This window comes from Paracoccus alkenifer (genome assembly GCF_900108405.1).
GTDB classification, from domain to species: Bacteria; Pseudomonadota; Alphaproteobacteria; order Rhodobacterales; family Rhodobacteraceae; genus Paracoccus; species Paracoccus alkenifer.
In genome coordinates, this window is the sequence record NZ_FNXG01000002.1 from 554,496 (window position 1) to 781,784 (window position 227,289).

203 protein-coding genes, 4 tRNA genes and 3 pseudogenes (2 of these 210 running past the window's edge) are annotated in these 227,289 nt (G+C 66.7%); 93 read left to right on the plus strand and 117 right to left on the minus strand.

The window, feature by feature from the left end; translation table 11 throughout:
* The 11 genes from BLW83_RS06855 to aroA form a co-directional block, all read left to right on the plus strand.
* Positions 1-161, plus strand: the 3' end of a protein-coding gene (locus BLW83_RS06855) for a carboxymuconolactone decarboxylase family protein (RefSeq protein WP_090846913.1). The gene continues 247 nt to the left of window position 1, outside the view; the window shows 161 of its 408 coding nt (coding positions 248-408); the start codon falls outside the window, past its left edge; it ends in the stop codon at positions 159-161.
* Positions 158-760 (plus strand): NADH-quinone oxidoreductase subunit J, encoded by a 603-nt coding sequence (locus BLW83_RS06860; protein ID WP_090846915.1) that lies wholly within the window; start codon positions 158-160, stop codon positions 758-760. The genes BLW83_RS06855 and BLW83_RS06860 overlap by 4 nt, the downstream gene beginning before the upstream one ends.
* 108 nt (positions 761-868) lie before the next feature.
* On the plus strand, positions 869-1,174 hold the full coding sequence (gene nuoK, locus BLW83_RS06865) for an NADH-quinone oxidoreductase subunit NuoK (protein WP_073062485.1): 306 nt from the start codon (positions 869-871) through the stop codon (positions 1,172-1,174).
* A 7-nt stretch (positions 1,175-1,181) separates the two neighbouring features.
* A complete protein-coding gene (gene nuoL, locus BLW83_RS06870; RefSeq protein WP_090846917.1) occupies positions 1,182-3,329 on the plus strand; it encodes an NADH-quinone oxidoreductase subunit L in 2,148 nt (715 codons plus the stop codon).
* A 1-nt stretch (position 3,330) separates the two neighbouring features.
* A complete protein-coding gene (locus BLW83_RS06875) occupies positions 3,331-4,890 on the plus strand; it encodes an NADH-quinone oxidoreductase subunit M (RefSeq protein WP_090846919.1) in 1,560 nt (519 codons plus the stop codon).
* 11 nt (positions 4,891-4,901) lie between these two features.
* Positions 4,902-6,395: an NADH-quinone oxidoreductase subunit NuoN gene (nuoN, locus tag BLW83_RS06880; RefSeq protein WP_090846921.1), complete on the plus strand. Its 1,494-nt coding sequence runs from the start codon at positions 4,902-4,904 to the stop codon at positions 6,393-6,395.
* Positions 6,396-6,444: 49 nt separating this feature from the next.
* Positions 6,445-7,188 carry a biotin--[acetyl-CoA-carboxylase] ligase gene (locus tag BLW83_RS06885; RefSeq protein WP_245728664.1) on the plus strand — a complete coding sequence of 248 codons (744 nt, stop codon included), beginning with the start codon at positions 6,445-6,447 and terminating at the stop codon, positions 7,186-7,188.
* Positions 7,188-7,967, plus strand: a complete 780-nt coding sequence (locus tag BLW83_RS06890) for a type III pantothenate kinase (RefSeq protein WP_090846925.1) — start codon at positions 7,188-7,190, stop codon at positions 7,965-7,967. The genes BLW83_RS06885 and BLW83_RS06890 overlap by 1 nt, the downstream gene beginning before the upstream one ends.
* Positions 7,960-9,633 carry a ribonuclease J gene (locus BLW83_RS06895; protein WP_090846927.1) on the plus strand — a complete coding sequence of 558 codons (1,674 nt, stop codon included), beginning with the start codon at positions 7,960-7,962 and terminating at the stop codon, positions 9,631-9,633. The genes BLW83_RS06890 and BLW83_RS06895 overlap by 8 nt, the downstream gene beginning before the upstream one ends.
* A gap of 127 nt (positions 9,634-9,760) precedes the next feature.
* Complete coding sequence (gene trmB / locus BLW83_RS06900; protein ID WP_090846928.1) at positions 9,761-10,456, plus strand: tRNA (guanine(46)-N(7))-methyltransferase TrmB; 696 nt, start codon at positions 9,761-9,763, stop codon at positions 10,454-10,456.
* A gap of 111 nt (positions 10,457-10,567) precedes the next feature.
* Positions 10,568-11,911, plus strand: a complete 1,344-nt coding sequence (gene aroA, locus BLW83_RS06905) for a 3-phosphoshikimate 1-carboxyvinyltransferase (protein WP_090846930.1) — start codon at positions 10,568-10,570, stop codon at positions 11,909-11,911.
* A gap of 36 nt (positions 11,912-11,947) precedes the next feature.
* Here aroA and BLW83_RS06910 read toward each other — a convergent pair whose 3' ends face one another.
* On the minus strand, positions 11,948-13,840 hold the full coding sequence (locus tag BLW83_RS06910; RefSeq protein ID WP_090846933.1) for a propionyl-CoA synthetase: 1,893 nt from the start codon (positions 13,838-13,840) through the stop codon (positions 11,948-11,950).
* A gap of 208 nt (positions 13,841-14,048) precedes the next feature.
* The gene (locus BLW83_RS06915; protein WP_090846935.1) at positions 14,049-16,328 is read right to left on the minus strand and encodes an NADP-dependent malic enzyme; all 2,280 of its coding nucleotides are present in this window, start codon (positions 16,326-16,328) and stop codon (positions 14,049-14,051) included.
* A 173-nt stretch (positions 16,329-16,501) separates the two neighbouring features.
* Here BLW83_RS06915 and BLW83_RS06920 point away from each other — a divergent pair, with 173 nt between their 5' ends.
* The 3 genes from BLW83_RS06920 to BLW83_RS06930 all read left to right on the plus strand — a co-directional run bounded on the left by BLW83_RS06920 (position 16,502) and on the right by BLW83_RS06930 (position 18,865).
* Positions 16,502-16,891 (plus strand): cytidine deaminase, encoded by a 390-nt coding sequence (locus BLW83_RS06920; protein WP_090846937.1) that lies wholly within the window; start codon positions 16,502-16,504, stop codon positions 16,889-16,891.
* A 108-nt stretch (positions 16,892-16,999) separates the two neighbouring features.
* Entirely contained in the window at positions 17,000-17,638 is a 639-nt protein-coding gene (upp, locus tag BLW83_RS06925; RefSeq protein WP_177172528.1) for a uracil phosphoribosyltransferase, read from the plus strand.
* Between the two features lie 84 nt (positions 17,639-17,722).
* Positions 17,723-18,865: an SPOR domain-containing protein gene (locus tag BLW83_RS06930; RefSeq protein ID WP_090846939.1), complete on the plus strand. Its 1,143-nt coding sequence runs from the start codon at positions 17,723-17,725 to the stop codon at positions 18,863-18,865.
* Between the two features lie 71 nt (positions 18,866-18,936).
* Here BLW83_RS06930 and BLW83_RS06935 read toward each other — a convergent pair whose 3' ends face one another.
* From BLW83_RS06935 to BLW83_RS06950, 4 genes are all read right to left on the minus strand, one after another.
* The gene (locus BLW83_RS06935; RefSeq protein WP_090847547.1) at positions 18,937-19,959 is read right to left on the minus strand and encodes a hypothetical protein; all 1,023 of its coding nucleotides are present in this window, start codon (positions 19,957-19,959) and stop codon (positions 18,937-18,939) included.
* 258 nt (positions 19,960-20,217) lie between these two features.
* Complete coding sequence (locus BLW83_RS06940; RefSeq protein ID WP_090846941.1) at positions 20,218-20,673, minus strand: YbjN domain-containing protein; 456 nt, start codon at positions 20,671-20,673, stop codon at positions 20,218-20,220.
* Between the two features lie 97 nt (positions 20,674-20,770).
* Positions 20,771-21,673, minus strand: a complete 903-nt coding sequence (rpoH, locus tag BLW83_RS06945) for an RNA polymerase sigma factor RpoH (RefSeq protein ID WP_090847549.1) — start codon at positions 21,671-21,673, stop codon at positions 20,771-20,773.
* Positions 21,674-21,703: 30 nt separating this feature from the next.
* Entirely contained in the window at positions 21,704-22,762 is a 1,059-nt protein-coding gene (locus tag BLW83_RS06950; protein WP_090846943.1) for an RluA family pseudouridine synthase, read from the minus strand.
* On the opposite strand from BLW83_RS06950, the gene BLW83_RS06955 reads away from it, so the two are divergent.
* Entirely contained in the window at positions 22,761-23,066 is a 306-nt protein-coding gene (locus BLW83_RS06955; RefSeq protein ID WP_090846944.1) for a DUF6476 family protein, read from the plus strand. The genes BLW83_RS06950 and BLW83_RS06955 overlap by 2 nt on opposite strands.
* 154 nt (positions 23,067-23,220) lie before the next feature.
* Here the strand turns inward: BLW83_RS06955 and BLW83_RS06960 are convergent, their stop codons facing one another.
* Positions 23,221-23,499, minus strand: a complete 279-nt coding sequence (locus BLW83_RS06960; protein ID WP_090846946.1) for an accessory factor UbiK family protein — start codon at positions 23,497-23,499, stop codon at positions 23,221-23,223.
* 150 nt (positions 23,500-23,649) lie between these two features.
* Between BLW83_RS06960 and lgt the strand changes: the two genes are divergently transcribed.
* From lgt to pgeF, 3 genes are all read left to right on the plus strand, one after another.
* Positions 23,650-24,519 (plus strand): prolipoprotein diacylglyceryl transferase, encoded by an 870-nt coding sequence (lgt, locus tag BLW83_RS06965; RefSeq protein ID WP_090846948.1) that lies wholly within the window; start codon positions 23,650-23,652, stop codon positions 24,517-24,519.
* Complete coding sequence (locus tag BLW83_RS06970) at positions 24,516-25,619, plus strand: class I SAM-dependent methyltransferase (RefSeq protein WP_090847551.1); 1,104 nt, start codon at positions 24,516-24,518, stop codon at positions 25,617-25,619. Before lgt ends, BLW83_RS06970 begins: the two co-directional genes overlap by 4 nt.
* Before the next feature lie 64 nt (positions 25,620-25,683).
* Positions 25,684-26,442, plus strand: coding sequence for a peptidoglycan editing factor PgeF (pgeF, locus tag BLW83_RS06975; RefSeq protein WP_090846950.1), 759 nt, complete (start codon positions 25,684-25,686; stop codon positions 26,440-26,442).
* On the opposite strand, the gene BLW83_RS06980 is transcribed toward pgeF, so the two are convergent.
* The gene (locus tag BLW83_RS06980; protein WP_090846952.1) at positions 26,439-26,924 is read right to left on the minus strand and encodes an Lrp/AsnC family transcriptional regulator; all 486 of its coding nucleotides are present in this window, start codon (positions 26,922-26,924) and stop codon (positions 26,439-26,441) included. The genes pgeF and BLW83_RS06980 overlap by 4 nt on opposite strands.
* A gap of 179 nt (positions 26,925-27,103) precedes the next feature.
* Between BLW83_RS06980 and BLW83_RS06985 the strand changes: the two genes are divergently transcribed.
* The 4 genes from BLW83_RS06985 (at position 27,104) to BLW83_RS07000 (ending at position 31,643) form a co-directional block, all read left to right on the plus strand.
* The gene (locus tag BLW83_RS06985; RefSeq protein ID WP_090846954.1) at positions 27,104-27,796 is read left to right on the plus strand and encodes a DUF4395 domain-containing protein; all 693 of its coding nucleotides are present in this window, start codon (positions 27,104-27,106) and stop codon (positions 27,794-27,796) included.
* Between the two features lie 59 nt (positions 27,797-27,855).
* Positions 27,856-28,869 carry a thioredoxin-disulfide reductase gene (gene trxB / locus BLW83_RS06990; protein WP_090846956.1) on the plus strand — a complete coding sequence of 338 codons (1,014 nt, stop codon included), beginning with the start codon at positions 27,856-27,858 and terminating at the stop codon, positions 28,867-28,869.
* Between the two features lie 192 nt (positions 28,870-29,061).
* A complete protein-coding gene (locus BLW83_RS06995; RefSeq protein WP_090846958.1) occupies positions 29,062-30,777 on the plus strand; it encodes a bifunctional sulfate adenylyltransferase/adenylylsulfate kinase in 1,716 nt (571 codons plus the stop codon).
* Positions 30,778-30,866: 89 nt separating this feature from the next.
* The gene (locus BLW83_RS07000) at positions 30,867-31,643 is read left to right on the plus strand and encodes a glycosyltransferase family A protein (protein WP_218139087.1); all 777 of its coding nucleotides are present in this window, start codon (positions 30,867-30,869) and stop codon (positions 31,641-31,643) included.
* Positions 31,644-31,647: 4 nt separating this feature from the next.
* Here BLW83_RS07000 and BLW83_RS07005 read toward each other — a convergent pair whose 3' ends face one another.
* Both BLW83_RS07005 and BLW83_RS07010 read right to left on the minus strand, forming a co-directional pair.
* On the minus strand, positions 31,648-31,872 hold the full coding sequence (locus BLW83_RS07005) for a DUF1150 family protein (protein WP_090847553.1): 225 nt from the start codon (positions 31,870-31,872) through the stop codon (positions 31,648-31,650).
* A gap of 11 nt (positions 31,873-31,883) precedes the next feature.
* A complete protein-coding gene (locus tag BLW83_RS07010) occupies positions 31,884-32,294 on the minus strand; it encodes an Hsp20 family protein (RefSeq protein ID WP_090846962.1) in 411 nt (136 codons plus the stop codon).
* 220 nt (positions 32,295-32,514) lie between these two features.
* On the opposite strand from BLW83_RS07010, the gene BLW83_RS07015 reads away from it, so the two are divergent.
* From BLW83_RS07015 to BLW83_RS07035, 5 genes and pseudogenes are all read left to right on the plus strand, one after another.
* Entirely contained in the window at positions 32,515-32,733 is a 219-nt protein-coding gene (locus BLW83_RS07015; protein ID WP_090846964.1) for a YdcH family protein, read from the plus strand.
* 81 nt (positions 32,734-32,814) lie between these two features.
* Positions 32,815-33,300: a 5-(carboxyamino)imidazole ribonucleotide mutase gene (gene purE / locus BLW83_RS07020; protein ID WP_090846966.1), complete on the plus strand. Its 486-nt coding sequence runs from the start codon at positions 32,815-32,817 to the stop codon at positions 33,298-33,300.
* The gene (locus BLW83_RS07025; RefSeq protein ID WP_090846968.1) at positions 33,293-34,351 is read left to right on the plus strand and encodes a 5-(carboxyamino)imidazole ribonucleotide synthase; all 1,059 of its coding nucleotides are present in this window, start codon (positions 33,293-33,295) and stop codon (positions 34,349-34,351) included. The genes purE and BLW83_RS07025 overlap by 8 nt, the downstream gene beginning before the upstream one ends.
* 221 nt (positions 34,352-34,572) lie before the next feature.
* A pseudogene (locus BLW83_RS07030) lies at positions 34,573-35,139 on the plus strand (TRAP transporter small permease subunit); the annotation flags it as partial.
* Positions 35,140-35,288: 149 nt separating this feature from the next.
* A complete protein-coding gene (locus BLW83_RS07035) occupies positions 35,289-37,184 on the plus strand; it encodes a TRAP transporter large permease (protein ID WP_090846971.1) in 1,896 nt (631 codons plus the stop codon).
* A gap of 134 nt (positions 37,185-37,318) precedes the next feature.
* Here BLW83_RS07035 and BLW83_RS07040 read toward each other — a convergent pair whose 3' ends face one another.
* Positions 37,319-38,425: a TRAP transporter substrate-binding protein gene (locus BLW83_RS07040; protein ID WP_090847556.1), complete on the minus strand. Its 1,107-nt coding sequence runs from the start codon at positions 38,423-38,425 to the stop codon at positions 37,319-37,321.
* A gap of 293 nt (positions 38,426-38,718) precedes the next feature.
* On the opposite strand from BLW83_RS07040, the gene BLW83_RS07045 reads away from it, so the two are divergent.
* The 3 genes from BLW83_RS07045 (at position 38,719) to BLW83_RS07055 (ending at position 41,572) form a co-directional block, all read left to right on the plus strand.
* A complete protein-coding gene (locus tag BLW83_RS07045; RefSeq protein WP_090846972.1) occupies positions 38,719-39,585 on the plus strand; it encodes an ABC transporter permease in 867 nt (288 codons plus the stop codon).
* The gene (locus tag BLW83_RS07050; RefSeq protein WP_090846974.1) at positions 39,582-40,400 is read left to right on the plus strand and encodes an ABC transporter permease; all 819 of its coding nucleotides are present in this window, start codon (positions 39,582-39,584) and stop codon (positions 40,398-40,400) included. Before BLW83_RS07045 ends, BLW83_RS07050 begins: the two co-directional genes overlap by 4 nt.
* Positions 40,401-40,492: 92 nt before the next feature.
* Positions 40,493-41,572, plus strand: a complete 1,080-nt coding sequence (locus BLW83_RS07055) for an ABC transporter ATP-binding protein (protein WP_090847558.1) — start codon at positions 40,493-40,495, stop codon at positions 41,570-41,572.
* A gap of 105 nt (positions 41,573-41,677) precedes the next feature.
* Here BLW83_RS07055 and tpiA read toward each other — a convergent pair whose 3' ends face one another.
* The gene (gene tpiA, locus BLW83_RS07060) at positions 41,678-42,424 is read right to left on the minus strand and encodes a triose-phosphate isomerase (RefSeq protein ID WP_090846976.1); all 747 of its coding nucleotides are present in this window, start codon (positions 42,422-42,424) and stop codon (positions 41,678-41,680) included.
* Positions 42,425-42,606: 182 nt separating this feature from the next.
* Here tpiA and metH point away from each other — a divergent pair, with 182 nt between their 5' ends.
* The 9 genes from metH (at position 42,607) to BLW83_RS07105 (ending at position 54,045) form a co-directional block, all read left to right on the plus strand.
* The gene (gene metH, locus BLW83_RS07065; protein WP_090846978.1) at positions 42,607-46,341 is read left to right on the plus strand and encodes a methionine synthase; all 3,735 of its coding nucleotides are present in this window, start codon (positions 42,607-42,609) and stop codon (positions 46,339-46,341) included.
* A gap of 79 nt (positions 46,342-46,420) precedes the next feature.
* Positions 46,421-46,507: transfer RNA gene (locus BLW83_RS07070), tRNA-Leu, on the plus strand.
* Between the two features lie 171 nt (positions 46,508-46,678).
* Positions 46,679-47,782, plus strand: coding sequence for an ABC transporter ATP-binding protein (locus BLW83_RS07075; protein WP_090846980.1), 1,104 nt, complete (start codon positions 46,679-46,681; stop codon positions 47,780-47,782).
* 28 nt (positions 47,783-47,810) lie between these two features.
* Positions 47,811-48,893, plus strand: a complete 1,083-nt coding sequence (locus BLW83_RS07080; RefSeq protein WP_090846982.1) for an ABC transporter substrate-binding protein — start codon at positions 47,811-47,813, stop codon at positions 48,891-48,893.
* Between the two features lie 57 nt (positions 48,894-48,950).
* Positions 48,951-50,027 carry an ABC transporter substrate-binding protein gene (locus BLW83_RS07085; RefSeq protein WP_090846984.1) on the plus strand — a complete coding sequence of 359 codons (1,077 nt, stop codon included), beginning with the start codon at positions 48,951-48,953 and terminating at the stop codon, positions 50,025-50,027.
* A 56-nt stretch (positions 50,028-50,083) separates the two neighbouring features.
* Positions 50,084-51,160, plus strand: coding sequence for an ABC transporter substrate-binding protein (locus BLW83_RS07090; RefSeq protein WP_090847560.1), 1,077 nt, complete (start codon positions 50,084-50,086; stop codon positions 51,158-51,160).
* Between the two features lie 46 nt (positions 51,161-51,206).
* Complete coding sequence (locus BLW83_RS07095; RefSeq protein ID WP_090846987.1) at positions 51,207-52,505, plus strand: ABC transporter permease; 1,299 nt, start codon at positions 51,207-51,209, stop codon at positions 52,503-52,505.
* 3 nt (positions 52,506-52,508) lie between these two features.
* Entirely contained in the window at positions 52,509-53,480 is a 972-nt protein-coding gene (locus BLW83_RS07100; protein WP_090846989.1) for an ABC transporter permease, read from the plus strand.
* Between the two features lie 7 nt (positions 53,481-53,487).
* Positions 53,488-54,045, plus strand: coding sequence for a hemerythrin domain-containing protein (locus BLW83_RS07105; protein ID WP_090846991.1), 558 nt, complete (start codon positions 53,488-53,490; stop codon positions 54,043-54,045).
* Positions 54,046-54,055: 10 nt separating this feature from the next.
* Here BLW83_RS07105 and BLW83_RS07110 read toward each other — a convergent pair whose 3' ends face one another.
* The 10 genes from BLW83_RS07110 to BLW83_RS07155 all read right to left on the minus strand — a co-directional run bounded on the left by BLW83_RS07110 (position 54,056) and on the right by BLW83_RS07155 (position 63,977).
* Positions 54,056-54,997, minus strand: a complete 942-nt coding sequence (locus BLW83_RS07110) for an AEC family transporter (RefSeq protein ID WP_090846992.1) — start codon at positions 54,995-54,997, stop codon at positions 54,056-54,058.
* A complete protein-coding gene (locus BLW83_RS07115; protein WP_090846994.1) occupies positions 54,994-55,797 on the minus strand; it encodes an MBL fold metallo-hydrolase in 804 nt (267 codons plus the stop codon). Before BLW83_RS07115 ends, BLW83_RS07110 begins: the two co-directional genes overlap by 4 nt.
* Positions 55,794-56,603: a TatD family hydrolase gene (locus BLW83_RS07120; protein ID WP_090847563.1), complete on the minus strand. Its 810-nt coding sequence runs from the start codon at positions 56,601-56,603 to the stop codon at positions 55,794-55,796. The genes BLW83_RS07115 and BLW83_RS07120 overlap by 4 nt, the downstream gene beginning before the upstream one ends.
* 10 nt (positions 56,604-56,613) lie before the next feature.
* Positions 56,614-57,702, minus strand: coding sequence for a DNA polymerase III subunit delta' (locus BLW83_RS07125; protein WP_090846997.1), 1,089 nt, complete (start codon positions 57,700-57,702; stop codon positions 56,614-56,616).
* Positions 57,699-58,319, minus strand: a complete 621-nt coding sequence (gene tmk / locus BLW83_RS07130) for a dTMP kinase (protein ID WP_090846999.1) — start codon at positions 58,317-58,319, stop codon at positions 57,699-57,701. The genes BLW83_RS07125 and tmk overlap by 4 nt, the downstream gene beginning before the upstream one ends.
* A gap of 11 nt (positions 58,320-58,330) precedes the next feature.
* Complete coding sequence (locus tag BLW83_RS07135) at positions 58,331-59,500, minus strand: D-alanyl-D-alanine carboxypeptidase family protein (RefSeq protein ID WP_090847001.1); 1,170 nt, start codon at positions 59,498-59,500, stop codon at positions 58,331-58,333.
* A gap of 165 nt (positions 59,501-59,665) precedes the next feature.
* Complete coding sequence (locus BLW83_RS07140; protein WP_090847003.1) at positions 59,666-61,111, minus strand: DEAD/DEAH box helicase; 1,446 nt, start codon at positions 61,109-61,111, stop codon at positions 59,666-59,668.
* A gap of 243 nt (positions 61,112-61,354) precedes the next feature.
* Positions 61,355-62,389, minus strand: coding sequence for an LLM class flavin-dependent oxidoreductase (locus BLW83_RS07145; protein WP_090847005.1), 1,035 nt, complete (start codon positions 62,387-62,389; stop codon positions 61,355-61,357).
* Between the two features lie 303 nt (positions 62,390-62,692).
* A complete protein-coding gene (locus tag BLW83_RS15425; RefSeq protein ID WP_143042765.1) occupies positions 62,693-63,436 on the minus strand; it encodes an outer membrane protein in 744 nt (247 codons plus the stop codon).
* Between the two features lie 464 nt (positions 63,437-63,900).
* Positions 63,901-63,977: transfer RNA gene (locus BLW83_RS07155), tRNA-Arg, on the minus strand.
* 107 nt (positions 63,978-64,084) lie between these two features.
* Between BLW83_RS07155 and BLW83_RS07160 the strand changes: the two genes are divergently transcribed.
* Positions 64,085-65,110 carry a LacI family DNA-binding transcriptional regulator gene (locus BLW83_RS07160; RefSeq protein WP_090847009.1) on the plus strand — a complete coding sequence of 342 codons (1,026 nt, stop codon included), beginning with the start codon at positions 64,085-64,087 and terminating at the stop codon, positions 65,108-65,110.
* Positions 65,111-65,198: 88 nt separating this feature from the next.
* Positions 65,199-65,675 (plus strand): response regulator, encoded by a 477-nt coding sequence (locus BLW83_RS07165; RefSeq protein ID WP_090847011.1) that lies wholly within the window; start codon positions 65,199-65,201, stop codon positions 65,673-65,675.
* Between the two features lie 32 nt (positions 65,676-65,707).
* Here BLW83_RS07165 and BLW83_RS07170 read toward each other — a convergent pair whose 3' ends face one another.
* From BLW83_RS07170 to meaB, 6 genes are all read right to left on the minus strand, one after another.
* Positions 65,708-68,716: a PAS domain-containing protein gene (locus tag BLW83_RS07170; protein ID WP_177172509.1), complete on the minus strand. Its 3,009-nt coding sequence runs from the start codon at positions 68,714-68,716 to the stop codon at positions 65,708-65,710.
* Between the two features lie 143 nt (positions 68,717-68,859).
* Entirely contained in the window at positions 68,860-69,651 is a 792-nt protein-coding gene (locus BLW83_RS07175; RefSeq protein ID WP_143042767.1) for a hypothetical protein, read from the minus strand.
* Between the two features lie 66 nt (positions 69,652-69,717).
* On the minus strand, positions 69,718-71,010 hold the full coding sequence (gene serS / locus BLW83_RS07180; RefSeq protein WP_090847018.1) for a serine--tRNA ligase: 1,293 nt from the start codon (positions 71,008-71,010) through the stop codon (positions 69,718-69,720).
* An 81-nt stretch (positions 71,011-71,091) separates the two neighbouring features.
* Complete coding sequence (locus BLW83_RS15690) at positions 71,092-71,451, minus strand: thioredoxin domain-containing protein (protein WP_090847020.1); 360 nt, start codon at positions 71,449-71,451, stop codon at positions 71,092-71,094.
* Between the two features lie 163 nt (positions 71,452-71,614).
* Positions 71,615-72,679: a bifunctional transcriptional activator/DNA repair enzyme AdaA gene (locus BLW83_RS07190; protein ID WP_090847022.1), complete on the minus strand. Its 1,065-nt coding sequence runs from the start codon at positions 72,677-72,679 to the stop codon at positions 71,615-71,617.
* A 138-nt stretch (positions 72,680-72,817) separates the two neighbouring features.
* Complete coding sequence (gene meaB / locus BLW83_RS07195; protein WP_090847024.1) at positions 72,818-73,798, minus strand: methylmalonyl Co-A mutase-associated GTPase MeaB; 981 nt, start codon at positions 73,796-73,798, stop codon at positions 72,818-72,820.
* A gap of 225 nt (positions 73,799-74,023) precedes the next feature.
* Here meaB and rpmB point away from each other — a divergent pair, with 225 nt between their 5' ends.
* The 3 genes from rpmB (at position 74,024) to BLW83_RS07210 (ending at position 75,325) form a co-directional block, all read left to right on the plus strand.
* Entirely contained in the window at positions 74,024-74,299 is a 276-nt protein-coding gene (gene rpmB, locus BLW83_RS07200) for a 50S ribosomal protein L28 (RefSeq protein WP_090847565.1), read from the plus strand.
* A 174-nt stretch (positions 74,300-74,473) separates the two neighbouring features.
* Positions 74,474-74,776, plus strand: coding sequence for a hypothetical protein (locus tag BLW83_RS07205; RefSeq protein WP_143042771.1), 303 nt, complete (start codon positions 74,474-74,476; stop codon positions 74,774-74,776).
* A 33-nt stretch (positions 74,777-74,809) separates the two neighbouring features.
* Complete coding sequence (locus BLW83_RS07210; RefSeq protein ID WP_245728665.1) at positions 74,810-75,325, plus strand: copper chaperone PCu(A)C; 516 nt, start codon at positions 74,810-74,812, stop codon at positions 75,323-75,325.
* A gap of 77 nt (positions 75,326-75,402) precedes the next feature.
* Here BLW83_RS07210 and mnmH read toward each other — a convergent pair whose 3' ends face one another.
* Positions 75,403-76,479 carry a tRNA 2-selenouridine(34) synthase MnmH gene (mnmH, locus tag BLW83_RS07215; protein WP_090847026.1) on the minus strand — a complete coding sequence of 359 codons (1,077 nt, stop codon included), beginning with the start codon at positions 76,477-76,479 and terminating at the stop codon, positions 75,403-75,405.
* 2 nt (positions 76,480-76,481) lie between these two features.
* Positions 76,482-77,054 carry a L,D-transpeptidase gene (locus BLW83_RS07220; RefSeq protein WP_090847569.1) on the minus strand — a complete coding sequence of 191 codons (573 nt, stop codon included), beginning with the start codon at positions 77,052-77,054 and terminating at the stop codon, positions 76,482-76,484.
* 426 nt (positions 77,055-77,480) lie between these two features.
* On the opposite strand from BLW83_RS07220, the gene BLW83_RS07225 reads away from it, so the two are divergent.
* Positions 77,481-79,901, plus strand: coding sequence for a heavy metal translocating P-type ATPase (locus BLW83_RS07225; protein ID WP_090847028.1), 2,421 nt, complete (start codon positions 77,481-77,483; stop codon positions 79,899-79,901).
* Positions 79,902-79,988: 87 nt separating this feature from the next.
* Here BLW83_RS07225 and BLW83_RS07230 read toward each other — a convergent pair whose 3' ends face one another.
* The 3 genes from BLW83_RS07230 to BLW83_RS07240 form a co-directional block, all read right to left on the minus strand.
* On the minus strand, positions 79,989-80,678 hold the full coding sequence (locus tag BLW83_RS07230; RefSeq protein WP_090847030.1) for an NAD-dependent deacylase: 690 nt from the start codon (positions 80,676-80,678) through the stop codon (positions 79,989-79,991).
* Entirely contained in the window at positions 80,675-80,977 is a 303-nt protein-coding gene (locus BLW83_RS07235; protein WP_090847032.1) for a hypothetical protein, read from the minus strand. The genes BLW83_RS07230 and BLW83_RS07235 overlap by 4 nt, the downstream gene beginning before the upstream one ends.
* A gap of 215 nt (positions 80,978-81,192) precedes the next feature.
* Positions 81,193-81,381: a cation transporter gene (locus BLW83_RS07240; RefSeq protein ID WP_090847034.1), complete on the minus strand. Its 189-nt coding sequence runs from the start codon at positions 81,379-81,381 to the stop codon at positions 81,193-81,195.
* 85 nt (positions 81,382-81,466) lie between these two features.
* Here BLW83_RS07240 and BLW83_RS07245 point away from each other — a divergent pair, with 85 nt between their 5' ends.
* Entirely contained in the window at positions 81,467-82,414 is a 948-nt protein-coding gene (locus BLW83_RS07245; protein WP_245728667.1) for a DMT family transporter, read from the plus strand.
* 51 nt (positions 82,415-82,465) lie between these two features.
* On the plus strand, positions 82,466-84,265 hold the full coding sequence (gene lepA / locus BLW83_RS07250; RefSeq protein ID WP_090847037.1) for a translation elongation factor 4: 1,800 nt from the start codon (positions 82,466-82,468) through the stop codon (positions 84,263-84,265).
* Positions 84,266-84,589: 324 nt separating this feature from the next.
* On the opposite strand, the gene BLW83_RS07255 is transcribed toward lepA, so the two are convergent.
* Positions 84,590-85,087, minus strand: coding sequence for an REP-associated tyrosine transposase (locus BLW83_RS07255; protein ID WP_090847039.1), 498 nt, complete (start codon positions 85,085-85,087; stop codon positions 84,590-84,592).
* 165 nt (positions 85,088-85,252) lie between these two features.
* Between BLW83_RS07255 and BLW83_RS07260 the strand changes: the two genes are divergently transcribed.
* Positions 85,253-85,567 (plus strand): TraR/DksA family transcriptional regulator, encoded by a 315-nt coding sequence (locus tag BLW83_RS07260; RefSeq protein ID WP_090847041.1) that lies wholly within the window; start codon positions 85,253-85,255, stop codon positions 85,565-85,567.
* An 85-nt stretch (positions 85,568-85,652) separates the two neighbouring features.
* Positions 85,653-85,856: a hypothetical protein gene (locus BLW83_RS07265; RefSeq protein ID WP_090847043.1), complete on the plus strand. Its 204-nt coding sequence runs from the start codon at positions 85,653-85,655 to the stop codon at positions 85,854-85,856.
* A 13-nt stretch (positions 85,857-85,869) separates the two neighbouring features.
* Here the strand turns inward: BLW83_RS07265 and BLW83_RS07270 are convergent, their stop codons facing one another.
* Positions 85,870-86,637, minus strand: a complete 768-nt coding sequence (locus BLW83_RS07270) for an alpha/beta fold hydrolase (protein WP_090847571.1) — start codon at positions 86,635-86,637, stop codon at positions 85,870-85,872.
* A gap of 76 nt (positions 86,638-86,713) precedes the next feature.
* Here BLW83_RS07270 and BLW83_RS07275 point away from each other — a divergent pair, with 76 nt between their 5' ends.
* Positions 86,714-87,094 carry a hypothetical protein gene (locus BLW83_RS07275; RefSeq protein WP_245728668.1) on the plus strand — a complete coding sequence of 127 codons (381 nt, stop codon included), beginning with the start codon at positions 86,714-86,716 and terminating at the stop codon, positions 87,092-87,094.
* A gap of 153 nt (positions 87,095-87,247) precedes the next feature.
* On the opposite strand, the gene glyA is transcribed toward BLW83_RS07275, so the two are convergent.
* Positions 87,248-88,531: a serine hydroxymethyltransferase gene (gene glyA, locus BLW83_RS07280; RefSeq protein ID WP_090847047.1), complete on the minus strand. Its 1,284-nt coding sequence runs from the start codon at positions 88,529-88,531 to the stop codon at positions 87,248-87,250.
* Between the two features lie 115 nt (positions 88,532-88,646).
* Here glyA and BLW83_RS07285 point away from each other — a divergent pair, with 115 nt between their 5' ends.
* Positions 88,647-89,408, plus strand: coding sequence for an NAD kinase (locus BLW83_RS07285; RefSeq protein ID WP_090847049.1), 762 nt, complete (start codon positions 88,647-88,649; stop codon positions 89,406-89,408).
* A gap of 23 nt (positions 89,409-89,431) precedes the next feature.
* On the opposite strand, the gene BLW83_RS07290 is transcribed toward BLW83_RS07285, so the two are convergent.
* The 14 genes from BLW83_RS07290 to BLW83_RS07355 all read right to left on the minus strand — a co-directional run bounded on the left by BLW83_RS07290 (position 89,432) and on the right by BLW83_RS07355 (position 108,073).
* Positions 89,432-89,725 carry a DUF2218 domain-containing protein gene (locus BLW83_RS07290; RefSeq protein WP_090847051.1) on the minus strand — a complete coding sequence of 98 codons (294 nt, stop codon included), beginning with the start codon at positions 89,723-89,725 and terminating at the stop codon, positions 89,432-89,434.
* Positions 89,726-89,762: 37 nt separating this feature from the next.
* Positions 89,763-90,236, minus strand: coding sequence for a lytic transglycosylase domain-containing protein (locus tag BLW83_RS07295; RefSeq protein WP_090847573.1), 474 nt, complete (start codon positions 90,234-90,236; stop codon positions 89,763-89,765).
* 199 nt (positions 90,237-90,435) lie between these two features.
* Positions 90,436-91,824, minus strand: a complete 1,389-nt coding sequence (lpdA, locus tag BLW83_RS07300; protein WP_245728669.1) for a dihydrolipoyl dehydrogenase — start codon at positions 91,822-91,824, stop codon at positions 90,436-90,438.
* Positions 91,825-91,904: 80 nt separating this feature from the next.
* Entirely contained in the window at positions 91,905-92,303 is a 399-nt protein-coding gene (locus BLW83_RS07305) for an MAPEG family protein (RefSeq protein ID WP_090847053.1), read from the minus strand.
* On the minus strand, positions 92,300-92,563 hold the full coding sequence (locus tag BLW83_RS07310) for a hypothetical protein (RefSeq protein ID WP_090847055.1): 264 nt from the start codon (positions 92,561-92,563) through the stop codon (positions 92,300-92,302). The genes BLW83_RS07305 and BLW83_RS07310 overlap by 4 nt, the downstream gene beginning before the upstream one ends.
* A gap of 458 nt (positions 92,564-93,021) precedes the next feature.
* The gene (gene odhB, locus BLW83_RS07315; RefSeq protein ID WP_090847057.1) at positions 93,022-94,602 is read right to left on the minus strand and encodes a 2-oxoglutarate dehydrogenase complex dihydrolipoyllysine-residue succinyltransferase; all 1,581 of its coding nucleotides are present in this window, start codon (positions 94,600-94,602) and stop codon (positions 93,022-93,024) included.
* A 1-nt stretch (position 94,603) separates the two neighbouring features.
* A complete protein-coding gene (locus tag BLW83_RS07320; RefSeq protein WP_090847059.1) occupies positions 94,604-97,567 on the minus strand; it encodes a 2-oxoglutarate dehydrogenase E1 component in 2,964 nt (987 codons plus the stop codon).
* Positions 97,564-98,085 (minus strand): hypothetical protein, encoded by a 522-nt coding sequence (locus tag BLW83_RS07325; protein ID WP_090847061.1) that lies wholly within the window; start codon positions 98,083-98,085, stop codon positions 97,564-97,566. The genes BLW83_RS07320 and BLW83_RS07325 overlap by 4 nt, the downstream gene beginning before the upstream one ends.
* 288 nt (positions 98,086-98,373) lie before the next feature.
* Entirely contained in the window at positions 98,374-99,258 is an 885-nt protein-coding gene (gene sucD / locus BLW83_RS07330; RefSeq protein ID WP_090847063.1) for a succinate--CoA ligase subunit alpha, read from the minus strand.
* A 157-nt stretch (positions 99,259-99,415) separates the two neighbouring features.
* Positions 99,416-100,609 (minus strand): ADP-forming succinate--CoA ligase subunit beta, encoded by a 1,194-nt coding sequence (gene sucC / locus BLW83_RS07335; RefSeq protein WP_090847065.1) that lies wholly within the window; start codon positions 100,607-100,609, stop codon positions 99,416-99,418.
* Between the two features lie 210 nt (positions 100,610-100,819).
* Positions 100,820-101,959: a non-hydrolyzing UDP-N-acetylglucosamine 2-epimerase gene (gene wecB / locus BLW83_RS07340; protein ID WP_090847067.1), complete on the minus strand. Its 1,140-nt coding sequence runs from the start codon at positions 101,957-101,959 to the stop codon at positions 100,820-100,822.
* Complete coding sequence (locus BLW83_RS07345; RefSeq protein WP_177172510.1) at positions 101,956-102,810, minus strand: sulfotransferase family 2 domain-containing protein; 855 nt, start codon at positions 102,808-102,810, stop codon at positions 101,956-101,958. Before BLW83_RS07345 ends, wecB begins: the two co-directional genes overlap by 4 nt.
* Positions 102,811-102,936: 126 nt before the next feature.
* Complete coding sequence (locus BLW83_RS07350) at positions 102,937-106,626, minus strand: glycosyltransferase (RefSeq protein ID WP_090847071.1); 3,690 nt, start codon at positions 106,624-106,626, stop codon at positions 102,937-102,939.
* A 70-nt stretch (positions 106,627-106,696) separates the two neighbouring features.
* The gene (locus tag BLW83_RS07355) at positions 106,697-108,073 is read right to left on the minus strand and encodes an aminotransferase (RefSeq protein ID WP_090847073.1); all 1,377 of its coding nucleotides are present in this window, start codon (positions 108,071-108,073) and stop codon (positions 106,697-106,699) included.
* 181 nt (positions 108,074-108,254) lie between these two features.
* Between BLW83_RS07355 and BLW83_RS07360 the strand changes: the two genes are divergently transcribed.
* The 3 genes from BLW83_RS07360 to BLW83_RS07370 all read left to right on the plus strand — a co-directional run bounded on the left by BLW83_RS07360 (position 108,255) and on the right by BLW83_RS07370 (position 110,907).
* Entirely contained in the window at positions 108,255-108,737 is a 483-nt protein-coding gene (locus BLW83_RS07360; protein WP_090847075.1) for a DUF2380 domain-containing protein, read from the plus strand.
* 80 nt (positions 108,738-108,817) lie between these two features.
* Positions 108,818-110,125 (plus strand): tRNA (N6-isopentenyl adenosine(37)-C2)-methylthiotransferase MiaB, encoded by a 1,308-nt coding sequence (gene miaB, locus BLW83_RS07365; protein WP_090847077.1) that lies wholly within the window; start codon positions 108,818-108,820, stop codon positions 110,123-110,125.
* Positions 110,122-110,907: an NAD(P)-binding domain-containing protein gene (locus BLW83_RS07370; protein ID WP_090847079.1), complete on the plus strand. Its 786-nt coding sequence runs from the start codon at positions 110,122-110,124 to the stop codon at positions 110,905-110,907. Before miaB ends, BLW83_RS07370 begins: the two co-directional genes overlap by 4 nt.
* A 179-nt stretch (positions 110,908-111,086) precedes the next feature.
* Here BLW83_RS07370 and kce read toward each other — a convergent pair whose 3' ends face one another.
* From kce to BLW83_RS07390, 4 genes are all read right to left on the minus strand, one after another.
* Positions 111,087-112,022: a 3,5-dioxohexanoate:acetyl-CoA acetone transferase gene (gene kce / locus BLW83_RS07375; RefSeq protein ID WP_090847081.1), complete on the minus strand. Its 936-nt coding sequence runs from the start codon at positions 112,020-112,022 to the stop codon at positions 111,087-111,089.
* Positions 112,023-112,028: 6 nt separating this feature from the next.
* Positions 112,029-115,076: an ATP-binding cassette domain-containing protein gene (locus tag BLW83_RS07380; protein ID WP_218139088.1), complete on the minus strand. Its 3,048-nt coding sequence runs from the start codon at positions 115,074-115,076 to the stop codon at positions 112,029-112,031.
* Between the two features lie 8 nt (positions 115,077-115,084).
* Positions 115,085-115,963 (minus strand): branched-chain amino acid ABC transporter permease, encoded by an 879-nt coding sequence (locus BLW83_RS07385; protein ID WP_090847085.1) that lies wholly within the window; start codon positions 115,961-115,963, stop codon positions 115,085-115,087.
* Between the two features lie 62 nt (positions 115,964-116,025).
* Positions 116,026-117,264, minus strand: coding sequence for an ABC transporter substrate-binding protein (locus BLW83_RS07390; RefSeq protein WP_090847087.1), 1,239 nt, complete (start codon positions 117,262-117,264; stop codon positions 116,026-116,028).
* A gap of 183 nt (positions 117,265-117,447) precedes the next feature.
* On the opposite strand from BLW83_RS07390, the gene BLW83_RS07395 reads away from it, so the two are divergent.
* Positions 117,448-118,134, plus strand: a complete 687-nt coding sequence (locus BLW83_RS07395) for a GntR family transcriptional regulator (RefSeq protein WP_090847089.1) — start codon at positions 117,448-117,450, stop codon at positions 118,132-118,134.
* A gap of 23 nt (positions 118,135-118,157) precedes the next feature.
* Positions 118,158-118,925 (plus strand): SDR family oxidoreductase, encoded by a 768-nt coding sequence (locus BLW83_RS07400; RefSeq protein ID WP_090847091.1) that lies wholly within the window; start codon positions 118,158-118,160, stop codon positions 118,923-118,925.
* Positions 118,926-119,002: 77 nt separating this feature from the next.
* On the opposite strand, the gene BLW83_RS07405 is transcribed toward BLW83_RS07400, so the two are convergent.
* The 8 genes from BLW83_RS07405 to BLW83_RS07440 all read right to left on the minus strand — a co-directional run bounded on the left by BLW83_RS07405 (position 119,003) and on the right by BLW83_RS07440 (position 128,379).
* Positions 119,003-120,151 carry a PLP-dependent cysteine synthase family protein gene (locus BLW83_RS07405; protein ID WP_090847093.1) on the minus strand — a complete coding sequence of 383 codons (1,149 nt, stop codon included), beginning with the start codon at positions 120,149-120,151 and terminating at the stop codon, positions 119,003-119,005.
* Positions 120,152-120,153: 2 nt separating this feature from the next.
* Positions 120,154-121,326: a M20 aminoacylase family protein gene (locus tag BLW83_RS07410; protein WP_090847095.1), complete on the minus strand. Its 1,173-nt coding sequence runs from the start codon at positions 121,324-121,326 to the stop codon at positions 120,154-120,156.
* Between the two features lie 9 nt (positions 121,327-121,335).
* On the minus strand, positions 121,336-121,809 hold the full coding sequence (locus tag BLW83_RS07415; RefSeq protein ID WP_090847097.1) for an L-2-amino-thiazoline-4-carboxylic acid hydrolase: 474 nt from the start codon (positions 121,807-121,809) through the stop codon (positions 121,336-121,338).
* Positions 121,810-121,837: 28 nt separating this feature from the next.
* On the minus strand, positions 121,838-123,145 hold the full coding sequence (locus BLW83_RS07420) for an NAD(P)/FAD-dependent oxidoreductase (RefSeq protein ID WP_090847576.1): 1,308 nt from the start codon (positions 123,143-123,145) through the stop codon (positions 121,838-121,840).
* A 21-nt stretch (positions 123,146-123,166) separates the two neighbouring features.
* Positions 123,167-124,804 (minus strand): ABC transporter ATP-binding protein, encoded by a 1,638-nt coding sequence (locus BLW83_RS07425; RefSeq protein ID WP_090847100.1) that lies wholly within the window; start codon positions 124,802-124,804, stop codon positions 123,167-123,169.
* The gene (locus BLW83_RS07430; protein ID WP_090847102.1) at positions 124,801-125,688 is read right to left on the minus strand and encodes an ABC transporter permease; all 888 of its coding nucleotides are present in this window, start codon (positions 125,686-125,688) and stop codon (positions 124,801-124,803) included. Before BLW83_RS07430 ends, BLW83_RS07425 begins: the two co-directional genes overlap by 4 nt.
* Positions 125,685-126,659 carry an ABC transporter permease gene (locus tag BLW83_RS07435; protein WP_090847104.1) on the minus strand — a complete coding sequence of 325 codons (975 nt, stop codon included), beginning with the start codon at positions 126,657-126,659 and terminating at the stop codon, positions 125,685-125,687. The genes BLW83_RS07430 and BLW83_RS07435 overlap by 4 nt, the downstream gene beginning before the upstream one ends.
* 109 nt (positions 126,660-126,768) lie before the next feature.
* A complete protein-coding gene (locus BLW83_RS07440; protein WP_090847106.1) occupies positions 126,769-128,379 on the minus strand; it encodes an ABC transporter substrate-binding protein in 1,611 nt (536 codons plus the stop codon).
* Between the two features lie 192 nt (positions 128,380-128,571).
* On the opposite strand from BLW83_RS07440, the gene BLW83_RS07445 reads away from it, so the two are divergent.
* The 3 genes from BLW83_RS07445 to BLW83_RS07455 are packed head-to-tail and all read left to right on the plus strand — an operon-like array spanning position 128,572 to position 130,705.
* Positions 128,572-129,306: an SDR family oxidoreductase gene (locus BLW83_RS07445; protein ID WP_218139089.1), complete on the plus strand. Its 735-nt coding sequence runs from the start codon at positions 128,572-128,574 to the stop codon at positions 129,304-129,306.
* Positions 129,307-129,317: 11 nt separating this feature from the next.
* A complete protein-coding gene (locus BLW83_RS07450) occupies positions 129,318-130,175 on the plus strand; it encodes a VOC family protein (RefSeq protein ID WP_090847109.1) in 858 nt (285 codons plus the stop codon).
* Positions 130,176-130,192: 17 nt separating this feature from the next.
* Positions 130,193-130,705, plus strand: a complete 513-nt coding sequence (locus BLW83_RS07455) for an Lrp/AsnC family transcriptional regulator (RefSeq protein WP_090847111.1) — start codon at positions 130,193-130,195, stop codon at positions 130,703-130,705.
* 76 nt (positions 130,706-130,781) lie between these two features.
* Here BLW83_RS07455 and BLW83_RS07460 read toward each other — a convergent pair whose 3' ends face one another.
* Positions 130,782-131,894: an HPP family protein gene (locus tag BLW83_RS07460; protein WP_177172511.1), complete on the minus strand. Its 1,113-nt coding sequence runs from the start codon at positions 131,892-131,894 to the stop codon at positions 130,782-130,784.
* A gap of 327 nt (positions 131,895-132,221) precedes the next feature.
* A complete protein-coding gene (locus BLW83_RS07465) occupies positions 132,222-132,914 on the minus strand; it encodes a histidine utilization transcriptional repressor HutC (RefSeq protein ID WP_090847114.1) in 693 nt (230 codons plus the stop codon).
* Between the two features lie 96 nt (positions 132,915-133,010).
* On the opposite strand from BLW83_RS07465, the gene BLW83_RS07470 reads away from it, so the two are divergent.
* The 4 genes from BLW83_RS07470 to BLW83_RS07485 are packed head-to-tail and all read left to right on the plus strand — an operon-like array spanning position 133,011 to position 137,514.
* Positions 133,011-133,976 (plus strand): ABC transporter permease, encoded by a 966-nt coding sequence (locus tag BLW83_RS07470; RefSeq protein ID WP_218139090.1) that lies wholly within the window; start codon positions 133,011-133,013, stop codon positions 133,974-133,976.
* Positions 133,977-133,980: 4 nt separating this feature from the next.
* Positions 133,981-134,838 carry an ABC transporter permease gene (locus BLW83_RS07475; RefSeq protein WP_342707508.1) on the plus strand — a complete coding sequence of 286 codons (858 nt, stop codon included), beginning with the start codon at positions 133,981-133,983 and terminating at the stop codon, positions 134,836-134,838.
* Between the two features lie 4 nt (positions 134,839-134,842).
* Positions 134,843-136,474 carry an ABC transporter ATP-binding protein gene (locus BLW83_RS07480; protein ID WP_090847118.1) on the plus strand — a complete coding sequence of 544 codons (1,632 nt, stop codon included), beginning with the start codon at positions 134,843-134,845 and terminating at the stop codon, positions 136,472-136,474.
* Positions 136,471-137,514, plus strand: a complete 1,044-nt coding sequence (locus BLW83_RS07485) for a succinylglutamate desuccinylase/aspartoacylase domain-containing protein (RefSeq protein ID WP_090847120.1) — start codon at positions 136,471-136,473, stop codon at positions 137,512-137,514. Before BLW83_RS07480 ends, BLW83_RS07485 begins: the two co-directional genes overlap by 4 nt.
* Positions 137,515-137,534: 20 nt before the next feature.
* On the opposite strand, the gene BLW83_RS15435 is transcribed toward BLW83_RS07485, so the two are convergent.
* The 3 genes from BLW83_RS15435 to BLW83_RS07500 all read right to left on the minus strand — a co-directional run bounded on the left by BLW83_RS15435 (position 137,535) and on the right by BLW83_RS07500 (position 140,825).
* Complete coding sequence (locus BLW83_RS15435) at positions 137,535-138,761, minus strand: 2Fe-2S iron-sulfur cluster-binding protein (RefSeq protein WP_143042775.1); 1,227 nt, start codon at positions 138,759-138,761, stop codon at positions 137,535-137,537.
* Positions 138,762-138,763: 2 nt separating this feature from the next.
* Positions 138,764-139,804 carry an aromatic ring-hydroxylating dioxygenase subunit alpha gene (locus tag BLW83_RS07495; RefSeq protein WP_090847122.1) on the minus strand — a complete coding sequence of 347 codons (1,041 nt, stop codon included), beginning with the start codon at positions 139,802-139,804 and terminating at the stop codon, positions 138,764-138,766.
* Positions 139,805-139,895: 91 nt separating this feature from the next.
* Complete coding sequence (locus BLW83_RS07500) at positions 139,896-140,825, minus strand: LysR substrate-binding domain-containing protein (RefSeq protein ID WP_177172512.1); 930 nt, start codon at positions 140,823-140,825, stop codon at positions 139,896-139,898.
* Between the two features lie 190 nt (positions 140,826-141,015).
* Between BLW83_RS07500 and BLW83_RS07505 the strand changes: the two genes are divergently transcribed.
* The 3 genes from BLW83_RS07505 to BLW83_RS07515 all read left to right on the plus strand — a co-directional run bounded on the left by BLW83_RS07505 (position 141,016) and on the right by BLW83_RS07515 (position 144,104).
* Entirely contained in the window at positions 141,016-142,575 is a 1,560-nt protein-coding gene (locus tag BLW83_RS07505; RefSeq protein WP_090847127.1) for an ABC transporter substrate-binding protein, read from the plus strand.
* 238 nt (positions 142,576-142,813) lie between these two features.
* Positions 142,814-142,960 (plus strand): hypothetical protein, encoded by a 147-nt coding sequence (locus BLW83_RS15695; protein WP_177172513.1) that lies wholly within the window; start codon positions 142,814-142,816, stop codon positions 142,958-142,960.
* A gap of 16 nt (positions 142,961-142,976) precedes the next feature.
* A complete protein-coding gene (locus BLW83_RS07515) occupies positions 142,977-144,104 on the plus strand; it encodes an aminotransferase class I/II-fold pyridoxal phosphate-dependent enzyme (protein WP_090847131.1) in 1,128 nt (375 codons plus the stop codon).
* A 324-nt stretch (positions 144,105-144,428) separates the two neighbouring features.
* Here BLW83_RS07515 and BLW83_RS07520 read toward each other — a convergent pair.
* The 7 genes from BLW83_RS07520 to BLW83_RS07550 form a co-directional block, all read right to left on the minus strand.
* Positions 144,429-144,518, minus strand: a tRNA-Ser gene (locus BLW83_RS07520).
* A 331-nt stretch (positions 144,519-144,849) separates the two neighbouring features.
* Positions 144,850-145,614 (minus strand): ABC transporter ATP-binding protein, encoded by a 765-nt coding sequence (locus tag BLW83_RS07525; RefSeq protein ID WP_245728670.1) that lies wholly within the window; start codon positions 145,612-145,614, stop codon positions 144,850-144,852.
* The gene (locus BLW83_RS07530; RefSeq protein ID WP_245728671.1) at positions 145,611-146,603 is read right to left on the minus strand and encodes a FecCD family ABC transporter permease; all 993 of its coding nucleotides are present in this window, start codon (positions 146,601-146,603) and stop codon (positions 145,611-145,613) included. The genes BLW83_RS07525 and BLW83_RS07530 overlap by 4 nt, the downstream gene beginning before the upstream one ends.
* The gene (locus tag BLW83_RS07535; protein ID WP_245728672.1) at positions 146,596-147,633 is read right to left on the minus strand and encodes an iron ABC transporter substrate-binding protein; all 1,038 of its coding nucleotides are present in this window, start codon (positions 147,631-147,633) and stop codon (positions 146,596-146,598) included. Before BLW83_RS07535 ends, BLW83_RS07530 begins: the two co-directional genes overlap by 8 nt.
* Positions 147,621-148,091 carry an SAM-dependent methyltransferase gene (locus BLW83_RS07540; RefSeq protein ID WP_090847135.1) on the minus strand — a complete coding sequence of 157 codons (471 nt, stop codon included), beginning with the start codon at positions 148,089-148,091 and terminating at the stop codon, positions 147,621-147,623. Before BLW83_RS07540 ends, BLW83_RS07535 begins: the two co-directional genes overlap by 13 nt.
* Entirely contained in the window at positions 148,084-148,293 is a 210-nt protein-coding gene (locus tag BLW83_RS07545; RefSeq protein WP_090847586.1) for a TOBE domain-containing protein, read from the minus strand. The genes BLW83_RS07540 and BLW83_RS07545 overlap by 8 nt, the downstream gene beginning before the upstream one ends.
* Positions 148,294-148,324: 31 nt before the next feature.
* Positions 148,325-148,837, minus strand: coding sequence for a DUF2478 domain-containing protein (locus BLW83_RS07550; RefSeq protein ID WP_090847137.1), 513 nt, complete (start codon positions 148,835-148,837; stop codon positions 148,325-148,327).
* A 219-nt stretch (positions 148,838-149,056) separates the two neighbouring features.
* Between BLW83_RS07550 and BLW83_RS07555 the strand changes: the two genes are divergently transcribed.
* The gene (locus BLW83_RS07555; RefSeq protein ID WP_090847139.1) at positions 149,057-151,162 is read left to right on the plus strand and encodes a TonB-dependent receptor plug domain-containing protein; all 2,106 of its coding nucleotides are present in this window, start codon (positions 149,057-149,059) and stop codon (positions 151,160-151,162) included.
* A gap of 212 nt (positions 151,163-151,374) precedes the next feature.
* Here BLW83_RS07555 and BLW83_RS07560 read toward each other — a convergent pair whose 3' ends face one another.
* The 6 genes from BLW83_RS07560 to BLW83_RS07585 form a co-directional block, all read right to left on the minus strand.
* Positions 151,375-152,694, minus strand: a complete 1,320-nt coding sequence (locus BLW83_RS07560; RefSeq protein ID WP_090847140.1) for a TRAP transporter large permease — start codon at positions 152,692-152,694, stop codon at positions 151,375-151,377.
* Entirely contained in the window at positions 152,691-153,212 is a 522-nt protein-coding gene (locus tag BLW83_RS07565; protein ID WP_090847142.1) for a TRAP transporter small permease subunit, read from the minus strand. Before BLW83_RS07565 ends, BLW83_RS07560 begins: the two co-directional genes overlap by 4 nt.
* A 28-nt stretch (positions 153,213-153,240) precedes the next feature.
* On the minus strand, positions 153,241-154,296 hold the full coding sequence (gene dctP / locus BLW83_RS07570; protein ID WP_218139091.1) for a TRAP transporter substrate-binding protein DctP: 1,056 nt from the start codon (positions 154,294-154,296) through the stop codon (positions 153,241-153,243).
* 295 nt (positions 154,297-154,591) lie between these two features.
* Positions 154,592-155,308, minus strand: coding sequence for an SAM-dependent methyltransferase (locus BLW83_RS07575; RefSeq protein ID WP_177172514.1), 717 nt, complete (start codon positions 155,306-155,308; stop codon positions 154,592-154,594).
* A 35-nt stretch (positions 155,309-155,343) separates the two neighbouring features.
* Positions 155,344-156,567 (minus strand): META domain-containing protein, encoded by a 1,224-nt coding sequence (locus tag BLW83_RS07580; protein ID WP_143042776.1) that lies wholly within the window; start codon positions 156,565-156,567, stop codon positions 155,344-155,346.
* Between the two features lie 161 nt (positions 156,568-156,728).
* Positions 156,729-157,508 carry an FCD domain-containing protein gene (locus BLW83_RS07585; protein ID WP_090847148.1) on the minus strand — a complete coding sequence of 260 codons (780 nt, stop codon included), beginning with the start codon at positions 157,506-157,508 and terminating at the stop codon, positions 156,729-156,731.
* Positions 157,509-157,742: 234 nt separating this feature from the next.
* On the opposite strand from BLW83_RS07585, the gene BLW83_RS07590 reads away from it, so the two are divergent.
* The 4 genes from BLW83_RS07590 (at position 157,743) to glcF (ending at position 163,459) form a co-directional block, all read left to right on the plus strand.
* On the plus strand, positions 157,743-159,437 hold the full coding sequence (locus BLW83_RS07590; RefSeq protein ID WP_090847150.1) for an L-lactate permease: 1,695 nt from the start codon (positions 157,743-157,745) through the stop codon (positions 159,435-159,437).
* A 71-nt stretch (positions 159,438-159,508) separates the two neighbouring features.
* Positions 159,509-160,954: an FAD-linked oxidase C-terminal domain-containing protein gene (locus BLW83_RS07595; RefSeq protein ID WP_218139103.1), complete on the plus strand. Its 1,446-nt coding sequence runs from the start codon at positions 159,509-159,511 to the stop codon at positions 160,952-160,954.
* A 5-nt stretch (positions 160,955-160,959) separates the two neighbouring features.
* On the plus strand, positions 160,960-162,117 hold the full coding sequence (gene glcE, locus BLW83_RS07600) for a glycolate oxidase subunit GlcE (protein WP_090847589.1): 1,158 nt from the start codon (positions 160,960-160,962) through the stop codon (positions 162,115-162,117).
* A gap of 1 nt (position 162,118) precedes the next feature.
* Complete coding sequence (glcF, locus tag BLW83_RS07605; protein WP_090847154.1) at positions 162,119-163,459, plus strand: glycolate oxidase subunit GlcF; 1,341 nt, start codon at positions 162,119-162,121, stop codon at positions 163,457-163,459.
* A gap of 18 nt (positions 163,460-163,477) precedes the next feature.
* On the opposite strand, the gene bhcR is transcribed toward glcF, so the two are convergent.
* Positions 163,478-164,377: an HTH-type transcriptional regulator BhcR gene (bhcR, locus tag BLW83_RS07610; RefSeq protein WP_090847591.1), complete on the minus strand. Its 900-nt coding sequence runs from the start codon at positions 164,375-164,377 to the stop codon at positions 163,478-163,480.
* A gap of 191 nt (positions 164,378-164,568) precedes the next feature.
* Between bhcR and bhcA the strand changes: the two genes are divergently transcribed.
* The 6 genes from bhcA to BLW83_RS07640 all read left to right on the plus strand — a co-directional run bounded on the left by bhcA (position 164,569) and on the right by BLW83_RS07640 (position 170,547).
* The gene (gene bhcA / locus BLW83_RS07615) at positions 164,569-165,756 is read left to right on the plus strand and encodes an L-aspartate--glyoxylate aminotransferase BhcA (RefSeq protein WP_090847155.1); all 1,188 of its coding nucleotides are present in this window, start codon (positions 164,569-164,571) and stop codon (positions 165,754-165,756) included.
* A gap of 15 nt (positions 165,757-165,771) precedes the next feature.
* Entirely contained in the window at positions 165,772-166,719 is a 948-nt protein-coding gene (gene bhcB / locus BLW83_RS07620) for a beta-hydroxyaspartate dehydratase BhcB (RefSeq protein ID WP_090847157.1), read from the plus strand.
* An 11-nt stretch (positions 166,720-166,730) separates the two neighbouring features.
* Positions 166,731-167,894, plus strand: a complete 1,164-nt coding sequence (bhcC, locus tag BLW83_RS07625) for a 3-hydroxy-D-aspartate aldolase BhcC (protein ID WP_090847159.1) — start codon at positions 166,731-166,733, stop codon at positions 167,892-167,894.
* A 73-nt stretch (positions 167,895-167,967) separates the two neighbouring features.
* Complete coding sequence (gene bhcD / locus BLW83_RS07630; protein ID WP_090847161.1) at positions 167,968-168,969, plus strand: iminosuccinate reductase BhcD; 1,002 nt, start codon at positions 167,968-167,970, stop codon at positions 168,967-168,969.
* Between the two features lie 90 nt (positions 168,970-169,059).
* Positions 169,060-170,010, plus strand: coding sequence for a DMT family transporter (locus BLW83_RS07635; protein WP_218139092.1), 951 nt, complete (start codon positions 169,060-169,062; stop codon positions 170,008-170,010).
* 99 nt (positions 170,011-170,109) lie between these two features.
* On the plus strand, positions 170,110-170,547 hold the full coding sequence (locus tag BLW83_RS07640; RefSeq protein ID WP_090847595.1) for a GlcG/HbpS family heme-binding protein: 438 nt from the start codon (positions 170,110-170,112) through the stop codon (positions 170,545-170,547).
* 183 nt (positions 170,548-170,730) lie between these two features.
* Here the strand turns inward: BLW83_RS07640 and capA are convergent, their stop codons facing one another.
* Together capA and capB are read right to left on the minus strand one after the other, a co-directional pair.
* Positions 170,731-172,854, minus strand: a complete 2,124-nt coding sequence (gene capA, locus BLW83_RS07645; protein WP_090847163.1) for a caprolactamase subunit alpha — start codon at positions 172,852-172,854, stop codon at positions 170,731-170,733.
* 136 nt (positions 172,855-172,990) lie between these two features.
* Entirely contained in the window at positions 172,991-174,742 is a 1,752-nt protein-coding gene (gene capB / locus BLW83_RS07650; protein WP_090847597.1) for a caprolactamase subunit beta, read from the minus strand.
* Between the two features lie 304 nt (positions 174,743-175,046).
* On the opposite strand from capB, the gene BLW83_RS07655 reads away from it, so the two are divergent.
* Together BLW83_RS07655 and BLW83_RS07660 are read left to right on the plus strand one after the other, a co-directional pair.
* Positions 175,047-176,003, plus strand: a complete 957-nt coding sequence (locus BLW83_RS07655; protein ID WP_090847164.1) for an AraC-like ligand-binding domain-containing protein — start codon at positions 175,047-175,049, stop codon at positions 176,001-176,003.
* A 400-nt stretch (positions 176,004-176,403) separates the two neighbouring features.
* Positions 176,404-177,789 (plus strand): purine-cytosine permease family protein, encoded by a 1,386-nt coding sequence (locus tag BLW83_RS07660; protein ID WP_218139093.1) that lies wholly within the window; start codon positions 176,404-176,406, stop codon positions 177,787-177,789.
* 193 nt (positions 177,790-177,982) lie between these two features.
* Here BLW83_RS07660 and dtd read toward each other — a convergent pair whose 3' ends face one another.
* Positions 177,983-178,429, minus strand: coding sequence for a D-aminoacyl-tRNA deacylase (gene dtd / locus BLW83_RS07665; protein WP_090847166.1), 447 nt, complete (start codon positions 178,427-178,429; stop codon positions 177,983-177,985).
* 25 nt (positions 178,430-178,454) lie between these two features.
* Entirely contained in the window at positions 178,455-178,679 is a 225-nt protein-coding gene (locus tag BLW83_RS07670; protein ID WP_090847168.1) for a hypothetical protein, read from the minus strand.
* A gap of 138 nt (positions 178,680-178,817) precedes the next feature.
* Between BLW83_RS07670 and BLW83_RS07675 the strand changes: the two genes are divergently transcribed.
* Positions 178,818-179,066 carry a DUF2312 domain-containing protein gene (locus BLW83_RS07675; protein ID WP_090847170.1) on the plus strand — a complete coding sequence of 83 codons (249 nt, stop codon included), beginning with the start codon at positions 178,818-178,820 and terminating at the stop codon, positions 179,064-179,066.
* A gap of 196 nt (positions 179,067-179,262) precedes the next feature.
* Here the strand turns inward: BLW83_RS07675 and BLW83_RS07680 are convergent, their stop codons facing one another.
* Entirely contained in the window at positions 179,263-180,138 is an 876-nt protein-coding gene (locus tag BLW83_RS07680; RefSeq protein ID WP_090847172.1) for a hypothetical protein, read from the minus strand.
* A gap of 132 nt (positions 180,139-180,270) precedes the next feature.
* Here BLW83_RS07680 and BLW83_RS07685 point away from each other — a divergent pair.
* Positions 180,271-180,345: transfer RNA gene (locus tag BLW83_RS07685), tRNA-Thr, on the plus strand.
* Positions 180,346-180,418: 73 nt separating this feature from the next.
* Positions 180,419-181,657 (plus strand): tyrosine-type recombinase/integrase, encoded by a 1,239-nt coding sequence (locus BLW83_RS07690; RefSeq protein WP_090847174.1) that lies wholly within the window; start codon positions 180,419-180,421, stop codon positions 181,655-181,657.
* Between the two features lie 625 nt (positions 181,658-182,282).
* Here the strand turns inward: BLW83_RS07690 and BLW83_RS07695 are convergent.
* Positions 182,283-184,160: a hypothetical protein gene (locus tag BLW83_RS07695; RefSeq protein ID WP_218139094.1), complete on the minus strand. Its 1,878-nt coding sequence runs from the start codon at positions 184,158-184,160 to the stop codon at positions 182,283-182,285.
* Positions 184,161-184,231: 71 nt separating this feature from the next.
* Here BLW83_RS07695 and BLW83_RS15895 point away from each other — a divergent pair.
* Positions 184,232-184,401: pseudogene (locus tag BLW83_RS15895) on the plus strand (IS3 family transposase); the annotation flags it as partial.
* Between the two features lie 15 nt (positions 184,402-184,416).
* Here BLW83_RS15895 and BLW83_RS07700 read toward each other — a convergent pair.
* Positions 184,417-185,700: pseudogene (locus BLW83_RS07700) on the minus strand (IS3 family transposase).
* Between the two features lie 225 nt (positions 185,701-185,925).
* Here BLW83_RS07700 and BLW83_RS16070 point away from each other — a divergent pair.
* Positions 185,926-186,177: an integrase core domain-containing protein gene (locus BLW83_RS16070; protein ID WP_177172515.1), complete on the plus strand. Its 252-nt coding sequence runs from the start codon at positions 185,926-185,928 to the stop codon at positions 186,175-186,177.
* Positions 186,178-186,481: 304 nt separating this feature from the next.
* Here the strand turns inward: BLW83_RS16070 and BLW83_RS07710 are convergent, their stop codons facing one another.
* The 14 genes from BLW83_RS07710 to BLW83_RS07770 all read right to left on the minus strand — a co-directional run bounded on the left by BLW83_RS07710 (position 186,482) and on the right by BLW83_RS07770 (position 201,093).
* Complete coding sequence (locus BLW83_RS07710) at positions 186,482-187,912, minus strand: aldehyde dehydrogenase family protein (RefSeq protein WP_090847180.1); 1,431 nt, start codon at positions 187,910-187,912, stop codon at positions 186,482-186,484.
* A gap of 16 nt (positions 187,913-187,928) precedes the next feature.
* Entirely contained in the window at positions 187,929-189,305 is a 1,377-nt protein-coding gene (locus tag BLW83_RS07715) for an aminotransferase class III-fold pyridoxal phosphate-dependent enzyme (RefSeq protein ID WP_090847601.1), read from the minus strand.
* A gap of 69 nt (positions 189,306-189,374) precedes the next feature.
* The gene (locus BLW83_RS07720; RefSeq protein WP_090847182.1) at positions 189,375-190,079 is read right to left on the minus strand and encodes an aspartate/glutamate racemase family protein; all 705 of its coding nucleotides are present in this window, start codon (positions 190,077-190,079) and stop codon (positions 189,375-189,377) included.
* Positions 190,076-190,981: a 3-hydroxyacyl-CoA dehydrogenase NAD-binding domain-containing protein gene (locus BLW83_RS07725; RefSeq protein WP_090847184.1), complete on the minus strand. Its 906-nt coding sequence runs from the start codon at positions 190,979-190,981 to the stop codon at positions 190,076-190,078. The genes BLW83_RS07720 and BLW83_RS07725 overlap by 4 nt, the downstream gene beginning before the upstream one ends.
* 20 nt (positions 190,982-191,001) lie before the next feature.
* Entirely contained in the window at positions 191,002-191,730 is a 729-nt protein-coding gene (locus BLW83_RS07730) for a GntR family transcriptional regulator (RefSeq protein ID WP_090847186.1), read from the minus strand.
* Positions 191,727-192,782, minus strand: a complete 1,056-nt coding sequence (locus BLW83_RS07735; protein WP_090847188.1) for a branched-chain amino acid ABC transporter permease — start codon at positions 192,780-192,782, stop codon at positions 191,727-191,729. The genes BLW83_RS07730 and BLW83_RS07735 overlap by 4 nt, the downstream gene beginning before the upstream one ends.
* Positions 192,779-193,696 (minus strand): branched-chain amino acid ABC transporter permease, encoded by a 918-nt coding sequence (locus BLW83_RS07740; protein ID WP_090847190.1) that lies wholly within the window; start codon positions 193,694-193,696, stop codon positions 192,779-192,781. Before BLW83_RS07740 ends, BLW83_RS07735 begins: the two co-directional genes overlap by 4 nt.
* Positions 193,693-194,412: an ABC transporter ATP-binding protein gene (locus tag BLW83_RS07745; RefSeq protein ID WP_090847192.1), complete on the minus strand. Its 720-nt coding sequence runs from the start codon at positions 194,410-194,412 to the stop codon at positions 193,693-193,695. Before BLW83_RS07745 ends, BLW83_RS07740 begins: the two co-directional genes overlap by 4 nt.
* Before the next feature lies 1 nt (position 194,413).
* Positions 194,414-195,133 (minus strand): ABC transporter ATP-binding protein, encoded by a 720-nt coding sequence (locus tag BLW83_RS07750; RefSeq protein ID WP_090847193.1) that lies wholly within the window; start codon positions 195,131-195,133, stop codon positions 194,414-194,416.
* Positions 195,134-195,192: 59 nt separating this feature from the next.
* Entirely contained in the window at positions 195,193-196,464 is a 1,272-nt protein-coding gene (locus BLW83_RS07755) for an ABC transporter substrate-binding protein (protein ID WP_143042780.1), read from the minus strand.
* Positions 196,465-196,472: 8 nt separating this feature from the next.
* Positions 196,473-198,239, minus strand: coding sequence for a hydantoinase B/oxoprolinase family protein (locus BLW83_RS07760; protein WP_090847197.1), 1,767 nt, complete (start codon positions 198,237-198,239; stop codon positions 196,473-196,475).
* A gap of 14 nt (positions 198,240-198,253) precedes the next feature.
* Entirely contained in the window at positions 198,254-200,347 is a 2,094-nt protein-coding gene (locus BLW83_RS07765; protein ID WP_090847199.1) for a hydantoinase/oxoprolinase family protein, read from the minus strand.
* 399 nt (positions 200,348-200,746) lie between these two features.
* Positions 200,747-200,917 (minus strand): hypothetical protein, encoded by a 171-nt coding sequence (locus tag BLW83_RS16075; RefSeq protein ID WP_177172488.1) that lies wholly within the window; start codon positions 200,915-200,917, stop codon positions 200,747-200,749.
* The gene (locus BLW83_RS07770) at positions 200,914-201,093 is read right to left on the minus strand and encodes a helix-turn-helix domain-containing protein (protein ID WP_090847202.1); all 180 of its coding nucleotides are present in this window, start codon (positions 201,091-201,093) and stop codon (positions 200,914-200,916) included. The genes BLW83_RS16075 and BLW83_RS07770 overlap by 4 nt, the downstream gene beginning before the upstream one ends.
* A gap of 406 nt (positions 201,094-201,499) precedes the next feature.
* On the opposite strand from BLW83_RS07770, the gene BLW83_RS15440 reads away from it, so the two are divergent.
* Positions 201,500-201,775 carry a hypothetical protein gene (locus BLW83_RS15440; RefSeq protein WP_143042782.1) on the plus strand — a complete coding sequence of 92 codons (276 nt, stop codon included), beginning with the start codon at positions 201,500-201,502 and terminating at the stop codon, positions 201,773-201,775.
* A 339-nt stretch (positions 201,776-202,114) separates the two neighbouring features.
* Here the strand turns inward: BLW83_RS15440 and BLW83_RS07775 are convergent, their stop codons facing one another.
* The 11 genes from BLW83_RS07775 to BLW83_RS07825 all read right to left on the minus strand — a co-directional run bounded on the left by BLW83_RS07775 (position 202,115) and on the right by BLW83_RS07825 (position 212,708).
* Positions 202,115-203,029: a LysR substrate-binding domain-containing protein gene (locus BLW83_RS07775; protein ID WP_090847204.1), complete on the minus strand. Its 915-nt coding sequence runs from the start codon at positions 203,027-203,029 to the stop codon at positions 202,115-202,117.
* Between the two features lie 51 nt (positions 203,030-203,080).
* On the minus strand, positions 203,081-204,358 hold the full coding sequence (locus tag BLW83_RS07780; protein WP_177172516.1) for an amidase: 1,278 nt from the start codon (positions 204,356-204,358) through the stop codon (positions 203,081-203,083).
* A complete protein-coding gene (locus BLW83_RS07785) occupies positions 204,355-205,530 on the minus strand; it encodes an oxamate carbamoyltransferase subunit AllG family protein (protein ID WP_090847208.1) in 1,176 nt (391 codons plus the stop codon). Before BLW83_RS07785 ends, BLW83_RS07780 begins: the two co-directional genes overlap by 4 nt.
* A 23-nt stretch (positions 205,531-205,553) precedes the next feature.
* The gene (locus BLW83_RS07790; protein ID WP_218139095.1) at positions 205,554-206,165 is read right to left on the minus strand and encodes a hypothetical protein; all 612 of its coding nucleotides are present in this window, start codon (positions 206,163-206,165) and stop codon (positions 205,554-205,556) included.
* Complete coding sequence (locus tag BLW83_RS07795) at positions 206,162-207,055, minus strand: NAD-dependent epimerase/dehydratase family protein (RefSeq protein ID WP_090847212.1); 894 nt, start codon at positions 207,053-207,055, stop codon at positions 206,162-206,164. The genes BLW83_RS07790 and BLW83_RS07795 overlap by 4 nt, the downstream gene beginning before the upstream one ends.
* Positions 207,056-207,066: 11 nt before the next feature.
* A complete protein-coding gene (locus tag BLW83_RS07800) occupies positions 207,067-208,032 on the minus strand; it encodes a PDR/VanB family oxidoreductase (RefSeq protein WP_090847214.1) in 966 nt (321 codons plus the stop codon).
* Positions 208,032-209,249 carry an aromatic ring-hydroxylating oxygenase subunit alpha gene (locus BLW83_RS07805; protein WP_090847216.1) on the minus strand — a complete coding sequence of 406 codons (1,218 nt, stop codon included), beginning with the start codon at positions 209,247-209,249 and terminating at the stop codon, positions 208,032-208,034. Before BLW83_RS07805 ends, BLW83_RS07800 begins: the two co-directional genes overlap by 1 nt.
* Before the next feature lie 184 nt (positions 209,250-209,433).
* Positions 209,434-209,865 carry a VOC family protein gene (locus BLW83_RS07810; protein ID WP_090847603.1) on the minus strand — a complete coding sequence of 144 codons (432 nt, stop codon included), beginning with the start codon at positions 209,863-209,865 and terminating at the stop codon, positions 209,434-209,436.
* A 6-nt stretch (positions 209,866-209,871) separates the two neighbouring features.
* Positions 209,872-211,176, minus strand: a complete 1,305-nt coding sequence (locus tag BLW83_RS07815; RefSeq protein WP_090847218.1) for a TRAP transporter large permease — start codon at positions 211,174-211,176, stop codon at positions 209,872-209,874.
* Positions 211,177-211,191: 15 nt separating this feature from the next.
* Positions 211,192-211,788 carry a TRAP transporter small permease gene (locus tag BLW83_RS07820; protein WP_218139096.1) on the minus strand — a complete coding sequence of 199 codons (597 nt, stop codon included), beginning with the start codon at positions 211,786-211,788 and terminating at the stop codon, positions 211,192-211,194.
* Positions 211,788-212,708, minus strand: coding sequence for a TRAP transporter substrate-binding protein (locus BLW83_RS07825; RefSeq protein WP_218139097.1), 921 nt, complete (start codon positions 212,706-212,708; stop codon positions 211,788-211,790). Before BLW83_RS07825 ends, BLW83_RS07820 begins: the two co-directional genes overlap by 1 nt.
* A gap of 384 nt (positions 212,709-213,092) precedes the next feature.
* Between BLW83_RS07825 and BLW83_RS07830 the strand changes: the two genes are divergently transcribed.
* On the plus strand, positions 213,093-213,560 hold the full coding sequence (locus tag BLW83_RS07830; protein WP_090847606.1) for a hypothetical protein: 468 nt from the start codon (positions 213,093-213,095) through the stop codon (positions 213,558-213,560).
* Positions 213,561-213,563: 3 nt separating this feature from the next.
* Here the strand turns inward: BLW83_RS07830 and BLW83_RS07835 are convergent, their stop codons facing one another.
* Entirely contained in the window at positions 213,564-214,475 is a 912-nt protein-coding gene (locus tag BLW83_RS07835) for a prephenate dehydratase (protein WP_090847222.1), read from the minus strand.
* A gap of 184 nt (positions 214,476-214,659) precedes the next feature.
* Here BLW83_RS07835 and BLW83_RS07840 point away from each other — a divergent pair, with 184 nt between their 5' ends.
* The 6 genes from BLW83_RS07840 to BLW83_RS07865 all read left to right on the plus strand — a co-directional run bounded on the left by BLW83_RS07840 (position 214,660) and on the right by BLW83_RS07865 (position 222,448).
* A complete protein-coding gene (locus BLW83_RS07840) occupies positions 214,660-215,193 on the plus strand; it encodes a c-type cytochrome (protein ID WP_090847224.1) in 534 nt (177 codons plus the stop codon).
* Between the two features lie 217 nt (positions 215,194-215,410).
* Entirely contained in the window at positions 215,411-217,309 is a 1,899-nt protein-coding gene (locus tag BLW83_RS07845) for an extracellular solute-binding protein (RefSeq protein WP_090847226.1), read from the plus strand.
* Between the two features lie 30 nt (positions 217,310-217,339).
* The gene (locus BLW83_RS07850) at positions 217,340-218,419 is read left to right on the plus strand and encodes a microcin C ABC transporter permease YejB (protein WP_090847228.1); all 1,080 of its coding nucleotides are present in this window, start codon (positions 217,340-217,342) and stop codon (positions 218,417-218,419) included.
* Entirely contained in the window at positions 218,416-219,519 is a 1,104-nt protein-coding gene (locus BLW83_RS07855; protein WP_090847230.1) for an ABC transporter permease, read from the plus strand. The genes BLW83_RS07850 and BLW83_RS07855 overlap by 4 nt, the downstream gene beginning before the upstream one ends.
* A gap of 92 nt (positions 219,520-219,611) precedes the next feature.
* Positions 219,612-221,237, plus strand: coding sequence for an ABC transporter ATP-binding protein (locus BLW83_RS07860; protein ID WP_245728674.1), 1,626 nt, complete (start codon positions 219,612-219,614; stop codon positions 221,235-221,237).
* Positions 221,234-222,448: a glycosyltransferase gene (locus tag BLW83_RS07865; protein WP_090847234.1), complete on the plus strand. Its 1,215-nt coding sequence runs from the start codon at positions 221,234-221,236 to the stop codon at positions 222,446-222,448. The genes BLW83_RS07860 and BLW83_RS07865 overlap by 4 nt, the downstream gene beginning before the upstream one ends.
* A 152-nt stretch (positions 222,449-222,600) precedes the next feature.
* Here BLW83_RS07865 and gyrA read toward each other — a convergent pair whose 3' ends face one another.
* From gyrA to BLW83_RS07880, 3 genes are all read right to left on the minus strand, one after another.
* On the minus strand, positions 222,601-225,297 hold the full coding sequence (gyrA, locus tag BLW83_RS07870) for a DNA gyrase subunit A (RefSeq protein ID WP_090847608.1): 2,697 nt from the start codon (positions 225,295-225,297) through the stop codon (positions 222,601-222,603).
* 174 nt (positions 225,298-225,471) lie between these two features.
* Positions 225,472-225,972, minus strand: coding sequence for a disulfide bond formation protein B (locus tag BLW83_RS07875; protein ID WP_342707510.1), 501 nt, complete (start codon positions 225,970-225,972; stop codon positions 225,472-225,474).
* 17 nt (positions 225,973-225,989) lie between these two features.
* Positions 225,990-226,586, minus strand: coding sequence for a DedA family protein (locus BLW83_RS07880; protein WP_090847612.1), 597 nt, complete (start codon positions 226,584-226,586; stop codon positions 225,990-225,992).
* A 224-nt stretch (positions 226,587-226,810) separates the two neighbouring features.
* Here BLW83_RS07880 and ypfJ point away from each other — a divergent pair, with 224 nt between their 5' ends.
* On the plus strand, positions 226,811-227,289 hold the 5' portion of the coding sequence (gene ypfJ, locus BLW83_RS07885; protein WP_090847236.1) for a KPN_02809 family neutral zinc metallopeptidase. 367 nt of this gene lie beyond the right edge of the window; only the first 479 of its 846 coding nucleotides appear in the window; it begins with the start codon at positions 226,811-226,813; its stop codon lies beyond the right edge, outside the window.

Consider the following 227,289-nt stretch of genomic DNA (forward strand, 5'->3'; position numbering starts at 1 on the left):
AGTTGCGGCTGGCCGTGCGCCACGCCCGCTCGGCCGGTGCCAGCCAGCGCGAGATCGCGGAAACCATCTGGCAGATGAGCGTATTCGGCGGCCTGCCCGCCATGCAGAAGGCGCTGGAACTGGCGCAATCGGTCTTTGCCGAGGAGGACACCCCGGAATGATGGTCTTCGCCTTCTATCTGTTCGCGATCTCGGTGCTGACGGCCGGGTTCATGGTGGTGATTTCGCGCAACCCGGTGCATTCGGTGCTGTGGCTGATCCTGTCCTTTGTGTCGGCCTCGGGGCTGTTCATCCTGCAAGGGGCGGAATTCGTCGCGCTGCTGCTGGTGATCGTCTATGTCGGCGCGGTGGCGGTGCTGTTTTTGTTCGTCGTGATGATGCTGGACGTGGATTTCGCCGCGCTCAAGGGCGAGATGGCGCGCTATCTGCCGTTGGGGCTGATGATCGCGCTGGTGATGATGGCGCAGCTTGGCATCGTGTTCGGCATGTGGGAATCCGCGCCCACGGCTGAATCGGCCCGCGTCGCGCCCATCCTGGCGGATGTGCACAACACCCAGGCGCTGGGGGATGTGCTTTACGACCGCTATCTGCTGCCGTTCCAGCTGTCGGGGCTGATCCTGCTGGTGGCGATGATCGGGGCGATCCTGCTGACGCTGCGCCACCGCCGCGACATCAAGCGCCAGGACGTGCTGCAACAGATGTGGCGCGATCCGGCCAAGGCGATGCGGATGACCGACCCCAAGCCGGGGCAGGGGCTGTAACCAACCCCGCCGCCCTCGCCACGGCGGGGCGCGAGACATGAATAACGGGGCGCCGGCAAGGCGCCCGACAGGAACAACCGGGCCACGAACCCGAGAGGGACGAAGCGAATGATCGGACTGACACATTACCTGGTCGTGGGGGCGATCCTCTTCGTCACCGGCGTGTTCGGCATCTTCGTGAACCGCAAGAACGTCATCGTCATCCTGATGTCGATCGAGCTGATCCTGCTGTCGGTCAACATCAACTTCGTCGCCTTTTCGGCGCATCTGGGCGATCTGGCCGGGCAGGTGTTCACCATGTTCGTGCTGACCGTCGCTGCGGCCGAGGCGGCGATCGGCCTGTCCATCCTGGTGGTGTTCTTCCGCAACCGCGGCACCATCGAGGTCGAAGACGTCAACGTGATGAAGGGCTGAGGCGGTCATGGAACAGTTCATTCTCCTCGCTCCGCTTGCCGCGTCGGTGATCGCCGGGTTCTTCTGGCGGCTGATTTCCGAAAAAGGCGCGCAATATCTGACCACCGCGGTGCTGTTCGCCTGCGCCGCGCTCAGCTGGATGGTGTTCCTGAACTTTGACGGGGTGCCGCGGCAGATCCCGATGATGGACTGGATCGTCTCGGGCGATTTCGCCGCGCAATGGACCATCCGGCTGGACCGGCTGACCGCGATCATGCTGATCGTGGTGACCACGGTGTCGGCGCTGGTCCACATGTATTCGCTGGGCTACATGGCCCATGACGACAACTGGTCCGAGGACGAGCCCTATCGCGCCCGGTTCTTTGCCTATCTGTCGTTCTTTACCTTTGCCATGCTGGCGCTGGTGACCGCCGACAACCTGCTGCAACTGTTCTTTGGCTGGGAGGGCGTGGGCCTCGCATCCTATCTGCTGATCGGCTTCTACTACAAGAAACCCAGCGCCAACGCCGCTGCGATGAAGGCGTTCGTGGTCAACCGGGTCGGCGACTTTGGTTTTCTGCTGGGGATTTTCGGGATCTGGTGGCTGACCGGCTCGGTCCGCTTCGACGAGATCTTTGCGCAGGTGCCGATGATCGCGCAGACCGAGGTGCCGTTCCTGTGGACCAGCTGGAACGCCGCGAACCTGCTGGCGGTGCTGCTGTTCATCGGCGCGATGGGGAAATCGGCGCAGCTTGGCCTGCACACCTGGCTGCCCGACGCGATGGAGGGCCCGACCCCGGTGTCGGCGCTGATCCACGCCGCCACCATGGTCACCGCGGGGGTGTTCCTGGTCTGCCGGATGTCGCCGCTGTATGAATTCGCCCCCGAGGCCAAGAACTTCATCGTGCTGGTCGGCGCCGCCACCGCGTTCTTTGCCGCGACCGTGGGGCTGGTGCAGAACGACATCAAGCGGGTGATCGCCTATTCGACCTGTTCGCAGCTGGGCTACATGTTCGTCGCGGCGGGTTCAGGCGTCTATTCGGTGGCGATGTTCCACCTGTTCACCCACGCGTTTTTCAAGGCGATGCTGTTTCTGGGTGCCGGCTCGGTCATCCACGCGATGCACCACGAACAGGATATGCGCAATTACGGCGGGCTGCGCAAAAAGATCCCCTATACCTTCTGGGCGATGCTGATCGGCACGCTGGCCATCACCGGCGTCGGCATCCCGCTGACCACCATCGGTTTCGCCGGCTACCTGTCCAAGGATGCGGTGATCGAAAGCGCGTTCGCCTCGGGTCACTCCTACGCCTTCTGGCTGCTGGTGATCGCGGCTTGCTTTACCAGCTTCTATTCCTGGCGGCTGATGTTCCTGACCTTCTGGGGCGCGCCGCGTCCGCAGCGGGTCTGGGACGCCGAGACCGAGGAAGAGGTGCAGCCCGGTTCCCCCGCCGCGGCCGAGGCCCATGCCCATCACGACCCGATGCACGCGCATGAACACGCGCATGAAAGCCCCGGCGTGATGCTGGTGCCGCTGGGGGTGCTGGCGCTGGGGGCGGTGTTCGCCGGGATGATCTGGTATGCGCCGTTCTTTGGCGACCACGGCCGGGTGAACCAGTTCTTCCATATCCCGCAGGCCGTGGCGATCATGGCCGAGCCTGCTGCGGCTGAGGGCGAGGATGCCGCCGCTGCCGAGGCGCCGGTTGCGGTCACTGACGCGGGCACCGTGGGCGGGGCAATCTACATGCACCCCGACAACCATGTGATGGACGAGGCGCATCACGCGCCCGCCTGGGTCAAGGTCTCGCCCTTTGTCGCGATGCTGCTGGGGCTGCTGGTCGCCTGGGTCATGTATATCCGCAACCCGGCGCTGCCGGCGCGGATGGCCGAGGTGCAGCGTCCGCTGTATCGCTTCCTGCTGAACAAATGGTATTTCGACGAGCTTTACGACTGGATCTTCGTGCGTCCGGCGCGGCTGTTGGGCCGGGTGCTGTGGACGGGCGGCGATGGGCGGGGCATCGACGGCGCGATCAACGGCATCGCGATGGGGCTGATCCCGCGGCTGACCCGCTTTGCCGGGCGGGTGCAGTCGGGATATCTTTTCCACTATGCCTTCGGCATGGTCCTGGGCCTGCTGGGCCTGCTGATCTGGGTGATGGCGCGGGGCATGAACTGAGATGACGACCTATCCGCTTCTTTCGATCATCACCTTCCTGCCGATCGTCGCGGCGCTGATCATGGCGCTGTTCCTGCGCGGCGAGGACGAGGCCGCCGGGCGCAACGCCAAGTGGCTGGCGCTGGTCGCCACCACCGCCACCTTTGCGGTGTCGATGCTGGTGCTGCTGGGCTTTGATCCGTCCGATACCGGCTTCCAGTTCGTCGAGGACCAGCCCTGGGTGATGGGGCTGCGCTACAAGCTGGGCGTGGACGGGATCTCGATCCTGTTCGTGATGCTGACCACTTTCCTGATGCCGCTGGTGATCCTGTCCACCTGGCAGGTGACCGACCGGGTCAAGGACTACATGATCGCCTTTCTGGTGCTCGAAGGGCTGATGATCGGCGTCTTCGTGGCGCTGGACCTGGTGCTGTTCTACCTGTTCTTCGAGGCCGGGCTGATCCCGATGTTCCTGCTGATCGGGATCTGGGGCGGCAAGGACCGCATCTATGCGGCGTTCAAGTTCTTTCTGTATACGTTCCTCGGCTCGGTGCTGATGCTGGTCGCGATGATCGCCATGTGGCGCATGGCGGGCACCACCGACATCCCCACGCTGCTGGGCTTTGATTTCCCGGCCGAGCCGATGGCGGTGCTGGGCATTCGCATCGGCACCGGGGTGCAGATGCTGCTGTTCCTTGCGTTCCTTGCGTCCTTTGCGGTCAAGCTGCCGATGTGGCCGGTCCACACCTGGCTGCCCGACGCGCATGTGCAGGCGCCGACCGCGGCCTCGGTGCTGCTGGCGGCGGTGCTGCTGAAGATGGGCGGCTACGGCTTCCTGCGCTTCAGCCTGCCGATGTTCCCCGAGGCGTCCTATGCGGCGCAGCCCTATATTTTCTGGCTGTCGGCGATCGCCATCGTCTACACCAGCCTTGTGGCGCTGGCGCAGTCCGACATGAAAAAGCTGATCGCTTATTCCTCGGTCGCGCATATGGGCTATGTCACGCTGGGCATCTTTGCCGCCAACCATCAGGGCGTGGACGGGGCCATTTTCCAGATGCTGTCGCACGGCTTCATCTCGGGGGCGCTGTTCCTGCTGGTGGGCGTGATCTACGACCGGATGCACACGCGCGAAATCGACGCCTATGGCGGGCTGGTGAACCGGATGCCGGTCTATGCGCTGGTGTTCATGTTCTTTACCATGGCCAACGTCGGGCTGCCCGGCACCTCGGGCTTTGTGGGTGAATTCCTGACCCTGATGGCCGCGTTCAAGGTCAACACCTGGGCGGCGGTCGTCGCGACCTCGGGGGTGATCCTGTCGGCCTCTTACGCGCTGTGGCTTTATCGCCGCATCACGCTGGGGGCGCTGGTCAAGGAAAGCCTGGCCTCGATTTCCGACATGGGTGCGCGCGAGCGCTGGATCTTTGCGCCGCTGATCGCGATGACGCTGATTTTGGGCGTCTATCCGCGGCTGGTGACCGACGTCACCGGCCCCTCGGTCGCCGCGCTGCTGAACAATTACCACGCCAGCCTGTCTGCCGAGGCCGCGACCGAGTTCGCCGCCCTGCCGGCCGACGGCAACTGAAAGGCCCCGCCATGAGCTCGATCGAACTGTCCATCCTGATGCCCGAGGCGGGGCTGGCGCTGTTTGCCCTGGCGGCGCTGATGTTCGGCGCCTTTGCCGGCAAGGACCGGGTCGCGGGTCCGGTGCTGTGGGCCGCGGTGGCGGCGCTGCTGGTCGCGGGCTTTGCCATCGGCTGGGGCGGGCGCGGTGATGGACAGGGCTTTTTCGGCATGTTCATCGACGATGCCTTTGCCCGTTTCGCCAAGGTGACGGTGCTGCTGTCGGCCGCCGCCGTGCTGGCGATGAGCGCGGCCTGGCTGGAACGGCAGGGCCTGCTGCGGTTCGAGCTGCCGGTGCTGGTCGTGCTGGCGGTGATCGGCATGATGATCATGGTGTCGGCCGGCGACCTGCTGACGCTGTATATGGGGCTGGAACTGCAATCGCTGGCGCTTTACATCGTCGCCGCGCTGCGCCGCGACAGCGTGCGCTCGTCCGAGGCGGGGCTGAAATATTTCGTGCTGGGCTCGCTCAGCTCGGGGATGCTGCTTTACGGGGCCTCGCTGGTTTACGGCTATGCGGGCACCACCAACCTGGCCGGGATCATGCTGGCGCTGGACGGCGGGCTGTCGGTGGGGCTGCTGTTCGGGATGGTGTTCCTGCTGGTCGGGCTGTCCTTCAAGGTCTCGGCGGTGCCGTTCCACATGTGGACCCCCGACGTCTACGAAGGCTCGCCCACCCCGGTGACCGCGTTCTTTGCCACCGCGCCCAAGGTCGCCGCCATGGCGCTGATCGCGCGGCTGGTCTGGGGCGCCTTCGGCAGCGTCCCGGCGGAATGGTCGCAGATCATCGCGCTGCTGGCGGTGCTGTCGATGTTCCTTGGCTCGATCGCCGGTATCGGCCAGCGCGACATCAAGCGGCTGATGGCCTATTCCTCGATCGCGCATATGGGTTTTGCCTTTATCGGGCTGGCTGCGGGCACCGCTTACGGTGTGCAGTCGATGCTGCTTTACATGGCGATCTATGCGGTGATGAACGTCGGCACCTTTGCCTTTATCCTGTCGATGGAGCGGGGCGGGCGTCCGGTCACCGCGCTTGAGGATCTGAACCTGATGGCGCGGACCGAGCCGCTGAAGTCGCTGGCCATGGGCGTCCTGCTGTTCAGCCTGACGGGGGTGCCGCCGATGCTGGGCTTCTTTGCCAAGTTCGGGGTGCTCAAGGCGGCGGTCGATGCGCAGATGGGCTGGCTGGCGCTGCTGGGGGTGGTCGCCTCGGTGATCGGGGCGTTCTATTACCTGCGCATGGTCTATTACCTGTATTTCGGCAGCCCGCATGACGAGGTGGCCCATTCGCGCACCGATACCGCGCAATGGCTGGCGCTGGTCGGGACAGCGGCGGCGATGGTGATCGGGGCCTTCTCGATGTTCGGCACCGAATCCGCGGCGCAGCGGGCGGCTGAATCGCTGGTGCTGGCCGTGGCCGCAGCCCCCGCCGACGCAGCCCCCGCCGCGCCTGCCGCTCTTGACTGATCCGGCCGAGCAACGGCCGCAGACATGGCCCGCCGGTGTCGGCCGGGTCGTGCTGCCGCGCGTCGACAGCACCAACGCCGAGGCGCTGCGCCAGTTGCCCACACTGGGCGCGCCGACCTGGATCATGACCCGCGACCAGACCGAGGGCCGGGCGCGCCGCGGCCGCGGCTGGGCGATGCCCGCGGGCAATTTCGCCGCCAGCCTGGCCGCGCGCCCGCCCGGCACCCCCGCCGATCTGTCGCTTTACAGCTTTGTCGCCGCGCTGGCCCTGTATGACGCGCTGGCCGCTGCCTGCGGCCCCGCCGCGAGGCTGGCGATCAAATGGCCCAACGATGTGCTGCTGAACGGCGGCAAGGTCGCGGGCATCCTGCTGGAAAGCACCGGCCAAGGGATGGGGCAGGGCGGCCGCGGCGGCATTGCGCTGGCTGTGGGCATCGGCGTGAACCTTGCGGCCGCCCCGGATGCCGCCTCGCTGGAACCCCGCGCGGTGGCGCCGGTCTCGGTGCTGGGGGAAACCGGGCACAAGGTCTCGCCCGAGGAATTTCTCGACCTACTCGCCCCCGCCTTTGCCCGCTGGCAGCGGCAGCTGGAAACCTTGGGTTTTGCGCCCATCCGCAGCGCCTGGCTGGCGCGGGCGGCACGGCTGGGCGAAACCATCACCGCCCGTATCGGCGCCACCACCCGCAGCGGCCGGTTCGAGGGCATCGACGACAGCGGCGCGCTGATCCTGCTGACCCAAGGCGGGCGCGAAGCCATCCCCGCCGCCGAGATATTTTTCGAAGAGGTGGCCTGATGCTGCTGTGTATCGACACCGGCAACACCAATACCCAGTTCTCGATCTGGGACGGGCGGCGGTTCCTGTGCCATTGGCGCGCGGCCACCGACCACCGCCGCACGGCGGACCAGTATTACGTCTGGCTGCGCTCGATGATGTCGCTGACCGGGATCGAGGTCGACATCGACGCCTGCATCATCAGCTCGACCGTGCCGCGGGTGGTGTTCAACCTGCGCGTGCTGTGCAACCGCTATTTCGAAACCCGCCCGATGGTGGTGGGCAAGCCCGACTGCCTGCTGCCGGCGCCGCCTCGGGTGGACCCGGGCACGGTGGTCGGCCCCGACCGTATCGTCAACACCTGGGCGGCTTTTGACCGCTACGGCCCCGATCTGGTGGTGGTGGATTTCGGCACCGCAACCACATTCGACGTGGTGGACAGCGACGGCGCCTATGTGGGCGGCGTGATCGCGCCGGGGGTGAACCTGTCGCTCGAGGCGCTGCACATGGGCGCGGCCTCGCTGCCGCATGTGGACGTGACCCGCCCGGCGCAGGTGATCGGCACCAACACCGTCGCCTGTATCGAATCGGGGGTGTTCTGGGGCTATGCGGGGCTGGTGCGCGAAATCTGCGCCCGCATCGCCGGTGAACGCGGACAGGCGATGAAGATCATTGCAACCGGCGGGCTGGCCGCGCTGTTCCATCAGATCGAGGATCTGTTCGACACCTGGGACGACGATCTGACGATGCACGGGCTGCGGCTCATCCATGATTACAACAAGGAGATGGGCAATGTCTGAACGCCTGATCTATCTGCCGCTGGGCGGCGCGGGCGAAATCGGCATGAACGCCTATGTCTACGGATATGGGCAGCCGGGGCGGGAACGGCTGATCCTGGTCGATCTGGGCGTGACCTTTGGCGACATGGACAGCGCGCCGGGCATCGACCTGATCATGCCCGACATCCGCTGGCTCGAGGATAACCGCGACCGGCTGGACGGCATCTTCATCACCCACGGGCACGAGGATCACGTCGGCGCCCTTGGCCTGCTGTCCGGCCGGCTCAAGGCCCCGGTCTACACCCGCCGCTTTACCGGGGCGCTGGCGCGGATGAAGCTGGAAGAGGCCGGCCAGCCCACCGACCGCCTGAATATTGTCGAGCCCTATCCGCATGTGGTCGAGGCCGGGCCGTTCCGGGTGCAGTTCGTGCCGGTCAGCCACTCGATCCCCGAAAGCGCGGCGCTGGTCATCGACACGCCCGCGGGCCGCATCGTCCATTCCGGCGACTTCAAGCTGGACGGCACCCCGGTGGTGGGCGAGGCCTTCGATCCGGTGCTGTGGCACAAGATCGCCGGCGAGGCCCCGGTGGCCGCGCTGATGTGCGATTCGACCAACGTGTTCAGCACCCACCCCGGGCGCTCGGAATCGGCGCTGGCGCAGCCGCTGCTGGAATTCGTCAGCGCGCAGAAACAGCTGGTGGTGGCGACGACATTTGCCTCGAACGTGGCGCGGCTCAAGACGCTGGCCGATGCGGGCGTGGCCGCGGGGCGACAGATCTGCCTGCTGGGCCGGGCCATGCGCAAGATGGTCACCGCGGCGGTCGAAACCGGGATCCTGCGCGATTTCCCACCGGTGATCGGCCCCGAACAGGCCGCCGAGCTGCCGCGCGACAAGGTGATGCTGATCGTCACCGGCAGCCAGGGCGAACGCCGCGCAGCGTCCATGCAGCTGTCGATGGGCCGCTATCTGGGCCTGCATCTGCACGAGGGCGACAGCTTCCTGTTTTCCAGCCGCACCATTCCCGGCAACGAACGCCCGGTGATCCGCATCATGAACAACCTCAGCCGCATGGGGGTGAACGTGTTCGACGCGGATTCGGGATTCTACCACGTTTCGGGCCACGCCAACCGCCCCGATCTCGAGGCGATCCACGACCTGCTGAAACCGGCCGTGGTGATCCCGATGCACGGCGAACACATGCACCTGCGCGAACACGCCAATCTTGCCCGCGCCAAGGGGCTTTCGGCCGAGGTGGTGACCAACGGCACCATGATCGACCTGGCCGGCGGCGGCGTCCGCGTCGTCGACCAGATTGAAACCGGCCGTATCTATCTGGACGGCAACGTGCTGATCGGGGCCATGGACGGGGTGGTGCGCGACCGTATCCGCATGGCGCTGAACGGCCATGTCACGGTTTCCGTGATCGTCGACGAAAACGACGAGGCGCTGCCCGACGCCTGGGTCGAAACCATGGGGCTGGCCGCGCAGGGCCGCGCCGGCGTGCCGCTGGCCCGGCATCTGGAAAGCGAACTGGGCGAGTTTCTGGAACGCGCCGACCACGCCACCGTTATGAACGACAAAAAGCTCGAGGACGGGCTGCGCCGCATCACCCGTCAGGTCTCGATGGAAGAAATCGGCAAGAAACCCGAGGTCAAGGTCATCATCAGCCGCCTCGCCGCCGACTGAGGGTGCGGCCCCCGGATTCTTCATCATGAAAATATCCCGGGGGGGCCGCCCCCGGGGCGGCGGGGGCAGCGCCCCCTTGCGACCTTGCCGCTTGACCTTCGCCCGCCGTCACGGCATCGCGCGATGCATGAGCAGTTTCGACCCCACCCCCCCGCGCCGCAATTTCTACGGCCGCCGCCACGGCAAGACCCTGCGCCAAAGCCAGAAGGGCTATCTGTCCGAGGATCTGGGCAGCCTGCGCCCGCGCGGGATCACTGTCGCCGACAACCCCGACCGCACCCCCATCGACCCGGCGGCGATCTTTGGCGATACCCGCCCGGTCTGGCTGGAAATCGGCTTTGGCGGCGGCGAGCATATGGTCGCGATGGCCGCGCGCTATCCCGAGATCGGGATCATCGGCTGCGAGCCGTTCATCAACGGCGTCGCCATGCTGCTGGGCAAGATCCGCGCGGCGGGCGTCTCGAACGTCAGCGTGCATCCGGGCGATGCGCGCGACCTGATGGACGTGCTGCCGGACGGCTCGATCGCCCGGGCGTTTCTCAACTATCCCGACCCCTGGCCCAAGGCCCGCCACCACCGCCGCCGCTTTGTCACCCCCGAACACCTGATCCCGCTGCACCGGGTGATGGCGCCGGGGGCCGAGTTCCGGGTGGCCACCGACATCCCCGATTACATGCGCCAGACGCTTGAGGAAGTGCCGGCCGCCGGTTTCGCTCTGGTCCACGAGGGGCCGGGGCCGTGGGACGACTGGCACTCGACCCGCTATGAACAAAAGGCCCTGCGCGAGGGCCGCGAGCCGCATTACGCGACATTCCGGCGCTAGGGGAAAGGCCGCTGGCGCGGCCTGCCTCCGACGGGGATATTTTTACAAGGAAGAAGACCATGGCCGCGCCCCATCGGCCACGCTATCACTGCCGCGACCAAGGAGCCGATCATGTCCCACAGCACCCAGCCGCAACCGATGACCGCCCGCCGTTCGGGCCCCCTGAAGGGGAATGCGCTGGTGCCGGGGGACAAGTCGGTCAGCCACCGCGCGCTGATCCTCGGCGCGCTGGCGGTGGGCGAGACGCGGATCACCGGGCTGCTGGAATCGCAGGACATCATCGACACCGCCCGCGCGATGGAGGCGTTCGGCGCCACCGTCGAGCGTGTGGGCGAGCGTGTGGGCGAGGGTGAGTGGCGGGTGCAGGGTGTCGGCGTCGGCGGGTTTTCGTCGCCCGAAGCGGTGATCGACTGCGGCAATTCCGGCACCGGGGTGCGGCTGATCATGGGCGCGATGGCGACCACGCCGATCACCGCCACCTTCACCGGCGACGCCAGCCTGTCGCGCCGCCCGATGCGGCGGATCACCGGCCCGCTCGAGCTGTTCGGGGCGCAGGTCACCGCGCGCGAGGGCGAATTCCTGCCCGTCACCATCCAGGGCGCCGCCGATCCGCTGCCGCTGCGCTATCATACCCCGGTCGCCAGCGCGCAGATCAAGTCGGCGGTGCTGCTGGCCGGGCTGAATGCGCCCGGTGAAACCGTGGTGATCGAGGCCGAGCCGACCCGCGACCATACCGAGCGGATGCTGGCCGGTTTCGGCGCCACCATCCGCACCGAGATCACCCATGAGGGTCATGTGATCACCCTGACCGGCCGCCCCGAGCTGCGCCCCTGCACGGTGGCGGTGCCGCGCGATCCGTCCTCGGCCGCGTTTCCGGTGGCTGCGGCGCTGATCGTGCCGGGCTCGGAAATCCGGGTCGAGGGCGTCAGCCGCAACCCCACCCGCGACGGGCTGTATCACGTCCTGGCCGAGATGGGCGCCGACCTGACCTGGGAAAACGACCGCACCGAGGGCGGAGAGCCGGTCGCCGACCTGACCGTTCGCCACGGCCCCCTGCACGGCGTGACCGTGGCGCCGGAACGCGCCGCCAGCATGATCGACGAATTCCCGATCCTGTCGGTGATCGCCGCCTTTGCCGAGGGAAGCACGGTGATGAACGGGGTGGCGGAACTGCGGGTCAAGGAAAGCGACCGAATCGACGCCATGGCGGTGGGGCTGCGGGCCAATGGCGCGCGGGTCGAGGATACGCCCGACAGCATGACCGTCCACGGCACCGGCGGGTTGCAGGGCGGCGCCACCGTCGCCACCCATCTGGACCACCGCATCGCCATGTCGTTTCTGGCGGCCGGGTTGGTGTCAGAACGCCCGATCACCGTGGACGACGCCAGCCCGATCATGACCAGCTTTCCCGATTTCGTGGCGCTGATGCGCGCGCTTGGCGCCGATCTGGGATAGCGGGGCAGGGGCGCGCGCTGCGCCCCGGCCTAAATCTCAGCCGCCGGCCATCCCGATCCCTTGCAGCGCGGTGCGGATTTCGTCCAGCACCGCCGGGTCGTCGATGGTGGCGGGCATCTTGAAATCCTCGCCATCCGCGATCCTGGCCATGGTCGCGCGCAGGATCTTGCCCGAGCGGGTCTTGGGCAGCCGCTCGACCACCACCGTGGTCTTGAAGGCGGCGACCGGCCCGATCTGGTCGCGCACCATCCGCACCACCTCGCGCCCGACCTGCTCGGGCGATGCGGCCGAGCCCTTTTTCAGGCACAGGAAGCCCAGCGGCGTCTGCCCTTTCAGCGGGTCGGCCACCCCGATCACCGCACATTCGGCCACGTCGGGGTGCGAGGACAGCACCTCTTCCATGGCGCCGGTGGACAGGCGGTGGCCGGCGACGTTGATCACGTCGTCGGTGCGCGCCATGATGTAAAGATAGCCGTCATCGTCGATATAGCCCGCGTCGCCGGTCTCGTAATAGCCGGGGAAGGCGTCGAGATAGGATTTGCGGAACCGTTCCTCGGCGTTCCACAGCGTCGGCAGCGTGCCGGGGGGCATGGGCAGCTTGATCGCGACCGCGCCCAGCGTGCCGGCGGGGACCGGGTGGCCGGCCTCGTCCAGCACCTGCACGTCATAGCCCGGCATCGGGACGCTGGGCGAGCCGTGCTTGACCGGCAGCAGCTCGATGCCAAAGGGGTTGGCGACGATCGGCCAGCCGGTCTCGGTCTGCCACCAATGGTCGATCACCGGCACTTGCAGATGTTCCTCGACCCATTTCACCGTGTCGGGGTCGGCGCGCTCGCCGGCCAGGAACACCGCTTGCAGCGATTTGAGGTTGTAGTCCTTGATATAGCTGCATTCCGGATCCTCACGCTTGACGGCACGGATCGCGGTCGGCGCGGTAAAGAACGACTTGACCTTGTGGTTCTGGATGATGCGGCCAAAGGTGCCGGGGTCGGGGGTGCCGACGGGCTTGCCCTCGAACACGATGGTGGTGGCGCCGGCGAACAGCGGCGCATAGCAGATATAGCTGTGGCCCACGACCCAGCCCACGTCCGACGCCGCCCAGAACACGTCGCCGGCGTCGATGCCGTAGACGTTCTTCATCGTCCAGTTCAGCGCCACCACATGGCCGCCGGTGTGGCGCACCACCCCCTTGGGCTGACCGGTGGTGCCCGAGGTATACAGGATGTAATGCGGGTGGTTGCCGGCGACCGGCACGCATTCCGCCGGCTCGACCCCGTATTGAAAGCTGTGCCAGGCGAAGTCACGCCCCTCGACCAGCTTGGCAACCTCTTGTTCGCGTTGCAGGATCACGCAGAAATCCGGCTTGTGGTCGGCCAGTTCGATGGCGCGGTCCAGCAGCGGCTTGTATTGGACGATCCGCCCCGGCTCCAGCCCGCAAGAGGCTGCGATGATTGCCTTGGGCGTGCAGTCGTCGATGCGCACCGCCAGCTCATGCGCGGCAAAGCCGCCGAACACGACCGAATGGATTGCCCCCAGCCGCGAACAGGCCAGCATCGCCTCCAGCGCCTCGGGGACCATCGGCATGTAGATGATGACGCGGTCGCCCTTTTCGACGCCCTTGGCGCGCAGGGCGCCCGCCAGGCTGGCGACGCGGGATTGCAGGTCGCGATAGGTGATGCCGCGATAGGAATGGGTGATCGGGCTGTCGTGGATGATGGCCAGCTGGTCGCCGCGCCCCGCCTCGACATGGCGGTCCACCGCGTTCCAGCAGGCGTTGAGCTGCCCGTCCGAGAACCATTCGTAAAACGGCGCGCGCTCGTCGAACAGCGCCTTGCCGGGGGGCGTCATCCAGTCGATGCGCGACGCCGCCTCCATCCAGAACGCTTCGGGATCGTTCTTCCACGCGGCGTAGACGTCCTGATAACTCATACCCCGGTTCTCCGCTGTATTTGCCTGTCTTTTGGTAAGCGGTGGGGGGGCGGGGATCAAGATTATTGCCCCGGTCGGCATGTTGAGGAACGAAAAACACCCGCTTTCTGCAAGAGCAGCTTTGCAAACCCCGGACGCCGGTTTGCAGCGCCCGGCGCAGGGCCGGGCTCTTGCAAACCGGCCCCCGCCAATTTCCGGCCGATTCGGCCTAGCCGTAATGGGCGACCGGGGTTCCGGCCAGCGCCGAGATGTTCAGCAGCCCCCGCGCGGTGATCGAGGGGGTGACGATATGCGCCTTGTTGCCCATGCCCATCAGGATCGGCCCGACCTCAAGCCCCTGCGCCCGCGTCTTGAGGATGTTGCGCACCCCCGAGGCCGCGTCGGTGCTGGCAAAGATCAGCACGTTCGCCGGGTCGTCGCCCAGCCGGGACGAGGGCAGCAGCCGCGCCCGCACGCCCGGGTCCAGCGCCGCGTCGACGTGCATTTCGCCGTCATACAGGAAATCAACCTCGCGTTCGGCCAGAATCTCCATCGCCTCGCGCATCTTGCGCCCCGACGGAGTATCGAGATTGCCGAACTGCGAATGGCTGCACAGCGCGATGCGCGGAGTCAGGCCAAAGCGGCGAACGTGGCGGGCGCAGCCGATCGCGGTCTCGGCCACGTCGGCGGGGCTGGGGTCGTGGTGGACCTGGGTGTCGGCGATGAACAGCGGCCCGTCCTGGATCATCATCGACAGCGCCCCGATCGGGTGCAGCCCCTTGCGAGCCAGGATCTCGCGGATATAGCGCAGATGCCAGGAATATTGGCCGAACGTGCCGCAGATCAGGCTGTCGGCCTCGTCCCGGTGGACCATGACCGCGCCGATGGCGGTGGTGTTGGTGCGCATGATCGCGCGGGCGATGTCGGGGGTGACGCCGCGCCGCGCCATAAGCCCGTGGTAGGTTTCCCAGTAATCGCGATAGCGGGGGTCGTCCTCGGGGTTGACGATCTGGAAATCGACATGCGGCCGGATGGCCAGCCCCGCGCGCCTGGCGCGGGTCTCGATCACCTCGGGGCGGCCGATCAGGATCGGCACATCGGTGGTTTCCTCGATGATCGCGTGGGCGGCGCGCAGCACCCGCTCATCCTCGCCCTCGGCAAAGACGATGCGGCGGGTGGCGGTGGCCGCGGCCTCGAACACCGGGCGCATGATCAGCGAGCTGCGGAAGACCGACGCGTCGAGCTTGCGCTTGTAGGCGTGGATGTCGGGCAGCGGCCGCGTCGCCACCCCCGATTCCATTGCTGCCTGGGCAACCGCCGTCGCCACCACGCCGATCAGCCGCGGGTCGAAGGGCTTGGGGATCAGATAGTCGGGGCCAAAGGTCATGGTCTCGCCGCGATAGGCGGCGGCGGCCTCGGCGCTGGTGGTGGCGCGGGCCAGCGCGGCGATGCCCTCGATGCAGGCCAGCTGCATGGTGTCGTTGATCTCGGTCGCGCCCACGTCCAGCGCACCCCGGAAGATAAAGGGGAAACACAGGACGTTGTTGACCTGGTTGGGATAGTCGCTGCGGCCGGTGGCGATCAGTGCGTCGGGGGCGACGGTGCGCACCTCCTCGGGCAGGATTTCGGGGGTGGGGTTGGCCAGCGCAAAGACGATGGGGCGCGGTGCCATGCGCGCGACCAGATCAGGGGTCAGCACCCCGGGGCCGGACAGGCCCAGGAACAGATCCGCCCCCTCGATCACCTGTTCCAGCGTGCGCAGCTCGGTCGCCTGGGCAAAGGCGGCCTTTTGCGGGTTCATGTCGTCGACGCGGCCGTCGTAGATCAGCCCGTGGATGTCGCAAAGCCAGACGTTCTCGCGCCGGACCCCCAGTTTCAGCAGCATGTTCAGGCAGGCGATGCCCGCCGCGCCGCCGCCGGTGGACACCACCTTGATCTGGTCGAAGCTGCGGCCGGTCACGCGCAGCGCGTTGGTCGCGGCCGCACCCACCACGATGGCGGTGCCGTGCTGGTCGTCGTGGAACACCGGGATGTTCATCGATTCGCGGCATAGCCGTTCGACCACGAAACAATCGGGGGCCTTGATGTCCTCGAGGTTGATGGCGCCAAAGGTCGGCTCCAGCGCACGCACGATCTGGGCCAGCTTGACCGGGTCGGTTTCGTCGATTTCGATGTCGAAACAGTCGATGTCGGCGAATTTCTTGAACAGGACGGCCTTGCCCTCCATCACGGGCTTCGAGGCGCTGGCGCCGATGTTGCCCAAGCCCAGCACCGCGGTGCCGTTCGAGACCACGGCGACCAGATTCCCGCGCGAGGTGTAGCGGGCGGCGTTGGCGGGATCGTTGCGGATCTCGATACATGCCTCGGCCACGCCGGGGGAATAGGCCAGGCTGAGGTCGCGGCCGTTGGCGAGCGGCTTGGTCGCGCGGATCTCGAGCTTTCCGGGCCGCGGAAACTCGTGATAGTTCAGCGCTGCCTGCCGGGCATTGTCGTGCCGCCGTTCGTCCATGATTCCACCCTCGTGCTGCCTGCAACCCGTCCTAGTGCCGCCCGCCGCGGGTCACAAGCATGGCCGTCCCGGCTTTGCGCCTGGCGAAAAAATCCGACCCGCCTGCACCTGCCGCCAAGGCTTGCGCGACCGCGCCGTGGAATGAATGATGGCGTGACAACAAAGGTAAGCCCATGTCCCTGATCGACGCCGCCCGCCGAGTTCGCAAATCCGCCTATGCCCCCTATTCCGGCTTCAAGGTCGGGGCCGCGGTGCGGGGCGTATCGGGTGCGGTCTATACCGGCTGCAACGTCGAGAATGTGTCCTACCCCGAGGGCACCTGCGCCGAGGCCGGTGCCATCGCCGCCATGGTCGCGGCCGGCGAGACCGAAATCATCGAGGTCTGCGTGTTTTCCGCCAGCGCCCAGCCGGCGCCGCCCTGCGGGGGCTGCCGCCAGAAACTGGCCGAATTCGCGCGCAGCGAAACGCCGGTGCTGCTGGCCACGCTGGACGGCAGATCCGTGGCCACCACCGTGGGCGAGCTGCTGCCCGGCCGTTTCGACAGCGGTCATCTGGGCGGATAGAAATTGCTGTTACATCGTCACGGTCCTTTCGATTCGCCCGCTTTCGCCAGATTGCGCATGAAATCCTTGACAAAAGATTGACAGATGCCCGCCGAGACGGAGATTTCCATGCCCTTGCACCCCAGCCTGACCATCGTCGACCACCCGCTGGTCCAGCACAAGTTGACGCTGATGCGCGACGAGGGCGCCTCGACCGCCACGTTCCGCCGGCTTTTGCGGGAAATCAGCCTGCTGCTGGCGTATGAGGTGACGCGCGGCCTGGAACTGCGCACCACCCGCATCCGCACTCCGATGTGCGAGACCGAGGCGCCGCTGCTCAAGGGCAAGAAACTGGCGCTGGTCTCGATTCTGCGGGCGGGAAACGGGCTGCTGGACGGAATCCTGGAACTTGTGCCCTCGGCGAGGGTCGGGTTCATCGGGCTGTATCGCGATCCCGACACGCTGCGCCCGGTGCAATATTACGACAAGGTGCCCGGCGAGCTGGACGAGCGCATGGTGATCGTGGTCGATCCGATGCTGGCCACGGGAAACAGTTCGGTGGCGGCGATTGATCTGCTCAAGGAAAAAGGGGCGCGGAACATCCGCTTTCTGTGCCTGCTGGCGGCACCCGAAGGCGTGCGCCGGATGGCCGCGGCGCACCCCGACGTGCCCATCCTCACCGCCGCGCTGGACGAGCGGCTGGACGAGCATGGCTATATCGTGCCCGGGCTTGGCGATGCGGGGGACCGGCTTTTCGGCACGAAATGAGCGCGCGTTAACCGGCGGTTAGCAACCGCCCGCTATGAGTTGACCCAAAGTCGCGAATCGTGGCTTTGCACGAAAGGGTCGGCGATGTGGCTGCGGGTTGTCGCGCTGTTGTTCATCATGGTTTTTGCCCTCGGCCTGCCGGCGCAGGCGGGGGAAACCGGCCCGCGCCGCGCGGACGGCCCCCCTGCGGACCCCAGGGATTCGCACAGGCCGGCCGAGGAACCCCCGTCAGATTTTTCCGGCCTTCAGTATATCGATTCGGCCGGTTGCGTGTTTCTGAGGACCGAGGCCGGCTGGCGTGCGCGGCTGGCCCGCGATGGCGCGCCGATCTGCGGCCTGCCGCCGACGCTTGCCCTGCGCCCGGGACGAGAGACGTCGCCCGAGCCTGAACCCCGCGCCGTGCAGATCGAGCGGATCCTGACCGAGACGATCATCACCAACATGCAAGCAGGCGAACTGGCTGATCCGGCGCCTGCCAAGCTTGCAGGCGCGCCCCGTGCCTTTGGGCCGCAGACACCAGACAAGGGTGAAAGCAGCGCTCTCGGCTCTGCCGATCCCGATCCGCTGCCCGATCCGCTGAATGTCGGCCGGATGCTGGCCCATGCCCCGGCTCTGCGGCGACAGCTGGTCGGGGCCGGTCGTGCTGAAGCTCTGTGCGAACTGGTGGGCGGCGGCGATCCTCTGGGGTTGTGCGGCAAGGCCGAGGGCGGGCTGACGCCCGACCTGCCCCTGCTGTCCGCCCACGCGCCCGCGCGAGCCCCGATCGCATCGGCTGATCCGGCGCCGACCGGGACTGCCCCGCCGGATATCGCGGCGGATTTGCCCGGCTCGGTGCAAGAGCCGCGCCTGAAGGCTGCAACGCAGCCGGTTGCGCCGCCCGCTGCGGTCAGAACGACCGAGACCTCGCGGCCCAAGGCGGCCGTGCCCTCGCCGGCGGCTGCCCAGCCCGGGGCTCCGGGTTCTTCCCCTGAAACCGGCGGGGCCGGGCCGCTGCTGATCCCGGCCGGCGCGCGCTATCTTGAGGTCGGGGTCTTCACGGACCCGGATCAGGCACAGGCCACTGCCGCAAGCCTGGTCGCAATGGGATTGCCGGTGGTGCGGACAAAGCCGCGCGACGACGCTGGCCTTGCGATCATGGTCGGACCGCTGGAGGGGCGAGAGGCCATCGTGCGCATGGCGGATCGCCTGCGCAAGGCGGGGTTCACCCGGCTGGTCGCGCGGCGATGACAGGCGGGGATATGGGACCGGCATGTTTCAGGACGCCGCGGCCCTGCCGAGGGATGATGTTGTTGCCCGGCTCAGCGGGAACAGATCTGCTGCAATTGCAGCCATTCGCCCTCGGTCATCAGCGGCTCGGGCGGATCGGATGCGTGCCACGGGTCGGCCTCGATCAGGGTCAGCACGGTTTCTCCACTGGGGTCGAGCGAGCGGGCATAGGGTTGGCTGGAAACCCCGGCCTCTTGCATCCGGGCCAGCAGCGCCTCGTCGTCGGGGCGCGGGGCGGGACGCAAGAGCAGCGCCGAGCCCTGTCCGGCGATGGCCGTCGCCGTCAACTCGCCCGACGTCAGCATCTTCAGCGCCGCCCCCAGCCCCGCATCGCGCAGCACCGCGGCCAGCGGGTCGGCGCCGGCCGCGGCGACATCGGCGGCAAGCACATGTCCCGCGGCGACGGCGGGGCCGGCTTCGCCCGCGATCATGTCGTCGCCGATCACCACGATCCGCCCCGGCAAAGCCCGCGCGCCCCGCATCGTGGCCGGAAGCACCACGATACGGCCCTCGGGCCCCAGCAGCCGCGCGGACAGCCGGTCCAGAACCGCCGCGCCCGAGGGCCGGTCGCAGGCCGCCCCCGTGGTCTGCCGCATGTCGGCAAGCATCGCCAGCCCGACGGCGGTGCGCTGCACGGGGGGCGCGATCCGTGCGGCATGGGCGATCAACGCGCCCGGCAGCCAGATGACCGCCGCCAATGCCGCCGCCGCCGCCATCGACCAGACCAGCGCTGCGCGCAGGCGCCCCTTGTGCGGGCGGCTGGCGGCAATGGCGGAATGGACCCGTTCGATCGCCTGCACCATCAGCTGGTCGTCGATCTCGACCACCTCGTCCTGGGCCGCGTCGCCGGGGGCGAAAATCGCAGGCAGCTGCCCGGGGTTCAGCCGTGTCACCGCAGGCAGCGACCAATGAGACAGCGGCTCTTCCGAGCGGGGGTCGCGCAGGATCAGCGTGGCGTCCCCGAAGGACACGATCACGTCATGCAGCCGCCCGTCCGGTCGGGGTCGCCACACCCCCGCCGCTTCAAGCCGCTGGAACTGCGTCAATGCGGTCACGGTGGCCGAAATCTCCGTTGTGGTCGTGCCGGGGACGCTTGCCGGATGCGGCATGGCCCCAAGGTGATTGTGCCGATTCCGGGTTGTTCGTCCAGTCCCGGGCCGCAAGCGGCACCCGGCCCGCGCCGCACCTGTGCGGGGGCGATGCCGCCCGCGGTGGCGAATCGGGCGCGCGGGTCCGAAAGCCCCGGCCACGGCGCAGCCTCGCGTCGGTTTCCGGCGCCCCGCAGGCGGAACGGCGCCGTCCTGCCCGGCCAGTCACCAGCCGATGAAAGCGGAAAACTCGGAGGTGCCGACGCGCCACATGTCCAGCACCAGCTCAAAGCCGCTGTCGCTCATTCCGTCCTCGGCCAGGGGCACCAGCATTTCCAGGAACGGGTCGCCTTCGTCGTCGATCCAGGCCTTGCCAAAGCGCTTGGTCCGGTTCCACTCGTTCACCTTGGCGGCGCTGAGCGGGCTGTCGAGATCGAAGCCCGCGCGAAACTCGACCGAGCTGCACGTCGCATCCTCGCAGCCATAGAACCAGATCGAAAAATGCACCCCGTCGATGCGCGACTGGATTTTCGGGTCGCCGTCGTCATCGACACCCTTGTCGGCTTTCAGCCCGTAATCGCGCAGCGCGACGGCGATGGAATCCGCCGTGCCCACAACCTGCGCGACCGCAGGGGTCGTCAATGCGGCAAACACCACCAGAACCGCAGCCAAAGCTTTCATCGCCGTCAACCCTTGATCGTCACGCACTGCAACCCGATGCCCCACCCGCGGCAGGGGATCAAGGGGCACACACCCCGGGCGCAAAAGATCGGCGCCCCTATTCCTGCCCGATTTCCAGCCCCTTTTCGCTGGCCAGCCGATGCATCCGCTCTTGCAGCTTTTCAAAGGCGCGCACCTCGATCTGGCGGATACGCTCTCGCGAGACGCCATAGCGGGTGGACAGCTGTTCCAGCGTCACCGGGTCGTCGCGCAGCCGGCGCTCGGTCAGGATGTCGCGCTCGCGGTCGTTCAGCACGTCCATCGCGGCCGCCAGCATGGATCTGCGGGTGTCCAGCTCATCGGCCTCGGCGTAATCGCCGGCCTGATCGGCGCTTTCATCCTCAAGCCAGTCCTGCCATTGCGCGGTCGAATCGCCATCGGCCGAGCCCACCGTCGCGTTCAGCGAGGCGTCGCCCCCCGACATGCGGCGGTTCATCTCGATCACTTCCCTTTCGGTGACGCTCAGGTCATGGGCGATGCGGGCCAGGTTTTCCGGCCGCAGGTCGCCCTCTTCAAAGGCGCCCAGCTTGGCCTTGGCCTTGCGCAGGTTGAAAAACAGCTTTTTCTGCGCGCTGGTCGTGCCCATCTTGACCAGCGACCACGAGCGCAGGATGTATTCCTGGATCGAGGCGCGGATCCACCACATCGCATAAGTGGCCAGCCGAAACCCCTTGTCGGGGTCAAAACGCTTGACCGCCTGCATCAGCCCGACGTTGGCCTCGGAAATCACCTCGGCCTGCGGCAGGCCGTAGCCGCGATAGCCCATGGCGATCTTGGCGGCCAGCCGCAGATGGCTGGTGACCAGCCTGTGCGCGGCGTCGCTGTCCTGATGGTCCACCCATGCCTTTGCCAGCATGAACTCTTCCTCGGGCTCAAGCAGGGGGAACTTGCGGATCTCTTGCAGGTAGCGGTTGAGACCCTGTTCGGGGCTGGGGGCGGGCAGTTTCGTGTAATTCGCCATGGTCATCCTTGTGCGGCAAGGGGCCGCGACTCATATGTCTGAACGCTGGGTGTCGGGGCCGGTTCCACGCAGGGCTGCGGCCAGTGTCGTCATGTCCGGGGGCAGGGGGCTGTCAAAGTTCAGCCTGCGCCCGTCGGCGGGGTGGTCAAAGCCCAGATGCGCGGCGTGCAGCGCCTGCCGGGGGAAAGCGGCGACGGCGGCAGCAGCAGCAGACCCAAGCGCGCGGGCCGAGGCGCGACGCGCGCCACCATACACCGGATCGCCGATCAATCCCAGCCCGCAATGGGCCAGATGCACCCGGATCTGGTGGGTGCGCCCGGTTTCCAGCCGGCATTCCGCCAGCATCGCGGCCGGAGGCCGGCCAAAGCTTTCCAGCATCCGCGCCCGCGTCACCGCGTGGCGGCCATGGGTGGCGCTGACCGCCTGGCGCTGGCGGTCGGTGGGGTGGCGGCCGATGTTGGTGGCGACCCTAAGCACCCCGCCGGGTTCGAAACTGACGCCCGGCAGGCCGCGCAGCCGCGGGTCGGCGGGGTCGATCACCCCATGTGCCAGCGCCAGATAACGGCGCGAGGCGCTGTGATCCTCGAACTGACGGGCCAGCGCGTGATGGGCGCGGTCGGTCTTGGCGACGACCAGCAGCCCCGAGGTGTCCTTGTCGATACGATGCACGATGCCGGGGCGCAGCGCGCCGCCGATCCCCGACAGGCTGCCCGCGCAATGCGCCAGCAGCGCGTTGACCAGCGTCCCCGAGGGGCTGCCGGGCGCCGGATGCACCACCATGCCGGCGGGCTTGTCGATGACGATCAGATCGTCATCCTCATGGACGATGGTCAGCGGAATGGCTTCGGGGCGCGCGTCGATGGGTTCGGGCGCGCCGATTGTGATCACATATTCGCCGGGGATGGCGCGGGCCTTGCCGTCATGCACCACTCCGCCCGGGCCACGCACCGCGCCCTCGGCGATCAGCCGCACGATGCGCGAGCGCGACAGCGACGCCGACGCTGGCGCCGCCGTGGCCAGCGCCTTATCAAGCCGCAGGGGTTCGGTCGGCGGCAGGTCGGCCGCGAGGGTCAGGACGAGGTCGGGCATGGCGGCGCATGATAAGGCAGAGAGCAGAGCGGGGAAAGTGCCGGAACTGGCCTGGCTGCGCCGGCTGGTGACGGCGCTGGCGCTGGTGATGATGCTGGGCATCGCGGCGGTGGCGGCGACGCTGTGGCTGCGGCTGTCGCCGTCGCTGCCGCAACTGCCCGCCGCGATCACCCTGCCGCAGGGGGAAACCGCCGCCGCCGTCACCTTTGCCCGCGACTGGACGGTGGTGGTCACCGGAGCGGGCACGATTCTGCTGTTCGACAGCACCGGCCGGCTGCGGCAGTCCGTGGCGCCCGATTCCTGAGCAGCGGCGGTTTGACGACCCGTCACGCCCGGCGTCGCCGCTGCATGGGTATTTGGACCAGAAAGAAGTCACATGGCGCGACGGGCTGCGGGCTTCTTTCTGGCTGAAATACCCATTGCGGCCCTGCCGCCGGTGCGGCGGCCGCGGGGGGCGCTCAGCCGACCGGCTGGTCCGGCTCTGAGTCCTTGTCTTGCAGCGCAGCGATCATGGCGCGCAGTTCGGCGTTTTCGGTGCGGGCCTTGACGGCCATGTCGCGGACCGCCTCGAATTCCTCGCGGGTGACGAAGTTGCGGTCCGCCAGCCAGCGGTCCACCCAGCTTTTCATCGCGGTCTCGGCCTCGTCCCGCGCGCCCTGGGCCACGCCCATCGCATTGGTCATCAGCCGGGACATGTCGTCCAGAAAACGGTTCGGCCCGCTGCCCTGGGTGGTCATGATGTCGTCCTTTCGCGTCCTGCGTCGGGGCTTATATGGCGCCGCGGCGCTCTCGCTTCAATGATCACCTGTCAGGGGCGCTGCGGTTGACAGCGTGGCGCGGCGCGGCCAAGCACAATCGGCCAATTCCCGGCGGTCCACGAGGAAACCATGATCCCATTTCCCGAAATCTCGCCGGACGTGTTCGCGATTACCATCGGCGGGCGTGAGTTCGCGCTGCGCTGGTATGCGCTGGCCTATCTGGCCGGGCTGCTGATCGGCTGGCGGATGATCGTGGCGCTGATGCGGCGTCCCGGGCTTTGGGGCGGGGTCGCGCCCATGCGCCCCGAGCAGGTCGAAGAGCTGCTGACCTGGGTGGTGGGCGGCGTGATCCTGGGCGGGCGGCTGGGTTTCGTGCTGTTCTACGAGCCGGGCTATTACCTGTCGCACCCCGCCGAGATCATCAAGGTCTGGCAGGGCGGCATGTCGTTTCACGGCGGTTTTCTGGGTGTGGTGCTGGCCGCCTGGGCCTGGGCGCGGCGCCACGGCATTGCGGCGCTGCGGCTGGCCGATGCGCTGGCGGTGGCGGCGCCGGTCGGGCTGCTGCTGGGGCGGCTGGCCAATTTCATCAACGCCGAGCTTTGGGGCCGCCCGACCGATGCGCCCTGGGGGGTGATCTTTCCCGGCGAGGCCGCGCAGGATTGCCCCGGCGTCATCGGCCCCTGCGCCCGCCACCCCAGCCAGCTGTATGAGGCCGGGCTTGAGGGGCTGGTTCTGGTGCTGGTGCTGCTGGTTCTGGTGCGCCGCGGCGGGCTGGCGCGGCCGGGGCTGGCGCTGGGGGTGTTTCTGGCCGGCTACGGGCTGGCGCGTTTCGTGGTCGAGTTCTTCCGTCAGGCCGACGCCCGTTTCATTACCCCCGACAATCCGCTGGGCCATGTGCTGGGCGGGCCGGTCTGGGGCCTCTCCATGGGGCAGGTTTTGTCGCTGCCGATGGTGACGGTGGGCGTGGGGTTCATCCTGTGGGCGCTGAGGTCGCGGTGACGCCGCTGGCCAGGATCATCGCCGCCCGCATCCGGGCCGAAGGGCCGATGGCGCTGGACGACTATATGCGGCTGTGCCTCATGCATCCGCAGCACGGGTATTATTCGACCCGCGATCCCTTTGGCACGCACGGCGATTTCACCACCGCGCCGGAAATCAGCCAGATGTTCGGTGAACTCGTCGGGCTGGCCATTGCGCAGTCGTGGCTGGATCAGGGCGCGCCGGTGCCGTTCACACTGGCCGAGCTGGGGCCGGGGCGGGGCACGCTGATGGCGGATGTGTTGCGCGCCACCGCCCGCGTGCCGGGGTTTCGGCAGGCAGCAACGGTGGCGCTGGTCGAGACCTCGTCGCATCTGCGCGGGATGCAGCGCGAGCGGCTGGGCGAGGTGCTGCATCTCGATTCCGTCGCCGATCTGCCGCAGGCGCCGCTGTTCCTGATCGCGAATGAGTTCTTTGACGCGCTGCCGATCCGGCAAATCCAGCGCACCGCGCAAGGCTGGGCCGAGCGCATGGTGACGCTGGATGCCTCGGGCGCTCTGGCGCTGGCGCTGGGCGCGCCGCAGCCGCTGCCCCTTGACGGACCCGAGGGCGAGATCCGCGAGACCTGCCCCGAGGGTGCGGCGATCATGGCCTTGGTCGCCGGGCGCATCGCCAGCCACGGCGGCGCGGCCATCGTCATCGACTATGGCACCTGGGACGGGCGCGGCGACAGTCTGCAAGCGCTGCGCGCGCACGCCCATGACGACCCGCTGGCCCATCCGGGCGACGCCGACCTGACCGCCCATGTCGATTTCGCGCCGCTGGCCGCGGCCGCGATCCGCGCGGGTGCGCTCGCGTCGGTTCCCGAACCGCAAGGCCCGTGGCTTAGGGCGCTGGGGATCGAGGCGCGGGCGGCGCGGCTGGCTGCTGCCGGCGATACAGGTGCGGCCGAGGCACTGGACCGCTTGACCGCGCCCGCGCGGATGGGTCACCTGTTCAAGGCGATGGCCGTCTGGGCTAAGGATTCGCCGCCGCCGCCGGGGTTCCGCCCGCTGCCGCTGCGCGACGGAGCCGCGCCGCACGACCGTTCCGGCCCCGGCGGGGCCGGCCCCGCAACCTGACGCCTGATCCTGCATTGGCCCGATGACGCTGACCCCATGACGCTGACCCGATGACGCTGACCCTATGACGCTGGAAATCCTGACCCATCCCGCCCTGCGCCCGCTGCGCCACGGGTTCTTTACCCGCAAGGGCGGGGCCTCGTCGGGGCTGTTTTCGGGGCTGAACTGCGGCCGCGGCTCGACCGACCAGCGCGAGATCGTGGCGATCAACCGCGCGCGGGTGGCCGCGGCGATGGGGGTGGGGCCGGACCGGCTGGCGACGGTGCACCAGACCCATTCCGACCTGGTGGTGACGCTGACGGGGGGGGAGGATCTGGACGAGGTGGCCGCGACCGAGGCCGACGCCATCGTCTCGACCGTGCCGGGGGTGGCGATTTCGGTGCTGACCGCCGATTGCCAGCCGATCCTGCTGGCCGACCCCGCGGCGGGGGTGATCGCCGCCGCCCATGCCGGCTGGAAAGGCGCGCTGGGCGGGATTCTGGAGGCGACGGTGGCGGCCATGCGCGCGGCCGGGGCGCAGGACATCCGCGCGGTGATCGGCCCCTGCATCAGCCAGCGCGCCTATGAGGTGGGCGAGGATTTCATGGACCGCTTTCTGATCGAGGACGACAGCCACGCGCGGTTCTTTTCCGGCGGGCCAAACGGGCGGCCGATGTTCAACCTGCCGGGATTCGGGCTGGCCGCGCTGCGCGAACTGGGGGTCGAGGCCGAATGGATCGGCCATTGCACCTATGGCGACCCCGAGCGGTTTTTCAGCTATCGCCGCGCCACCCACCAGGGCGCGGCCGATTACGGGCGGCTGATTTCCGCGATCGCGCTTTAGCGCGGCTCGACCAGCTCGAACGGCACGCCGGGTTCGTCCTTGGCGCAGCGGATCACCAGGCTGGTCTTGACGCTGGCCACGTTGTCGGCCGCGGTCAGCTGTTCGGTCAGAAAGCGCTGAAAGCTGGACAGGTCCGGCGCCACGCATTTGAGGATAAAGTCGATCTCGCCGTTCAGCATGTGGCATTCGCGCACCAGCGCCCAGCCGCGGGCGAGTTCCTCGAATGCGGTCAGGTCGCGTTCGGACTGGCTGTGCAGGCGCACCATGGCGAAGACCTGCACCTCGAATCCCAGCTCGCGAGGGGCGACGTCGGCGTGATAGCCGCGGATGAAGCCCTGTTCTTCCAGCGTGCGGACCCGGCGCAGGCAGGGCGGGGCCGAAATACCGACCCGGCGGGCCAGTTCCACGTTGGTCATCCGCCCGTCTGCCTGCAATTCCGCCAGGATAAGTCGGTCGATTTCATCCAGCCTGGCGCTTGCCATGTTCTGTCCACTCCTGCTTTCGGCGCGGAACTTACGGGTTTGCCGCGACAGGCGCAATATTGTTTCAAAATGCCGCCTGTCCGCGCAGCACCGGCGCCGGCAGGGGTGCGACATGATGAAGCAATAGCGTATATACGAAGATATTCATACGATGGGTGGAAATCGAAACGGAGCCTTTAATGTCCGCCATACTTTCTTTCGGAGAAACCCGTCCCGGCTATGACGTGCCGGTGCTGAACGAGCGCGAGGCCCGCGCCGCCGCCGGTATCCTGCTGCTGATGTCGGTGATCGCCGCGGTCAATGCGGCGCTGCTGGAAAACTTCCTGCCGATGCGTCTGGTCGTCACGCTGTTCTTTGTCGATTTCGCGCTGCGGGTGCTGGTGAACCCGCGCTTTGCCCCCAGCCTGGTGCTGGCGCGGCTGATCGTCGGCAATCAGGAACCCGAATTCACCGGCGCGCCGCAGAAACGCTTTGCCTGGTCGCTGGGGCTGGGGCTGGCGGTGGCGGTGATGGTGATGATCTGGGGCTTCAACATCGCCGGCCCGTGGCTGATGGCGGCCTGCATGGTCTGCATGACGCTGCTGTATCTCGAAGCCGTGTTCGGCATCTGCGTGGGCTGCAAGCTGTATCCGCTGGTGATGCGCCGCGCGGTCAGCCACTGCCCGGGCGGGGTCTGCGAGATGAAGCCGCGCCGTGATCCGATGACCCGCGCCGGCCTGGTCGAGATCGCGGTGCTGCTGGCGGTGCTGCTGGGCATCGCGGCGCTGATCCCCGTGGTGGTCGCGATGGACCCGCCCGCGCGGCCCGTCGCCGCCACCTCGGCCCCCGCAGTGACCCCCGCACTGGACCCCGCATCGAGGCTGGGCGAATAGCCCGCTTGTGAGCCACGCCCGGCGACGCTACATCCTCTAGGCTCAGGTAAGGATATCCCATGACCCAGACCCGTCATACCCGCGTTCTGATCATCGGCTCCGGCCCGGCCGGCTATACCGCGGGGGTCTATGCGGCCCGCGCGATGCTGGACCCGGTGCTGATTCAGGGGATGCAGCCGGGCGGGCAGCTGACCATCACCACCGATGTGGAAAACTGGCCGGGCGATACCATGGTTACCGGCCCGGAGTTGATGGTGCGCATGGAAACCCACGCCCGCGAGGTCGGGACCGAGATCATCACCGACACGGTGACCCGGCTCGACCTGTCGCAGCGGCCCTTTGCCGCCGAATGCGATAGCGGTGCGCGCTGGACGGCCGATGCGGTGATTCTGGCCACCGGGGCGCAGGCGCGCTGGCTGGGGCTGGACAGCGAGACCCGGTTCCAGGGCTTTGGCGTCTCGGCCTGCGCCACCTGCGACGGGTTCTTTTACCGCGGGCGCGAGGTGATCGTGGTCGGCGGCGGCAACACGGCGGTGGAAGAGGCGCTGTTCCTGACCAATTTCGCCAGCAAGGTGACGCTGGTCCATCGCCGCGACAGCCTGCGCGCCGAACGGGTGTTGCAGGACCGGCTGTTCAAGCACCCCAAGGTGGAAATCCTCTGGAACCACGAGATCGCCGAGATCACCGGCACCGACCAGCCGCTGGGGGTGACGGGGGCGGTGCTGCGCTCGACCGCGGACGGCTCGACCCGCAAGATCGCGGCGGACGGAGTGTTCATCGCCATCGGCCATTCGCCCGCCTCGGAACTGGTCAAGGACCAGCTGAAGCTGCGCGAGGGCGGCTATGTCTGGGTCGAGCCGGGCACCACCCGCACCTCGGTTCCGGGCGTGTTCGCGGCGGGCGACCTGACCGACGACAGCTATCGGCAGGCGGTGACCAGCGCCGGGATGGGCTGCATGGCGGCGCTGGATTCCGAGCATTTCCTGGCGTCCGAGGGGATGGCCGAGCGCGCCACCACCCCCGCCGCCGCGACCGAGCCGCACCGGGCGCCGGCCGCCGCCGGGACCGACTGACCCGCGCCGCCGTGTCCGCGGCCGCGCCCGCGCCGCAGGCTCGCGCCGGGCGCGCGTGGCGCGGCGAAAACGGCCGGTAAAATTCGCAACGACTGGCTGTTGCAGCGCCGGGGCGCCGGGGCTAAGCCTGCTTTCGCGCGCCGCAGCAATTTGCGGCAGGCGCATCCTTTGTCCTGATGATCGAGTGTGCAGATGAGCCAGCCCAACCTCGTGCCGATTCCGGAACTTTACGTCAACGCCGACTCGGCGCAAAAGCTCAAGGTCGATGCCGGCGAAATGCCGTCCTGGGATCTGACCCAGCGGCAGATGTGCGATCTGGAACTGCTGATGAACGGCGGGTTCTACCCGCTCAAGGGTTTCCTGACCGAGGCCGATTATGACGGCGTGGTCAACGACATGCGGCTGTCCTCGGGGGCGCTGTGGCCGATGCCGGTCACGCTGGACGTGTCCGAGGAATTCGCCGCCAGCATCGAGCCGGGCACCGACATCGCGCTGCGCGACCCCGAAGGCGTGATTCTGGCGATCCTGTCGGTCACCGACCGCTGGACCCCGAACAAGAAGCACGAGGCCGAAAAGGTGTTCGGCAACGGCACCGACGACCTCGCGCATCCGGCGATCAACTATCTGCACAACGTGGCCGGGCCGGTCTATCTGGGTGGGCCGATCACCGGCATCCAGCCGCCCACCCATTACGATTTCCGCGCCCGCCGCGACACGCCCAACGAATTGCGCGCGTTCTTTCGCAAGATGGGCTGGCGGCGGATCGTGGCGTTCCAGACCCGCAACCCGCTGCACCGCGCCCATCAGGAACTGACCTTTCGCGCCGCGCGCGAGGCGCAGGCGAATCTGCTGATCCATCCGGTCGTCGGCATGACCAAGCCCGGCGACGTGGACCATTTCACCCGCGTGCGCTGCTATGAAGCGGTGCTGGACAAATACCCCTCGGCCACCACCCATCTGTCGCTGCTGAACCTGGCGATGCGCATGGCCGGCCCGCGCGAGGCGGTGTGGCACGGGATCATCCGCCGTAACCACGGGCTGACCCACATGATCGTCGGCCGCGACCACGCGGGGCCGGGCAAGAACAGCCAGGGGCAGGATTTCTACGGTCCCTATGACGCGCAGGAACTGTTTCGCAAGCATCAGGCCGACATCGGGGTCGAGATGGTCGACTTCAAACAGATGGTCTATGTGCAGGAACGCGCGCAATACGAACCCCGGGACGAGGTCGAAGAGGGCGCGACCATCCTCGACATCTCGGGCACCGAACTGCGCCGCCGCCTGCGCGAGGGGCTGGAAATCCCCGAGTGGTTCAGCTTCCCCGAGGTGGTGACCCAGCTGCGCCGCACCTCGCCCGCGCGCGACAGGCAGGGGTTCACCGTGTTCTTTACCGGGCTGTCGGGGTCGGGGAAATCCACCATCGCCAACGCGCTGATGGTCAAGCTGATGGAGATGGGCGGGCGTCCGGTGACGCTGCTCGACGGCGATGTGGTGCGCAAGCACCTGTCCTCGGAGCTGGGGTTTTCCAAGGAACACCGCGACATCAACATCATGCGCATCGGCTATGTCGCGTCCGAGATCACCAAGAACGGCGGCATCGCGCTATGCGCCCCGATCGCGCCCTATGCGGCCACCCGCCGCGCCGTGCGCCAGATGATCGAGCAATACGGCGCCTTTCTCGAAGTCCACGTCGCCACCAGCCTTGAGGAATGCGAGCGCCGCGACCGCAAGGGTCTCTACAAGCTGGCGCGCGAGGGCAAGATCAAGGAATTCACCGGGATTTCAGACCCCTACGAGATCCCCGAAAACCCCGAGCTGCGCGTCCAGACCGAGGGCGTGGACGTGGATTACGCCGCCCAGCAGGTCCTGCTGAAGCTGGAAAGCATGGGGCTGATCGGGCTGGGGTGAACGGTTGATGTCCCCCCCCCCCCCCGGCAACGGGCAGTGATCCGACGGTCATTTCCCTAAGCACGATTCCCCCACGCTTTGCGACTCTGGTGCCCACGCTGAGCGCGTTGCAGCGCCAGAGCCTGCCGGCGGATGAAATCCGGGTGAACATTCCCCGCCGCTATCGGCGCTTTCCCGATTGGGACGGGCGCCTGCCCGACCTGCCCTCGGGGATCCGGATCGTGCGCAGCGACGAAGATTTCGGACCTGCCAGCAAGCTGCTGCCAACGGTCGCCGATCTGCAGGGACAGGCGGTGGACATCCTGTTTTGCGACGACGACATGCTGCCCGATCCTGACTGGCACGTCAGGTTCAAGGCCGACCGGGCTGTTCACCCTGCTGCGGCTCTGGTCGCGGTGGGCAAGCAGATTGGCGACATTCCATTGGCTGCGCGGCCTCGGACAAGGCTACCTCGCGCGCAACGTCGGTCCAAGACGCTGGCCTACAGGCTTTGGCGCGCGGCCACCCTGACCTTGCACAAGCCCCATCCGTTCATTGCCAGCGGCTATGTGGATATTTTATGCGGCTTTGGCGGCGTCATGGTGCGGCCAGAGTTCTTCGATGCCGAGGCTTTCGACATTCCCGAAGTGTTGTGGAGCGTGGATGACCCGTGGCTGTCGGGCCATCTTGAACGCCGCGGGATTCCCATCTGGCTGAATCACCGCCACCGGATGCCACGCGACGGGCAGTCAAGCCGCCGGCACGCCTTGCTGCATCTGGTTGTGGACGGCCATGACCGCGGCGCGGCAGATCACGCCGCAATCCGCCATATGCGCGAGCGTTACGGCATATGGAAAACCGAGGCGGCACAAGCCGCCTCGCCCTGAAACGTCAGTGGACGCTGACCGGGTTCAACTCGTTCTGGCGGGCCAGCATGAAGGCCAGGCCGCGGTCGGCGACCAGTGCCAGCCGTTCCCCGTCGATGCCGTGGACGGCGTAAAGCGCCTGCAACTGCGGCGCCTGCTGGCGCACCTCGACGGGCAGGCTGTCCATTTCGACCCGGCGGACATAGACGATGTTGTCCGAGGTCGTCGGAAAATCATGTTTCATGTTCATGTCGATCCCCTTCATTTGCGGCTGATCGGTATGGTCTGGACGATGTTTTGCGGCGCGGTCCGCCGCAGCTCGATATGCAGCAGCCCGTTTTCCAGCGCCGCGCCTTCGACCTCGATGCCCTCGGCCAGCACGAAGCTGCGCTGGAACGCGCGCGAGGCGATGCCGCGGTGCAGGAACTCGCGTTCCCCATCGGCGTCGGCCTGACGGCCGCGGATCACCAGCTGGCGGTCCTCGACGGTCAGCGACAGGTCGTTTTCGGCGAAACCGGCGACGGCCAGGGTGATGCGGAACCCGTCCGGGGCGCGATGCTCGATGTTGTAGGGGGGATAGCCCTCGGCCCCCTTGGCGGCGCGTTCGGCCAGCCGTTCAAGCTGGTCGAATCCCAGCAGGAAAGGGTGTGTTCCCAGGCTCATCTTGGTCATCGGCGTCCTCGGTCAAGCGACTGCTCTGGCCCGGTCCCGATTGCGGCGACCCGGCCACGCGACAGATATGTGATCGCAAATCCGCATCCGCAAGGGGGCCAGCGGGCCGCGGCTGTTGCATCTTGCGGCAGATACCCCGCAAAACGCCCCTTACCGCCGGAACGGCGACCCTGTATCTTGCCGCCAGCCCCCTTGCCAGCCCCCTTGACGGACGCCGATCATGACCACCTCGCAAGAAATGTCGCCCGAAGACATCGCCCGCGCCCGGCTGGCCGGCCTGCGCAACCAGCACCGCGAACTGGACGACCAGATCGCGGCCATGGCGGCGGGGGGCGTGGTGTGCAGCCTGACGCTGGGGCGGCTCAAGCGGCAGAAACTGGCGCTCAAGGACCAGATCGCGCGCATCGAGGATGATCTGACCCCCGATATCATCGCCTGAATGCCGGTTTTCCCCCGTTGCGCCCGCCCGGTGCGCGGTTATGATCCCGGTTTTTCCGCAGGGGCGGCAAAGGGGTGACGAATGACGGTTCCGGTGGGCATCATCATGGGCAGCCAGTCCGACTGGGCCACCATGCGCGAGGCGGCGCAGGTGCTGGACGAGCTGGGCGTTGCCCATGAATCGCGCATCGTCAGCGCGCATCGCACGCCGGATCGGCTGTGGGATTACGGGCGCGCTGCCGTCGGCCGGGGCTTGCAGGTGATCATCGCGGGCGCCGGGGGCGCGGCGCATCTGCCGGGGATGATGGCCTCGAAAACCCGGATCCCGGTGATCGGGGTGCCGGTGCAGACCCGGGCGCTGGGCGGGGTCGATTCGCTTTATTCCATCGTGCAGATGCCCAAGGGGTTTCCGGTTGCGACCATGGCGATCGGGGCGGCGGGGGCGGCGAATGCCGGGCTGATGGCGGCGGGGATCCTGGCGCTGTCCGACCCGGCGCTGGCGGCGCGGCTGGATGCCTGGCGCGCGGCCCTGTCCGCATCCATCCCCGAGGAGCCGCGCGATGACTGACCCCCTGCACCCCGGCGCCAGCATCGGCATTCTTGGCGGCGGCCAGCTGGGGCGGATGCTGTCGGTCGCGGCCAGCCGCCTGGGCTATCGCTGCCATGTGTATGAACCCGGCCCCGCGCCCGCGGGCGATGTGGCCCACCGCCTGACCACCGCCCCTTATGATGACAAGGCCGCGCTGCGCGCATTCGCCGCATCCGTCGATGTGGTGACCTATGAATTCGAGAATGTCCCCGCCGAGGCGCTGGACCTGATCGAAAGCATCGTGCCGATCCGTCCCAACCGCCGCGCGCTGGCGGTCAGTCAGGACCGGCTGACGGAAAAGGATTTCCTGTCCGGGCTGGGGCTGACGGTCGCGCCCTATGCCGCCGTTGACAGCGCCGCCGATCTGGCCGCCGCGATGGGGGGGCATGCGCGCGGCATCCTCAAGACCCGGCGGCTTGGCTATGACGGCAAGGGGCAGGTCCGGGTCGCCGCGGGTGATGATTTCGCTGCCGCCTGGGGGCAGGTGGCCGCGCCCTCGGTGCTGGAAGGATTCGTCGATTTCTCGGCCGAGATCAGCGTGATCGTGGCGCGCGGGCAGGACGGGGCGGTCGCGGCCTATGATCCCGGGCTGAACGAGCATCGCGACGGCATCCTGCGCACCACCACCGTGCCCTGCGGCCTGCCCGCGCGGCTGATTCCGGATGCGGTGCTGATCGCCAGCCGCATCGTCACCGCGCTGGACTATGTCGGCGTGATGGGGGTCGAGCTGTTCGTGACCCCGCAGGGGCTGGTGGTGAACGAGATCGCGCCGCGGGTCCACAACTCGGGTCACTGGACGCAGGCGGGCTGCGCGGTGGACCAGTTCGAGCAGCATATCCGCGCGGTCGCCGGGCTGCCGCTGGGCGACGGGCAGCGTCATGCGGATGTGGTGATGGAGAACCTGATCGGCGACGACATCGCGCGAGTGCCGCAGCTGCTGGCGCGGCCGGACACCCAGATCCATCTTTACGGCAAGGGCGAGGCCCGTCCCGGCCGCAAGATGGGCCATGTGAACATGATCCAGCGCTAGGCTGGCGCGGGGCAGGGCGCGCCCTTGCGCCCTCGGGGCGGTGCCGCGGCCGCCTGTCCTGGCGGCTTGCTGCCCCGGCGGGGTCCGGGCTGACGTGCGGAAACGCTTGACCGGGCGGGCATGGCTCAGCCATATCCGCGCATCGTCGAGTGCTGCAACGGCAAGGCCCGGCCCGTGCAAACGCGCGGAACCGCCTGCGCCGCCAGAAGGGGAATCAGTCTATGGGCGGTCTTTTGGCCCTGTCGCGCGGCATCGACCGCGTCAACACGGTGATCGGCCGCAGCGTCAGCTGGCTGATCCTGATCGCCGTGCTCGTCAGCGCGGGCAACGCCATATCCCGCAAGATCTGGTCGATCTCGTCCAACGCCTGGCTTGAATTGCAGTGGTATCTCTACGGCGCGGCGTTTCTGCTGGCCGCAGCCTATACGCTGCTGGAAAACGAACATATCCGCATCGACATCCTGTATGGAGGGCGCTCGCGGCGCACGCAGCACTGGATCGACCTGATCGGGCATCTGCTGTTCCTGATGCCCTTTGTCACGTTGATGGTCTGGCTGATGGTCCCGTGGTTCCAGCGGTCCTATCTGTCGGGCGAACGGTCGATGAACGCGGGCGGGCTGATCCTGTGGCCGGCCAAGGCGCTGCTGCTGGCCGGGTTCATCTTGCTGTTCTTTCAGGGAATTTCCGAAATCATCAAGAAAATCGCGACAATGCGCGGGCTGATCCCCGACACGCAGGCGCAGTTCAGCGGCCACGCCGAGGTCGAGATCGACGAAGAGCTGCTGGCCGAGGCCGGTTTTGCCCCTGATGCCCCGACTGATACCGCGGCTGACGCCCCGACTGATACCGCGGCTGACACCCCCGCCGGCCCCCCCACCGGCGCCGACAGCGACAGCCCCGCTGCCAACGGTAAAACCAGCCAGAAAGAGCCGCGCAAATGATGGCACTGATCGCGCAGAACATGGCGCCGATCATGTTCATGAGCCTCGTGGTGTTCCTGCTGCTGGGCTATCCGGTCGCGTTCGCGCTGGCCGCCAACGGGTTGTTGTTCTTTGTCATCGGGGTGGAGCTTGCGCCGCTGTCTGGCGGCTCGATCAACCTCAGCTGGCCGCTGCTTCAGGCGATGCCGGAACGGCTGTGGGGGTTGCTGAGCAATGAAACCCTGCTGGCGATTCCCTTTTTCACCTTTATGGGGATCGTGCTGGAAAAATCCGGCATGGCCGAGGATCTGCTGGACACGGTGGGCCAGCTGTTCGGCCCGGTGCGCGGCGGGCTGGCCTATGCGGTGATCATTGTCGGCGCGCTGCTGGCGGCAACCACGGGCGTGGTTGCGGCCAGCGTTATCGCCATGGGGCTGATCTCTCTGCCGATCATGCTGCGCTATGGCTATGACCGGCGGCTGGCGTCCGGCGTGATCGCGGCCTCGGGGACGCTGGCGCAGATCATTCCGCCCAGCCTGGTGCTGATCGTGCTGGCGGACCAGCTGGGGCGGTCGGTCGGCGACATGTACAAGGGGGCGATGATCCCCGGCCTGGTGCTGACCGGGCTTTACATGCTCTATGTGTTCGTCATGTCGCTGGTGCGGCCGAATTCGATGCCGGCGCTGCCGAAAGAGGCGCGGACGCTGGGTTCGGGCGTGACCTCGCTGCTGGTCGCGATCGCGGCGACGGTGGCGATGGCCTGGGTGGCGTTCCGCTGGCTGCATCCGACGCAGGGCACCAATGCCGACATCCTTGCCCCGGCGCTGGCGGTGGTGGTGATCTACATCATCGCGCTGCTGGATCGCGCCCTGCGCATCAACCTGATGAGCAGGCTGGCGCAGCAGGTCATCATCGTGCTGATCCCGCCGCTGGCGCTGATCTTTCTGGTGCTAGGCACGATCTTTCTGGGCATTGCCACCCCCACCGAGGGCGGCGCCATGGGCGCGGTCGGCGCGCTGGTGCTGGCCGCCGCCAAGGGCCGGCTGCGGGGCGGCGTGATCGCGCAGGCGCTGACCGCGACCACGCGGCTGTCGGCATTCGTCATGTTCATCCTTGTGGGCGCGCGGGTGTTCTCGCTGACCTTCTACGGGGTGAACGGGCATCTGTGGGTCGAGCACCTGCTGACCTCGTTGCCGGGCGGCGAATACGGGTTCCTGATCGTGGTCTCGATTCTGGTGTTCCTGCTGGCGTTCTTCCTCGATTTCTTTGAGCTGGCGTTCATCATCGTGCCGCTGCTGGCCCCCGCGGCCGAGGCGCTGGGGATCGACCTGATCTGGTTCGGGGTGCTGCTGGCGGTGAACATGCAGACCTCGTTCATGCACCCGCCCTTCGGGTTCTCGCTGTTCTTCCTGCGCTCGGTCGCGCCCAAGGTGCCCTATCGCGACAAGGTCACCGGGCGGATGACGGACCCGGTCAAGACCAGTCAGATCTATTGGGGCGCGGTGCCGTTCGTGTTTATCCAGGTGGTGATGATCGGGGTGGTGATGCTGTTCCCGGGGATAGTCATGCACTACAAGGGCGCGCCCATCGACACCTCGAACGTGCAGATCAACATCCCGATGACCGGCGGCCTAGGTGGCGGCGGGCTTGGCGGCGGGGGACTGGGCGGGTTGGGGGGCAACCCCTTCGGCGCCCCTGCAACGCCCCCCGCCGGGACAGAGGCACCCGCGACGCCCGGTGCTGGCGGTCTTGGCAGCCTTGGTGCCCCGCCCAGCTTCGGCACCCCACCCCCGGCCCCGGCAGAGTCCGCGCCGCAGGCTGCCCCAGAGACAGCCCCGCCGCCCGCCGGTGGTCTCGGGGGACTGGGCGCGCCCCCGAGTTTCGGCACCCCGGCGCAGCCGGCTGCCGAGTAAGCCAACGGAAAAAGGGCGCCCCTTTGGGCGCCCTTTCTGCCGGGTTCGGGGGAAAGCCGGGCGGCCCGACCTGCGGCAACCGCGCATGAAAAAGCCGCCGCCCCGGGCCGGGACGGCGGCTCTGTCGGCGGTCCTTACAGCTTGCCGTTGCGCTGCTGGATCATCATCATCGTGTCGAAGGTGTATTCCGCCGTCTGGCTATACAGGAACCAGTCGGCAAGGAAGGGCTTCTGCGCCTCCCACATGCGCTTGAATTCGGCGTTTTCGGCGGAAAGCTCGTCATAGACCTCGCGCGAGGCCTCGAAGCCGGCCATCATCACATCCTCGGGGAAGGGCATGGGCTGGGCGCCGCTTTGCGCCAGCCGCTTGAGCGCCGTCGGGTTCTTGAAGTCGTATTCGGCCAGCGTGCTCATGTCCACGGCCATGCTGGCGGTGCGCAGGATCGACTGGTAGGACGCCGGCAGCTCGTTCCACTTGTCCAGGTTGATGAACATGCCGACGGTCGGCGCGCCTTCCCAGTAGCCGGGGTAATAATAATAGGGCGCGACCTTCTGGAAGCCCAGTTTTTCGTCGTCATAGGGGCCGACCCATTCGGCGGCGTCGATGGTGCCCTTTTCCAGCGCCGGGTAGATGTCGCCGCCCGCCAGCTGCTGCGGCACCACGCCCAGCTTTTCCACGATGCGCCCGGCCAGCCCGGCGATGCGCATCTTGAGGCCCTGCATGTCCGCCAGGCCGTTGATCTGCTTGCGATACCAGCCGCCCATCTGCACGCCGGTGTTGCCGCCGGGGAAACAGATCAGCTTATGCTTCTGCAGGAACTCGTTATAGGAATCGATGCCGCCGCCATAATAGTTGTAGGCAGCCTTGCCGCGGGCGTTGAAGGTCCAGGGCAGGTCGGCGCCGCAGGCGAATGCCGGATCCTTGCCCCAGCTGTAATAGCCGACCGAATTGGCCATCTCGACCGTGCCGTCGGTGGCCGCGTCGATCGCCTGTAGCCCGGGGACCAGCTCGCCCGCGGCAAACACCTGGATGTTGAAGCGGCCGTCGGTCGCCTCGCGCACGCGGTCGGCCAGTTCGACCCCGCTGCCATAGATGGTTTCCAGCGACTTGGGAAAGGACGAGGCGCAGCGCCAGTTGATCGTGGGCTGGTCCTGCGCGATGGCGGGGGCGGCCAGCGTGGCGCCGGTGGCGGCGGCGGCCCCGCCCAGCGAGGCAGTGGTCAGGAACCGGCGGCGGTCCAGTCGGGTCGTGTCGGTCAAGGCGTGTCCTCCTGTCGGATGATGGGGGGGCGATCTTGACCGGACCGCCACCCGATTGCGCGGCAGATTGCATCCTTGCGCCGCCCCTGTCCACAAGTGACGCAGGGGCTTGCCGGATTTCGGCGGCAGCGCGCGGGCCCATCTGTTGCATGGTCCGCATTTTGCGTCTTTCCCTTGCGCGGCCCGTGTGGAATCCATGGGGGACAAGGCCGGCGCCAAGCCGGTGGGGGGGGGGCGCCGCGGCATCGCGGCAGAAACGGGGACGGGTTTCGCAAATGGCGTCACGCAGCACCGAGGCGGGGCAGGGCCTGCGCATGATCGCGCCGCCGCTGCTTTACGCGGTCCTGATGCTGGCGATTCCGCTGCTGACCATCCTGACGTTTTCCTTTATCAACGACGGCTATCAGACCGTCATCTGGGAATTCACCCTGGAAAACTATGCCGAGGTCTGGGCCGACCCGATCTTTCGGGCGCTGATGCTGCGTTCGCTGGGGGTGGCGGTGCTGGTGACGCTGGCCACGGTGGTGCTGGCGTTCCCGGTCGCCTATTTCCTGTCCTTTGTGGTCCCGCCCCGGCGCAAGGCGATGTGGATTTTCCTGATCACCATCCCGTTCTGGACCAGCTACCTGATCCGCGTTTTCCTGTGGAAGGTGATTCTGGGCTATAATGGCGTGATCAACTCGGGCCTCAAATCGCTGGGGCTGATCGAACAGCCGCTGTCGTTTTTGCTGTATAACACCGGCTCGATCGTGGTGACGCTGGCACATGCCTATGCGCCCTTTGCGATCCTGCCGATCTATGTGGCGCTGGAACGCATCGACCGCTCGCTGCTGGAAGCGGGGCGCGACCTTGGCGAAAGTCGGCTGATGACTTTCTGGCGGGTCACCCTGCCACTGGCGATGCCGGGGGTGCTGGCGGCGGTGCTGATCGTGTTCATCCCCACCATGGGCGATTACGTCACCCCCACCCTGATCGGAGGCGGCAAGATCCCGATGGTGGCCAACCTGATCCAGAAACAGATGCTGGCGGTGGATAACAAGCCGCTCGGCTCGGCCATCGCGGTGACCGCGATGGTGATCGTCACGCTGCTGGCGGGGCTGTTTTTGCTGCTCAATCGCCGCTTTCTGCGGGTGCGGACATGAACGGCGGGGCCCAGGGCCGGGGGCTGCGCGCCTATGCACTGCTTTACCTGCTGTTTCTTTATGCGCCGATCCTGCTGCTGCCGGTGTTCGCGTTCAATTCGGGCACCGTCGTTGCCTTTCCGCTGAACAGCTTCACCACCGAATGGTTCGGGCAGCTGTGGGGCAATGCCACGCTGCGCCGCGCGCTGTTCAATTCGCTGACCATCGCGTTCAGCGCGGCGGCGCTGGCGACGCTGCTGGGGATGTTCGCGGCGCGGGCCTCGACCCGCTATCGCTTTGCGGGCAAGGGCACGGCGCTGGGGCTGATCATGCTGCCGCTGGTGCTGCCGGAAATCATCGTGGGCGTGTCGCTGCTGGTGGTGCTGCTGGCGGTGGGGATCGAGCTGTCGATCCTGACCGTGATCATCGGGCACACGCTGATCTGCACCCCCTATGCGGTGGCGATCCTGACCACGGCCTTTGCCTCGCTCGACCAGTCGCTTGAAGAGGCGGCGCAGGATCTGGGCGAATCGCGCTGGAACGCGTTCCGGCTGGTGATCCTGCCGCTGGTGATGCCGGGGATCCTGTCGTCGATGCTGATGAGCTTTACCATCAGCCTTGACGAATTCATCATCGCGTTCTTTCTTGCCGGCAGTGAACCGACGCTGCCCACCTATATCTTCAGCCAGCTGCGCTTTCCCAAGTCGATCCCGATGATCATGGCGCTGGGGACGGTGCTGGTGGCGACCTCGATCCTGCTGCTGGCGCTGGCCGAATATTTCCGCCGCCGCGGCGCCGCGCGCACCGGCCAGACCAATAGCGGAGGCTTTCTTTGACCGCCCGAAACCCCAGCCCTGCACCTGTGCCCAAAAGCGGCCCGGCCCGCGACGAACAGGGCCGCCCGACCCCCATCGGCTCGCGTCGGGCGATGATCGAATGCCGCGACGTGCATAAATATTACGGCGACTATCACGCGCTGCGCGGCATCGACCTGACCATCCGCGAGGCCGAGTTCTTTTCCCTGCTCGGCCCCTCGGGCTGCGGCAAGACCACGCTGTTGCGCACCATCGCGGGGTTCGAGGATATTTCCTCGGGCGTGGTGCTGATCGACGGGCGCGACATGGCCAAGGTGCCTGCGAACGCGCGCCCGACCAACATGGTGTTCCAGTCCTACGCCATCTTTCCGCATCTGACCGTGGCGCAGAACGTGGCCTTCGGCCTGCGCCGCGACCCGCGAAGCCGCGCCGAAAAAGCCGCCGCGGTGGATGAGGCTTTGGCGATGGTCGGGCTGAAGGGCTATGGCGCCCGCGCGGCCCACGCGCTGTCGGGCGGGCAGCGCCAGCGGGTGGCGCTGGCACGCGCGCTGATCCTGAAGCCCAAGGTGCTGCTGCTGGATGAACCGCTGTCGGCGCTGGACCGCAAGATGCGCGAACAGATGCAGGTCGAACTGATCAAGCTGCAACGCCAGGTCGGTATCACCTTTGTCCTCGTCACCCACGACCAGGAGGAAGCTCTGGTCATGTCCGACCGCATCGCCGTGATGTTCGAGGGCGAGATCGCGCAGCTTTCCTACCCCGAGGAACTGTATTCCCGCCCGGTCAGCCGCCGCGTCGCCGATTTCATCGGCATGATGAATTTCATGCCGGTCCGCATCCTGGGCGAAACCGACGCGGGCGTGCGCGTCGAGGTGCCGGGCTTCGGCGAATTCGACATCCCCGCTGCCAATGTCAGCCGCGCCGATCCGGGCGACCCCGGCCCCTCGGTCGGCTTCCGCCCCGAGGCGGTGACGATCCTTTACCGTGACGCCCCCGCGCCGCATCGCGAAACCCCTGGCATCATCGAAGAGGTCGTCTATTACGGCGACATGACCTATTACGACGTGCGGCTGGACGGGGCCGAACGCCCGGTCCGCATCTCGATGCGCAACGTCTTCGGCCGCGACATCCAGGATCTCGGCACCCGCACCCGCGTCAGTTGGTCCCCCGGCTCGCTGATCCTGTTCCGCTGACGCCGGGCGCAGCCGTGCGGCGCTTCTTCATCACTCAAATATCCCGGGGTGAGCGCCGCAGGCGCGAGGGGCGGCGCCCCTCTGCCCCCTCTGCCCGCCGTGCTGTCAGGCCGCGTCCAGCGCCGCGATGATACCGCCGAAATCGCTGGCCTTCAGGCTCGCGCCGCCCACCAGCGCCCCGTCCACATCGGCAATCGCAAAGATCTCGGCCGCGTTCGAGGGCTTGACGCTGCCCCCGTAAAGCAGCCGGAACCCGGCGCCGTCGCCGAACCGCGCGACCAGGGCCGCGCGCATGGCGGCGTGGACCTCGGCGATCTGCTCGTTGGTGGGGGTGCGGCCGGTGCCGATGGCCCAGACCGGCTCATAGGCGATCACCGTATTGGCGGCGGTGGCGCAATCGGGGACGGACCCGGCCAGCTGCCGCGCGATCACGTCCAGCGTCTCGCCCGCGTCGCGCTGCGCCTCGGTCTCGCCCACGCAGATCACGCTGGCGATGCCGGCGCGATGGGCGGCGATGGCCTTGGCGGCGACCGCGGCGTCGGTTTCGCCATGATCGGCGCGGCGCTCGGAATGGCCGACGATCACATAGACCGCGCCCGCGTCGCGCAGCTGCTCGGCAGAAATATCGCCGGTATGCGCGCCCGCGTCTTTCGCGTGGCAATCCTGCCCGCCGACCGCGACCACCCCTTGCCCGGCGCGTTCCACCATCGGATGGACCAGCGTCGCGGGCGGGCAGATCAGGATCTCGCAGCGGGCATTGCCATGCTCGCGCATCAGGGTTTCCACCTCGGCCAGCGAGGCGATCGTTCCGTTCATCTTCCAGTTGCCGGCGGCAAGCTTGCGGGGCGTCATGTGATCCTCCGTATGGGTTGGGACTCGCCTAGCCCGGCAGGGCGGCGGGGATCAAGGGCGGCAGCGCCGCAGGCAGGCCGCAACATGAACACAATTCATGAAAAGCCTGCACAACATGAATTTTCCATATTCTCAAGCCTGCCCTATACAGGGGACAATCCCAGCCGAACCCAAAGGTCGCCATGCCCACGCTGTCCCCCGTTTTCGATGCCATCCGCGCCGCTGCCGCACAGCGCATCCTGATTCTCGACGGGGCGATGGGAACGCAGATCCAGCAGCTGGGCCTGTCCGAGGATGATTTCACCGGCCATGGATCAGGTTGCGGCTGCCATATCCATTCCAACCACCCGCAAAAGGGCAACAACGACCTGTTGACCCTGACCCAGCCCGAGGCGATCGAGGAAATCCATTACCGCTATGCGCTGGCCGGCGCCGATATCGTGGAAACCAACACGTTTTCCTCGACCACCATCGCGCAGGCCGATTACGGGATGGAATCGCAGGTGTTCGAGCTGAACCGGCAGGGCGCGATCCTTGCCCGCCGGGCGCTGGACCGGGCCACCGCGCAGGACGGGCGGCCGCGCTGGGTCGCGGGCGCGCTGGGGCCGACGAACCGCACCGCCTCGCTCAGCCCCGATGTGAACAACCCCGGTTTCCGCGCTATCACCTTTGACCAGCTGCGGGTGGCCTATGCCGAACAGATTCGCGGGCTGATCGCGGGCGGCGCCGATCTGATCCTGATCGAGACGATCTTTGACACGCTGAACGCCAAGGCCGCGATCTTTGCCGCCGACGAGGTGTTTCAGGACACCGGCCTGATCCTGCCGCTGATGATTTCGGGCACCATCACCGACCTGTCGGGGCGCACGCTGTCGGGGCAGACGCCGACGGCGTTCTGGCATTCCATCCGCCATGCGCGGCCGCTGACCGTGGGGCTGAACTGCGCGCTGGGGGCGGATGCGATGCGCCCGCATCTGGTCGAGCTGTCGGATATCGCCGACACGCTGACCTGCGCCTATCCCAACGCCGGGCTGCCGAACGAGATGGGGCTTTACGACGAAACCCCCGAGCTGATGGCCGCGCAGATCGGCGGTTTCGCGGCCGAGGGTCTGGTCAATATCGTCGGCGGCTGCTGCGGATCGACCCCCGAACATATCGCCGCCATTGTCGATGCGGTGGCCGCGCATCCCCCCCGCCGCATCCCGGAAATCGCGCCGCAGCTGCGGCTGTCGGGGCTGGAACCATTCATCAAGACCGACGCGATTCCGTTCGTGAACGTGGGCGAGCGCACCAACGTCACCGGCAGCGCCCGGTTTCGCAAGCTGATCACTGCCGGCGATTTCCCCGCGGCGCTTGAGGTGGCGCGTGATCAGGTGGAAAACGGCGCCCAGATCCTTGACGTGAACATGGACGAGGGGCTGATCGATTCGGTCGCCGCCATGACCACATTCCTGAACCTGATCGCCGCCGAGCCCGACATCGCCCGCGTGCCGCTGATGATCGATTCATCGAAATGGGAGGTGATCGAGGCCGGGCTGAAATGCACCCAGGGCAAGCCGGTGGTGAACTCGATCAGCCTGAAAGAGGGAGAGGAGCAGTTCCTGCATCACGCCCGCCTGTGCCGCCGCTATGGCGCCGCGGTGGTGGTGATGGCCTTTGACGAGACCGGGCAGGCCGATACCGAGAATCGCAAGGTCGAGATCTGTTCGCGCGCCTATGACCTGCTGGTGAACACGGTCGGTTTCCCGCCCGAGGACATCATCTTCGACCCCAACGTCTTTGCCGTGGCGACCGGGATCGAGGAACACGACAATTACGGCGTCGATTTCATCGGCGCCACCGCCCGCATCCGGCAGGGCCTGCCGCATGCCCATGTTTCCGGCGGGGTGTCGAACCTGTCCTTCAGTTTCCGCGGCAATGAACCCGTGCGCGAGGCGATGCACGCCGTGTTCCTGTATCACGCGATCCAGGCCGGTATGGACATGGGCATCGTCAACGCAGGCCAGCTGATCGTCTATGACCAGATCGACCCGGCCCTGCGCGAGGCGTGCGAGGATGTGGTGCTGAACCGCATCCCTGCGGGCGAGGGCACCGCGACCGAGCGGCTGCTGGACCTTGCCCAGCGGTTCAAGGGCGAGGGTGGCGCGAAAGCCCGCGAAAAGGATCTGTCCTGGCGGGAATACCCGGTGGACAAGCGGCTGGAACACGCGCTGGTCAACGGAATCACCGAATATATCACCGAGGACACCGAAGAGGCCCGTCTGGCCGCCGCCCGTCCTCTGCATGTCATCGAAGGCCCGCTGATGGCCGGCATGAACGTGGTCGGCGACCTGTTCGGCGCCGGCAAGATGTTCCTGCCGCAGGTGGTGAAATCGGCCCGGGTGATGAAACAGGCCGTGGCCCATCTGCTGCCCTTCATGGAGGAGGAGAAGTCCGACGGAGGATCAAGTTCCGCCGGTAAGGTCTTGATGGCAACGGTAAAAGGCGACGTCCACGACATCGGAAAAAATATCGTCGGCGTCGTGCTGGCCTGCAACAACTACGAGATCATCGACCTTGGGGTGATGGTCCCCGCGCAAAAGATCCTGGAAACCGCGCGGGCGGAAAAGGTCGATATCATCGGGCTGTCGGGGCTGATTACGCCCTCGCTTGACGAGATGGTGCATGTCGCGTCCGAGATGGAGCGCGAGGGCTTCGACATCCCGCTGCTGATCGGCGGCGCCACCACTAGCCGCGTGCATACCGCGGTCAAGATCAACCCGCGCTATCACAAGGGCCAGACCGTCTATGTGACGGATGCCAGCCGCGCGGTGGGGGTGGTCTCGAACCTGCTGTCCGATGGAAAATCCAGCTTTGTCAGCGACGTGCGCAAGGAATATGAGGACGTTGCGAACCGCTATAACCGCGGCGACGACAACCGCCCCCGGCTGTCGATCGAGGATGCGCGCGCGAATTCGGTCAAGCCGGACTGGTCCGCCTATCAGGCGACGCCGCCGCAGTTCACCGGCACGCTGGTGCTGCCCGACTGGGATCTGGCCGAGATCGCGCGCTATATCGACTGGACCCCGTTTTTCCAGACCTGGGAGATGAAGGGGGTCTATCCCCGCATTCTCGACGACCCGAAACAGGGCGAGGCCGCGCGGGCGCTGTTCGCCGACGCGCAGGCGATGCTGGCCCAGATCATCGACGGGCGCTGGCTGACCCCGCGCGCGGTCATCGGATTCTGGCCGGCGAACCGGGTCGGCGACGACATCCGGCTGTGGACCGGCGACGACCGTGCGACTCCGCTGGCCACGCTGCACACGCTGCGCCAGCAGGTAATCAAGCGCGAGGGACGCCCGAACGTGGCGCTGGCCGATTTCATGGCGCCCGAGGGCCAGCAGGACTGGATCGGCGGCTTTGTGGTGACGGCCGGCGACGAAATGGCGCAGGTGCAGGCGTTCAAGGACGCCAACGACGATTTCTCGGCGATTCTGTTGCAGGCGCTGGCCGACCGTTTTGCCGAGGCGCTGGCCGAGCTGGTGCATGAGCGGGTGCGGCGCGACTACTGGGGGTATGCGCCGGACGAAACCTTTGCCCCGCAAGAGCTTGCGGCCGAACCTTACCGCGGAATCCGCCCGGCGCCCGGCTATCCCGCCCAGCCCGACCACACCGAAAAGCGCACGTTGTTTGCGCTGCTGGATGCCACGGCGGCGACGGGGGTCGAACTGACCGATGCCATGGCGATGTGGCCGGGGTCTTCGGTCTCGGGCCTCTATCTGGCGCATCCCGACGCCTATTATTTCGGCGTGGCCAAGGTCGAGGCCGATCAGGTCGCCGATTACGCCGCGCGCAAGGGGATGACGCTGGCCGAGGCCGAGCGCTGGCTGGCGCCGCTGCTGAATTACACCCCCGGCGCGGTGATCGCCGCCGAGTGACGCAAACAGCCCCTGAATCTGCCGCGCCCCCCTTTTCAAACGCCGCGGGCGCGGCTATGTCAGCGCTCACCACGGAAATGCGGTCGTGGCGGAATTGGTAGACGCGCAGCGTTGAGGTCGCTGTTCCTTAACCGGAGTGAAAGTTCGAGTCTTTTCGACCGCACCATGACAAAGGCGCCCATTGCGGCGCCTTTTTCGTGTTTGTGCCCCGCAGACGACACATCTTGTGCATTCGTCGGCCCGTTCGGCCACATTCACCGAAATACGCCATTGCGGGACGATTGTTGCACTGTTTAGACTGCCCCTGCGCAGACAAGAACGACGGGGAGCGAGCGCCTTGACCACTGCCTTTGGCAACGACGGTTTCGTCGTCTTCGACCATGTCCAGAAAAGCTACGACGGCCAGACCCTCGTCGTTAAGGATCTCAACCTCTCGATCGGGAAGGGCGAATTCCTGACGATGCTCGGGCCGTCCGGGTCGGGCAAGACCACCTGCCTGATGATGCTGGCGGGATTCGAGACCGCCACCCACGGCGAGATCCGGCTGGACGGACGCAACATCAACGACGTGCCGCCCCACAAGCGCGGCATCGGCATGGTGTTCCAGAATTACGCGCTGTTTCCGCATATGACGGTGGGGGAAAACCTGGCCTTTCCGCTTGAGGTCCGCGGCATGGGCAAGGCGGAACGCGAAAGCCGCATCATCCGCGCGCTGGACATGGTGCAGATGGGCAAGTTCCGCAACCGTCGCCCGGCGCAGCTTTCGGGCGGCCAGCAACAGCGGATCGCGCTGGCCCGCGCGCTGGTGTTCGACCCGCAGCTGGTGCTGATGGACGAACCGCTGGGCGCGCTGGACAAGCAGCTGCGCGAACATATGCAGTATGAAATCAAGTCGCTGCACGACAGTCTTGGAATTACCGTGGTCTATGTGACCCACGACCAGGGCGAGGCGCTGACCATGTCGGACCGCATCGCCGTGTTCAACGACGGGCGCATCCAGCAGCTTGCGCCGCCCTCGGTGCTGTATGAGCAGCCGGAAAACAGCTTTGTCGCCGGGTTCATCGGCGAAAACAACAAGCTGCTTGGCACGATCGAAAAAATGGACGGCGCGCGCGCGGTGGTCCGGCTGACCACCGGCGAGCTGATCGACGCCACCGCCGTCAATGTCAGCGGCATCGGGCAGCGGACGCTGGTCTCGATCCGCCCCGAGCGGGTCGAGTTCAAGCCCGAGCTGATGCCTTCGGACGCCCACACCATCGACGCGCAGGTGCGCGACGTGATCTACATGGGCGACATCCTGCGCGCGCGGATGACCGTTGCGGGCAGCGAGGATTTCGTGATGAAATTCCGCAACACGCTGGGCCAGACCCGGCTGGAGCCGGGACAACGCATCAGGATCGGCTGGCACCCGCAGGACGCGCGGGCGCTTGATCCAGTCTGACAAGAATCGCAATCAACGGGAGGAAAACATGAAGAAATTGCTGATCGCCTCGACGGCGCTGGTGGGGATGGCGTCGATCGCCTCGGCCCAGGATTCGGGGGTGCTGAACATCCTCGACTGGGGCGGCGCTTACGGGGCCTCGCACGCGACGGCCTATAACGCGCCCTTCGAGGCCGAAACCGGCATCCGCATCACCGTGGCCGACGCCGACAACCCCTCGACCCCGATCAAGGCGATGGTCGAGGCGGGCAACGTCACCGCCGACGTGGCCTCGGTCGAATATGCCGACGCGCTGCGGCTGTGCGACGAAGGCGCGCTTGAGGAAATCGACCTGTCGGTGCTGAAACCCGGCCCGGACGGCTCGACCGCCGAGGATGATTTCCTGCCCGGCGCCCTGACCGAATGTTTCGTCGCGACCGATGTCTGGTCGATGGTGATGGCCTATGACGACAGCAAGTTCCCCGACGCCAAGCCCTCGACCCCGGCGGATTTCTTTGACACCGCCGGCTTCCCCGGCAAGCGCACCCTGCGCAAGGGGGCCAAGTTCAACCTTGAATTCGCGCTGATGGCCGACGGGGTTGCGCCCGCCGATGTCTATGACGTGCTGGGCACCCCCGAGGGCGTGGATCAGGCGTTCGCCAAGCTCGACACCATCAAGAGCGACGTGGTCTGGTGGGAGGCCGGCGCGCAGCCGCCGCAGCTGCTGGCCGACGGCGAGGTGACGATGGCCTATGCCTTCAACGGCCGCATCTTCAACGCCGCCATCGGCGAGAACAAGCCGTTCAACATCGTCTGGACCGGGCAGGTCTATGAGATGGAAGGCTGGATCATCCCCAAAGGCGCCCCGAACAAGGACAACGCGCTGAAATACATCGCCTTTACCACCGAGGCCGAGCGTCTGGCCCGCGCGGCAGAGCTGATTTCCTATGGTCCGACGCGCAAATCCTCGGGCGCGCTGGTCGGCAATGTCGATGGCAAGGACATCGCGATGTCGCCGCACCTGCCCACGACCCCCGGCAATATCGAGCAGGGCATCAACTCGAGCGCCGATTTCTGGGTCGATCACGACAGCGAGCTGAGCGAGCGTTTCAACGCCTGGCTGGCTAGCTGACCCGAGCCAAGGGGCGTCGCCAGCCGGCGGCGCCCGATTTCACGGGGAGGAAACGACATGACAAGACGACTGATCGCCGGCACCGCGCTGGCGCTGATGGCAGCCGGCCCGGTCCTCGCGCAGGAAGGAATCAGCATCACCACCTATGGCGGCGCCTTTGGCGAGGCGCTGAACGAATCGCTGGCCAAGCCGTTCGCGGCCGAAACCGGGATTCCGGCGATGATGGTGGACAACTCGGACCCGCCGGCCAAGCTCAAGGCCGAGGTCGAGGCCGGCAACGTCACCGGCAACATCTTTGACGTGGAACAGTCCGACGTGATCCGCCTGTGCGACGAAGGGCTGATCGAGACCATCGACCCCGCGATTCTGGCCGCCGGCGCCGACGGCTCGACCCCCGAGGACGATTACCTGCCGCAGGCGCTGCATGAATGCGCGACGGCGATCATGGTCTGGGCCACGGTCATCGCCTATGACGTCGGCGCCTTTGATACCGCGCCGACCAAGGCGGTGGATTTCTTTGACCTGGAAAATTTCCCCGGCAAGCGCGGGATCATCAAGCGTCCGAAATACGCGCTGGAATTCGCGCTGCTGGGTGACGGCGTCGCCCCGGACGAGGTGTATGACGTGCTGTCCACCCCCGAGGGCGTGGACCGCGCCTTTGCCAAGCTGGACGAGATCAAGGACCAGGTGGTCTGGTGGGAAGCCGGCGCGCAGGCCCCGCAGCTGCTGGCCGATGGCGAGGTTGCGATGACGCTGGCCTATAACGGCCGGATCTTCGACGCGATGGTGGGCGAGGGCAAGGATTTCGGCTTTGTCTGGGACGGCGCCAATCTCGACATGGATTACTGGGTGATCCCCAAGGGCGCCCCCAACATGGAGGCGGCGCAGAAATTCATCGCCTTTGCCTCGGACCCGCAGCGTCAGGCCGATCTGTCGAAATACATCGCCTATGGCCCGCCGCGCAAATCTGCGGCGCCCAGCGTCGGCACCTACAAGGACGGCACCACCGAAATGGCGCCCTATCTGCCGACCACGCCGGAAAACGCGGCCGGCGCGCTGGTCAACGACGCCGGGTTCTGGGCCGACCACGGCACCGAGCTGACCGAGCGTTTCAACGCCTGGCTGGCCGGCTGAAACCAGCCGGGGCGCATCGGACCCGTATGCGCCCCGGACCCGAAAAGGCAAAACCGATGCTCAAGCCGCTGACCCTGACCGCCGCATTGCTGTCGACCCCCGCCTTTGCGGCCGACACGCCCCTGACCGTGGTGTCCTGGGGCGGCGATTTCGCGGCGATGCAGGATGCGGCGCTGGCGCGTCCCTTTGCCGAGGCGACCGGGCAGGCGGTGCGTTTCCTTGACACCGACGACCCGGCCGGGCTGGTCAAGACCCAGGTCGAGGCTGGCAATGTCGTCGTGGATGTCGCCAGCGTTGGGCAGGGCGCCGCGATGCGCCTGTGCGCCGAGGGCGATGTCGAGCCGCTGGATCCCGCGGCGCTGCTGCCGGCCGCTGACGGCACCGCGGCGGCCGCGGATTTCATGCCGGGAACGCTGGGCGATTGCTTTGTCCCGACGGATATCTATTCCACCGTCATCGCCTATGACCGGCAGGCGCTGGAAACTGCCCCCCGCTCGGCCGCGGATTTTTTCGACCTCGACCGGTTTCCGGGGCGCCGCGCACTGGGGCGCACCCCGCAGTTCACGCTGGAACTGGCGCTGATTGCCGACGGCGTGCCGGCCGCGCAGGTCTATGAGCTGCTGGCGACCGAGGCCGGCGTGGAACGCGCGCTTGCCCGGCTGGACGGCATCCGCGACCAGATCGTCTGGTGGGATGCCGGCGCCCAGCCCATCCAGCTGCTGGCCGACCGCGAGGTAGTCATGGCCCACGCCTATAACGGTCGCGTCTACAAGGCGGCCGAGGTGGACGGCTTGCCGCTGGCGATCCTGTGGGACGCGCAGCTTTACGAGGTCGAGGGCTGGGTGATCCCCAAGGGCGCGCCGCAGCCGCAGCGGGCGCGGGATTTCGTGGCATATTCGACCTCGGCCGAGGCGCAGCTGCGCAGCGCCGCGATCCTGCCCTATGGGCCGCCGCGGCTGTCGGCGCAGGCGCTGCTGGAAAACCCGGGCGCGGACGGCCGCACGACGCTGGCGCCGCATCTGCCGACCGCCCCCGAAAACATGGCGAACGCGCTGTTCGTGGCCCCCGAGTTCTGGGCCGATCACGAAACCCAGCTGCGCGAACGCTTTACCGCCTGGCTCGGACAGGATTGACTGGACCCCGGCTCGGCCCGGGGCCACGGATAAGACAAAGGACGCCATGCAGAACGCACTCGATCCCCATGCCGCGATCGTAACCGAAGCCTCGGGAGGGGCGGCGACGCTGCTGACCACCGCCGACGGGCAGCCGCTGGCGCGGGCGCTGGCCCGCAGTTCGGCCCGGGCGCGGCGGCGGGCGTTCCTGCTGGTGGCGCCGCTGCTGCTGTTCGTGGTGGTCACCTTTGTGATCCCCATCGGGCAGATGCTGCACCGCTCGATGTATAACGCGGGGTTTGCGGACAACATGCCGCAGGTTTCGGCGTGGTTTCAGGAAAACCCGGCCGGCACCCCCATTGACGAGGCCGCCTGGGGCGCGCTGGCGGCGGATCTGCAACTGGCCGCGGGAAACCGCACCATCGGCATCGTCGGCACGCGGATCAACTATGACGTGCCGGGCACGCGGTCGCTGTTCACCTCGACCGGGCGCAAGGCCCGCGACGGTTTCCCGCCGCCCTATCGCGATTCGCTGATCGAGGCGGATGCGAAATGGGACAACCCGACGCTGTGGAGGGCGATGCGCAGCGCTTCGTCGGCCTATACGGCGAATTTCTACCTGTCCTCGCTGGACCGCACCCGCGACGACGACGGCAAGATCACCACGGTGCCCGAACGCCAGCAGGTCTATGTGATGCTGTTCAAGCGCACGCTGTGGCTGTCGCTGGCGATCACCGGCATGACCTTTTTGCTGGGCTTTCCGATCGCGCATCTGCTGGCGACGCTGCCGATGCGGAAATCGAACCTGCTGATGATCCTGGTGCTGCTGCCGTTCTGGACCTCGCTGCTGGTCAGGACCACCGCCTGGATGGTGCTGCTGCAACAGCAGGGGGTGCTGAACGACATCTTTGTCTGGCTGGGCGTCGTCGGGCCGGACGGGCGGTTGCAGATGATCTACAACCGCACCGGCACGATCATCGCGATGACCCATATCCTGCTGCCCTTCATGATCCTGCCGCTGTATTCGGTGATGCGCACGATCAACCCCAGCTATGTGCGCGCCGCGCGCAGCCTGGGCGCGACCAGCTGGACGGCGTTCCGGCGCGTCTATTTCCCGCAGACCCTGCCGGGGCTGGGAGCGGGGGCGCTGCTCGTGTTCATCCTCGCGGTCGGCTACTACATCACGCCGGCGCTGGTCGGCGGCTCGACCGGGCAGCTGATTTCCAACATGATCGCCATGCACATGACCGAGACGCTGAACTGGTCGATGGCTGCGGCACTGGCCGCGCTGCTGCTGGGCGGCGTGCTGGTGCTTTACTGGGTCTACGACCGGCTGGTCGGGATCGACAATCTCAAGCTGGGGTGAACCATGGCGCTGCCGACCTATGCCTCGCCGCTGGAGCGTATCTGGCACTGGACCTATATCGCGCTTTGCGTGGCGATCTTTACCTTTCTGATCGCGCCGATCCTGGTGGTGATCCCGCTCAGCTTCAACGCCGAGCCGTATTTCACCTTTACCGCCAAGATGCGCAGCTTTGACCCCGACGGGTATTCGCTGCGCTGGTATGACACGCTGCTGACATTCGGCATGGCGCGCCCCGATGCGCCGCGCGATGCGGCGTGGTGGGCGGATGTCTGGGCCAATGCGCGCTGGATCAACGCGGCCAAGAACTCGGTCATCATCGGGATCTTCTCGACCATCCTGGCCACGGTGCTGGGGACGCTGGCCGCGCTGGGGCTGTCGCGGCCCGAGATGCCGTTCCGCCGGATGATCATGGCGATGCTGATCTCGCCCATGATCGTGCCGATCATCATCACCGCGACGGGGATGTTCTTTTTCTATTCCTCGGCCTGCGTGGACAGCACCACGACGCTGGGGCGGTGGCTGGCGCCGGTGCTGTCGAACAACGGCTGCCTGGCGAACACTTATCTGGGGGTGATCCTGGCCCATGCCACGCTGGGGATTCCGTTCGTCATCATCACCGTGACGGCGACGCTGATCGGGTTCGACCAGTCGCTGAACCGGGCGGCGTCGTCGCTGGGGGCCAATCCGCGGCGGGTGTTTTTCAAGGTGACGATGCCGCTGATCCTGCCGGGCGTGATCTCGGGGGCGCTGTTCGCCTTTGTCACCTCGTTCGACGAGGTGGTGGCGGTGCTGTTCATCGCCGGTCCCGACCAGCAGACCATCCCGCGGCAGATGTGGAACGGCATCCGCGAACAGATCTCGCCGGCGATCCTGGCGGTGGCGACGCTGCTGGTGGTGTTCTCCATCCTGCTGCTGACCACGGTCGAGCTGCTGCGCCGGCGCAGCGAGCGGCTGCGCGGGCTGAGCCCGGCCTGACCGCCGCATGACCCCGGACGAGATCGAGGATGCCGCCGCCCGGCCGCGCGCGCCAGAGTTCACCCTGACGCCGTTTCAGGAACTGAACGGCAAGGGGCTGGCGGCGATCCATCGCTGGTATCTGCGCGACCTGTCCGCGGTGGGGGCGCTGATGGGCGACATCCGCGCCGGGCTGGCGCAGCCGGGGGAACTGGCCCCTGCGGTCCGGGGAATGCCGATGGCGCGGAACCTGGCGCTGTTCGGCACCGCCTGCGGCCAGCAATGCCGGGCGATCACCACCCACCACCAGATCGAGGATCTTCATCTTTACCCGGCGCTGGAACAGCACGAAAATCCGGGGCTGAACGCGGTTCTTGCCCGGCTGCGCGCCGAACATCGCGGGCTGGAGGCGCTGATCGAGACGCTGGCTGCGGCCGCCGATGCGTTGGCCGAGAACCCGGCGCCGGCCCGTTTCGACGCTTGCGCCGCCGGCTTTGCGGCGCTCGACCGCGCGGTGCGCTCGCATTTCCGCTATGAAGAGGACGAAATCGGTCCGGCGCTGGGGTATTACGAGATCCGGGTCTGACGGCGCGCGCCTAGGGCAGCACCGCCAGCCAGAGCCACGCGCTCAGCAGGCTCAGCGCGGTGGCGACCAGCACCGAGGTCGCCGCCACCCGCTGCGCCCGCCCGTAAAGCGCCGCGAACAGATAGGCGTTGACCCCCGGCGGCATCGCCGCGGTCAGCACGGCCGAACGCAGCCCGGCGGGCGAGGTTCCCAGCGCCCCGTTCAGCGCGAATGTGACCGCCGGGTGGACCACCAGCGAGGCCGCGCAGCACAGCGCGACCAGCCGCAGCTCGCCCTCGGGACGATAGCGATAAAGGATCCCTCCCAGCCCGAACAGCGCCGCCGGCAGCGCCGCGCGCGCAATCATCCCGGCCGCGGCCCAGAACCCCTCGGGCAGCACCAGCCCGGCGGTCTGCGCCAGATTGACCGCCAGCCCGGCAAGGATGCCGATCACCAGCGGCGTGCGCAGCACGCCCCCCAATGCGCGCACCGCCACGGTCGCCACTGACAGGTTCTGGCCGCGGGCGCGGGTGAACTCCATCAAGGTGATGCCAAAAGTGTAAAGCAGCGGCGAATGGATCGCGATGATCGCATAGTTGCCGGCCAGCGCCTGCGCCCCGTAAGCACGCTCGGTAATCGGCACCCCCAGCAGCAGCGAGTTGGAAAACAGGCAGACAAAGCCGATCGCCACGCAATCCTCGGGCGCGCGGCCAAGGGCGCCGGCGCCGAAATACCCCAGCGCAAAGCTGACAAAGGCGCCCGTATAGAACGCCCCCAGCATCCGCGCGTCCAGGTCGGCGCCCAGGTCCATCGAGGCCATGGACTGGAACAGCAGCACCGGCAGCGCGAAATTCTGGGCAAAGCGCTGGATGCCGTCGATGGCCGCATCCGACAGCATCCCGCGCCATGTCACCACATAGCCGTAGCCGAGGATCAGAAAGATCGGCAGGACGACCGTGAACAGGACGCTCACAGTTCGATCACCATGCCATCATGCGCGGGAACCACGTTTTCCGGGGTTTCCGCCAGCAGCTTGTCGTGGTCAAGGTCGATATGCATGTTCGTCAGCACCCCGCGCCGCGCGCCGGAACGCCGGATCCAGTCCAGCGTCAGCGCCAGATGCGCGTGGCTGGGGTGCGGCGTGCGGCGCAGCGCGTCGCAGATGAACAGCTCGGGGTGCATGATTGCGGGCCAGGCCTCGTCCGGGATCTCGCGCACGTCGGGCAGATAGACCAGCGCCTTGCCGCCCACCGCCTCGGCAATGCGGAACCCAAGCGAGGGGATGCCGCCGTGATCGACCGTAAAGGGCGTGAAATGCAGCGCGCCGCCCGCGCCCTCGATGGTAAAGGGGCCGTCGATCAGGTTCAGTTGCAGGATCGGCGGATAGGTCGAGCCGGGCGGCGTCTCGAACGCATAGCCGAAACGGTGCAGCAGCGCCTGCGCCGTGGGCTGGTCCGCCCAGCCCGGCAGCAGCGCGCGGCGGTTGTGGACGATCTGGCGCAGATCGTCGAGCCCGTGGATATGGTCGGCGTGCGGATGCGTCCAGACCACCGCATCCAGCAGCCCCACGCCCGCGTCGGTCAGCTGCGCCACCATGTCGGGGCCGCTGTCGATCAGCACCTGCGTGGCGCCCAAGCGGCCCGGACGCTCGACCAGCAGCGAGCAGCGGCGGCGGCGGTTTTTCGGGTTCGAGGGGTCGCATTCGCCCCAATGCCCGCCCAGCCTCGGCACCCCTCCGGACGAGCCGCATCCGAGGATCGTGGCGCGGATCACCGCGCCGGCCCCGCGGCCCGGGTAAACAGGCGGTCGAAATTGGCGCTGGTGGCGGCGGCGAATTCGGCCTCGGTCAGCCCGTAAAGCGCGGCGCCGGCGCGGGCGGTGTGGACGACATAGGCGGGTTCATTGCGCTTGCCACGATAGGGGGGCGGGGCCAGATAGGGCGCATCGGTTTCGACCAGCACCCGGTCCAGAGGCGCCGCGGCAAAGATCTCGCGGATCTCGGTTGACCGCGGAAACGCCGCGATCCCCGACATCGACAGGTAGAACCCCAGATCCAGCGCCACCTGCGCCAGTGCCGGCCCCGAGGTATAGCAGTGCATCACGCAGGAAAACGCCCCCGCCGCATGTTCGCGCGCAAGGATCGCGGCCATGTCGTCGTCGGCGTTGCGGGAATGGACGATCAGCGGCAGCCCGGTGCGGCGCGCGGCCTCGATATGCACCAACAGGCTTTCGGCCTGCGCGCGGGCGCTGTCGGCGGTATAGTGGTAATCCAGCCCGGTTTCGCCGATGCCGACGAACTTCGGATGCGCGGCCAACGCGGTCAGCGCCTGAACCGTGACCAGCGGTTCCTCGGCCGCATACATCGGGTGGGTGCCGGCGGCGTAGAACACGCCCTCATGCGCCTCGGCGATGGCGCGGACCTGCGGCTCGAGCTGCAGCCGGGTGCAGATGGTGACCATGCGCATGACCCCGGCGGCGCGGGCGCGGGTGACAAGATCACCGTGCTGCCCGTCGAAATCGGGGAAATCGAGGTGGCAATGGCTGTCCACCAGCTGCGGTGGCGCGGTGTCGGGGGTCATCGGATCATCCTCAGCCGGGCGGGTCGGCGCGGCCTTGCGCAAGGGTCAGAAGCATATCCATCACCAGCGCCGCAGGGTCAAGGTTAACGGCCCGCCCGGCGCGGGCGCGGGCGGACAGCTCGGCCAGCGCGGCGGCCCAGTGGCGGGCGGCGCGATCGTCGGGGGAGATGCGGGCGAGGGTGGCGGATTCCTGCGGCGCGGCCTCGGGCAGGGGCGGGCCCAGCAGGCCGCTGCGGGCGGCGCGGGCGAGGAAAAGCTCCAGCAGCGTCATGGTCAGGTCAAAGGGATCGCCCTCGGCCCCCGGTCGTCCGGCGGCGGCCTGCGCGAAAGCCGCCGCGGCGTGGCGGTCCATGTCGGGATGGCGCGAAAACAGCGCGACCAGCTGCGCGTAACGGTCAAGCCCGTCCTGCCCGGCCAGCCGCAGCGCCTCGCCCACCGAACCGCCCGACAGCGCCGCCAGCCGGTCGGGATCGCCGGGCACCTCAAGCGGGGCGAGCGCGCGGGCCATGTCCTCGGGCGACAACGGTGCCAGCCGCAGCTCGCGGCAGCGCGAGCGGATGGTGGGCAGCAGCCGCGCCGGGCGATGCGCGACCAGCAGCAGCAGCGCGTCGCGCGGCGGTTCCTCAAGCAGTTTGAGCAGCGCGTTGGCGGCGTTGGGGTTCATGTCGTCGGCGGCGTCGATGATGGCGACGCGGCGCCCGCCCTCGACAGCCGACAGCTGGAAAAACGACAGCAGCCGGCGCATGTCCTCGACGGTGATCTCGCCGCGCAGCCGGCCCTTGTCGTCAAGGCTGCGGCGGACGAGATGCAGCCGAGGCTCGGACAGGGCCAGCAGCCGGCGGGCGACGGGGTGGTCCGGCGGCACCGACAGGTCGGGGGTAGCGGCGTCGGCCAGCAGCCAGCGGGCGATGCGCCAGGCCAGCGTGGCCTTGCCGGTGCCGCGCGGGCCGGTGATCAGCCAGCCGTGGTGCAGCCGCCCCGAGGTGGCGGCGGCGTGGAATTGCGCGACGGCGGCGTCCTGTCCGATCAGAGTGGCGGTCTCGCGCGGGTGGGGGGCGCCGGGCACGCGGTCGGATTCGACGGGGGTATCCTCGGTCATGGGGCAGCCAGCGCCTGACGCACGCGGGCGGCGACGGTGGCCGCAGCGCCGCTGCCGTCGATCAGCCGCACCCGCGCCGGGTGGCGGCGGGCGAGGTCGTGGAAGCCGGCGCGCAGGCGCAGCTGAAAGCCCAGGCCCATGGATTCATAGCGGTCCTCGGCCTCGGTGCCGCGCCCGGTGGCCCGGGCCAACGCCTCGGCGGGGTCGAGGTCGATGACCAGGGTCCGGTCCGGCTCGACCCCGATCACCAGCCGGTGCAGCGATTCGACCAGGTCCGACAGCCGGGCCTGTTCCGCCCCTCGCGCCGCGCCCTGATAGACGCGGGTCGAATCGGCGAAACGGTCGGTCACCACCCAGGCGCCGCGGTCGAGCGCCGGGCGGATCAGCCGTTCCAGATGGTCGCGGCGGGCGGCGGTGAACAGCAGCAGCTCGGTTTCGGGTGACCAGCGGTCGGGCGGCCCCTCGACCAGCAGGCGGCGGATATCCTCGGCGCCCCTTGATCCGCCGGGTTCGCGGGTCAGAACCACCTCGTGCCCCTCGGCCCGCAGCGCATCGGCCAGCAGCCGTGCCTGGGTGGATTTGCCCGACCCGTCGATGCCCTCGAAACTGATGAACACGCCGCCGCCGGTCAGCCGCGGACCGCGGTAATCGCGCGCTGGCCCAGCCGCAGCGCCGCGTTCTGCAAGCGCCCCACGAACCCCGCCCGCGCCACATCCGTCGCCGCAAACAGCGCCAGCCGCGATTCGACCGAGCCGGGGACCGAGATCACCAGCTCGCCCAGTCGCTGGCCGGCGGCGATAGGGGCCTCGACCGGGCTGTCGAACACCGCCTCGGCGGTGACGCCCGAGGCAGCGCCCGCGGGGATCAGCACGTTCACCCCGTCGTCGGTGGTCAGCGCCACCCGCCGCGATTCGCCCAGCCAGACCGGCGCCCAGGCAACGGTTTCGCCCTTGGGAATCACGGTGTGCATGGTGAACTGGCCAAAGGCCCAGTTGACGATCCGTTCCGATTCCTCGGCCCGCGCGCGTTCCGAGCCAAGCCCGTTCAGCACAAAGATCACCCGCCGCCCGTTCTGCACCGCCGAGCCGACCAGCCCATAGCCCGCCTCTTGCGTGTGGCCGGTCTTGAGCCCGTCGGCCCCCAGACCCATCCCGAGGATCGGGTTGCGGTTGTGGATATTCGCCGGCGCGCGGTTGTCGTACTCAAAGGTCTTGAGCGCGAAATTCGCGTAAAGCTGGGGGAAATCGCGGATCAGCCGCTCGGCCAGCAGGCCAAGATCGGCCGCGGACATGACATGGCCCGGCGCCGGCCACCCCGAGGAATTCATCAGCCGCGTGTCGGTCAGCCCCAGCTCGCGGGCGCGGGCGTTCATCTGGCGGGTGAATTCTTCCTCGCTGCCGGCCAGGCCCTCGGCCAGGACAACGCAGGCGTCGTTTCCGGACAGCACGATCACGCCCTTGATCAGCTCGTCCACCGTGGGGCGGTCCTGTTCGTTCAGGAACATGGTCGAGCCGCCCATCTGCCGGGCCTTGGTCGAAACGGGAAAGGTGGTGTCCAGCGTGACGCGCCCGTTCCGCAGCGCCTCGAACACCATGTATGTGGTCATCAGCTTGGACATCGAGGCGGGGGGCAGGGCCTCTTGCGCGTTCTTTTCCAGCAGCACGGTGCCGGTGGTCATGTCATAGACCCAGGCCGCACGGGCCGAGGTGTCGAACCCCTGCGCGGAGGCCGGAATCGCCCACAGCAGCATCAGCGCCGCGGAAAGACCGGCCAGAACACGGGACAGAAGCGCACGCATGAGTGGTCCTTTGCCTGTTTGCGACAGGGTTAACCGAGCCGGCGCCATCTGGCAACGCCGTCCTCTCGCACAGCCTGCACCGACACAGGTAAAGATTCCCTGAACGTGCGCAGGAAAACCGCGGCAGTGGCCGGGGGTGTGAAGCCCCCGGCTGCGGCATATAGCCTAGCCCTGAGTCGCCCGGGGCGCGCGCGAGGGTCGCCGCGCCGGGCGCTTGCGCGCCGTAGCGGGCGCCGCCCCGCGGGACGGGCGGGCCGAGGCGGGGGCGCCCACCGGCACCTCGCCCCCGATCACCGGAATCGCGGCCTTGATGGTCTTTTCGATGGCCCGCAGCTCGCCCAGCTCGGCGGGCGCGCAAAAAGCCACGGCGCGGCCGTCGCGGCCGGCGCGGGCGGTGCGGCCGATGCGGTGGACATAGTTTTCCGGCACATTCGGCAGGTCATAGTTATAGACATGCGCGACCTGCGGGATGTCGATGCCGCGCGCCGCCACGTCGGTGGCGACCAGCACCTGCGTATCCTCGGCCCGGAACGAGGCGAGCGCCCGTTCCCGCTGTCCCTGGCTCTTGTTGCCGTGGATGGCGGCGACCTTGAAGCCCCATTTTTCCAGCAGCTTGGACAGTTTTTCAGACCCGTGCTTGGTGCGGCCGAAAACAATCGCCAACTCACCCGGATGTTTGGCCAGATACTCGGCCAGCAGCGTGGCCTTGTCGCCCTGGTTTACGAAATGCACGCCTTGCGCGATCTTGTCGGCGGGACGGCCCGGAGGGTTCGCCTCGACCCGGACCGGATCGGTCAGGTAGCTGTCGGCCAGTTCCTCCATCAGCTTGGGCATGGTGGCGGAAAACAGCAGGGTCTGGCGGTTGCGGGGCAGCAGCTTGGCGATGCGGCGCAGCGCGTGGATAAAGCCGATGTCGAGCATCTGGTCGGCCTCGTCCAGCACCAGATAGCTGGTGTCGTCGAAACGGATCGCCTTGCGCTCGATCAGGTCGATCAGCCGGCCGGGCGTTGCAATCAGCACATCGACGCCGCGCGACAGCCGGTCGATCTGCACGTTGATCGAGGCGCCGCCGACCACGCGAAAGGCGCGCAGCCCGGTGCCCTGGGCATAGGCTTCGACGTTCTGGGCGATCTGCGTCGCCAGTTCGCGGGTCGGCGCCAGGATCAGGGCGCGGCAGGTGCCCGGCTCGGGGCGCTTGCCGGCGATCAGCAGCCGGGTCAGCATCGGCAGGCTGAAGGCCGCGGTCTTGCCGGTGCCGGTCTGTGCCAGCCCCAGCAGGTCGCGCCCCGCCACGATGGACGGAATCGCCTGCGCCTGGATCGGCGTCGGCTCGTTCAGCCCCAGCGGCGGCAGGTTGATCGCCACGCGGGCGTCGATGCCCATGCGGGTAAAGGCGGTGTCGATGTCGGGAATGGCGCGGCGGATAAAGGGTTCGGCCTCAGTCCGGGCCTTTTTGGCGCGGCCGGGGCCGCGGCGGGCATCGAACCCGGCCGAACGCGGCTTGCCGGCCGCCGGGGTGTCATCGCCCCGGACATGGCTGCCGCCCTGCGGCTTGCGGTTGCCCGAGGGACGCGAGGTATCGGGGCGGGAAGTGCGGATATGTTCGTTCATTCTGGTTTTCCGTGCCGCGATTCCCCGTATCGGAAACGCAGCGACATGGGCCGCGGGCAGCGCCGGCGGCAGGGCAAGGGTCGCGGGTCAGATACGAAACCCGCCGGCAACCCTGCGTGAGATGGGGAACCAGTCGATTGTCGGACCCTGGCGGAAACGAGGTTTCCGCGGCTGCTCACGCGGCAGCGGGTGGCGACCGGGGGAACATGACCATTCCGGCGCAAAAGTCAAGGGGTTGCAGGATCACCCCTTGGCCAGCAGCTCGCGCACCATCGGAATCACCTGCTGCCCATATAGCTGGATGCAGGACATCAGCTGGTCGTGCGGCATCGGGCCGGTGGCATATTTCAGGTCGAACTGTGCCACCCCCAGCGCCCGCACGCTGGCCGCGATCTTGCGCGCGACCGTCTGCGGGCTGCCGACATAAAGCGAGCCGTGCTCGATCTCGGCCAGATAGCGGTCGCGGGTGACCGAGGGCCAGCCGCGTTCCCGCCCCAGCCGGTTGGTAAAATCGCGGTAATGCGGCCAGAAGGCCTCGCGCGCGGCCTCGTCGCTGCTGTCCACATAGCCGGGCGAGTGCATGCCGATGGGTCGTGCCTCGCGTCCCGCTTTCGCGCAGGCGTCGTGATACAGATCGACAAAGGGGCGAAACCGCGCGGGCTCGCCGCCGATGATCGCCAGCATCAGTTGCAGATCATGGCGCACCACCCGCAGCACCGATTGCGGAGAGCCGCCGACACCCACCCAGACCCGCATCCCCCCGGTCCCCAGCGGCGGATAGACCGCGGCGTCCACCAGCGCGGCGCGGGTGCGGCCCTGCCAGTTGACCCGATCCTCGTGCAAAAGCCGGGCGAACAGATCCAGCCGTTCCTCGAACAATGCTTCGTAATCATGCAGGTCATAGCCGAACAGCCCGTAGCTTTCGGTAAAGGAACCGCGGCCCAGAATCGGCTCGGCCCGGCCGGACGAGACCGCGTTCAGGGTGGAAAACTGCTCGAACACCCGCACGGGGTCGTTGGTGGACAGCACCGTCACCGCCGTGCCCAACCGGATGCGCGAGGTCCGCCCCGCGATCGCCGCCAGCAGGATTTCCGGCGCCGAGATGGCAAAATCGGGGCGGTGATGTTCCCCCAGCCCGATAAAGTCGATGCCCAGGCTGTCGGCCAGCACCGCCTGTTCCACCACATCGCGCAGCACCTGATCCATGGGAACGGGCCGCAAGTCGGCGCCAAGGTTCACATCGCCGAAACTGTCCAGCCCCAGTGCGATCCTGTTCATGCGATGCTCCTGCTGCGGTATTGAGGCCCCGGCCGGTGACGTCGGCTCTGTCATCCGCCCGTTGAGATGGACAGAGCCTTGCGTAGAATAGGCGATACTGTGCGGTGATGCCACGTCGTATAGGGCCGCGGTCGCGGTATATGTTCGCCGTATATCAGGAAAACGCAGGGTCAAATGATCCCACCGGACCGGATGCCGGCTATCGCCCTGGTCGATGTGAAAAGGGCGCCGGCCAACATGGTTGAGCGGCGCCCCGGAATTTCGCGGCATTTTCAGCCGGGCCGGATCACATCAGGCAAATGGCTAGAATTTCCAGCCCAGCCGCGCCTCGATCCGGTCTGTGTCTTCGGACTTGCTATAGACCAGCCCGCCGATCAGGCGATTGGTCAATGCAGCGTCGATGCCGACACCATAAGCCGCGCCTTTTTCCTCGAAATCATAGCCAAGCGACAGGTAAGGCAGCACCCGGCCAAAGGCATAACCCGCCTGGCCCATGATCCGCGCAGCGTCATAGTCGCTGCTGTGGATATAGCTGGCCTCGACCCCGCCGACGACATTGTTCGACCATTGGTGACGGTAGCCGGCAAAGATTCCGAGGGTGGAGTGGGTTTTCTTACCGGAATCGTAACCTAGAACCGTGACGTCCTTTGCTGCCTCGGCATCTACGCTATCCCACCATTCCGGATCCAGCCAGTCATCCAACAGGTTCTCGCAAGTAAGGATGCCCGGTTCCTGTCCCGGTTCTTTCCCCGCGATCATGGTGACTCCTTCGGGGAAGTTGTCACAGTTACCCGTATTCCGCCATTCTCTTGCGACATCATACAGGGTGACATTCCTTGCCTTAGTCTTGGCGGAACCCGCGCTGAAACCCGCATAGGGTCCGGTCCAGCTGAATGGCGCTGCAACCTGATTGCCGACCATTGGCGCAGGTGGATGATCGACGATGGGCGCAACATAACCACCCGCCTGAACCGAACCCGCAAGCAAGACGCCGGAAACGGCTGCAAACACACGCGAAAAACAATACTGATTTACATGGAGTTTCATCGCAACATTTACCTATCACTACCGGCGAAAAACAATCTGCGAGCCGTTGCGACCGACCGGCTTCGCCAATCAACCAGTCGGATCGAGGCCAACCGTAAGGTGAAATGTTACAAGTGTGAACTTGACTAAATGGTCATGCCGGGGATGCGCGGCGCATCCGGCCCCGGTGGCTGAAACTCGGGTATTTCAAGCGACGGCAATTAACCTCAGGATTGCAAACCCCGCGGAAAAAAATCACCCGCAGACAGGGTGTTGTCAAGAAATTCGCGCCCGCATCGCTTTGCGCCCGGAATCGCAAGGGTTGAGCGGGACCGGCGCCGAATCCGGGGATGCGGCGTGCCCGCCTCTGGTTGCGCCGGTTACGCCCCCCGGCGCCCGGATTTTATTTCCGCACGGGCCGGCTACCCGCGTGATCCGCTGCCCCCGTCGCCGGGGTCAGGGCCATCGCCAAAGACCGGAAATTCTGGTGACCCCGACAGGATTCGAACCTGTAACCTGCCCCTTAGGAGGGGGCTGCTCTATCCAGTTGAGCCACGGGGCCGCCTGCGGTCTTTTTGCATGGGCGGCGGGGGTGGTGCAAGGTTGCGTCCATGTGCTGTCCTGCGCTAACACCAAGTCATTCCTGACAGGCATTCCGGTGATTTCCGCATGAACCCCGAACCCCGCCGCCGTCCGCTGACGCTTCGCGACGTGTCGCTGGCCTCGGGGGTCAGCGAAATGACCGTCAGCCGGGTGCTGCGCAACCGTGGCGACGTGTCGCCCGCGACGCGCGAAAAGGTGCTGACTGCGGCGCGGACGCTGGGCTATGTGCCCAACAAGATCGCCGGCGGGCTGGCCAGCCAGCGGGTCAATCTGGTGGCGGTGGTGATCCCGTCGCTGTCGAATCTGGTGTTTCCCGAGGTGCTGGGCGGGATCTCGGCCGAGCTGGACGACACCGGGCTGCAACCGGTGATCGGGGTCACCAACTATGGCCCCGCGCGCGAGGAAGCGGTGCTTTACGACATGCTCAGCTGGCGGCCCTCGGGGGTGATCCTAGCCGGGCTGGAACACAGCCGCGCCTCGCGCGCGATGCTGGGCAATGCCGGGGTGCCGGTGGTCGAGATCATGGACATCGACGGCCCCCCCATCGACTGCGCCGTGGGCATCAGCCACGAGCGCGCGGGCGAGGAAATGGCCGCGCAGATCCTGGGCGCGGGCTATCGCCGCATCGGCTTTATCGGCACCCACATGCCCGAGGACCACCGCGCCCGCAAGCGGCTGGACGGGTTCGAGCGCGCGCTGGCGCGGGCCGGGCTGGCGCTGGTTGCGCGCGAATTCTATCAGGGCGGCTCGTCGCTGGCCAAGGGGCGCGAGCTGACCGAGCGGATCCTCGCGCGCGAGCCGGATCTGGATTTCCTCTATTATTCCAATGACCTGATCGGGGCAGGGGGGCTGCTTTGGGCGCTGGGGCGCGGCATCGACATTCCGGGGCGGCTGGGGCTTGCGGGGTTCAACGGGGTCGATCTGCTGGACGGGCTGCCGATGCGTCTGGCCACCACCGATGCGCGGCGACTGGATATCGGGCGGCGCGCCGCGCGCATCGTGGCCGGCAAGGATCCGCGGCCCGATAGCGGCGTCGTCGCGCTTGCCCCGACCTTTCTGCCCGGCGACACCATCCGCGCGCCGCGGGGCTAGGCGGGCTTTTTGCCGCGGGCATTCTCTGTCCCCAGGGTGGCGGGCCATGCTATCGTGGAACGGCAATTGTGATTGAGGGCCAGCCGGGATGAACAGCGCAGGGGAAAACGGCTTGCAGGATTGCGCGGTCATGGTGGTCGAGGATGAATTTTTCCAGGCCGACGACCTTGCCTCGGCGCTTGGCCGCGCGGGGGCGCGTCTGGTCGGCCCCTTTGCCACGGTCGAGGCGGCGCTGTCCGCGCTTGAGCGGGGGGTGCAAGTGGATGTGGCGATCCTGGACACCAACCTGCGCGGATCGGCGGTCACTCCGGTGATCGCGGCGCTGTCGCTGCGGGCGATCCCCTATGTGCTGGCCACCGGCTATGACCGCGACATGCTGCCGGCCGACTGGCGGGCCGCGCCGATCTTTCAAAAGCCGTTCGAGATTTCCCAACTGCTCGATGCCATCGCCGAGCTGTGCCGGCACCGCGGCCGAAATTCCAAGGCAAGCAAGCCCAAGGCAAACGGGGCCAACGGCACGGGATTTCCCGGCCAGCCCAAGGTCAAGGCCCCGCGCATCGAATAGGCGACCGGGGCACGGCGGCCCGGTGGGGGCAGTCACCCCATCACGCCCATGATGCCCATCAGGCCGCTGCCGGACCCCGCGACCAAGGATGGAATCGGCAGGGTGATGGTGCAATGCACCCCGTCCGGGGTCAGCTCATAGCTGGTTTCGGCCTTCAACTGATAGGGCAGCGCCCGTTCGATCAGTTCGCGCCCCGAGCCGCTGGGCGGGCGCGGTCCCGGCCCCTGGTCCGGCCGCGCCACCTTGACCCCGCTTTCACGCCATTCGACCCGCAACAGGCGTTCGCCCCCGCTACTCACGCCGCCACACCCGCCGCCATCCGGGTCATCCCCGCCATCCCCGCGGGCGCCAGCGTCTCCGGGCTGGTTTTCCAGCCACCATTCGACCCGCAGCCGCCCCTCGGGCTGCGACAGCGCCCCGTATTTCAGCGCATTGGTCGCCAGCTCGTGCAGCCCCAGCGCCAGCGGCTGCACCATCGAGGACCGCAGCCGGATCCCGTTCGGGCCGCGCAGCAGCAGCCGCCCCCCGTAATCCGAACCGTTCGAGACGCCGTGCGCCGCCAGCTCGACCCGCAGCAATTCGTCAAAGGTGATCCGGTCGCCGTCCGACAGCCGCGACAACAGCCGGTTGACCCGCGCCAGCGCCCCCAGCCGGTCGCGGAAACGATAGCTGAATTCATCCAGCGAGCGGCTGCCCGCCAGCGTCCGGTCGGCGACCGATCGCACCACCCCCAGCAGGTTGCGGGTGCGGTGCTGCAACTCGGCGACCATTACCTCCATCCGGCGGGCGGTCTGCTGTTCCTCGGTGATGTCGCGGCTGACGCCCCCGATGCGGGTGACACGGCCCATCGGGTCGCGGATCGGAAAGCCGGTGTTGCGCAGCAGGCGCAGCTCGCCGTCCGAGGGGCGGCGGATGCACAGGTCGATGGACTGGCGTTCGCCCTGCTGCATCCGTTCCAGCGCCAGCCGGGCCGCCGGGCGGTCCTCGGGCAGGATCAGATCCAGCCAGTCCTGCAAGCCGTCGCCGTGGTCGGACCAGCCGCGCTGCACCCCGAACACCCGCTCGGACGCGGGGCTGAGGTATTCCAGCGCCATCGTTGCGGCATTGCGCACCCACAGCGCATCCGAGGATGCCTCGCCAAAGCTGCGCAGCCGCTGCTCGCGGTCGCGCAGCGCCTCGGCGGCGTTGCGGGTCTCGGTGATGTCGGCGTAAAATACCGAAAACCCGTCGGCATCGCCGAACGGGGCGACCCGCAGCGAAAACCAGCGGTTCAGATCGGGGACGAGATGTTCCACCCGCTCGGCCCGCCCGGTGCGCAGCACGCGGTCGACGATGCCCATCAGGCTTGGGTGGTGCAGCGGGAACACGGCGCTGGCCAGCGTGCCGAGCGCGCGGCTGCGGTCCAGCCCGGTCTGGCGTTCATAGGCGGGGTTCAGTTCCAGATAGCGCGCGTCCACCACCCGGCCTGTCGCCCCGCCTTTCGTGTCGCCGTCGCGCAGCGCCGCGCAGATCGCCACGCCTTCGTCGATGCGGTCGAACAGCGAGCGATAGCGCAGCTCGCTGCTGTGCTGCGCCTGTTCGGCCTGGGCGCGGCGCACCGCGGTCCAGACCCGCTCGGCGGTTTCCTCGACCAGCGCCACCTCGACCGGCGACCATTCGCGCGGGTTTGCATCGGCCACGGTCAGCACCGCGCGGAAGATGCCGTCCTTGAGGATCGGCGCCCCCACCATCGCGCGCATCGGGATCGCCGCCGCCCCCTGCGGCCCCGCATTGTCCGGCTCCGGCTCTGGCTCCGGCTCCGGGTCCGGGTCCGGCGCGGCGGTATCGGTGCGGACATAGGTTTTCCCGGCCGCATAGGCCGCGCGCGGCCCGGCGCCAAAATCGCTGAGCGAAAAGCTGCACCCCCCTGCCTGTGGCGTGAAGGGGTGATCGTGCCGCAGGGTGGCGGTGCCGCTGGTCGCGTCGATGTCGAAATATTCGGCGCGGCTGACGCCCAGATGCTGCGCCAGGACCCGCATCGCCAGCGCTTGCATCGTCTGAGGGTCCGACACCGGGCGCAGCGCATCGGTCAGCCGCAACAGGAATTCATGCCGCTGCTCGCGCTGGCGCAATTCATATTCGGCCTGGCGGCGTTCGGTGATGTCGCTCCATACCATGGTGATCCAGCCCGAATCGCGGGCGCCGACCGGGGCGAAACGCAGCTCGAACCAGCGCTCGCCCACGGCAAGCGGCGCGTCGGCGCGCACGGGCACGCCGCTGCGGCGGATCCGCGACAGCGCGTTGATGCAGGGCGCGGCAAGGCAAGGCATCACCTCGGCCACGCTGCGCCCCACGATCCGGCGCTCGCCCAGATGGGCGGCAAAGGCGGGGTTCACCTCGCGAAACACCAGCTGCGATACCGGGTCCGAGGCGTCGCCCACAGCCTCGATCAGGGCGATGCCTTCGTTGATGGAATCGACGATGGCGCGGTATTTCGCCTCGCTCGCGCGCAGGGCGGTTTCGGCCAGCGCGCGTTCGACCGCGGCGCGGGTGCGTTCGGCGACTTCGGCGATCAGGGCGACATCCGCGGCGGACCAGTCGCGCGGGGACTGGTGGTGGCAACCGAAATGCACCACCTCGCGCCCGTTGCGCAGCAGCGGCACGGCGACGATGGCCAGCACGCCCGTGGCCAGCCACGCGCGCCGCACCTCGGGTTCCAGCCGGGGATCGCGCGCGGCGTCAGAGACCACGACCGGCTGCCCCAGCCGCAGCTGGCCGGAGACCCAGCCAAGGCTGCTTGCGTCGTCGTCGAAACGGCCGGCCAGCGGCGGCAGCCGGCGGTTGTATTGCCCGCGGACATGGCATTGCCGCTCGCCGTCGATATCCTCGATCCCCAGATACAGCGTCCGGTCGGTGTCCAGATATTCGCACAGCAGCCGGGCGCTGGTCTGCATGATCGCCGCCGGCTCGTGCAGCGACGCATGTGCATCGCCAAGCCGCAGCAGAAAGGCGTGCTGCCGGTCGCTGTCGGACTGGATTCCGGCCTGATCGGGCGCACGCATGTCAACGGGCATGGCTGTTCTTTCGCCGATAAAGGTTGCTCGGCCTGATCCTATCAGGAATCCCCGGGGGGGCGACGGTCAATCCTCGGTCGTGCCCCGGTCGTGCCCCGGTCGCGCCCGCAGGGAACAGGGTGCGGGCGCGCTCAGGTGGTCATGCGCACCACGACGACGGCCAGCGCGGAAATTCCCAGCACGCAGGCGGTGGCGATGGTGATGCTGGTGCCGGCGGTGACGGCCGCGACGCCGATCATCGCCCAGATCGCCGCCACCGAAAACGTCACCAGCGGTTGCAGGCGCAGCTGCACCCACACCGCGGCCAGCGCCGCCACCAGCAGCCCCAGCAGGATCGAGCGTTCCAGCCCCAACCCGAAATCGAACAGCACCAGCCCCAGCGCGTTGGCCGCCGACATCACCACCCAGCCGGCGACAAAGGCCAGCGGCCAAACGCCGGTGCCGCCGATCCCGTCCGCGCGACGCTCGGCCTCGGTCGTGACCGGGGCTTCGGTCAGCTGCGCGATTCCCAGCGCCAGCGCCGCGCAGGCCGCTGCGGCCAGCGCCAGCCCGACCAGCGGCACAGGGCCGATCACCCAGGGCCACAGCGCCGCCAGCGCCAGCCCCGCGCTGATCGCCAGCGGCAGCGGCGGCGCGAAACGCGCCCGCCCGCGCGCGGCCATGTGCAGCACCGCCGCCACCAGAACCGCCGCCAGCAGCAGCCACATGATCGCCGAACCCGGCTGCGCCACCAGCCCCAGCAGCGACAGCTCGCCCGGGCCGCCGCTCAGCGACATCCGCCCCGCCAGCGTGCGTTCAAAGGACAGCGGGGACGAGCGGAGGGGCGCCCAATCGGTCAGCGTGCGCAACGCGGTCAGCAGGGCCGAGATCGCAAAGGATCCCGCCGTGAACACCTCGATCACTATCCGCAAGCTTCGGCTCATGGCAGAGAAACGCCCCCGCGCCGGGCTGGGTCCATCGCAAATCCGGAACCGGGCGATTTCGGGCGCTCAGGCAAGCCCGCCCTCGGCCGTCAGCCGCGTGGCGCCGCCCAGATAGGGGCGCAGCACCACCGGCAACTCGACCGAGCCATCCGCCTGCTGACCGTTTTCCAGCACCGCAATCAGCGTGCGCCCCACCGCCAGCCCCGATCCGTTCAGCGTATGCACGAACTCGGGCCTGCCGCCCCCCGCGGGGCGATAGCGCGCGTTCATCCGCCGCGCCTGGAAATCGCCGCAATAGCTGACGCTGGAGATCTCGCGATAGCGGTTCTGGCCGGGCAGCCACACCTCAAGATCATGGGTGATGCGGGCGCCGAAACCCATGTCGCCGGTGCACAGCACGATGGTGCGATAGGGCAGCCCCAGCGCCTCGAGCACGGCCTCGGCGCGCCGGGTCATCGCCTCGTGCTCGGGCAGCCCCGATTCGGCGTCGGTGATCGACACCATCTCGACCTTTTCGAACTGGTGCTGGCGCAGCATCCCGGTGGTGTCGCGCCCGGCCGATCCGGCCTCGGAGCGGAAACACTGCGAATGCGCCACCATGCGGCGGGGCAGGGTGGCATGGCCGACCAGATCGCCGTGGACCGTGTTGGTCAGCGTGACCTCGGCGGTGGGGATCAGCCACCAGCCCTCGCGGGTCTGATAGGAGTCCTCGCCGAACTTGGGCAGCTGGCCGGTGCCCTCCATCATCTCGGACAGGACCAGCACCGGCGCCCAGACCTCGGTCAGCCCGTGGCGGTCGACATGCAGGTCCAGCATGAACTGCGCCAGCGCCCGGTGGATGCGCGCCACCGCCCCGGTCAGCATGACGAAACGCGCCCCCGACAGCTTGGCGGCGGTGGCGAAGTCCATGCCCGGACGGACGCCCGCGATCTCGAAATGCTCGGCCGGGGCGAAATCCAGCGCGCGCGGCTCGCCCCAGCGGCGGATTTCCACATTGTCGTTTTCGTCCGCACCCTCGGGCACGCTGTCCAGCGGCAGGTTGGGGATGGTCATCAGCAGGTCGCGCAGCCGCGCGTCCAGCGCCGCGGCCTCGGCCTGCATGGCGGCGACCTCGGCCTTTTTCGCGGCGACCAGCGCGCGCAGATCCTCGAACGCCGCCTCGTCGCCGCGCGCCTTGGCGGCGCCTACGTCCTTGCTGGCGCGGTTCTGTTCGGCCTGTGCGGTCTCGGCGGCATTGATGCGGGCGCGGCGCTCGGCGTCCAGCGCCAGGATTTCAGGCGACAGCGGCGCCAGCCCGCGCCGGGAAAGCGCGGCATCGAACGCGGCCGGGTCGTCGCGGATCACGCGGATGTCGTGCATGAGAAGGGATCCTTTCGCCGTGTCGCCCAAGGGGTGATGTCCCCCTTAACCCAGCCTGCCGCATGACAAAAGCCCCGCCGCTCAACCGGCGTCGGCCAGCAGTGCCCCCAGTTCGCGCCAGAACCACGCAGAGGATTCATAACCCTGAAAGCGGCCTATCTCGACCCGGTCGCGCAGCAGGATGAAGGTGGGCGTTGCATAAGGCGCGCCCGCCAGCGCCAGCCCGTCGGGCCAGGGCCCGTCCAGCGGCACCGGCACGACCGGCGCCGCCCGCCCCTCGGCCCGTGCGGAATACCCGGGCAGAACCTCGCGCCGAAACGCCGCGCAGAACGGACAGCCCGGCGATTCCACCAACAGCAGCGCCAGCCCGCGCGGCACCGCCGCCGCCACTGCGGGCAGGACCAGGCAGGCAAGACCAAGCAAGGCGGCGCGACGGTCCATCGACTCTCCGGGCAAGTTATCCCGGAGCTTGCCTGCATCCCGCAGCAGCGCAAGAGCAGTCACCAGGTTTTCATCTTGCCCGAAATATCCTCCGGGATCGTCGTATACGACGATGGGGGTGGAAAACCCCCGGTCCGGCCGCGCCGCCGCCAGCCTGCCGCCGTCAGCCCGCCGCCAGCTTGCGCTCGATCGCGATCAGCGCCTGTTTGCGCCACAGCCCGCCGGCATAGCCGGTCAGGCTGCCGTCGGCGCCGATCACCCGGTGACAGGGGACCACGACGGCAAGCTGGTTGGACCCCACCGCGCGGGCCACCGCCCGCACCGCGCTGGGCCGTCCGATCCGGGCCGCAAGCTCGCCATAGCTGACGGTCGCGCCGGGGGGGATGCGGCGCAGCTCTTCCCAGACCTCGCGCAGGAACGGGGTGCCGTAAAGCGTCAGCGGGACATCGAAATCCCCGCTTTCGCCGACGAAATAGCGCTGCAACTGCGCCTCGGCCCCGTCGGTGATGCTGGTGCGGCCCAGCCCGATCCGGCCGCCCGCCGCCTTGGACAGCCGCTGCAATTCGGCCGCCAGCGCCTTGCGGTCGGTGAATTCCAGCAGATGCAGGCTGCGGTCGTCCGCCACCGCGATCATTCCTCCCAGCGGCGTGTCCAGCCATTCCGCGACCAGCCCCCCCGCACCCTGCACCATCGCCGCCGGTGGATGGCCGAACAGCCGCGCGAAAGCCTCGCGAAAACCGCTGGCGCTGTCGAACCCCGCGTCCAGCTGCGCCGCGATCACCGGCGCGCCCCCGGCCAGCGCCCGCGCGCCCTTGCGCAGCCGCATCTGCCGGGCGAGCTCCAGAAAGCTCATCCCGTAATGACGCTTGAAGGCGCGCCGCACGGTCGAGGGGTCCAGCCCCAGCGCGGCCACCCCGGCCTCGGTCCAGCGCCGCCCCGGCTCGGCGTTCAGCGCGTCGAGCATCCGGCGCAGCACCGGGTCGCCCTCGGCCTCTAGCCCCAGAGGGTGGCAGCGGCGGCAGGGGCGGAACCCCGCCGCAAGCGCCTCGGCCGGGCTGGCGAACCAGCGGCAGTTTTCCGGCCGGGGTTTGCGCGCGGGGCAGGTCAGGCGGCAAAAGATGCCGGTGGTGGCGACGCCGACCCAGGCGCGGCCCTCATAGGCCGGATCGCGGCGGATCAGCGCATCGTAAAGCGCGGCGGAATCGGGGGTAAGGGGCAGGCTGTCCATGCGCTTAGCTTAGCCGATTCGTGCCGGCGCGCAGCCGCGGATCGGGCGTTTATTTCCGGGCGGTCAGGGCAGGGGCCAGCCCCATCGTCGTATACGACGATCCCCCGGGATATTTGGGCACCAAAGACCGGGGCGCGGTCAACCGAGCGATTCGAGCATTTCCGCCGCGGCCGCCACCGGGTCGGCCCGGCCGGCGGCGACCTGCGCGCCAAGCGCGGACAGGCGCGAGGCGGCGGGTTCGCGTTCCAGCCGGGCAAGCAGGCCGGCGCGGACTTCGGACAGGAACCAGCTTTGCGCCTGTTCGGCGCGGTTGCGGTCGAAATTACCGGTCTCGCGCCGCCATTGGGCCAGCGCCTGCATCTCGTCCCAGGCGCGCGCCAGCCCGTCGCCCTCGACGGCGGACACCGGCAGCGCCTTGGGGAAACCCTCGGGGTCTTGGGGACGCTTGCGCAGCAGTCGCAGCGCGCCCGCGTAGTCCGAGACGGTGCGGGTGGCGGTGGCCTTGAGCTCTCCATCCGCCTTGTTGACCAGAATCAGGTCGGCCATTTCCATGATCCCGCGCTTGACGCCCTGCAATTCATCGCCGCCCGCGGGGGCCAGCAGCAGGATGAACAGATCGCTCATCTCGGCCACAAGGGTTTCGCTTTGCCCGACGCCCACCGTCTCGATCAGCACCACGTCAAAGCCCGCGGCCTCGCACAGCCGCGCGGTTTCGCGGGTGCGGCGGGCGACGCCGCCAAGCTCTGCGCGCGAGGGCGACGGGCGGATATAGGCGTTGGGGTCGCGCGACAGCTGTTCCATCCGCGTCTTGTCGCCCAGGATCGAGCCGCCCGAGCGCGCCGAGGACGGATCGACCGCCAGCACCGCCACCCGCAGGCCAAGCCCGGTCAGCATCAGCCCGAACGCCTCGATAAAGGTGGATTTGCCGACCCCCGGCGTGCCCGACAGCCCGATGCGCAGCGCCTGCCGCCGGGGCAGGGCGGCCAGCAGCGCCACCGCCTGTTCGCGGTGATCGGCGCGGGTGCTTTCGATCAGCGTGATCGCACGTGCCAGCGCGCGGCGTTCGCCCGCGGCCACGGCGGCGGCCAGATCCCGGGCGGGGGCATGAATGTCGGACATCGGCGATCCCTCTGGCTGACGGTTGCGGATGTGGTATTGGTCCGGGGCGCCGTTGCCAAGCGTTCGCGGCCATTTGCCGGGGTGCGCATCGATTCGGGGTTGACGCTGGGCGCGGGCGACCCTATCCACGCACAACGGATTTCCGGGCGCTGCCTTGGCAAGCGCCCTTTCAATTTCCGGCACCGGCCGCAGCGGGGCCGGTCGCTGCAACGAAGGATCAAGATCATGTCGCGCGTCTGCGAACTGACCGGCAAGGGGCCGATGTCCGGCAACACCATCAGCCATGCCAACAACAAGAACCGCCGCCGGTTCCTGCCGAACCTCAACGACGTCACGCTGATGTCGGACAAGCTGGGGCAGTCCTATTCGCTGCGCATCTCGGCGGCGGCGCTGCGCTCGGTCGACCACCGCGGCGGGCTGGATGCCTATCTCGCCAAGGCCAAGGACGACGAGCTGTCGCCCCGCGCGCTCAAGATCAAGCGCGAGCTGGCCAAGGCCTGAGCATCGCATGGCGTGGCAAGGCGCCCGCGCCGGCACTATATCTGCAAGGCCCTGCCCTCGCGGCAGGGCCTTTGCCGTTTTACCCATCCGCATCGACGCCCCTAGGCGGCCGCGCCGCGGTGGCATAGACTGCCGGCAATGACCATGCTGCCGCGCCTCTGTCTTGTCCTGCTCATGCTGCTGACCAGCGTCGCGCTGGGAATGGCGCGCGGGCAGCTGCGGGTGGGCGGGGAACTCGTGCTGTGCAGCGGCAGCGCCGTGGTGGTGGTGACGGCACCCGACGGCAGCCCCGGCCACGCCCATTTCTGCCCGGACATGGCGACCGCGCTGCTGGCAGCGGTCGAACTGCCGCCGGTCGCACCCCACCGCCCCGTTGCCCGGTGGCAGGGGGCATGGCCGGCAACAACCCTCGTTCCCGCGATGGCGGATCGTCCGTCACCCCAGGCCCGCGGCCCCCCGCCGCCGCGCTCTGGCTAAGACGATCCCATATCAAAACACGAGAGTATTCCGATGAACCGCACCACCATGCTTGCCGCCGCGCTCGCGGCCCTTATGCCCATGTCCGCTCTGGCGCAGGACACTGCGCCGACCGTGTCCGAGGCCTATGCCCGCTCGACCAACCCCAAGGTCGGAGCCGCCTTCATGACCATCACCAACAACGGCAGCAAAGATTGCGTGCTGAGCGCCGCCAGCGCCCCCGACATCACCGACCGCGCCGAACTGCACACCCATGTCGAGGAAAACGGCGTCATGTCGATGGTCGAGGTCGACAGCATCACCATCCCCGCAGGCGCCAGCCACGCGCTGGATCGGGGCGGGGACCACGTGATGTTCATGGCGACCAAGGCCCCTATGGCGCAGGGTGACGAATTCGAGCTGACGCTGGATTTCGGCGACTGCGGCACGGTGCCGGTGACGCTCAGCGTGGACAATGACTTTGCCCCCGCGGGTGGCCACGACGACCACGACCACGACGACCACAGTCATGACGACCACAGTCACGACGACCATAGCCACGGAAATTGAGCCGCGGGGCTTCTTTCTGGTGAAAATACCCAAATTGCGGCCGCGCGGATTGCGCGGCCGTTCCTTTTATTGGCCCTTTACTGGCCCTGCCGAGCCAGCACGGCCAGCGCCGCCTCGATACGGGCGGCGGCATTCTCCAGCCCCGCCGCGTCCAGCCGCGCGACCTCGATCACCGCGCATTCCAGCGCGCCGTGGCGGGCGCGGTGCCTTTCATAGCGAGGGTCGTAGTGGTGGCGCATCAGCCCCTCGGCCAGCGCCGCCCATTCGCCGCGTTGCGCCATTGCGTGCCAGTCCTCGATCAGCGCGGCCGGGTGCAGGGGGGTCAGGCGGGCGACGGTGGCCGCGACCCGGCCCGGTTCGGACACCGCATCGGCATAGGCGCGGGCGGTATAGGCGGCGCGGGCCGCAACCGGCACCGCCAGCCGCAGCCGCGGCGCCTCGCAGATCGCGCGCCACATCGCGCGGGGCAGCGCCAGCCCGCCAATGCGCGAGCTTTCGCCCTCGACCACCACCGGGCGCGCGGGGTCCAGCGCCGCCAGTGCCATCGCCAGCCGCGTCTCGAACAGCTTTTGCGCCGGCTGGCCGCCGGGGCGCGCGCCGAACAGGCTGCCGCGGTGGTTGGCCAGCCCTTCAAGGTCGATCACCTGCACGCCGCGGCTCGCCAGAAGATGCAGGATCTCGGTCTTGGCGGCGCCGGTATTGCCGTCCAGCACCACCACCGGCGCGGACGGGCCGCGGCGTTCGACCTGATCCAGCACCAGCGCGCGCCAGCTTTTCCAGCCGCCCGACAGCCGCGAGGTGCGCCAGCCGATCTGCGCCAGGATCGTGGCGAAGGCGCCTGAACGCTGCCCGCCGCGCCAGCAATAGACCAGCGGCCGCCAGCCGCCGCCGTGGCCCGCCAGCGGCCCCGCCACATGGCCCGCGACATTGGCCGCGGCCAGCGCGCCGCCGATCTTGCGGGCCTGAAACGGCGAGACCTGCTTATAGATGGTGCCGACCTCGGCGCGCTGCGCATCATCCAGCACCGGCAGGTTGATCGCGCCGGGCAGGTGGTCCTCGGCGAACTCGGAGGGCGAGCGCGCGTCGATGATCGCATCGAACCCGGCGCCTGCCAGTTCGGTCAGCGCGTTCAGCTGGAATTCGACCGGCTGCAAGCTCAGTAGACGTAGACCGGGGTGCCCAGCGGCACCTTGTCGAACAGGTCCATCACCGCCTCGTTGCGCATCCGGATACAGCCGTTCGACACCGCCCGCCCGATGGATCCCGGCTCGGTGGTGCCGTGGATGCGGATGGCGGTATCCTGCCCCGACAGGGTGTGCAGATACAGCGCCCGCGCGCCCAGCGGGTTCTGCGGCCCGCCCGGCATCCCGTTGGCATATTTGGCATATTGCTCGGGCTTGCGCTCGATCATCGCCTGGGTGGGGGTCCAGCTGGGCCATTCGACCTTGCGCCCGACCACGGCGCGGCCTTTCCAGACCAGCTCGGCGGTGCCGACGGCGACGCCGTAGCGCACGGCGCGGCCCGGAGCGATGACGTGGTAAAGATAATACTTGTCCGACACCACGATGATCGAGCCGACCTCGAACCCGTCGCGGATCGCGACCTCGGTCGGGGCGGGGTCATAGGCGGGGCGCGGCGTGGCTGCGGCCGGCGTCGCGGCCTGCGCCAGCAGCGCCGAGGGCGCGGCCAGGATCGGCAGCGACAGCATCATCATCTGGCGGCGGTTCATGCGGCCGGTCATCGGTGTCCTGTCCCCCGTGGTTTCCGGTTTCCAGCGCTAACCCGCCGCCGCGGCGGTTTCAACTCAAAGCGGCGTGACGGTTGCGCCGGTGCGGTTTCGCGCCCATATCGGGATGGCGTAAGGAGCCCTGACCATGTGCTGCCAGTCCCGCAGGCCGATTGCCTCTGCCGACCGCGCCCCGCGCCGTGCGGCCCCGCGTCCCGCCCATCGGTGCCGCGGGCAGGGCGGGCGCGGTTGTCGCTGCCATCAGCGCGGGCGGCGGGTCACGGCGCAGGCGCGGCTGCGTCCGCGCCCGGACGACCGGATGCCGCCCCCCAGCCCGGCGCAGGCCGCGGCTGAGCCGCCGGGCCGTCCGCAGGCGCCTCCGTTCTGCCTTTTCGATGCTGAATCCCATGCGAATCGAAAAGGTATCCCATGCAACATCCCAGACAGATCGAACTTCAGCTTGATGGCCTGAGCTGCGCATCCTGCGTCGGCCGGGCCGAGCGCGCGCTGGCCGCCGTGCCCGGCGTGGCCGCGGCCAGCGTCAACCTGGCCACCCGCCGCGCCCGGCTGGAACTTGACGACGCCGCCGCCCTTGCCCCCGCGATCGAGGCCGTGGGTCGCGCGGGCTACCCCGCCGCGCTGGACAGCACGCGGCTGTCGGTCGAGGGCATGACCTGCGCCTCCTGCACCGGGCGGGTGGAACGCGCGCTGCTGGCGGTGCCCGGCGTCACCGCGGCGGAGGCGAACCTTGCCACCCGCTCGGTCACCGTCACCCATGCGCCGGGGATATCCGCGCAGGCGCTGGCGGGCACGGTAACGCGCGCGGGCTACAAGGCCAGCGTCCCCGAGGACGCCCCCGCCACCGCCCCGCCCGAGGATGAGGCCGCGGTGATGCGCCGCCGCTTTATCCTGTCGGCGGCGCTGACCCTGCCGGTGTTCATCACCGAGATGGGCGGCCACGCCTATCCGCCGTTCCACCACTGGCTGATGTCGGTGGTCGGCACGCAGCCGCTGTGGATCCTGCAATTCCTGCTGACGCTTGCGGTGCTGGCCGGGCCGGGGCGGATCTTTTTCACCATCGGTATCCCGGCGCTGCTGCGCGCAGCGCCCGAGATGAACAGCTTGGTCGCGATGGGGGCGGGGGCGGCGTTCCTGTATTCCTCGGTTGCCACCTTCGCGCCCGGCGTGCTGCCCGAGGGCGGCGTGCATGTGTATTTCGAGGCCGCAGCCGTCATCGTCACCCTGATCCTGCTGGGCCGCTGGCTTGAGGCGCGGGCGCGGGGCCGGGCGGGGCAGGCGATCCGGCGGCTGGTCGAACTCGCCCCCGCCACCGCAAGGGTGATCCGCGCGGGCGAGCCGGTCGAGGTCGCGGTGGCCGAGCTGGTCCCCGGCGATCTGGTGCAGCTTTTGCCCGGCGGCCGGATCGCCGTGGACGGCGAGCTGGTCGAGGGCGAGGGCGCGATCGACGAATCCATGCTGACCGGCGAGCCGCTGCCCGTCACCAAACGCCCCGGCGACGCGGTGACCGGGGGGACGGTGAACGGAGCCTCGGCGCTGGTTTACCGGGTGACGGCCACGGGCGCGGATACCGCGCTGGCCCGGATCGTGCGCATGGTCGAGGACGCGCAGGCCGCCAAGCTGCCGGTGCAGGGGCTGGTCGACCGGGTGACGCGGGTGTTCGTGCCGGTGGTGATTGCGCTGGCGGTGCTGAGCTTTGCGATCTGGCTGGCGCTGGGGGCGGGGCTGGCGGTGGCGCTGGTGTCGGGCATCTCGGTCATGATCATCGCCTGTCCCTGCGCGATGGGGCTGGCGGTGCCGGTCTCGATCATGGTCGGGACCGGGCGGGGGGCCGAGCTGGGCATCCTGTTTCGCCGCGGCGACGCCTTGCAGCGGCTGGCCGGCGCGCGGGTGGTCGGCTTTGACAAGACCGGCACCCTGACCATGGGCCGCCCGGCGCTGGTCGCGCTTGAGGTGGCGGATGGCGTCCCCGAGGACGAGCTGCTGCGGCTTGCCGCGGGCGCCGAGGCGCAGTCTGAACATCCGCTGGCCGCCGCGGTGATCGAGGCGGCGCGGGCGCGCGGGATTGTGCCTGCCTTGGCCAGCGGCGTGTCGGCCTCGGCCGGGCGCGGGCTGGCCGCGACGGTCGAGGGCCGCGCGGTGCTGATCGGCAACGCCCGCGCCCTGTCCGAGGCCGGGATCACCCCCGCGCCCGCGCTGATCGCCCGCGCTGATACGCTGTCGGCCGAGGCCGCGACCCCGGTGCATGTGGCGCTGGACGGCGCGCATGTCGCGGTGATGGCCATGGCCGACCCGCTGCGCGAGACCTCGGCCGCGGCGATTGCCGAGCTGCACGGGCTTGGCATTCAGACGCGGCTGATTTCCGGCGACGTGCAGGCGGCGGCGGATGCGGTCGGCGCAAAACTGGGGATGGACCACGTCACCGGCGGCGTCCTGCCCGAGGGCAAGCTGGACGCGATCCGCGCCATGGGCGAGGGCAGCGTCTTTGTCGGGGACGGCATCAACGACGCCCCGGCGCTGGCCGCGGCCGAAACCGGCATCGCCATCGGTTCGGGCACCGATGTCGCGATCGAGGCGGCCGAGGTGGTGCTGTCCTCGGGTGATCCGGCCTCGGTCCCCCGCGCCATCCGGCTGAGCCGGGCGGTGATGCGCAATATCCGCCAGAACCTGTTCTGGGCGTTCGCCTATAACGTGGCGCTGATTCCGGTGGCGATGGGGGTCCTGGTCCCCTTTGGCGGGCCGCGGCTGTCGCCGATGCTGGGGGCGGCGGCGATGGCGCTGTCCTCGGTGTTCGTGGTGACCAACGCGCTGCGGTTGCGGCGGTTTTCGTGATGATCCGGCGGCGCTGGGGGCTTCGCGCCCCCAGACCCCCGCGGGATATTTCCAGACAGAAGAAAAAGCGGGCCGGAACGGCGCGGGTCAGTCCAGCAGATCGGCGACCCAGGCGGGGACGGTGCTGGTGGCCGGGCCTTCGATCACCCGGTCGAAGCGGCCGGGGGCGGTGGCGGCGAGGTTGATCTCGACCGTTTCGGCGCCGTTGTCGCGGGCCACGTCGACGAAACCCGCCGCCGGGTAGACATTGCCCGAGGTTCCGATGGCCGCAAAGATGTCGGCGCGGTCGAGCGCCTGCTCGATGCGGTCCATGTGATAGGGCATCTCGCCGAACCACACGATGTCGGGGCGCGCGCCGGGGGTGGCGCAATCGGGGCAGGGCAGGTTCGGAGGCATGGTCTGCGGCGCCGGCCAGCGCCGGTTGCAGGCGGGGCACAGCGCCTGGTCCAGCCGCCCGTGCATGTGGATCACGTCATGCCCGCCGGCCTGTTCCAGCAGCGAATCGACGTTCTGGGTGATCAGGGTGACGCCCTCGGCCCGGCTGAGCCTTGCCAGCGCCTGATGCGCCGCGTTGGGGCGTGCGGCAGCCGCGCCGGCGCGGCGCTGGTCGTAAAACCGCAGCACCAGCGTCGGGTCGCGGCGGAACGCCTGCGGCGTCGCCACGTCCTCGACCCGGTGGCGTTCCCACAGCCCGCCCCCGTCGCGAAACGTGGCCAGCCCGCTTTCGGCGGAAAGCCCCGCGCCGGTCAGCACGACGATGCGAGGGCAGCGGCTCATCGCGCGCAGTAAAGCTCGGCGTTGCTGGCAAAGGTCTTGTAGCGCGCCCAGAACTGGTTGTCGGCGGCGGTTTTCGACATCCGCACATCCTGCGCCTGCTGGGCGTTCTGAAAGAACCCGGCCGCCCGGCGCTGGTCGGCACGCGACAGCGTCATGTTCGCGACCTGCTGGATGCAGCCGCACAGCCCCGGGTTGCGCGCACCGCGGTCCGAGCGGACGCAGGCGTTGTCGATCGGTCCGGCCACGGCAAAGGGGGTGGTCAGCAGGATGGCGGCTGCGGCCACGACGGGCTTCAACATGGGAATCTCCTGTCCTCGGGTGCTGCGCTTGCGGCAGTCGTTGTTTCCGCCGGCGGCGGCTGTCTTTCGAAATAGCACCGCCGGGGCCGTCGGGCAACAAAAGCCGACCCTTGACAACGTGAGGTGGTGTCGCAGGGCGCTGCCCACCAGATACGGCCGCTCGGTCGGGCAGTTCACCCGCCCGCGCCCGGCCTGGGCCGATTCGCGACCGGGAATCAGTCGGCGGGCGAGGGGGTGAATCCGGCCTCGGCGATGGCCTGTGCCGCGCGGGCCGCGTCCAGCCCCTCGACCGTCACGGTCTTGCTGTCCAGATCGACGGTGGCCGAGCCTCCGGCAGCGACTGCCGCCTGTTCGATGGCGGCGCGGCAGTGGCCGCAGCTCATGTCGGGGACGTGGAATTTCATGGCATGGCCTTTGGAGCTTGACGGAACGCAGCCAGTCTAGCACTGGCTTGGGAATGTCCGCCATATCCGCCATCACGAGGGTGCCATGAAAACCGGTGCCATGCCCGGGGATGCCCGCCCCGCAACCGGGTTCGGTGTCCCGCCGTCCCTGCCCGAGCCCCCGGCCGGGAATCGCCACGCCGTGGTGCTGATGACGGCCTCGATGGCGGCTTTTGCGGTCGAGGATGCGCTGGTCAAGACCCTGACCGTCACGCTGGCCCCCGGGCAGGTGGTGATGACCGTGGGGGCGTTGGGCATGGCGGTGTTCTGGCTGCTGCTGGCGCGGCAGGGGGGGCGGCTGTGGACCCGCGACCTGCTGCTGCGGCCGGTGCTGCTGCGCAATCTGGGTGAGGTTGTCGGCTCGACCGGGTTCATCATGGCCTTGGCGCTGACCGAGCTGTCCTCGGCCTCGGCCATCTTGCAGGCGCTGCCGCTGGCGCTGGTCATGGGCGGGGCGCTGTTTCTGGGCGAACGCGTCGGCTGGCGGCGGTGGAGCGCGATTCTGGTCGGTTTCGCCGGGGTGCTGCTGATCATCCGTCCCGGCACCGGCGGGTTCGAGCCGCGGTCGGTGCTGGCGCTGATCGGGGTGGCGGGGCTGGCGCTGCGCGATCTGGCGACGCGGCGGATGCCGCGCCACATCCTGTCCCACCAGCTGTCGGCCAGCGCCTTTGCCACGCTGATTCCCGGCGGGCTGGCGCTGGCCCTGCTGCTCGGAGAGCCGCTGCGCCTGCCCACCCTGGTCGAGGCCGCGGGTTTTGCCGCCTGCATCACCGTGGGCGTTGCCGGCTATGCGATGATGATCGTGGCGACACGGGTGGGCGAGGCCTCGCTGGTCGCGCCGCTGCGCTATACGCGGCTGGTCTTCGCGCTGATCGTGGCGGTGTTGGTGTTCGGCGAACGGCCCGATGCGCTGACGCTGGCGGGGGCGGCGCTGATCGTGGGTTCCGGTGGTTTCGCCATGTGGCGCGAGCTGCGGCTGGCGCGGCGCGGCTAGGTGCGCTTGCACCCCCTTTCCGCAACCCGCAGGGCGCTGTAATAGCGGCGCATGACCCAGCTTGATCTCATCCGCAATTTCTCGATCGTGGCCCATATCGACCACGGAAAATCCACGCTGGCCGACCGGCTGATCCAGATGACCGGCACGGTCGCGGAACGCGACATGAAAGCGCAGATGCTCGACAGCATGGATATCGAGCGCGAACGCGGCATCACCATCAAGGCCAACACGGTGCGGATCACCTATCCCGCCAAGGACGGCCAGACCTATGTGCTGAATCTGATCGACACCCCCGGCCACGTCGATTTCGCCTATGAGGTCAGCAGGTCCATGCGCGCGGTCGAGGGTTCGCTGCTGGTGGTCGATGCGACGCAAGGGGTCGAGGCGCAGACGCTGGCCAACGTCTATCAGGCCATCGACGCCGGGCATGAAATCGTCCCCGTCCTGAACAAGATCGACCTGCCCGCGGCCGAACCCGACCGCGTGAAGGAACAGATCGAGGATGTGATCGGCATCGACGCCCAGGATGCGGTCGAGATTTCCGCCAAGACCGGGCTTGGCATCCCCGACGTGCTGGAGGCCATCGTCACCCGCCTGCCGGCCCCCAAGGGCGACCGCGATGCCCCGTTGAAGGCGATGCTGGTCGATAGCTGGTACGACCCCTATCTGGGCGTGGTGGTGATGATCCGGGTCATGGACGGGGTGATCCGCAAGGGCGATCAGGTCCGCATGATGCAGACCGGCGCCAGCTACCGGCTGGACAAGCTGGCGGTGCTGACCCCGGCGATGAAGGACATCGAGGAACTCGGCCCGGGCGAGATCGGCGTCTTTACCGCCTCGATCAAGCAGGTGCGCGACACCCGCGTCGGCGACACCATCACCCATGAACGCAAGCCCACCGCCGCGCCCTTGCCCGGCTTCAAGCCCGCGCAGCCGGTGGTGTTCTGCGGGCTGTTCCCGGTTGACGCCAATGACTTCGAGGATCTGCGCGAGGCGATCGAGAAACTGGCCCTCAATGATGCCAGCTTCAGCTACGAGATGGAGACCTCGGCCGCGCTGGGTTTCGGTTTCCGCTGCGGTTTCTTGGGGCTGCTGCATCTTGAGGTGATCCGCGACCGGCTGGAGCGCGAATACGACCTGGACCTGATCACCACCGCGCCCTCGGTCGTGTTCCACCTGTTCATGCGCGACGGCGAGATGCGCGACCTGCACAACCCCGCCGACATGCCCGACCTGACGCTGGTCGACCGCATCGAAGAACCGCGCATCAAGGCCACGATCATGGTGCCCGACGAATATCTGGGCGATGTGCTGAAACTGTGTCAGGACCGCCGCGGCATCCAGCTGGACCTGACCTATGCCGGCAACCGGGCCATGGTGATCTATGACCTGCCGCTGGCCGAGGTGGTGTTCGATTTCTACGACCGGCTGAAATCGGTGACCAAGGGCTATGCGTCCTTCGACTATCAGATCAGCGAATACCGCGAGGATTACCTGGTCAAGATGTCGATCCTGGTCAATGACGAGCCGGTGGACGCGCTGTCGATCATGGTCCACCGCGACCGCGCCGAGGCCCGCGGCCGCGCCATGGTCGAGAAACTGAAAGACCTGATCCCCCGCCACATGTTCAAGATCCCGATCCAGGCGGCGATCGGCGGAAGAGTGATCGCCCGCGAAACCCTGGCGGCTTTGCGCAAAGACGTGACCGCCAAATGCTACGGCGGCGACGCGACGCGGAAAAAGAAGTTGCTTGAGAAGCAAAAGGCCGGGAAAAAGAAGATGCGCCAGTTCGGGAAAGTGGAGATTCCGCAGTCGGCGTTTATTTCGGCGTTGAAGATGGATGATTGAGGGGTAACTCAGCCGCATAACGGTGCGTGGAAACCACGCACCCTACGGGTTGCCCTTTGCCCGTTCCCGTCGCTGCCCACCTGTCTCTCGGCAAACCGAGGAATACAGCGAATCCAGCGAGGGTAGGGTGCGTGCTCCGCACGCACCATCCCGCCGCATAACGGTGCGTGGAAACCACGCACCCTACGGATGGCCCTTTGCCCATTCCCATCGCGGCCCGCCTGTCTCTCGGCAAACCGAGGGATACGGCGAATCCAGCAAGCGTAGGGTGTGTGCTCCGCACGCACCATCCCGCCGCGCAACGGTGCGTGGAAACCACGCACCCTACGGGTTGTCCGTCGCCCATTCCCATCGCGGCCCGCCGATTTCGCGGTGAACCGAGGAATACGGCCAATCCAGCGCCCGCGCCACCAGCCCGTGCTTCACCGGGTTGAACCAGCAATAGCGCAGATGCGCCGCGAAATCCTCTTCATCCCGGATGTGGTGGTCCCAGAACCGCCGCTGCCACACCGCGCGCTCGCCCCGCGCCACATGGCTGGCGCGCCGGGGGCCGGGCTCCACACCCCGCGAAAACCGCGCCTTGATCAGACGCCATCGCGTCGCGTAATCCGCGTCACCCTCGGGCATTTGCCAGATGCAATGCAGATGGTCCGGCAACACCACCCATGCCTCGATCGCAAACGGCCGTTCCGCGCGGGTGTCGCGGACGGACTGGCGCAGGCGCTCGACCTCGGTGACCAGCAGCTGCGACCCGCGCACCGCCAGCGCAACCGTAAAGAAGATCGTGGCGCCGTTGCGGCGCGGTCTGATGTAGCGCGACATTCCCGCATCCTGCGCCGCAACTGGTTAAGAAACCTTCACTGCCGGAACTTGCCGCGCAGATTTCGACAGCCGCCCACACCTGCCCGCGACCTTCGGCCCCTTGCGGGCCTCTTGACGCAAGCCCTTGTGCGGCCCCACTCTCTCTTGAACCACCGGAGAGATCCCATGACCCCCGAGACCGCCCGCAAGATCCTGAACGCTCGCCGCAAAGAGCTGCTGGCCTCGCTCTTGTCGATCGAGGATCAGCTTGATGACCCCATGCCGCAGGACTGGGACGACGCCGCGACCGAGCGGCAGGGGGATGAGGTGCTGTCCGCGCTTGGCCTGTCCGATCAGGCCGAACTGCGCCGGATCGACGCGGCGCTGGCCCGGATCGAGGCGGGGGAATACGGCGATTGCGTCAAATGCGGCAACCCGATCCCGAAAAAGCGGCTGGAGCTGCTGCCCGACACCCCGTTCTGCGCCAATTGTGCGGTCTGACCGGGGCGGCTTACTGATCTGGATCAAGGCGCCTGTGGCCGCGACCGGCCAGAATCAGGGGCGATTTTTCTGAAAGGGCCGCGTAATGCCGCGTCTGTTCCTGCTGCTTTTGTCGATCTCGATGGCCACGCTGGCCGGTATCGGCGTCATCGTTGCGCTGGTGATGGGGTATTACCACTGGCAACCCATCGCGCTGTCGGCGGCGCTGGGGGCGCTGATCTCGCTGCCGGTCAGCTGGATCGCGGCGCGGCGGATCCAGGACATGGACCCGCTGGACAGCCCCGAATGACGCCCGCTAGCCGTTAACCGTTGACGAACGCGGCGACCCGGCCGGCCACCTCGGCCGGCTTTTCGGCGTGCAGCCAATGGCCGGTGCCGGGGATGCAGTCGATCTGCGCCTGCGGGAACAGCGTAGTGATCGCAGCCTTGCCCTCGGGTTGGACATAGGGGCTGTCGCCGCCATGCAGAAACAGCGCCGGCCCGGCAAAGGGCGTGCCGCCCGCGGGCCAGCCGGTCAGCTGCCCCATCTGCGCGCGCAGGGCCGACAGATTCATCTTCCACCGCGGCGGCTGGGTCTTGAGGTCCAGCGATTGCAGCAGGAACGCCCGCACCCCGGCGTCATCCAGCTGCGCGGACAGCGCCCGGTCGGCGGCGGAACGGGTGGTGATGCCGGTCAGGTCGGTGGCGTCGAGCGCGTCGATGATGGCCATCTGGCTGTGCGGATAGGCGACCGGCGCGATGTCCAGCGCCACCAGCCGCCGCACTCGGCCAGGTCGGGTCAGCGCCAGCCACATCGCGGCCTTGCCGCCCATCGAATGCCCGACCACATCGGCGCGCCCGCCGTGTGCCGCAATCACCTGCGCCAGATCCTCGGCCATCGCCTCGTAATCATGGCGGGCGTCCCAGGGCGAATCGCCGTGGTTGCGCATGTCGACGGCGATCACCTGCCGCGTCTCGGCCAGGGCACGCGCGATCACCCCCAGGTTGCGGGCCTGCCCGAACAACCCATGGGCCAGCAGGACGGGCGGCAGCGGGCCGGCGGTGCCGGTGATGGTCAGCGACAGTTCCATGCCCATGCTCTAGCCGTTCTGGTGAAGCCGCCACAAGGGGCATATCCTGCCCATGGGAATCGCAGGCGGAGGGAACATGGCGCAGGACGTGCCGGCAATGGCCGACGAGGTGGCGGCGCTGATGGCGCAACGGCTTGGCGGTGCGCGGAGGGGCAGCCAGCCGGATCTGGCCACCATGATTCGCCGCCGCGGAGGGGCCTTGCCCCGCCGGCAGCGGAGGGCGGCGCAGGTGCTGCTCAGGGCGCAGGCACAGGCCGCCAGCCCCAAGGTCGCGCGACAGATGGACAGCACCGCCGCCACCCGCGCCCATGCCGAACTGCTGCGCTATCTGCGCCGGCTGGGCGGCGCGGCGCGCTGGCAGGCGGGGGCGCTGAACGTGGCGGCGGCGGTGATGATGGGGCTGCTGCTGGTCGGCGCCATCGCAGTGTGGATCATGGTGCGTCGCGGTCTGGCCTGACAAAAACAGGCGCCCCGGCAAGGGCGCCTGTTTCTTCCTTGTGAAAATATCCCGGGGCTTCCGAGCGCCCGGAAAACAGTCCGGCGGACTGTTTTCAGCGAGGAAGGCCACGGCAGTGGCCCGGGGCAGAGCCCCGCTCCGGCGGTGATACCCCTACATCCCCGCGTAAAGCGGGAACTTGGCGCACAGCGCCTTGACCTCAGCCGCCACGCGGGCCTCGATTTCGGCGTTGCCGTCCTCGCCGTTGGCGGCCAGCCCGTCGACCACCTCGACGATCCAGCGGGCGATCTGGCGGAACTCGGCCTCGCCGAAGCCGCGGGTGGTGCCGGCGGGGCTGCCCAGGCGGATGCCGCTGGTCACGAACGGCTTTTCGGGGTCGAACGGCACGCCGTTCTTGTTGCAGGTGATGTTGGCGCGACCCAGCGCGGCCTCGGTCGCCTTGCCGGTCACGCGCTTGGGGCGCAGGTCGGCCAGACACAGGTGGTTGTCGGTGCCGCCCGACACGATGTCGATGCCGCCCTTCATCAGCTCATCGGCCATCGCGCGGGCATTCGTCACCACCTGCGCGGCGTAGTCCTTGAACGAAGGGTCCAGCGCCTCGCGCAGCGCCACCGCCTTGGCGGCGATCACATGCATCAGCGGCCCACCCTGAAGACCCGGGAACACCGCCGAGTTGATCTTTTTCGCGATATCCGCGTCGTTGGTCAGCACCATGCCGCCGCGCGGGCCGCGCAGGGATTTATGCGTGGTCGTGGTCACCACATGCGCATGGGGCAGGGGCGAGGGATGCTGCCCGCCCGCGACCAGCCCGGCGATATGGGCCATGTCCACCATCAGATATGCGCCCACCTCGTCGGCGATGGCGCGAAACGCGGCCCAGTCCCAGACGCGGGAATAGGCGGTGCCGCCGGCGACGATCAGCTTGGGCTTGTGTTCCAGCGCCTTGGCGCGGATTTCCTCCATGTCCAGCAGCTGGTCCTGCTGGCGCACGCCGTAGCTGACCACGTTGAACCACTTGCCCGACATGTTCACCGGCGAGCCGTGGGTCAGGTGCCCGCCCGAGTTCAGGTCCAGCCCCATGAAGGTATCGCCCGGCTTCAGCAGCGCCAGAAACACCGCCTGGTTCATCTGGCTGCCGCTGTTGGGCTGCACGTTGGCAAAGCCGCAGCCGAACAGCTGCTTGGCCCGCTCGATCGCCAGATCCTCGACGATATCGACATATTGGCAGCCGCCGTAATAGCGCTTGCCCGGGTAGCCCTCGGCGTATTTGTTGGTCAGGACCGAGCCCTGTGCTTCCAGCACCGCGCGGCTGACGATGTTTTCCGACGCGATCAGCTCGATCTCGTCGCGCTGGCGACCCAGCTCCTTGCCGATGGCGTCAAAGATGTCGGGGTCGCGCTGCGAAAGGGGGGCGGTGAAAAACGCGCTGTCGGTCATGATGTCCTCCGGGCCGGGTTCGACAGCCTGTTAGCGGCTTTGGCCGGCGCTTTCCAGAGCCGGAAGCCAAGGGAAAACAAGCCGCCCCTTGCCAAGCGGCGCGCTTGGTGCATGGATGCCCGCCATGACGACGATCCATTTCTGCGCCAGCGAAACCGATACCGCCCTGTCCGCGCTTGGGCGGCTGATGCAGCGCTATGGACAGGCGCCCGCGGCCCGCGCCGATGTAGTGGTGGCGCTGGGGGGCGACGGGTTCCTGCTGTCCACGCTGCGCCAGAATCTGGGCAAGCCGGTTTACGGGATGAACCGCGGCACCGTCGGTTTTCTGATGAACGACTATGCCGAGGACGGGCTGCACGAACGTATCGCCGCGGCCGAGGACACGGTGATCAACCCGCTGTCGATGGTGGCGGGGTCGGCAGATGGCGCCGAATACCGCGCGCTGGCCATCAACGAGGTCAGCATGTTGCGCACCGGGCCGCAGGCCGCCAGCATCCGCATCACCGTGGACGGGCGGGTCCGGATGGAGGAGCTGATCTGCGACGGGCTGATGGTGGCGACGCCCGCGGGCTCGACCGCCTATAACTATTCCGCCGGCGGGCCGATCCTGCCGATGGGTTCGGACGTGCTGGCGCTGACCCCGATCGCCTCGTTCCGGCCGCGGCGCTGGCGCGGCGCGATCCTGCGCCATGATTCGGTGATCCGGCTGGACGTGCTGGACGCGGGCAAGCGCCCGGTGATGGCGGACGCCGATTCCAAGCAGGTCGACCGGGTGCTGTGGGTCGAGATCCGCAGCGAGCCTCGCGTCGCCCACCGGCTGCTGTTCGACCACGGCCACGGGATGGAGGAACGGATGATGCGCGAGCAGTTCCTGTAGAAACCCGCTCGCACGGGCCCGGCTCAGCCCTGCCAGTCGAAGCTCAGTTCCTCGCGAAAGGCAAAGCGCTGGATATGGGCGTCGATGATCTTTTGCGTCGAGGCGACAAGCTCCGCCGGGGCGCTCAACCCGATGCGCAGCGCCTGCGGCTCGGCGGTCAGCGTGATCACGCGGTCGTCGGGCATGGCGATGCGGCCCTGTGTCGGGTCGAACTCGACCTCGAATTTGTGGGCCCAATGCTTGCAGAGCTGTTGCAGATAGCGGCTGCCGTGTTCGGTGGCGACGGTGCAGGAGGTGAGGGTCGGATTCTGTGTCATGCCCCTGACCTAAGCCCGCCGCCCCGGCCGCACAAGCTCAGCGTAGCCCGGTGGCTTCCAGCAGCCCCTTGCGCTTGGCCTCGTAGTAATAGCCGCGGGCATACCATTTCACCGCCGCGTCGTGGTTGCCGTCGGCGACCATATAGGCGCCGCGCAGGTATTTGACGCCGTATTTCAGGTTGGTCTCGGCATCCAGCAGCCCGGCCGGCTCTCCGCGATAGCCCATGCCGCGGGCGGTCGCGGGCAGGATCTGCATCAGCCCGTAATAAGGGCCGTTGCGGGCGCCGGGACGATGGCTGCTTTCGCGGATCACCACCCGGTGCACCAGATCCTCGGGAACGCCGTAGGCGCGGGAATATTTCTGGATCAGCGCCCGCAGCTCGGGCGTCTCGTTGGGATGCAGCGCGGCCTGCGATACCCGCGGCTGGACGAAATACATCGGGTCGGGCTTGCCGCCGCCACAGGCGGCAAGGGCGGAAACCAGCGCCAGCGCGCCGATGCGGGAAATCATGGGGGTCATCACTGCCTCGGGGATTTTTTGCAGCTGGTTGCACCTTGCATAGCGCGCAGCACCCCGGCCCGTCAGTCGCAAAGCGACAACCACAGGGCGCCACCGCCCCGCTCGGCAAGAAATCGCCGAGATTTCTTTCTGGTGAAAATACCCACGGCCGCAGGCCGGCCGGGCCAATGGCCCGGCCTGTTGTCGCGCCTCAGACGTGGATGGCGCCGTCGCCGCAGGCCAGCGCGGCCTCGCGCACGGCTTCGGACACGGTGGGATGGGCGTGGCAGGTCAGCGCCACATCCTCGGCCGAGGCCCCGAACTCCATCGCCACGCAGATCTCGTGGATCATCTCGCCCGCGCCGGGACCGATGATGTGGCAGCCGAGGATACGGTCGGTGTCGGCATCGGCGATCAGCTTGACGAAGCCCTCGGCCTGCAACATGGCCTTGGCGCGGGCGTTGCCCATCAGGGGGAACTTGCCGGTCCTGATCTTGCGCCCCGAGGCCTTCGCCGCCTCTTCGGTCAGCCCGACCGAGGCGATTTCAGGCGTGGTATAGATCACGCTGGGGATCACGTCGTAATTCACATGCCCATGCCTGCCGGCGATCACCGCGGCCACGGCCATGCCTTCGTCCTCGGCCTTGTGGGCCAGCATCGGGCCGGGCACCGCGTCGCCGATGGCGTAGATGCCGGGGACGCTCGTCGCCCATGTCGCGTCGACCGCGATCTGGCCGCGGTCGGTCAGCTGCACCCCCAGCGCGTCCAGCCCCAGCCCGTCGTGATAGGGGCGCCGGCCGGTGGCGACCAGCACCACATCCGCTGCGATCCGCCGTTCCTCGCCGCCCTTTTTCGGCGTGTAGATCACGGTTGCGCCGCTGTCGGTCGCCTCGACCCCCGATACCGCGGCGCCAAGGACGAACTTGAACCCTTGCTTGGACAGGATCCTCTGAAAGGTTTTCTGCACCTCGGCATCCATGCCTTGGGTGATCGCGTCCAGATATTCGACCACCGTGACCTGCGCGCCCAGCCGGCTGTAGACCGAGCCGAGTTCCAGCCCGATCACGCCCGCGCCGATCACCACCATGGTTTCGGGAATGGTCTTCAGTGCCAGCGCGCCGGTGGAATCGACCACCACGCCGGCGTCGTTGTCGACCTGCACCCCTTTCAGCGCCGAGGGCACCGACCCCGAGGCGATGACGATGTTTTTCGTCTCATGCACCGTGTCGCCGACCTTGACCTTGCCCGGCGCGGCGATCTCGGCCCAGCCCTTGAGCCAGTCGATCTTGTTCTTCTTGAACAGGAACTCGATGCCCTTGGTGTTGGTGCCGACGGTTTCGTCCTTGTAGCCCAGCATCCGGCCCCAGTCGATGTCGGCGGTCGCGTTCATCAGCCCCAGCCTGGCGAAGTTTTCATGCAGCTCATGGGCCATGTGGCTGGCGTGCAGCAGCGCCTTGGACGGGATGCAGCCCACGTTCAGGCAGGTGCCGCCCAGGGTCTCGCGCCCCTCGACACAGGCGACCTTGAGCCCCAGCTGCGCCGCGCGGATGGCGCAGACATAGCCCCCGGGGCCGGCGCCGATGACGATCAGATCATACATTCACATGGTCCTTTGTTCTGGGGTGAGCCGGGGGCTTCGCGCCCCCGGACCCCCGCGGGATATTTCCAGACAGAAGATGTTCACAGGATCGCCGCGAGGATCATGGCCATCGTGGCAAGAAAGCCTGCGCCGAAGATTGCCGAGCGCCCCGGCACCCAGCCAAGCGCATAGGCCGGGACATAGAGGATGCGGGCGATCAGATAGGCCCAGGCGCAGGCGGCGGTCAGCGCCCCGTTCGAGCGGGTGAGCTGCACCAGCACCACGGCGATGGTGAAAAACACCAGCGCCTCGAAGTGGTTGTCCACCGCGCGGCGCAGCCGGCCGGTCAGGGGCGAGAATGCCGGCGCGCTGTCGCGAGGGCCGGCGTTCCATGCCGCCAGCCCGTCGCGGTTCATCGACCATGCCGCCAGCCCGATCTGCACCGCTTGCAGGATCGCGGCCAGCCCGAGGACCAGCAGCTCGGCCGAGGGCGCGCTCATGCGGTCTGCACCGGGTGGTATGCGGCCGCCTGCACCCCGGCGCGGCTGGCAAAGACCTCGCCCCCGGCGCCTTGCAGATAGTCGAGCGCGCGCTTGCCGTCGGCGATGGCGTAGAGCACCCAGACCCGGGTCTCGCCCTCGCGCCAGATTTGCAGCACCGACAACGAGGCATGGCCGCGGTCCTCGGCATCCGCGTCGAATTCGCTGCGGAACTGCGGATAGTCGGCGATGTCGTAGCGGGCGATCAGCTGGTTGGTCATGGGATGATCCACTCAGGTGGCACTAGTTCCGTGTAAGAATGAAGCTAGTAGGAGATGATCCGGTCGAGGTTACATACGTAAAATTACCTTCATAGCGGAACCCGTATCCGGGGTGTTCAGACTTATGCTTCCGGTAGAACACGACAATTTCGTCTCCGTTCGTCTGATGATCTTTTATAAGCGCATCTGTTCTGCCACTGGTTTGGCCCTGCCAACCAAGTGTATTCCCCACCAGACGGTCCCGATACGCGGTCCTATCCGCTTGCTTGACTTCAGTGACGAACAACCAAATCGAACTTTTCCCACGTGGGCGGAAGACGCCATTGTTGATTGTGGCGTCGATGATCCCATAAGCTGCCTTAAGGTCGTCGCGGGTGTAAATACACCCGCGAACCAGATCCACCGATGTGGACTTTGCGCCAGAATCCACCAGGGAACGATTATAGCGAACCATTTTTTCACAGGTCCATCAGCAGCCGGCGCGGATCCTCCAGCGCCTCTTTCACGCGCACGAGGAAGGTGACCGCGCCCTTGCCGTCGACGATGCGGTGATCGTAGCTCAGCGCCAGATACATCATCGGGCGGATCACGATCTGGCCGCCGACCACCACCGGGCGGTCCTGGATCTTGTGCATCCCCAGGATCCCCGATTGCGGCGGGTTCAGGATCGGCGAGGACATCAGCGAGCCATAGACCCCGCCGTTCGAGATGGTGAAGCTGCCGCCCTGCATGTCGGCCATGGTCAGCTTGCCGTCGCGCGCGCGCAGCCCCAGCTCGGCGATCTGCTTTTCGATGTCGGCAAAGGAAAGCTGGTCGGCGTCACGGACCACCGGCACCACCAGCCCGTTCGGGGTGCCCACCGCCACGCCCATATGCACGAAGTTCTTGTACACGATGTCGCCGCCGTCGATTTCGGCATTGACCTCGGGGACTTCCTTCAGCGCGTGGCAGCACGCCTTCACGAAGAAGGACATGAAGCCCAGCTTGACGCGGTGCTTTTTCTCGAACTGGTCCTTGTAGGCGCTGCGCAGCTCCATGATGCCGGACATGTCCACCTCGTTATAGGTGGTCAGGATCGCGGCGGTGTTCTGCGCGTCCTTGAGCCGGCGGGCGATGGTGGCGCGCAGGCGGGTCATGCGAACCCGTTCCTCGCGATGCGAATCCTCGGCCGAAGAGGGGGCGCGCGGGGCCGGGGCGGGGGTTGCGGCGGGGGTAGGGGCCGCGGCGCCGCGGGCCACGTCCTCTTTCATCACCCTGCCGTCGCGGCCCGAGCCTTGCAGCTGATCGCGGCTGACCCCGGATTCGGCCATGGCCCGTTTCGCCGAGGGCGCATCCTCGATGTCACTGCGGGGCGTCAGCTGTTCGGGGCCGGCGCCGGGCGAATTCACCATGTCGGCCTGTTCAAGCCGCTTGTCGGGGTCGCTGACCGGGGCGTCGCCCGGGCCGGCGCCGCCGGTCGAGCCGCCAGCGGCGCCCTCGGTGATGATCGCCAGCCGCGCCTTGGCGTCGACGGTGGCGCCTTCCTCGGCGAGGATCTCGGCCAGCACGCCGGCCACGGGGCTGGGCACCTCGACCGAGACCTTGTCGGTTTCCAGCTCGCACAGCATCTCGTCCTGCGCGACGGCGTCGCCAACTTTCTTGAACCAGGTGGCGACCGTGGCTTCGGTCACGCTTTCGCCCAAGGTGGGCACCATCACGTCAACGGTTTTTCCGGCCATTTTCGGCATACCCCTGTCTGCGGTCTCGTCTGTGGCGGGCTGTGCCGCGCCGGTGGTTGCATCGCGCGGGGCGGCGGCCGCCCCCGTCTCGTCGATCTGCGCCAGCAGCGCGTCCGGGCCGACCGTCCCGCCCTCGGGCGCGACGATTTCGGCCAGGATGCCGGCGACGGGGCTGGGCACCTCGACCGTCACCTTGTCGGTTTCCAGCTCGCACAGCATCTCGTCCACCGCCACCGCGTCGCCCGGTTTCTTGAACCAGGTCGCGACGGTCGCTTCCGAGACGCTTTCCCCCAGGGTGGGGACGCGGACTTCGGTGGCCATGCTATCCTCCGATCGTGATCGCCTCGGCGACCAGCGTATCCTGTTCCAGCTTGTGGCGGCTGGCCAGCCCGGTCGCGACCGAGGCCTGCGCCACCCGCCCGACATAGCGCGCGCGGGGGTGGTCGGCGCCGACGCGGTTCAGCACCCATTCCAGATTCGGCTCGACAAAGCTCCAGCCGCCCTGGTTCTTGGGCTCTTCCTGGCACCAGACGATCTCGGCGTGGCGGAAACGTTCCAGTTCCTTGGTCAGCGTCTGCGCCGGGAAGGGATAGAACTGTTCCAGCCGCAGCAGATACACGTCGTCGGCCCCGGCCTCGTTCCGCGCGGCCAGCAGGTCATAATAGACCTTGCCCGAGCAGATCACCACGCGGCGGATGCGTTCGTCGGGCGCCAGCTGGAAATCGACGGTGCCGCGCTGCGCGTCGTCATGCAGCACCCGGTGAAAGGTCGAGCCGGTCTGGAACTCGGCCGCGCTCGACACCGCCTGCGGGTGACGCAGCAGCGATTTCGGCGTCATCAGCATCAGCGGCTTGCGGAACGGCCGGTGGATCTGGCGGCGCAGGATGTGGAAATAGTTGGCCGGAGTCGTCAGGTTGGCCACGATCCAGTTGTCCTCGGCGCACATCTGCAACCAGCGTTCCAGCCGGGCGGACGAGTGTTCCGGCCCCTGGCCCTCGAACCCGTGCGGCATCAGCACCACCAGCCCCGACATGCGCAGCCATTTCTTTTCCCCCGAGGAAATGAACTGGTCGAACATGATCTGCGCGCCGTTGGCGAAATCGCCGAACTGGGCCTCCCACATGGTCAAGGCGTTCGGTTCGGCCATGGAATAGCCGTATTCGAAACCCAGCACCGCGTATTCCGACAGCATCGAGTCGATAACCTCGTAGCGGGCCTGACCGTCGCGGATGTGGTTCAGCGGATAGTGGCGGTCCTCGGTCGCCTGATCGACAAAGGCCGAATGGCGCTGGCTGAAGGTGCCGCGGGCGCTGTCCTGCCCGGCCAGCCGCACGGGGTGGTTTTCCAGCAGCAGGCTGCCGAAAGCCAGCGCCTCGCCGGTGGCCCAGTCAAAGCCCTGTCCGGTCTCGAACATCTGCTTTTTGGCATCGAGCAGCCGCGACACGGTGCGGTGCAGGTTGAACCCTTCGGGAACGCGGGTCATCGCGGCGCCGATCTCGGCCATGGTCTCGGCCGAGATGCAGGTCTCGCCGGGGTGGTAATCCTCGCCCTCGGGGGTCAGCCCGGCCCATTTGCCGTCCAGCCAGTCGGCCTTGTTGGGCTTGAAGTTCTTGCCAGCCTCGAATTCCTCGTTCAGATGCGCCTGGAACGCGGCCTTGAGATCCTCGATCTCGCCCTCGGGGATCAGCCCGTCCTTGACCAGCCGTTCGGTATACAGTTGCAGCGTGGTCTTGTGGGACTTGATTTCCTTGTACATCACCGGGTTGGTGAACATGGGCTCGTCGCCCTCGTTGTGACCGAAGCGGCGATAGCAGAAGATGTCCAGCACCACGTCCTTGTGGAATTTCTGCCGGAATTCGGTGGCGACGCGGGCGGCATGGACCACGGCCTCGGGGTCGTCGCCGTTGACGTGAAAGATCGGCGCCTCGACCATCAGCGCGATGTCGGTCGGATAGGGCGAGCTGCGGCTGAAATGCGGCGCCGTGGTAAAGCCGATCTGGTTGTTCACGATGATATGGATGGTGCCGCCGGTGCGATGCCCGCGGATGCCCGACAGTTGCAGACATTCCGCCACAACGCCCTGGCCGGCAAAGGCCGCGTCCCCGTGCAGCAGCACCGGGATCACCGAGGTGCGGTCGGTCTGGTCGTTCAGCTGGTCCTGCTTGGCCCGGACCTTGCCCAGCACCACCGGGTTCACCGCCTCAAGATGCGAGGGGTTGGCGGTCAGCGACAGATGCACCTCGTTGCCGTCGAATTCGCGGTCGGAACTGGCGCCGAGGTGGTATTTCACGTCGCCCGAGCCGTCCACGTCCTCGGGCTTGTAGCTGCCGCCCTGGAATTCGTGGAAGATCGCGCGATAGGGCTTGCCCATCACGTTGGCCAGAACCGACAGCCGGCCGCGGTGAGGCATGCCGATGGCGATTTCCTTGGCCCCCAGCGCGCCGCCGCGCTTGATGATCTGTTCCATCGCGGGGATCAGCGCCTCGCCGCCGTCAAGCCCGAAACGCTTGGTCCCCATGTATTTGACATGCAGGAATTTTTCGAAGCCCTCGGCCTCGACCAGCTTTTTGAGAATGGCGCGCCGGCCCTCTTGGGTGAACTGGATTTCTTTGCCGTAGCCCTCGATCCGTTCCTTCAGCCAGGCGGATTGCTCGGGGTCGGAAATATGCATGAACTGCAACGCAAAGGTGCCGCAATAGGTGCGCTTCATCAGCTCGGTGATCTGGCGGATCGACGCGACCTGTAGCCCCAGCACATTGTCGATAAAGATCGGCCGGTCGAGATCGCTGGCGGTAAAACCGTAGGTCTCGGGGTCCAGCTCGCCCAGGGGCGGCATCTCGCGCATCCCCAGCGGGTCGAGATCGGCGAACAGATGCCCGCGGATGCGATAGGCGCGGATCAGCATGATCGCGCGCACGCTGTCCATGACCGCGCGGCGCAGTTGCTCGTCCGACAGCGAAATGCCCTTGTCGGCGGCCTTGCTGGCGATCTTGTCCTGCGCGGCCTTGCCCTCGGCCTTGGGCGCGGGCCATTCGCCGGTCAGCGCGGCGGTGTTGTCGTCGGCCGGCACCGGCGGCCAGTCGCGCCGCGCCCAGCTTGCCCCCTGCGCCTCGCGCGTGACCGCTGCCGGCTCGTCCCCAAGGCTGCGGAAATATTCGTCCCAGACCTGATCGACGGCGGCGGGATCGTTGGCCCATTGGCCGTAAAGCTGTTCCACCCAGGCGGCATTCGCCCCCTGAAGGAACGAGCTGTCGTGAAAGGCGGCGTTGGGAGATTGATCGTTCATGGATTGACCTCAAGATACGAGGGAGTTGTGGCCAGATCATCGGGTAACGTCGGGTGCCGGGGCGCCGAAGGCCGCAGCAGAAGAACAAGGATCCACAGCTGCACGACCAGTGCCACCGCGGAAACCACCAGCATGAGGAACATGAAAGCAAAGGCCGAGCCGACCAGCTCGGTCACGCCCGCGACGGCAATCGCAGGAAGCAGCGGCAGAAGCCCGGCCGGGCCGGCCGCGTTTTCCGCCAACTGCCGGGTTGCCGGCAGGTCGGGGCCCCCGGCTGTCAGCATTGCCAGCCAGGGCAGCGCAGGCAGGGCCAGCAATGCCGCGGCAAGCGCGCCGCGCGTCAACCGCGGCACGGCGGCGTCATGCAGCCGGGCCAGCGTCAACGGCAGCAACGGCAGCCAGAACGCCCAGAGCGCCCAGATCACGCCGACCTCTCCGTCCGGCAGCGGCGCCGGGATTTCGAACCCGGTCCGATGAACCGCCCAGATCAGCACGACCAGCGCAGCGGCAAGCGGCAATGCTCGCCGCCAGAACTCTGTCCGGCCGACCGACCGCAAGGGAAACAGGGGCGCCAGGCAGGATGGACAAACGGTCATCGGCCGCCAGCCCCGCGTGCTGTCAAGGCTGCATATCCGGGCACGGCAGGCGCTCCATTTCCCGGGCGCCGATCCCACGCCACGGCAGCATCCTCGCGCCACTGGTTCGAGGGCGACACTGCCGGCAGACATGGGACGGACGGTTTCACGCAGCTTCCCCGATCTCACTCCGCCCCAGCCTATGCCGGGGCGGACCATCCTCCAATAGGCTCAGCGCCCGATGGCCTTGAGCACCGCCTCGCCCAGCCCGGCAGGGCTGTCGGCGACGATGATGCCGGCCTCTTTCATCGCGGCGATCTTGGATTCCGCGTCGCCCTTGCCGCCCGAGACGATGGCGCCGGCATGGCCCATGCGGCGGCCGGGGGGGGCGGTGCGCCCGGCGATGAAGCCGGCGGTGGGCTTCCAGCGGCCGCGCTTTTTCTCGTCGGCCAGGAACTGCGCGGCCTCTTCCTCGGCCGAGCCGCCGATTTCGCCGATCATGATGATCGATTCGGTTTCCGGGTCGGCCAGGAACATCTCGAGCACGTCGATATGCTCCATCCCCTTGATCGGGTCGCCGCCGATGCCGACGGCCGAGGACTGGCCCAGCCCCACATCCGAGGTCTGCTTGACCGCCTCATAGGTCAGGGTGCCGGAACGCGAGACCACGCCGACCGAGCCGCGGCGGAAGATCGAGCCGGGCATGATGCCGATCTTGCATTCGTCGGGGGTCATGATGCCGGGGCAGTTCGGCCCGATCAGGCGGCTGGACGAACCCTCCAGCGCGCGCTTGACCCGCATCATGTCCAGCACCGGGATGCCTTCGGTGATGCAGACGATCAGCGGGATTTCGGCGTCGATCGCCTCCAGGATGGAATCGGCCGCAAAGGGCGGCGGCACATAGATCACGCTGGCGTTGGCGCCGGTGCGCTCGGCCGCCTCGTGGACCGAGTTGAAGACCGGCAGGTCCAGATGCGTGGTGCCGCCCTTGCCCGGCGTCACGCCGCCGACCATCTGCGTGCCATAGGCGATCGCCTGCTCGGTGTGGAAGGTGCCCTGAGACCCGGTGATCCCCTGGCAGATGACTTTGGTATTCTTGTCAACGAGAACGGCCATTAAGCGTTTCCTCTGTTCTCTTTGCCGACGTCGCCCTGGCAGGTCTTGCAGATGCCATTGTGATAATCAGGCTTGGTCGCATCATGATAGAAATCATCGAGACGCCTGGTCTCGTGGAGGCGTTGGCATGTCCTCTCGACAGACATGCCTTGGCCGCTTACCCCTTGACCGCCTTGACGATCTTTTGCGCGCCGTCCTTGAGGTCGTCGGCGGCGATCACGTTCAGGCCGGATTCGGCGATGATCTTCTTGCCCAGCTCGACGTTCGTGCCTTCGAGCCGCACCACCAGCGGAACCTGTAGTCCGACCTCTTTCACCGCGGCGATGATGCCCTCGGCGATGATGTCGCAGCGCATGATGCCGCCGAAGATATTGACCAGGATGCCTTTGACGTTGGGGTCCGAGGTGATGATCTTGAACGCCTCGGTCACTTTTTCCTTGCTGGCGCCGCCGCCGACGTCCAGAAAGTTCGCCGGTTCCGCGCCATACAGCTTGATGATGTCCATGGTGGCCATCGCCAGCCCGGCCCCGTTCACCATGCAGCCGATCTCGCCGTCCAGCGCGATGTAGTTGAGGTCATATTTCGAGGCTTCGAGTTCCTTGGGGTCTTCCTCGGTCTCGTCGCGCAGCGCCAGGATTTCTTTCTGGCGATACAGTGCGTTGTTGTCAAAGCCGACCTTGGCGTCCAGCACCTTGAGCTGACCCTGCTCGGTCACGATCAGCGGGTTGATCTCGAGCATCTCCATGTCGCGTTCGACAAAGGCCTTGTAGAGCAGCTTGACCAGCGCGCCGCATTGCTTGACCTGATCGCCCGACAGCCCCAGCGCAAAGGCGACGCGGCGGCCGTGGAAATCCGACAGGCCCGAGGCCGGGTCGACGCTGAACGAAACGATCTTTTCGGGGGTCGCGGCCGCGACTTCCTCGATGTCCATGCCGCCCTCGGTCGAGGCGACAAAGCTGATGCGCGAGGTCGAGCGGTCGACCAGCAGCGCCAGATACAGCTCGCGCTCGATGTCCGAGCCGTCCTCCAGATAGATCCGGTTCACCTGCTTGCCGGCGGGGCCGGTCTGGTGGGTGACCAGCGTGTTGCCCAGCATCTGGCGGACGTTCTCGACCACCTCGTCCACGGATTTGGCCAGGCGCACGCCGCCCTTGTCGCCGGCCTCTGACTCGGTAAAGCGGCCCTTGCCGCGGCCGCCGGCGTGGATCTGCGACTTGACGACCCACAGCGGGCCGGGCAATTCACGGGCCTTGGCGGCAGCTTCGTCGACGGAAAGGACCGCGCGGCCCTCGGACACCGGGGCGCCGTATTGCTTCAGCAGCGCCTTGGCCTGGTATTCGTGGATGTTCATGGGAACCTCGCAAGGAAACTCGGCCATTTCTCTGGCATAAGCTGCGGGTAAAGCAAGCATGACGGGGCCTGTTCAGCGGGGTTTCGCCGTTTTGCCCGACTCTGTGATCACACGCGCGCAGCCTGTGATCACAAGCCGGCGCGCCGTGCCGTCCCGTGCCCCGCGGGGGCCTGCCGCGGTCGCAGGCCAGACGCCTGATCGCGGACGGCATCACGCCGCCATCTGCACCCGGTCCGACACCGGAATCGCTACCCCCAGCAGGTCGCGGCGCAGCACCGCGAGGATGCGCCCGGCCGCCGCCCCGTCGCCGTAAGGAGAGTGGTGGCGCGCCATCGCGGCATAGGCCGATGGGTCGTCAAGCAGTTCCTGCGCAGCGGCGCGAATGGTTTCGGTGGCGGTGCCGACCAGACGGGTGACGCCCTCCATCACCGCCTCGGGGCGCTCGGTGGTGTCGCGCAGCACCAGGACCGGCTTGCCGAGTGCCGGCGCCTCTTCCTGGACGCCGCCCGAGTCCGACAGGATCAGCGTCGCGCGCTGCATGGCGCCGACAAAGGCGGCGTAGTCCAGCGGCTCGCACAGGATCACCCGCTCGGCCCCATCGAAGCGGGCGCGGATCACCTCGCGCACGTTTGGGTTGTGGTGGACCGGCAGCACCATCTGCACGTCGGGGTTGTCGCGCATCAGCGCGGCCAGCGCGTCGCAGATGCGCAGCAGGGGCGCGCCGAAATTCTCGCGCCGGTGCAGGGTAACCAGCAGCATCCGCCGCGCCGGGTCCAGCCCCAGCCCGGGGTCGGGGGCAGTTGCCGCGACATGATGCAGCGCGTCGATGACGGTATTGCCGGTAACATGGACGCGCGCGCCGTCATGCCCTTCGGCCAGCAGCCGGTTGGCCGCCAGCCCGGTGGGCGCGAAATGCCAGCGGGTCAGCTGGCTGGCGACGACGCGGTTCATTTCCTCGGGGAAGGGGCTGTCAAGATCGCCGGTGCGCAGCCCCGCCTCGACGTGGCCAAAGGGGATGCGTTCGTGGAACGCGGCCAGTGCAGTCGCCAGCACCGTGGTGGTGTCGCCCTGCGCGATTACCGCGTCGGGTTTTTCGCGGGCCAGCACCTCTTCCAGCCGGATCAGCAGCCGGCCGGTCAGCCCGCTGAGCGTCTGGCCGGGCTGCATGATGTCCAGGTCGATGTCGGGGACGATCCCGAAGATGTCGAGCACCTGGTCCAGCATCTGGCGGTGCTGCGCCGTCGCCAGCACCCGGCAGTCGAAACCGGGGTCCGCCTGTAGCGCGCGGATGAGCGGCGCCATCTTGATCGCCTCGGGGCGGGTGCCGATGGTGCAGATGATCTTTTTCATGGCCTGTGGTCCCTGGAAATCAGCGCCGAGGCGCGGTCGTAAAGCGCAAGATCCTGTGTGTTCGCGCGGATCAGCCGGTTGCGCAGGGCGAACGGCAGCGGGGCGAGGACTGCCTCGACCTGTGCTGCGACGGGGGCGGCGTCCTGCCGGGTGACGTTGTGGCGGGTGTCGTCGGGCAGGGTCAGTGTCAGCCCGTGTTCGGCCAGAATCCGGCCAAAGCGGGTCACGTCGGGCTCGAACATCTCGGCCCGGCCCAGCAGTTCGATCCCGGCCAGCACCCGCGTCGCGGTGCCGAGGTCATATTCAATCCCGGCGGCCCCGCGCCGCAGCAGCGGCCGGCAACGAAATGGCGCGGCCAGAAACCTTGTCTGCGCGTTCGAGACATGCACGGTTTCCGCAGGAACGCTCAGGCAATGTTCGATCCAGCCGGCGAAATCATGCTGCTGGGCCGCGATGCCGGTCGAGGTCGCATCGAAGGGCGGCGGATCAGCCAGCCCCTGCGCTGCAAGCTCGGCCCGCAGTTCGTCCGGCGGCAGCGTCGCCAGCGCCGTGCCGTCGGCGCGTTCCGGCCCGCGCTTGAAGCGGTAGATCGAGGCGATCCGCAGGAACGGGTTGCGCAGGAACACCGCCGCCAGCACCCGGTAATCCAGCGACGACGGCTGCGGCAACGCCACCTGATGCGAGGAAAACGCCACCGTATCCGGGCGGCGCATGATGATCCGGTCCAGCTGTTCCTGGTCTATGGAAAAGAACGGAAAAGGCCCGTCGAAACATTCATGCCGCGCCCCATAGTTATGGCGCAACACATGGTCGAACGAGGTGCCTGCGTTCTTGTAGATATGATAATGCACGATGACCGGCCGCGGCCCGCCCGCGCCTTGCGGGGCGGGCGCGGGTCCGGCGGATCGATTCGGGTTTGTCTGGCTGCACATGACTTGGACTGTGCCACCAAGGAATGAAGATCCGGTTAAGCCGGATCATCGCGCGGGCAGGCTGCCGGCGGGGCGGCGGTCGCGATAGCGATGCGCGTTCCATTTGCCCCAACGGTCCTCGAAAATCGCGCGGTTGCGGTCGAACAGCGCCTGTTTTTCGTCCGAGGGCAGGGTGCTGAAGCTGGCGGACAGATGGTGGTGGCAAAAGCCGTCCTCTGCCAGCGCCATTTGCAGCCCCGCCGCGCGAAAGGTCGCGCAATGGTCGTCGTCCTCGAACATGCCGCGGCCGTAGATTTCGGGCAAAAGCCCCAGCCGCTCAAGATCCGTGCGGCGGAACATCGCGCAGAAATACGCGCAGACCTGCATGGGCGTCCATTGCCCGCGTTGCCCGGTGGCCAGAGCGCGCGCGGCAAGCGCCATTTCCTCCATGTCGGCATAGGCGATCTCGACCCGCGCCTCGTTGCCGATATTGTTGGTCAGCGGGCCGACAATGCCGGTTTCGGGGTGGCGTTGCAGGTGGCGCTGCATCGCCAGCAGCGCGCCGGGGGCCAGAAAAGTGTCGTTGTTCAGCAGCAGGACATGGTCGCCGGTCGCGGCCTGGATGCCGCGGTTGTTGCCCGCAGCAAAGCCCAGGTTTTCACCGTTTTCCACCAGCACGATCCGCGGGTCGCCGGCCGCGCGGGCGCGCAGCGCGTCCAGCACCGGGGGCGCCGAGCCGTTGTCGACAAGCACCACCTCAAGATTGGGATGGACCTCGTGCCCCAGCATCGCGTGCAGGGCGGCCAGCGTCATGTCGATGTCATCCCCGTAATGCAGCACCACCACCGACAAACGCGGCTCGGTGCGCATATGGGCCAGCATGTCGGCGGCGCGGAAATCCCATGCGTTTTCCAGCGCATAGCGTCGCAGCCGCGCCCCGAAGTCGGGATCGCGGGCCATCGGCGCGGCACGGCGGATCGCGGCGGCGAAAGCCTCGGGGCTGTCGGCGCGTAACACCAGATCGCCCGCCCGCCCCAGCTCGGGCAGCGAGGTGGACACCGTCGGCCGCCCCACCGCCGAATATTCGTAGAACTTGACCGGGTCGCAGGCCTTGATGATCGGCAGCAGCTGAAAGGGGATGATCAGCACATCCATCTGTTGCAGGAACGCGGGCACGTCGGCATAGGGGATTTCCCCGTGCAGCGTCACATTTCCCAGATCCCCCAGCCGCAGCGGCGGCTCTGCCGTGACGGCGCCGCACAGGTGGATGTCGAAATCCGGGTTGGCGCGGGCGACACGCTCCAGCAGGTCGCTGTCGAACCACTCGGCGATCGCGCCGACATAGCCGACCCGGATCGTCCCGGCGCGCGGCGGGTCCAGCCAGTCCGGCGCCGGCTCATCGCGCTCGCGGATGAAATGGCTGACATCGGTGCCGTTGCGCACCAATGCTACCTCGCGCAGCGGGGCGAACTTGTCGGCCAAGTATTGCGAACTGACCACCATCTTGTCGACGCGGGCGACCATGTCGCGCTCGGCCTCGATCACCTGCGGCCCGGTGTTGGAAAAGCCGCCGATATCGTCCATGCAGTCGAAGGTCAGCTGGAATTCCGGCGACAGGTGGCGGGCCAGATGCCACCAATAGGGGTGCTGGATGACCACATGGCTGACGGGCGAGACCCCCACCGCATCGGCCAGCGCGTGGAAATGATCGACCCACGCCCGCGCCTGCGCCCCCGAAGGCACGCCGGTATAGGCTGCAACCCCCCGCATCCCCCGTGCGGGCAGGCGCACCACATGGACCCCCGGCGCAACCTCGCGCGCGGTGCCGTGCCCGGCCGAGGGCTCCATTTCCACATAGAACACCCGGTGCCCAGCGGCGGCCATGCGGGTGGCCAGGTGCTGCGGGCGCTGGGTGCGGAAATCCCAGGCGATGATCGAGAGGACGAAGATGTCGGGCTTGCCGCTGCCCGGCGCAACCGCCGCATATCCCGCGGCGGAGGAGGTCGAGGCCGGCCCGGCAAAGGCCAGCGCGCGGGGGATGCCGCCCGGCACCGGCAGGCGCCGGCGCAGCCGTTCGACCGCGGTGCCCGGCAGCGCGCGGCGCAGCGCCCGGCCGCCCAGGCGCCAGGCGCGGCGATAGATCGGTCTCAGAACCGCCAGTTGCTCGCGGTTCAGCCAGTCGGCAGTCTCGGCCAGCACCCGCTCGGTCGATTCAAGATGGGTGCGCAGCCGGTCCTCGTGTTCCTCAAGAGCGGCAATGACCTGCGCCTGCTGCTCGGCCACATCGGCCAGCTCGTCGCGCCGGGCCGCGGCGTCCGCGGCAAGAAGTTGCAGCGCCGCAAGCTCGGCGACCGCCTGATCGCGCTGCGCGGCCAGAGCCGCGGTGGCAAGCTCATGCTGCGCCTCTGCCTGCGCCAAACGCGCGTCCAGCACCAGCGCGGCCTCGTCCCGCTGCGCCTCGGTGGCGGCCAGCTGCGCACCGAGCGAGGCGACCGCCTGATCCCGCTGCGCCTCGGTCGCCGCCAGCCGCGCGCCGAGCAAGGCGACCGCCTCATCCCGCTGCGCCTCGGTTGCCGCCAGCTGCGCGCCGAACGAGGCGACCGCCTGATCCCGCTGCGCCTCGATCGTCGCCAGCCGCGCGCCCAGCGAGGCGACAACCTCGTCCCGCTGCGCTTCGGTTGCCGCGACTTGCGCGCTCAACCCGGCAATTGCCTCGTCGCGCTGCGTTTCCGTCGCGGTCAGCTGCGCGCTCAACAAGGCGATTCCCCGGTCCCGCTGGGCCTCGGTCGCGGCCAGCTGTCGGGCGCCCGCTGCAAGCGCCTGCTGCAACCGCTCGGAGTGCGCCTGACGCTGACGCAGCGCCGCGGCGCAGGCCAGCTCGGCCTCGCGGATAACAGCGGTCTCAAGGTCGTGGCGGGCGCGAAACTCGGCCACCAGCGCGTCCAGGGCATCTTCATGCTCTTTCATCTTGCTGCAAATATCCTCGGGGGTCCGGGGGCAGACAGCCCCCGGCGCTACAGCGCCCCCGCTCGCCGAAAGCGCGTGATACACATTCCCTGCAAGCCGCATGGCCGGAGTGTCCGGCAAGGGCGCCCCCGCGCCATGCACCGCCGCCGGCAGAAACATCGCCAAGGCACGCAGCTGCGCCCCGGCATCGGGCGTGCTGCCGCAAAGCGCCGCGATCCGGGCCAGCATCGCGGCCGGATCGCGGGTCCAGCCGGGAAAGGGCACCAGCATTCGTGCCATTCCCTGACTGTATTCCAGCGCTGACAGCGTGTGCTGCACCCAGGACAGCAGCGCTATGTCGGCCCCGGTGCCGTTGCGCCGCGCCAGCGACTGCGCGACCTCGGCCGGGTCGCGCAGGGCGATCAGCGCGGCCACGTCAATCCCGCGCGCCTTTGCCCACGCCCGCCACAGCGGCAGGGTCAGGGACAGCCGCGGATCCTTGATGACGATGCGCCGCGCCGCGCCGAAGCTTTCCCCGACCGCCGCATCCATCTGCGCCAGCAGCGCCGAATCGGTCGCCGGCAGATCCAGCCGCCCGGCGCGCAGCCACACAGCCCCCTGCTGCGCCAGGATCGCGTCGTTCAGCGCCACCACCGCGCGGGGTTCGAAATGCCCGCGCGGGTTGTCGGGGGCGGGGCCGCCCGTGTCATGGGGCAGCGCCAGCCCCAGCGCGCCGCAGCATTCGCTGAGATACGAGGTGCCGCTGCGATGCATTCCCGCGATCAGCAGCGCGAAATCGATCCTGTCCAATGGCCTGCCCGAAAGAGTTGTTCCCTCGGACAGGCTAGCGCCGACGTATTAATTTACGCTTAACGCCGGATCACGCCTCGCCCTCGGCCCGCAGCCCGTCGAACACCTGTTCCAGCGCCCGGTCGAGTTTCTGGAACATCTCGTCCATCTGCGCGTCGGTCAGGATAAAGGGCGGGCACAGCACGATCGACTGCCCCAGCGGCCGGCAGATCAGCCCCAGATCGGTGCAGGTGTTGGCGATGCGCTCGCTGACCGACAGATGCGGCGGAAAGGGCTGGCGGGTCTCGGCGTCCTTCACGGCCTCAAGCGCCCACATGAAGCCGACGCCCCGCAGCTCGCCGATGTTTTCGTGGCGCTGCATGATGTCGCGCAGCCCCGCCTCCATCCGCGGGGCCTTGTCGATGACGTTCTGCGCCAGCCCTTCGTTCATCACCACGTCGATGGCTTTCAGCGCGATGGCGCAGCCGACCGGGTGGCCGCTAGCGGTGAAACCGTGGGGGAATTCCTCGATCGGGGCGATGGCTGCGTCCAGCCGGTCGGAAAGTTCCGGCCCAAGGATCACTGCCCCCATCGGAAAGAACCCGGCAGTCAGGTTCTTGGACGAGATGATCGCATCGGGGGTGAACCCATAGGTCTCGCAGCCCCAGGTCGACCCGGTGCGGCCGAACCCGCAGATCACCTCGTCCGAGATCACCGGGATCCCGTGTTTGCGCAAGATCGGGACCAGCGCCTGGAAATACCCCTGCGCCGGGGGGATCACGCCGCCCGCGCCCTGCACCGGTTCGGCAAAGAATCCGGCGATGGTGTCGGCGCCTTCGCGGGCAATCACCTCTTCCAGTTCGGCGGCCAGACGCGCCACGAATTCGGATTCCGATTCGCCGGGCTTGCCCTCGCGCCAGAAATGCGGGCAGGTCAGGTGGATGAAACCGGGCAGAGGCAGTCCGAACACCTCGTTATAAGGCTTGCCGGTCATGCTGGCGGAAACTGCGGTGACGCCGTGATAGGCGTTCCAGCGGGTCAGGATCTTGCGGCGGTTCGGGTTGCCTTCGGCCCGGTGCAGGAACCACAGCATCTTGACCATGGTGTCGTTCGCCTCGGACCCCGAGTTGGTATAGAACACCTTACCGCGCGGGAACGGAGACACCTCGACCAGCTTTTCCGACAGCATCACCGTCTGGTCGGACATGCGCCCGAAAAACGCGTGATAGCCGGGAAAGCGGTCGTATTGCGCCTTGGCGGCCTCGGTCAGGCCCTTGTGGTCAAAGCCCGCGACCATGTTCCACAGGCCCGAATTGGCATCCAGCCAGCGCCGCCCCTGAGTGTCGATGACATAGGGCCCCTCGCCATGGGTCAGCACGATGGTGCCGCGGCTCTCGATGCTGGGCAGGTCGGTAAAGCCGAACATCGACACGGTCTCGGCGCGGGCCGACCAGCTTTTTTCGTCCATGATGCGAAATCTCCTTGGTTGGGATCAGGCTAGCGCCGCCGTGGTGAGGGTTCAACGACGCAAGGCGTGGCAGAATGGCCGATTGTGCCGGCAGGCTGCCGGGTAGGGGCGGATCATCCGTTGGTCGTGGGTGCCGGGGGCGGTTCTGGACCCGGGCGCGGGCCGCGGTCAGGCTGGGCGGATGATGTTCCTGTCGCGCATCCGTGCCCGTATCTGCGGGGCTGTCCTTGCGGCTGTGGCCGCCGGGCCGGCGATGGCGGATGTCGTGGCGCTGTTGCCGGTCAAGTTCCTGGACACCTCGGGCGAGGCCGTGGATCAGGGCGCGGCGCATCTGGCGCGGCTTGAGGATTTCGGCGCGACCCTGGCCGAGGAAATGGCGGCTGGGCACGATGCAGCCATCACCCGCCTCGACGCCGCCACCGTCGCCGCCGCCTGCTCGCCCGAAACCCCGCAATGCCTGGTGGCGCTGGCCCGCGACCGCGGTGCGGACCGCGCGCTGTTCGTCGTCGTGCTCAAGACCAGCACCCTGATCATGCAGGGGTTTGCCACGCTGGTGGATACGCAGGCGGAAACCGTGATCGCGCAGCGCGACCTCAGCTTTCGCGGCGACACCGATGACAGCTGGACCCGCGCCGCCCGCTTTCTGGCCCGCGACCTGCGCTAGGCGGCGCGGGTTTCCATGGCAGGCGGGGGCCGCTATATGGGGCGGGTTCCACGGGGGCCAGCGAAAGGGCAGGGCGCGCCATGACCGACCAGACGCCGAAAAAGCTGTTCATCAAGACCTATGGCTGCCAGATGAACGTCTATGACAGCCAGCGCATGGCCGAGGCCATGGCGGCCGAGGGCTATGTCCAGACCGACCGTGCCGACGACGCCGACATGGTGCTGCTGAACACCTGCCATATTCGCGAAAAAGCCGCCGAGAAACTGTATTCCGACCTTGGCCGGCTCAAGCCGCTCAAGGGCGGGCGCCCGGATCTGAAAATCGGCGTTGCCGGCTGCGTGGCGCAGGCCGAGGGGGCCGAGATCATCCGCCGCGCCCCGCAGGTCGATCTGGTCGTCGGCCCGCAATCCTATCACAACCTGCCCGCCATGGTGCGCGGCGAGGCCCCGGCGGTGAACACCGAGTTCCCGGCCGAGGACAAGTTCGACCACCTGCCGCAGCGCCGCGCCACCCGCCGCGCGCCGGCGGCCTTTCTGACCGTGCAAGAGGGCTGCGACAAGTTCTGCGCCTTTTGCGTGGTCCCCTATACCCGCGGGGCCGAGGTCAGCCGCCCCACCGCCCGCATCATGGCCGAGGCCCGCGACCTTGTGGCGCGCGGCGTGCGCGAGATCACCCTGCTGGGCCAGAACGTCAACGGCTGGCACGGCGACGGGGCCGAGGGGTTCGGCGCGCTGATCCGGCAGCTGGCCGAAATCGAGGGGCTGGACCGGATCCGCTACACCACCAGCCACCCCAACGACATGGGCGATGATCTGATCACGGCGCATCGCGACATCCCGCAGCTGATGCCCTATCTGCATCTGCCGGTGCAGTCGGGGTCGGACCGCATCCTCAAGGCGATGAACCGCAAGCACACGGCGGACCAGTATCTGCGGCTGATCGACCGCATCCGCACAGCCCGCCCCGACATCATGCTGACCAGCGATTTCATCGTGGGTTTCCCCGGCGAAACCGATCAGGACCATGCGGCCACGCTGCGGCTGGTGGAACAGGTCGGCTTCGGCACCGCCTTCAGCTTCAAGTATTCGCCGCGGCCGGGGACGCCTGCCTTCGGGCGCGAGATGGTGGCGGATGCGGTCGCCGATGCGCGGTTGCAGGAATTGCAGGCGCTGCTGGACCGCCAGCAGCGGGTCGCGCAGGAATCCATGGTCGGGCGCACGCTGGGGGTGCTGTTTGAAAAACCCGGCCGGATGCCGGGGCAGATGGTCGGCAAGTCGGATTATCTGCACTCGGTTTTCGTCCAGGCCCCCGATGTGGCGCCGGGCGATCTGTTGCAGGTGCGGATCAAGGCCAGCGCCTCGAACTCGCTTGAGGGCGTGCTGACATGACGGGCGACACGCAGGCGGGCGGCGACATCGGGTTCATCGGCTGCGGCGTGCTGACCGAGGCGGTGGTGCGCGGCATCCGCGCGCGATCCTCGCACCCGGTGATCCGGCTGTCGCCGCGGTCCGATTCCGTGTCGCGCCGGCTGGCGGGCGAATTCCCCGACGTCATCCGCGAGGCGTCGAACAAGGACGTGGTCCGGCGCTGCCAGACCGTGTTCCTGGCGGTCCGCCCCGATCAGCTGGACCACGCGCTGGACGGGCTGGAATTCCGCGAGGACCAGACCGTCGTCAGCTTTGTGGCAACGACACCGGTGGCGCGGATCGCCGCGCTGGTCGCGCCCGCGCATCGCATCTGCCGGGTGACGCCGCTGCCCGGTATCGCCCGCCGCCAGGGCCCGGTGATCCTGTTTCCCGCGCTGCCCGAAATCGAGGCGCTGTTTCAGGATCTGGGCGATCTGATCGTCGCGCGCAGCGAGGATGAGATCAGCGATCTGGGCAGCGTATCGGGGATGATGTCGCAATTCTTCATGGTCCAGCAGGCGCTGGCGGGCTGGCTGGAAACCCGCGGCGTGGCCCCGGATGCGGCCTTGCTGTATGTGCGCTCGATGCTGGCGATGCTGGGTGAAACCGCGCTGGAAAGCCGCGGCGTGACATCCGGGGCGCTGGTCGAGGGGCACGAGACGCCCGGCGGGTTGAATGCGCATGTCCGGCAGTCTCTGGCGCAGGCCGGGGTTTTCGACGCCTATGCGGCGGCGCTGGATTCGGTGATGGATATAAAGCTGTAACCCGGTCCGGCGCGGCGGTGTCCTGCGGATAGCGCCGGACCGGGGGCTGTCTGCCCCCGCCCCCCACGACAAGAACGGGACCGCGAGGATTCGGGCGGTCGAAAATATCCTCGGGGGACGAGGCCGCAGGCCTCGCGGGGGCAGACAGCCCCCGTCCGGCCGTGCCGCGGGCGCGGCGTTCAGAAACCCAGGTCGTCGGTGCCTTTCAGGGCCAGGATCTCGCGCGCCTCTTCGGGCGAGGCGATTTCCAGCCCCAGCCCCTCGATGATCTGGCGCGCCAGCCGGACCTGCTGGGCGTTGGTCTCGGCCAGCTTGCCGGGGCCGGCCCACAGCGAATCTTCCAGCCCGACGCGGACATGGCCGCCCATCGCCGCCGACATCGCCGCGATCGGCAGCTGGTTGCGGCCCGCGCCCAGCACCGACCAGCGGTAATCGTCGCCGAACAGCCGGTCGGCCGTGCGCTTCATGTGCATCACGTCGTCGGGGTGCGCGCCGATCCCGCCCATCAGCCCGAACACGGTCTGGATGAACAGCGGCCCTTTCACGATGCCGCGGTCGTAAAAATACTTGAGGTTATACAGATGCGAGGTGTCATAGCATTCGAACTCGAACCGCGTGCCGTTGGCGCCCAGATCGGTCATCACCTTTTCCAGATCGCCGAAGGTGTTGCGAAACACGATGTCGCGGTTGCCCAGATAGGTCTTTTCCCATTCATGCTTCAGCTTGCCCTCGAAGCGGTCGAGCATGGGAAACAGGCCAAAGTTCATCGTGCCCATGTTCATCGAGGCGACCTCGGGGCGATAGGTCGCGGCGGGGCGCATCCGTTCCTCGATGGTCATGATGGGGGCGCCGCCGGTGGTCAGGTTCACGATCACCGGCGAGCGCTGCTTGATGACCTGAAGGAAGGGCAGGAACGCCTCGGGGGACTGGTCGGGGCTGCCGTCCTGCGGGTTGCGGGCGTGCAGATGGACGATGGCGGCGCCGGCCTCGGCCGCGCCGATGGCGGCCTCGGCGATCTCGGACGGGGTCACCGGCAGATGGGGCGACATGGACGGCGTGTGGATGGCGCCGGTCACGGCGCAGGTGATGATCGTCTTGCGGGGGGCTTTGGCCATGATGGGTCAGTCCTTGTCGGTCGTGGAAACGATGCGGGAACGAAGATGGCGGTCCAGCGCCGCCAGTTCGCGGTCGCGCCAGGCGGTGCGGTCGCGGATCGCCTGCGGGTCGGTTTCGGGAAAGGCGGCGGCGACGGCAGCGGCGGCGGCGGGTTCCGAAAACGCCCGTGCCCCGGCGCCGTCGTCGGCCAGCCGCGCCATGGTCGGGCCATAGCGGCGCATGTAGTCAAGCACCCCCTCGGGCGCGTTCAACGAGATGGTTTCCAGCGGCCCCATCAGCGTCCAGCGCCGTCCCAGCCCGTGGCGCATGGTGTCGTCCAGCGCCTGCACGGAACAGACGCCCTCGGCCACCAGCCGCAGCGATTCGGCCAGCAGCACCGCTTGCAGCCGGTTGAGCACAAAGCCGGGAATTTCCCGGTTCAGCACCGCCGGCACCTGCCCGGCGGCGCGATAGATCGCCTCGGCCCGCGGCAGCACCCAGGGTTCCGTCTGCGGCGAGGGACAGAGTTCGACCACCGGCACCACATGCGGCGGGTTGACCGGATGCCCGACGATGCAGCGCCCCGCCCCCGCCAGCCCGTCCGCGAATTGCGAGGCGACCAGCGCCGACGACGACGACGCAAGGATCACCCCCGGCGCCGCCGCCGCGTCCAGACGGCCGAACAGTTCGCGCTTGATCTCAAGCACCTCGGGGCCGCTTTCCTGCACCAGCGCCACGCCGTCCAGCGCCTGTTCCATGCTGTCGCAGGTGGTGACGCTTGCGGCGGCCCGGGGGTCGTTGCCGGCCTCTTGCAGCATGTCGCGCAGCAGGTCCGCCATCTGCTGCTCGCCCCCCGACAGGCGGTCGGCCTCGGTCTCCATCCGTTCGGCGAGGCGGGGGAAATACTCCAGGATCTCCTCGTCCGACCAGTGGGTGCCGGCGCCGGTGCGGCGGCGGATGCGGCCCAGTTCCAAGTTGTCGCGCACGGTCATGCCGGCGAACAGCCCGCGGCCCTGCGGCACATAGCCCACCCCCGCCCGCGCCACCGCCGCCGGCGGCAGCCCGGAGATCTGCTGCCCGTCCAGCGTGATGGTGCCCGAGCTGACCGGCGCGATCCCGATCATCGCCTTGAGCAGCGTCGATTTCCCGGCGCCGTTGCGTCCCAGCAGCGCCAGGATCTCGCCCTTGCGGATGTCGAAGCCGACGTCGTGCAGGATGTGGCTCTTGCCGTAATGGACGTTCACGCCCTCCAGCCGGCACAGGGTTTCCGTGCCCGCCTGCCCGTGGTGGGCGGTCGCCGCCACCGCCGAGGTGCCCGAGCCGATGTAGATTTCCTGCACCTTGCCCGAGCTGCGCGCCGCCGCCACGTCGCCGTCCAGCAGAACCTTGCCCTCGTTCATCACCGTCACGTGGTCGGCAAGGCTGAACACCCGGTCGATGTCGTGTTCGACCAGCAGCACCGGCACGTCCTGCGACACCTGCTTGATCAGGTTGCCCACGCGCTCGCGTTCGGCGACCGACAGCCCGGCCAGCGGCTCGTCCGCCAGCAGGATGCGCGGGGGGGTGGCCAGCGCCAGCCCGAGGTCCAGCAGCCGCTGCCCGCCGTAGGAGAGCGAGCCCGCGCGGGCGCTTTCCATCCCGCCAAGCCCGACCCACTCGATGATCTCGCGCGCCTGCGCGTTCACCCGCTCGATCGCGGCGGCCGAGCGCCAGGCGTTCATCCGCTGCGGGTCGGTGGACTGCACCGCCAGCCGGACGTTCTCGAACACGGTCAGTTCCGGGAACAGGCTGGTGATCTGGAACGAGCGGCCGATGCCCTGCCGGGCGATCTCGTCGGCGCTTTGCCCGGCGATCTCGGCGCCTTCCAGCGTCACCCGCCCGGCGTCGGGGCGCAGCATCCCGGTCAGCAGGTTGAAGGCGGTGGTCTTGCCGGCGCCATTCGGCCCGATCAGCGCGTGCAGGGTGCGGTCGCGCACGGTCAGGCTGACCCCGTCCACGGCCTTGAGCCCGCCGAAGCTCTTGGCGATCTCGTCGGCTTTCAGCACCTCGTCCGGCCCGGGCGCGCCGTCGCGGCGCAGCATCGCGGGCAGGGGCAGGGCGGTGGCGCGGCGGTCGGCCATGGCCGCGGCCAGCGTCGGCCCGGGGCGCAGCCGCGCCATCACCTGCCGGCCGATGCCCACCAGCCCCTGCGGCGCGAACATCACGAAGCCGACGAACACCAGCCCGAACCAGAACAGCCAGTTCTCCGTCCACATCGACAGGTACTCGCGGAAGAACACGTAGAACAGCGCCCCCAGCGCCGGCCCCAGGAACCCGCGCATCCCGCCGATCACCGCCATCGCCAGCAGCTCGCCCGAGAACGCCACCGACATCGGCTCGGCCGAGGTCATGCGGTTCTTGAACATCAGCAGCGCGCCGGCCAGCGCGGTGACCGAGGCCGAGGTGACGAAGGCCGCCAGCTTGTAGCGCACCACCGGGAACCCCAGCGCCATGGCGCGGGTCTGGTTCTCGCGGATCGCCTCGAGCACCCGGCCCAGCGGCGCGTTGACCAGTCGCCACAACCCAAAGGCCACCGCCAGCGCGATCAGCGCGGTGACGATATAGAAGTTCATGTTGTTGTTCAGGTCGAAGCCGCCCCAGGCGGGGCGTTCGACCCCGCCCAGCCCGTTCTCGCCACCGGTGAGCGAGGTCCAGCGAAAGGCGATGGTGAACCCCAGCGCCGACAGCGCCAGCGTCATCAGCGAAAAATAGACGCCGCGCCGGCGCAGCATCAGCACGCCGAACCCCGCCGCCAGCACCGCCGACACGGCCAGCGCCGCGGCCAGCGGCAGCCAGAAGGCGTGGCCGGGCAGGGCGCGCGCGGCCAGTGCCGCGGCATAGGCGCCCAGGCCGAACCAGGCGCCGTGGCCGAAGCTGACCAGCCCGGTATAGCCCGACAGCAGGTTCAGCCCCATGGCGGCGACGGCGAAGATCACCACCTCGACGGCCGAGGTCGTGGTCAGCCCGATCCATTGCAGCGCAAAGGGCAGTGCGGCCAGCGCCGCGGCGGCGATCAGCAGGGGATGGATACGCATGTAGCCCCTCATTCGAAACGCAGGATGCGTTCGCCCATCAGCCCGCGCGGACGCAGCAGCAGCACGACGAACATCAGCAGATAGATGGCGGCCATGGACATCGCCGACTGGCCGATGGCGATCATGAAGCCCTTGACCAGCCCGACCAGCAGTGCGGCGACCACCACCCCCCAGAACGAGCCAAGCCCCCCGATCACCACCACGACAAAGGCCGCGGTCAGGATCTCGGCCCCCATTGCCGGATGCACGGGATAGATCGGCGCCATCAGCACCCCGGCCAGCCCCGCCAACCCCATGCCGATGCCGGCCACCGCCGACAGATAGGGGCGCAGGGAAATCCCCATCGCGCCCAGGATGTCGGGGTTCTGGATGCCGGCGCGCACGATGCGGCCAAAGGCGGTGCGGTTCAGCAGCACCCACACCGCCGCCACCACCGCGATCGCCACGGCGATCTGGAACAGCCGATAGCGCGAATAGACGAAATCACCCAGGAACACCTGCCCGGTCAGCACCGAAGGCATGGAATAGGCCTGTGGCGAGGCGCCGAAATACCAGCGCAGCGCCTGCTCGATCACCATGGCCAGCCCAAAGGTCAGCAGCAGCGAATACAGCGGGTCGGCCTTGTAGAAACGGGTGAACAGCAGCCGCTCGGTCACCATGCCCAGCCCCGCGACCAGCAGCGGCACGACGACCAGCACGGGAAAGAACCCCAGATACGGGGTCAGCAGGAACGCGAGATACGCCCCCAGCGCATAGAATGCCCCATGCGCCAGGTTCACGATGCCGCCCAGCGAAAAGATCAGCGACAGCCCCAGCGCGATCAGCAGATAGTAAAATCCGTCCAGCAGCCCGTTCAGCAGCTGCGCGGCAAAAAGAAACAGGTTCATCGCTTGGCCCTTCGGCAAGGGAAAAGGGGCGCAGCCGCCGCCGCGCGCCCCGTGGTTTCAGCTTAGCCGGCGAAGCTGCATTCGCCCCCCACGGCGGCCTCGATCAACGTCTCCAGCGGCTGGTCGGGGGCCGGCACCGGCGCCGAGGTGGTGAAGATGTCCCACTGGTTGGGCTGCTCGCCCGGAGGCAGCGCGGTGATCGTGTAGACCTCTTGCATCAGCTGGTGGTTCTTGGGGTTGAAATAGGCGGGACGCGATTTCATCACGTCAAAGGTGTTTTCCGGATTTTCCAGATAGCCCACCAGCGCCTCGCCGTCGGTGCCCACGGCCCCGATCGCCTGCGCGAGGATGTGCATCGCGGTATAGTCGCCGAACGCCTGGTTTTCCGGCGGCTTGCCGTATTTGTCGGTGAACGCCTTGACGAACTCCTGCGAGCGTTCGGTGTCGACCTGATGGGTCCAGACCGTGGGCCAGGTGCCCTTGAAGTTGTCGCCCCCCGCAGCCCAGGCCGAGGCGGTGTCAAAGCCAAAGCCGCCGACCGGCGCCTCCAGCCCGAATTCGGTATACTGCTTGAGAAAGCTGGTGATCTGCGTCCCGGCCAGGTTCGAGACCACGACATCCGGTTTCGCCTCGCGCACCTTCAGCAGATAGGACGAGAAATCGGTGGCGTCGGTCGGCACCAGGTCATCGCCGGCGATATTGCCGTTGGTGCGGTCCAGAAACACCTTGGCCGCGTTCAGCAGATCGTGGCCGAACGCATAATCCGCGGTCAGCAGATACCAGTTCTTGCCGTCGACCAGCCCTTCGCTTTGCAGATATTGGCCCTCGGCGTTCACATACATCGCGTTCTGGGTTTCGACGTGGAACATGAAGCGCTTGCAGTCGTCGCCGCGCAGCGTGTCCGAGTTGGCGCCGGTGTTAAGAAAGGGGCGCTTGGCGCGGTCGGTGACCTGCGAGATGGTCAGCGCCGAGGCCGAGCTGATCTCGCCCACGATGGCGACGACGTTGTCGCGTTCGATCATGCGCTCGGCCTTGGTCGAGGCGGTCTGCGGGTTGACCGAATCCTCCTTGATGACCTCGATCATGCGGCCGTTGATGCCGCCGGCGGCGTTGATTTCCTCGGCCGCGAGATCGGCGGCCATGACGGCATATTCGCCCAGCGGGCCCAGAAAGCCGGTGCGCGGCGTCAGGTGGCCGATGCGGATCGGCCCGTCGTCCTGCGCGAAAGCGCCCAGCGGCAGCAGCGCGGCCCCAAGGGTCAGCGCGGTGGTGGCGGCAAGCAGCCGGCGGTGGTGGAACATGGATTTCTCCTCCCCAGGATAATCTCGTGGATCGCGGTCGTGCCGTGATCTGAGATCACAGTTGCAGCCGATTCTGCCTGCGTCAATCGGGAATTTATGCTGCAACTGCAAAATAGCCCTGCGATAATAGGGTCTTGCCTTGCCCGCTGTCTGAGATCACACTTGGGGCAAGTCGAGGATAAAATGACCAGCCAGGATAACACGATAACCCCGATCCGCGTCGCCTCGCTGGCCAGCCAGGTCCATGATGCGCTGGCGGAAATGCTGCTGTCGGGGGCGTTGCGGCCCGACGACCGCATCTCGATGCGCGATCTGGCGGAACGGCTGGGGGTGTCGGTGATGCCGGTGCGCGACGCGGTGGCGCGGCTGGTGGCGCAGCAGGCGCTGGTGGTGCTGCCCAACCGCGCGGTGGCGGTGCCGCTGCTGACCCGCGGCCAGTTTCGCGACCTGACCGAGGTGCGCGTCCACAACGAAACCCACGCCGCGGCACTGGCCGCGCGCCGCGCCACGCAAGCGCAGGTCGCGGCACTGCGCCGCGCGGATCTGGCGTTCGAGCAGGCGCTGGCGGCGGCCGATGCGAAACCCGCGGTCAAGGCCAACAAGGATCTGCATTTCGTCCTTTACGAGGCCGCCGGCTCGCCGGTGCTGGTCGAGGTGATCGGGGCGCTGTGGCTCAAGGCCGGGCCGATCATCAACCTGGACCTGGAACAGGACACCCGCCGCCGCCGCACCGCCGTGTCGCGCGGCTGGCACGCGCGGCTGCTGCAAGCGGTCGAGGCCCGCGACGCGCAGGCCGCCGCCGATGCGGTCGAGGCGGACATCCGCTCGGCCTCGGAATTCATCCTGTCGCGCGACATCCTGCCTGCGTGACGTCTCAACAGGGGAAACCGCCCATGGATCTGGACCTCGACGCAAGCCGCGTCATCGTCACCGCCGGCGCCGCCGGCATCGGCCGCGCCATTGTCGAGGGCTTTCTGGCCGCCGGGGCGCGGGTGGCGACCTGCGACATCGACGATGCGGCGCTGGCGACGCTGCCCGATGGGGTGTTCGCCCGCCGCGTTGATGTGGCCGATGCGGGCGCGCTGACGGGGTTTGTGGCTGACGCCGCGGAGGCGATGGGCGGGCTGGATTGTCTGGTCAACAACGCCGGCATCGCCGGGCCGACCGCCAGGGTCGAGGACGTGGCGCTGGACCAGTGGAACGCCACGCTGGCGATCTGCCTGACCTCGCATTTCGTGGCCTCTGCCGCGGCCGTGCCGCTGCTGCGGAGCAGCGAAAACCCGTCCATCGTCAATATCTCGTCGCTCGCCGGGCGGCTGGGGTTTGCGCTGCGCAGCCCCTATGCGGCGGCGAAATGGGGGGTGGTCGGGCTGACGAAATCGCTGGCGATCGAGCTGGGCGGCGATTCCATCCGCGTCAATGCGGTGCTGCCGGGGATCGTCTCGGGCGACCGCCAGCGCCGGGTGCTGGAGGCCCGCGCGCAGGCACGCGGCGCCTCGTTCGCCGAGATCGAGGCCGAGGCGTTTTCCCACAGCGCGATCCGCGAATATGTCACCCCGCAGCAGATCGCCAATCAGGTGCTGTATCTGGCCAGCCCCTTGGGGCGCACCATCTCGGGGCAGGCGATTTCCGTCTGCGGCGGCACCGACCGGCTGGGCTGAGCCGAAAAGACCCCGCCGCGGGCAGATGCCGCGGCGGGGGAAATGTCAGTCGGGGGAAATGTCAGTCGGGGGGAACGTCATTCGGGGAACGGGCTGCCGCCGTGGTCCAGAAAACGCTCAAGCGCGCGCCGCCAGGGCGCGATGTCGATGTTTTCACGCGCCAGCCAGTCGGGGTTATAGTAGCTGTCGGCATAGCGGTCGCCGCTGTCGCAGATCAGCGTGACCAGCGACCCGCCCTGTCCGTCGCGCATCATTCCCGCCGCGACGCAGCACAGCGCAAAGAAATTCGTCCCGGTCGAGCCGCCGACCCGGCGGAACAGCCGGTCCGACAGCACATGTGCGGCGGCGATGGATGCCGCGTCGGGCACACGGATCATGTGGTCGATCACGCTGGGGATGAACGAAGGCTCGACCCGCGGCCGACCGATCCCCTCGATGCGCGAGCCCGGCGCCTCGGTGTCGTCGCGGCCGGTGGCCCAGGCGTCGTAAAACGCCGAGCCCTCGACATCGGGAACGCACAGCCGGGTGCAGAAGCCGCGATAGCGGATATAGCGGCCCAGCGTGGCGGCGGTGCCGCCGGTGCCGGCGCTGGTGATGATCCACTCCGGGACCGGGGCTTCCTCGCTTTCCATCTGGCGAAAGATGCTGTCGGCGATGTTGTTGTTGCCGCGCCAGTCGGTTGCGCGTTCGGCATGGGTGAACTGGTCCAGGTAATAGCCGCCATGCTCGGCGGCCAGCCGTGCGGCGACCTCATACACCTCGCCCGTATGCTCGACGAAACTGCATTCGCCGCCGAAGCCGGTGATCGCCTCGATCTTGGACGGGCTGGTCGAGCGTGCCATCACCGCGATGAAGCGCAGCCCCAGCAGCCGGGCGAAATACGCCTCGGACACGGCGGTCGAGCCCGAGGACGCCTCGACCAGCACGGTGTCGCGGCGGATGCGGCCGTTGCAGATCCCGTACAGGAACAGCGACCGCGCCAGCCGGTGCTTGAGACTGCCGGTCGGGTGGGTGCTTTCGTCCTTGAGATAGACGGAAATTCCCGGCAGCCCCGGAAAGATCGGCTTCAGCAGGTGGGTGTCGGCCGAGCGGTGGCTGTCGCCCGACAGCACCGCCACCGCGTGCCGCGCCCAGGCCCGGTCGCGACATTCAGGCAGTGCCGGCAGCAGGCCGGGGCCGGGGGCGGAACCGGCGTCCGGGTCGGCCAGGAAGGAAATAGAGGGCATCGTTACTCCTGCAACGGCAGCCGGCTGCGCACCAGCGCGGTCCAGTAGGACACGCCCCATGCGATGGCATCATCGTTGAAATCATAGGCGGGGTGGTGCAGCCCGGCGCTGTCGCCGTTGCCGATATTGATCATCGCGCCCGGCACCTCGTTCAGCATGAAGGAGAAATCCTCGCCCCCCAGCGTCTGCGGCATGTCGCGGTGGACCCGGCCCGCGCCCGCGACCGATTCCGCCGCCTGCGCCGCATATTCGGTATGCGCGTCATGGTTGACGGTCACCGGATAGTGGCGGCCATAGTCCAGCCGGGCGGTGGCGCCATAGGCGGCGGCGATGCCCTGCACCATCTCGCCCATGCGGGCCTCGATCATGTCACGGACCTCTTCGCGCAGGGTGCGCACGGTGCCGGCCAGCGCCAGCGTCTGCGGGATCACGTTATAGGCGTCGCCCGCCTGCACGCGCGTCACCGAAACCACGGCCGAATCCACCGGGTCGAGATTGCGCGCGACAAGCGTCTGCAATCCCTGGATCAGCGCCGCCATCACCGGCATCGGATCGACGGTCAGTTCGGGGCGCGCGGCGTGGCCGCCGACCCCGGTGATCTGAATGTCGAACATGTCGACCGAGCCCATGATCGGCCCCGGCGCGATGGTGAATTCACCCACCGGCAGGGCGGGGCGGTTGTGCATCCCGTAGACCTCATCGACCGGAAAGCGCCTGAACAGCCCGTCCTCGATCATGGCGCGGGCACCGGCGCCGCCCTCTTCGGCCGGCTGGAAGATCAGCACCACGGTGCCGTCGAAGTTGCGGCTTTGCGCCAGCCCGATGGCGGCGCCCAGCAGCATGGCGGTGTGGCCGTCGTGGCCGCAGGCGTGCATCTTGCCCGGCACTTCGGACGCCCATTCGGCGCCGGTTTCTTCGGTGATCGGCAGCGCGTCCATGTCCGAGCGCAGGCCGATGGTCCGCCCCGAGCGGTTGGAATGCCCGCGGATCACCGCCACCACGCCGGTGCGGCCGATGCCCTCATGCACCTCGTCCACGCCGGCCTCGCGCAGCGCCTGAGCCACGCGGGCGGCGGTGCGGGGCAGGTCATACAGCAGTTCGGGGTTGCGGTGCAGGTCGCGGCGGAATTCGACCAGCTGGGTGATACGGTCGGAAATCCAGTTCTCGACGGCCATTTTCGGTTCCTATTCTTCCTTGGTTTCCATGCGATAGCGGAAATCGCAGTGGGAGGCGCCCTGCATGATGGTCTGGGTGCGGGTCAGTTTCATGTCGGGGTTGTAGCCGATGCAGAAATCGCCATCACGGTTGCACGACAGCAGATGCCCGATCCGGCCCACCCCCATTTCGCGATACATCTCGGCATAGCGGCAGCGGGTGACGTTGAACGCCATGCTGTCGTCGTCCACGCCCAGCATCTCGATTTCCAGCGAGCCGCCGGCGGTCCAGTTCGGCATGATCGCGGCAAAGTCGTGGAAATCGGGGGTGTGGCCCAGTTCCTCGGCGAAAGCCTGCCCCTGCTGGATCGCCGATTGCGTCACCGCCGTGCCGATGATGTCGTCGGCGGTGTCGGTGCCATAGCGGGTTTCAAGCACCTCGTGCACGTTTTTCAGGATCTGCGCCTCGATCCGGCGGCGCTCGATGATGGGAAGCTGGCTCATGGGCTGGCCTTTCGGGTCTTGGGGGTGGTCATTTCATTTCCTGCCGGTCCTTGCGGCGCATCCATGCCAGGTAATTCGGCGCAATCAGGCGGGCAAAGCTGTGAAAGGGCAGGGGCCGCGGCTCGGACAGGGGCAGGGCCAGCGTATCAAGCGCCGCGCCCGACACCGCCCGCGCCATCTCGCGCCCCAAGGCCACCCCCAGCGCCACGCCGCGGCCGTTGCAGCCGATCCAGGTCCAGGCGTCGGGGCCAAGCTGGTGGATGCGGGGAAAGCGGTCCCAGGTCATGCCGATATAGCCCGACCAGACATGGCTCATCCGCGGGGTGCCAAGCTGGGGATAGGCCTCGGCCAGGCTGCGGGCGGCCTTGTCGGCGACGCGGCGGGCCATGTCGCGCCGGCCCATCACCGCACCGCCGGTGATCAGCCGGTTGCGCGCGTCGTAGCGAAAGAACCGCAGGTCGCCGCGGGTGTCGGACACCGCCTGCCGCCCGGGCAGGATGCCGGCGCGCAGATCGTCCGGGATCGGGTCGGTGGACATCTGCCAGGACAGCACCGGCACGATGGTATGCGCCAGCTTGCGGGCAAGGCGCGGCACCAGCTCGCCCGTATAGGCGTTGGTGGCCAGGATCATGTGGCGGGCGCGGACCTTGTGGCCCGAGACGGTGCGCACCACCCAGGCGTCGCCCTCGCGCGACCAGCCGGCGACGGGGGTGTCCTCGTGGATCACGGCGCCGTGGGCTGCGGCGGCGCGGGCCAGGCCGCGAGCAAGGCCCAGCGGGTTCACATGGCCGCCGGTCGGGTTCAGCATCCCGCCATACCAGAAATCCGTGCCCAGCAGCGCGGTGGTTTCCTGACGGTCCAGCAGGCGGGCGGGAAAGCCGTAATGCTGCCATGCCTCGACGCGGGCGCGCGACAGCTTGACTCGTCCGGGCGAATGGGCGGGCTGGAACCAGCCGGTCTGTTCGGCCTCGGCCTCGGCCTCGATCCCCTCGCGCCGCGCGATGTCGAACAGCGTGTCCGCGCTGTCGCCCACCAGCCGCACGAAGCGTTCGCCCGCCGCGCCCCAGCGGGCGACCATGGCGCGCGGCTCGGCCGCGGTCAGCGTGGGGATCACCTGGCCGTTGTTGCGCCCCGAGGCGCCCCAGCCCACCGCCTGCGCTTCCAGCAGCAGCACCTTTTGCCCGGCGCGCGCCAGTTCCAGCGCCGCCGACAGCCCGGTAAAGCCGGCGCCGATCACCACCGCATCCGCATCTGCGTCGCTGGCCAGCGGCGGCGTCTGCGGGGGCCGGGGGGTGACGGCGGCCCAGATCGAATCGGGAAACACTGCCTCGGTCATGGTCATATCCTTGTTCCGCGCTCAGGCGGCGTCGGTCAGTTTCGGGGGCTGCCAGTCGCGCCCGGGGATCGAGGTCAGCAGCGCCTGCGTGTAGGGATGTTGCGGGTCGGCAAAGACCTGCGCGGTGGGGCCGGTCTCGACGATCTCGCCCTTTTGCATGACGATGATGCGGTCGCACAGCTGGGCGGCGACGCGCAGGTCGTGGGTGACGAACAGCAGCGACAGGTCCAGCCGGTCGCGCAGATCGGCCAGCAGCCGCAGCACCTGCGCCTGCACCGACACATCCAGCGCCGAGACGGGTTCATCCGCCACGATCACCTTGGGCTGCATGGCGATGGCGCGGGCGATGCCGATGCGCTGACGCTGGCCGCCGGAAAACTCGTGCGGATAGCGCTCGGCGGCGGCGGGCGACAGCTCGACCAGCGACAGCAGCTCGCGGGCGCGGGCATGGGCCTCGGCCTTGGGCACGCCGTGGACGATGGGGCCCTGCGCGATCAGGTCCACCACCCGCTTGCGCGGGTTCAGCGAGGCCATGGGATCTTGAAAGATCATCTGGATGTCGCGGCGCATGGCGCGCAGCTGGCGGCGGTCGGCGTGGATCAGGTCATGCCCGCCGATCACCACCTCGCCCCGGTCGGCGTCCAGCAGCCGGGTGACGATGCGCGACACCGTGGTCTTGCCCGAGCCGGATTCGCCGACCACGCCCAGCGTCTCGCCCTGTCGCAGCTCGAAACTGAGGTCGCGCACCGCCGTCACCGCCTGCCGCCGCCCCGACAGCAGGCCGCCGCGCGCGGCAAAGGTCTTGGCCAGCCCCTGCGCCCGCAGCACCACCGGCGCGGCCGACAGATCCTTGTGCGCAGGCGGGGTCAGCGCCGGCACCGCGGCGATCAGCGCCCGCGTATAGGGGTGGCTTGGGTGGTTCAGGATCTGCTCGGCCGGGCCGGATTCGACCAGCTCGCCCAGCCGCAGCACCGCGATGCGGTCGGCGATTTCCGCCACCACCCCGAAGTCGTGGGTGATGAACAGGATGCCGGTGCCGTGCTGGCGCTGCATTTCCTTGATCAGATGCAGGATCTGTTTCTGCGTGGTCACGTCCAGCGCGGTGGTCGGCTCGTCGGCGATGATCAGCCGCGGGTTCAGCACCAGCGCCATGGCGATCATCACCCGCTGCCGCTGCCCGCCGGAAATCTGGTGCGGATAGGCGTTATAGGCCGAGGCCGGGTCGGGGATATGCACGTCGCCCAGGATTTCCAGCGCCCGCGCCCGCCGCGCCTTGCGGTCAAGGTCGGTGTGCAGGCGCAGCACCTCGTCGATCTGCCAGCCCACGGTCTTTTGCGGGTTCAGCGCCGTCATCGGTTCCTGAAAGATCATCGCCACGCGGTCGCCGCGGATGGCGCGCATCTCGGATTCGGACTTGGCGCCGATGTCCTCGCCGTCCAGCAGGATGCGCCCGGCCGAGACATGCACATGCGGTTCGGGCAGCAGCCGCATCACCGCATTCGCCGCCAGCGACTTGCCCGAGCCGGATTCGCCGACCAGGCAGACGATCTCGCCGGGGTTCACGGTCAGGTCCAGATGCTCCAGCGCATAAGGCCGGTCGCCGCCTGCGGGCAACGAGATGCGCAGGTCCTGAATTTCAAGGATCGGGGCGTCGGTCATTTCTTTTGCCTCGGGTTCAGGATGTCGTTCAACCCCTCGCCCAGCAGGCTGAAGGACAGCACGGTCAGCAGGATCGCGACCCCGGGAATGACGGTGCAATACCAGTCGGTGCGCAGCACCGCGCGGCCCTGGCCGATCATGTTGCCCCAGCTGGCAAAGTTCGGATCGCCAAGCGCCAGAAAGGCCAGCGCGCTTTCCATCAGGATCGAGGTCGCCATCACCACCGAGGCGAACACGATCACCGGCGGCAGCGCGTTGGGCAGGATCTCGCGAAAGATGATCGAGACGTTGCCGACGCCGAGGTTTCGGGCCGCATCGACGAATTCGCGCCGGCGCAGCGACATGAACTCGGCCCGGACCATGCGGGCGGGGGCGGTCCATGACACGATGCCGATGGCGATCACGATATTGCCGATGGTCGAGCCGAAGATCGCCACCAGCGCCAGCAGCAGCACAAAGCTGGGGATGGTCTGGAACGCCTCGGTCACGCGCATCAGCAGGTCGTCGACCCAGCCGCCGAAATAGCCCGAAACAGCGCCGATCAGGATGCCGATGCAGATCGAGATCAGCGTGGCCACCACCCCGATCAGCAGCGAGATGCGCGCGCCGTGCAGGATGCCGGCCAGGATGTCGCGGCCCAGCTGGTCGGTGCCCAACGGCGTGGCCGCATCGACAAAGGGCGCGGTCAGCGGCACGCCGACGCGGCGCAGCGGGTCGCCGGGGGCGATGATGTCGGCCAGCAGCGCCGCCAGCACCACCGCCGCAAACAGCACCAGCCCCAGCACCGCCGCGCGGTTGCGCCGGAAACGCCGCCACATGACAGCGGCGCGCGAGGGACGCGACAGCTGCGGTTCAAAGGCCGGTTCGATGTCAGGCGCGTTCATTTCAGTTCGATCCTCGGGTCGAGCCAGGCATAGACGAGATCGGTCAGGATATTGACCAGCACCACGATGATCGAGCACAGGAAGATGATGCCCATCAGCGTGTTAAGGTCGCGCTTGACGACCGAGGTATAGGCCAGCTGCCCCAGCCCCGGCAGGGAAAAGATGGTCTCGATCACCACCGACCCGCCCAGCACCGTGGAAATCTGCAAGCCCAGCAGGGTGATCACCGGCAGCAGCGCGTTGCGCATGATGTGATGGAACATCAGCCGCGCATCGCCCGCGCCCTTGGCCCGCGCGGTGCGCACGAAATCCAGCTCCATCACCTCAAGCACGCTGGTGCGCATCAGCCGCATGTAAAAGGCCAGGTAGATCAGCGCCAGCGCCAGCACCGGCATCACCAGATGGGTGGCGATGTCCAGCCACAGTTTCCAGCCGGTATGGAACGCGCCGATGTCGCGGATGCCGCCCACCGGCAGCCAGTTCAGCTTGACCGAGAACAGCAGCACCAGCAGCAGCGCCAGAAAGAACGAGGGCATCGCATAAAAGATCAGCCCCAGCGTCGAGATCACGTTGTCGGTCGCCGAATAGGCGCGGCGCGCGGCAAAGGCCCCCAGCGCCACGCCCACCACGAACGCCGAGGACAGCGCCCCCAGCATCAGCAGCAGCGTCACCCACAGCCGCGAGGCCAGCACCTTGGTGACCGGCTGCTCATAGACATAGGACCAGCCCAGATCGAATTGCGCCAGCTTGACCAGATAGCGCCACAGCTGCACCAGCACCGGCTGGTCCAGCCCGTATTCCTGCCGCAGCCGCGCGACGAATGCCGGGTCGGCCCCGCCCATGTCGCCCACCAGCGCATCGACGGTATCGCCCGGCGCCAGCTTGATCAGCAGGAAGCTGCCGATGATGATCAGCAAGATCACCGGCAGCGCCTGCAAGATGCGCCGTAGAAGATAAAGTAAAAGCGACATCGCTTGCCTGAACAATCATCCCGCGAACGCGGCCGCGAACGGCCGACGCCGGGGGATCTTGGTTACGGTAAGACCCGGGACGCGGCTTGCGCGCCCCGGCCGGTGCCTGTCACTCGTCGATCCACAGGTCATACCAGCTGGAGCTGTCCCAGCGCGGCGTGTTGTGGTGGTTCACCAGCTTCTTGTTGGTGATCCCGACGAAGGGATGCTCGATGGCAAAGATCACCGGCAGGTCGGTCATCGCCAGCCGCTGGATCTGGTGGTAGAGATCGGCGCGCTTTTCGGGGTCCAGCTCTTCGGCGGCGGCGTCGATCAGGCTGTCCATCTCGGCCGATTCATAGCCGAACTGGTTCGACCAGGCGGTGCCCACCGGCGCCCCCGACCGCAGCCACACCGTGGTCGAGACCGCGGGGTCCGAGCGGAACTGGTGCCAGCCGTTCGCGGTGTCGAAATCATGGTCGCGATAGACCCCGTTCAGGAAACCGGGCGCGTCATTGGTGACCAGATCGACCTGAATGCCGATTTCCTTCATCGCCTGCGCGAAATATTCGCCCCACAGCTGGGTGTATTCACCCCACGGCGCCGGCCGGTGGCGCAGCTTGAAGCGGATGCCGTCGGCCCCGGCGGGATAGCCGGCCTCGTCCAGCAGCGCCTTGGCCTTTTCCACGTCGTATTCATAGACCGGCACGTCGTCGGTATAGTTGGCCCCGCCAACGCTGGGCACCGGCCCATGGCCCGGCTTGGCAAAGCCGCGCATGATGGTGTTGATGGCGAAATCCAGGTCCAGCCCGTGATAGACCGCCTGCCGCACCTTCACATCGGCCAGGACCGGGTTGCGCAGGTTGAATTCGACCGTCGAGTGGGCGACGTTGTTTTCAAACCCCTCGGTGCCCATGTCAAAGCGCGGATCCTTGCCCAGCCGTTCAAGATCGGCCATGGAAATCCCGTTGAAGCCGGACTCGTGCAGCTCTCCGGCCTCAAGCGCGGCGGCACCGGCGGCCTTGTCGGGGATGAAGCGCCAGATCACCCGGTCCAGATAGGGATATTCCGCCCCGCGCCAGTAATCGTCGTTGCGCACGCCGATGATATACTGGCCGCGCTCGTATTCCTGGAACTTGAAGGGGCCGGTGCCGACCGGCGCCTGATTGACCGGGTTCTTGAGGATGTCGGTGCCTTCATACAGATGCTTGGGCACCGGATGGCCAAGGTCGGGCATCGCGGCCACGATCAGATCCAGCGGCATCGGCTCGGAATAGTTGAACACCGCGGTCAGCGGATCGGGGCAATCGACCGATTCCAGATTGGCTTGCAGCGTCGAGGAATAATTCAGCAGCGGCTTCCACAGCTCCATCGCGGAAAACGCCACGTCGTCGCACTGGAATGCCTCGCCGTCGTGCCAGCGCACGCCGTCGCGCAGCTTGAAGGTGATGGCCTTGCCGTCCTCGCTTGACGACCACTCGGTCGCCAATACGCCCACATAGCCGTCATAGGTCTTGTCGATCAGCGGCTCCATGAAGCGGCCGGTGATCTGATAGACCCCGGTCGAGGCCCGCAGCGCCGGGTTCAGCACCCCCTGTTCGGTGTTCATGTGCACGAACACCGTGCCGCCGCGCCGGGGCTCGGCCCCGTTGTCCTGCGCCGCGACCTGCTGTGCCGTCAGCGCCGCGCCCAGTGCGACAATGCTGGCGCCCAGCCACAATCCGCCATGCGTGTTCCGCATCGATCGTTCTCCCCCTAGACGGCCGGTTACGGAATTTCCGGCACTTGTAAGATCGTCCAAAGCTTCCGTCACTCTTGTCAGCATGTCAATCTGTAATACTATCATTCCTGCTGAATTCGTATAAACTGACCGGATAGCAGCTAAAACCTGGCACAGTTTTTCTATATGAGCGGTAACATGGGAAATAATTCCTTGAACAAGTCTGCGGGCAGGACGGTCTGGATCACCGGGGCGGGTTCCGGCATCGGCGCAGCCCTGTCGCGGCGCTTTGCGCAGGAAGGTTTTCCTGTGGCGTTGTCGGCGCGGACCCAGGCGACGGTCGCCGCGCTGGCGGCGGAAATCAACGCCGCGGGCGGGCAGGCGCGGGTCTTTGCGCTGGATGTGCTGGACCGGGCGGCGGTGTTCGACAGCGCCCGCCGAATCGCCGACTGGCGGGGCGGCATCGCGGTGCTGTGCAACAACGCCGGGCTGAACAACCCGCACCGCCACTGGGACGACATCGACCTTGCCGAATGGGACGCGGTGATCGCGACCAACCTGTCCGGCGCGATCAACGTCATCGCCGCCACCCTGCCGATCATGCGTGCCGGCGGCGGCGGGGTGATGATCCACACCGCCAGCCTTGCCGGGCGCCACCACATGCCGGCGGCGGGCGTGCCCTATGGGGCCTCGAAACACGCGCTGGTGGATCTGTCCGCCAGCCTGAATGCGGCCGAGGGGCGGAACGGCATCCGCTCGACCGCGCTTTGCCCCGGAGAGGTGGCGACGCCGCTGCTGCTCAGGCGCCCGGGGTTCGACCCGGCGCTGGCGGCGCGGATGATCCAGCCCGAGGACGTGGCCGAACTGGCCCTGACCGTGGCGCGGATGAACCCTGCCGTGGCCGTTCACGAAATCACCTTTGCGCCGTTGCAGCGCGCCAGCACCTGAAAGGAAACCCCATGTCCCATCCCGTCAAGGGCGTCGACCACCTGTTCCTGCTGACCGCCGATCTGGACGGCAGCGCCGAGCGCTGGCGCCGGCTGGGGTTCACCCTGTCGCCGCGCGGCACCCACAGCAAGGAAAAGGGCACCGCGAACTATACGATCATCTTTGATCAGGATTATTTCGAGCTGCTGGGCATCATCGCCGACACCCCGGCCAACCAGCACCAGCGCGACATGATCGCCCGCGACGGCGACGGGCTGCGCGCCATCGCCTGCCGGATCGACGACGCCCATGCGGCGCGCCACGCGCTGGCCGATCTGGGCATCGAGGCCGAGCCGGTGGCCGAATTCTCGCGTCCGCTGCCGCTGCCGGACGGCTCGACCGGCACCGCCGCCTTTGCGGTGACGCATTTCTCCAAGCCGGAAATCCCGGCCGGGTTCATCTTCATGTGCCAGCACAAGACCCGCGACATGGTGTGGCGCCCCGAGCTGGAATCCCACGCCAACACCGCGCGCGCTCTGGCCGGGATCGTGGCGGTGTCGGACGACCCGGAACAGGCGGCGGGGCGCTATGCGCGGCTGTTCGCCGCCGGGCAGGTGACGCAGGCGCAGGGCGGGTATCTGGTCGCGACCGGCCCCGATTCGGCCCCGGTCCTGTGCCTGACGCCCGCGACCGCTGCGGCGCGCTGGTCGGGGGCGGCGCTGGCCGCCACCCCGCCTTCGGGGTTTGCCGCGATGCGGGTGGCGGTGCGCGACCTTGCGGCGGCGCGGGCGGCGGTGGAGGCGGGCGGGGTTTCGACCCACGACCTGCCCGGCGGGTTCTGGGTTGCCCCCGCCGATACCTCGGGCGTCATTCTGGAGTTCGTCGCATGAAATCACCCGGCCGCAGAATGAGCGACCCCCGCCGCCGCACCGGCGAACATGCCAGTTTCGACGATGTGGACCGCCAGATCCTGGACCTGTTGCAGGAACGCGACCGCCCGGTGGCGGTGCTGGCCGAAGAGGTCGGGCTGTCGCAGACCCCGTGCTGGCGCCGCGTGCGCCGGCTTGAGGAAGCGGGGGTGATCCGCGGCCGCGTCGCGCTGGTGGATCACAAGCGCGTGGGCGTGCCGATGATCATCTTCATCGGCATCACCGCGCCGCGGCACGAAATCTCGTGGCTGAACCAGTTCCGCGAGTTGATCGAGACCATCCCCGAGGTGGTCGAGGCCTATCGCCTGACCGGCTCGACCGACTACATCATGAAAGTGATGGTCCCCGACATCGAAGCCTTTGACAAGGTTTACAAGTCGATGATCGAGCGGCTGGAATTTTCGCAGATCAATTCGTCGATCGCGATGGAGGAGCTGAAGCTGACCACCGCCGTGCCCACCACATATCTGACCCCGATGGCCGAGGACTAGCGGGCGGCCCCGCAGCCCCGTCCCGTGTCCTCGCGTCCCGTCCCCTCGCGTCCCGTGCCCCGCCAGCCCGGACCATTCACGCAGCGGCGCGGCGCGTGTTGTCGTGCAGCAGCAGGCGCATGATGTCCGAGCGGGTGATGATCCCGGCAAGACGTCCGTCGGGGCTGACGACGGGGATCGCCTCGCCGCCCTGATTGGCCAGGCGATGCAACAGATGGCCCACCGGCAGATCCTCGGCCACGGCGCCGTCGGCGGCCCGCATCATCTGCCGGGCGGTGATCCGATGCCGGCCGCGCACATTGGCGATGCTGAGCCCGGGCGCCGTCAGCCAGCGGATGACATCGGCCTGAAGGATGATCCCCAGCGCCGCCCCTGACGCATCCACCACCGGGATGCTCTTGATGGGGTGGCTGCGAAACAGGCCGGCCACGGCGGCGATCGGATCCTCGGGACCGGCCGTGATCAGCCTTGACGTCATGATCTGCGCACAGGTCACCGCGTCAAAGCGGTGGTTGGCGATCTCTTGCTCGGCGGCGGCGAGGATGCGGCCCAGATCGGCCACGCCGATATTCGGCGACTGGTTGAAGCGCCGCAGCAGCGCGGCCAGTTCCTCGGTCGACAGGGGCAGCAGCGACGGGGGCGGGGCATCGGCCCCCTTGGGCTGGCGGAACGGATAGCGCCGGCCCGTGCAGCGGTCATACAGGATCCCGACGACGACCAGCAGCGCCGTCATGATCCCGACGGGCGCAAGCGGATAGAGAAACCCCAGTTGCAGCGCCGGGGCCGGGTCAAGCGCCGTCAGCAGCGCGATGGCGCCCCCCGGCGGATGCAGGGCGCGCAGCAGCAGCATCCCCAGGATGGCGCCGCTGACGGCCATGGCGGGCACAAGCGGCGCCGGCACATGCCGCAGCACCAGCACCGCAACCACGGCCGAAATCATGTTGCCGACCACCGCCGACCAGGGCTGCGCGAGCGGCGCGTTCGGCACCGCAAAGATCAGCACCGCCGAGGCGCCAAGCGGCGCCATCAGCATCAGCGGCAGGCCGAACGCCTGGGGCAGGGCCAGCGCCAGCAGGGTGCAGATCCCGATCCCGATCGCACCGCCCGCTGCCGCGCGAAACAGCTCGCGCGGGCGGACCTGTGGCAGGACGGGCCCAAAGGCCCGCAAAATCGGTGCATGGGGTTTCACGGCGGATCTGCGGTCAGGAATGGTCTGGTTGGCGGCAATGAACATATCGGGGCGGGCGGGGAAAGCCTTGCTTGCGGCCCGGGCCCCGTTCCGCGGCGGGTTTTCGGGACAGGGCATCCCCGTGAACCGGCCGGTGGCGGGAAGCCTGTCGGTTCCGGCCCGCGAGACGCAGAAATACGTTTCGCCCCACCGGCAACCCGGCGAAGGAAATCATTATTTCGCACCCGCCTGCGGGTCCGGCCGCAAACCCCGGGGGGCATCGGCCGGCGACGCTGCCTGCCGGGGGCAGCCCGGCGGAACAATGCGGCGACGGTTTCGCGGGGCGGGTCAATAGCGCGTCGTCATCCGGTGGCCGCGCCGATGGAACAGCCGCACAAAGGTGACGCCTTCGTCCCGCCATGTGGTCTGCCGCTCGACCGTGAACAGGGGATCGCCCGGCGCGCAGCCCAGATGGTGACTTTGCTCGTCATCGGCGGCGGTGGCCGAAAAACTGACCTCGACGGTCGAAAAGGGCACCTGGCCCACCAGCCATTCGTTCGGACCCGAGGTCCGGAAATCGACCGTCCGGGCGGCGGGCGTCGCTGCAAGGCTGATCCAGCGATCCTCGAACTGATAGGGCTGGCCGTCGGAGAAATGGACGCAGATCAGGTGGCGGACCTCGGTGCCTGGCTCAAGCCCCAGCCGCGCGCGCAGCCAGTCGTCCGCGATCTGGATGTCCGAGCGGACCAGCGCATAGCGATACTCGGCCCCCTGTTCCTCGATCTCGGTGCGCACCAGCGGGATTTCCATGCGCATCAGCCGCACGGGCGAGGGACGCACGCGAGTGCCCGCCTTGCGCTTGCGCTCGACCAGGCCCTCGTCGGCCAACTCGCGCATTGCGCGGCTGACGGTGGCGCGGGCGGCGCCGTAATGCCCCGACAGGTCCATTTCGCTGGGCAGCAACGATCCGGGGGGCCATTCGCCGTCGGTGATGCGGCGAAGCATGTCGAGCTTGATGTCGCGGTAACTGGTTGTCGCCATATCCGCCCCTTTTGAACCTTTTTCAAAATCATTGCTGGACGCAGGCCCGTTCGGAATGCTTAAAGCATATGCATATTAACAGTAAAGGGCAGACAAATGACAAGACTGTCCCCGATCCCGCGCCTCATCCTTCGCCGGCTTGCCACCGGTCTGCTGACGCTGCTGATCGTTTCCGCCATCATTTTCTGGGCGATAGAGCTTTTGCCTGGCGATATCGCGACGGAAATCCTCGGTCAGTCCGCGACGCCCGAGACGCTGGCCGCGTTCCGCGAGCGATTCGGCCTGAACGACCCGCCGATGATTCGCTATTTGCACTGGCTGGGCGGTGCGCTGACGGGCGACCTGGGATTGTCGATGGCCAACCAGCGCCCGATTGCGGATCTGCTGGCCGACCGCGCCACCAACACGTTCTTTCTGGCCGGCTATGCCGCGGTGATCGCGGTGCCGCTGGCGGTGGTTCTGGGGGTCGCCGCGGCGCTGTATCGCGGCTCGATGCTCGACAGGTTCATCTCGAACGCGACGCTGACGGTGATCTCGTTTCCCGAATATTTCGTCGCCTATATCCTGATCCTGATCTTTGCGGTGCAGTTGCAGTGGTTCCCCAGCCTTGCCGCGGTGTCGCCGGGCATGGGGCTGGGCGCGCGGCTTTACGCGACCTTTCTGCCCGCGCTGACGATGGTGCTGATCGTCATGGCCCACATGATGCGGATGACGCGCGCGGCGATCGTGAACCTGCTGGCGCTGCCCTATGTCGAGATGGCCCATCTCAAGGGCGTCAAGCGACGCCGGGTGATCGCCGTCCACGCGCTGCCCAACGCGGTGGCGCCGATCGCCACGGTGATCGCGCTGAACCTTGCCTATCTGATCGTCGGCGTGGTGCTGGTCGAGGTGGTGTTCGTCTATCCCGGCCTGGGGCAGCTGCTGGTCGACAGCGTCGCCAAGCGCGACGTGACCGTGGTGCAGGGCGCCTGCCTGATCTTTGCCGCCACCTATATCCTGCTGAACCTCGCCGCCGACATCGTCGGCATCGTGTCCAATCCGCGCCTGCTGCATCCGAGGTGATATCGTGACGCGCTATCTTGTCCTGCTACGCCACGCGCCCCTGATGGCAAAGATCGGAGTGCTGCTGATCGCGCTTTATGCCGTCACGGCGATCTTTGCCCCCTGGCTCGCGCCTTACCCCGAGGCGGCGGTCGTCGGCCCCAAATACCAGCCCTGGGCCGCGCCGCACTGGCTGGGGACCGATGCGCTGGGACGCGACGTGCTGTCGCGGCTGATCTACGGGGCACGAAACACCGTGGGCATCGCCCTGGTCACGACGGTGCTGGCGTTCCTGCTGGGCACGACCACCGGCCTGCTGGCGGCGACGGTGGGCGGGTGGTTCGACACGCTGGCCTCGCGGGTGGTGGACGTGCTGATGGCGATCCCGTCGCTGATCTTTGCGCTGCTGATCCTGACGATCACCGGCACCTCGGTCGTCGCGCTGGTGCTGGTCATCGCGGTGCTGGACAGCACCCGGGTCTTTCGCCTGTCGCGGGCGGTCGCGCAGGGCATCCTGACGATGGACTATATCGAGGTGGCGCGGATGCGCGGCGAGGGTCTTGGCTGGATCGTCCGGCGCGAGGTGCTGCCCAACGCCGCCGCCCCGCTGATCGCCGAATTCGGGCTGCGATTCTGCTTTGTGTTCCTGTTCATCTCGGCGCTCAGCTTTCTGGGGCTGGGGTTGCAGCCGCCGACGGCGGACTGGGGCTCGATGGTGCGCGACAGCGCCAAGCTGATCTCTTTCGCGAATTTCTCAAGCTGGAACGCGGCGACCTTCGGGCTGGCGCCGCTGCTGCCGGCGGGGGCCATCGCGCTGCTGACCCTGGCGGTCAACATGGTGGTCGACTGGGTGCTGCATGTGTCGAGCGGGCTGAAGGACTAGGATCATGAGCAAACTGCTGGAAATCAGCGACCTGAAGATCGAGGCGCGGGGCGGCGACGGCTGGAACGAGATCGTCAAGGGCGTCGGCTTGCAGGTCGCGCGCGGCGAGGTCGTGGGGCTGATCGGCGAAAGCGGCGCGGGCAAATCGACGCTCGGGCTGGCGGCGATGGGCTATGTCAAGCCGGGCCTGCGGATCGCCGGCGGCTCGATCCGCTTTGACGGGCAGGAACTGGTCGGCGCGCCGGAATCGATGCTGCGCGACCTGCGCGGGCGGCGCATCGCCTATGTCGCGCAATCCTCGGCGGCGGCGTTCAACCCCGCATGGCGGCTGATCGACCAGCATTGCGAGGGGCCGGTCAGGCACGGGGTGATGTCGCGGGCCGAAGCGCAGGCCGAGGCCGTCGCCCTCTATCGCCAGATGCGGCTGCCCGACCCCGAAACCATCGGCTTTCGCTATCCGCATCAGGTGTCCGGGGGACAGCTGCAACGCGCCATGACCGCGATGGCAATGGCCTGCCGGCCCGATCTCATCATCTTTGACGAGCCGACGACGGCGCTGGACGTGACCACCCAGATCGAGGTGCTGTCGGCTATCCGCGATGCGGTCCGCGACCACGGGTCGGCGGCGATCTACATCACCCACGACCTGGCGGTGGTGGCCCAGATGGCCGACCGGGTAAAGGTGCTGCTGAAGGGCACCGAGGTCGAAGAGGCGCCCACCCGCGAGATGCTGGCGAATCCGCAGCAGGACTATACCCGCTCGCTCTGGGCGGTGCGTGATTTTCGCCCCAGCCCGCGCGACCCGGCCACGTCCGCCGAGCCGATCCTGCGCATCGAGAACGTCACCGCCGGCTACGGGGCCTTGCCGGTCCTGCGCGACGTGTCCTTCAGCGTGGCGCGCGGCCGGACCGTCGCGGTGGTGGGGGAAAGCGGCTCGGGCAAATCGACCACGGCGCGCGTCATCATGGGGCTGCTCGCACCCTCGCAGGGACGCGTCCTCTTTGAGGACCAGCCCCTTGCGGCGCCGGGACGGCAGCGGCCGCGCGACCTGCAACGGCGCGTGCAGATGATCCACCAGATGGCCGATACGGCGCTGAACCCCTGGCACCGGGTGCGCGACGTGATCGGACGCCCGCTTGAATTCTTCCTGGGGCTGCGGGGCGCCGCAAAAGAGGCGCGCATCCGCGAATTGCTGGCGGAAATCGAGCTTGAGCCGTCCCAGTTCATCGACCGGCTGCCGGGCGAGCTGTCGGGCGGCCAGAAACAGCGCCTCTGCATCGCGCGCGCGCTGGCGGCCGATCCCGATTTCATCATCTGCGACGAGGTGACGAGCGCGCTGGACCAGATCGTCGCCGAAGGGATCCTGCGGCTGCTGGACCGCCTGCAACGCGAGATGGGGCTGAGCTATCTGTTCATCACCCACGACCTTGCCACCGTGCGCTCGATCGCTGACGAGGTGGTGGTGATGCAGCAGGGCAGGGTGGTCGAGCAGGGGCCCAAGGACGAGATGTTCACGCCCCCGCACCATCCCTATACCGAACTGCTGCTGTCCTCGGTCCCCGAGATGGACCCGGACTGGCTGTCTCGTCTGCTTGAACAGCGCCGGGCGGCCGTGGGCAAGGGGGATGCAGCATGATCCGTTACGACACCGTCACCTGCGCGCTGGATCTGGACGCCGCTGGCAAATCCGCGGGGTGGGTCGAACTGACCCATTCCGACAACGACTGGGACAATTCGGCGATCCGCAGCCCGCTGGGCGTGATCCGGGGCGGCGATGGGCCGGTGGCGCTGGTCACCGGCGGCAACCACGGCGACGAATACGAGGGCCAGATCATCGTCCGCCGCCTGTTCGAGATGCTCGAACCGGCGGATGTCCCGGGCGCGCTGATCCTGATGCCGGCATTGAACATGCCCGCCGTCCTGGCCGCGCGCCGCGTGTCGCCGCTGGACAGCGGCAACATGAACCGATCCTTTCCGGGGGCCGAGGGCGCGGGGCCGACGCGGGCGCTGGCGGGGTTTGTCACCACGCATCTGATCGCGCGCGCGGGGCTGGTCATCGACCTGCACTCGGGCGGCACCAATTCCGATTTCATCGACTGCGGTTACCTGACGCTGACCGGGGACGCGGGGATGAATCGCCGCAACCGGGCGCTGGCCGAGACCTTTGGCCTGCCGTGGACGGTCGTGACCCCGCCCGGCAACACCGGCGGAGACCTGGATTCGGCCGCCCATGCCGCCGGCTGCGCGATGTTTTCGTGCGAGCTGGGGGGCGCGGGGCAAGTGTCGCGCGTCTCGCTGGACGCCGGATGGCAGGGGGTGCTGCGGCTGCTGGCGTCCGAAGCGGTGATCGCTGCCGATACCGCCCGCCGGCTGGGTGCGGACGGGGCGGGCAAGACCCGCTTTGCCGATCTGGGCGCAGGCAGCCGCCATGTGACGGCGATGCGCCACGCGCTGGCCGAGCCGTTGGTTGCCCTGGGCCAGGATGTCGCCATGGGCCAGCCGGTGGCGATCCTGCGCGATCTTCATGATCTCGACCTGCCGGCGCAGGAACTGACCGCACCCGTTGCGGGCGTGGTCCTGGTTGCGCGGTGCCGGCCGCTGGTCCGGCCGGGGGACCACCTGTTCACCATCGGCCCCGAACTGGACGCAAAGACGGTCGCGGAAATGGCGGGCTGACGGATCAGCCCGCCGGTCTTTCAGATGTCCAGCACCACCCGCCCCACCGGACGCGAGCAGCAGATCAGAACCTGACCGGGGGGCGGCGGGTCCAGCGGCTCGCTGGTGTATTCGACCACGCCTTCGCGGATGGCGCAGCGGCAGGTGTTGCAGATGCCCTCGCGGCAACTGAAATCGGGGTTCAGTCCCGCCGCCTCGGCCAGCTCCAGCAGCGAGCCGGCCGCGTCGTGCCATGTGGCGCTGACCCCCGAGCGTGCAAAAATCACCTCGTCGCCCGCCGCGGCCACGGGCGCCGCCGTTGCAGAGGCGGGGGCGGCGGCCGCAACAGGGGCTGCGGCTGCGGCGGGCGAGGCCGCCGTCGCCCGGCGCGGCGGTGCGTCGGGGACGGCGCGCGCCTCGGGGTCGGTCAGATGTTCAAGACCGGCCAGCGCCCGGGGCGCGTGCGCGGGCACATGGGCCGGGGCCGGCGGCACCGCGGCCTCGGCCGCCGCCTCTGCCTCGGCCAGCGCCGCCAGCGATCCGCCCTTGCCGAAGAACTCATAGGCGATGCGCCCGGGCGCGATCCCCAGACCTGTCAGCAGCCGCCACATCGCCACCATGAAGGGGGTCGGGCCGCACAGATACACCTCGTAATCGTCCTGCGGCAGCAGCGATTGCAGAAAGCCGCGGTCAACCACGCCCTCGGCGTCAAAGCGCGCCTTGGCCCGGTCGGCCTTGGTTGGGGTGCGATAGACGTGGCGCGCCGTGATGCGCCCGGCCGAGGCGGCGGCGATGGCAGCCACCTCGTCGCGCATCGCCTGAACGTCGCCGTTCTCGCAGGCATGGACGAAAAACACCCGCCGGTCGGTCGCCGCCAGACGGTGCAGCATCGACAGCAGCGGCGTCAGGCCGACGCCTCCGGCCAGCAGCAGGACCGGGCGGGTGCTGTCCTCGTCCAGGTGAAAGCCGCCGCGCGGGGCGGCGATCTCGATCTCGTCGCCCTCGGCCACCACGTCATGCAGCCAGACCGAGCCAAGCGATTCGCGCTTGACGGTGATGCGGTGGCAATCGGGTGCGTCCACGGCGCAGGACAGCGAATAGGTGCGCAGCAGGGAACCGCCCTCGGCCGGCACGCGCAGGGTCAGATACTGCCCCGGCCGCGCCGTCCACAGCGGCCCGCCATCGGCGGGCGCCAGGTGGAACGAGGTGATGACGCTGCTTTCGGGGGTCTTGCGCGCCACCCGGAAACGGCGGAAAGGGTCGGCCATCGTCAGGCCCTCATCTTTTCGTCCACCATCTGCTCTTCGGCGATCATCGCCTCGAGCTGGCGGCGAAAGCGCAGCTGGCCCGCGTCGATCGACAGGTCGATATGGGGCGAGGTCTTGTTGGCCAGACCGATCTGCACCTCTTCGAGGACGGCCTTGTCCTCGGAGAAGGCGGCGCGGACATCATGGGCCATCATCCTGGACAGCTCTTCGTCCTGCGGGCGGACGTTGCGAAGCTGGAACCAGTAATAGCGGGTCTCGCTGTCGCTGATCGGAGTCATGAAGTTGTAGCTGTCCATGACAAAGGTCTTGTCGTCCAGCGTGCCCTCGGGTCCGCCGGTGCCGGCCGGCGTAAAGACCGCGCGGATCAGCGCATGGGCGGGGTAGCGGACTTCGTAATGCTGCAACCGGTCGCAATTGCCGTCGAACTCGATGATCTTCTTGTAGAAGGGCGCGGGTTCGGCGTTCATCATCCAGCGGTGGACGATCACCCCGGTGTCCGTGCGCGTCACCTTGAGCGGGGTGTCCTTGGTCGCGGCCTGGGCAAAGCTGCTTTCATGGACCCAGGCGACATGGGTCGGATCCAGCAGATTGTCGCACATCAGCAGATAGTTGCAGGCCAGCTCCATCGCGTCGCCCGAATTCATACCCCAGTCGGGGCTGTCGAAATTCGGGATGTCGATGATTTCGTCGGGATCGGCGATGGCGGCGTTGCCCATCCAGATCCAGACCAGCCCGTATTTCTCGTGCACCGGATAGGGGCGCACCTTGGCGGCCGAGGGGATGCGGCCCCCGCCCGGCGCCCAGACGCATTGCCCGGCGCAGTCAAAGGTCAGCCCGTGATAGCCACATTCGACGTTGTCGTCCTTGATGCGCCCCTTGGACAGCGGCAGCTTGCGGTGCGGGCAGGCGTCCTCCAGCGCGATCACCTCGCCCTGGCTGTTGCGAAAGGTGCAGATCTTTTCGCCCAGGACGATGATCTGCCTGAGGCTGGCGTCGATCTCGTGGCTCCAGGCAGCGACATACCAGGCGTTTTTCAGAAACACGGCGGCACTCCTTCAGTGGCTAGGTGGCTAGGTTTGCCTATATGTATATGCAAATAGCACCGGCGAAACTGCAAAAGCACCCCGTGACTGTTTAGCCCTCCTTAACTGTCGGGCTGCGCAGGGGCCTTGTCTCGCGCATGATCCAGTTCAGGAATTCGCGCGCGGCCGGGCGGGCCAGCGTCATCGGGCTCCAGCAGATCAGATAGGGCTCGGGCATGGGAAGATCGTCGTCCGACAGCCGCAGCACCCGGCCGGATTCAAGATCCGCCGACACAAAGGACGCCTGTGCCAGCGCCGCACCCTGTCCCGCCGCCGCCGCCTCGATCGCAAGGCCAGAGAGCGAGTGGACCGCCACCGGCCGCAGCCCGCGCGCCGGCGTGCCGGCCTGGTCGAACCACTGTTCCCAACGCGGCACCGTGGCATAGCCCGGCCCCCAGTCGATCTCGATCAGCGGCAGGCCGGCCAGCACCGCAGGGTCGCGCGCATCGGGGTAGCGTTCCAGAAAACCCGGCGAGCAGACCGGAAAGCATCGGTCCGTGAACAGGACGCGCGAATGGGCATAGCGCTGCGCCGCCGCCCCATAGGTCAGCCGAAAGCTTTGCCCCAGCGCCTGCGGGTCCGGTTCCCGGTGTGTCGCCACCATCCGGATCGGAACATCCCCCGCGGTGGCGCGAAACCCCAAAAGCCGCGGGTTCAGCCATCTCTGCATCAGCGTGGGCAGGCCCGAGATCGTCAGCTCGCCATTCTGCCATTGGCTGGCGATCAGGCTCTGCGCCAGCATCAGCCGCTCGAACCCCTGCGAGATCAGGTCGTGATAGGCGCGCGCGGCGGGCGTCAGCGCGGCGCGCCGCCCGTCCTTGATCAGCAGCGGCATCCCCAGATGCGCCTCAAGCTGCTTGAGCTGCTGGCTGATCGCGCCGGGGGTGACCCCCAGCGCGCGGGCGGCGCCGCTGACGCTGCCCAGACGCCCGAATGCCTCGAAAGCCTGCAACGCGCGCAAGGGCGGCAGCGTGGTGTTCACGGATGACTTCCTCCTCCCTGTCGGAACCATAGTTTAGCAAGTCTGACGGATAGGCCAGCGAAACTGATTTGTGACGGCGTGCCGACGGCCATACTGATTAAGACTAGACATAAGAAGATCGGCACAAGGGCGCCACGATCACCGTCACGACGCCGTCACTACGCCATCACGACAGGGAGCACGACACGACATGACCTTGCTGACCACCCGCCGCTCGCTTCTACTCGGGGCCGGAGCGATGTCCACCGCCACCATGCTGGGGCTGCGTCCCGGCCGCGTGCTGGCGCAGGATGCCTCGCCCCGCAAGGGCGGCACCTTTCGCGTCGCGGTTGCGGATTTCGACACCGCCGAGACGCTGGACCCGCAACTGAACGAAAGCCGCTTCATGATGCAGTTGCAGTATCAGCTGCGCAACTGCCTGATCGAGGTCGGCCCCGGCGGCACGCTGATCCCCGAGCTTGCGACGGAATGGGACAGCAACGACGACCTGACCGAATGGACCTTCAAGCTGCGCAAGGGGGTCGAGTTCCACAACGCCAAGACCATGGATGCCGATGATGTGGTGTTCTCGCTGAACCTGCATCGCGGGCCCGACACCGTGTCCGAGACCAAGGCCCTGTTCGAGCCGGTCACCGACATCAGGGCCACCGCCCCCGATGAGGTCAAGGTGACGCTTGAGGCGCCGAACTCGGGCTTTCCGGCGCTGCTCAGCATGGTCACCATGCTGATCGTGCCGGCCGACGACCACGATTTCGACAAGGGCATCGGCACCGGCGGCTATGTGCTGGACAGCTACGAGCCGGGCGTGGCCAGCCGCGCCATCCGCTTTGCCAATTACTGGAAAGAGGGGCGGGCGCATTTCGACGTGGTCGAGGTCAAGGCGATCTCGGACGTCAACGCCCGCACCACGGCGTTGCAGACCGGCCAGATCGACGCCATGGCCTTTGTGGACACGGCCACCGCCGACCTGCTGAAAAGCTTTCCCGGCATCAACCTGCTACAGGTCAAGGGCAAGCAGCATTACGCCATGAGCATGAACTGCCAGGATCCGCTGTTCACCGATCCCGACGTGCGCATGGCCATGAAGCTGGCCATCAACCGCGAAGAGATGCTGGAAAAGATCCTGTCGGGCTATGGCTCGATCGCCAACGACCAGCCGATCTCGGAAGCCTACGAGTTCCACCACCCCGAGCTGGAACAGCACGAATACGACCCCGACAAGGCCCGCGCGCTGCTGAAAAAGGCGGGGGTGGACAAGCTGGTGGTGCCGCTGCATGTCTCTGAGGCGCCGTTCACCGGGGCCACGAACATGGCCCAGCTTTACGCCCAGCAGGCGGCAGCGGCCGGCATCACCATCGACGTGAAGCGCGAGCCGGACGACGGCTACTGGTCCAGCATCTGGGGCAAGAAGCCGATGTTTGCCACAAAGTGGTCGGGTCGCCCGAACGAGGACGTGATGCTGACGCTGGCCTATTCGCGCGAGGGCATCGGTTCGTGGAACGAGAGCAGCTGGGACAACGAGGCGTTCAACAACGCCCTGGTCGCCGCTCGCGGCGAAAAGGACGACGAAAAGCGCAAGCAGCTGTATTGGGAATGCCAGCGCCTGATCGCCGACGAGGGCGGCATGGTCGCGCCCGTATGGGCTGATTTCCTCGACGCGACCTCGGACAAGGTGGCGCATGGCGAGCTGAACAACGACTGGGAACTTGACGGCGCCCGCGCCTCTGAGCGCTGGTGGTTCAAGGAATGACCCTGCACGGATGCGGCGGACCCGCCGCCGCATCCGCCATGTGACGCGGCCCACGGGGGCTGCGGCCGTGAACTGCGGCCGCAGCCGCCCCGTGGGACGGGCGGATCTGCCGTGCCGGCGACGGCAGTTTCCGCAGCCTGTCCAGTTGTCCAGTCCCGCCGTCCCGCAGCAAAGCGACCGGGGCACGCGATCTGTCAGCCGGCGCGCCGCCCGGCCCGGCCGGTTGGCGGGCGGCCTGGTGACGGGCAGGGCGGCGACCGGGCGCGGCAAGACCACCCGATCGGGCACCCCGCGCGCGCGCCCCGCGCCAGAGTTGGCGCGACGGCAGGAACGCGAAATCGGCCACCCCGGCATCCTGCACCCCGGCACGCCCCTGAATCCCTGATTCACAAGGACTTTCCATGACTGACCACTCTCTGATCCGCCCCGAGGTCGCGGCGCTGCCCGATTACAACGCCGGGCTGGCGCTTGAACGCTTTCGCAGCGTCTACGGCATCGACGCCGTGGCAAAGCTCGACAGCAACGAAAGCCCGCTTGGCCCGTCGCCCGCAGCGGTGCAGGCCATCCGCGAGGCCGCCGCCGGTGTCGGCCGCTATCCCGACGCCAGCGACGAGGCCCTGCGCCGCGCCATCGGACTGGCTAACGGCGTCGAGCCCGAGGCGGTGATTCTGGGCAATGGATCCGAGGATCTGATCGGCGCCATCTATCGTGCGGTCCTGCGGCCGGGCGACCGCGTGGTCACGATCTGTCCCAGTTTCGGCCTGCACGAATTCGGCGCGCTGGCCTGCGGCGCGCTTGTGGACAAGGTCAGCTTCCCGGAGGACTGGGAATTTCCCGTCGACGGGCTGATCGCCGCCCTGCGGCAACCCGCGCGCGTGCTGATCTTTTCGTCGCCAAGCAACCCCGCCGGTCCCGCGGTGACGCAGGGCGATTTCGCCCGGTTGCTGAATGCCGTGCCCAAGCGCACGCTGGTCGTGTTCGACGAGGCTTACCGCGAATATCTTGCGCCCGGGGTGGTCTTTGATGCGCTTGCCCTGCTGCGGGACTGGGGCGGGCCGTGGCTGTCGCTGCGGACATTTTCCAAGGCTTACGGGCTGGCCGGCGCGCGGGTCGGCTATGGAATCTGCGCGGATGCCGCGCTGGCAAAAGCGCTGCGAAAGACCAGAAATCCTTTCGCGATCAATGCGCTGGCCGCAACTTCGGCGCTTGCTGCGCTGCAAGACGACGGCCATCTCGCCCGCGTGGTCGCGCTGACCTTATCGGAACGCGCCCGCGTTGCAGATGCGCTGGCCGCCAAGGGCTATGAGCTTGCCCCCAGCCACGGCAATTTCCTTTTCTTCCGCACGCCGGCCAGCGCTGCCGAACTGGCCGAGGCGCTGCGGCGCAAGGGCGTGCTGATCAAGGCATGGCAGGAAGAGCCGTTCCTTGACTGGGCCCGCGTCACGATTTCCTCGCCGTCCGAAAATGACGCTTTCCTGGCGGCCCTGCCGGCCAAGGCCGCCGCGTCATCCTGTCGTTCCGCCGGATAGGCGGCGGACGCCAGCCGATGCGGCCCGGGTGGTCCGAGCGCATCCACCCCGGGCAACGCATCCGCGCCCTTGACCCGCCCGGATAGCCAGGCCGTTGAATTCGTCAGCGGCCTGGCCAATATCAGGCAGGGTCTCGGCATAGAGGGTTGAAGTCGGGCCGACGCCATCAGCTTCGGCAGATGCGGCAACCCACTGCGATGCCGAGACCCACGCCGCCCGCATGACCACCCACGCGCCATGCCGCCGCATCCCGGAAATCTGCCCGCAGAGTATGATTCGCCTTTCGCCCGCAGCCGGATCAGAAGGGCGCTTGAATGGTGAAAATGGCGGAGACGAAGGGATTCGAACCCTCGAGGCGGTTTCCCGCCTGCACCCTTAGCAGGGGTGTGCCTTCGACCACTCGGCCACGTCTCCGCGGCGGGGTCTAGCAGCAGGAAGGTGGGGGAAACAAGGGGGTGCAGCGGGTTTGCGGGAAATTATACCGAACGGGGCGGCGCAATGGCACGAGCGGAACAACAGGGCAACAACGCTGCTTGCGGGGGCGGGCGGATCCGGCCTGCTGAAAACGGGGTGATGGCCGGCCGCGGTCGCCCTGTCTGGCGGAAAAACAGCGCCGGGACTGGCGAAACACGACGACATCTTTGTGAAAAACCGGGATGTCGGCTTGCAAAGGCGATGGTTCGCGCGGCCCGGCGCCAGCGGTGCAGAGCCGAGGTTCTGGCAGCGGCTGCCCTCCCGGCCACGCTTAGTGGAAATGCATCCGCCCGTCGGTGCCGAGGCTGCGGGTGACGGGAACGCGGTAAAGCCGCGTCAGCCGGGCCTCGGTCAGGGTTTCCTGGATGGGTCCGGTCGCGATGACGCCGTCCCGGTTGAGCAGGATCGCCGCGTCGCCCAGACGCGCGGCCTGGTCGGGGTCGTGTGTGGACAGGACGATGGCGGTCCCGGCGTCGGCAAGCGCGCGGATGGCACAAGCGACCTGCAAGCGGTTGGCAAAATCCAGGCTGGCGGTCGGCTCGTCCATGACGATGGCGGCGGCGTCCTGCGCCAGTGCGCGGGCGATCAGGACCAGTTGCCGCTGGCCGCCGGAAAGCCGGGTGATCTCTGCCTGCGCCAGATCGGCGATGCCGAGACGGGCCAGCGCCGCCATCGCCCGCGCCCTTTCGGGCTTGCCGGGGCGGGCAAAGGGGCCGAGCCGGGCCGAGGCGCCCATCAGAACGATGTCCAGCGCCGAAAAGGCAAAGGGGGTCGCCAGCGCCTGCGGAACATGGCCGAGACGGCGGGCGATGTCGGTCCGCGACAGCGCCGACAGCGGCTGGCCAAGCAGCGCCACCTCTCCGCCGACGGGCGGGATCAGGCCCAGCAGGGTGCGAAACAGCGTGGTCTTGCCCGCGCCGTTGGGACCGAGCAGGCACAGCACCTGCCCCCTGCACAGGCGCAGGTCGATGCCGCCGATCAGCGGCTTGCGGTTGTGGCCGATGGTCAGGCCGCGGGTCTCGATCAGGGGCGTCATTCGCTCCATGGTCGCGCCCCCCGCGCCAGCAGCAGGACAAAGATGGGGGCGCCGAGGACTGCGGTCAGAATGCCCAGCGGCACCTCGAGCGTGGCGACGGTGCGGGCGGCGGTGTCCACCAGCACCATGAAGCCCGCGCCGATCAGGATCGCGGCGGGCAGCATCCGGTCAAATCGCGGCCCGGTTAGCAGCCGCGCCATATGCGGGACCATCAGCCCGACCCAGCCGATCACCCCCGCCATCGCCACCGCCGCCGCGGTCATCAGCGTGGCACAGGCGATCACCAGCAACCGCAGCCGCCCGGCGTCGACGCCCATCGCGCGGGCCTCGTCGTCGCCCATCGCCAAAAGCCCGATCCGCCAGCGCAGCGCCAACAGCGGGGCAAGGCCGATCAGCAGCGCCGGCAGCGCCGCCGCCAGATCGGCGCGCTTGACCCCGGCAAGGCTGCCCATCAGCCAAAAGGTGATCGCGGGCAGTTGCTGTTCGGGGTCTGCCAGCAGCTTGACCAGCGAGATCCCGGCCCCCGCCAGCGCCCCGATGGCGATGCCGCACAACACCATGATCAGCACCTGTCCCGCCCCGCGCAGCGCCAGCGTCAGCGCGATCACCAACGCCACCGTCAGCAGCCCCATGCCGAAACCCAGCATCTGGATCGCAACCACCGGCAGCCCCAGCAGCAGGCCCAGCACCGCGCCGAAACCAGCCCCCGCCGAAACCCCCAGGATGTCGGGCGACACCAGCGGGTTGCGAAAGGTGGTCTGATAGGCCGCGCCGGCAGCCGCCAGCGCCGCGCCGACGATCGCGGCCGCCAGCACCCGCGGCAGGCGGATGTTCAGCAGCACCGTCACCGCCTGCGAATCAGACCTGTCGCCGGTCAGCACCGCCGCGATCCTTGCCGGCGACAGCGCAAAGGGGCCGATCGCCGCCCCCAGGATCAGCACCGCCAGCAGCGCGCCGACAAGGGCGGTGTTCAGCGCCCGTTCATCCACCAAGCAGCGCCTTCAACCCCGCTTCGTCCGGTCGGACGCCATAGAAAAGCTCGTAGAAATCTGCGACCTCGGCTCGCAGATCGCCCTGCACCGCCGTCGGATACAGCTTGTGCATCAGCCATTTCAGCCCGATCAGCCGGTTGACCGACGGCGGCGCGTCGATAAAGCCAAAGGGCACCGCGGGCGCAAGATGGACGCGGCCGTTGTCCACGGCCGGGACGCCCTGCCATTCCGGCATCCCGGCGACATTGGCGGCAAAATCCGCGTCGATGGTGATGATGACCTCGGGCGCCCACGCCTGCACCTGTTCGGGCGAGACTGTGGCAAGGCCGCGGGTTTCGGCCTCGGCTACGTTGCGGGCACCGACGCGCTCGATGATCTCGGCGTTGATCGAGCCGCGGGCGGGTGTTTCAAGCCCCTCGCGGCCGCGGGCAAGATAGACCGTGGGGCGCTGGTCCTCGGGGATCGTGGCCAGGATGGCATCCACCTCGGCCAGCGTCGCCTCGGCATAGGCGGCCAGTTCCTCGCCGCGCTCGGGCACGGCCAGCAGGTCGGCCATCGCGCGGATGCCCCGCGGCAGCCGGGCAAAGCTGCCGTCGATCAGCACATAGGGCAGGCCCGCCTGTTCCTGAATGCGATGCGCAAGGTCGGTATAGGTGGGGTTGACGGTGCCGTAATCGACGATCAGATCGGGGTCCGCCGCCAGCAGCACTTCGAGGTTCAGCGTGTCGCCGCGCCCGGTCAGCCGTCCCAGCCCCGGCAGCTCGGCCGTCTCAGGGCGCAGCCAGGGCCTGTCCTCGGGGTCGGGGGCGCTGACCCAGCCGACCATCGCCTGGGGCTTGAGCGTGTAAAGCAGCGTCGCGGCGGGCGGACCGGCGGCAAAGACGCGCGCGGGGTTTTCCGGCAGCGCGATCTCGCGTCCGGTGTCGTCGGTCACGATGCGGGTCTGCGCCGCGGCGGGCAGCGCGGCCAGGGCCAGCAGCGCGGCACAAAGGGCGCGGCGGGTCAGAGGGCGGGTCAGCTGGAACACGGCATGGCTCCGAATTCGGCCTTGATGTCGAGCAGCGGCGTGCCGTCAACACAGTCCAGGCCCCGCACGGTCAGCACCGGACCATCCACCGCCAGCAGCCGCACCACCGACGAGGCGATCGGGTTCGGCCGCACCGGAGAGCGCAGGCCGAAAGTGCCGATGGCGGCGTCCCCGAAGCTGGGGTTCTGCAACACGAGATCGCGCCGCGACTGGTCCATCCAGTAAAGCAGTTGCAGCCGCTGGTGCCGCTCGATGCCGATCAGGCCCTCGACCCAGGGCTGGGCGACCTCTACCCGGCACAGCGGGCCGTTTTCGGGGTCGCCCCGATGCGGGCAGTCGCGGCGCACCGTCCACGGCGTGCGGATACGGCCGATGAACCACAGCTGCGCGTCAAAGCCCGAGGGCACGGCGACTGCCCTTTCATGCGGTCGCAGCGCATCGGCCGGCGCGTCACTCATTCACGCCGACCATCACGTCCGATGCCTTGATGACCGCCGAGGCCGGGCTGCCGACCTTCAGCCCCAGTTCGGCCACCGCCTCGTTCGTGATCGCGGCGGTGATGCTGCCGCCGCCCAGGTCGATGCGGACATGGCTGGTAACGGCCCCGGTGACGATCTCGGTCACGGTGCCGGGCAGGACGTTGCGCGCGCTTAGTTTCATGGTCATCTCCTTGTGGAAAAACGTCGGGATTTCATGCCGCGGCCTTGCGGCAGGCGCGGGACAGCCAATCGAGGATTGCGCCCTTGTCGGCAGGCAGCTCGCTCGCCCCGCCGTCCGCAAAGGCAAGGAACGCCGCGCGATAGGCGGGCGACACGCCGACCAGCACCGGCAATCCGGCCTCGCAGGCCATGCCGATGGCGGTGACAAGCCCCTTGCCGGCGGCCTCCTGCTTGCCGAACTTGTTCACGACCAGCGCCTGCGCCGTGGCGATCCGCCGTTCCACGACCAGCGCCGCATCCTCAAGCGCCTCGGGGTTCAGCCGGCAGCCGACAATCCCGGCCCCGATGTCGAAGCTGATGTCGCGCAGCTCTCCGTCGGGCAGCAGGGACAGGACGATATGGCATTTTTCCTGCGCGCGGTCCGGGTCGAACGGCTGGAGCGTCCCGGCCAGCGCGATTCCGTCGGCCGCAGCGGCCGCGGCGGCGGCGCTCAGCGCGGCGTCGGTGGCCTTTTCGTCGTCCGCACTGACAAAGCGGATATCCATGCTCTGATCCTTTCACCCGCATCGATATGAATGATGGAACATGTCGTCCGGGGTTGGCAAGAGCCGTCGTGGCGTGGGGCATAGGGTGGGGGCGGGGCGGGTTGCGGGGTTCGCAGGCCGCGCCTCTGTCTGGTGGCTTGTCTTCCGCGGGGAATCGGTATGTTTAACAGAACATAACGATTCGCCCCTGCCCAACAGGGGCCAGAGGGGAGCGAACACATGACGATCCGTGCGAAACTGCTGGGCGCCGCGGCGCTGCTGATGCCGGCCATGGGGTCGGCGCAAGAACCGCCGACCGATACTTTCGTGCTGGGCACCATCGTGCTGACCGCCGAAAGCGAACTGAACCCCGGCGGCACTTCGTCCACCGTGGTGGACGAGGACATCGTCCGGCAGAACCGGCAGACGCTGGACGACGCGCTCAAGATCGTGCCCGGGGTCAGCATCGGCAACACCGGCGGCAGCCGCAACGAGCGGCTGGTCTATGTCCGCGGCTTCGACCGCTTTCAGGTGCCGCTGTCGATCGACGGTATCCGCGTCTACCTGCCCGCCGACAACCGGCTGGATTATGGCCGTTTCCTGACCCCGGACCTGGCCGAGATCCAGCTGCAAAAGGGGCATGTCTCGGTCCTGAACGGGCCGGGCGGCATGGGCGGGGCGATCAACCTTGTCACCCGCCAGCCGTCCCGGCCGTTCGAGGGCGAGGCGCGGCTGGGCATCGAGGCCGGCAACCGCGGCGACATCGCCGCCCGCAGCGGCTTTGTGTCGCTGGGCACAAGGCAGGCGGATTTCTGGCTGCAAGGCAGCTATTTCCGGCGCGACAGCGACGGTTTCTACCTGTCGCGGGACTTTGTGCCGCGGCCGCAGCAGGGTGCGGGGCTGCGCGAATATGCCGACACCGACGACAGCCGCCTGAACCTCAAGGCCGGCTGGACGCCGAACGCGACCGATGAATATGTGCTCAGCTATACCCGGCAGACCGGGGCGAAACGCGCGCCCTACAACATCGACCTGCCGATGCGGGGCCGGCCGGGCACCGGCACGGGCGGGTTCCAGCGCGACTGGACATGGCCGGAATGGGACATCGACAGCCTGGCGTTTTATTCGCACACCGAACTGGGCGGCGGCTATCTGAAGACCCGCGCCTATTACAACCGCTTTGACAACCTGCTGTCGTCCTGGGACGATTCCACCCAGTCCACGCAGGAAGCCCTGGCGCCGCGTATTTTCGACAGCCGCTACAAGGACGCGGCCTGGGGTCTCAGCGCCGAAGCCGGAACCGAGTTCGGCCCGGATCACGAGATCAAGACGGCGCTGCATTACCGCCGCGACCGGCACGATTCCATCCAGTCCGTCGCCCCCGGCACCGGCCGGGAACCCGACCCGCTGGAACGCTCCGAGGAAGAAACGTTCTCGGTCGCGCTGGAACATGGCTGGCAGTATTCTCAGGCGCTGAAATTCGTCTCGGGGGTCAGCTACGACAAGGCAAGGATGCTGCGGGCTGACAACAACGACACCAGCGGCTTTCCCGGCCCGGCCGTGCCCGGCAGCTATCCCACCGATTCGACCGATGCGGTGAACTGGCAGCTGGCGGCTGTCTACAGCCACGACAGCGGCGAATATCACGCCGGCCTGTCGTCCCGCACCCGCTTTCCGACGCGGTTCGACCGTTACAGCACCCGCTTTGGCACGGCCCGGCCGAACCCCGCCCTGGAATCGGAACGCGCCACCAATTTCGAGATCGGCTATGGCGGCCAGATCGGTCCCGCGACGGTCCAGACGGCGCTGTTCTACAGCAAGGTCAAGGACATGATCCAGTCCATGCCGACCGAGGAATGGGATGACGAGCGCGACCGTCCCATCGTGCAAAGCCAGAACGTCGGCGACGGCACCTACAAGGGATTCGAGATCGCCGCGAACTGGCAAATCGCCCCCGATCTGGGGCTGGTCGCGAACTACACCTGGCTGCATCGCGGCATCACCGACCCGGTTCGTGCCGATTACCGCCCGACCGACACGCCGCGCCACAATGCCTATCTGCGGCTCGACTGGCGGGCGATGGAGGGGTTGACCATCTCGCCCTCGGTCGAGCTTTCAAGCTCGCGGCTGTCGGAAAGCGCGGTCCAGCCCAGCGACCCCGACCAGATCGCCTATACAAGGATGAGCGGCTTCGGGCTGGCCAATCTGGATGCCGAATGGCAGGCAAGTGAACAGGCAAGCGTGATGTTCGGCATCCGCAATCTTTTCGACCGGGATTATCAGCTGGTCGAGGGCTTCCCCGAGCCGGGGCGCAGCTTTTTCCTGACCACCCGCATGAGGTTCTGAGCGGCCGGCGGCCCCACTGGCCCCGACAACGGGGCGGGGACCGGTGGCAGGGCGGGGCCGGTGCTTGCGAAGCGGGGCCGGTGCATGGCGATCCGGCCCCGACCGGCAGGGCGTCGGGCGCGCCCTGCCACCGGCCCGGGCTGCCGCGGCGACGCCCTGCATTGATCCGCCGTCGTGAAAGCCGGGCCAGCGGTCGGGCCAGGGGTCGGGCGCTAGAACCCGACGACCTGTTTCGGCAGCCAGGTGGCCAGTGACGGAACCAGCACCACCAGGGCCAGGGTGATCAGCTGGATGACGATGAACGGCACCACCCCCCTGCACACCTGTCCATATTTCATGTCCGGCGGCGCGATCGAAAGCAGGTAAAAGATCGAGGACGCCATCGGCGGGGACAGATAGCTGGTCTGAATGACGATGATGACCAGGGTGCCGAACCAGATCGGATCCACGCCAGAGGCCGTCAGCACCGGCAGAAACAGCGGCACGCAGATCAGCACGTTGGCTGTCCAGTCCAGCACGAACCCCAGCAGGAACACGATGCACAAAAACAACACCAGCGTGCCTGACACCCCCAGCCCCATGTCCGAAATCAGCCCCTGGATCAGGCGCGATCCGCCATTGGCGGCAAAAATTCCGGTAAACATGATGCCGCCGGCGACGATCAGCAGGATCATCGACGAGATCCTGACGGTGATCGCCAGCGACTCGCGCATCACCGACAGGCTGAACCTGCCGTAGCTGATGCACAGGACCAGCGCGCCGACAGCGCCCACCGCGGCGGCCTCGGTCGGCGAGGCGATGCCCGCCATCAGCGACCCCAGCACCGCCACGATCAGCAGCATGGTGGGCACCAGCCCGCCGAGGGTGATCCTGAGCTTTTCCATCACCGGCAGGTGCATGTCCGGATCGTCGGCCCGCGGACCCCTTGTCGGGTCGAGGGTGCAGATTATCACGATATACAGGATGAACAGGCCCACCATCACCATGCCGGGAAACAGCATGGCGGCAAACAGCTCGCCCACCGAAATCTGGGCAAGAGAGGCATAGACCACCGCCACCACCGATGGCGGGATCATCGTGCCCAGCGAGCCGCCGGCGCAGATCGTGCCGGCGATCAGCGAGTTGTCATAGCGAAAACGCTGCATGGCCGGGATTGCCATCAACCCCACCATGACCTCGACGGCGCCGACCACGCCGGCGGCGGCGGCAAATGTGGCGCCCATGGCGATCGTTGCGACCGCAAGACCTCCGGGCAGGCGCCCCAGCCAAAGCTGCATGGTGCGAAACAGCCGCGCGGCGATCCCCGAGCGTTCAAGGATCGCGCCCATCAGCACGAACATCGGAATGGCCGACAGGATGTAGTTGGTGGTCGCCGAATACAGGCTGCCGTAAAGCTGGTTGAACACCTGATCGCCAAAGGCGAACCAGCCGGCGATCAGCGCCGGGACGATCAGGGACAGGGAAACCGGAACCCCCAGGAAGATCAGCAGAAACATTCCCGGGAACATCAGGGCGGCGATGGTCGGATTCATCGAGGACAGTCCTTCGGGGCGGCAGAACGCAGGTCACGGACTGCGCGCAGCCCCTCGACGGCGAGTTGCAGGGCCATCGCGAACAGGCCGATCGCGATGCAGAGATAGAACGGCCATACCAGCGGCGCCCAGGGGCTGACGGTCTCGACCTCGCCCGTCCGCCAGGCGCGCAGCGTGTGCGAGGCGGCGATCCAGAACAACATGCCGAAGAACGGGGCCAGCACCAGCAGATACAGCCCGCCCTGCACTGCGTGATTGAAGCGGGCGGGCAGGCGGCTGCGCAGCACGTCGATGCGGATATGCGCATCCTCGCGCAGGACAAAGGCGATCCCCAGCAGGAACACCGCCCCATTCGCCATATAGGCGATGTCGAAGGCCCACACCGTGGGCGCCGCAAAGATATAACGCGCGAGAACCTCGTAGACCATGGCGGCGGTCAGGATAACCGCCGCCACGCCCGCCAGTTGGAACGCGCACCACGAGACGCCATTCGCGAATCGGATCAGGAAATTGAGCATCTCGGCCTCGCCAGGGTGCAGTTGCGGATCAATCGCGGATCAGATAGCCGCTCTCGGCCTTCCAGCGCTGGTGATACGCCTCATAGTCGGCCAGGTTTTCGGCCATCTCGGGCTTGCCGGCGGCTTTCTGGGCCTCGGCCGTCTTGTGCATCCAGTCATAGCCCGCTGCGGAAAGTTCCGACACGAATTCAGGGCTGAGCGTGATGATTTCGTTGCGGCCGCTACGGTATTGCTCCATCGCCTTCATGTCGGCGTCGTAGAAATGGTTCAGCCCCTGTTCGGTGGTCAGCTGGGCGGCAGCCTCGATCAGCGGCTTCAGATCATCGGGCACCTTGTCCCAGGTGTCCTGCTTGAGAACCACTTCCCACATGAAGGTGGGCTGGTGGACGCCCGGCACGACGATGTATTTCGCAGCCTGATGGAAACCCTCGGGCATGTTGGCCGACGGCGGCGCCCATTCCACGGCATCCACGCCCTTGCGTTGCAGCAGCGTATAGGTCTCGCCCGGCGGCACGACGGTCGGGACGGCGCCGAAATAATCCTTCATCACTTCGCCCCAGGGGCCGGAGGTGCGATATTTCAGGCCCTTGAGATCCTCGGCGCTGTGGATGGGCTTGTTGGCGTGGGCCATGATCTCGGTCGAGCCGATGCCCACGATCATGGTCTTGAGCCCCTGACGCGCGCGCAGCTGCTCAAGCTTTTCCAGGCCGCCGCCCTCATACAGCCACGCCTTGTAGGTGTCCGCGCCCATGCCGCCCGGAAACCCCGAGAAAATGGCGTTTTCCGGATCCTGGTTGATGAGGTAGCTGGACGAGGAATGGCCGGCCTCGACCACGCCGTCGTTGACCGCATCGAACACCTTCAGGGCGGGAACGATGACCCCCGCGCCAAAGGGCTGAATTTCCACCCGGCCTGATGTCAGCCTGTCGACGTTGTCGGCAAACCGTTCCAGGAAATTCTGGTAGAACGGCGACCCTTCGGGCACCGATGTCGGCACGCGCCAGGTCACATCGGCTGCCATTGCGGCACCGGACGCACACAGCGTGAAGGCGGCAAGCGTCAAGCCGCGGAACAGCGTTTTCATGGTATCCCCCCTTTAGGCGGGCCTGCGTCTCCTGAGCAGTGCCCGCTAGGGAATCACGCTAGCCGCATGTAAATATACCTGCAATATATTTCTTGAATATTCCGACTGATATAAATTCGCGCCCCGCCGGCGCAGGGGCAATACAGGCCCGGACGGTTGAAATATCAGGGGTTTGTCGGCCGGGGATGCAGCGGCCGTCCCCGGCACCACGGATGGATGGCGGGGGCGCCTGCTGACAGCACGGCATAAGCGGGGCGGGCGAGTGGTCGGCCGGGGCGGGCGCGGGCGCAGGCGCTCAGATCGTGTCGATGCCGATATAAAGCAGGCAATAGGGCACCGCGACCGGGCGTTCGGCGATGCGGTCAAGCTCGCCCACCGTCAGGCGGATCACCTCGCCATCGGGATAGCCGGCGCGCAGGACCAGCGCCACCTGCGTGCTGGCCGGATAAAGCCTGCGCGCCTGGGCGATCAGCTGCGGCAGGTCCAGCCCCATGCAGAACAGCACCCAGCTATCGGGCAGCGCCGCGCCCGGCTCTGCCGCCATGAAGGCCGCCAGCCCCGACAGCTGCAACCGCTGGCCCTGATCGTGCAGCAGCGACTGCGCCAGCGCCGCATTGGCGGCGTTGAAACTGGACACCCCCGGCACCAGCACCGGGTGCAGGTGCCGGAATGCGGTCAGATAGCCGCGATAGGGGCTGAACAGCGCCGCATCACCGGATTCCAGCAAGACGATGATCTTGCCGGCGGCATGGGCAGCCTCGATCAGGGCGCGGATCTCGGCCTCTTGCGCGGCCACCTCGTCGGGAGAGGCCCGGCGCAGCGCAAGGTCGGTGAACAGGCCGTGGCCGCCGTCGACGACCTGCTTGCCGTCCAGCGCCGAGGCATATTGGCGGCGCACCGATTCCGAGGCGATGACCAGATCGGCCCGCTGCAACAGCTGCCAGCCGCGCAGCGTGATGTTGTCGGCCGTGCCGGCGCCGGCGTTGACGATATGGAAACCGCCCTGGGGCATGGTCTGCTCCTTTATCCGCATTGTGGCCGGCCTGTTCAGGGCCGGGTGGGCACGCCGGCCGGCACGGCGGTCAGCACCGGCCCGTCGCCGCCGGCGATCAGCACCAGCGCGCCGCCGTTGTCGTCGTCAAAGTCAAAGCCGGTTACCCGGGTCAAAGCGGCGATGAACGCCTGTTCGCGCGCCATGGTATCGGGGTCGCAGGCCATCATCGTCAGCGGGCCGGGGGCGATGGTCAGGCCCTCGGCCGTCAGGGTCGCGGCGGCCCGATAGCGGTTGCAGCCGGTCGAGCCGGCGACGCCGTCGCCGTCAAAGCCCAGCGTCGCGCCGGCATCGGCGGGCAGGGGGGCGCCGTCCAGCGCGGTCACCCGCCACTCGCCGGCCAGCAGCGTCGCCGGATCGCCGCCGCAGCCGTGCAGCTCGGCCCCGCCAGCCTGCACCGTCACCTGCTGCGGATGGGGCATCCCGGTCATCGAATCGCGGCAGATCCGCGGGGCAAGGGTGACCGTCAGCCCCTCGGCCGCCAGAACCGTGCCTTCGGGGCCATCGACGGCCGCGGGCAGGGGGGTGCGGATCTCGTCCCCGTCCTGCATCGCCAGCACCATCCCTTCGGCGGTCAGGTCCAGCACCCAGCCCGGCTCGTTGCCACGCGCGATAAAGGGCAGGGTCGCCGGCAGCGCCACCGCCCGGCATTCCGGCAGCTCGTGCCCGGCGATGGTGACCAGCGCCGTGTTGCCCTTGGTCCAGACCATGGTTTCGGGATCCTTGCCGTCGCTGAATCGCGCCCCCGAGGCCGAGACCGCCAGCGGCAGCTCATGCACCACCCCGCCCAGCCGCAGCCGCGCCATGTCGCCGGCAAAGCCCAGGTCAAGCTCGGTTTCGCCGCAGCGCAACCGGCTGGCAAAGCCCAGCGGCACAAAGGGTTCCAGCGCGATCATCCCCAGGTCCAGCGCCTCGTCCCCGGCCGGCACCGCGACCGGCGGCGCCACCCACTGCGCCACCCCGCCCACCAGAATCGCGGCGCGCAGGAACTGCGCCCCGGTATCGTCGGTAGAGACGGCGAAGGGCAGCGGCACCTGCCGGCCGTCGCTGGCGGCACGGGATTCGCCGGTGATGCCGCCGGGGCCGCTGACCTCGACCACCAGCTCGGCCGAGGGGTCCAGGGCGATACGCTGCCGATAGCTCACCTGTCCGGTGATGTCGCGGGCGGCGGCCGGCAGGGACAGGCCGCTCAGCAGCAGGGCAAGCGCAAGATGGCGCATCGGCAGGATCCTTTTTTCGCAGACCCGCAGCACCGCGGGCAGGCCGGGCCGCAACGGGCCGGCGGACGACAGATGGCGGCACAATTGCCCGCCCGCCCCGGGGCCGCAAGTCACGAGGCGGCGATGGGGCGGCGGCAGGGTGCCCCCGCCGCCGCCCGCGATCAGCCCCGCAGGGTGGTCAGCCCGCCGCTGTCCAGCCGGCGCAGCGACAGGTCCAGCTTGGCCTCGGCCTCGCGGATCTCGCGCGAGGCGCGGCGCAGATAGTTCACATGTTCATGGGCTGCCGCGCGGGCGGCATCGGGCTGTTTCTCGACGATTGCCCGGGCGATAGCCAGATGCTGGTCGCGCAGCAGATCGCGCACATAGGGGATGGTGAACAGGCGCTGGCGGTTGTGCATCACGTCGATCCGCAGATTTCCCGACAGCGCCCGCATGATCTGCAACAGCACCAGATTGTGGCTGGCCTCGTAGATGGCGATATGCAGCTCGGCGTCGGCCTCGGCCTCGGCGGCGGGGTCGTTGGCCTCGTGCGCGGTCTCGATCAGGGCGATGCAGTTGCGGATCTGCTGGATGTCCAGCTCGTTCGCGCGCTCGGCCGCCATCGCCGCCGCCGAGCTTTCCACGACATCGCGGAATTCCAGATAGTCGTCGGCGACCTCGCTGCGTTCGGCCAGCATCCGGATCAGCGGATCCGCAATGCTGGCGGCGCCCAGCTGCGCCACCATCAGCGACCGGCCCTGCTTGACCAGCAGCCCGTGTTCTTCAAGCGCCTTGAGCGCATCGCGCAGCGTCGGACGCGACACGTTCAGCCGCGCCGCCAGCTCGCGTTCGGGCAGCAGCGGCTCGCCCGGACGCAGCGAGCCTTCGAGGATCAGGTCTTCGATGTGCTTGCGCACGACATCGGCCGCCCGTTCAGGGCGGATCGGCTTGCTTTCGCTCATCGGCGCGGTTTCCGTTGGTATCTGCACATTACCAATAGCTTGACTGCCGGCACGCAGGCAATGCGCTTTCGGAACAAGAAAAGTTCAGTTGCCTGTTGACCGGCGTGGGCAAATCATTTTACCAAACATTACCGTCGGTCTGGGAGGGCCGAACAGTCAAAACAGAAACTTGTCGCAGCGAGGGGGCCGGGCCACTCAGCCGGGCCATGCGGCGTTCAGGGAGGAGATGGCCGGATGAGCTCTGGTTTCTTGGCGTTATTGGCATTCTTGCCGATTCTGACGGCAGGCGTCCTGCTGGTGGGCTTTCGGATGCCTGCCAAATATGTGATGCCCTTGACCTATCTGATTGCGGTCGTGGTGGCGCTGGCCGCCTGGGGGGTCAGCCCCAACCGCGTGATCGCGTCGTCGCTGCAAGGGCTGCTGCAAAGCGTCGGCCTGCTGTGGATCATCTTCGGCGCGCTGCTGCTGCTGAACACGCTGAAACATTCGGGCGCGATTTCCACCATCCGCTCGGGCTTTACGGCGATCAGCCCTGACCGGCGGGTGCAGGTGATCCTGATCGCCTGGCTGTTCGGGTCGTTCATCGAGGGTGCCTCGGGCTTTGGCACGCCGGCCGCCGTCGCGGCCCCGCTGATGGTCGCGGTCGGGTTTCCCGCCATGGCCGCCGTGGTTTTCGGGATGATGATCCAGTCGACGCCGGTGTCCTTTGGCGCGGTCGGCACGCCGCTGATCGTGGGCGTTCAGGTCGGGCTGGACCAGAGCGCAATCACCGAAGAACTGGTCGAGGTCGGCTCGACCTGGCAGCATTTCTTCCATGTCATCACGTCGGAAGTGGCGATCATCCACGCGATCTGCGGGACGTTCATGCCGCTGTTCCTCGTTCTCATCATGACGCGGTTCTTCGGCAAGAACAAATCCTGGACCGAGGGGCTGTCCATCCTGCCCTTTGCGATCCTGGGCGCCTTTGCGATGACCGTGCCCTATGTGCTGGCGGCGGTGTTCCTGGGGGCCGAGTTCCCGTCGGTGATCGGCGGGCTTGTCGGGCTGTTCGTGATGACCATGGCGGCGAAAAAGGGGTTCCTGCTGCCGCGCGACACCTGGGATTTCCCCGATGTGTCGGAATGGTCCAAGGACTGGTTCGGCAAGGTCGACATCAAGCTGGAAGAGCTGACCAGGCGCAAGATCTCGCTGGCGATGGCCTGGGCGCCCTATGTCATCCTGGCGGTGGTGCTGGTGCTCAGCCGGACCGTCAAGCCGTTCGGCGACCTGCTGAAATCGGCCAATGTGATGTTCAGCAACATCATGGGCGAACAGGGGGTCAGCGGGGATTTCTCGCTGCTGCATTCGCCGGGCGGCATCCTGGTGATGATCTGCCTGCTGACCATCGTGCTGCACCGGATGTCGCTGGCCGGCTTTGCCAATGCCGTGCGCGAAAGCAGCGGCACGATCCTCGGCGCCGGTTTCGTGCTGATCTTTACCGTGCCGATGGTGCGGATCCTGATCAACTCGGGCGTCAACGCCAATGACCTGCAAAGCATGCCCGTGCTGGTCGCGGACTGGGTCTCGAACCAGGTCGGGTCCGTCTATCCGTTCTTTGCCCCCGCAGTGGGCGCGCTTGGCGCCTTTCTTGCCGGGTCGAACACCGTCAGCAACCTGATGCTCAGCCAGTTCCAGTTCTCGGTCGCCGGCGGGCTGGGGATTTCGGGCGCGCTGATGGTGGCGGGTCAGTCGGTCGGCGCGGCCGCCGGCAACATGATCGCCATCCACAACGTGGTCGCCGCCTCGGCCACCGTCGGCCTGCTGGGCCGCGAAGGGGCGACGCTGCGCATCACGATCCTGCCCACCATCTACTATCTGACCCTGGCGGGGTTGCTGCTCAGCATCGGGTTCTACGTCTTCGGGATCACCGATCCGCTGACCGTGCGCTGAACCTTTCGGCGGGCGCCACCCCGGCGCCCGCCGGACCGCGGGACCAACAAAGGAGACAGCCGATGTCGACCATTGCCATGCCAGCCCCCGATGCGACCATCATCGCCCGCAAGCCTCAGATCGTCGCGGCGCTGCTGGCGGCGCTGCCGGCCGATACCGTCATCTCGGACCCCGAAGAAACCCGCGCCTATGAATGCGACGCGCTGACGGCCTATCGCTGCCCGCCGCTGGCGGTGGTGCTGCCGCGCACCACCGACGAGGTGGCGACCGCCATGCGCATCTGTCACGACATGAAAGTGCCCGTGATCCCGCGCGGCGCCGGCACCTCGCTGGCCGGGGGCGCGCTGCCGACGGCCGACAGCGTGGTCATCGGCACCATGCGCCTGCGCGAATTTCTGGAAATCGACACTGCCAACCGCTTTATCCGGGTGCAGACCGGCGTCACCAACCTGTCGGTCAGCGCCGAGTTGGAACCCGAGGGGTTCTTTTACGCGCCCGATCCGTCGTCCCAGCTGGCCTGCACGATCGCCGGCAATATCGGGATGAACTCGGGCGGGGCGCATTGCCTGAAATACGGGGTGACGACGAACAACCTGCTGGGGGTGCGCATGGTGCTGGCCACCGGCGAGATCGTCGAGCTGGGCGGCCCGCATCCGGGGGGCACCGACCTTGACCTGCTGGGCCTGATCTGCGGATCCGAGGGACAGCTGGCCATCGTGACCGAGGCGACGCTGCGCATCCTGCCGCGCCCCGAAGGCGCGCGCCCGATGCTGATCGGCTTTGACGATGCCGAGGTCGCCGGGGAATGCGTGGCGCGGATCATCCGCTCGGGCCTTATCCCGGTTGCCATCGAATACATGGACGACGTGTGCCTGCGCGCGGTCGAATCCTTTGCCAAGGCCGGCTATCCCGATTGCACCGCCGTGCTGATCGTCGAGGTCGAGGGCTCCGAGGCCGAGATCGCCGACCAGATCGAGCGCATCCACGCCATCGCCTCTGAACTGAACCCCGTCGAATTTCGCAGCAGCCGTAACGAGGCTGAATCCCTTGCCATCTGGAAAGGGCGCAAGGCCGCGTTTGGCGCCATGGGGCGGCTGGGCGATTACCTGTGTCTGGACGGCACCGTGCCGGTGTCGAAACTGCCCTATACGCTGCGGCGCATCGGCGAGATGTCCAAGGAATACGGGCTCGAGGTCGCCAACGTCTTTCACGCTGGTGACGGCAACATGCATCCGCTGATCCTGTTCGACGCCAACCGGCCCGGCGATCTGGAACGGGCCGAGGCTTTCGGGGCCGAAATCCTGAAGCTCTGCGTCGATGTCGGCGGCTGCCTGACCGGCGAACATGGCGTCGGCATCGAGAAACGCGACCTGATGACCAGTCAATACGCGCCCGACGACATGGCGATCCAGATGGAAATCAAGGACGTATTCGACCCCGGCTGGCTGCTCAACCCCGCCAAGGTGTTCCCGCTTGCCGCCAGCGAACCCTATCGCGCGCGGGCGGCGCAACGGTGATGGCCATGCCCGAATCCGCCTGTGCCTCCGCCCCCACCCCCGCCACGCTTGCCCCGCAAACCGAGGCCGAGCTGTCGGCCCAGGTCGCGCAATGCCACGCATCGGCGCGCGCGCTCGAAATCGCCGGCGGCGGGACCAGAACCCGCCGCGCGGCCGTCCCGGCCGCAACGCAGCTGACGACCAGCGCCATCTCCGGCGTTGTCGCCTATGAGCCGGGCGAGCTGACGCTGATCGCCCGCGCCGGGACGCCGCTTGACCAGATCGAGCAGCTGCTGGCCGCCCAAGGCCAGGCGCTGGCGTTCGAGCCGATGGACCACCGGGTGCTGCTTGGCTCGAACGGCACGCCGACGCTGGGGGGCATGGTCGCGGCCAATATCTCGGGGCCGCGGCGGTTGCAGGCCGGCGCCTGCCGCGACCATCTGCTGGGGGTGCGGTTCGTCGACGGCCGCGGCCGGGTCATCAAGAACGGCGGCCGCGTGATGAAGAACGTGACCGGGATGGACCTGGCCAAGCTGATGTGCGGCGCAAACGGCACTCTCGGCATCCTGACCGAGGTGGCGCTGAAGGCCCTGCCCATGGCCGAAAGCCAGCAGACGCTGGCCTTTGCCGGCGTGACCCCCGATGCGGCGGTCGGTATCTTTTCGGCCGCTCTGGCAACGCCGTTCGAGGTGTCGGGCGCGGCCTTTCATGACGGCACGGCATGGCTGCGCATCGAGGGGCTGACCCGTCAGGTCGCCTATCGCCGCGAGCGCCTGTCGGCGCTGCTGCGCGACCATGCGATCGAGATCGTGGACGAGACCGCCAGCCGCCAGCTGTGGCGCGATCTGCGCGATGTCCGGCATTTTGCGGGCAGCGACGCGGCGGTGTGGCGTATCCACGTCAAGCCGACGGATGCGCCCGCGGTGCTGAAGGCGCTGGATATGCTGGGCGGTCAGGCGTCGCTGGACTGGGGCGGCGGGCTGATCTGGTATGCGGGCAATGCCGCCGCGGCCGCCGTGCGCCAGGCCGCCGGCGCGGGCGTGGCGGTGCCGGTCCGGCCGGCGCCGGGGACCGATCTGCCGCCCCATCCGCCCCAAGCCCCCGGTGTCGCCGCGCTGACCGCGGCCATCCGCCGGACCTTTGACCCCGCCGGGATTCTCAATCCCGGCCAGATGGGCAGCTGAGATGCAGACGAATTTCAATGCCGCGCAACTGGCGGATCCGGCCATCGCACGCTCGAACGAGATCCTGCGGTCCTGCGTCCATTGCGGGTTCTGCACCGCGACCTGCCCGACCTATGCGCTTTTGGGCGACGAACTGGACAGCCCCCGCGGGCGGATCTACCTGATCAAGGACATGCTTGAAAACAACAAGGTGCCCGACGAAAGGACCGTCAAGCATATCGACCGCTGCCTGAGCTGCCTGAGCTGCATGACTACCTGCCCGTCGGGGGTGCATTACATGCATCTGATCGACCATGCCCGCGATTATATCGAAAAGAACTATCGCCGCCGCTGGGACGATCGCGCCCTGCGCTGGCTGCTGGCCCGCATCCTGCCCTATCCGAACCGCTTCCGGCTGGCGCTGTTCGGCGCAAGGCTCGCGCGGCCCTTTCGCCGGCTGGTGCCGGATGCGCGGCTGCGTGCGATGCTGGAAATGGCGCCGGCGCGGACGCCCCCGCCCAGCCCGAACGACACCCCGCAGGTGCTTGCGGCCGGGGGCGAGCGCCAGCGCCGTGTCGCGCTGCTGATCGGCTGCGCGCAGCGTGCGCTGAACCCCGACATCAACGATGCGACCATCCGGCTGCTGCGCCGGCACGGCTGCGAGGTGGTGATCCCGCGGGATGTGGGCTGTTGCGGGGCGCTGACCCACCACATGGGCAAGACCGACGACAGCCACGCCATGGCCGCGGCCAATATCCGCGCCCTGGCGGCCGAAATGGACAGCGGCGGTCTGGATGCGGTGGTCATCAACACCTCGGGCTGCGGCACCACGGTCAAGGATTACGGCCACATGTTCCGCAACGATCCGCTGGCCGCCGATGCCGCCCGGGTGTCGGCGCTGGCCCGCGACATCACGGAGATCATGGCCGAGATCGGCCTGCGCGACGCCGCCCACGCCGAGCCGCTGCGGGTGGCCTATCACGCCGCCTGTTCGCTGCAACACGGCCAGCAGATCCGGTCCGCCCCCAAGGATCTGCTGAAGGCCGCCGGCTTTCAGGTGGTCGAGCCGCGCGACAGCCATCTGTGCTGCGGCTCGGCGGGCACCTACAACCTGATGCAGCCCGAGATTTCCGGGCAGCTGAAGTCGCGCAAGGTCGCCATGATCGAGGCGATCCGGCCTCAGGTCATCAGCGCCGGCAATATCGGCTGCATGATGCAGATCGGCTCGGGCACCGGCATCCCGGTCGTGCATACGGCCGAATTGCTGGACTGGGCGACCGGAGGCCCGCGGCCACGCAGCCTTGCCCCCGGCGTCGGTTCCGCGGGGTCTCCGGCGGCGACGGCCGTGCCGATCCTGCGGTGACGGGGCGGCCCGGCCGCGTCAGCCCTGCACGGGCGGGGTGACGGCCGGGGTCACAGCCGGGGTTACGGCCGGGGCATCCGTCGCCGGGGCAGGGGCCGCGGGGGCAGGGGTGGGCGCGCCCAGCAGGCGCGACACTTCGGCCGCAGCCATGGCCACCAGCCCGCCGATCTCGCGCACCCTCTGGTCGGGCATCCTTATGGTTGGCCCCGACACCGATATTCCGGCCACCGCCTCGCCATGGCCGTTGATGATCGCAGCCGCGACGCAGCGCATCCCGACCGTGCGTTCCTCATCGTCAAAGGCATAGCCGCGGCTGCGGGTCCTGGCGATGTCCGCCTGCATCTGCCCGGCATCCGCCACCGTCCGGTCGGTAAACCGGGTAAAGCTGGCCGTCCGCAGGAACCCGGCCAGCCGTTCCTCGGCAAAGGCGCCAAGCAGCGCCTTGCCGATCCCCGACGCATGCAGGGGCGAGCGCGTTCCCGGCGGGAAAAAGGCGCGGATGGTCTCGTGCGTTTCCACCTGGCTGACGAACAGCACATCGCCGTCGCGCTCGATCCCCAGATTCGAGGTCTCGCCGGTGCGGGCCATCAGATCGCGCATCACCGGGCGGCTGCGCTCGACGATATTGGTGCGCCGCAGAAAGGCCGAGCCCAGCCGGAACGCCTCGGCGGCGATGAACCATTCCTGCTTGTCGGGATTGCTTTCGACATAGCGCCGCTGTTCCAGCGTCGCCAGAACCCGATACATCGTCGAGGGCGATTCATCCAGATGGGCCGCCAGTTCGGTCAGGGTGATGCCTTCGTGCCGGGCCAGCGCCTCAAGCACGTCAAGCGCCCGGTTGAGCGACTGGATGCCCGTGGCCTGCGCGTCCGAGGGGCTGTTGCGGGGCCGCCCGCGGCGGCGGACAGGTTGCTGCATGGGGCGAATCCCTGTGGCGTGATGATCGGCGAAAATAATCCATGAAATCCCACGCCGCGCAATGAAAAAATACAAGCATCTGTTATTTCACTTGTTTTTGAATTATCTACAAAAATAAAAAACGATTTCAAAAAAATTTACGCAGCTTGAACCCTGTGCTAGCTGTCAAGGCAACCACGGAGGAGAGCGCGATGAGCACCCAGAACCCCATCTTCATTCCCGGCCCCACCAACATCCCCGAGCTGCTGCGCAAGGCCGTCGACATGCCGACCATCGACCACCGCAGCCCGCTGTTCGGCAAGATCCTGCATCCGGCGCTGGCCGGGGTGAAACAGGTGCTGAAATCGACCCGGGCCGAGGTCTTCGTCTTTCCGGCAACCGGCACCGGCGGCTGGGAAACCGCGATCACCAACACGCTGTCGCCCGGCGACAAGGTGCTGGCGACCCGCAACGGCATGTTCAGCCACCGCTGGATCGACATGTGCCGGCGCCACGGTCTGGATGTGCAGGTCGTCATGCAGGACTGGGGCGAAGATGTGCCCGCCGCGCGGTTCGAGGAAATCCTGACCGCCGATACCGCCCATGAAATCAAGGTGGTGCTGGCCACGCACAACGAAACTGCGACGGGCGTGCGCTCGGACATCGCCGCCGTGCGCCGCGCGATGGACGCCGCCGGCCACCCGGCGCTGCTGTTCGTCGACGGGGTGTCCTCGATCGGCTGCTACGATTTTCGCATGGACGAATGGGGCGTCGACGTGGCCGTGACCGGCTCGCAAAAAGGGTTCATGCTGCCGCCGGGGCTGGCGATCGTCGGGTTTTCGCCGCGGGCGATGGCGGCGGTCGAGATGGCGGCCCTGCCGCGCACCTTCTTTGACATCCGCGACATGGCCAAGGGCTATGCGGTCAACGGCTATCCCTATACGCCCCCGGTCGGGTTGCTGAACGGGCTGAAACTGGCCACCGAGATGCTGCTGGGCGAAGGGCTGGACAACGTCTTTGCCCGCCATCACCGCATCGCCGAAGGCGTGCGCCGCGCGGTCGCGGCCTGGGGGATGAAACCCTGCGCCGCCCGGCCCGAGCTGTATTCCGACAGCGTGACCGCGATCCGCACCCCCGAGGGTTTCGACGCCAACCGGATCGTGTCCCGCGCGCTGGACAGCTACGGCGTCGCCTTTGGCACCGGGCTGGGCGATGTCGCCGGCAAGGTGTTCCGCATCGGGCATCTGGGCAGCCTGACCGATGTCATGGCGCTGTCGGGCATCGCCACGGCCGAAATGGTGATGGCCGACCTTGGCCTGCCGGTCGTGCTGGGGTCTGGCGTGGCCGCGGCGCAGGATCACTATCGGCGGACCGCGCCCGCCGCGCCCGCGACCGCCTGAAGGACGCCCCGCACGATGTATATCCCGACCTATCAGGATGTGCTTGACGCGCATGAGCGGATCGCCCCGCATATCCGCCGCACGCCGATCCGCATCTCGGACCATCTGAACGACCTGACCGGCGCCCGGCTGTTTTTCAAATGCGAAAACTTTCAAGAGCCGGGGGCCTTCAAGGTGCGGGGGGCCGCCAATGCGGTGTTCGGCCTTGACGCGGCGCAGGCCGCAAGGGGGGTGGCCACCCATTCCTCGGGCAATCACGCCTCTTGTCTGAGCTACGCGGCGATGCGGCGCGGCATTCCCTGCAACGTGGTGATGCCGCGCACCGCGCCGCAGGCGAAAAAGGACACGGTGCGCCGCTATGGCGGGGTGATCACCGAATGCGATCCCTCGACCAGCTCGCGCGAGGCGCGTTTTGCGCAGGTGCAGGCCGCGACGGGGGGCGATTTCGTCCACCCCTACAACGATCCGCGGGTGATTGCCGGTCAGGGCACCTGCGCGCGCGAATTCATCGAGCAGGTCGATGGGCTGGACTGCGTGGTGGCGCCCATCGGCGGCGGCGGCATGATCTCGGGCACCTGCCTGACGCTGGCTGCGCTGGCACCCGAGGTGCGGGTGATCGCCGCCGAACCCGAGCAGGCCGACGACGCCTGGCGCAGCTTCAACGCCGGATACATCATCGCCGACGATGCCCCCCGCACGATCGCCGACGGGCTGCTGGTGCCGCTCAAGGAACTGACCTGGCATTTCGTCAGGAACCACGTCACCGCGATCTATACCGCCTCGGACGCGGAAATCATCGAGGCGATGAAGCTGGCGTGGAAACATCTGCGCATCGTGATCGAGCCCTCCAGCGCGGTGCCGCTGGCGATCATTCTTAAAAACCCCGCAGTTTTCGCCGGCCAGCGCGTCGGCGTGATTGTCACCGGCGGCAATGTCGATCTTGACCGCCTGCCCTGGATCTGAGGAGAGATTCCATGAATGCCCATGCAGATTTGGCCGGCCTTGAGGTCGGATACGATGTCCCCGCCCTGCCGGGAATGGATGTGGCGGACATCCAGACGCCCTGCCTGATCCTTGATCTCGACGCGCTGGAACGCAACATCCGCAAGATGGGCGATTACGCCCGCGCCCATGGCATGCGTCACCGCGCCCATGGCAAGATGCACAAATCCGTCGATGTGCTGAAATTGCAGGAACGTCTGGGCGGGGCGGTCGGCGTCTGCTGCCAGAAAGTGTCCGAGGCCGAGGTGTTCGTGCGCGGCGGCATCAAGGACGTGCTGGTCTCGAACCAGGTCCGCGACCCGGCCAAGATCGACCGGCTTGCCCGCCTGCCCAGGCTGGGCAGCCGCATCATCGTCTGTGTCGACGACGTGGCCAATGTGGCCGATCTGTCGGCGGCGGCGGTCAGGCACGACACCACCATCGAATGTTTCGTCGAAATCGACTGCGGCGCCGGCCGCTGCGGGGTCAGGACCACACAGGAGGTGCTGGAAATCGCCCGGGCCATCGACGCGGCGCCGGGGCTGAAGTTCACCGGGTTGCAGGCATATCAGGGCGCCATGCAGCACATGGACAGCTACGACGACCGCAAGGCCAAGCTGGACGCCGCCATCGCGCAGGTGACCGAGGCGGTCGATGCTCTCAAGGCCGCCGGGCTGGAACCCGAGCTGGTGTCCGGCGGCGGCACCGGCTCGTATTATTTCGAGTCGAATTCCGGCGTCTACAACGAGCTGCAATGCGGATCATACGCGTTCATGGATGCCGATTACGGACGCATCCACGATCAGGACGGCCAGCGGATCGACCAGGGCGAATGGGAAAATGCCCTGTTCATCCTGACCTCGGTCATGAGCCACGCCAAGCCGACGCTGGCGGTGGTGGATGCGGGGCTGAAAGCGCAATCGGTCGATAGCGGCCTGCCGTTCATCTATGGCCGCGACGATGTGAAATACATCAAATGCTCGGATGAACACGGCGTGGTCGAGGATCCGCAGGGTGTCCTCGCGATCAACGAAAAGCTGCGGCTGGTGCCCGGCCACTGCGACCCGACCTGCAATGTGCATGACTGGTATGTGGGCATCCGCGGCGACAAGGTCGAAACCCTGTGGCCGGTCAGCGCCCGCGGCAAGCTTTACTGAACTCTGACCGCGGGTCCGGGGGCCATGCCCGCCCCCGGACCCGAGATTTCGACGGCAGGCCAAAGGAATCCCCATGATCATTGTCCCCGAACACGCAATCGCCGGTCTGGTATCGGCATCCGACTGCCTGGAGGCGGTCGAGCAGGTCTTTGCCGCGATGGCGCGACGGTCGGCCCGCAATTTCCCGGTGATCCGCGAGGCGCTGGGCCATGCCGATGCGCTTTACGGCTTCAAGTCGGGCTTTGATCGCGAAAGTCTGGCTTTGGGGCTGAAATCGGGGGGTTTCTGGCCCGGAAACATCAGCCGGGGCCTGACCAACCACCAATCGACGGTGTTCCTGTTCGATGCCGATACCGGCGCCTGCCGGGCGGTGGTCGGCGGCAATCTGCTGACCGCGCTGCGCACGGCGGCGGCCTCGGCGATCTCGATCAAGCATCTGGCCCGCCCCGACGCCCGGGTGCTGGGGATGATCGGCGCCGGCCACCAGTCCAGCTTTCAGCTGCGCGCGGCGCTGGCACAGCGGCACTTTGAAAAGGTGGTCGGCTGGAACCTGCACCAGCCGGATCTGGCGCGGCTGAATGCGGTGGCGACCGAGCTGGGCGTCCCGTTCGAGGCCGTCGATCTGGACCGGCTGGGGGCCGAGGCGGATGTGATCATCACCATCACCTCGTCCTTTGATCCGATCCTGATGGCGGCGCAGGTCCGTCCCGGCACGCATCTGGCCTGCATGGGCACCGACACCGCCGGCAAGCAAGAGGTCGAGCCGGCGCTGGTCGCCGCCGCCACGGTGTTCACCGACGAGATCACCCAGTCGATCACCCTTGGCGAGGCCCAGCACGCCGCCGCGCAGGGGCTGCTGGCGGCCGCGCAGATCACCGAGCTGGGCGCCGTGATCAACGGCACCCATCCCGGCCGGACATCGGCGCAGGAAATCACGCTGTTCGACGGCACAGGGGTCGGGCTTCAGGATCTGGCGGTTGCGTCGGTGGCGGTGGATCGCGCGCTTGACAAGGGCGTGGCGATCACGGTGGATTTCCAGTCACCCATCGGCCCGGCCGGTGCCACCAGCCCTTGAAACCGGCGGCAAAGCGCCACAATGGTCAGCCCGAAGATGGAAAGGCGCCCGGCCGGCATGATCGGGCCGGCATGATCGGGGCGGGATGACATGAGCTTGCAGCAGATGCGCCTTGACGCGTCGTGGAACCGGCAGGGCGCGATATTCATGGTTCTGGCCATGGCCTGTTTCGCGGTCGAGGACGCCCTGCTCAAGACCGCCGCCCAGTCCCTGCCGGTCGGTCAGGTGCTGCTGGGTTTCGGACTGATCGGGCTGGCGGTCCAGTCGGCGCTGGTCCGGGCCGCGGGCGAGCGGGCCTTTGTCCCGGCGATGGGGTCGCGGGTGATGGTCACCCGTTCGCTGTTCGAGGTCGTCGGGCGGCTGTTTTTCATGCTGGCCATCGCGCTGACGCCGCTGTCCACGGCCTCGGCCATCCTGCAAGCGGCGCCTCTGGTCGTCATTGCCGGCGCCGCGATCTTTTTCGGCGAACGGGTGGGCGTGCGGCGCTGGCTGGCGGTGGTGCTGGGCTTTGCGGGGGTGCTGATCATCCTGCGGCCCGGCGCCGAGGGTTTCGGCATCCTGTCGCTGCTGGCGGTGATCGCGACCCTTGGTTTTGCCGGCCGCGACCTGGCCACGCGGGCGGCCCCGGGCTCGATGTCGCACCGCCAGCTGGGGGTGCTGGGGTTCACCATGCTGGTGGTCGCGGGGCTGATTGCCCTGCCGTTCGGCAAGGCCCCGGTCTGGCCCGGCCAGCTGGCGGCGCTGTGTCTGGTCACGGGCGCGCTGAGCGGGGTCGTCGCCTATAACGCGCTGACCACGGCCATGCGCACGGGCGAGGTCGGCGCGGTGACGCCGTTTCGCTATACGCGGCTGGTCTTTGCCATGCTTGCCGGCATTGTCATGTTCCGCGAGCAGCCGGATCTGTGGACGGTGGCGGGTTCGGTGATCGTGGTCGGCGCGGGGATCGTCGCGCTGTCCTTTCCGGGGCGACAGGCAGCACCGGCCCCGCGCCGCGCCGATATTCCGCCTTGCGGGAAATACCCCGCCCGCCATGGTCCCTGAGCGCGTGCCCGGCCTATGTCCGGCACAGACGTTTTCACCACCCCGCCGCCGCAGGCCCCCCAGCGGGGCGTTGCGGCCGGAAACAGCAAGGACAAGCAGATGAAGACCATCAACCGGCTGGATATCGACGATGCGCGCCAACTGATCGCCGGCGCCGCGGCCCATGCCGGCAGCATCGGGGTGCCGATGTGCATTGCCATCACCGATGAAAGCGGCCAGCTGATCGCCTTTGAGCGGATGGAGGGCGGCAAGGTCACCTCGACCACCATTGCCATCGACAAGGCGTTCACCGCCGCCGCGGCTCGCAAGGCGACGCATGAATACGGCAGCGCCAGCCAGCCCGGCGCCCCGGCTTACGGCATCAACGCGGCCATCGGCGGCCGGCTGATGGTGGTGGCGGGCGGCCTGCCGGTGATCTGGCAGGGCGAGGTCGTCGGCGGCATCGGCGTGTCGTCGGGCACTCCGGCGCAGGATCAGGCGGTGGCGCAGGCCGGGATCGACGCGTGGACGGCCCGAAACGAGGCTGCTCGCGGATAGCGCAGGGCGGCTGTCGGGGCGGGCGGGGCTGTCGGCACGGGCCGGGCATTTTGCGGCCGGTGTCGCAAAGCCGCGCCCGTCCCCGCGACAATGCTGCACCGCCCTGCAACATCCGTGACGGCAGGGCGGGGATGATCTGGCGATCAAGGGGCGGGGCCGCGAATGGCCCCGCCCTTAATCTGTTCAGACGGTTTCGGCCGCCAGCTCGGCGGGCTGCGATGCCTCGACCGGGGCGCCCAGCGTCAGCACATAGACGCCCGAGTGGTGCAGTTCCGCCAGCCAGCCCGGTTCGACGATGATGGTCGTCGTCACCTCCTGGATGACGGCCGGGCCAGAGATGCGGTCGCCCGCGCCCAGCAGCGCCCCGTCGTAGACCGGGGTTTCATGCGGGATCCCCGAGGCGTCAAAGATCATCGCCCGCGTCCCGATCAGCGCCCCGCGCGCGCCTTGCCCGGCGGGCAGCTCCATCCGGCCGGGCTTGTCCACCGCCCCGGTGATCGCGCTTTCGACGTTGACCACCTCGACGGCGCTGTTCGGCTCGGAATAGGTGTAAAGCTCTTCGTGGCGGGCGTGGAAGGCGGCCTTGAGCCGGTCGAGCGACGGCTCGGTGATCTCGAACGGCTCGACATTCACCGTGCATTCATGGACCTGCCCGACATAGCGCATGTCGAGGCTGCGCCCGATGCTGACCCGGTCCGCGGCAAAGCCGTCGCCGGCCAAATCCTCGCGCCCGCGCGTCTCAAGCCCGGCAAACAGCGCATCCAGCCGCGCCGCGGACTCGGCCCCTTCGAGGCGGATCGGGGCCGGCGCCATGTAGTTGTATTTCACGTCCGAGATGATCTGCCCAAAAGCGCACAGCCCCGAGGCGAGTTTCGACACCAGCACCTTGCGGATGCCCATCTCGCGCGCCAGCGCGGTGATATGGGCGCCGGTGGCGCCGCCCGCGCAGTTCAGCACAAAGTCGCGCGGGTCATAGCCGCGTTCGACCGAGACCCGCCGGATTCCGTTCACCATGTTGTTGTTGACGATGGTGAACATGCCATAGGCGGCCTTTTCGACGCTGATCCCCAGCGGCTCGGCCAGGTGGATGCGGATCGCCTCGCGCGCCTTTTCCACGTCGAGCGGCAGCCGGCCGCCCACCAGCCCCTGCGGGTTCAGATAGCCCAGCACCAGGTTGGCGTCGGTGGTGGTCGGCATGGTCCCGCCCTTGCCGTAGCACGCGGGGCCGGGTTCCGAGCCGGCCGATTGCGGCCCCATCTGCATCAGCCCCATCGAATCGATCCAGCCGATCGAGCCGCCGCCCGCGCCCAGGGTTTCCACCTGGATCATCGGGATGCCGATGCGATAGCGCAGAAAGTCGATGTTCTTTGAGACGTTGGCGCGGCCGTCGCGGGTCAGGGTGATGTCGAAGCTGGTGCCGCCCATGTCCACGGTGATGATGTCGCGCATCCCCCATGGCTCGCCCAGCCACAGCGCCGCCTGCGGGGCCGAGGCGGGGCCCGAGTTGATCGCATAGACCGACTGGTCGCTGACCGTGCTGCCCAGGGCCAGCCCGCCGTTCGACTGGAAATAGCGCACCGGGTGCCGCGCGCCCAGCGACTGGAAATACCCGTCCACCGCGTGGACATAGCGTTGCAGGATCGGGGCCAGATAGGCGTTGACGATCGCGGTCGAGGTGCGGGTGTATTCGCGCACCTGCGGATAAAGATCGCTGCCGACGGTCAGATGCACGGCGGGCATCATCTCGCGCACGATCTCGGCCGCGCGGCGTTCATGGTCGGGGTGCAGCACCGACCACACGAACGAGATGGCGACCGATTCGACGCCCTCGCGCAGGAAATGCCGGCAGGCGTCGCGCACCGCGTCCTCGTCCAGCGGCGTGTGGACGCTGCCGTCCGACAGCACCCGCCCGGCGATGCCGCGCCGCAGGTAGCGCGGCACCAGCATGGTGGCGGGGGGATAATCCGGGTCGTAGCGATAGCCGTCCTCTTTGTGGCCCAGCCGGATCTCGATGCTGTCTTCGTGGCCCAGCGTGGCGATCAGCCCGGTCCGGGCGCCGGTATGGGTGATCAGCGCGTTCAGCCCGACGGTGGTGCCGTTGATGCACAGATCGGCGTTCGAGACGATGGTTTCCGGGGTCAGCCCGGTTTCCTCCTGGATGGTGGCAAGGCCGTTGCGGATGGCCTCGGTCGGGTTGCCGGGGGTGGACAGCGCCTTGAAGATGCGCACGCCCCCCTTGCGGTCGGCCAGGATGAAGTCGGTGAAGGTGCCGCCGGCGTCGATGCCAAGACGATACTGGTTCTGCATGGGTCGATCCTTATGGGTGTCCGGGGGCGACGGGCCGGCCGGGGCCGGCATCGCGTGCGGCGCGGTCGGCGGGGGGCTTTCCGCCCCCCACGGCCTGCGGCCTCCCCCCGAGGATATTTCGGGACAGAAGATGAAATCAGGCGGCGGCGCGCAGGCTTGCGGTCGCGGCCTCGTCGACGGCCAGCGTGTCGCGGTCGGTGATCACCACGCCGTAATCCAGCCGCGCGCCGTCAAGGCTGACCAGCCCGTTGCGCACGTCCTCGACCACGCGGGCGATCTCGCGTTCGAACGGGTTGCCGTAGCCGCCGCCGCCGGGGTTCTTGTTGGCGGCGCGTTCGCCGGGGTGGATGGTCTCGATCACGTTTTCGGTGATGATTTTCGTCTCGCCGCCGCGGGTAAGTTCGAGCCGGCCGACCTTGCTGGCGACCATGGCGGATTTCGCGCCCGCAGCCCCCATCGCCGGGATGCGCCGCCCCTCGCCAAAGGTGATCAGCGTCATCGGGCTGTCCATCGGCTCGACCTCCCAGCAGGTGCCGGAGCCGCCGCGGTTGCGCCCGGCGCCGCCCGAATCCTCCATCAGCGAATAGCGGTGGATGATGATCGGATAGGAATGCTCCAGCATCTCGATGTCGCCCGAGGTCAGCGCGCCGAAGCAGCATTCCGGCCCGCAGGCGTGCCAGCCGTCGCCGGAGGCCGTGGCCCCCGCGCCCGAGATGATCGAGGCCAGCACCATGGTGACGTATTCCTCGTCATGGCGCTTGTCCCAGCCGGCGATGTTGCAGCCGTTGGCATGGCCCCAGCTGGCCGAGACCTTGGCCGGCGCTGCCTGCTCGAAGGCCAGCCGCACCGCGTCGGTCAGCGTCTCCATCGGCGTGGTGGTGCAGTTCATGTGCGGCGCGGGGGATTTTGCGTTGCACAGCGTGCCCTTGGGCCCCATGTCGGTGCTGACGCAGCGATACAGCCCCTCGTTATAGGGCGGCGGCAACTGCGCGAACATCATCAGCCCCAGATAGACGCCCGAGTGGCTGTTGCCTTCGTAGCTGTTGATGAAATACGGCACCTGCGGGGGCGAGTTCACCGCGATGTGGCAGTTGTCGCCGGTGATGGTGACCGTGGCGGTGATCTCGAAATCGCCGAAGCCGTGGCCGGCATCCTCGAGGATCGCGGTGCCGGTATAGGTGCCGTCGGGCACCTCGGCGATCAGCTTGCGCATATGCGCCTCGGCCATGTCCAGCAGTTCCGCGATGCAGTCCTGCACCACCTGCTTGCCGTATTTGTCCATCATGCGGATCAGCGCCCGAGCGCCGACCTGACAGGCGCCGATCAGCGCGTTGAAGTCGCCCTCTTGATCGCGCCGCGCCCGCATGTTGGTCAGCAGCAGGTTCATCACGTCGTGGCGCGGCTTGCCCTTGTCCCAAAGCTTGACCGGGGGAATCCGCAGCCCTTCGGCAAAGATCTCGGTGGCGTTGGGGTTGTAGCCCGCGGGCACCGGGCCACCGATATCGGTCAGATGGCCCTTGCAGACCGTCCAGAACACCAGCTCGCCCTCGTAGAACACCGGCATATACATGCAGGTGTCGATGATATGGCTGCCCCCATAGGCGGGGTCGTTGTGCAGGATCAGGTCGCCTTCGTGGATGTCGCCTTCGAAGAAACCTGCCACCGATTTCATCGCCGGGATCAGCGAGCCGAGGTGGATCGGGATGTCCTGCCCTTGCAGGATCATTTCCGGCGTGTGGTTGAACAGCGCCGTCGAATAGTCATGCGCCAGGTTGAAGACCGAGCTGCGGGCGGTCTGTTCCAGCGTCAGCGTCATCTCGCGCTGGGTGGTCTCCAGCACTCCGCGGACCACGGAAAGCGTGATCGGGTCAACATTGCGTCCTGTCATGTCCTTGGGCTCCTCCCCCGATGGGTGGGCGGCGCGGCGGGGCTTGCGCCCCCACGGGCAGCCGCCCGGCATCGGCCCAGAGTGAACGGGAAAAACCCCGGTTTCTTGCAGCGCAGCGAGTGTTTTCTTGCCGATCCGGGCACCGCCGCCGCAGGGTTTGTCGCCGGGTGCATCAGGATTTGTCGCTGCGTGCAGTCGCCGCCGGGATTTCTTGCACCGATCGCCGCCGCGGCGCTAGACTGCCTTGACACAGCGGTCAGGAGGAGGCCGCGACGCCCGTCACGCGCTTCGAGGAGGAGGGCGCATGGAGATCGCCGTCTACAGCACCGCCTCGACCGCGGCCGAGCAGCGCGCCGCGGAATGGAGCCGCGTGATCGCGGACACCTATTTCCCGTTGCAGCTGACCTATCGCGATCCCGACGGCTTCAGCGGAGAGCTCGAGCGGCGGCAGATGGGCCAGGTCTCGCTGTCGCGGCTGGCCACCGGGCCGATGCAATACGAACGCCACGCCCGCGACATCGCCCACAACAGCCCCGAGGAATATCTGATCACCGTGCCGCGGCTGGGACCGGTCGATTTCCGCCAGATGGGGCGCGAGGTGCGCTGCGCCCCCGGCGGGCTGATCCTGGAACGCGGGGACGAACCTTATCGGTTTTCCTATACCCACGCCAACGAGCTTTGCGTGCTCAAGGTCTCGCGGCCGATGCTGCTGGAACGGCTGCGCGACCCGGACCGGTTCTGCGCGCAGGCGATCGACGCGCGCGGCGGGCTGGCGGCGCTGCTGGTCAGCATGATGGGGCATTTGCAGGCGCTGTCGGCGGCCGAAGCCCACGCCGCCAACGTGCTGGGCCGCCAGATCGTCGAGGTGCTGGCGCTGGCGCTGGACGAGCGCGCCGGCCCCGAGGACGCGGGCGCGGTGTCGGCGGTGCGCGCTGGCCACCTGCGCCGGGCCGAGCGGGTGATCCGCCAGAACCTGTCCAACCCGGCGCTGTCGCCCGAGTTCGTGGCCGGGCAATGCGGGATCTCGAAACGCTACCTGCACGAGCTGTTCGCCCACACCGACAAGACCGTGGCCCAGTTCATCCGCGTGGAACGCCTGATCGTGGCCCGCAACGAAATCGCGGCCTCGCAGGCCCTGTCGATGGCCGAGATCGCCTATCGCTACGGGTTTTCCGACCAGGCGCAGTTCTCGCGGCTGTTCAAGGCGCAGTTCGGGATGACGCCCTCGGACTGGCGCCGCCGCGCCCGCAGCGCGGGCTGAGCCGGCAGCACGCGGCCCTTTCGCCCGCTCGCGCCCGGGCGCAGCAACAAGGCTGCTTCTTCATCATGAAAATATCCCACGGGGGCACGGGGGTGTGAAACCCCCGTCCGGCCGCGCCGCCGGCACCGGCGTCGCATTTCCCCGGCTTTCCCCCAGCGACAAGAAATCGCACGCGCAGGCGCAAGACGGCGACGCCCCCGCCTGCCCACCATGCCCGTCACTGACGCCGGGACATCAACGCCGGCCCCGCGGGAGAGGAGACCGCGAGGCCGCACCCCCACAGATCGAACCACCGCGGCCTGCGTGCAGCCGGCGCGCCCGTGACCCGGGTGCTGCGCCCGGCCGTGCGCGCCGGCCGCGCCGTCCCGGCCCGTGACAGTTTTCAGGGAGGAAATGATCCATGTCCACAACCGCCGATGCCGCGCCCGACGAGGCGCTCGAACTTGAATTTTCCGACCGCCCGGTGCCGCAAGACCAGCGCATGAGGCGGATGCCGCTGACCATGGCCTGGTGGTCGGTCTGCTCGGCGATGTTCTATCTGGTGGTCTCGGCCACGCTGGCGCTGGCCTATGGCTCGGTCAATGCGATCATCGGGCTAGTGCTGTCGGTCGCGGCCTATGCGGCGATCAACGCGGTGCTGGTGCGCCACGCAATCCGCACCGGGCTGTCGGTGTCGCTGTTCTCGCGCATCCTGCTGGGCCGCACCGGCGCGGCCATCGCCACGCTGATCTTCTTTGCCACCGCGATCTATTACGCGGTGTTCGAGGGCTCGGTCATCGCGCTGGCGCTGCAAAGCTATGCCGGCATCGGCTATCCGCTCGCGGCGCTGATCGTGGTGGTCTATTCGGTGGTGCTGATTTTCGGCTCGATCCAGAACTGGCTGGACAAGCTCAACGGGGTGCTGCTGCCGTTCTACCTGATCGGGCTGCTGGCCGCGGTGGTGCTGGCGGTGGCGGAATACGGCTATTCGGACGCCTGGCTGAACCTCGGTCCCGAGGGCGGCGCCAAGCCCGGCGGCTGGTGGGATTGCTTCGTCGCCTTCATGGGCGTCTGGATCCTGATGATGTTCACCTATGACTATGCCCGCTTCGGCCGCTCCGAGGACGCCGACTATCACGCGCGGGTCAACTTCGGCGCGCCCTTCTATCTGGTGGCGTTCCTGCTCAACGGGTTGGTCGGCATCTTCCTTGCCGCCAGCCTGCCCACCGAGGGCGGCGTGACCGAGGTGTCGGTGGTGCTGGCGCTGATCCAGCTGATGGGGCTGGCGGGGCTTGGCTTTGTCTGGATCAGCCAGACGCGGATCAACACCGCCAACTATTACCTCGCCGCCGTCAACATGGAGAGCTTTGCCCTGACCGTGTTTCGGCTGAAGCTGCCCAAGGTGTTCTGGGCCTGCGTGGTCGGCGCGATCTGCTATGTGCTGATGCTGGCCGATGTCTTTGCCTATATCCTTCAGGCGCTGGCCTATCAGGGGATCTTCGTGGTGGCCTGGGTCGGCATCGCGCTGGTCCATATCCTGACCGAGGGCAAGGCGGGTGCGGCCCAGGATCGGGTCAGCTTTCGGCTGCGCGACACAAGGGCGGTGAACCCGGCGGGGCTGGGCGCGTGGCTGCTGGCCGCGGCAAGCGGGCTTGCCCTGCATTTCGCGGATGGGGCGTTGGCGAGTTTTTCCGCCCCCGTCACCTTTGTCGCGGCCGCCGCGGCCTATGCGGTCCTGAAGCAGCGCGACGCCCGGCCCGAGCCGACCCCGGACGGCAGCTTTGCGGGGCGCAGGCTCGACGGTTGAGCGGCGACGACGGCTTGCGGCCGGAATGCACCCTGGCCTGCCCGAGGCGGCCCCGCGCCGCCTCGACCACCCTCTGCCGCGGCCTGCCCCTTGCGGGGCCGGGGCGGGGCGGGGGCCGGGGCCGGACCGCAGGCCGCGCATGTCCCCGAGGCTGCGGCGGATCGGGCCGCGTGACCTTGGGCCGCGGGCCCGCTCAGCGGTCGGCCGTGTCCATCCAGATGGTGACGGGGCCGTCGTTGACCAGCGCCACATCCATGTCGGCGCCGAATTCCCCGGTCTCGACCTGCAAGCCGTGGTCGCGCAGCGCCTGCGCGAACTCAAGATATAGCCGCTCGCCCTCGTCCGGGGCGCAGGCTGTGGAAAATCCGGGGCGATTGCCGCTGCGTGTGTCGGCAGCCAGCGTGAACTGGCTGACCACCAGCGCCGCGCCGCCGGTATCCTGCACCGAGCGGTTCATCCGCCCGTCCTCGTCACGAAAGATGCGCAGCCTTGCAACCCGGCCGGCCAGCTTGCGCGCCACCCCGGCATCGTCGCCCTGCATGGCGCAGACCAGTATCAGCAGCCCCGCGCCGATGCGGCCGGTCAGGCGGTCGCCCACGGTAACCTCGGCCCGGCTGACGCGCTGGATCAGAACCCGCATGGATTGTCCTTTCGGCCGCCGCCGCTCAGCGCAGCATGATCCCCATGACCACCGACATCAGCCCCAGCACCGAGGCCGCCAGCGCCGCCATGTTCACCGCCACCACCCGCTGCATGGTGGCGCGCATGGTTGCGTCGTCGGCCTGCGCGCGCCGGGCCGACGTCACCGTGGCGATGCACCACACGATCCCGGCAAGCCCCAGCGCAGTCAGCGCCGCGCCCCCCCAGATCAGCATGTCGTAGATGGTCATCGCACCCTCTCTTGCATCCGGCCAGCCCGTCCCGCGGGCCTAGCGGCGATTGCGCCGGGCGGCAAGTCGGCCTATTGCAGCGCCTCGATGCCGCGGCGACGGGTGCGCGGCGAGGCAGGGCAAGGGACAGCAAGCGACATGAGCGACGATCAGGCCTATGGCATCGCAGCCGGAGAGCTGCGCCAGTTCATCGAACAATTCGAACAGCTCGACGCCGAAAAGGCGGATATCGCCGAGCGCCAGAAAGAGCTGATGGCCGAGGCCAAGGCCCGCGGCTATGACACCAAGGTGATGCGCAAGGTCATCGCCCTGCGCAAGCGCGACAAGGACGACGTGGCCGAGGAAGAGGCGATCCTGGACATGTACAAGGCCGCGCTGGGGATGTGACCTGGCGGGCAACGGCCGCCGTCCCGGGTGGCGCTGCCGGAGCCGGGGGTTTTCCACCCCCGGACCCCCGGAGGATATTTCCGACCGCCCGAAGCAGCGGCGCCGGGCCGGAACGCCGGTCATGTGAAAAACGCAGCCCCTGCGGCCCCTGAAAGATACGCGGGGGCGGGCGGCACGGCTGCAAGACCCGGTCGCCTCAGGGGCCGAGGAATTCGACGCCGGGCAGGGCGGCGATCATGGCGACGTCCTCTTCGTAGAGGTCGGTGATTTCATCGACCAGATCCTGGGTCCAGCCGGGGATCAGGACGTCCTGCCGGATCGCCTCGGGGCGGGCGTGGCGGCCCAGCATCTCGGCAAAGACGGCGCGGCGCGCGGCGACGGTCAGCGGGCCGGCGCGGGTCAGCGCCTCGCGCAGCTCGGTCATTCCGTCGGCGCTCAGCAAGTCGCCCAGCACCGCAAGGCCGGATTTCAGCGGCACATCCGCGGGCATCCTTGCGATGCGGCGGACGGCCTCGGGCCAGATCAGCGGCGTGTCTTCGTAGCACCACACGATCACCCGACGGCCCTGCATCGATTCGACGATGTGCTGCATCGCCGGGCCCCAGCGCAGGCTGCGCGGGTCGCAGTCTGCCAGCGCACGGGCCTGCGAGGGGTCGGGCAGGCGCGACAGCAGATGCGGGATCTGCAACGCCGGGTTCTGGATCGCCAGCGAGACCTCGACCTCGGCCGAGGGAAACAGCGCCGCCACCGCCCGCATCCGGGGTCCGGCCTGCGCAAACAGCCCCTTGTCGGACAGGCAGCGCACCGGCGCCCCGATCAGCGACGCCTGCGAGATCACCATCCGCCGCACCTCGTCGGATTCCAGCAGCGCGTCGTAGATCACCTCTTCCATCGCCGGGGACGCCTCGCCGCCGCGCAGCGAGGTCAGCGATTCGTCCAGCACCCCCCTATAGCGGCCCGGAGGCACCACCTCGACCCCGTTGGCCAGCAGCCAGTCGCGGTTTTCCATCAGGGTGCGGATCATGCGTTCGGGTTCGGTTCCGTGGGTGCCGAAATGGATCGAAACCTGCATTCTGCAAAAATCCTCATTACAATACCAAGCGTTCCGTCGCCCTACATGCAGCCAGCGTCAAGCGGAAAGCGGGGGTTTTGGCGCCGCTGCGCGCTTGCACGGCAGCGGCGGGGCGCGTATCTGACGGGGCAGGCCGGTTTAGCTCAGTGGTAGAGCGTCTGATTTGTAATCAGGGGGTCGGGGGTTCAAGTCCCTCAACCGGCACCAACAAACTGTTAAAAATCAGGGAACTGACCCAAAAAACATTGTCGAGAGTCCACAAACGCGGACACAAAGGGCAATGTTGATGGGTTATGATGACAAGACCAGACACATCCGGCAGATGGAATCGGGTTCATTCGAGTTTCGCAAACGGTTCCCGCGAGCATCGGGACTGTCGGGCGAGTTCAAGCGCAGGTTTCAGGCAGGATGTGCGGTCACCATGGCGCAAGAATATGCCCGGGTGCTGGCGGAATATGATGCTGTTGCCTCGGGAAAGCCTGTCCGGGTTTCCTCACCTGATGATGTGTCCGTTTCTGGACGTATCCCCAAGAACCTGCATACCTCCCAAGACCACGCAAGAGTAGTAGCCCCGTCTGGGGGCAACCCCCCGAAGACCTTGGCGGATGCCGCGGACTTGTATCTGCGGGACAGGCTGCGGATGGGCCGGGATATTCAAGGGACACGATCCTTGACCCGCATTCGGAAACATATGGAAGCCGCAACCGGGGTAACATTCGACCAGATGCCCTTGGTAGACCTGAACCGACAACATGCAAGGGACACGCGGGACTATCTGATGCGACTGCGCAAGGGACGCAATGCTGATGGGGACAGGCTTAGTCCAGCATCGGTCAGGCGGGCGTTGGTGATCCTGTCAGCCCTGACAAATTATGCCCTTGAGGAATTCGATCTGGCGGACACATGCCGGAATCCGTTCCGCGCCCTGCCGTTGAATGCGGGAAACCAGACCGCGATAGAACGCCGGGATGCCCTGCCGGATGATGTGTTTCTTGCGATGCGGGACAAACTGACCAAGGAGCTTCGTTTGATCTGGCGCATCCTTGCCGGGACGGGTTGCCGTGTCGCCGAGGTAACGGGCTTGAGGATTCAGGATGTTCAGCTTGATGATGAAATGCCCCATGTCATGATCCGGCATCATGAGGGACGGCGCTTGAAAACTGCATCATCGGTTCGGTCGGTTCCCTTGGTCGGGGATGCATTGGTGGCTGTTCGGGAAGCTGTCGGCCTCGCCGGGACGGATGGGCCGTTGTTCCCGCGCTATGCCCGACCGCGTGGGGCTGATGCTGCATCCGCGATCCTGATGAAACACCTGCGGATGATCACGACCGACAAACGACATGTGGTTCATTCGTTGCGTCATCGGATGAAGGACAAGATGCGACTGGCAGGTATTCCCAAGGATGTTCAGGATTTAATCTTGGGTCATGCATCGGCCTCGGTGGCGGAGTCGTATGGGTCGATGTCTGTGCGTCTGATGGTTGCCTATCGGGAAATGCAGAAGCTGGACGACCATTAACAAGACCGGGGGGTATGTCGGTTTCTGGTTGGTTTTGGTGGCGAACCGCATATGGACTTGTCTTTGCACAAATGGACATTTAAAAGTTTTTTAGGACAGTAGCGCTTACCTATTTTCGGTAAACGGAAATTCCGGGCTGGCGAAGAGTCACGACTACCCATGTCGGTTCGGTTCGATCATCGGGCTGTGCAGGGGCACCCCACGGTGTTTAACGGCGCCCCGTAAAACCCGGACAGGGATGGTCCTGATGCCTTTGGGATAGGTGTAAGATTTATCTTGCACCCATCTTACACCCGATCTTACACCCGCTTAAACCCCAGTAAATGCTGGTGTTTTTGATGATTTGGTGTAAGAATGTAAGAATGTAAGAATTATGGGATGGAAAAAAAATGGGGGGCCTCCTTCAAACCAAACACATACCCTCCCCCCCCCCTCCAATCGCCCATTGCCTCGTAAAATCTTACATTCTTACACCCTTACACCAGAGCCAGCAATTGCTGGGGTTTTTGAGCATAAATCGGGTGTAAGATTTGGTGCAAGATTTCTTACACCCGCGCCCTTCACCCCGACATGAGAAAAGGGCGATCCGAAGACCGCCCCATCAATGCCTGTGTTTCTTACTGCGTCAGGTCAGACGGACATCGTCCCAACGGCTGCGTCCGTTCCTCGAACGCATACGATCCCGAAGTCTCGACCAGTCATCCGAAGCCTCGATCAAGACTTCGCATTCAACATCGCCCTTGCCAGTCTGTTCCTGCATTAAATCCCCGGCCTTGTCTCTGGGATTTTCACTATCAAACAACGCAATGACATTGTTTGTCTCGACGGGATAGGCAGCAGTTTCTTCCATGGTCAACGTCCCTGTCACCTCGACATGTCCGGGCTTGGTCAGCCGATACAGTTTAATCTTCGCTCCATCAGTCGGTCGATCCGCCACACATTCCAGCAGATAAGGCCCGACCTCACCGCCATGTGTTTCGTTCCTGCCCCGGGCATAATGGCCGAGGGCAATACCGAACCGATTAGACTTCATATTATGTTTATCGGTCAGCATTTCCGAAAGCGAAAGACCTGCATGAGCTTCGATAGCGGAAGCAGACAGTCTTTCCCTCTGCTCATCATCCACTTTATCCCACACATTATCGAGAATACCCAAGATCGCATATTGATCCTCATAATCGGCCTCTATACCCCGGGCATCCGAAATCGCCATCGGGTCGATACCAGTCAAGGCCATAACAGGATACTGCACGACCGAAGACCAATGAGGATATTTGGTATTCTGAATAGTGGATGTGAGTTTCGTCTTATCGAAATTCTTCCGGACATATTCGACCAAGCCGAATGCATCCGATACGAAAGCCTTATGATCCACCTTATCGACAGGCTTCCAAGGGCGATTGATCTTCTGTGCCACCAAAGAGATTTCAAGCCAACGCACAGCCATGTCTTTGTCAGGTGAATAAGCATTGGCCGACAGCATCATCAGAACGTTAGTGGCAACCTCGACATCATTCGTCTTCTGTAGTTCCCGCGCCGAATACATTGCCGATGTCAGAATGATCGCCATCGTGGACGAACTAAACCGACCATTCACGTTATCGAAGTATAAAGCCGATGACCCTGAATTCCACAAATGAGCATGAATAGCTTTGTCGTTCTCGTGTTTATCTTTCCACGACTTGGGTGAGAACTTCCAATCGCCGCAAGCCGCCAGCGCCTCGGCCATGGGGGTCTTGCCGGTGGACTGACCGTTCATCGGGGTATGGATAGCAATGCCGGGCGCAGTATCAAGCATCGGCCTGAAGATCGACGTCAGCACAGCCGCCAGCATAGCCGCACGGCCCTTGTCGGCATCCGGGAACCGATACTCCGTGAAAGGGGACAACAGCCTGTCTATGGCAGCCTCGGCATCCTGTGGCGTCCTGATGCTGGTCATATCCGAATAATCGTTCAAGAAGTAAGTCTTGGTCGGCTCATCGAAGCCAGCCTCCCGACCATACATCCCGAGGTTCTTATCCAGACCGGGGATGCGGCTGACCTTCTCGATCTTGGCAAACCCGAAAGAACCGGATGTCGCCAGAAACTGCTTGGCAACCCCCATCGGCAGGTCGGCCTCGCCCTTCCCTGTCTGATACGAAAAGTAATCCGATACGTCCTGAATAAAGACCCGGACATCATCGTCCTTGGTCGAATAGTAATTCAACTTACCATTCCCGATCCGAACAATTCCAGCATCCCCCGTCCGATAGAAGTCCCCGGAAGTTCGCAGCACATCGGAAATGTCGGCGGCGTCCTCGGTATGACGTCCCTGCTGAATAACCGGGCATGACTTCACATCGAATAGCTTACCGACATGCTTGAATGAGTTTATCTTGACGGACCTGTCCCTATTCACATAGATCATGGCCTTGCCCGGATCCTCGGTATCCGGGTCGGCAATGCGCATCCCGTGATACTTCGCCCGCGCTGCATCCAAGTCCTTTCGGGCAAGATCGGTCACATCCCGCACATCGAATGGGCTGCCACCATCCGGGCGCAGAATAAAGCCCGGTTGCAGAATGGTCTTGTGTCCGGCGGCGGTTCGGCTATCGGCGCCTGCATGTGATCCTGCGCCGCGACGAGCTGTACGAGAGTGCAAGTGCACGCAGCAGCTTTACCGCGAGGAGGGTTTGGCGGCGCGCGGTCGCAAGAACCGCAAGCGGGCCTTGGGCACAAGGGCGCCACTGGTGCTGACCTGCCCCCCTTGGGTCCCTCGTTCATAACGAGAGTCTGCGGGTTTGAGATTGGTAGTCGGGTCGGTCGTTCTGGGCAAGCGCGCCGGGCGCGGAGCCCTCAAATTGCTCAAGCGTCCGGCGCGCTTCGAGCGGCGTCTGGTTCCCGAGCGAGGAATGCGGTCTGACGGCGTTGCAATCGTAGCGCCAGAGAGCCAGCTTGCGCCGGGCGTCGTCCAGGGTGTCGAAGATCTCCTCGTTCAAGAGCCCGTCGCGCAGACTACCGTTGAAGCTCTCGATGAAGGCATTCTGCTGGGGCTTGCCCGGGTCGATGTAATGCCAGGGCACCCCGTTCTTGTCGGCCCACTTCAGGATGGCGCGGCTGGTGAACTCGGTGCCCCTCCTCGGGGAAACGATCCCCCGGATCGTTTCCTGATCCTCGTCGATCGCTGACGATGCAAGCGGGCTTTCCGTAAATTCGCATCAGCGCATCCAACTCGCGGGCTACACGGGCGCCCGAGATGCTGGTGTCGGCGGGCAGGCACAGGTTCTCCCCGCAACAATCGTCGATCACCGCCAGAATGCGGAACTTGCGCGAGGCGCCAAAGCTGTCGGCCAGAAAGTCGAGCGACCAGCGGGCGTTGGGATGCGCCGCCTCCGGCATCGGCGTGCGTGACCCACGGGCCCGCTTGCGCCCGCGCCGTCGCTTCACCGACAGTGTCGTCGGGAAAACAGTCCCCCGGACTGTTTTCTGATCCTCCTCCATCCTCTCGGTAGAGCCGATAGAGCTTCTTGTGGTTCATGATCATTCCCTTGCGCTCGAGCAGAATGCCGATCCGGCGATAACCGAACCGGCGCCGCTTCCCGGCGATCTCCTTCATTTCCTCGCGGATATCGGGCCTCGCCATCGGGCTCGGACCAATGGCGCCTCGATGGCTCGATCCGGCGGGCGTTCGCGCCGGACCGTTTTGGGATCGACACCGACAAGCTGGCAGGCCCGGCGTTGCGAGATATCATGATCCCGCATGACCCTTAGCGCTGCCTCTCGCCGCCTGGTCAGCGTCGTCAGCTCTTTCCCAAAAGATCCTTCAGGACGACATTGTCGAGCATCGTGTCGGCCAGCAGGCGCTTGAGCTTGGTATTTTCATCTTCCAGCACCTTCAGCCGGGCGGCCTCAGAAACCTTCATGCCGCCATATTTGGCTTTCAGTTTGTAAAACGTCGCCGGGCTGAGGCCATGCCGGCGGCACACCTCCGCTGTCGGCATTCCGGCCTCCTGCTCCTTAATCATCCCGATGATCCGCGCCTCAGTGAAACGGCTTTTCCTCATTCGTCTGCTCCTTCGCGGTTGAGCAGACTCTACATCAGACTGAGGGATCGCGCGGGGGGCAGGTCAGTGCCCGAGGCTGTGACGAATGCCCGTTGGTCAGTCGATTCCATGACCAGTTTGCCGACGGGCGCCGTTTCCGCATCCTGAACGTGATCGGCGATGTCACCAAGGAGAGCCAAGCAGCCGTCGTTCACTCCGAACGCAATCCTGGAGTGCGCTGAGAAGATGCAGGTGAAGTGGCACTATATCGCGCGCGGCAAGCCCATGCAGAACGGTAACTGCGAGGCGCTCAACGGTCACATACACGACGAGTTGCTCAACGAGACGCTGTTCTTCGGTATCGACCATGCCCGGCAGGCGGTCGCTGAATGGGTCCACACCTGCAACACCGAGTGGCGCATTCCGCCCTCGGCTACCAGCCCCGGCGGTCTTTGCCGCCCCACTCGCCGCAATAGGCGATCAGCTTCGCGCATCTGAAACGCTGCGCAGATCACCCATTGCTCCGTCGGCGCGACCGCGCCAAATTCAACCGCCGACTCTGGCCTCAGCTGGATGAGCATCGGGAGTCACAGCAGAAGGCTTCGTGTGAAGCGCGACGCCAGTCGCAAATCCGGAAGGAATTGGCCAAGGTTCAGCGCTTCATCTCTGGTCCTTCCCGGGTGGACCACAGTCTAGTTCAAGCTGAATCAGATAGAGGGAGCTTCGACACCGGGCACGGGGTCGAAGCCGAAAGGCCCCTAGAGCCTTCCGGAATGTTATTGCGGGTTATTATGTTTCGCGATCACGGTGTGACATAAACGGTTTTCAACGCCGTATAGAACTCGCGCGCGTGCGCACCCTGTTCGCGGGGGCCATAGGATGAATTCCCACGGCCACCAAAGGGGACATGGTAATCAACGCCCGCTGTTGGCGTATTCACCATGACCATACCCGCGCCGGACCGACGCTTGAAGTCCGCGACCTTCGCCAGCGACGTGGTGCAGATCCCTGAAGAAAGACCGAATTCGGTATCATTGGCGACCGAGACAGCCTCTTCATAACCCCCCACCTTTATGATGGAAGCGACGGGACCGAAAATTTCTTCCTGGTTAATGCGCATACCGTTTGTCGCCCCCGTAAAAAGCGCCGGTTGCAGGAAATAACCCTCGGTCGGGCGATTGAGAGGGTGTCCCCCGAACGCAAGCTCGGCGCCTTCGGATCGCCCGATCTCGATGTAATCCAGATCCTGCTGTAGCTGGGCCGCGCTCGCTACCGGACCTATTTCGGTTTCCGGATCCAAGGCATGGCCGACCCGCAATTCGGATAAGCGTTTGATCATGCGCTCGACGAAAACATCATGGATGGATCCCTCGACGATCAGCCGGCTGGACGCAGTGCAACGCTGACCGGTCGAAAAATACGATCCGTTCACCGCCACCGAAACCGCGACGTCAAGATCGGCGTCCGCGCAAATAATAAGCGGATTCTTGCCGCCCATTTCCATCTGCACCTTCTTGCCACGTTCCATGCAGGCCATGCCAATCTGGCGCCCCGTCTGGACCGACCCGGTGAAGCTGACGGCGCGGACAAGCTTGGACTGGACAATGGAATTGCCCACCACCGCCCCCCGACCCATCACCAGGTTAAAGACGCCCGCGGGCAGTCCAGCGCGGTGGAGGATATCTGCAAGAGCCCACGCGCTGCCAGGCACGAGATCGGCGGGCTTGAAGACAACCGTGTTGCCGAAAGCCAGGGCCGGGGCGATCTTCCACGCTGGGATTGCAATCGGAAAATTCCACGGGGTGATGATGCCGACCACCCCTTCAGGCTCGCGGATGATCTCGACCTCAAGGCCGGAACGGACTGAATCGAGCCGCTCTCCGGTCATACGCAGGGCCTCGCCGGCGAAGTAGCGAAAGATGCGGCCAGCGCGGGTGACCTCGCCAATACCCTCACTCAGGGTCTTGCCCTCTTCGCGCGACAATAAGTGCCCAAGCTCTTCGCGGCGCGCAAGTATCTCTGCACCCGCACGGTCCAAGATGTCAGAGCGCAGCTCGGGGGACGATCTTCCCCAAGTAGAGAAAGCGGCGTGGGCAGCATTGATAGCATCTTCCACGTCCTGTGCACTGGCCTGTGCAAAGTCACCGATTTTGTCCGAAAGGTCGCTGGGATTGACATTGCTGGTCGATTGGGTGCTGCCGACCCATTCGCCGGCGATCAGATTTGGTTTCATTGCAGAGCTTCCCGATTCAAGATTTCAATAGAGCGATGAGTTCCGGCATTGCGGAAGTGACGGCGGCTGCATAGCGGTCCATGGCCTCGTCGATTTCTCCAGCAGTGATCGACAGTGGCGGCGAGAAGGAATTAACCGGTATAAATGGCAAAGCACGTGTGAGGACTCCGGCCTCGATCGCGTGGCGGGCGACAATTCGATGGGGTCCGGTGCCGGCGGGAAAAGCTGTGCGTTTCGCGCGGTCAGCCACGAACTCTACCCCCGCCATCAGGCCAACCGAGCGAATATCACCGATGAAGGGATTGTCGCCCAGCCGATCACGGAGTGCCGTGACGAACCTCGGTGCAAGGGCTGCGGCATTTTCGACCATGCCTTCACGTTCGATCAGGTCGATGTTCGCAAGCGCCACCGCACTTCCCACCGGATGGCCGGAATAGGTGAAGCCATGCATGAATGCCCCAACCTCGGGTGATGCGTTTTCCAATACGGACCAGATCCGGTCAGATACCATATTCGCAGACATCGGGAAATAGGCGCTCGTCAGCCCCTTGGCGAGCGACACGATATCAGGTCGTAGATTATATGTGCCCGTGCCGAACCATTGGCCAGTGCGGCCAAAGCCGGTAATTATCTCATCGGCAATAAACAGAATGTCATTTGCGTCCAGCACCTGCTGCACGCGCGCAAAATAATCTGCGGGCGGCAAGAAAACGCCGCCGGTGCCCATAACCGGTTCGGCAATGAAGGCGGCGATGGTCTCTGCGCCCTCGCGGGCGATCAGCGTTTCAAGGTCGGCCACCATACGATCCGAGAATGCCTGTTCGCTTTCGCCGGGTAGGGAAAAGGTGTAATGATGCGGGCATGAGGTGTGCACCACATCCGCGATCGGCAGGTCGAAGGCCTTGTGGTAAGCTTCAATACCGGTAAGGCTAGTGGCGGCGTAGGTCAGGCCATGATAGGCTCCGATCCGCGAAATCACCTTTTTCTTCTTCGGAAGACCCCGTAAATTATTGTAGTATCGCACCAGCTTGAAAGCTGTATCATTCGCATCCGACCCCGAGGTGCCGAAGAATACGCGCGCCATCTGCGGCGCCCCGGCCCGTTCCCGAAACAGGCCAAGCAAACGGTCGGCCAAGAGGATTGTGGCCTCGCAGGACGCGCCGCCGAACAGATGCTGGTAGCTCAGTTCCCGCATGGCCTTTGCCGAAGCATCGGCCAGCTCGGCACGTCCATAGCCAGCGTTTACGCACCAAAGCCCGGCCCCCATGTCGATCAGGTCCCGACCCGCAGCGTTGCGCAACATCACACCAGCGGCACTAGTGTAAACAGACGGACCATTGCGCATGACATCGTCGATCGAACTGACCGGGTGGAACACGCTCTGGCGGTCCATCTCGGCGAGAGAGAGATTCCGGGGATGTGTCATCGTATTTAGCTTTCAGGTTGCGCGTAGCCAGTCGGCTCACACGGCAGGACAAGGAGTCAGCAGGGCGCGGAGGGCATGCACCGCGCAATCGGGAGTGGTTAGAACCGGGGCGGAGATAACGTGGCGCACCATGTCAGCCGCGCGCGCCATCGAGAATTGGGCCAGAATGACAACCTGGACATCGCCCAAACGGCGCGCCGCCTCGGCCACCAGCGCGTCATGGCGAGCGCCGTCGCCTGCCTTGAGCGCCTGAAGCGCGCCATCGGCCAGCACAGTGTGGACGCGCGTTTTCCGGTTCTGGGCGTGGGCCATCTGCTCCAATTCGGCCCGAAGCGATGCCGCCGAAGGTTCGAAAGACACGATCAGGCCAATCTCGCCGCCGATCGCAAGCGCCTGTTCAAAGGCCGCTTCATTCGGCCGCATGACCGGGATGGTCACCCGCGTTTTCACAGTGTCAATTGCCGGTCCGAAAGCAGAGCAGGTAAAAAGGATACCGCTTGTTCGCCCGGCAAGCCCCTCGGCGCCGGCCGCATAATCGGCCAAGGTCGCAAAGCGCAGCCTCATCGCCACGTCCAGCTCGCCAGCATGGGCGCGGTCGATCGCCAGCGAAGTATCCAGCAGGTCGAATGCGAAAGCTTCAGGCCATGCCTCGCGAAAGGCGGCGCGAACAGGAGCGACGGATTCCTCAAGAGCGTGGATCAGCGCGATGCGCGGCCCCGGGAACGTGGCGGAAACGGTCAAGAAATGTCCCTCGCCTTGATGGTCGCGATAAGCCCCGCATCGCGTTCCGCCTCGAGCTCTGCCACACTGCGGCCTGCCGCCTCGGCCTCGACGCCGGCGATCAGCAGATCGCAGACCTCAGGGGTCAGGACCGGCTTGCCGAGCGTCGACCAGCGGCGTTCCTGGCTGGGGCCGAGATGGCTGAGATAATGGGCCATTCCGCCCGGTCCCCCGCCCAGATGATAGGCCATATGCGCCCCGACCACGGACCAGCGCAGGCCGGGCCCATGCACCAGCGCGGCGTCGACCTCGGCGACATCGGCGATCCCGTCGGCCACGATGTTGACCGCTTCTCGCCACAGCGCCGATGAAAGGCGGTTGGCGATGTGGCCCACCGCATCCCGCCGCAGTCGGACCGTTCGGCGGCCGAGATCTTGATAGAATGCCTCGGCACGGGACACCGTTGCGGGATCGCGGCCGAAGATCTCGACCAGCGGCATCAAGTGCGGTGGATTGAAAGGATGAGCGGTGACGAAACGCTGCGGATGCGTCATCCCCACGGCGAGATCGCTCCAAACCAACGACGACGTGCTTGAGGCAATGATCGCATCGACCGGCGCCGCGGCATCGACACGGGTATAAAGCGCCCGCTTCAGCGGCACGTTCTCGGGGGCATTCTCTTGCACGAGGTCCACGCCCTGTGCCGCCTCTTCGGGTTCGGCACAGGATATCAGCCTGCCGCGACTGCGGCCTTTCCCCAAGCCCAATTCGACCAGTTGCGCCATTGGGAGAGCGATCCGGTCTGCAACCCCGTCGCGCGCCGTCGGGGACGGATCCCAGACGGCCACGTCATGGCCGTGCACGAGAAAGAGCGCGGTCCAGCTGACCCCGATCAATCCGCAACCAAGAACAGCGACCTTCATCTGCGTCACGCCTCTTCTCCTCAATCAATCTCAAGGCCGGATGCCGCAGGCAGGGTCTCTTCCTCTGCGAACTCGCCATGCGTCGACAGGAACGCCATGCCCGAAAGGATGTCTCGAGCGATAGCTTCACCCGCGGCCTCTCCGTCGCCCCGCTCGAGTGCCGCGATAGCCTCGTCGTGGAAGTTCGCTTCGATCATGCGGTCCAGACCCTTGTTCAGGTGTCGCAGGAAAGGACCGGCCTGGAGCCACATCAGACGGATCAGCGATTGCAGCGTCTGGGACGGGCAATAACGATAGATCGCAAACTTCAGTCTTTGGTTATGGTCCAGATAGTCCTCGATTGCATTTTCCGAAATAGCCCGGTCAAGACCTGCGGCCTCATCGTAGAGCTCGTCGAAGCCAGCGGCATCGATCAAGCCGCAGGCTTCGGATGCCGCCGCCCGCTCAAGCAATGCGCGCGCTTTCATGACCTCTTGAAACTTGCGCAAGCTGATGAGCGGCACCGAGAAGGTCCCGTTCAAATTCTTCACCAGCGCGCCTTCGGCCAACAGTCGTCCTAAGGCGGCGCGCACAGGCATGTCTGATGTGCCGAGCTTTGCGGCCAGCTTACGGGACGTGACTTTTTCGCCTGGCGCAAAACCCCCTCGCATCAATACATCGCGCAGTTGGCGATAGACTTGATCCTGGACCGAATAGTCCTCGATTTTCGACAGCGTTGCGGCCGATGGGGCAGTCGGTTGTCTGGTCATCTTCTTTCACCCACCTCTAGTTCCCCCACGAGTCCTTGTGGCCGGAAAATCAGAATCGAAAGCAGCACAATGGCCAGAACGATTTCCCGGGTTCCCTCAGGTGCTTGCAAAAGATTGTCGCCCACCGAAATGCCCCGCTCGAACACTTGGATACATTCTCGCAGCGCCGCCACGAACAGCGCACCGACCACCGCGCCAGTCAACGATCTTAGTCCGCCTACAACCAGCATCGCCAAGGTCAGGAAGGTCATATCGAGCCAGAACATACTGACGGAAATTGTGCCCAGGAAATGCCCGTAGAGAACGCCGCCAAGGCCAGCCACAAAGCCGCTGATCGTAAAGGCAACAAGCTTTTGCGTCCAAGCGTTCACACCTGACGCACGTGCAGCGGCCTCGTCTTCGCGCACGGCACGCAGACGCAGGCCGTACGAGGACACCCTGTAAAGCGTCGCGATCAGGATCGCGACGGCCGCTGCGCCAAGCGCGACCCAAAGCGTGACATAGGTTGGCAAGCCGACGATGGCGCTTTGACCGGCGGTCCAGCCATCCCAGTTCTCATAGGCGGTCTTGAACACAAATAGGACAGACAGCAGCGCGATCGAGGCGGCGGTCCCTGACAAGCGCATCAGCGCCACTCCAAGGATCAGCGCGACAAATCCCGCCAAGGTCGCCGCCAGCAAGGCAGCCAACCCCAGCGGCACCTGCGCAGTGGCCATCCAGACAGGGAGCTCCGGCATAAAGATCAGCCGCATCGGGCCGCAGCAGGTCTGCCATGCCGAGGCGTAGGCACCGATCAGCGCGAATGTGACATGTCCGAAAGATACGATACCCGAGTTTCCGATGAAAATCGAAAGACCCGCCACCAGCACCACATAGATCAGCGCCTCGGTCATGATGCTTTCGAGGCGCGGCGCCCCTGTCAATGCAATGATGATGCAAAGCACCAATAGCGGAACGATCAGCGCTGCCGACGGGCGCGCCACCCGTCCGATCCAGAGCAATGAGGCTGCTGCTGCCGGCGAAGAGCGACGAGGATCCACGGAATCTGTCATATCCGTTCCAGCCTTTTCGAAGAGGAGAAGATACCCTGCGGACGCACCAGCAGGACCAGCACCACGAGCCCGTAGAGGAAGGCATCGCGCGAGGCCCGCAATTCCGGAGGCAGCAGAGCCTGAAGGAATGCCGAGGCGAACCCAAGCGTCAGCCCGCCCATCATAGCGCCCCAGAGACTGCCTATTCCGCCCAGCACCGTCCCGACAAACCCTGCAATCGCCAGGGGAACGCCCATGCGGTAATCAAGAACACCGGTCTTGGCGACATAGAGAAGCGAGACTGCACCGGCGAGCACACCAGAGACCGCGAAGGCATAGGCAATGACTCGGTTGGCCTTCACCCCCAGAAGCCGAGCCATTACGAAATCTTCAGAGGCCGATCGGATCTCACGCCCCGGGCGAGTAAAGCCAAGGAATACAACCAGCAGAATGAAAAGAACCGCCGTCACCGCTACTGTCACGATGTCGATAAGCGGCAGGCGCACGTCTCCTACAGAGACATACCCCCTCAGCCCATCCAGGATGTTAACCGACTTAGGCCGCCCGGTGTGAATGAAAAGGATTACATTCTGGATAAGAAAACTGATTGCGAAGGACGAGATCAGCAGACTCGCACCATCGGCGTGACGTTCGCGCAAGGGCCGGAACGCAAAGCGTTCGGTCGCAAGCATCATCAGGACGACAAATCCGATGGTCATAGGCACCATCAGCCAGACACTGAACGCGCCGAGATACGGTTCAGCGACTTCTGCCGCAGAGGGAACGACCAGTGCGTAGGCGCCAATCGTGATCAGGTCGCCATGGGCGAAATTGATCATCCGCATGACCCCGAAGACGAGGCCGATGCCCAGAGCAACAAGCGCATAGGCGCCGCCAAGGCTCAGAGCATCCACCAGTAGCTGAACCCAATTCATCGCGTTCCGACCTCTCCGAAATAAGCAGCTTCGAACCCGGCATTCGACGTAAGTTCATCGACCGGTCCCTCCATCACGACACCGCCGGAGCGCACAAGATACAACCGGTCCGCAAGCGCCAGCGCACGCCGGCTGCTTTGTTCAACCACCAGGATCGTTACGCCCTCTTGCCGAAGCCGGACAAAGGTGCTGAAGACCAGGTCGACAAATTGCGGTGCGAGACCAAGGGACGGCTCGTCAACAATAAGCAACCTGGGGCCCGTCATCATCGCCCGCGCAATGGCAAGCTGTTGCTGCTCGCCGCCCGACATCTGGCCAGCGGGCTGATCCCGGCGTTGCTCAAGGATCGGAAACAACTCATACATACGGTCGAGCGACTGGGCTTGCTGTCCCCGTTTCCTGGCCAGGGGGGCACCGATCAGCAGGTTCTCGCGCACCGACATGCGGCCGAAAATACGGCGCCCCTCGGGAACGAGGCTGACGCCCATCGCGGCAACGGCCTCGGGCGTCGTCCGGGAAATGTCGACGCCATCCAGCAGGATCTGGCCGGAAGTCAGCCGCTTCACCCCGGCGATCGTCATGGCGGTGGTCGACTTTCCGGCACCGTTGGGGCCGACCATGCATACGACTTCGCCTTGCGCGATTTCGATGTTCAGACCACGGACCGCGGGCACCTTGTGATAGTCCACGCGCAGGTTCTTGACCTCGAGTAACATCTCAGTGGCCCCCCAGATAGGATTCAATTACGTCCGGGTTGCGGCGAATTTCCTCGCGCGGCCCAGAAGCAAGCGTCCGCCCGCCGCGCAAAACATGCAGCCGTTCGCAAACCGCCATTACCACGGGCATATTGTGCTCGATCAAAAGAACTCCGCAGCCGTATTGGGCGGGGATGCGTGCGATGAGTTCGACGAGCTGCGCGCCCTCGACATCATTCATCCCGGCCGCCGGCTCATCAAGCATAAGAAACTTCGGCTCAAGCGCGAGGGCCCGGGCGATGCCGACCAATCGCTCCTGCGTGTAGGGCAAGGAACCTGCAATTCTATCGGACTCTTCTGCAAGCCCCACGAATTCCAATGCGCGCTGCGCGGCCTGCTCACCCTCGACGCTGCCCGCATGATGCGCAAATACCGGCACCTGGACATTCTCGCGTACAGTCATTCGCTGGAAAAGTCGTACGGACTGGAAAGTGCGCACGATACCGCGACGCGCCAATACATCCGGCCGCGCACGGGTCAGGTCGATTTCGTTGACTTTTACGGTCCCGCCGGAGGGTCGTGTGAACCCGGACAGCACATTGACCAGCGTGGTCTTTCCGGCCCCATTGGGGCCGAGAAGTCCCAGGATTTCTCCCTGGTCGAGGGAAATGCTGACGTCCTCCAGTGCCGTCAGCCCATGGAAACGGACCGTCACGCTTTGCGTGGTTAGGCGTGCTGACATGTCTAACTCCCTGCTGGAATGCCGGACGGGAGCATTGCCCGTCCGCCAACCTTTTCTGCTTACTCGACCGGCATATAGTCGCCCGTGGCCATGTCATAATAGCCAAGAGCCGTGGTCTTTCCGTCGGTCGTGGACATGAACAACATTGGGCGTTCATCATTACTGTGTTTTTCGGGGGTGAAAGTAGTGGGGCCAACCAGCAGGTCTTCGCCCGAGAAACTTTCAAGTGCCGCACGAACCTCGTCCGTTTCAAAGCTACCGGCCTTTTCGACAGCCCGCGACCACGCCTCAATCACGGAATAGCCAGTAATGCCCTGCCCCGACGCCGGCAATTCACCATAGATTGTCTCGTATTGTTCATAGAACGCCCGGTTGCGTGCCCTCGGATCCTCGACGCCGGCATCGGCCGCGTTGCTCAGGTGGAAATAGTTTGAAAGGCCCGGAACGGCCGAATGCCAGGAACTCGAATCGCCCCCCGTGCCAGCAAGAATCGGAATGTCGATTCCGGCCGAACGGAACTGGCGGATCGTGCTGGCGAGACCCGGCGGAACACTGCACAACATCATCATGTCGGCCGGCTTATCCAACGCCTTATAGCGCGAGATCTGCGACGATACAGTTACGTCGGCATTCTTGAACTCATCCTGAAGCACAATCGAGTCGGCGCCCGCAAGTTCTGTCCAGCGTTCGACAAAACCCGCGCAAAGCGACTTGTCATATTGAATGAACGTATCCAGCAATACATAGGCGGCCTTCCAACCCTGCTTCTTGAAAGCCCAGTCTGCCAACATGCGGCCGGTGCCGTCGGCTTCGGTTGCCATGGTGAAGACATTGTTCCCGATTGTCAGGTCGCCTAGCTTATCATCCCCCCCGCAGCTGGAAATCGCAATCACGCCAGCCTGTTGCGCCACAAGCGCCGCCGGGGCACCCATATCGAAATCACAGGCAACCATGATCATTTTGGCACCTTGCCCCACCAGCTCCTGGGCGGCGCGTGCGGTTTCGGCCTGGTCGGTCTTGGTGTCGATGTGGACAAGCTTCAACTTGTGGCCCAGCAATCCACCCTTTGCGTTGATTTCGTCCACAGCCAACCGGGCCGCCCGCGTCGAATTGGTGTCAAAGGCCGCCATCCAACCACTGAAAGAGGTCGCCGCACCGACGATGATATCTTCGGCCTTGACTTGGGTGGTGGAAGCAATCGCCACCGAAGCAGCCAGCAAGGCCATTTGTGGTGTGCGGTGCGGCATACGAACCTTACGCATCATTATGACTTCTCCTGTTGTCTTGATTTTTCTATTGTTTTCTTTGATTTCTGAGCGGTTTCCACTCACTTATCTGGCTATGCGCCAGCGCGCTCTCTGGCGGATTGCGTGGCGTCCATATCCAGCCCGCCACTGCGATCAAGCGTCACGCCATAGACCTCGCGGGCACGCTGTTCGCTTACCCAGCCATCTTGCACGTCCTTGAGAACGCGATGCGGATCCCGCGCCAGGGGCGAGCCATATCCGCCGCCGCCGCAGCAGATGGAAATGATCGCCTCTCCTTCGTGGATGCGGACTGTGGCCGCCGCGGGCAGCGCCTCGGTGGCGCCGTCCTTCTTGCGACGGAACTGGTTCGATCCGCCACCCACGCCACCGCCATGCACGCCACGAGGAGGGTTCAGTCGACCGTCACTGCAATAGGCCACGTCGATGTCGCAGCCGACCGGGCTGAATTCGACGAGCAGGCTCGGCGCACCGATATGGCGCCCGGCTCCTTCGGTGTCGGGCAGGATACGACGTTCCTGCACCAGAATCGGCTGATAGAGCTCGTCCAACTCGACGCTGTCGATGAAGCACATGCCCCCGTTGCCAACATGCAGATAGGTCAGCCACGCATCCTCGTACGGTGTGCCCGCGCCGGTGGTGCAGCCGAGGAAAATCTGATTGACGAAGGGGTCGCCGGTGCGCGGGTCCAGACCCGAAACCACCGCCGACGATGGGGGAATAAACGCTCCGAACTCGGCTGTTCCGAAGCCTTCGCCAAATTGCGCAATCGAGAGTGCAACAGCATGGGTGACGCGATCCGCGACGTTGGTCGTCGAAACGGAACAACTGGTCGGATGCACCGGAATCCCCGCTACCGAGTTCTTTTTAAGCAGGATTTCCACTCTTCTAAAACTGCCGGCGTTGCGCGGAATATCCCCCCCGATGCTGTTGAAGAGCGCGATGAGGCAGGCTGATCGGGCGCAGGCTTCACTGAGGTTGAGGCCGCACGGCAGGGCGTCGATATTGTCCCTCAGGTCGATAGTGACCCTGCCCTCATCGGGACGCGATGTTACCGTAGCGTTGATGCGGATGCCTTCAGGCGGAGTTCCCGGAATCGGATCATGGGTGCTTGACGCCGTGGCAACGCCCTCGGGCAATGTCGCAAGCCGTGCCGCCATGCGCTGTTCGCTGTAATCGAACCACTGGCCGCAGAACGCCTCGAGCTTGTCCCAGCCGACCTCGGATCCAAGACGCAGGATCTCCTGCTCTCCGATGCGGGCCGAGCCGATCATGGCCAGGAAGTCACCCTTCCACTGCTCGGGCACGCGGATACGCATTTCGCACATGCGCACCATGTCGTCGATGGTGCGATAGTTCTCTTGCACCCGCACTGCCGGAAAGATCAGCGCCCCCTCGGCGTAGACGTCGGGTGCGGTGCCCATGTAGGTAGTCGGCTCGGCGTTACCACAATCGGCCTGGTGTGCCTTGGTCAGCACGGTAAAGCGGTGCTTGCCGGAATCGTCAATCACTGGAATGAGCAGCACATGGTCCGCAGCATGTGAGCTGCCGTGATAAGGCGAATTGTGGAGGAAGGCGTCTCCGCGCCGCAAGTCGGGATGAAAGTCCTTCATTGACTGCGCCATCATGTCCGGCCCGACCAGAACGTGGATCGGCAGGCTGTCTGCGGTAGCCAAGAGCTGGCAGTCAGCGGTCACGATGCAGCAGGAAAAATCACGCGCCCTGTTCAAAACGCCCGACCGACCTGTTCGGTAGAGCGTGTTGGTCATCTTCCGTGCAATGCCTTCGAAGCGATTGATCAGGATTGCCAGCTCAGCGCCGTTGAGAACATTATTTTCCATTGGTTCGGCTCCGATCACGACTTGATGGAATTGTTGGCGGTTGCAGCGCCGGGCTGAACGATCAGGTTGCCCGACATGGATCGGCGGAACGTGACTGCCGGAGGCACCACTATTGCGGTGAAACGGCTTTCGACGATCGCTGGGCCGGTCTGGACGACATCAACCGGCAACCGCTCAAAGGCGAGGACAGGAACCTCGGCATGTCCGATACCGGCGAAATAGGCTTGCCGGTGCCGGTCGGCTGCTTCTCCTGCCGCCTCGCTGGCGATGCGCAGATCGGTCGTATCGGCCACTTTGCAGCGGATCTGTGCGCGCCAGGCGATAGCCTCGACCATCGAATTTTCGTCCCGGAAGGCGAAGATCCGTTCATGGGCGTCGTGAAAGGCCCCACAGAGCGCGCGGGCGGCATTCTCGCCCTCAAGTTCGTCGGCTTTGATCGCCACGTCGATTTCCCAGACTTGGTGCGCGTAGCGCGCCTCGACGAAGTAATCGATGTGGGTGGCATCGGCCGGCGCGCCAATCTGCGCGGAAAATGCCTGGGCCTCGCTGCGTAGTTCGTCCAGCTTGGCGCGAACGCCTGCGGTATCGAAGTCGTCACTGTTGGTGACAAACAACCTGCGAAAACCACGCCCCACTTCCGATACGACCGCCCCGGCAGCTGACAGGCCGGCCCCGACTTCGGGAATAAGCAGCGTCGGGCAGCCGAGACGGGCGGCAATTGCCACCGCGTTCAGCCCTGCCGCGCCCCCGCCGCCGATGATGCTGGCGGCCGTCGGGTCGATCCCCTGATTCACCGTGATATCTGCAATCGCCTGAACCATGTTTTCGGTCCAGACATCAAGAATTGCCAGTGCAGCCGCCTCGGGCGAAAGCCCGAGCGGGCCTGCCACCTTTTCAGCAATCGCTCGTCGAGAAGCAGGCAGATCCAGACGGATCCGGCCACCCAGGAAGTAATCCGGATCAATATAGCCCAGAACAAGCGCCGCATCCGAAACGGTGGGTTCCGTGCCCCCCGCGCCATAGCACACCGGCCCCGGCACCGAACCGGCACTTTGCGGTCCCACATGCAAGACGCCGCCCTCATCCACCCAGGCAATACTACCGCCCCCTGCGCCGACGCTCTTCACGTCAACCGATGGAAATCCGGTCAAGTCGCTCTGATACGGGCGGCCAAGCCAGCTTTCATGGGTAAAGGGCACATGCCCCGCCCGAACCAGCGATACGTCAAAGGTGGTTCCGCCGGTGTCGAACACAATGGTATCCGCCTCGGTTGTATCTGCTGCAGCAACGTAATTCCCGGCAATCGGAGCCATCGAGGGACCGGAATTCAGCGCCAGGATCGGGGCGCGCCGAATTTCGTCGGCGTTCACCATCGTCCCTTGCGAGGTCAGGACGAGAACTTGCCCCGAAAAGCCGGCGTCCTGCATCGCCGTCTCAAGCCCGCCGATATAACGGTCCATCAAGGGTTTCAGCGAAGCGTCAATCGCGGTGGAGATGGTGCGGCGATATTCGCGCAGCGACGGGTTCAGCCTGTGCGACAAGGTTACCGGAACCCCCGGCAGGCGTTCGTTCAGGATCTGCTCCACTCGTAACTCATGGCCAGGATCAATGATCGACCACAGCAGGCTCACCGCCACCGACTCGACCTTATCCTCGCGCAGTTGCTCGACGATCCGAATTACCGCCGACTCGTCCAGCGGCCGCAGTTCGTTGCCTTGCGCAGCAAACCGACCGGGCACCTCAAACGTGCGTGCCCGCGGGATGAAAGCGCGCTGATAGCGGACCGTATGGTCGAACGGCTTTTCACGCCCACCCTCACGCAAAAGCAGGATGTCCGGATGTCCTTCGCTGACCAGCAGCGCGGTTCGGGCAACCCGTCCCGTCACGATGGCGTTGATCGCATGTGTCGTGCCGTGAATGAACTGGGTTCCCTTGCTCAGAAGCACCTCTCTGTCCATGCCAAACGCCTCTGCGGCAACGGAAAATGCGCCAAGGACGCCCTCCACCGGGTTGCTTGGAACAGTCGGGGATTTGAAGAGGTGAAGCTGCCCTTCCCGCTCGATAACGAGATCGGTGAAGGTGCCGCCGGTGTCAGTCGCAAACCGCATCTGAGGCTTCCCTTTGTCTATTTGGTGCCGTTTGGGGGCTAGCAAACGCAACCGCTTTGGGCCGAGTCGGGGGCAGGTTAGGCGACGCAATTTCGTCTCGCAACACTTTTCTGCGATCTGCGATCGCATTTTTTACGCAAGCGTGGCTCAGGCTGAGCAAGGAGCCATGTCATTGATTTACTGAACGATCTTGCCGATTTTCCCGGTCGTGATCGCAACTCTCCACAGGATTTCAAGCGCGCACCATGCGATTTTTGATGATGTCCATGAAACCGGTCGACTCGTCGAAGGGCAGATTTCAGGTGGTCAAGGGTGATTCGAACTGCTGGTCGTGCCGCTTTTTTCCAGGCGCTTTCTTGAGCAGATCGACCTGTATGCCGAGATCGGCGAACATGCGCTTCAGCCGTCGGCTTTCGTCCTCCGGCGCCGCCACCCCGGACAGTCTGACACCGAGATACGATGCTCGGGACCGATATCGTCGGCATAGGCGAACGACAGGATCTTGTCCTCGGAGCGGGCAAGCAGACCCACGGGCGCGTCCGGCCCTTCCATCCAGACATCCATTCTCATGGACGCACCTCGGAGAAGGTATCGATGCCGAGAATGCGGCACAGCCTGAAGTACGTATCGAGATGCGAGCGACGGCTTTCGCCTTCGATCTTCGAGAGGTTTCGGGAACCGATGCCCGCAATCAGCGCCAGTTTGAACTGCGCGGTGCCGATCCGCCCGCGATGCCATCGGATCATTTGACCTTGACGCCAAGATAGCGGGGCGCAGCGGCGGATTTGGCGATAAACTGACGGGAACGCCAAGAAAAGAGTCAAGGGGCGTGCTGCTGCCCCTCAAGCTCAAGGCCGCAAGCATCGCAGCCTCGAAGGCCGACAAGTGGAAGAGCATCGACACCAGGCACCACAGCCCGCCCACTCGCGTCAAGATCCGTAGCGGGCAGCCAGCCCCGCCCAGAGCTTTCCTCTATGCTGCTTCCCGGACCTGACTGAGTATCCTTGCGGAGATATAATTGATTTATGCCTTTATTAGGCACCCCTTCCAGAATGACCACTCAATCTCAAACGCACTTTACCTATAGCAATTACACCGCGAATTCCAACAATAATTCGATAATGCATAAAGTATATTTGAAGGGAATTTAGAATGACCAAGCGAGGAAGACGAACAGCCATTGCCGAGGCGATCCGGGAACCACTGGCGCATACCGACCCGGATGACCTTCGTGAGATCGCCCGCATCTATGCCAATGCTGCGGAGTTGTCTCGGAACCTGAACCGGAGATGTTATGATCCATGGTCGGGCAAGATGGTCGATGCCAGTCCGGCAACCATGGCGCGCAGTGTCGGGGCAAGCATCATGGACAAGCGGACCATGGCCCGGCTCTTGCTTGCGTACACAAAAGAGTCCACAATCCGTTGAGGATTCTTGGAATGTTCTGGTCAATCTGTCGTTGTTAATGCCTTAAGTCCTTGATTTGTAATCAGGGGGTCGGGGGTTCAAATCCCTCAACCGGCACCATTTTTTATCCGATGTTTCAATGCGTTGACGGGCAGTGGGCGGGTTTGTCCGCACCATGGGCCGCGGCTGGCGTGGGGCCGGGCCGGGCGACGGCGGCGCCCTGGACCGGCCGAGTCGGGCGGGCCGCGCCCAGCCCGCAGGGAAATTCCACCGTCCACCTCGCGGGCCGGGGCAGGGCGCGCTTGTGGCAGAGCCATTCAAGGCCCGTTCACGCAAGCCCGCCTGTTTTCCGCGTGCGACTCAGGCGCGGGCTTCCGGGCGGGTATCCTCAAGCGTGTCGCATTCCGTTTCATTCACGAGCCAGCTGGCCACCTTGGCGGCGCGGACGCGCATGGGCCTGCTTTTGGGCCAGGCCAGATAATATGAATAGCCTTCGAGTTCGAGGCGGAAGGGGCGGATAAGCTCGCCGCAGGCCAGCAGCTCGGCCAGCAGTCTTGGGCTGCTGAGCATGATGCCCTGGCCGTTCAGCATGTGCTGATAGCGCACGTTGGTGTCGTCCACCAGCATCGAGCCGGCGCCGGTGACCTGCGGGACGCCGGCAAGCTTCAGCCAGTTCATCCAGTTGAGTTTGCTTTCTTCGTGCAGCAGGTTGAATTTCTGAAGATCCGCCGGAGTCCTGGGTATGCCGTGGGTTCTGGCCATTGCGCGGCTCATGATCGGGGTCATGTTGCCGCGCACAAGGCAGCGGCTTTCCATGTCGGGCCAGTCGCCTTTCCCCCACAGGATGGCCAGATCGACCTTGTCCACATCGGCTAGCGTAAAGCTGGAACGGTGGATCAGGTTCAGGTCGATATTGGGATACGAGGTCCACAGATAGCGCAGCCTTGGGGTCAGCCAGTGGCTGGAAAAGAACGGACGGCACAGGATGCTGACGCTCTTGCTGCTGCGCAGGGATTTCATCTGCTCGACCGCATCCGAAATCTGCCGGAACGGAGTGTCGAGATTCTGAAAAAGATAGTCACCCTCTTTGGTCAGGAACATGCGGCGTGCCTGCCGGGTGAACAGCTTTGTTTCCAGGTATTCTTCCAGCGTCTTGATCTGGTGGCTGACGGCCGAGGGCGACACCTGCAACTCGGTCGCCGTGCTGGTGAAGTTCAGGTGCCGCGCAGCCACCAGAAAAGTGCGTAATGCGTTCAGATGCGGAATATGGGTCATCAAGGCATCCAGTGGCTTTCAGCTGGTGGAATGCTGTCTGTGGGGATCGGCCTATTCCAATAGCGCCAGCCTGCCCGCAAATTCAAGAACCGTCGCATCGCTCCAGCGCGCGCCGATCAGCTGCACGCCCAGGGGCAGGCCGTCGGCGTCCGCTTGTGCGGGCCATGTCACTGCCGGCAGCCCCAGCATCTGCCATGGCCGGCTCATATGCGGAGAGCCGGTGGCCGCCAGTCCCATCGGCGCGCTGCCGGGCGCTGCGGGGGCGATCAGCCCCGCGTATCCGTCCATCCGGGCCGCAAGCCAGGCGGCATGGCCGGCGACCTCGGATCTTGCGGCCAGGTAATCGCGAAAAGCGATGGCCCTGCCGCTGGCGACAAGTTCGGCAAAGGCGGGACCGATCTCGTCGGGGTGGCCTGCCTCGGCCGCCATGTTGCGCGCCGCCTCGTAGGCCATGATCGTCTTGTGCAGCTCGACCAGCCGCATGAGCCGGTCCCCGCAGTCAAGCTGTTCGACGACGGCGCCCGCGCTTGCCAGCCTGTCCGCCACATGACCTGCGGCGGCCTCCATCTCGTTCGAGACGTCGCCGACGGTGCGCCCGCTTACCAGCAGAAAGCGCGAGTCTGCCAGCGACGCGAGAGGTTCGCTCTGCACGGCGTCCGGTCCGGCCAGAAGCCCGGCCACCAAACGCACATCCGCGCAGCTTGCGGCGATCATCCCCAGGGAATCCAGCGATTGCGCAAGGGGCTGGATCCCGCGCAGCGACATCATTCCGCGGGTCGCCACATATCCGACGGCCCCGCAATATGCGGCAGGGCGGATCACCGAGGCGGCGGTCTGCGAACCCAGCGCCACCGGCACCATCCCGTCCGCCACCGCCGCCGCCGAGCCGCTGGACGACCCGCCCGGCGTGCGGCGCAGGTCGCGGGGGTTGGCGGTCTTGCCCGGGGTGAAATAGGCGAATTCGGTCGTGACCGTCTTGCCCAGAATCAGCGCCCCCGCCGCCCGCAGGGCCGCGACGCAGGCGGCGTCGTCGGCCGGACGACGCCCCGCATGCAGGTGCGATCCCAGCGTCGTGGGCATGTCGGCGGTGTCGATGATGTCCTTGACCGCGACCGGCAGCCCTTTAAGCGGGGTGCCGGACAGCCACCCGGCATTGGCACGCAGCCAGTCGTGGCATTCCGCACGCGGGCGCAGGTGCTGCCAGGCGCCGAGCCGGGATTCGCGGGCCTCGATACGGTCGTAGCAGCGGTCCAGAAAGCCATGGGCGTCCGCTTGGCCCGCCTTGATCTGCGCGAGGGTGTCGGTCAGGGATTCCGATGCCGGGTTCATGCCGCCTCCTGGGCCAAGGCCATCGTCTGGCCGTCGATCGCGGCGCAGCCGCCGCCGATCCGACCTGCTTCGCCCGCGGCGTCGATCATGCCCAGCAGGACCATCGGTCCCACCCCGGCCGCCGCGGCCTTGTGCGCGCTGGTCACCCCCGGCCGCCCAAACACCTCGACATGGCCGTGCAATACGGCGGCGGGGCGGTCTGCGGCATCCCGCGGCAGCAGCCCCTCCATCGCGGCGCGGACCGCGGGTGCGGCGTCCAGCGCCTGCCCGCCCAGCCCCATGAAATCCACCAGCGCGCTGTCGCCAAGGGCCGGGGCGGCCCGCCGGCCCGTATGCGCGGCCTCGATCCGGCCGTTGATCGCGGCGGCGGGCGCGACGATCCATTCCCCCGGCCGTGCCGCGACCTGATAGCCAAAGCTGTGCCCGTTGCCGCCGGCGCGGGTGACGATACCGCTGCCCGCCACCCCTTCGGCCGCCGCCGCCATCAGCCCGCACATCGCCATCCAGACATTCAGCGCAAAAGCCGGCGAGGCGTCCAGAAACGCCGCGATCCGCCCGTCCGGGTCGGGATCGCCGGGTCGCGACCCCAGCGCTGCGACGATCGCAGCCGAGCCGTGCATGGTGCGCGAATGGCAGTCGTCGCCCGCCGCCAGCGCGTCGCGCAGCAGCTCTTGCAGCGGCAGCGGCCGGGAAAGCCGCGAGGCAACCCACCCGGCCACCGCGGTGTCAAGCCAGCGCAGATGTGCCGGCAGGTCGGGATGCAGGATGCCCAGCCGCGTGCAGAGCGTCATGCCTTCGTTCAGCGGGCTGTAGCAGCGCGCCGTGGGGTTGGCCGCGTCGCTGACCTCAAGCAGCGCGGACGAGGGGCCGACCGCCCCTGCCAGCGGCACCAGCACCCGGTGATCCTGCGCGGGCGCCAGACCTATCGCGCCCGATGCGATCAGGGCGCGCGCCGCCGCCGGATCCGTCGCCCAGCCCTCGCGGACGCAGGCGATGCACAGCGAATTCATCACCGGCACCGGAATATCGCCGAGGTCCGCAAAGGGCGGTCCCGCATGCAGCAGGACGCGCCCATTGAGTCCGGGCAATTCACGCAGGTGGCGGATTGCGGAAAGCTGCGGACGGGTGGCGTCCACGCGCAAAAAGGCGGCACGGTCGGCTTGGTCGGTCACGAAGTTATCCTTTCCCGGTCGCGTCAGGCGCGAATCCAGCTTTCGCTGTGAGCCAGCGCAGCAGACTGCGCGCGGCGGTCGAAAAAGTCGCGCTCGACGGTCTGGCCGGGCAGGGTTTTCCCGTCCACCGTGACCGAGGCCGAGCCGGCGGGCTGGAACACGCTGAACATTTCGTGCTTGCCGGTCTGGCTGTCCGCAGGGGGCTGGGCCACGGCGAACATCTCGCCCACGTCGTTCCAGCGCAGCTCGACCTTTCGTCCGCCGAATTCGGCCACCTCGGTCACATGGCGGGGATAATCCGCCTCGGTGCGGAACGTTGCCCCGTCCACGATCTCAAGCGCGTCGATGGCCGTTTGTGCCGGCCGGAACAGGCCGAAACAGCGGACGAAATCATCGACGAGATAGCGCGCAAGCGGCGCGTTGTCGGTCACGCACAGACGCACCGCATCGCCCGGCTGCTCGTCATAGGGGTTCTGCAACACAAGGATCATGTTGCCGCGCCCGTAATCCGAGCCGTTGATGCGAAAGAACACCGCCAGGGTGGACCAGTCGCCGTCCGGATCGGTCTTGAGATACAGGGGGGGGTTGTCCCCGGTCCAGTCCACCTTGCCCTTGCGAACATAATCCATGGTCATGCGTTTTCCCTTTCCATGATCTTGCCGGCGTGTGCAGCACGCATCGCGTTGAAATCGGACGTCGGCGCCCAGCCCAGTTTTGCCCTTGCGCGGGCGTTTCCGAAAACCGAGGCAAGCGGGTTGCGCCGGTAATGGTCCTGGTCGACCGCCCGGGGCAGATCGCCCATGCTGGTGCGGAACCATTCCAGCGTCGGCACGGGGTGCGAGCTGTCATCGGCGCCGATGTAGAAACTGTCGAATGTGATCCCCTGAACCTCGACTGCGGCCCTGAAGGCGCGGGCCAGATCCTCGGCGGTCACGTAATAGAACAGCCAGTGCCGCCCGGGCGCATCGACAAAGTCCAGATAGGCGCCCAGGGTTTCGGGCAGGATGACGGCCAGCGGACGCAGGCAGATCACCTCCATCTTTCCCTTGCGGGCAAAGCTTTCGCCCATCACCTCGGCGATCTGCTTGCTGACCCCGTAGGGATAGACCGGGCGGTTTTCGTGCGTCTCGTCGATCGGCAGCGATTGCGGCTGCCAGTCCGGGCGCATTTCCTGCAAGCCGCAGATCGAGATGGACGAGCAGAGCACCGTTTTTCCGACGCCCTGTTCCTCGGCGGCTTGCAGCACATGCCAGCTGCCGCGGGTGTTCACGTCGATGTATTGCTCGGGCGGGCATCCCCAGTCGTAATCCAGCCCGGCAAGATGGACGGCGACATCCGCGCCCTTGAGCGCCGCGCGCACGGCATCGATGTCCATCACATCGGTCCGAACGAATTCGGCCGGCTGGTCGAAGCCCAGAGGGGCAAGATCGGCATTCACCACGTCATGTGCGGCGGCGAGACATTCGATCACATGCCGGCCCACCCGGCCCGAGCCGCCGGTGACGACGACGCGCTTGCGTTCCATTGCGCTTCCTTTCAGATATCCAGTTCCAGCTCGCGGCCCTTGCAGCGCGAGACGCAGATCATCATGTATTCGCCGTCGGCGCGTTCGGCCTCGGTCAGCACGCTGTCGCGGTGGTCGGGGATACCGCGCAGCACCCGGGTTTCGCAGGTGCCGCAGATGCCGTCCTTGCACGAGCTTTCCACCTTGATTCCGGCCGCGCGCAGCACTTCGAGGATGGATTTGCCGGCGGGCACATGCAGCCGCTGCCCGTTTGAGGCGCAGATCACGTCGAACCCGTCCCCGCTCAGGTCGGCCGGCGCCGCGGCGGCGAAGCGCTCGATGCGCAGCCTCCATGCCGCGCCCTCGTTTCGGGCCTGCAACGCATCCAGCAGCCCCCCGGGGCCGCAGGAATAGACCGTGGTCTGCCCGTCCAGCGGATCCAGCAGCCCCGCCAGATCCAGCAGCCCCGCCTGGTCATCAAAGTGAAAGCGCACCCGTGCCGGATCCAGCGCCGCCAGCTCGTCGGCAAAGGCAAGGTGGTCGCGGCTGCGCGTTGCCGCCACCAGATGCCAGTCGCGCCCCTGGGCTGCGGCCTGCCGCACCATGGGCAGGATCGGCGTGATGCCGATGCCGCCGGTGATGAACAGCGTCTTTTGTCCCGGCTCGAACGGAAAATGGTTGCGCGGCGCCGAAATGGTCAGCAGGTCGCCCTCTTTCAGGGTCTCGTGGACAAAGGCCGAGCCACCCCGGCCTGCCGCCTCGTGCAGGATCCCCACGCGGTAGCCGTCACGCCCGCCCGGATCGCCGCAAAGCGAATACTGGCGGATCAGCGGCATCCCGTCGGCGTCGCTGACCGGCAGCTTGAGGTCGATATGGGCGCCCGGCGTCCAGTCGGGCAGGCCCATGCCATCCACCGCCGCCAGCGTCAGCCCCACGATACCCCTGGCCAGGGTATCGCGGTGCGCAACCTTGACGACTATGTCGCGCGGCTGTTCCATCACTCGGCCGCGATCGCGCGGGACTTGTCGGCGGCGCGCTGATCCTCGGCCCGGTATTTATTCACCAGCCAGGTTTGCAGGCGCTTGATGACCTCTTCCTCGGCGGCAAGCGGTCCGCGCGCGGCAAAGTTCGAGTTGTAGCCGATCTGGCAGCTTCGCCAGGCATACAGGTCTTCTTCCATGACAGGCGCCAGATCCCCGACCTCGCGGTCGTAGTTGGCGCGGAAATCGTCGCGTGCCAGCGAGCTTTCCGGATACATCCAGCCCACCCCATACATGGATTTCTGCGCCTCGACCGGCAGCCACAGGAAATACTTGACCTTGTCGGGCATCGCCACGATCAGCAGGTTCGGCGCCACGGTGATATAGGACAGCTGGGTGCGTTCCTTGTCGGTCAGGGTTTCGATGACCGGTTGCAGCACCGACTTGGTATGGGTGGGGGCGGCGTCCTTGTGCGGGCTGCACAGGTTGTAAGAGGTGATGCCCCGTTCCACGTCGTTGAACTCGACAGCCTCGTCCAGGGTGGTGCCCCGGTTCAGCTCATACATGTCGCCCCACGACGACGAATGCAGGAACATGCAGTGGTAGCATTCGTCGTTGAAGATCTTCCAGTTCCAGTCAAAGGTTTCCAGTTGCAGCGGCTCGGGGGCGCGCAGCGACGCCATGTTGTAGTTGCGAAGCTGTTCGCTCAGCTTGCCCAGCCGTTCGGACACGGGCGCAAGGCTTTCGTCAAAGGTCATGAAGATGAAACCTTCCCAGACCTCGGTGCGCATCTTGGGCAGGCAGATTTCCGAAAGATCGACCTTGGAATTGGGATTGTCGGAAATTCCGGGTGCCGCGATGAGCTGGCCATTCAGATCATAGGTCCAGGCGTGCAGTGGGCAGCGCAGGCGGCGCAGGTTGCCTTGTCCTTCGGCGACGATCATGCCCCGGTGCTGGCATACATTGGCCATGACCCGAACTTCGCCGTCCCGGTTCCGAATCACGATCAGCGGATCCTTGCCGATGCGAATGGTGTAGTAATCGCCGGGGTTGGGAATGTCATTCGCACGGCCGACGCAAAACCATTCATGCCCGAATACGGCATTCATTTCGAAATCGAAGAATTCGTCGGTCGAAAAGACCGCTGCGGGCAGGGCGACGACCTGCTCGACCTCAAGTGTGCTGCTGGCAAAGTCACTGATGGCGATGGGCGATCTCAGGACGGGCTTGTTCATCTGCGTCTCCTGTTGGTGGGCGCACCGGGTGTGTGCTGCGACTGATCCAGTGATACCGGGGCGCCTGCCCGCAAGGAACCAAGGGGTTCTCAAACAACAATGAATTAAATTCACAGCGCGGCGGCGGCTTGCGGCCATATCGCGAATAAGAAACGGGCGCCCGAGGCGCCCGTTTCATTTCTGCTCATGCCTGATCCAGCGGCTCTATGATTTCGATGGGGATTCCCTCGGGGTCGAGAACAAAGCCGATCATCCGGGTGCCATGCGCCATCCTGCGGGCCGGGGTCCGGATGGTCACGCCCTGGCGTTCCAGCCAGTCCATTGCCGCAACCACGTCGGGCACAATAAGGGCCAGATGCCCGAAACATTCGCCCGCGGGATAGGGCGTGTCGCGGTCCCAGTTCCATGTCAGTTCCAGCGCGGTCCGGTCATCATTATCCCCGAACCCCAGAAAGACGTTGGTGAAACGCCCGCCCGGATATTCCGCCCGGCGCAGGATATTCATTCCCAGCAATCCGGAATAGAACCCGATTGCCCGATCAAGATCCTGCACGCGGATCATGACATGGTCCAGCCGGAAATCCGGCCGTCCCTGCGGTGCAATGCGATCGCGCATCATCGCTCAGACGAATGCCGTCATGAACAGGACGATCTGCGGAAAGACGCTGATCAGGATCACGACCAGCACCATCAGCAAAAAGAACGGAAACGCGGCCATTGCCACCCGGGAAATCGGCTGTCCGGTCAGGGATTGCAGGATGAACAGGTTGAAGCCGACCGGCGGAGTCATCGTCGCCAGTTCGCACATCAGGACCAGAAACACCCCATACCAGATCGGATCGAACCCGGCCTGCACGATCAGCGGCAGCGTGATCGGCAGCGTCATCACGATGATGGAGATCCCGTCAAGGAAACACCCCAGCACCAGATAAAACACCGCCAGCATCATCAGCAGCACATAGGGCGAAAGATGCAGCGATTCGATCAGCTTGACCAGTTCCTGCGGAATATGGGCATAGCCGATCGCGCTGGACAGCACCGCCGCCGCCACCAGGATGGTGCAGACCATAGCCGAGGTGGACACCGCCCTGAACCCCGCGTCTATCAGCACTTGCAGCCGCAGCTTGCCCATCGCCGCCACCAGCAGGATCGTGGCCGCGACGCCGACCGCCGCCGCCTCGGACGGGGTGGCAATGCCGCTGTAGATGCTGCCCAGGACCAGCCCGATCAGGATGAAGATCGGCATCAGGTCCGAAAGCCCTTGCAGCACGTCGCGCCAGTTCACGCGCCCCTCGGATTTCGGGGCAAGCGCCGGGTTCGCCACGCAACGGATCATGATGTAGACGGAATACACGAATGCGATCAGCAGCCCCGGCAGGATCCCGGCGATGAACAGCTTGGCGATCGAGACTTCGGCCAGCACCCCATAGATGATCATGACGATGGATGGCGGGATCAGCAGCCCCAGGCTGCCGGCCCCGGCCAGCGACCCGACCGCCAGCGAGTTGTCGTATTTGCGTTCCGCCAGCGCATCGGTGGTGATGCGACCCACCGTGGCGGTGGTGGCCGAGGTCGACCCGCTGATGGCCGCAAACAGGGTGCAGCCCAGCACATTGGTATGCAGCAACCGCCCCGGCAGCCATTGCACCATGGGCGACAGGCCGCGAAACAGCCGGTCGGAAATATCGGTGCGAAAGATGATTTCCCCCATCCAGATGAACAGTGGAATCGCCGACAGCTCCCATGCGCTGGCGCTGCGCCAGGTCACTGTGCGCAGGATGGTGCCGACCTGCGTGATCGGCATGTCGGTGACCAGCACCATTGCCCCGATGGCCACCATGAACAGCCCGGCAAAGACCCAGACACCCATGCCGAGAAACATGACGAGAAGCATCAGAAAGATGCCCATTCCGGAAAGAACTTCCATTCCTGCCTCCTGCGGTCAACGGGCCGAATGTGGATTTTTCGCGATCAGCTTCAGCGCGTCGGCCAGAAGCTGCACGAAAAAGATCGCCAGCCCGGCAAGGACCAGGCTTTCGGGGATCCACAGGGGAACATGCGCGATGGTGTCGCTGGTCACGCCGCGCATAAAGTTCCGCGAGACGGTTTTCCAGAAGATCCACGTCATGAAACCCGCAAGACACGCGGTCAGCAGGATACAGCCCAGCCGCAGCGCCCGGTTCAGAACCGGGGACCGGACCATGTCGAGCAGAAAGGACACCCGGATCAGCGCCCCGTCCGACATGGCGCGCCCGAGTGCCAGAAAGGTCATCGCCGCCACGCTGTAGCCCACAAACTCGTCAAGCACATAGGTCGAGGTGCCAAACAGGCTGCGCAAGGCGATTTCCAGCAGGATATGGCTCGTGACAAAGACCAGGATCAGCATCGCGACAATGCCGCCGAATGCGGATAAAAGACGCGCCAGGCGCTGAAAGCCGGCGATCAGCCCGCGGGCGGCCGGCGCCCCGCCGGCCTCGGCGTCCTGCACATCGGTTTCAAAATCCGACTGCGCGGTTTCCATTCCCTCGAATGCCGCCATCAGTTCGACTCCGCGCCTGATGTGCCCTGACGATAGGCGTCCAGGATCTGGACCCCGCTTTCGCCGACCTGCTTGAGCCAGGCGTCGATGACCGGCTGGGCGTTGTCGGCCATCTGCTGGCGAAAGGCGGGATCGACCTCGCGCTGGATGGTCATGCCCTTTGCCTCGCCCTGCTCGTAGCTTTGTGCGACGGCGTCGGCGATATTGGCCCAGGCGTGGGCTGCGGTTTCGTCGGCGGCCTGTTGCACCAGCGCGCGTTGCGCGTCGTCAAGCCCGTTCCAGACGTCAAGGTTGATCGTCGCCAGGTTGACCGTGCTGTCATAGTTGATGGCGGCGAAATGGGGGGTGTATTCGTTGAAGCTGGCGCTCAGCCCCGCCTCGATCGAGGTCAGCACCCCGTCGATGCCCCCCGCGCTGAGCTGCGGCACGATATCGGCCCAGCTCAGCTGGACGGGCGATGCGCCGGCCGTGCGAAACACCTCGGTCGAGTTGGCGTCATAGGTCCGCATCTTCAGGCCGGCGAACGACTGGGAATCGGCAAGTTCCTTGCGGCTCCACAGCCCGCTGGAGGCCCAGGGCGAGGAATACAGCAGCCGCTGGTTATAGCGTTCCAGAACGGTGTTGAAATGCGGTTCGGCCACATCGAACAGGCGCTTGGCCTCTTGCGGGTCCGAGGTCAGGAACGGCAGCGACATCAGCAAAAACAGCGGATCCATCCCGCCAAGCGGCGCAATAAAGGTGTTGGCCAGCGGAACCGCGCCGTCACCGACCGCATCAAGCTGGTCACGCGACCTGAACCCCAACGCACCGCCGAAATGATGGGTGATGGTAATGTCGCCATCGCTCAGTTCGGCAAGCCGCCGGCTGAAAAACTGGTCGGTCTCGCCCTGAAGCGACGTGGCCGGATATTCGTTGGGCATATCCCATGATACGCTGCCGGCATGAACGCCAGCCGTTGCAAACGCCAACGCCACCGTCGCCACAAGCGTCCTGATAGTGCCTGAGTTCATTGCTGTTCCTCCCTCGCAATTGTCGCCCGCGCTCTCTCCCTTAGCAGAGCTGCAAAGACTTTCACGGGCCTTTGGTCAGACTCTGAGTAAACGGCGGGCCGGCAAATTCACCAGCGCCCTCTTCTCATTCCTTTATGAAAAAAATTCACAGGGTAAGCGGGGCTTGCGCCATGGCGTTGCCGCCGGCCCGACGCCTGCCGGGGCGGGGACTGCCGGATTTTCCTGCCGGCAGCGAACTTGCGTCCCGCCGGGCCGGGGGCTAAGACGCCCGCGTTTCAGGTTCGGATGTTTGCAATGAAATTTTCCCTTCGCCACGACAGCGACCTGCCTGCCGACCAGCTGTTTCGCGCCGTCAGCGGTTTTGACCGCATCGAACGGATGCTGGCCCGCCGCGGGATCGAGGCGCGCCGGGGCAGGGTGGTCGCGCCGGATCCGGGCGCCGCCTGGGACATCGGTTTCGACCTGCGCGGCAAGCGCCGCGAATTGCAGCTCGAACTGGCCGAATTCGCCGTGCCCGAGCGAATCGCCATGACCGGCATGGGCGAGGGGCTGGATATTTCGGTCGCGATAACGGTGGTGGCGCTGACCCGGGCGAAATCGCGCGCCATCTTCGAGGTCGAGGTCAGGCCCCGCCACATGCGCGCGCGGCTGATGTTGCAAACGGCCAAGCTGGGGAAAAGCCAGCTTGACCGGAAGTTCGCCGACCGGGCCGGGCGGTTCCTGAACGACCTGACCAGCCAACAGGCCAGCCAGCAGGGCTGAGGCTCAGCCCTCGGCCGGGGTCTGCCGGGTGCGCAGCGGGTCCGCCGGATAGACCCCCAGAATCGTCAGGGTCGAGGTGAAATAGCGCAGTTCTTCCAGCGCGCGGGCGACGGGGGGATCCTCGGGGTGGCCCTCGATGTCGGCGTAGAATTGCGTGGCGGTGAACACGCCGTTCACCATGTAGCTTTCCAGCTTGGTCATGTTGACGCCGTTGGTCGCGAACCCGCCCATCGCCTTGTAAAGCGCGGCCGGGATGTTGCGCACCCGAAACACAAAGCTGGTCAGCATCCGGTCGCGCCCCTCGCGGTCGGGGCGGCGCGAATGATCGGGGCGGCGCGACATGATCAGAAAGCGGGTGGTGTTGTTCTGCCGGTCCTCGATCTCGTCGGCCAGCCGGTCCAGCCCGTAGATTTCCCCGGCCAGCGGGCTGGCCAGCGCGCCCAGATGGCGCTGCCCGGCGCGGGCCACATGCGCGGCGCTGCCGGCGGTGTCGGCGCCGGTGACGGTGCGGATGTCGTGGCGGCGCAGGAAATCGCGGCACTGGCCCAGCAGCACCGTATGGCTCATCGCCTGGGTGATCTCGTCCAGGCGCACGCCCGGCAGGCCCAGCAGGCTGATATGCACCCGCACAAAGGTTTCGTCCACGATATGCAGCCCCGATTCGGGCAGCAGGTGGTGGATGTCGGCGACCCGGCCATAGGTCGAGTTTTCGACCGGCAGCATCGCCAGATCGGCGGCGCCGGACCGGCAGGCCTCGACCGTGTCCTCGAATGTCGCGCAGGGCAGGGCCTGCATGTCGGGGCGGGCGCCGCGGCAGGCTTCGTGCGAATAGGCGCCCGGCTCGCCCTGAAAGGCGATCCTGCCGGTTGCCGGGAAATCTGCGGAAATGGCGGGATCGGTCACGGGATCGGTCATATGCGCACCTGAACGGCATCGGCGGGGGGCGCCCATGGGCGGACGCAAGCGGGGCGGGGCCGGATCGACCGGGCTGCAACAGGGGCCTGCAATCGTCGGACGCCGCCGAACTACACCTTGAACCGGCGAAGTGAAAGCGGATAGATAGCCCCCAGACACACGCCCGGACCACGAGGAAAGACCCATGTTCAACACGATGACCGTGACCAAGACGGCCGGTGCGCTGATCGGATCGCTGTTGTTTTTGCTGCTGGCATCGTGGTTCGCCTCGTCGCTTTACCACGTCGGCCCCGGCCATGTCGCCGAGGGCGAAGAGGCGCCGCAGGCTTACCGCATTGCCGTTGCCGGCGGCGATGACGACGCGGCCGCGGACGAGGCCGCCGACGAAGGCCCCGATTTCGCCGAACTGCTGGCCGCGGCCGATGTCGCCGCCGGGGAAAAGGCGTTCGGCAAATGCCGCGCCTGCCACAAGCTGGACGGGTCGAACGGCGTCGGGCCGCATCTCGACGGCGTGGTGAACCGCGACAAGGCCTCGGTCGACGGCTTCAACTATTCCAACGCCGCGCTGGAACAGGAAGGCTCGTGGGCGCCCGAGAACATCGACGCCTTCATCACCAACCCCAAGGGCTATATGCCGGGCACCAAGATGAGCTTTGCGGGCATCAAGAACCCCACCGAGCGTGCGAATCTGATCGCCTATCTGGAAACCCAGCAGTAACCCGCGCACCCGGCTGGACGGCTGGGGGGGCAGCGATGCAGGGCGCGGGCCGTGGTCCGCGCCTTTTTGCATTGGCGCGGCCCGGTGCGGCCGCGGGTCACGACTGCGCCATCCGCAGCCGTCCCGGGCGCCATGCGGCTTGCGGGTGGCGGCCGGACTGACCTAGCCTCGGGCAGACGGCGAATGCGGCCGGCAGGGATCAACAAGGCGGGAACACATGGTCGCGACACGGGATTTTCAGTCGGCAATCCGTTTCGGGGCAAGGGTCGCGGCGCTGCTGGCAATGGGCGCGGCGGCGGCGCTGGCGCAGGATGCGGCGGCGCAGGGCGGGGGCGAGACCATCACCTCGCACGGCGTCGGCACCTTTGACGAGCTGCGCCTGCCCGCCGATTTTCCGCATCTGGCCTATGTGAACCCCGACGCCCCCAAGGGCGGCGAGATCAGCGAATGGCAAGCCGGCGGCTTTGACAGCTACAACCCGTTTACGGTCAAGGGGCGGGGCGCGGCCCTGTCCACCATCATGCTTGAGCGCCTGCTGGAAGGCACCGCGGACGAGATCGGCGCCGCCTATTGCCTGCTGTGCGAGACCGTCGAATACCCCGAAAGCCGCGACTGGGCCATCTTTACCCTGCGCGAGGGGATAAGGTTTTCCGACGGCACGTCCATGACCTCGGACGACGTGCTGTTTTCCTATGAAACCTTGCGCGACAAGGGGTTGTCATCGTTTCGTGCAGTGCTTTCTCAGATCGTTGCCGATGCCGAAGTGCTGGACGAGCGCCGCATCCGCTTTAACTTTACCCCGGATTACCCGCGTCGCGACGTGATTCAGGCGGCAGGGGGGCTGCCGATATTCTCTCGTGCAGATTTCGAACAAAATCAGCGTGATATATCGAACAGTTCCAAACTGCCTTATGTCGGATCAGGGCCGTATATGTTTGGGCGCGCCGACATGGGCCGCTCGGTCACCTGGGTGCGCAACCCCGATTACTGGGGCGCCGATCTGCCGATCAACCGAGGCCGGCATAATTTCGACCGCATCCGCATCGAGTATTTCGGCGATTACGATTCGGCGTTCGAGGCGTTCAAGGCCGGCGAATACAGCTTTCGCAACGAGGCGTCCTCGATCCACTGGGCGACGCGCTATGATTTTCCCGCCTTTCGCAACGGCTGGGTCAGGAAAGAGGAACTGCACGACGGCAATATCGCCAACGGGCAGGCCTGGGCGATCAACCTGCGCCGGCCGCAGTTTCAGGATGTGCGGGTCCGTCAGGCGATCGGGCTGACCTTCAACTTTGAATGGTCGAACGCGACGCTGTTCTACGGGCTGTATGAGCGGGTGAAAAGCTTCTGGGATAACAGCGAGCTGGCGGCGACCGACCTGCCCGGCGCGGATGAGCTGGCGTTGCTTGAGCCCCTGCGCGCCGACCTGCCCGAGGCGGTTTTCACCGAACCCGCCGCGCTGCCCGCGGTCAGCGGCGAGCGTCAGCTTGACCGCGGCAACCTGCGCCGCGCCGCCGCGCTGCTGGACGAGGCCGGCTGGACCATCCCCGAAACCAGCCGCGACGGTATCCGCCGCAACGATCAGGGGCATCCGCTGCGGGTGCAGATCCTTAATGATTCCCAGACCTTCGACCGGGTTATTAATCCGTGGGTTGAAAACCTGCGCGCCCTTGGCGTCGATGCTCGCAACGAACGCGTGGACGACGCCCAGCTTGAGGACCGCAAGCGCAACCATGATTTCGACGTGATCACCGCGCATCTGGGGCAGGATCCCATCCCGGGCGCGGGGTTGCAGCAGTATTTCGGGTCGGCCTCGACCGGGGATGTGTTCAACGCCATGGGGCTGGAAAATCCGGCGGTGGACGCGCTGATCGCCCGGGTTGAATCGGCCTCGACGCAGGACGAGCTCACCACCGGCGTCCATGCGCTGGACCGGGTGCTGCGGGCGCTGCATTTCTGGGTGCCGCAGTGGTTCAAGGGCAAGCACACCGTCGCCTATTGGGATATGTTCGGCCACCCAGACGAACTGCCCCCCTATGCCTTGGGCGAGCTTGATTTCTGGTGGTTCGACGCGGATAAGGCGGAAACGCTGAAAAAAGCCGGGGCGATCCGCTAACCGGCGGGGCACGGGGCGCAGGAACGACCGATGGGCGCATATCTTCTGCGGCGGCTGCTGCTGATCGTTCCGACGCTGATCGGGATCATGCTGGTCAATTTCACCCTGACGCAATTCGTCCCCGGTGGCCCGATCGAACAGATCGTGGCCCGCGTGCAGGGCGAAGGCGACGTGTTTCGCAACATCTCTGGCGGCGGCGACGCCGGGCAGGGCACCGGCGGCTCGGAACGCTATGCCGGCGCGCAGGGCCTGCCGCCCGAATTCATCGCCGAACTGGAACGCGAATTCGGGTTCGACAAGCCGCCGGTGCAGCGGTTCCTGTCGATGCTGGGCAACTACCTGCGCTTTGATTTCGGGCAAAGCTGGTTCCGCTCGATCTCGGTGGTGGATCTGGTGGTGGAAAAAATGCCGGTCTCGATCACGCTGGGGTTGTGGTCGACGCTGCTGGCCTATCTGATCTCGATCCCGCTGGGCATCCGCAAGGCGGTGCGCGACGGCACCAGCTTTGACACCTGGACCTCGACCGCGATCATCATCGGCTATGCGATCCCCGGGTTTCTGTTCGCGGTGCTGCTGATGGTGCTGTTTGCGGGCGGCAGCTACTGGCAGATCTTTCCGCTGCGCGGCCTGACCAGCGACAATTTTGCCGACCTGAGCCTGTGGGGCAAGGTCAAGGATTACCTCTGGCACATCACCCTGCCGGTGGCGGCCTCGACCATCTCCAGCTTTGCCACGCTGACCCTGCTGACCAAGAACAGCTTTCTGGACGAGATCAACAAGCAATATGTGATCACCGCCCGCGCCAAGGGGCTGACGGAAAGCCGGGTGCTTTACGGGCATGTGTTCCGCAACGCCATGCTGATCGTGATCGCCGGGTTTCCGTCGCTGTTCCTGGGGGTGTTCTTTGGCAGCTCGATCCTGATCGAGACGATCTTTTCGCTGGACGGCCTTGGCCGGCTGGGGTTCGAGGCTGCGGTGCAGCGCGATTATCCGGTGATCTTCGGCACGCTCTACGTGTTCGGGCTGCTGGGGCTGCTGGTCGGGATCCTGTCGGACCTCACCTATGTGCTGGTCGACCCCCGCATCGACTTTGAAAGCCGCGCCGGATGAAACTTTCCCCCCTCAACCAGCGCCGCTGGCGCAATTTCCGCCGCAATCGCCGCGCCTTCTGGTCGCTGCTGATCTTTGCGGCGCTGTTCGTGCTGTCGCTGCTGGCAGAAATCATCGCCAACGACCGCCCCATCGTCGCCAGCTACCGCGGAGAGCTGTATTTCCCCGCCTATCGCTTCTACCCGGAAACCACCTTCGGCGGCGATTTCCGGACCGAGGCGAATTACACCGACCCGTCCGTCGAATGCCTGATCGTGTCGGGCGGGCGCGAGGAATGCTGGGACGAACCGCAGGCGACCATCGCGGCATCCCGCAGCGGCTTTGTCAACGGGCAGGAAATCCACCGCGGCTGGACGATCTGGCCGCCGATCCCCTATCACTACCGCACCATCAACAATGTCGGCACCGCGCCTTCTTCCCCCGATGCCAGCCACTGGCTGGGCACCGATGACACCGCCCGCGATGTGACGGCGCGGGTGATCTACGGGTTCCGCCTTTCGATCCTGTTCACGCTGATCGTGACGGCGGTTGCCTCGGTGCTCGGCATCGCGGCGGGGGCGGTGCAGGGGTATTTCGGCGGCCGCACCGATCTGGTGTTCCAGCGTTTGCTGGAAATCTGGGGCTCAACGCCCTCACTTTACGTCATCATCATCCTGTTCGCGATTCTCGGGCGCAGCTTCTGGCTGCTGGTGTTCGTCTCGATCCTGTTCGGCTGGCCGGCGCTGGTCGGCGTGGTCCGGGCCGAGTTCCTGCGCGCGCGCAATTTCGAGTATGTCCGCGCCGCCCGGGCGCTGGGGGTGCGCGATCGCACCATCATGTTCCGCCATATCCTGCCCAACGCCATGGTCGCCACGCTGACCATGCTGCCGTTCGTGGTCACGGGCACGATCTCCAGCCTTGCCGCGCTGGATTACCTCGGCTACGGGCTGCCGGCCTCGGCGCCCTCGCTTGGCGAACTCGCGTTGCAGGCGAAGCAGAACCTTCAGGCACCGTGGCTGGGCTTTGCTGCCTTCTTTACCTTTGCCATCATGCTGTCGCTGCTGGTGTTCATCTTTGAGGGCATCCGCGACGCTTTTGATCCCCGAAAGACCTTCCGATGAGCAGCCAGCCCCGGGCCGCCCCCTCGCATCTTCTGTCTGAAAATATCCCGGGGTCCGGGGCAGCGCCCCGGTCCGGCGATGACGCAAATATCGTGCTTGACGTCCGCGACCTGCATGTCGGCTTCCGGTCTGAAGGCCGGCTGGTTCCCGCCGTCAAGGGCGTCAGCTTCACCGTTGGCCGCGGCGAAACCGTGGCACTGGTCGGCGAATCCGGGTCCGGCAAGTCGGTTACCGCGCTTTCGACCGTGCAGCTTCTGGGTTCTTCCGCGCAGATAGGGGGCAGCGTGCTTTACCGCGGTGCCCAGATGATCGGCGCGCCAGAATCGAAACTGCGGGCGGTGCGCGGCAACGATATCAGCTTCATCTTCCAGGAGCCGATGACCTCGCTCAACCCGCTACACACGCTGGAAAAGCAGATCGCGGAAAGCCTGGCGCTGCATCAGGGGCTGCGGGGCGCCGCCGCCCGTGCCCGCATCATCGAACTGCTGACCCGCGTCGGCATCCGCGACCCCGAAACCCGGCTGGCCGATTACCCGCACCAGCTTTCGGGCGGGCAGCGCCAGCGGGTGATGATCGCCATGGCGCTGGCAAACGGCCCGGAACTGCTGGTCGCGGATGAACCCACCACCGCGCTGGACGTGACGATTCAGGCGCAGATCCTCGACCTGCTGGCCGGGCTGAAACGCGACGAGGGCCTGTCGATGCTGTTCATCAGCCACGACCTCGGCATCGTGCGCCGCATCGCTGACCGGGTCTGCGTGATGCAGGGCGGCGAGATCGTGGAACAAGGCCCGGCCGAGCGGATTTTTGCCGCGCCCGAACACCCCTATACCGCCAAGCTGCTGGCCGCCGAGCCCAAGGGCATCGCCGAGCCCATCGACCCCGCCGCGCCGGAGATCGTGGCGACCGATGACCTCAAGGTCTGGTTCCCGATCCGCCGCGGCTTCCTGCGCCGCACCATCGGCCACGTCAAGGCGGTCAATGGCGCCACCCTGTCGGTGCGCGCCGGGGAAACCCTTGGCATCGTGGGGGAATCCGGATCGGGCAAGACCACGCTGGCGCTGGCGGTGATGCGGCTGATCGAAAGCCGCGGCCGTATTCTTTACCTTGGCCGCGACATCTCGGGGGTCGAGGGGCGGGCGCTGCGCCGCCTGCGCCGCGACATGCAGATCGTGTTTCAGGATCCTTACGGCAGCCTGTCGCCGCGCATGACCGTGGGCCAGATCATCGCCGAGGGGCTGGGCGTCCACGGCACCGAGCCCGGCCGCGACCGCCGCCAGATGGTGGCCGAGATCATGGAAGAGGTCGGCCTCGACCCCTCCAGCATGGACCGCTATCCGCATGAATTTTCCGGCGGCCAGCGCCAGCGCATCGCCATCGCCCGCGCGATGATCCTGCGCCCGAAAATGGTGGTGCTGGACGAACCGACCAGCGCGCTGGACATGACGGTGCAGGTGCAGATCGTCGAACTGCTGCGCGGGTTGCAGCGCCGCCACGGGCTGGCGTTCCTGTTCATCAGCCATGATTTGCGGGTGGTCCGCGCGATGAGCCACCAGATCCTGGTGATGCGCGCGGGCGAGGTGGTGGAACAGGGCACCACCGCGCAGGTGTTCGACGCCCCGCGTCAGGATTACACGCGCGAATTGATCGCCGCCGCCTTTCGCGACCACCGCGGCGGCGCGCCGTTGCCCGGCCGGCCTGCCCCCGTTGGCGCATGAAGATCCTGTTCGTCCACCAGAATTTTCCCGGCCAGTTCCCGCACCTCGCCCCGGCGCTGTCGGCGCGCGGGCATCAGGTGCTGGCCCTGACCGATGCGGAAAATACCCGCCCCTCGCCGGTGCGGGTGGTGAAATACGCAAGCCCCGCGGCCGTGCCGGGCGGCCATCCGCTGGGCCGCGCCTATTGCGATATGGCGCAGCGCGGCTGGCAAGCAGCACGGGCCGCGCGCGCCCTGCGCGACCGCCACGGCTACCGCCCCGACGTGATCCTTGGCCATTCCGGCTGGGGCGAGACGCTGTTTCTGCGCGAGATCTGGCCCGACGCCAGGCTGCTGGTCTATGCCGAGCTGATGTATCGCACTCGCGGGCAGGATGTGGGTTTCGACCCCGAGGTGGTGCCCGATACCGATCAGGCCCGTATTCGCACCGTGGCGCGTTCAGCGCATCTGATTCAGGGGTTGGTGCAGGCCGACGCCGGGCTGACACCCACCCGCTATCAGGCCGACAGTTTCCCGCCCGAACTGCGCGCCAAGCTGACCGTGATCCACGACGGCATCGACACCGCCCGGGTCCGCCCCGATCCCGCCGCGACCCTGACCCTGCCGGGGGGAAAGATGCTGCGGGCGGGGGACGAGGTGCTGTCCTATGTCTCGCGCTCGCTGGAACCTTACCGCGGGTTTCACACGCTGATGCGGGCGTTGCCGCGGGTGCTGGCGGCGCGGCCGCGCGCGCAGGTGGTGCTGGTCGGGGCCGAGGGCACCAGCTACGGGGCCAAGCCCCGCGACGCCGAAAGCTGGAAACAGAAGCTGCTGGCCGAGCTTGGCGACCGCCTGCCGCTGGACCGCGTGCATTTCCTGGGCCGGGTGGCTTACGCGGATTATCTGTCCCTGCTGCAACTTACGCGGGTGCATTGCTATCTGACCTATCCCTTTGTCCTTAGCTGGTCGCTGACCGAGGCGATGGCGGCGGGCTGTCAGATCGTCGCCTCGGACACCGAGCCGGTGCGCGAGCTGATCCGCGACGGCGAGCAGGGCCGGCTGGTGCCGTTTCACGACCGCGAGGCGCTGGAGGCGGCGCTGATCTGCGCGCTCAGCGGCGACCCCGCGGCCGCCCGGCTGGGGGCGGCGGCGCGGCAGGCGATCCTAGACGGCTATGACCTGCATCGCCACAGCCTGCCCCGGCAGATCGCCTGGGTAGAGAGCTTCGGCTAGTATCGGGACAGGAAAGGGGCGCTGCCCCTCGCGCCTGCGGCGCTCACCCCGGGATATTTGGATGATGAAGAACCGGGCTGCGCCGGGCCACGCGGATCGGGAGTCCGGCCGAAGTGCTGGCAGGGCCGGCGGTGTGGGCCGCCGGCGCTGTCTTATTCCTCGGCGTCGTCCTCGGGCTCGCCGTTGTCGCCGTTTTCCTGATCGGCGACGCGGGCGACGGTCACCACCTCTTCGCCCTCGGCGGTATTCAGCACCCGCACGCCGCCGGCCGAGCGCGAGCGGAAGCTGATCCCGTCCACCGGCACCCGGATCGACTGCCCGGTCGAGGTCGCCAGCATGATCTGGTCGTCCAGCGTCACCGGGAAGCTGGCAACCAGCGGCCCGCCGCGCATGGCGCGGTCCATCGCCATCACCCCCTGACCACCGCGACCGCGCACCGGATAATCGTGGCTGGAGCTGATCTTGCCCGCACCGCGCGCGGTGATGGTCAGGATCAGATCCTCGGCCGCCGACATTTCAGCATAGCGGTCCTGGCCAAGCGCGGTTTCCGCCACCGCCTCGTCCTCATCGGGCTCGGCGCCGTCGTCCAGCGCGCCCTCGACCGCGCGGCGCATCTTGATATAGGCGGCGCGTTCCTCGGGCGACGCCTCGAAATGCCGGATCACCGACATCGAGACCACGCTGTCCCCCGTCGCCAGCCGGATCCCGCGCACCCCGGTCGAATCGCGGCCCTTGAACACGCGCACGTCGGTTGCGGGAAAGCGGATCGCCCGGCCCATGGCGGTGACCAGCATCACGTCGTCGTTTTCGTCGGCGATGCGGGCGTCGACCAGGCTGACCCCTTCGGGCAGCTTCATCGCGATCTTGCCGTTGCGCATGATGTTGGTGAAATCCGACAGCGCATTGCGGCGCACATCGCCGGCCGAGGTGGCGAACACCACTTGCAGCGAATCCCATTCGTCCTCGGGGACGTCCACCGGCATCAGCGCCGCGATCGAGGTGCCGCCGTCGATCGGCAGGATGTTGACCAGCGCCTTGCCGCGCGCGGTGCGCCCGCCCAGCGGCAGCCGCCAGGTCTTGAGCCGGTAAACCATGCCCTCGGTGGTGAAGAACAGCAGCTCGGTATGGGTGTTGGCGACGAACAGCGTGGTGACCACGTCGTCGTCCTTGGTCGCCATCGAGGACAGGCCCTTGCCGCCCCGGCGCTGGCTGCGGAATTCCGACAGCGCCGTGCGCTTGACATAGCCGCCCGAGGTGATGGTGACGACCATGTCCTCGCGTTCGATCAGGTCTTCGTCGTCCAGATCGCCGGCCCAGTCCACGATCTCGGTCCGGCGCGGCACGGCGAACAGCTCGCGCACCTCGCGCAGCTCGTCCGAGATGATGTCCAGCACCCGCTGCCGGCTGGCGAGGATCGCCAGATAGTCGCGGATCGCATCGGCAAGCGCCTGCAATTCGTCGGTGACCTCTTGCACGCCCAGCTGGGTCAGGCGTTGCAGGCGCAGTTCCAGAATGGCGCGGGCCTGGGTTTCCGACAGGTTATAGGTGCCGTCATCGTTGACCGGGTGCAGCGGGTCGTCGATCAGCCGCAGATATTCAAGGATCTCATGCGCCGGCCAGCGCCGCTGCATCAGCCGCTCGCGCGCCTCGGCCGCGTCTTTTGAGGCGCGGATCGTCGCCACCACCTCGTCCACGTTGGACACCGCCACCGCCAGACCGCACAGCACATGGCTGCGTTCGCGGGCGCGGCGCAGCTCATAGGCGGTGCGGCGGGCGACCACCTCTTCGCGGAAGGTGATGAAATGGGTCAGGAAATCGCGCAGTGTCAGCAGTTCCGGGCGGCCGCCGTTCAGCGCCAGCATGTTGCAGCCGAAACTGGACTGCATCGGGGTAAAGCGGAACAGCTGGTTCAGCACCACCTCGGCGGTGGCGTCGCGTTTCAGTTCAATGACGACACGCACGCCCTGACGGTCGGATTCGTCCTGGACATGGGCGATGCCCTCGATGCGCTTTTCCTTGGCCAGTTCGGCGATGCGTTCGATCAGCGTGGATTTGTTCACCTGATAGGGCACGTCGTCGAGGATGATCGCCTCGCGCCCCGCGCGCACGGTCTCGATCCGCGTGCGCGCCCGCAGCACCACCGAGCCGCGCCCCTCGAAATACGCCTTGCGGATGCCCGAGCGGCCCAGGATCACGCCGCCGGTGGGGAAATCCGGGCCGGGGACGATCTCGATCAGCCGCTCGGTGGGCAGGTCGGGGTTTTCGATCAGCGCCAGCGTCGCGTCGATCACCTCGCCCAGGTTGTGGGGGGGGATGTTGGTCGCCATGCCGACCGCGATGCCGCCCGCCCCGTTGACCAGCATGTTGGGAAACCGCGCGGGCAGAACGCTGGGCTCGCGATCCTTGCCGTCGTAGTTGTCCTGGAAATCGACGGTTTCCTTGTCGATGTCGGCCAGCAGCCAGTTGGCCACGCGGGCCATGCGCACCTCGGTATAGCGCATCGCCGCCGGCGAATCGCCGTCCATCGAGCCAAAGTTGCCCTGTCCGTCCAGCAGCATCAGCGACATCGAGAACGGCTGCGCCATCCGCACCAACGCGTCATAGATCGAGGCATCGCCGTGGGGGTGGTATTTCCCCATGGTGTCGCCGACCGGGCGCGCCGATTTTCGATAGGGCTTGTCGTGGGTGTTGCCGCTTTCGTGCATGGCGAACAGCACGCGCCGGTGCACCGGCTTCAGCCCGTCGCGCAGGTCGGGGATCGCCCGGCTGACGATGACCGACATGGCATAGTCGAGATAGGCGTGGCGCATCTCGTGCGCGATGTCGACCAGCGGCCCGTCATGGGGCATCACCGCCCGCTCGGGCGCGTCGGATTCCGGCGGGGCCGTGCCCTGGATGGGGTCGTCGGTGGGAAGCTCGTCGTCGGGGGTGTCGGCCAAGGGGTCTGCCTCAATATCTCGTTGCACGGACCTGTATCACCCACCGCTAGTGGGTTCAACGGCGACCGACGCCGGCGGCAGGTCTCAGCGTGCCGAGCGGCGCAGCGACAGCGCCCACAGCCCGGCCAGCAGCGCCGACAGGATCGCGTTCCACGCCGCCATCGACAGGCCCAGAAACACCCAGGCGGGCTGGTCGCAGCGCACCACCTGCGCGCCGCGGATGCGCGATAGCAGCTCTTCGGTCGACACCGCGCCCAGATCGCCCAAGCCGCCCGAACAGGCGGCGGGACCGGCCCACCAGCCCTGCTCGACCCCGGTGTGATAGGCGGCGAATGCAACCGCCAGCAGCGCCGCGATCAGCCCCAGCGCCGCCAGCGCCCGGCGAAACCCCAGCGCCGCGATCGCCACGGCCAGCACCGCCGCTGCCGCATGGGGCCAGCGTTGCAGGATGCACAGCTCGCAAGGCGCAAACCCCAGCGCCTGAAAGAACAGCGCCCCGGCCAGCAGCGCGGCCGAACCCCCGCCCGCCGCGACGGCCAGCATCCGGGGCGAGGGGGCGCCGAGCGGCTCGGACATCATGCGCATGGAATCACCGAAAGATTTCAATGAGGCCGCCAAGTGGCCACGCGGTAGATGTACACGAGAACCACGGTGACGACGACGATCTTCGACAGCGGGTCGATCACTTCCTCGACAAGATGGAAATTCGCCTGCAACACCAGCCCCGACAGGGTCAGAACCAGCGTCCACAGCAGGCTGCCCAGCACGGTAAAGGCAAAAAACCGCCACAGGCTCATCCGCGCGATCCCCGCGGGAACCGAAATCAGCGTGCGAACCGCCGGAATCATCCGCCCCAGAAACACCGCCGCACCGCCGCGCCGGTCGAACCACGCCTGCGCCATGTCGATGTCGCCGGGCGACAGCGTCATCAGCCGCCCGTGACGCGCAGCCCAGCGTTTCAGCCGCGCGGCCCCGATCCACCAGCCGATCACGAACCACGCGCTGGTGCCCACGACCGAACCCAGCGTGCCGGCGATTACCGTCGGCAGCAGCGACAGCTTGCCGCTGGCCGCCAGATACCCCGCCAGCGGCATGATCACCTCGGACGGGATCGGCGGGAACAGATGCTCGGCGACCATCAGCAGGAAGATGCCGGAATAACCCCAGCTCTCGATTACAGAAAGCACCCAGTCGAACATCGCGCCCATCCCTTGCCGTGAACGCGCCCCATGCCACAGCACAGGTCGCATTCCAAGCAACCCGCCTTCCGCAGGGCCCATCTTCTGTCTGGAAATATCCCGCGGGGGTCCGGGGGCGCGAAGCCCCCGGTTGCGGCCGGGCCACGGAACCCCGCGCCGTCCGGGGCTGTTGCCCTGCCAGGCGCGGCGATACATTCTCGACCTGCCAACAGAAAGGACCGACCATGGAATGGAAAGGCCGTCGCGGCAGCCGCAACATCGAGGATCGCCGCGGCATCGGCTCTGCCGGCGCGGGCGGCATGGGCGTCGTGGGGATGCTGGCGGTGCTGGCGGTGGGGTATTTCTTCGGCATCGACATCTCGCCGCTGGTGGGGGGCCTGTCCGAACCCCAGCAGACCGCCCCCCGCCAGCTCACCGCCGAGGAACGCGAGATCGGGCAGTTCGTCTCGGTCGTGCTGGCCGACACCGAGGAAATCTGGGCCGAGGTGCTGGCCACGCAGGCCGGCATGGATTACCGCGAACCCAGCCTCGTGCTGTTTTCCGGCGCGGTGCAATCGGCCTGCGGGGGCGCGTCCTCGGCGATGGGGCCGTTCTATTGCCCGGGCGACCGCAAGGTGTATCTGGACACCGATTTCTTCCGGGTGATGCAGCGGCAGATGGGGGCGGGGGGCGATTTCGCCTATGCCTATGTGATCGCGCATGA

What these genes read in the sequence shown, in the direction of transcription:
- BLW83_RS15425 (WP_143042765.1), bottom strand. Translation starts at nt 63,436, where the DNA reads ATGAAACTCCATGTAAATCAGTATTGTTTTTCGCGTGTGTTTGCAGCC.
- BLW83_RS07545 (WP_090847586.1), bottom strand. Translation starts at nt 148,293, where the DNA reads ATGAAACTAAGCGCGCGCAACGTCCTGCCCGGCACCGTGACCGAGATC.
- BLW83_RS07560 (WP_090847140.1), bottom strand. Translation starts at nt 152,694, where the DNA reads ATGAATCCGACCATCGCCGCCCTGATGTTCCCGGGAATGTTTCTGCTG.
- BLW83_RS07055 (WP_090847558.1), top strand. Translation starts at nt 40,493, where the DNA reads ATGATCGAATGCCGCGACGTGCATAAATATTACGGCGACTATCACGCG.
- BLW83_RS07305 (WP_090847053.1), bottom strand. Translation starts at nt 92,303, where the DNA reads ATGAGCGCGCCCTCGGCCGAGCTGCTGGTCCTCGGGCTGGCCGCGATC.
- BLW83_RS07730 (WP_090847186.1), bottom strand. Translation starts at nt 191,730, where the DNA reads ATGACCAGACAACCGACTGCCCCATCGGCCGCAACGCTGTCGAAAATC.
- BLW83_RS15440 (WP_143042782.1), top strand. Translation starts at nt 201,500, where the DNA reads ATGACCAAGCGAGGAAGACGAACAGCCATTGCCGAGGCGATCCGGGAA.
- aroA (WP_090846930.1), top strand. Translation starts at nt 10,568, where the DNA reads ATGTCCCACAGCACCCAGCCGCAACCGATGACCGCCCGCCGTTCGGGC.
- BLW83_RS07355 (WP_090847073.1), bottom strand. Translation starts at nt 108,073, where the DNA reads ATGGACGAAAAAAGCTGGTCGGCCCGCGCCGAGACCGTGTCGATGTTC.
- BLW83_RS07430 (WP_090847102.1), bottom strand. Translation starts at nt 125,688, where the DNA reads ATGAACGCGCCTGACATCGAACCGGCCTTTGAACCGCAGCTGTCGCGT.
- BLW83_RS07515 (WP_090847131.1), top strand. Translation starts at nt 142,977, where the DNA reads ATGACTGACCACTCTCTGATCCGCCCCGAGGTCGCGGCGCTGCCCGAT.
- BLW83_RS06890 (WP_090846925.1), top strand. Translation starts at nt 7,188, where the DNA reads ATGCTGCTGTGTATCGACACCGGCAACACCAATACCCAGTTCTCGATC.
- tpiA (WP_090846976.1), bottom strand. Translation starts at nt 42,424, where the DNA reads ATGACGCCCCGCAAGCTTGCCGCCGGCAACTGGAAGATGAACGGAACG.
- BLW83_RS07840 (WP_090847224.1), top strand. Translation starts at nt 214,660, where the DNA reads ATGTTCAACACGATGACCGTGACCAAGACGGCCGGTGCGCTGATCGGA.
- BLW83_RS07810 (WP_090847603.1), bottom strand. Translation starts at nt 209,865, where the DNA reads ATGCGCGATCGCATTGCACCGCAGGGACGGCCGGATTTCCGGCTGGAC.
- BLW83_RS07670 (WP_090847168.1), bottom strand. Translation starts at nt 178,679, where the DNA reads ATGACCATCTACGACATGCTGATCTGGGGGGGCGCGGCGCTGACTGCG.
- pgeF (WP_090846950.1), top strand. Translation starts at nt 25,684, where the DNA reads ATGACGCTGGAAATCCTGACCCATCCCGCCCTGCGCCCGCTGCGCCAC.
- BLW83_RS07015 (WP_090846964.1), top strand. Translation starts at nt 32,515, where the DNA reads ATGACCACCTCGCAAGAAATGTCGCCCGAAGACATCGCCCGCGCCCGG.
- BLW83_RS16070 (WP_177172515.1), top strand. Translation starts at nt 185,926, where the DNA reads ATGCAGGTGAAGTGGCACTATATCGCGCGCGGCAAGCCCATGCAGAAC.
- BLW83_RS07425 (WP_090847100.1), bottom strand. Translation starts at nt 124,804, where the DNA reads ATGACCGACGCCCCGATCCTTGAAATTCAGGACCTGCGCATCTCGTTG.
- nuoN (WP_090846921.1), top strand. Translation starts at nt 4,902, where the DNA reads ATGAGCTCGATCGAACTGTCCATCCTGATGCCCGAGGCGGGGCTGGCG.
- BLW83_RS06940 (WP_090846941.1), bottom strand. Translation starts at nt 20,673, where the DNA reads ATGAAAGCTTTGGCTGCGGTTCTGGTGGTGTTTGCCGCATTGACGACC.
- BLW83_RS07735 (WP_090847188.1), bottom strand. Translation starts at nt 192,782, where the DNA reads ATGACAGATTCCGTGGATCCTCGTCGCTCTTCGCCGGCAGCAGCAGCC.
- BLW83_RS16075 (WP_177172488.1), bottom strand. Translation starts at nt 200,917, where the DNA reads ATGAGAATGGATGTCTGGATGGAAGGGCCGGACGCGCCCGTGGGTCTG.
- BLW83_RS07405 (WP_090847093.1), bottom strand. Translation starts at nt 120,151, where the DNA reads ATGCCCTCTATTTCCTTCCTGGCCGACCCGGACGCCGGTTCCGCCCCC.
- BLW83_RS07455 (WP_090847111.1), top strand. Translation starts at nt 130,193, where the DNA reads ATGAGCGACCCCCGCCGCCGCACCGGCGAACATGCCAGTTTCGACGAT.
- BLW83_RS07830 (WP_090847606.1), top strand. Translation starts at nt 213,093, where the DNA reads ATGAAATTTTCCCTTCGCCACGACAGCGACCTGCCTGCCGACCAGCTG.
- BLW83_RS07400 (WP_090847091.1), top strand. Translation starts at nt 118,158, where the DNA reads ATGGATCTGGACCTCGACGCAAGCCGCGTCATCGTCACCGCCGGCGCC.
- glyA (WP_090847047.1), bottom strand. Translation starts at nt 88,531, where the DNA reads ATGACCGACAGCGCGTTTTTCACCGCCCCCCTTTCGCAGCGCGACCCC.
- BLW83_RS07170 (WP_177172509.1), bottom strand. Translation starts at nt 68,716, where the DNA reads ATGCGTGCGCCCGATCAGGCCGGAATCCAGTCCGACAGCGACCGGCAG.
- BLW83_RS06895 (WP_090846927.1), top strand. Translation starts at nt 7,960, where the DNA reads ATGTCTGAACGCCTGATCTATCTGCCGCTGGGCGGCGCGGGCGAAATC.
- BLW83_RS07435 (WP_090847104.1), bottom strand. Translation starts at nt 126,659, where the DNA reads ATGTCGCTTTTACTTTATCTTCTACGGCGCATCTTGCAGGCGCTGCCG.
- BLW83_RS07880 (WP_090847612.1), bottom strand. Translation starts at nt 226,586, where the DNA reads ATGTTCGACTGGGTGCTTTCTGTAATCGAGAGCTGGGGTTATTCCGGC.
- BLW83_RS07290 (WP_090847051.1), bottom strand. Translation starts at nt 89,725, where the DNA reads ATGACACAGAATCCGACCCTCACCTCCTGCACCGTCGCCACCGAACAC.
- BLW83_RS07235 (WP_090847032.1), bottom strand. Translation starts at nt 80,977, where the DNA reads ATGTTGAAGCCCGTCGTGGCCGCAGCCGCCATCCTGCTGACCACCCCC.
- BLW83_RS07775 (WP_090847204.1), bottom strand. Translation starts at nt 203,029, where the DNA reads ATGACCCATATTCCGCATCTGAACGCATTACGCACTTTTCTGGTGGCT.
- BLW83_RS06955 (WP_090846944.1), top strand. Translation starts at nt 22,761, where the DNA reads ATGGCGGCGCATGATAAGGCAGAGAGCAGAGCGGGGAAAGTGCCGGAA.
- BLW83_RS07550 (WP_090847137.1), bottom strand. Translation starts at nt 148,837, where the DNA reads ATGGATATCCGCTTTGTCAGTGCGGACGACGAAAAGGCCACCGACGCC.
- BLW83_RS07795 (WP_090847212.1), bottom strand. Translation starts at nt 207,055, where the DNA reads ATGGAACGCAAGCGCGTCGTCGTCACCGGCGGCTCGGGCCGGGTGGGC.
- BLW83_RS07145 (WP_090847005.1), bottom strand. Translation starts at nt 62,389, where the DNA reads ATGAACAGGATCGCACTGGGGCTGGACAGTTTCGGCGATGTGAACCTT.
- BLW83_RS07090 (WP_090847560.1), top strand. Translation starts at nt 50,084, where the DNA reads ATGCTCAAGCCGCTGACCCTGACCGCCGCATTGCTGTCGACCCCCGCC.
- BLW83_RS07310 (WP_090847055.1), bottom strand. Translation starts at nt 92,563, where the DNA reads ATGACCAACCAGCTGATCGCCCGCTACGACATCGCCGACTATCCGCAG.
- BLW83_RS07750 (WP_090847193.1), bottom strand. Translation starts at nt 195,133, where the DNA reads ATGTCAGCACGCCTAACCACGCAAAGCGTGACGGTCCGTTTCCATGGG.
- BLW83_RS06930 (WP_090846939.1), top strand. Translation starts at nt 17,723, where the DNA reads ATGTGGCTGCGGGTTGTCGCGCTGTTGTTCATCATGGTTTTTGCCCTC.
- BLW83_RS07080 (WP_090846982.1), top strand. Translation starts at nt 47,811, where the DNA reads ATGAAGAAATTGCTGATCGCCTCGACGGCGCTGGTGGGGATGGCGTCG.
- BLW83_RS07225 (WP_090847028.1), top strand. Translation starts at nt 77,481, where the DNA reads ATGCAACATCCCAGACAGATCGAACTTCAGCTTGATGGCCTGAGCTGC.
- BLW83_RS07690 (WP_090847174.1), top strand. Translation starts at nt 180,419, where the DNA reads ATGTTGATGGGTTATGATGACAAGACCAGACACATCCGGCAGATGGAA.
- BLW83_RS07780 (WP_177172516.1), bottom strand. Translation starts at nt 204,358, where the DNA reads ATGAACCCGGCATCGGAATCCCTGACCGACACCCTCGCGCAGATCAAG.
- BLW83_RS07085 (WP_090846984.1), top strand. Translation starts at nt 48,951, where the DNA reads ATGACAAGACGACTGATCGCCGGCACCGCGCTGGCGCTGATGGCAGCC.
- rpmB (WP_090847565.1), top strand. Translation starts at nt 74,024, where the DNA reads ATGTCGCGCGTCTGCGAACTGACCGGCAAGGGGCCGATGTCCGGCAAC.
- gyrA (WP_090847608.1), bottom strand. Translation starts at nt 225,297, where the DNA reads ATGCCCCATGACGGGCCGCTGGTCGACATCGCGCACGAGATGCGCCAC.
- BLW83_RS07125 (WP_090846997.1), bottom strand. Translation starts at nt 57,702, where the DNA reads ATGACCGAGGATACCCCCGTCGAATCCGACCGCGTGCCCGGCGCCCCC.
- BLW83_RS07845 (WP_090847226.1), top strand. Translation starts at nt 215,411, where the DNA reads ATGGTCGCGACACGGGATTTTCAGTCGGCAATCCGTTTCGGGGCAAGG.
- BLW83_RS07140 (WP_090847003.1), bottom strand. Translation starts at nt 61,111, where the DNA reads ATGAACGAACATATCCGCACTTCCCGCCCCGATACCTCGCGTCCCTCG.
- metH (WP_090846978.1), top strand. Translation starts at nt 42,607, where the DNA reads ATGCCCACGCTGTCCCCCGTTTTCGATGCCATCCGCGCCGCTGCCGCA.
- BLW83_RS07680 (WP_090847172.1), bottom strand. Translation starts at nt 180,138, where the DNA reads ATGCAGGTTTCGATCCATTTCGGCACCCACGGAACCGAACCCGAACGC.
- BLW83_RS07575 (WP_177172514.1), bottom strand. Translation starts at nt 155,308, where the DNA reads ATGCCCCAGGGCGGTTTCCATATCGTCAACGCCGGCGCCGGCACGGCC.
- bhcC (WP_090847159.1), top strand. Translation starts at nt 166,731, where the DNA reads ATGAATGCCCATGCAGATTTGGCCGGCCTTGAGGTCGGATACGATGTC.
- BLW83_RS07390 (WP_090847087.1), bottom strand. Translation starts at nt 117,264, where the DNA reads ATGTTCCACCACCGCCGGCTGCTTGCCGCCACCACCGCGCTGACCCTT.
- BLW83_RS07420 (WP_090847576.1), bottom strand. Translation starts at nt 123,145, where the DNA reads ATGACCGAGGCAGTGTTTCCCGATTCGATCTGGGCCGCCGTCACCCCC.
- BLW83_RS07765 (WP_090847199.1), bottom strand. Translation starts at nt 200,347, where the DNA reads ATGCGGTTTGCGACTGACACCGGCGGCACCTTCACCGATCTCGTTATC.
- wecB (WP_090847067.1), bottom strand. Translation starts at nt 101,959, where the DNA reads ATGAAAAAGATCATCTGCACCATCGGCACCCGCCCCGAGGCGATCAAG.
- BLW83_RS07585 (WP_090847148.1), bottom strand. Translation starts at nt 157,508, where the DNA reads ATGAGCGAAAGCAAGCCGATCCGCCCTGAACGGGCGGCCGATGTCGTG.
- BLW83_RS07450 (WP_090847109.1), top strand. Translation starts at nt 129,318, where the DNA reads ATGTCCCATCCCGTCAAGGGCGTCGACCACCTGTTCCTGCTGACCGCC.
- BLW83_RS07010 (WP_090846962.1), bottom strand. Translation starts at nt 32,294, where the DNA reads ATGACCAAGATGAGCCTGGGAACACACCCTTTCCTGCTGGGATTCGAC.
- BLW83_RS07005 (WP_090847553.1), bottom strand. Translation starts at nt 31,872, where the DNA reads ATGAACATGAAACATGATTTTCCGACGACCTCGGACAACATCGTCTAT.
- bhcR (WP_090847591.1), bottom strand. Translation starts at nt 164,377, where the DNA reads ATGCAGCAACCTGTCCGCCGCCGCGGGCGGCCCCGCAACAGCCCCTCG.
- BLW83_RS07265 (WP_090847043.1), top strand. Translation starts at nt 85,653, where the DNA reads ATGCCGCGTCTGTTCCTGCTGCTTTTGTCGATCTCGATGGCCACGCTG.
- BLW83_RS07525 (WP_245728670.1), bottom strand. Translation starts at nt 145,614, where the DNA reads ATGACGCCCCTGATCGAGACCCGCGGCCTGACCATCGGCCACAACCGC.
- BLW83_RS07675 (WP_090847170.1), top strand. Translation starts at nt 178,818, where the DNA reads ATGAGCGACGATCAGGCCTATGGCATCGCAGCCGGAGAGCTGCGCCAG.
- lpdA (WP_245728669.1), bottom strand. Translation starts at nt 91,824, where the DNA reads ATGTATGATCTGATCGTCATCGGCGCCGGCCCCGGGGGCTATGTCTGC.
- BLW83_RS07245 (WP_245728667.1), top strand. Translation starts at nt 81,467, where the DNA reads ATGAAAACCGGTGCCATGCCCGGGGATGCCCGCCCCGCAACCGGGTTC.
- BLW83_RS07220 (WP_090847569.1), bottom strand. Translation starts at nt 77,054, where the DNA reads ATGAACCGCCGCCAGATGATGATGCTGTCGCTGCCGATCCTGGCCGCG.
- meaB (WP_090847024.1), bottom strand. Translation starts at nt 73,798, where the DNA reads ATGTCCGACATTCATGCCCCCGCCCGGGATCTGGCCGCCGCCGTGGCC.
- BLW83_RS07410 (WP_090847095.1), bottom strand. Translation starts at nt 121,326, where the DNA reads ATGGCCGTCGAGAACTGGATTTCCGACCGTATCACCCAGCTGGTCGAA.
- serS (WP_090847018.1), bottom strand. Translation starts at nt 71,010, where the DNA reads ATGCACGACATCCGCGTGATCCGCGACGACCCGGCCGCGTTCGATGCC.
- BLW83_RS07790 (WP_218139095.1), bottom strand. Translation starts at nt 206,165, where the DNA reads ATGACCATGGATTATGTTCGCAAGGGCAAGGTGGACTGGACCGGGGAC.
- rpoH (WP_090847549.1), bottom strand. Translation starts at nt 21,673, where the DNA reads ATGGCGAATTACACGAAACTGCCCGCCCCCAGCCCCGAACAGGGTCTC.
- BLW83_RS07105 (WP_090846991.1), top strand. Translation starts at nt 53,488, where the DNA reads ATGACCCCGGACGAGATCGAGGATGCCGCCGCCCGGCCGCGCGCGCCA.
- BLW83_RS07100 (WP_090846989.1), top strand. Translation starts at nt 52,509, where the DNA reads ATGGCGCTGCCGACCTATGCCTCGCCGCTGGAGCGTATCTGGCACTGG.
- BLW83_RS07540 (WP_090847135.1), bottom strand. Translation starts at nt 148,091, where the DNA reads ATGAGTGACGCGCCGGCCGATGCGCTGCGACCGCATGAAAGGGCAGTC.
- upp (WP_177172528.1), top strand. Translation starts at nt 17,000, where the DNA reads ATGCCCTTGCACCCCAGCCTGACCATCGTCGACCACCCGCTGGTCCAG.
- BLW83_RS07260 (WP_090847041.1), top strand. Translation starts at nt 85,253, where the DNA reads ATGACCCCCGAGACCGCCCGCAAGATCCTGAACGCTCGCCGCAAAGAG.
- BLW83_RS06915 (WP_090846935.1), bottom strand. Translation starts at nt 16,328, where the DNA reads ATGGACGAACGGCGGCACGACAATGCCCGGCAGGCAGCGCTGAACTAT.
- BLW83_RS07135 (WP_090847001.1), bottom strand. Translation starts at nt 59,500, where the DNA reads ATGCGTGCGCTTCTGTCCCGTGTTCTGGCCGGTCTTTCCGCGGCGCTG.
- BLW83_RS07210 (WP_245728665.1), top strand. Translation starts at nt 74,810, where the DNA reads ATGAACCGCACCACCATGCTTGCCGCCGCGCTCGCGGCCCTTATGCCC.
- BLW83_RS07385 (WP_090847085.1), bottom strand. Translation starts at nt 115,963, where the DNA reads ATGAACCTGTTTCTTTTTGCCGCGCAGCTGCTGAACGGGCTGCTGGAC.
- BLW83_RS07875 (WP_342707510.1), bottom strand. Translation starts at nt 225,972, where the DNA reads ATGCGCATGATGTCCGAGCCGCTCGGCGCCCCCTCGCCCCGGATGCTG.
- lgt (WP_090846948.1), top strand. Translation starts at nt 23,650, where the DNA reads ATGATCCCATTTCCCGAAATCTCGCCGGACGTGTTCGCGATTACCATC.
- BLW83_RS07655 (WP_090847164.1), top strand. Translation starts at nt 175,047, where the DNA reads ATGGAGATCGCCGTCTACAGCACCGCCTCGACCGCGGCCGAGCAGCGC.
- BLW83_RS07175 (WP_143042767.1), bottom strand. Translation starts at nt 69,651, where the DNA reads ATGAGCCGAAGCTTGCGGATAGTGATCGAGGTGTTCACGGCGGGATCC.
- BLW83_RS07635 (WP_218139092.1), top strand. Translation starts at nt 169,060, where the DNA reads ATGAGCTTGCAGCAGATGCGCCTTGACGCGTCGTGGAACCGGCAGGGC.
- BLW83_RS06960 (WP_090846946.1), bottom strand. Translation starts at nt 23,499, where the DNA reads ATGACCACCCAGGGCAGCGGGCCGAACCGTTTTCTGGACGACATGTCC.
- BLW83_RS07275 (WP_245728668.1), top strand. Translation starts at nt 86,714, where the DNA reads ATGGCGCAGGACGTGCCGGCAATGGCCGACGAGGTGGCGGCGCTGATG.
- BLW83_RS07555 (WP_090847139.1), top strand. Translation starts at nt 149,057, where the DNA reads ATGACGATCCGTGCGAAACTGCTGGGCGCCGCGGCGCTGCTGATGCCG.
- BLW83_RS07050 (WP_090846974.1), top strand. Translation starts at nt 39,582, where the DNA reads ATGAACGGCGGGGCCCAGGGCCGGGGGCTGCGCGCCTATGCACTGCTT.
- trmB (WP_090846928.1), top strand. Translation starts at nt 9,761, where the DNA reads ATGAGCAGTTTCGACCCCACCCCCCCGCGCCGCAATTTCTACGGCCGC.
- nuoK (WP_073062485.1), top strand. Translation starts at nt 869, where the DNA reads ATGATCGGACTGACACATTACCTGGTCGTGGGGGCGATCCTCTTCGTC.
- odhB (WP_090847057.1), bottom strand. Translation starts at nt 94,602, where the DNA reads ATGGCCACCGAAGTCCGCGTCCCCACCCTGGGGGAAAGCGTCTCGGAA.
- BLW83_RS07855 (WP_090847230.1), top strand. Translation starts at nt 218,416, where the DNA reads ATGAAACTTTCCCCCCTCAACCAGCGCCGCTGGCGCAATTTCCGCCGC.
- BLW83_RS07380 (WP_218139088.1), bottom strand. Translation starts at nt 115,076, where the DNA reads ATGCGTATCCATCCCCTGCTGATCGCCGCCGCGGCGCTGGCCGCACTG.
- BLW83_RS07485 (WP_090847120.1), top strand. Translation starts at nt 136,471, where the DNA reads ATGATCCGTTACGACACCGTCACCTGCGCGCTGGATCTGGACGCCGCT.
- dtd (WP_090847166.1), bottom strand. Translation starts at nt 178,429, where the DNA reads ATGCGGGTTCTGATCCAGCGCGTCAGCCGGGCCGAGGTTACCGTGGGC.
- BLW83_RS06950 (WP_090846943.1), bottom strand. Translation starts at nt 22,762, where the DNA reads ATGCCCGACCTCGTCCTGACCCTCGCGGCCGACCTGCCGCCGACCGAA.
- sucC (WP_090847065.1), bottom strand. Translation starts at nt 100,609, where the DNA reads ATGAACATCCACGAATACCAGGCCAAGGCGCTGCTGAAGCAATACGGC.
- BLW83_RS07815 (WP_090847218.1), bottom strand. Translation starts at nt 211,176, where the DNA reads ATGGAAGTTCTTTCCGGAATGGGCATCTTTCTGATGCTTCTCGTCATG.
- BLW83_RS07835 (WP_090847222.1), bottom strand. Translation starts at nt 214,475, where the DNA reads ATGACCGATCCCGTGACCGATCCCGCCATTTCCGCAGATTTCCCGGCA.
- BLW83_RS07395 (WP_090847089.1), top strand. Translation starts at nt 117,448, where the DNA reads ATGACCAGCCAGGATAACACGATAACCCCGATCCGCGTCGCCTCGCTG.
- BLW83_RS07320 (WP_090847059.1), bottom strand. Translation starts at nt 97,567, where the DNA reads ATGAACGATCAATCTCCCAACGCCGCCTTTCACGACAGCTCGTTCCTT.
- BLW83_RS07240 (WP_090847034.1), bottom strand. Translation starts at nt 81,381, where the DNA reads ATGAAATTCCACGTCCCCGACATGAGCTGCGGCCACTGCCGCGCCGCC.
- BLW83_RS07480 (WP_090847118.1), top strand. Translation starts at nt 134,843, where the DNA reads ATGAGCAAACTGCTGGAAATCAGCGACCTGAAGATCGAGGCGCGGGGC.
- BLW83_RS06875 (WP_090846919.1), top strand. Translation starts at nt 3,331, where the DNA reads ATGACGACCTATCCGCTTCTTTCGATCATCACCTTCCTGCCGATCGTC.
- BLW83_RS07740 (WP_090847190.1), bottom strand. Translation starts at nt 193,696, where the DNA reads ATGAATTGGGTTCAGCTACTGGTGGATGCTCTGAGCCTTGGCGGCGCC.
- glcF (WP_090847154.1), top strand. Translation starts at nt 162,119, where the DNA reads ATGCAGACGAATTTCAATGCCGCGCAACTGGCGGATCCGGCCATCGCA.
- BLW83_RS07715 (WP_090847601.1), bottom strand. Translation starts at nt 189,305, where the DNA reads ATGGACCGCCAGAGCGTGTTCCACCCGGTCAGTTCGATCGACGATGTC.
- BLW83_RS07745 (WP_090847192.1), bottom strand. Translation starts at nt 194,412, where the DNA reads ATGTTACTCGAGGTCAAGAACCTGCGCGTGGACTATCACAAGGTGCCC.
- BLW83_RS07505 (WP_090847127.1), top strand. Translation starts at nt 141,016, where the DNA reads ATGACCTTGCTGACCACCCGCCGCTCGCTTCTACTCGGGGCCGGAGCG.
- dctP (WP_218139091.1), bottom strand. Translation starts at nt 154,296, where the DNA reads ATGAAAACGCTGTTCCGCGGCTTGACGCTTGCCGCCTTCACGCTGTGT.
- bhcA (WP_090847155.1), top strand. Translation starts at nt 164,569, where the DNA reads ATGAGCACCCAGAACCCCATCTTCATTCCCGGCCCCACCAACATCCCC.
- BLW83_RS07295 (WP_090847573.1), bottom strand. Translation starts at nt 90,236, where the DNA reads ATGATTTCCCGCATCGGCGCGCTGGCGCTGGTTTCCGCCCTTGCCGCC.
- BLW83_RS07465 (WP_090847114.1), bottom strand. Translation starts at nt 132,914, where the DNA reads ATGGCGACAACCAGTTACCGCGACATCAAGCTCGACATGCTTCGCCGC.
- BLW83_RS07470 (WP_218139090.1), top strand. Translation starts at nt 133,011, where the DNA reads ATGACAAGACTGTCCCCGATCCCGCGCCTCATCCTTCGCCGGCTTGCC.
- BLW83_RS07370 (WP_090847079.1), top strand. Translation starts at nt 110,122, where the DNA reads ATGACGGGCGACACGCAGGCGGGCGGCGACATCGGGTTCATCGGCTGC.
- trxB (WP_090846956.1), top strand. Translation starts at nt 27,856, where the DNA reads ATGACCCAGACCCGTCATACCCGCGTTCTGATCATCGGCTCCGGCCCG.
- BLW83_RS07565 (WP_090847142.1), bottom strand. Translation starts at nt 153,212, where the DNA reads ATGCTCAATTTCCTGATCCGATTCGCGAATGGCGTCTCGTGGTGCGCG.
- BLW83_RS07800 (WP_090847214.1), bottom strand. Translation starts at nt 208,032, where the DNA reads ATGGAACAGCCGCGCGACATAGTCGTCAAGGTTGCGCACCGCGATACC.
- BLW83_RS15690 (WP_090847020.1), bottom strand. Translation starts at nt 71,451, where the DNA reads ATGGACCGTCGCGCCGCCTTGCTTGGTCTTGCCTGCCTGGTCCTGCCC.
- BLW83_RS07230 (WP_090847030.1), bottom strand. Translation starts at nt 80,678, where the DNA reads ATGAGCCGCTGCCCTCGCATCGTCGTGCTGACCGGCGCGGGGCTTTCC.
- BLW83_RS07590 (WP_090847150.1), top strand. Translation starts at nt 157,743, where the DNA reads ATGAGCTCTGGTTTCTTGGCGTTATTGGCATTCTTGCCGATTCTGACG.
- BLW83_RS07120 (WP_090847563.1), bottom strand. Translation starts at nt 56,603, where the DNA reads ATGACCCCCGACACCGCGCCACCGCAGCTGGTGGACAGCCATTGCCAC.
- BLW83_RS07095 (WP_090846987.1), top strand. Translation starts at nt 51,207, where the DNA reads ATGCAGAACGCACTCGATCCCCATGCCGCGATCGTAACCGAAGCCTCG.
- BLW83_RS06860 (WP_090846915.1), top strand. Translation starts at nt 158, where the DNA reads ATGATGGTCTTCGCCTTCTATCTGTTCGCGATCTCGGTGCTGACGGCC.
- BLW83_RS07660 (WP_218139093.1), top strand. Translation starts at nt 176,404, where the DNA reads ATGTCCACAACCGCCGATGCCGCGCCCGACGAGGCGCTCGAACTTGAA.
- BLW83_RS07190 (WP_090847022.1), bottom strand. Translation starts at nt 72,679, where the DNA reads ATGGACAGCCTGCCCCTTACCCCCGATTCCGCCGCGCTTTACGATGCG.
- sucD (WP_090847063.1), bottom strand. Translation starts at nt 99,258, where the DNA reads ATGGCCGTTCTCGTTGACAAGAATACCAAAGTCATCTGCCAGGGGATC.
- glcE (WP_090847589.1), top strand. Translation starts at nt 160,960, where the DNA reads ATGCCCGAATCCGCCTGTGCCTCCGCCCCCACCCCCGCCACGCTTGCC.
- BLW83_RS07360 (WP_090847075.1), top strand. Translation starts at nt 108,255, where the DNA reads ATGATGTTCCTGTCGCGCATCCGTGCCCGTATCTGCGGGGCTGTCCTT.
- capA (WP_090847163.1), bottom strand. Translation starts at nt 172,854, where the DNA reads ATGCAGAACCAGTATCGTCTTGGCATCGACGCCGGCGGCACCTTCACC.
- bhcB (WP_090847157.1), top strand. Translation starts at nt 165,772, where the DNA reads ATGTATATCCCGACCTATCAGGATGTGCTTGACGCGCATGAGCGGATC.
- BLW83_RS07710 (WP_090847180.1), bottom strand. Translation starts at nt 187,912, where the DNA reads ATGAAACCAAATCTGATCGCCGGCGAATGGGTCGGCAGCACCCAATCG.
- BLW83_RS07760 (WP_090847197.1), bottom strand. Translation starts at nt 198,239, where the DNA reads ATGGAAAATAATGTTCTCAACGGCGCTGAGCTGGCAATCCTGATCAAT.
- BLW83_RS07865 (WP_090847234.1), top strand. Translation starts at nt 221,234, where the DNA reads ATGAAGATCCTGTTCGTCCACCAGAATTTTCCCGGCCAGTTCCCGCAC.
- BLW83_RS07205 (WP_143042771.1), top strand. Translation starts at nt 74,474, where the DNA reads ATGCTGCTGACCAGCGTCGCGCTGGGAATGGCGCGCGGGCAGCTGCGG.
- BLW83_RS15435 (WP_143042775.1), bottom strand. Translation starts at nt 138,761, where the DNA reads ATGGCCGACCCTTTCCGCCGTTTCCGGGTGGCGCGCAAGACCCCCGAA.
- BLW83_RS07640 (WP_090847595.1), top strand. Translation starts at nt 170,110, where the DNA reads ATGAAGACCATCAACCGGCTGGATATCGACGATGCGCGCCAACTGATC.
- BLW83_RS06985 (WP_090846954.1), top strand. Translation starts at nt 27,104, where the DNA reads ATGTCCGCCATACTTTCTTTCGGAGAAACCCGTCCCGGCTATGACGTG.
- BLW83_RS06995 (WP_090846958.1), top strand. Translation starts at nt 29,062, where the DNA reads ATGAGCCAGCCCAACCTCGTGCCGATTCCGGAACTTTACGTCAACGCC.
- nuoL (WP_090846917.1), top strand. Translation starts at nt 1,182, where the DNA reads ATGGAACAGTTCATTCTCCTCGCTCCGCTTGCCGCGTCGGTGATCGCC.
- BLW83_RS06980 (WP_090846952.1), bottom strand. Translation starts at nt 26,924, where the DNA reads ATGGCAAGCGCCAGGCTGGATGAAATCGACCGACTTATCCTGGCGGAA.
- BLW83_RS07270 (WP_090847571.1), bottom strand. Translation starts at nt 86,637, where the DNA reads ATGGAACTGTCGCTGACCATCACCGGCACCGCCGGCCCGCTGCCGCCC.
- BLW83_RS07770 (WP_090847202.1), bottom strand. Translation starts at nt 201,093, where the DNA reads ATGATCCGATGGCATCGCGGGCGGATCGGCACCGCGCAGTTCAAACTG.
- BLW83_RS07580 (WP_143042776.1), bottom strand. Translation starts at nt 156,567, where the DNA reads ATGCGCCATCTTGCGCTTGCCCTGCTGCTGAGCGGCCTGTCCCTGCCG.
- BLW83_RS06910 (WP_090846933.1), bottom strand. Translation starts at nt 13,840, where the DNA reads ATGAGTTATCAGGACGTCTACGCCGCGTGGAAGAACGATCCCGAAGCG.
- BLW83_RS07285 (WP_090847049.1), top strand. Translation starts at nt 88,647, where the DNA reads ATGCCCGCCATGACGACGATCCATTTCTGCGCCAGCGAAACCGATACC.
- BLW83_RS07045 (WP_090846972.1), top strand. Translation starts at nt 38,719, where the DNA reads ATGGCGTCACGCAGCACCGAGGCGGGGCAGGGCCTGCGCATGATCGCG.
- kce (WP_090847081.1), bottom strand. Translation starts at nt 112,022, where the DNA reads ATGGCCAAAGCCCCCCGCAAGACGATCATCACCTGCGCCGTGACCGGC.
- BLW83_RS07025 (WP_090846968.1), top strand. Translation starts at nt 33,293, where the DNA reads ATGACTGACCCCCTGCACCCCGGCGCCAGCATCGGCATTCTTGGCGGC.
- capB (WP_090847597.1), bottom strand. Translation starts at nt 174,742, where the DNA reads ATGACAGGACGCAATGTTGACCCGATCACGCTTTCCGTGGTCCGCGGA.
- BLW83_RS07850 (WP_090847228.1), top strand. Translation starts at nt 217,340, where the DNA reads ATGGGCGCATATCTTCTGCGGCGGCTGCTGCTGATCGTTCCGACGCTG.
- BLW83_RS07415 (WP_090847097.1), bottom strand. Translation starts at nt 121,809, where the DNA reads ATGAGCCAGCTTCCCATCATCGAGCGCCGCCGGATCGAGGCGCAGATC.
- BLW83_RS07725 (WP_090847184.1), bottom strand. Translation starts at nt 190,981, where the DNA reads ATGAAGGTCGCTGTTCTTGGTTGCGGATTGATCGGGGTCAGCTGGACC.
- BLW83_RS07805 (WP_090847216.1), bottom strand. Translation starts at nt 209,249, where the DNA reads ATGAACAAGCCCGTCCTGAGATCGCCCATCGCCATCAGTGACTTTGCC.
- BLW83_RS07440 (WP_090847106.1), bottom strand. Translation starts at nt 128,379, where the DNA reads ATGCGGAACACGCATGGCGGATTGTGGCTGGGCGCCAGCATTGTCGCA.
- purE (WP_090846966.1), top strand. Translation starts at nt 32,815, where the DNA reads ATGACGGTTCCGGTGGGCATCATCATGGGCAGCCAGTCCGACTGGGCC.
- BLW83_RS07825 (WP_218139097.1), bottom strand. Translation starts at nt 212,708, where the DNA reads ATGCCCAACGAATATCCGGCCACGTCGCTTCAGGGCGAGACCGACCAG.
- BLW83_RS07165 (WP_090847011.1), top strand. Translation starts at nt 65,199, where the DNA reads ATGAACAGCGCAGGGGAAAACGGCTTGCAGGATTGCGCGGTCATGGTG.
- BLW83_RS07820 (WP_218139096.1), bottom strand. Translation starts at nt 211,788, where the DNA reads ATGGCGGCATTCGAGGGAATGGAAACCGCGCAGTCGGATTTTGAAACC.
- bhcD (WP_090847161.1), top strand. Translation starts at nt 167,968, where the DNA reads ATGATCATTGTCCCCGAACACGCAATCGCCGGTCTGGTATCGGCATCC.
- lepA (WP_090847037.1), top strand. Translation starts at nt 82,466, where the DNA reads ATGACCCAGCTTGATCTCATCCGCAATTTCTCGATCGTGGCCCATATC.
- BLW83_RS07160 (WP_090847009.1), top strand. Translation starts at nt 64,085, where the DNA reads ATGAACCCCGAACCCCGCCGCCGTCCGCTGACGCTTCGCGACGTGTCG.
- BLW83_RS07035 (WP_090846971.1), top strand. Translation starts at nt 35,289, where the DNA reads ATGATGGCACTGATCGCGCAGAACATGGCGCCGATCATGTTCATGAGC.
- BLW83_RS07255 (WP_090847039.1), bottom strand. Translation starts at nt 85,087, where the DNA reads ATGTCGCGCTACATCAGACCGCGCCGCAACGGCGCCACGATCTTCTTT.
- miaB (WP_090847077.1), top strand. Translation starts at nt 108,818, where the DNA reads ATGACCGACCAGACGCCGAAAAAGCTGTTCATCAAGACCTATGGCTGC.
- BLW83_RS06920 (WP_090846937.1), top strand. Translation starts at nt 16,502, where the DNA reads ATGTCCCTGATCGACGCCGCCCGCCGAGTTCGCAAATCCGCCTATGCC.